A 226997-nucleotide genomic window follows, 5' to 3' on the forward strand; every position below is an offset into this window, starting at 1 on the left:
ACTGCTGACATGCACGATTCCAAGGACAGGGCCGCTCTGACTCAACGAGGCGACGGCGTGCGTGAGGCCGTCGAAGAATTCGTCACCAGAGCGTCAGCGGAGGTCACAACAGCAAAGCCCTTGCCGAAGTAGGAGGCCGCAGCCTGGCCCGGAAGGCGTGTGAACAGCCTTATAAGACCCTCGGGTGGGTGACAAACTGAGTGACAACGACTGAAGACGATCACGGTCGTGGGCGGACGTCCGTGGACGCTCCATGCTGGGCAACTGCTTCCTCAAGGCAATCGAATATGCATTCGATTTGGTTCGGGACGAAGAGTCGTGGGTTCTAATCCCGCCACCCCGACCCAGCACTAAGGCCAGTTTCCTTGATCGGAAACTGGCCTTTCGCGTTAGGCCGTTCCAGGTCGCGTGCGCCGACGACGCTGAGGCGTCCGCGCGCAGGAGCTCGCCCGGTACTCCGACGACGAGCCTGACGCTGACGATGATCAGGTGCTGCTGGTGCGCGAGTCCTCCTGATCGCGTTCGCTCCAGCACGTGGGGGGAGGTCAGCGGGGACGGCGGCGCTGGGCGGGGTCGGCTTCGGCGGTGATACGCGCGGAGGTCTCCTCGCCCCAGGCGGACGTAGCGTCCGAGGCCGGCCAGGTGCTGGTGGCGGCTCTTGGCCAGCAACTCCGGGGCGGTCCGTCCGGCCTGCGCGAGATGCTGCAACGCACTGTGTCGGAGCTGATGCAACGTCCACCCCTGGCGATGCGGGTCCAGCTCGGCGGAGGTGGTCTTGAACAGGTACTCGGCGCGCGGGTAGGACAGCCGCCCCCCCGTTGATCGGGCAGATGTCACCGCGCGCGGGCGCGCGAGATCCGGAAGTGGGGGCGCGCCGGTCGGCCAGGAACACCGGCCCTGCAGGGCGGCCGGCCAGCAGGCAGGGCAGCAGCCGGGCGGTGGCGGTGCACGTACTCGATGGCGCCGTCCTTGGAGACGACCCGGGCGCTGCGGAACTCCAGGTCGAGGTCCTCGACGTTGAGGCTGAGGATTTCCTCGGCCAGGGCCGCCGTGTCGTACAGGAGCCTCCACAGCAGGCGTTCCCGCAGGGCGTGCGCGGGGTCGGTGAACAGCTTGTCCAGCCGGGCGGCCGGGATGGCGCGGTCACCGCGCCGGGCGGGCTTGCAGCGCTCCAGGCGCCGGGCCGGGTTGGTGGCCAGCAGTTCCTGGCGCTGGGCCCAGGTGGTGAAGGAGACCAGCGCGGACAGGTGCCGGTTCCAGGTGGCGGCGGCCGCGGCCGTCCAGCGGTCCATCACCGCGGCGTACTGCTCGGGCGTCAGCGCGGCGACCGGATACTGAGGCCCGGCCACGACGGTCAGGCGGGCGAAGGTCTCGGCCTAGCCGGTGCGAGTGGTGGCCGCCTACACCGACTCCAGGAAGCGTTCGACCGTGGCCGTCATTGACGAGATATCGGCGGGCCGGGGAAGGACACGACGGACACGGGCGTCCTTCGGGTAGGCGATGTGACACATGATGTGGCCGAGTCGCCGTCGTGGCGGCGGACGCCGAGCTGGGCGGACGGGCCCGAAGGCCGCCTATATGACAGATAATGCACGTTCTGTGTTACAGATGTGCGCTAGGTGGTTGTTCGAGACCGGGCCTCGGCGGCCCAGTGGGGTGCGTTCCACCGGTCGGCGATGGTGGCAGCCTGGGTGAAGTGGGCGGCGGCCTCGGTGCGGCCTAGGAAGACGGCCAGTTCACCGAGGGTGTGGGCGACCGGGCGCAGCGCCACCGACAGGCTCGCGGCGCCCGCAGGGGGACCGTCGCGGTGCGGAAGCAGCGTCGCGTAGATCTCCTCGGCGGCGTCGCGGTCGTTCAAGGCGACGATGGCCATCGCGCGCAACGTGGTGAGGAAGGTGAAGAAGAAGTCGGGGCGGATCGGGCTGGGTGACGCGCGGACCTCGCGGGCTTCGGCGTCCAGGCCGTTGGCGTGGAGGGCGAGCGCGAGCAGGTCGGAGGTCATGGGGCCGAGCGCGGCGTGGAGGGCGCGAACGTCGTCCAGGTGCGCGCCGAGCGTGCCGTCGTTCAGCCAGATCGTGGCCAGGGCGAGTTGGAGAAAGCCCGTGTGCACCGATCCGGCGCGCCGCATGCCCTCGTCGGCCTTGATGTAGAGGAGTTCGGCGTCGCCGAATCGGCCTTCGATGAGCGCCAGGCCCGCCAGCGTGATCTCGGCGACGGCGATCGCCTCACGCATTCGGTAGGCGCGCGCGAGTTCCAGGGCCTCGGTGATCACCTGGTGCATGGTCACCGGGTCGTTGGCGGCGGCGGCGACGGCGGCATGGTTGAGCAGCCCGGTGACGCGGTAGACCGGCAGGTCGTGCTCGATGCCGATCTCCACGAGCTCCCGGCAGAGCTCGGCGTCGCCGTGGACTTCGGCCAGGATCTCGAGTGCCGCGGCCCGCAGCCGGGGTCCGGTGGCGAGGTCGAGTGCCTCCTGCGCTGCCTCCACAACGGTCGGGTCGTCCTCGCCGACCAGTTCGTGCGCGTACGCCGTCAGGAGCCGGGACCGCACCGAAGGGGTCAGTTCGCGCTTCAGCAGGCGGCTCAGGCGGTCGACGATGAGCCGGTCCACCGTGCCGTAGGTACGGGCCTGCCAGGCGGTCGGCTCTGTCCACGCGGTGAATGCGGCGATCATCAGGTCGTCGCGGCCCAGGGACTCTGCGTACTCCACGGCTTCACGGCGTGTCTCGCGGGCGGCTGCGACGGCTCCCGCCCGGATCTGCGCGCGCAGCAGCCTGCCGAGCAATTCGACGCGTTCGTCCGGTCCGGTCGAGTTGGTGACGGCGTCGGTGAGGAGGTCGGCCGCCACGTCGTGGGCGTAGCGGGCCTCGGCAAACTCGGCGGCCTGGACGCAGTAGCCGACGGCCTTCGGTGAGCCGGCGCGCGCGTAGTGATGGGCCAGCGCCGCGATGTCGTCGGTGCCTTCAAGAGCGGCGGCGATTCGGGCGTGCATCCGGGTAGCACGCAATCTGCTGACGTCGGCGATGAGCGTGTCCCTGACGAGGGCGTGGACGAAGCGGATGAGGCCTGGGCCGGGCTCGTCGAGGAGCCCGGCGATGACGCCCGCGTCCAGGGCGTCCATCACCCCGTCCTCGTCGGTGTCGGCGGCCTTGACGAGGACGTCCACTGAGCTTTCCCGGCCTGCGACCGCGGCGAGCCGGAGGACGGACACGCCTCCCTCGGGCAGGCGCGCGAGCCGGCGGCGCAGGACGTCCCGTACGCCTTCGGGGACCTCGGAGAGGGCGACCAGCGCGCCTTCGCCGTTCAGCAGCCGGGCGCTTTCGCGCACGTAGAACGGGTTGCCGCCGGTGCGCTCCGCGATCCCTGCGATGGTCTCCTCGTCGGCCTCGCATTCGGCCCGTACGAGCTCCGCGACGGCCTCGTCGTTCAGCCCCGGCAGCGCCAGGCGGAGGGGCGTGGCACGCGCGAGGGAGGCCAGCGTTTCGGTGAGGTGCCCGCTCTCGTCCGCGCGGTACGCGGCGACGACCAGGATCGGGGCCCGCATGCCGAGGACGCCGCCGAGCAGTTCCAGCGTGGTCGCGTCCGCCCAGTGCAGGTCGTCCAGCACGACGGCTACCGGGCGCTCCGCGGCGACCGCCGCGAGCCACTTCCACACGGCTTGGCGCAGGCGGAACCGTCCAGCGGTGGCGTCGGCGTTCACCGGCTCGGTGTCGGTGAGCAGCGGCGCGAGGTCGTCCGCGAACTCGCCCGGGGACGTGGACGCGGCGACGGCGCTCAGCGCCTCAGTCCAGGCCCACGCGGGCGGCGCGCTGTCGACCTCGGGGCAGCGGCCGACGGCGACCAGCCACCCGTCACGTTCGAGCCGCTTGCCGAGGTGTTCCAGCAGCGTCGACTTGCCGAGCCCGGCCTCGCCGGTGACAAGGGCGATACGGGCTCCGTCGGTGGCGGCCCCGGTGGCGGCCGTGACCAGTGCCGACAGCTGTGCCTCGCGTCCGACGAACGGCGCCTCGACGATCGGAGCCGTCCCCGGGAGAGGGGCCACCTGCGGCAGCGGGGCGGTCAGCGGGGGCGGGGGCACGGTCGCGCGTAGGACGTCTGTGCGCTGGGTGAGGATCGCCTCCTCCAACGCCGTCAGGTCCGGGCCAGGGTCGAGCCCGAGCTCCTCGGCGAGGATGCCGCGGGCGCGGCGGAGCGTCGCCAGCGCGTCGGCTTGGCGGCCGCTGCTCCACAGTGCCAAGGCGTGCAACCGCCAGCCTTCCTCGCGGAGGGGCTCGTCGCGGGTGAGCCGCTCGGCCTCGGGAACTACCGCGGCGGGGTCGCCGATGCGCAGACCCGCCGCGACGTGCAGCTCGGTGGCGACCAGGCGTAGCTCGTTCAGCCGGGCCGTCTCGGCGGCGGCCCACGGCTCGTCGGCGACCTCGGCGAACGCCGGTCCCTGCCACAGCCCCAGCGCCTCGGCGAGCCGAGCCTGCGCGGCGCGTAGGTCGGTGTCCGTACGCGCTTGGCCCAGCAGGCCCTCGAACCGCCACGCGTCCACCGCCTCCGGTGGCAGCCGCAGCGCATAACCCGGCGCCGCACTGACCAGCAGCCGGGCCGGCGTGCGCGGCGGACGTCCGGGCTCCAGCAACCGACGCAGGTTGGACACATACGCCTGCAGGGACATCAGCGCCCGCGCGGGCGGCTCCCCGCGCCACAGATCCTCGATCATCCGGTCGACCGGCACGACCTGCCCACGCGCCGCCACCAGCAACGCCAGCACGCCCCGCTGCCGGGGCCCGCCGAGGTGAACGGGGGCACCGTCTACCTCCGCTGCGAACGCGCCCAGCACCCGGATGAAGACCATGATCTGCACATCGTAAGTGGACGTTCCAAATCGGCTCCAAGCCCCCTCCAAATACCCGGGAGCAGCCTGAACACATCGCAACCGGCCGAGGGCAGGAACAGATGAGCGTCAACACCCAGGACATGGAGATCGTCCACCGCGTGCTCCGCCGTGAGTCACGGCTGCTGATGGAGCTCGTCGCGGCCGTCACCCCAGGTGACACCGCTCGCGCCAAGGTGATCGCCGACCACTTCCGCGTCTACCGGCTGGGCCTGCACAACCATCACGAGGGCGAGGACGAGCTGCTGTGGCCGCCGCTGCTTTCCCGGGTGGACCTAGAGGCCGACATCGTCCTGCGCATGGAGGCCCAGCACGAACGCGTCGCGGCCACCCTGACCAGGCTGGACGCCACGGTCCCCGCCTGGGAGGCCACCGCGGGCGCCGACGAACGCGACACCCTCGTGGCCGCCCTCTCCGAGCACCGCGCGGTCCTGCTGGAACACCTCGACGACGAGGAGGCCACCCTCCTCCCGCTCGCGGCCAAGCACATCACACAGCAGGAGTGGGCCTCCCTGGGCGATCACCTGGTGAACAACACTCCCAAGCTCACCCTGCTCACGCTCTTCGGCGCCGTCCTGGAAGACGCGAACCCGGCCGAGCGCGCCATCGTCCTCAGCGGCCTCGCCACCCCGGTCCGCGTCATCTGGCACGTCATCGGCCGCCCCCGCTACGCCCGCCACATCCGCCGTGTCCGCGGCTGAACCCTGCCCAGTCTGAACATCAAAGGAGAACAACCATGTCGCTGAAGAAGCTCAACACCGTCCTGGCCACCGCCGTCGTCCTGTTCACCCTCTACCTCGGGTTGTCCTTCGTCCTGCCCCTCGAGACGTCCTTCCCGGGTCTGCCGAACTGGCCCTCTGGCGACAGCGGCTTCCCCATCGTGAAGGGCAGCCGCGAAATCGCGATGGGTCTGACCATGGGCGTCCTGCTGGTGACGGCCCACCGCCGCGCCCTGGGCTGGGTCCTGCTGATGGTGGCCGTCGCCCCGTTCGGCGACATGGTCAACGTCATGGCCCACCACGGCTCCGCTGCCGCCGCGTTCGGCATCCACGGCCTGACCTCGGCGGTGATCGCGATCACGGGGTTGCTGATCCTCCGCGAGACCAGCAAGGCCCGCAAGGCCACTGCCCCAGCACCCACCGCGCAGCCCGCCTGACGTCTGCACGCCCCGAAGGGGTGCACGGTATTCCTTCGCATTTTCTGAGAACTCGAAAAGGAGACGACGATGACGATCAACGATCTGCGCGGTGTCCTGAAGGGGCGCGTGCTCCTGGCCGGTGACGACGGCTTCGAACAGGCGGCCACCGCGTGGAATCTGACCGTCAAGCAGCCGGTGGCGGCTGTGGTGGAGGCCGCGGATGCCGATGACGTGGCGGCCCTCGTGCGTTACGCGCGGCGGGCGGGTATGACGGTGACCGCGCAGCCGAGCGGGCATGGCGCCTCGGGTGATGTGGAAGGCCTGATCCTGTTGCGTACCGGCCTCCTGAACGAGGTGGAGGTACGCGCGCAGGAGCGCATTGTCCGGGTGGGCGCGGGCGCGAAGTGGGGGCAGGTGCTGGCGGCGGCCGGTCCGCTGGGTCTGACCGGCCTGGCCGGCAGCGCGCCGGGAGTCAGCGTGACCGGCTACACCCTGGGCGGTGGGGTCGGCTGGTTCAGCCGCAAGTACGGCTTCGCCTCCGACAGCGTGCGGGCTGTCGACATCGTGGACGCCCATGGCGAGCCGGGCCGGGTGACCGCCGAGTCCGATCCCGAGCTGTTCTGGGCGCTGCGCGGCGGTGGCGGGGACTTCGCGGTGGTGACCGCCCTCGAACTCGAACTGTATCCCGTGCCAGTCCTGTACGGCGGGCGCGTGATCTGGCCGGAGCACCGGACCAGGGAGGTGTACGACGCGTTCCTGGAGATCACCGCCGAGGCGCCGCGTGAACTCAGTGTCTGGATCAACCGGCTCCAGCCACCCGGCGCGTCGCCGATGGTGACGCTGGATCTGGCCTACCTCGGTGAGGCGGCTCAGGGGGAGGACCTGCTGGGGCGCATCGACAAGATCGAGGGCGCGATCTCCGACAGCCGCGGCGTCGTCCCGGTCGCCGACCTGGGTGACATCGCCGCCGAGCCCACCGATCCGGCCCCGTCCATCGCTCGTGCGGAGCTACTCACCGGCCTGGACGCGGACGCGGTGGAGCGCCTGCTGGCCAAGCCGGTCGAACCGCTCATCAACGTGCAGATCAGGCACCTGGGCGGAGCGCTCGCCGAGCTGGACGGCGGGGCCGGTGCGAGTGGCGCGGTGGCTGAGCCGTACCTGCTCGGCTTGGTGGGTCTCGGCCTGCCGCACGCGGCCGATGCGACGCGCGCCAAGCAGGCTGAGGTCGTGGCCGACCTGGAGGCCTACATCAGCGGCCGCAAGCCGTACACCGTGCTGTCCCCCGGTGACACGGCGGCGCAGTCCTTCTCCGGCGGCACGCTGGCGCGGCTGCGGGAGATCAAGCGGGCCCGTGACCCGCACAACGTGTTCCGCGCGAACTACCCGGTGCTCGGATAGATCGATTCCCAGCAGGTCTGCTCGGACGCCTATGGATCGCCGGGGATAGCGTTCATGGTCTCAGCACCTTTGGTGATCACCGGCTTCAGTTGAAGTCGATAGGTCTCCTTCGTGACGCTGGTGCCGGAGTGCCCACAAGATCGGCGACGGTCTCGATGGACACCACAACGCACCCGGCTGCCATATCCCGCTCGGCAGAGCCATCCCGAGCCCACCCCTCCGACATCCTCCCGATCACCGACTTTTCGCGGGTCAGTCGGCGCGACTTGCGCGTCTTGGTGTCGCCTCACACTCGATCAGCTCGCCACACGGAGATGGCGAACCGCTCGTGAGCGAACCCCGCCTCGGTTACCGGACGCCGGGATCTCCGAGACTTCACCCAGGCGACTACGTGATCCCAACGCAGCGCGCGGGCTTCCTCGGTACGGATGCCCGTCGTGAGACTGAGCACCACGTACGCGTGGAGGTCCGACGGCTCTGCGGCATTGAGCACCGCTTCGGCTTGTTGCTGCGCGAGCGATTTGGTCTTCGTTGGCCGAAACGATGAAGGAGGTCCTTGGATGATCGAGGGTGTTCAGTGTGCCCGGCTGGGCGGGGGCTCGGTGGGCAGCCGGCTGTGGCGGAAGATCCGCCACAGGGCGAGGTCGTAGCCGATCTTCGTGACCCCGGCGAACAGGAACGGCGCGGCCAGGCTGACCGATTGCAGCACGCCTGCCAGCGCCGGTCCCAGAGGCCTGGTGAGGTAGCGGGCGGTGTTGGTGATCGCGGCGGCGGCGGTGCGTTCCTCGGGCGGGACCATCGCCATCACGTACGCCTGCCGGGTGGGCACGTCCATCGACGACAGGCATGCACGCCCGAGCAGAAGGGCGATCGCCAGCGGGAGGGAGGGAGCAAACGGCACTGCGGCCAGCATGACGTTGGCGGGCAGGTGGGTGAAGACCATCGTGGGCAGCAGCCCGATCCGGTTGGCCACCCACGGCGCGGCCAGCAACGAGGCGGTCTGGAGGATCCCGGCCACGGCGAAGGTGATCCCGATCGTGTGGGTGGTGGCCTCGAAGCGGACGGCGAGCCAGTAGCCGACATAGGCCTGGATGACGAACCCGCCGGCGAGGCTGTCGGTGGCGAACAGGCCCGCCAGGCGGGCCACCGGGCCGCGGGAGCGGGCCAGTATGCGCGATTGCGGTAGTCCGTGTGCCGGAGTCGGTGCCGGAGCTTCGACGGTGGCCGGCAGCCGGAGGGTGAGGAGCATTCCGCCGGCGGCCGTGCCGGCCAGGATGCCGCCGAGCAGTCCCCGGTCGGCGGGCAGGCTCCCCAGGAGCGCGCCGAGCGTCCCGGCGACGGCGGCGACCGCGTTGTAGAGGCCGAATCCCCGCACGACCTGCTTCTGGGGGCGGCCGGTGCCGGCCAGCATGACCTGTTCCAGCGTGGTGAACGGCCCGGACTCGATGACCTCGACTGACATCGCTCCGCTGAAGGCGGCCACGGCCAGCATCCACCAGGGCAGGCCGGTGGCGATGACCAGGCCGCACAGGAGCAGGGCGGCGTACAGACCCGCGTAGGCACGGCGGCGGCCGAGGCGGTCGCCCCACCGAGCCAGGACCAGACTGGCGAGGAAGCTGCCGCCCAGAATCGCCGCCAGCACCAGACCGACCTCGGTGGCCGACAGCCCATCGCTGCCCATGAGAGCGCCGAGCTGGACGGCGGCCACGCCGTACCCGAGACCGCGAAACGCCTGCGACGTCAGCAGCACGCCCATGGTGCGGTCGTGGGCGGCGCTCATGCCGGTTCGCTAGCCGACATGCTGGAGGACGAGAGGATGTACGGGAAGGTCCATGATTCCGATCATGTACCGGAACCCGTGCCTGTGGCGGCTGTTCATGTCATTGATTCCGGACGAGGTTCTGGATCAGGCCTTCCTCGTCATGGCGCGAACAAGACCCGAGATTCGAGATCGAGACGGGTGGTTGGCTCGGCTGTCGGCGGGCTGAGGTTGAGGATCCGGTTGCCGAACCGGCGGATGACGTGAGTGATGTACAGGGAGATGGTCGCGGCCGGTAAGTGCAGGTGAGAAGGGGCTTCGGAGAGATCCGGGGCCTCTTTTTCGCTCTCCCGCGCCCAGCGGTCATCTGCGTCTCTGAACGGGTCGAGGATGGCGGCGCGCCGCGCGGGCACGCGCGCGTACCCACCGAGGGGCAGACGTCAGGTCCGGTCAACACCGTGGACATGGTGTTCGCCGTCCTGCGACCCGCACGGCTGAAAAGGATTCCGGCCGGCATGTAGAGAACAGGCGGACAGCTCCGACCTCCCTCTGAAGGCGGCGCCAGACGAGCGTCCGGAAACGCGGGAGGTAGCGAGATGAGCAAGGTCACCTGTGACATGGCGATGTCCCTCGACGGCTTCGTGGCAGGACCGCACCAGAGCCTGGAGAAGCCGCTCGGCGAGGGCGTGGGCGATCGCCTGCACCAGTGGATGTTCGACGAGCCCGAGCAGCACGCCGCGGTGATCGAGAGCATCACCGCGGCCGGAGCCTTCATCATGGGCCGCAACATGTTCGGCCCCGGCCGCGGCGTCTGGGACCTGGAGTGGAACGGCTGGTGGGGCGACGAGCCGCCGTACCACGCACCGGTCTTCGTTCTCACGCACCACCCGCGTGAGCAGGTGACGATGAAGGGTGGCACGACGTTCACCTTCGTCACCGACGGGATCGAGGCGGCGATGGCGCAGGCGCGCGAGGCCGCCGGCGATCGCGACGTCGCCATCGCCGGCGGCGCCGAGACGGTGAACCAGTACCTGGCGGCAGGGCTCGTCGACGAGCTGCGCCTGCACGTCGCGCCCGTGATCCTCGGCAGCGGCGAGCGGCTGCTCGACAACGTCGGGGACATCGCCCTCGAACCCCTCAGCGACCCCTGGGGCACCAGCCTCGTCACCCATCTGACGTACCGGGTGATCCGGTAGAAGGGTCGCGGTCCGGGTCACAACCCGTCGGTTCCGGCCGCGCGCAGCGTGTCCGAAGTGTTGGGACGGAGACCGCAGGGCCGGCGTCGCGGGGAGTCACATGCGGGAGCCACGGACCTTCGGCGTGCCGACGGCCGTTCGCCGCTCCCCGCGGGCCGGCCCGTCACGCGACCTTGGCGGACGAGGCCTTCCACGTGTTGCAGGCGCTCGGCCCGCCAGCCTTGTAGCCCCGGTCGAACCAGGCCAGCTCGTTGCCCTTCAGCAGCGACTTCCAGCTCTTGGCCGGGCGGCCGAGCGCCCTGGCGGCGGCTCCGGCGAAGCACGACTGCTGGTAGGCGTAGCGGCGCTCCTGCTCGTCGAGTTCCTTCTGGTCGCCGTGGAAGTCGAGTGTCTTGGCCGCCTTGGCGATTCCGGTCTGCACCTGGACGACCTCGCCGTAGACGGAGGCCAGTTCGTGGAAGACGCGCAGGTCGTTCTTGGCCTTGATCCAGTCGTCGGCGAGACCGACGTAGATCCCGTCGAGGGTGACGAAGGGCCAGGACTTGTACTTCTTCTTGCCGTCGCGCTGGTAGTGGATCTCGACCTTGATCCCGGGTCTGTCCCAGGCCTTGCCCAGGCAGACGATCAGCGACCGCACGTACTTCTCGGTGGCGGACCTGGTCATGCCCTTTTTCAGGGCGCACGACGTCTTGGTGAGCTTGCCCTCCTCGTAGAGGGGGTTGGCGGTCAGGTCGGGGGCGCCGTTGATGGGGTAGGCGGCAGCCGTACCGGAGAAAAGGAACAGGCCAGCCGCAGTGGCCGCCAATGCTCGAATCATCACAAAGCCGGATATTAGGGCGTGACACCGCCAACATCATCTTTGCCCGCTCTCACCTTGATAACGTCCGCTTGGTAGGGTCCGGCCATGCCGAGCTGCGCCATCCTCGACGACTACCAGAACGTCGCTCTCACCCTGGCCGACTGGACCGCCGTCGAGGCGAGGAGCATCCAGGAGCACATCGCCTCGATCGACGACCTCGTCGCGGCGATCGCCGACGACGAGATCGTGGTGATCATGAGGGAGCGCACGCCGTTCCCCGCCGAGGTGTTCGCCCGGCTGCCCAAGCTGCGGCTGCTGATCACCTCCGGCATGCGCAACGCCTCCATCGACCTCGAGGCCGCCAGAGCCCACGGCGTGACCGTCTGCGGGACCGGCAGCTTCTCCTCGCCGCCCGTCGAGCTGACGTGGGCGCTCATCCTGGGCCTGGCCAGGCACCTGGTCCCCGAGTCCGCCGCCATGCGCGCCGACGGGCCGTGGCTGACCACCGTGGGCACGGACCTGCACGGCGCCACACTCGGTCTGGTCGGCCTCGGCAAGATCGGCTCCCAGGTCGCGAAGGTCGCCCAGGCCTTCGGCATGGACGTCGTGGCCTGGAGCGAGAACCTCACCCGCGCGCGTGCCGACGAGGCCGGCGTACGGCTGGCGCCGTCACTGGAGGCGCTGCTGTCCGAATCCGCCTTCGTCTCCATCCACCTCGTCCTGAGCGAGCGCACCCGCGGCCTGATCGGCGCCAAGGACCTGGCGGCGATGCGTTCGGACGCCTACCTGGTGAACACCTCACGCGCGGCCATCGTCGACCAGCCGGCACTCGTCCAGGCGCTGGAGAGCCGCGCGATCGCAGGCGCAGGACTCGACGTCTTCGACATCGAGCCGCTGCCCGCCGGCCACCCCTTCAGAGTGCTTCCCAACGTGCTGGCCACCCCGCACCTCGGCTACGTCACCATGACCAACTACCGCACGTACTTCCGCGAGGCCGCCGAGAACGTCACCGCCTTCCTCTCCGGCACCCCGCTCCGCGTCCTGACCTGAGCGGGATCGTCGGCCGTCAGCGAGGGGGCTACTGCCGGGTCATGATCCGCTGATGCCGGCGGTCGTCGCTCTCCAGATCGCTGTGGTCGTCGTGGAAGCGGCTGGGAAGGTCAGCACTCCGGCTGTGGACGAACGTTGGCACTTCTTTGAACCGGGCCGTCCCTGCCCCCACCTGGGACGGTCCGGATCCAGGCGAGGGAAGTGCCGACCGGTCTACCGGCCGGGTGCGACCAGGGTGTGCCGCGCATTCTTGGTCACTGCCCATTCGAATCTTGACAACCCAATGGCCCGGATGTTCCGGACGGGGAGTGATGCTGGTCGAACGGAGCACGTCTGTGTTTGTCGGGCGATGTGGACCTGGGGGATGCATGCCGGAGCGACCGAACATCCTGGTCATCTTCGGAGATGACATCGGGATCACGAACCTCAGCTGCTACAGCGACGGGCTGATGGGCTACCGCACTCCCAACATCGACCGGATCGCCGAAGAGGGCGTGCGGTTCACCGACTACTACGGCGAGCAGAGCTGTACAGCGGGCAGAGCGGCGTTCATCACCGGCCAGAACCCCTACAGGACGGGCCTCACGAAGGTGGGCATGCCCGGCGCCGACGTCGGGCTGCGCGCCGAGGACCCGACGATCGCCACCGCGCTCAAGGCCCATGGGTACGCCACCGGCCAGTTCGGCAAGAACCATCTCGGCGACCGTGACGAGTTCCTGCCGACGGCGCACGGGTTCGACGAGTTCTTCGGCAATCTCTACCACCTCAACGCCGAGGAGGAGCCGGAGCAGGTCGACTACCCGACCGAGGAGGAGTTCCCCGGATTCAGGGAGCGGTTCGGGCCGCGAGGGGTGATCCGCTCATGGGCCGACAAGGACGGCACCCAGCGCATCGAGGACACAGGACCGCTCACCAAGAAGCGGATGGAGACCTGCGACGAGGAGTTCCGTGACGCGGCGGTCGACTTCATCCGCCGCCAGAGCCAGGCCGGCACGCCCTTCTTCGTGTGGTTCAACTCCACCCACATGCACTTCCGCACGCACTGCAAGCCGGAGAGCAGGGGCCGCGCGGGGCGCTGGCAGTCGGAGTACCACGACACGATGCTCGACCACGATGACCTCGTCGGGGACCTGCTCGCCGTCCTCGACGAGCTCGGCATCGCCGAGGACACGATCGTCATGTACTCCACCGACAACGGCCCGCACATGAACACCTGGCCCGACGCCGGCATGACGCCGTTCCGCAACGAGAAGAACTCGAACTGGGAGGGCGCGTACCGCGTTCCCGCCGTGGTGCGATGGCCGGGCAGGATCCCGGCCGGGGTCGTGCTCAACGGCATCGTCAGCCACAACGACTGGTTCGTCACCCTGCTGGCCGCGGCGGGCGTGCCGGACATCGCCGCCAGGCTCAAGGAGGGTACGGAGCTCGGCGGCACGTCGTACCGGGTGCATCTGGACGGCCACGACCAGCTTCCCTACCTCACCGGCGAGGTGGACGAGAGCCCGCGCAAGCACTTCTTCTACGTCTCCGACGACGGGGACCTCACCGCGCTGCGGTTCTACGACTGGAAGCTGGTGTTCCTGGAGCAGCGTGCCGCCGGAACGCTGCGCGTGTGGGCCGAGCCGTACTCGGAGCTGCGCGTCCCGAAGATCTTCAATCTGCGCACCGACCCCTACGAGCGCGCCGACATCACCTCCAACACCTACTACGACTGGCTGCTCGATCACGCGTGGGCGCTGGTCCCCGCGCAGTCGTACGTGGCCGGCATGCTCTCGACCTTCGCCGACTTCCCGCCGCGGCAGGCTCCGGCGAGCTTCAACATCGACCAGGTGTTGAACAGGCTGCGCGCCGGGATACCGAGCGCGTGAGCGGCACCGGACGGCTCGGCGGTCGCGAGGTGGGGGCGACTCACGGCTGCGACGGTTCGATCCGCCTCGGCGGCGGGGTCTTCACGATGGGCTCCGACGAGCACTACCGCGAGGAGGCGCCGGCCCACAAGGTGCGGGTGGACGGGTTCGCCATCGACCCGGTCGCCGTCACCAACCGTCGTTTCGCCGCGTTCGTGGCGGCGACCGGCTACGTCACCGTGGCCGAACGGCCGTTGGACCCGGCGGACTTCCCCGGCGCGCCACCGGAGAACCTGGTGCCGGGGTCGATGGTGTTCGTGCCGACGCCCGGCCCGGTCGACCTGCGGCATCTCAGCCTCTGGTGGAGGTGGACGCCGGGCGCGTGCTGGCGCTCCCCCGAGGGGAGCGGCTCGGACGTCGGCGACCGTCTCGACCATCCGGTGGTCCACGTCGCCTACGAGGACGCCGCCGCCTACGCGGCCTGGATCGGCGCCGCGCTGCCGACCGAGGCGCAGTGGGAGTACGCCGCTCGCGGCGGCCTCGAGGGCGCCGCGTTCACGTGGGGCGACGAGCCGCGGCCTGGGGGTCGCATCATGGCCAACACCTGGGACGGAGACGACTTCCCCTGGCGCTCGACGGGGGAGTCAGGTTGGTCGCGGACCGCGCCCGTCGGGTCCTTTCCGGCGAACCGCTACGGGTTGTTCGACATGGCGGGCAACGTCTGGGAATGGACCTCCGACTGGTGGACCGGGCGGCACCCTGACCAGGCCGCGTCGCCGTGCTGCGTCCCGCGCAATCCCCGCGGCGGTGACGTCGGCTCGAGCTACGACCCGGCGCAGCCGCAGTTCCGCATCCCGCGCAAGGTGATCAAGGGCGGGTCGCACCTGTGCGCCGACACCTACTGCCTGCGGTACCGGCCCGCCGCGCGCCGACCGCAGATGATCGACACCGGCATGAGCCACATCGGATTCCGCTGCGTCTGGGACTCCTCCGCCTCCGGGCACGTGACGGGTGGCGGGTCGTGACCGCCGGGACCCCGCTGCCGTCATGGCGGCCCGGCGCGACCAGGGACGCGCTCCTCGGGTTCCTCGACGCCGCCCGCTCGGTGCCGCGGGCCGATCGGGTGGCCTATTTCGACAACGACGGCACGTTGTGGTGTGAGCGGCCGGCGTACGTCCAGCTCGAGTTCTTTCTGAGCGCTCTGCGCCGGCGCGTGGCGGACGACCCGTCGATCGGCGAGCGGGACGAGTTCGCCGCGCTCCTCAGCGGCGACCAGGACCGGGTCGGCGAGCTCGGCCTGGCGCGCATCGCGCTCGCGCTCGCGGGCCTGTTCGAGGGCTTCACCCCCGAAGCGTTCACCGCCGAGGTCCGGACCTTCATGGCGACGGCGACCCACGCCACGCTCGGCCGGCCGATGAGCGCGACCGTGTACCAGCCCATGCTCGAGCTGATCGGCGAGCTCCGCCGGCAGGACTTCACCGTCGGCATCGTCACAGGGGGCGGCACCGAGTTCGTCCGCGCCGTCAGCGAGGACCTCTACGGCGTGCCGTCCGAACTCGTCGTCGGCACGCTCATCGCCTACGACTTCGGGCGGGACGGCTCCGGGCGCCCAGAACTCCGCCGTACCGGCAGGGTCCTCGGTGGTGCCAACGAAGGGCCCGTCAAGGTCGCCAACATCCAGACGCAGCTCGGACGGCGCCCGATCCTGGCCGCCGGCAACTCCGGCGGTGACCGCGAGATGCTCGAATGGGCCGTCGCCACGGACCGGCCGGCTCTGGCGCTGCTCGTCGACCATGACGACGCCGAGCGCGAGTTCGCGTACGCCGGCAAGGCGGCGACCCTGACCGAAGCGGAGCCCATCACGGAGACCGCCACGCGCGCCGGTTGGACCGTCGTCAGCATGGCCGGCGACTGGGAGACCGTCTTCCCGCGCTGATGATCGCGGCGAGTGCCCTCGACGTGGATCCAAGTTTTACGACGTCAACGGACGCACCTAGGGATCCCCGGCTGTCGCCGGACACATGATGATGAGATGGGCGCAGGTGTCAGGTCCGCGACGAGAGCGATCCCGCTTCTCGGCCAGCTGGGACAGTACTCGGCACGCTCGCTACGCGCGGACATCGTCGCCGCGCTCGTCATCTCGGTCACCCTGCTTCCCCAGGCGCTGGGTTACGGCGCCCTGGCCGGGCTGCCGCCGGCCGCCGGCCTGTACACAGCGCTGGGCGCCGCGACGGTCTTCGCCCTGCTCACCCGTACGCGGTTCGTGTCGGTGGGGCCCTCGTCGACGCTGGCGCTCCTGACCTTCAGCGTGGTGCACGAGCGAGCGGGCTCCGATGTCGCCAGGGCGACGGCGCTCGCGGCGGTTCTGTCGCTCCTGATGGGGATGTGGTGCCTGGTCGGGGCGGCACTGCGGTTGCAGGGCTTCTCCGACTTCCTGTCGGCGCCGGTGATGCTCGGGTACCAGGCCGGGGTGGCGGTGGAGGTCATCGCCGGGCAGCTGGGGCCGCTGCTGGGGGTCGCGACGCACGGGACCGATCCGCTCGGCAAAATGTGGCAGGTCTGCACTCACCTGGAGCAGGTCAAGCCGTTCACCGCGGCGATGGGTCTGGGCGCGGTGGTCGCGCTCGTCCTGCTCAAGCGCTGCGTGTCCGCCCTGCCCGGTGGGCTGGTGGTCTGCCTGACCGCGATCGCGCTGTCAGCCGCGTTCGGGCTGGCCCGTTACGGCGTCGCGGTGGTCGGGCCGGTGTCCGGCGGCCCGCCCTCCCTCGCGCGGCTCTACACGAGCCTTGAGGACGTGTGGGCGCTGCTGATCCCCGCGGCGGGCATGGCCCTCGTCGCCTCTGTCGAGACCGTGAGCGCCGTCCGCCGGACCACGGGCTCCGGCGAACACGTCTCTCTCGACCGGGAGTCCGCCGCCCTGGGCGCGTCGAGCATCGCCTCGGGCGCGCTGGGCGGCTTCCCGCCCATGGCGAGCACCTCGCGAAGCCTGTCAGCCCGCGGCGCCGGCGCGCACTCCCAGCTCTTCTCGCTCGTGGCCGCGGGCATCGTCGTCTTCGTCCTGTTCACCGGCGGGCCGATCATGGCGCTGCTGCCGATGGCGGTGCTGTCGGCCATCGTCATCGTGGGCGCGCCCAAACTCGTCGACGTCCCCGGCTTCGTGCGGCTATGGCGGAGCTACCGCGTGGAGAGCGTCATCGCGCTCATCAGCATGGCAGGGGTGCTGGCCTTCGGCGTACTGGTGGGCCTGCTCGTCGCGGTGGTGCTGTCGGTCGCCCAGTTGCTGCGCCGCGCCGCCCGTCCGCATGACGCCGTCCTCAGTGTCACCGGTGACGACGGTCAGGCCCATGAGCTCGCCGGGCGGCCGTCGCCGCATCCGGACATCCTCATCTACCGCGCCGACGCTCCGCTGTTCTTCGCCAACGCCGCATGGATCCGGCAGCGGCTCCTCACGTCGGTCGCGGCCGGGTCGCCGCCGCCACGGTGCGTCATCCTGGACTTCGAGGCGGTGTTCTACATGGATGCCACCGCCGCCGACGTTCTGGCCCAGCTCACGCTCGACCTGCGGGCGCTCGGCTGCCGGGTCGCGCTGGCGCGTGTGCACGAGCCCGTCCTGGGGCAACTACGAGCCAACCCGTACCACGACGGCGCCACCCAGCGGCTCCCCGTCTTCCCGAGCGTCCGCGAAGCCTTCACCGCCATGCGAGAGCCGTGAACCTGCCGGACCGCGAAGCCTTCACCGCCATGCGAGAGCCGTGAACCTGCCGGACCGCGAAGCCTTCACCGCCATGCGAGAACCGTGAATCTGCGGCCTCACCTCGCCGACTTCCCCAGTTCCGCGACAGCGTCCACGTTCGCGTTCGCGTTCGCGTCCGCCGGACGCGCGTCAGCGTTCGCGGGACGAGCGTTCGCGTCCGCCGGACGAGCATCGGCGCGGACCCGCGTCACTGACGCCGACCACCGCGGGCGCCTGCCCTGGTCGCCGATCACCGCCCGGCTCAGCGCGCTCGTGCGCGACAGGGCCACCCGCGCCGCGGCGAGCACGGTCCGGACGTCGAGGGTGTCGAGGCGCGTGTCCGGCCGGCTGGCAGGGGTCCACGCGACCGCCAGCATGCCGCCGAGCAGGCCGAAGGTCATGCCGACCAGGAAACCGCCCAGGTTGGAGTAGACGAAGGACGCCATCGACAGCAGCACGGCGACCAGGCCGAGGAACACCCGCTGGCCAGGCTGAAACCAGACGAGCACGCCCACGATCATCATGATCAGGGCGATCAGGTAGGTCGCTCCCACCGTGCCGAACCTGATGGCCACCGACAGCGCGTTGACGGTCAGCGGGATGGAGAGCAGCTCCATCCCCGCCACCAGGATGAACAGCCCGCCCCAGAACGGCCTTGAACGCCGCCACGACTTCATGATCTTCCACCCTCCGGCTCGCGTCATGACCGGTCTCCCACGGCGACGGGGCCGATCCCGCCTAGAAGCACTCGTGTACGCCGGGCATCACCTTGATGCCGAGATCGGGCAGGCTGAAGGTCGCGGCCGTGACCGCCCACGCGCTCAGCTTGACGTTGCGGAGCGTGAGCGCCCTGCCCTGCCCGCCGAAGGTGCCGGCCGGGCCCCTGACCCCGGGAACCTCGTCCAGAGTGCTGGCGTCCCTGCCCAGCTCGATGTCCCTGAGAGAGGCCGCGCTCTGGGCCGCCGCCACGTCGACCACCAGGTCATCGACCGTCACCTCGTTCCCGCCGAGGCCGCCGGTGATCCTGACGGTCACGGCGCCCAGAGGGGTCTTCATGAGCACGCTCTGGCACAGGTCGGTCGCCACGGCTCGCCGGACGCCGGTCACCACGACGGGTATGACCTGGCCCTTCTTGGTGCGCACCACGCCGCCGGCCAGCGCGAAGCCCTGACCGCGCAGCTCGCCGGTGAAGAGCTTGAACGTGTCGCCTGAGACCACGAACGTCGCGCCGATGACGCCCTGAGCCATGGCGCCGATCAGCAGTGATGTCATGGCCGCGACAGGAACGAAGATGAGACCGAAGCGCTTCCAGCGCACGCGTCCCTGCTCAGCCATGAGTCCGCTCCGTATCACTCTGCTCCACGTGGGGCCAGCGGTCCGTCACAGAGAGTCACAGTCTGGCCTGTTGTCGAGCATGGTGAGGTACACGACCTTTGTCGACAGACTCGCCGGGCTTTGCGGGACTTCTCACCCGCGGCTGGACAAACTTGCCGAAGACCTGAAAGACCGTTGATCAGTGGACCTCGCGGCCCGCCGCCCGCGTGGCGTCCGAGGACGCTTGGAGCGCAGGTCAGTCTGTGTTTAGGCTGCGGCTGACGTGCCGGCCGCGGCCGGCCGCCTCGTCAGCGACAGCAGTACGGCGCGCGGAACCGCCGCCCGTCGGCACGAGGGACCGAAGGGGGTTCCGCCATGGCCGCCATTGTGGAGACGCTGCTGCCCATGGGCGGCGTCCTCGTGGGCGCCGCCGCCACCCTCCTTGGCCAGCTGGTGGCCACGAGAGAGAGGAAGAGGGAGGTCGACGCCGCCGGCGAAGCCACCATGCGAGAAGAACGCAAACACGCGATCTTGGACTTCCTGGACATCAGCCAGCAGGTGGGGACCATCGCCATGCGGCGCCACCTCGGAGATGAGCTGCCCGAGGATGTTCACGCGAAGACCGACCTGATGTGGCTCCGCCAGAAATACATCGAGATCGCGGGAAGCCCCGCCCTGCAGCGCGTCACACGCGAGTTCGCCGACCGTCTGATGACCGCCACGTATCGGGAGGTTCCGGCGGGGATACCGCTGCGGCAGTACCTGGAGGAGGGCCGCACCCCCGTCATAGAGGCGGCCCGCGAGGAGCTGGGTTTCGCCTAGCCGGCCACCGAGCGCTGGAGCCCCACGACCGCGGCGTCGCTACATTGGGGTCAACGGGCGACCAAGGGTGGTGAAGGCGATCAGCAGGCGCAGAAGTCCGCAGGAGAAGAAGCTGCTGAGCTATACCAAGGACCGCCGGAACGACTACGGCGAGAACGACAAGAGCTCCCGCAAGGCCATCCGCCGGAACAAGAGCGCCCCTCATCGTGCCAACAGGCGGCACGTGAGCCAGACGCTCATCGCGATCACGGGCGTCGTCGACGAGACGGCCGAAGAGTCCGCTGTGCTGCGTCTCGAGGTCAAGCGCCCGAAGACGTGGAAGAAGTGGCGCGACGCGGTGCTCGGCGTGATCGTCCAGGACCGGCTTGAGCGAAGGGCGCGCCTGGGCATCGACGACCAGGCCAGGAACGCCGAACGCATCCAGCGGGTCCGCCGGCGGTTGCGACTGCCGACCGACCAGGACCAGCTCACCGTCTTCGACCCGGAGCGGGCACCGCGCCGCTGACGCTCTGATCTACCGCGGGCGGGTCACGATGCCCAGCGCCGAGGTCAGACTGCTCCCCGGATGGTCTCTGACACACTCCAGTGAACATTTCGTCTCCGCATGCCATCTAACCCCGACAAAGATCCACATAACGGGGAGGCACAACCATGCGGATCGCACTGGTGCTGGCGGGGGTCGCGGTGGCGGGGGCGCTCACGAGCCAGCCCGCCGTGGCAGAGAGCACGTCCATCCCGAAGAACTTCCTGCAGTACGAGAAGGAGGCGCGCAAGGACGTCAAGCACAAGCACTGGTACGTCAACGAGGGCGAGAACCGCGACCTGATCGAGGTCGAGAACCTCCAGTGCGACGACTCCAAGCTCCGGGGCTGGATCGACCGCAGGGACGTCTCGTACGACCCGGAGATCGGCGGCGGGGAGAGGACCGACTCCAAGTGGGGCGAGCAGGTCTTCCTGTTCGCCGACGCCGGCCGGGCGGGCAGGATGCTGCGGCAGATGCGCGAGCGCATGGAGGGCTGCGACGGCATCACGATCACGCAGCCGGTGATCGGCGACGGCGCGATCACCGGCTCGCGCACGGTCGGGCCCACGAAGAGCCAACCGATCGCGCAGACGCAGAAGTTCGTCGCCGTCAGGAAGGGCGCCGCGGTTGCCCTCTACTGGGACCTGCACAACCAGGCGAAGGCGCAGCGGACGATGGCCCAGCACCTGGCGGACGCCAAGCGGATGGCCGCCAAGCTCTGCGACCTCGGCGGCTGCTGAGCCCCCTCCCTCGGAACTCGCCGACATGCCGGCGCGGGCACGGCGAACCGAGGGAGCGGGGCCAGGAGGGCTTACCCGGGTCCAGGACCGTAGCGGGCGACGATGTTGGCCGTCCAGGCGGCCACCTCCTCGTCGACCTCCGCGCGGCTGCGGGGGCGGCCGGGCGCGTCGGGACGCGACTGCCAGGGTCGGGGGCCGGTGGCGGGGCGGTACTCGACGCCCACGGCGTCCAGGCGGCGTTCGTGGGCGCGCAGGCGGTCCTCGAAGTCGACGAAGTCCCGCCCCCTCGGACCCCAGACGATCTCGGCGAAGGCGGCCAGGCGGGGGAAGGCCATATAGTCCAGCAGCCGGGGCGAGTCGATGTGCTCGGTCCACAGGTTGGCCTGCGCGCCGATGATCCGCTCGGCCTCCTCGGGGGTGAGGCCGGGCGGGACGGGCTCGACCTCGTACACGTCCCGCAGGGTGGTGACGCTGCCGATGGGGACGGGCTCGGCGGGGTCGGCCGACTGGCGGAAGTCGAGGTACAGCTCGGTGAACGGGCACACCACCACGTCGTGCCCTAGCCTGGCCGCGGTCACGGCGCCGAACGACCCCCGCCAGGCCGCCACGGTCGTGCCGCGCGGCGGGCCGCCCTCGAGGATCTCATCCCATCCGTACGGCTTGCGCCCCCTGGCCAGCAGGTATTCGGTGAACTGCCCGATCAGCCAGCTCTGCAGTTCGTCCTCGTCGCGCAGCCCCAGCTCCCGCATGCGTTCCTTGGCCTCGACGCTGTCGCGCCACTGGCCCTTGGGCGCCTCGTCCCCGCCCACGCAGATGTACTCGCCGGGGAACAGCTCCATGACCTCGTCCAGCACCGCCTGGAAGAAGGCGATGGTGTCGTCCGCCACGTTGAGGGTGTTCTCGCCGACGCCCCACTCGGTCCTGACGGGCAGCGGCTCGGCGAGGTTGCCCAGCTCCGGATAGGCTGCGATGGCGGCCTGGGCGTGCCCCGGCAGGTCGATCTCAGGCACGATCGTGACGTACCGGTCGGCCGCGTAGGCGACGAGCTCCCTGATGTCGTCCTGGGTGTAGTAGCCGCCGTGCGGCCGCCCGTCGTAGGTCCCGTGGACGACCGACCCGACGGGCGACTCGGTCCGCCAGCCGCCGACGTCGACCAGCAACGGATAGCGCCTGATCTCCAGCCGCCACCCCTGGTCGTCGGTGAGGTGCAGGTGCAGCACGTTGAGCTTGTGCATGGCCAGCAGGTCGATGTAGCGCAGCAGCTCGTTCTTGGGCAGGAACCTGCGGGCGACGTCGATCAGCACGCCGCGCCACGCGAAGCGGGGCCGGTCCTCGATGGTCACTGCGGAGACGGTCCACGGGCCCGCCGTGGTCCTGCCCGCTCTGAAGGCGTCGGCGGGCAGGAGCTGGCGCAGCGTCTGCACGCCGTAGAAGGCCCCCGCGGGCCCGCCCGCCTCGATCACGACCCGGTCCGCCCGTACGGCGAGGCGGTACTCCTCCTCTCCCATGCGGCCGTCGTGGCGCAGCTCGATGCCGCCGGGTCCCGGCGGGAGCGCGAATCCGGTGGCCGCGCCGAGGACGCCGCGCAGCCAGCGGGCGGCCCGCTCGAAGCCGGGGTCGGCGTGCAGCGCGGTGCCCTCGTCCAGGACGAACCGGCCGTCGGCGGGGTGGGCGTGCAGCGGTCGGGGGATCACAGCGCCTGCACCGTCCCCGTCTCGCGGGCCCGCTCGGCCGCCCACGTCAGCAGGTGGCCGTCGAGCGCCTCGCCGGGGTCGCATCCCAGCACGCCCTGGTCGCCGGTGGCGACCGCGTCGAGGAACGCGGTGGTCAGGCCCGTGTCGCCGCCGCCGTGCCCGCCTGCCATCGAGGCGCCGCCCGCGTAGGCGTCGATCCGCCGCTCGCCGCCCGTGCGGAAGTCGACCACCGTGATCGTCCTGCCGTCACCTTCCAGGTGGCCGTGGCTGCCGAACAGCCGGGTGCGGCGGTGCTCCATCGGAGTGAAGGCGGTCATCGTGAACGAGGCGGTGACACCGCCCTCGAACTCGATGTTCACCACCTGGTGGTCCACCACGTCGTTGTCGCAGGTGTAGACGCATCTGCCGTACGGGCCCGTCGCCAGTGCCGCCGTGACACCCGCGGGCGTGGCGTCGGTGGTGACCGCCGACAGCGGCCAGAACTCGGCGGAGGGGTCGCCGAGACAGCCGAGGTAGAGGCGGGTCGCGGAGTAGGGGCAGGTGGGTTCGGCCGCGCAGTCGACGCAGCGCTCACCCGCGTTCTCTGGCCGGTTCTCGGGCCTGAAGTGCAGCAGGTTGCCGAAGGAGGAGACTCTGACCGGGCGCAGGCCGACGATGTGCAGCAGCCAGTCCATGTCGTGGCAGGACTTGGTGAGCAGCATCGGCCCCGACTCGTCCGCGCGCCGCCACGCGCCGCGGACGAAGGAGTGCGCCTGGTGCCACCAGCCCACGGGCTCCAGATGCTGCACGCTCGCCAACTGGCCGAGCACGCCCGAGTCCACGACGTCCCTGATCGCGCGGGTGTAGGGGGTGTAGCGCATGACGTGGCCGACCGCGAGGATCACCTTGTTCTCCCGCACGGCCGCCACGATCGCCCTCGCGTCCGCCTCCTCGGGGGCCATCGGCTTCTCCAGCAGGATGTGGTAGCCCAGCCGCGCGAAGGCGACGGCGGGTTCCGCGTGCATCCGGTCCTGGGTCGCGATCACCACCGCGTCGGCCTGCCTGTCCACCGCGGCCAGCTCGGCCCAGTCGGCGAAGATCCCGTCCTCCGGGACGCCGAACTCCGCGGCGAACGACCGCCGCCGCCCGGGATCCGGCTCGGCGACGGCGACGACCCTGCCCTTCCCGATCCGCACCGCCTCGCGGGCGTAGCGCAGGCCCCGCATGCCCGCGCCGACCACCGCAAGATTGACGACCACTGTTTCTCCCCCCGATGCGGTGACTAATAATGGACTTCATCATTAGTTCTCAGGAATCCGATCACGTCAAGAGGTGGACCGTGGAAGTCAGCGGAGGAGATCTCCAGAGGCTGCGCCAGCTCAACTCGCTGGCCTGCCTTCGGGTGCTGCGCGAGGCGGCGCCGCTGACGGTCGCCGAGCTGTCCAAGAGAACGGGCCTGTCCCGGGCCTCGGCTGTCGAGGTGGTCGCCGACCTGCGCGAACGCGGCTGGGTCGCCGAGGTGCCGCCGGCCCAGGGAGCCATGGGCAGGCCCGCGCGCCGCTACCGCTTCCGGTCCGACGCGGGCCATGTGCTCGGCCTCGACATCGGCGTGCACAAGGTCCTGGCCGCGATCACCGACCTGAACGGCGAGGTCGTCGCCAGCGGCAGGACCTCCGTGAGCCCGGACGTGCCGCGCAGGGAACGGCTGGCCGCCGTGGACCGCGCCACCGCCGCCTGCCTGTCGATGGCGGGGCTGAGCCCTCGCGACATCTGGGCGGTCGCCGTGGGCACGGTGGGCGTGGTGAACCGCAAGGGCCGGGTGACCACCGTCCATTCGATACCCGACTGGGCGGGCGTCGACCTGACCGCGCACTTCAAGGCGGCGTTCGACGTGCCGGTCCTGGTCGCCAACGACAGCAAGCTGGCCGCGCTCGCCGAGCAGCGGATGGGTGTGGCCCGCGACGTGCGCGACCTGGTCTACCTGCACGTCGGCAGGCGGCCTGGCGCCGCGCTCATCCTCGACGGCAGGCTGCACCACGGGTTCGGCGGCGGGGCGGGCGAGGTGGGCCTGCTGGAGGCGGTGCGCTGGCTGGGCATGGGCGAGCACCTCGAAGGGCTGCCCTCGTTCGCCGGCTCGCCGCCCGACCAGGTGGCGGGCCTGGTGTTCGGCGCGGCGAGGAACGGCGACCCCGAAGCGGTCGCGGCGGTGGAGCGCTACGCCGGCGACCTGGCGGTGGGCACGGCGGCCATGGTGCTCACCCTCGACCCCGAGCTGGTCGTGCTGGGCGGTGGTTTCTCCCGGTCGGGCGACGTACTGCTGGAGCCGCTGCGGCGCGCCCTGGAGCCGCTCTGCCTGCGGATGCCGGAGCTGCGCCTGTCGGCTCTGGGCGAGAACTGCGTGGTGCTGGGCGCCGCGTGCATGGCCATCGACGAGGTCAACGCGCTGCTGCTGTCGGCCGACGACCCGATGGAGCGAGCGCGACTTTATGACTAAGTCTTGACGATTAATGCTCCGTGTCCATACTTACGATGCAAAGCCTCGAAAGTATCCCCCCACGGAGGCCCACATGGCTCGACGCCTGTCGTGCCTGATCGCCGGCGCGTCGCTGGCAGCGCTCGCCGCTTGCGGCGGCAGCGACTCGTCCGACTCCGCAGGTCCCGTCGAGATCACCTACGGGATCTGGGACGTCGACCAGCAGCCGGCCCTCGAACAGGTGGCCGCGGCATTCACCAAGGCCCACCCCGGCATCTAGGTCAAGATCCAGACGACCGGCTGGGACGACTACTGGGCCAAGCTGAAGGCCGCCGCCACCGGCGGGGTCGCGCCCGACGTGTTCTGGATGAACGGCTCCAACATCAAGCTCTACGCCTCCAACGGCATGCTGCTCCCGCTCACCGGCAAGCGGGACCTGTCGGTCTACCCCAAGGCGCTGGTCGACCTCTACACCTACGAGGGCACCACGTACGGCCTGCCGAAGGACTTCGACACGATCGGCCTCTGGTACAACAAGAAGCTGTTCGACGCCGCCGGAGTGAAGTACCCAGACGCGTCGTGGACCTGGGCCGACGTGCAGTCCGCCGCCAAGAAGCTCACCAAGCAGGACGGCAGCGTGTACGGCATCGCCGCCGCCCTCAACAACCAGGCCGGGTTCTACAACACCATCGCCCAGGCCGGCGGCTACGTCCTGTCCCCCGACGGCACCAGGTCGGGCTACGACCAGCCTGCCGCCATCGAGGGCATCAGGTTCTGGACCGACCTCATCAAGAACGGCCTGTCCCCGACCCAGCAGCAGATGACCGACACCGAGCCGACCGTGATGTTCGAGTCGGGCAAGGTCGCGATGTACTACGGCGGCAGCTGGTACGCGGGCAGGTTCCACAAGAACCCCTCCACCAAGGACACCGTGGACGTCGCCCCGCTGCCCGCAGGCAGGACCAAGGCGGTCGTCACCCACGGCGTGGCCAACGTCGTGTCGGCCAGGTCCGCGCACAAAGAGGCCGCGACGGCGTTCGCCGACTTCCTCGGCGGCAAGGAGGCCGCCGAGATCGCCGGCAAGGCAGGCTCGTTCATCCCCGCCTACACCGGCACCCAGCAGGCCTGGATCGACGCCGCACCGCAGTTCAAGCTGAAGATCTTCATCGACCAGCTCGACGTCTCCTTCCCCTGGCCCGGCTCCAAGAACACGCCCGCCTGGATGGATGAGGAGGCGCCGGTGCTCACCAAGGCGTGGACCGGCGAGATCACCCCGGAGGCGGCCGCCACCACGCTCGCCGCCACCATGAACAGCGCCCTCGGCGCCGAACGATGACCGCCACCGCCCAGCCGCTCACCGAGCCCCGCCGGGCGACCGCTCCCCCCGGCGGGCGCCGCCCTCGCCGCAGGGCGACGGAGGCGAGGTGGGGCCTGTTCATGATCGCCCCGCTCGGGCTCGGGCTGGCGGTGTTCTACCTGTGGCCGATGCTGCAGACGTTCTACTTCGGCTTCACCGAGTGGGGTCCGTTCGGCGACAGCACCTGGACGGGGCTGGACAACTACCGGCGGCTGCTGACCGATGGGAAGGTCTGGGCAGCGCTGCGCAACAGCCTGGCCTACACCGGCCTTGTCCTCCTGGGCGTCCCCCTGGCACTGGTGTTCGCCGTCCTGCTCGACCAGCGGAAGCTGCGCGGCCGCGGCCTGTTCCGCACGCTGTACTTCCTGCCGGTGGTCACGATGCCGAGCGCGGTCGCGCTGCTGTGGCAGTACCTCTACAACGGCGACTTCGGTCTGGTGAACCAGGCGCTGGCGACGGTGGGCGTGGCCGGCCCGTCGTGGGCGTCCGATCCGGGCACGGCGATGTTCGCGCTGGCGGCGATCGGCGTCTGGATGGGCTTCGGCTACAACCTGGTGATCCTCATGGCCGGGCTGCAGACCGTGCCCAGGCAGCTCTACGAGGCCGCGGCCATCGACGGCGCGGGGACGGTCAGGCAGTTCGTGTCGGTCACGGTGCCGATGATCAGCCCGACCGTCTTCTTCGTCTCGGTCATCACGGTCATCAACGGGCTGCAGATGTTCGACCTGGTGTACCTGATGATGCCGCCAGGCAGCCCCGCGCTGCCGGCCACCCAGACCATCGTGCACCTGTTCTACCAGAAGTCCTTCGTCCAGAACGATCCCGGATACGGCGCGGCCATCGCCGTCCTGCTGTTCGTGGTCGTCGGGCTGCTGACCGTCCTGCAGTTCCGGCTCCAGCGCAGGTGGGTGCACCGTGGCTAGCCGTCGTGGCGCTCTCGTCGTCTCCTACGTGGTGCTGGCCATCGGCGCGGTCCTGGTGGTGGGACCGTTCGCCTGGCAGCTCCTCACCTCGTTCAAGACCTATCCCGACTCGGTGCGGGTCCCGCCCTCGCTGCTGCCCACCGTCTGGGACGCCTCCGGCTACGCCAGGGTCTTCGAGCTGGTTCCCCTGGATCGGCAGTTCGTCAACACCGCGCTGATGGCCGCGGGCCGTACCGTGGCGCAGCTCGTCATCTGCTCGCTGGCGGCCTTCGCCTTCGCGCGCCTGGAGTTCCCCGGGAGGCGGTTCTTCTTCGGGCTCTTCCTGGTGGTGCTGATGGTGCCTGCGCAGCTGTTCGTCATCCCGCAGTTCCTCATCGTGCAGCGGCTGGGCTGGCTCAACTCGATGGCGGCGCTCGTCGTGCCAGGGATGTTCAGCGCGTTCGGCACCTTCATGCTGCGCCAGTTCTTCGCCGGGCTGCCGCGCGAGCTGGACGAGGCGGCCGAGATCGACGGATGCGGGCCGCTGCGCCGCTACTGGCGGGTCCTGCTGCCGCTCTGCCGTCCCGGGCTGCTCGCACTGGCCGTCCTGACCCTCCTGTGGTCGTGGAACGACCTGCTGTGGCCGCTCATCGTCACCACCGATCCCGAGAGCACGACGCTCTCCGCGGGCCTGGCCACGCTCAGTGGCCAGCACAACGTCGAGTACCCGACGGTCATGGCGGGCGCGCTGCTGGCGACCGCTCCCGTGATCGTCATCTTCTCCATCCTGCAGAAACAGATCATCGAAGGCATCGCGACCACCGGCAGCAAGGGCTGAATCCTCCCCCGAAAGGTGCGCCATGCGCAGAATTCTGCTGTTCGTTGTACTCCTGCTCCCGTTATGTCTGACCTCCTCACCGGCGGCCGCGGCCGTACCCGCGCGACCGAAGGTCATGCACTTCAACCTCGCCGGCGGCGAGTGGTGGAAGGGCTCCAGAATCCCCGTCGACTCCATCGCGGCCACCGCCCGGCAGACGCAGCCGGACGTGATCTCGCTCAGCGAGCTCTGCTACGACCAGTTCACCGCCCTGCGCGACGCGCTCAAGCCGCTGGACGCCGGCGGCTGGCAGATCAAGGGGTGGGGCTTCGTCACCGAGGCCAACAGCACGAAGTACACCCGATGCCTCGGGCTGCGGGGCACCTCGGAACCCTGTTACGCGGCGGGGACCTGCCACCTGGCGATCGGCTCGGCGATCCTGACCCGGCGCGACGCCTGGGCGGGAACCACCTGGGACCTGCCCAGCTTCGTCCGCGGCGACGGCGCCCTCTACAAGCTGTACTGCCTGCACACGTGGCTGCCGGTGGAGAACTCCCCGTTACGGCTGCAGCACTCGCAGGCCTGCACCACACACTTGGACCCCACCGGCGGCGTCGTGGAGACCTCCAGGATGGACAACGGCTGGACCTCCTTCTGCCTGCCCAAGACCACCGGGTGGGCGGGTGAGGACATCAGGCACTGCCAGGCGAGCGTGATCCGCGCCAGGATCGAGGAGAACCTCATGGTCCCGGACGAGAACGGCCGATACGCTCCGCTGGTCCTCGCGGGAGACATGAACAACCGCCTCGACGAACCGGCCTTCACCTCGTATCCGGAGATCCAGCAGCGGGCGGCGCAGGTCCAGACCTGGCGCAACTACTTCGGCTTCTCCGACTACCAGCTGCCGGGGACCACGCCGCTGTCGTTCCACTTCCGCGAGGCGGGCGCCGCCGAGAACCTGCCCACCTTCTGCCACGTGCTCGGCGTCCCCACGAACGCCCTGCCGCCGACCACCGTCGCCTGCGACCCTGACCGCGCCCCCGTGAAGATCGACGCCGTGCTGTTCCAGACGGAGTACTGGAACTCCCCCGCGGAGACCGTGACCGTCCAGTACAAAACCCCTGGCTCCGCCTCTTCCGGCCTGCTGTCCGATCACCGCAGGGTGGACGCCACCCTGTCGTGGAATCCACTTCCCTGAGAAAGAATCCGCTTTCCCCTAGAAACACGACGAAGGCCGGTCCCGATCGTTCGGAACCGGCCTTTCGCGTCACTTCTTGAAGGCGTCCTTCACCTTCTCGCCGGCCTGCTTGAGGCTGCCCTTGGCCCTTTCCGCCTTGCCCTTCGCCTGCATCGACTCGTTGTCGGTGGCGTCACCGACGCCCTCCTTGATCCTGCCCTTCGTCTCCTGGATCTTGTTTTTCGCCTTTTCCGTCTTCCCCATGACCCATGCCTCCCCCGGCGTGGATATTTGCCCACATTTGTAATGTCTCGCCCGTTATGCCAGCCGTACGAGTGCCCCTGGATTCTGGGCATAAACCCACCTGTGACGACGATCGTGCACACCCCCCAGGGCAGGAAACTCGCCGTCGAGGAATGGGGGTCTCCCACCGGCCGCCCCGTGTTCCTGCTGCACGGCACCCCCGGCAGCAGGCTGGGCCCCAGGCCGCGAGCCCCGGTGCTGTACCGGCTCGGCGTCCGGCTGATCACCTTCGACCGTCCCGGCTACGGCGGGTCCGACCCCGCGCGCGGACGGCGGGTCAGCGACGCGGTCGGCGACGTCAGCGCGGTCGCCGACGCTCTCGGCCTGGACACGTTCGCCGTCGTGGGCAGATCGGGCGGCGGGCCGCACGCCCTCGCCTGCGCCGCACTGCTGCCCGAGCGCACCTCGAAGGCCGCCGTGCTCGTGGGCCTCGCCCCGCGTACCGCCGAGGGTCTCGACTGGTTCGACGGGATGGCCGAGTCGAACGTGGTCGAGTACAGCGCCGCCTCCGCCGGCTACGACGTGATCGCCGAACGCCTCGGCCAGGCCGCCGCGCGGATCAGGGCCAACCCCGCCCAGCTCGTCGCGGGCCTGTTCCACGAACTGCCGGAGGCCGACCGCAGGGTGGTGGCCGACGACGGCATCAGGAAGATGCTGTGGCGCAACTTCGCCGAGGGCCTGCGGCACTCGGCGGACGGCTGGGTGGACGACGCCATGGCCTTCACCCGCCCGTGGGGCTTCGACCCCGCGGTGATCGAGACGCCGACGCTGCTGTGGCACGGCGAGGACGACGTGTTCTCGCCCGTCGCGCACTGCCGATGGCTCGGCGAGCGGATCCCCGGCTCCGTCATGGCCGTGGAGCCGGGAGCGGCCCACTTCGGCGCGCTGTCGGTGCTGCCCGACGTGCTGCGCTGGCTCGTCACGTCGGCTGGGGTTCGAGATCCCTGTTGATGCGCCGCCATTCGCGCAGCGACTCGATGTTGGGGTGGCCGGCGCCCAGCACGTCCGTCATCAGCCCGATGACCTCGCGCTGCTGGCCCGCCGAGTGCAGGGTGATCGCGAGGTTGGCCCGGCAGGCGAGCGTGTCGGGGTGCAGCGGGCCGAGCACGTCCCTGAGCAGCGCCACGGTCTCGCGTTCGAGCACCTCGGCCGCCCCGAGATCGCCGAGGTCGCCGAGGCAGTTGGCGTGGTTGACGGCGCACGACAGGGCGAAGGGATGGTCGGCCGCCAGCCGCGCCCTGAAGGCCTCCAGGGTCTCCTCGCCCAGCTCGCACGCCTGCCCTACGTCGCCTGTGCCGCGCAGGTAGGTGATGAGGTTGTTGGCCACGACGAGCGTGTAGGGGTGGGTGGCGCCCAGGCCGGCGCGGAAGTCGTCGAGGATCCCCGTGGCGATCCGCCGCGCCTGCGGCTTGTCGTCCAGCGCCGACAGGCAGCAGGCGTACTCCAGCTCGGCCGCCCTGGTCTCCGGAGACGCCGGATAGTGCAGGACGTAACGGTCGTAGGTCTCCTTGGCCAGCTCGAGCGCCTCGGCCTGCTCCCCCGCCTTGCGCAACGAGACGGCCAGGCTCTTGGCGGTGCGCAGCGTGTCGAGGAAGTCGTCTCCCAGCACGTCCTTGTATTTCTCCCACGTGTCGCGCAGTTGCTCGACCGACAGCCTGAACTGGCCCGCCTCCCTGTGGTCGCGCGCCAGGTTCGCCTGGGAGAAGAGCGTGTAGGGATGCGTCGCGCCGAGCACCGCCCTGCGCCGCTCCAGCGTCTCCTGGTCGATCTGTCTGGCCGAGAAGCAGTCGCCGACCAGCCGGTAGGAGACGGCCAGGTTGTTGGCCGCCGCCAGCGTGCGCGGGTGCTCCTCGCCGAACAGCTCCTTGAACTGGGCGTAGGTGTTCTGGTCGAGCGTGAGCGCCTGCCTGAACTCGCCGAGGCCGCGCAGGTCGGCGGCCAGGCTGCCCGAGGTCATGAGCGTGTGCGGGTGCCGCTCGCCGAGCGTGGCCCGCTGCATCGCGACGACCTGCTCGTCCTCGTCCCTCGCCGCCTTGTACCGCCCCTGCGACCTGAGCACGTTGGCCAGGTGGAAGCGCAGGTAGAGCGTCTGCCAGTGGTCGGGCCCGTGCGCGTCCAGCCAGGCCTGCTCCAGCTGGCGGCCACGTTCCAGCGCGCGTTCGAAGTTGCCGCGCTTCCACGAGTAGCGGACCGAGTCGATGAGGAGCTGCCGGGTGTCCTCGTCGCCGCACTCGGCCGCCCGCGAAGGGGTCAGGTGCGGCCAGATCAGGCTGTAGCGGGGCCAGTTCTCCGGGTCGTCCACGTCGCCCTGGCGCGGGCGCGCGCCGACGAGCACGGTGTGCACGTCATGGCAGGCGCGGGTCTGGGCCTCCTCGTCCATCTGGCTGCGGATGACGGCCTGCACCAGGCGGTGCACCTGGATGGTGTTGTCGCTCTGGTCCACCCGCGCGAGCGCGAACCTGCTGATCTCCCTGATCACGCTGCCGAGCATGAGCTTCTCGCGCAGGCTGTCGTCGTGCTCGCGCAGCAGCCGCACCATCTCGTCGCTGTAGATCATGGTCATCGAGATCGGGTCGGCTGAGAAGAACGCGCACAGCTGCAGCAGCCGCACCGCCGCGGGCGAGCGGCGCATGAGCTGGTCGAGCGAGACGTTCCATGTCGCGGCCACCGGCTTGGGTCCCCTGAAGGTGGGCAGCGCCCTGGTCAGCTCGCTTTCGAGCAGCTCGACGTAGTCGCCGGCGGGCATGCCGGTCTCGCGCAGCCACGCGCCCGCCTGGTCGACCGCCAGCGGCAGGAAACCCAGCGCCGCGGCCACCTTCTCCGCGTCGTTCTCCGGCAGTCCCTGCACCTGGCCGCGCAGGTGTTCCACGCTCTCGTCCCTGCTGAAGACGTCCACCTCCAGCGGCGCCGCCACGCTCGACCACGCGGGGTTGCGCGAGGTGATCAGCACATGGCCCGCGGCCCCGACGGGCAGGTGGTCGGCGAGCTCGGCCAGCTCAGTGGCATTGTCGAAGATCAACAGCCACCTCTGGTACGGCTCGCCGCGCCGCAGGCTCTCCAGCACGGCCTTGACCGTCGCCTCCTCCGGCTTGATCCCGAGCCGGGGAGCGAGCTCGTCGAGGAAGTTGTCGGAGATGCCCGCGCTCTCCTCCGCCGACACCCACCACACGAGGTCGTAGTCGGCCATGAAGCGGTAGGCGTACTCCAGCGCGACCTGCGTCTTGCCGACGCCGCCGAGGCCGTACAGGGCCATGGGCAGCACCACCGCCTGCCCGGTGCCGACGAGCTGGTTGCGCAGCTCCTCCAGCACGGCCGCGCGCCCGGTGAAGGCGGCGTTGCGCGGCGGCAGGTTCCACACTCGCGGCGGGGTGCCGGGGTAGCGGGGACCGAGCGGGGCGGGCTCGGCCGGATGCTCGGGAGCCTGTCCTGCCCTGCCGAAGACCTGCAGCAGCATCTGCGCCGCCTCGCTCTCCACGAGCCGGTCGATGCGGACGCCCTCCTCGGTGGGCAGGTCACCGACCCTGATCGTCACGTGGGGCGGCGGCTCGTCGAGGAAGTGCCTGGTCCTGGGCGAGCGCTGGTAGGCGGGCGAGACCAGGGCGGCGACCCTGGCCGCGCCGGACAGCGTCTGCTCCCAGTCGGGCAGGTCGGCGCTGACGACGACGACCTTCATGCCGCTCCTGCGCAGCAGCGCCGCCACCCAGTCGGCCCACATCCTGTCCTCGGGGACGTAGCTGAGCGCCAGCGTCCCCTCCTCCTCGGGGTCGGGCGCCCTGCGCTCGAACAGCGACAGGACCTGGGCGCGCACCTCCTCGGAGACCTGCGGCAGCCCGCTGACGTCGCCGTCGGTGAGCGCGGAGGTCAGCCGCTCGTACGCGGAAAGGATCGACGAGGGCGAGGCGGCCACCTCGCCGAAGGTGGCCAGCGTCTCCTCGTAGGCGTAGAAGGGCACGTAGGGGATCTCGATGGTGGCCCAGTACTCCTCGGCGTCCACACCCTTGGGGAACCCGGCGAAGCGCCTGCGCGCCAGCGCCCGCCCCGCGTCGAGCTTCTTCTTCTCGCCCGACTCGATGCGCATCGGGACCGGCAGGATCCTGATGCCCCTGTCGCGGTAGCGCTGGTCGATGTGCCTGGCCACGGCCGCCGCGCCGTCGATGCTCTGGTCGCTGAGCGTGAAGCAGTCGACGAGCGTGTCGGGGAAGTGCACGGTGCAGATGTCGGCGATGTCGCTGAGCCCCGTGCGGCTGTCGATCAGCACGTAGTCGTAGTGGCGGCGCATGTCGGCCCGCAGCGCGTCGAGGAAGACGCCGCCACCGAGCCTTTCGTAGAAGTTGTCCCAGTCGAAGGTGGACAGCAGCGAGGAGTAGTCGCGGTTCTGGCGGCCCGCCGAGATGAAGTCGATGGTGCCGCTGCCGGGGAAGTGCTCGTACTCCAGGGACACCGCCCTCGGCAGCACCTGCGTGTACTCCAGGTGCCAGTCCGGTGCCCGCTCGACCGGCTGCAGGGCGGCGAAGGCGTAGTCGGTGATCAGCTCGATGACGCCGGGCGTCGCGCTGATCACCCCCGTGTCGAGGAAGGGGTGGAAGAACCTGTGCAGGCCGGGCGATTCGAGGTCCCAGTCGAGCGCCAGCACCTTTCTGCCGTTGGCGGCAAGGATCCAGGCGACGTTGGCCAGCGCCATCGTGCGCCCCGTGCCGCCCTTGTAGGAGTAGAACGTGATGATCCTGCCCTCGCTCATGACCACTCCTCGGGGCCGCTCAACCTCGGCTTCTCGCTCGAAGGACCAGGCGGTGGATAGCCGGGGGCCTCACGCAGCCGCCGCCACTCCGCCTGCCTGATCAGCTCGGCCAGCGCGTCCAGATCGGAGATCGGCCTGGCCTCCACCGTCTCGCGCAGCGCGCCCTCCAGCCGCCCGCGCTCCGACGCGCTCTGGAGGTCGCCGTCGTGCCACGGGACGAGCACGGGAGCCCTCAGCTCGGCCACCGCCTCTCTCACTCCCTTGTCGGCCAGCGCCCACGGGTCGAGCAGCACGACGCCCTGCTCGCCGTCGCGGTCGGCGTGCTCGTCGAGCGTGCCGACGACGGGTCGCAGGCCCTGCCTCCTGACGACCTCGGCCGCCGCCTCGGCGAGCGTGCCGGGTCCCGCGAAGGGGTTCCAGTCGAGCGGCGACCTGCCGTAGAAGCCGGGGTCCCTGTCACCTGGCAGCGCGCCCAGACGCGGCGCGACCACCGTCACGTGGTACGGCCTGCCGGTCTCGACGGTCGCGAACGCGTTCGGCTGCTCGCGGTAGTCGGGGATGGCCTGGTAGGGCACCTCCACGGTCCTGCCGACCTCGATGATCCTGCGCGCCAGCCACCAGACGCCCTCCTTGTACGCCTCGCGGAAGCGGCGCAGTTTCATGACGCCGTAGATGCCGCTTTTCGCGTACTCCTTACCGAAGGCGACGTGCTCGTAGTTGAGAATGCCCGCGCATTCGGGCACCACCGTGTCGTACAGCGGGGCCCACAGCACCGGCAGGATCGCCTCGGATCCCGGACCGCAGCGGCGGCTGAACGCGCCCCACTCCTTGCCGCAGTGCTCGCTGTCGAAGTAGGTCATCGAGTAGACGGGCACGAACACCCTGCAGGTGGACAGCGCCTGGGAGACGTGCGCGGGCCAGATGCCGCCGACGGGCACCTGTCTGTCCATGAAGCCGGGGTGCTCGACGTTGGCGACCGCGCGCACGTCGTCGGACACGTGTTTGAAGAATCGAGCGACCCAGAGGTCGCTCACGTCGTTGCGCCGGTAGCTCAGAAAGAAGTACGGGGATTCGGGCAACCCGCCTCCTTTCTATTTCACGGCAAGCCAATTCACTGCGAAATCCACCGCCGACGCAAGAGGCAGCAGACGACATTCTGCCCGTCCAATGCCGCCTTTCTGAGAGAAATCCGTTTTGTCTAGGTCGGCGCCGAGCGCCGCCAGGTGAGCGTCGCGCAGGTCGACGTCCCTGTACTCCCACCAGCCTTCCTCCACCACGCACCGGTAGGTCCTGGTCGGCGGGTCGGGGAGGCGGTACTCGGCCAGGTGCAGCGCCGTACAGGAGGTGTAGCCGACGCCCATGAGCAGGATCCACGCGTTCGCCTCGTAGAGCCTGGCCAGCGGGGAGCGTTCCCCCAGGTGACAGTCGCGGGCGTGGTCGTCCATGAGCTTGGCGGCCATGGGCCCGAGCGCGGCGAACGAGGTCTGCGGGTGCGCGCTGCGCACGGCGCCCTCGGTGGTCCTGATGTGCTCGGCGAGCCGTCCCATGCCGGTGGAAGGGGTGGTGAGGGGGTCGAAGGGCGGCATCGTGGCGCGGAAGGCGGCGATCTCCCCTGGCGACATGCCCGCGATCCGGTCCAGGTGCTCACGGGAGGTGTCGGAGTTGTGGGCGGTCTGCGTGGGCACCACGAGCGTGCCCTCCTCGCCGACGGCCTCCCGCAGCGCCGCCGCCGCCGTCGCGGGCGTGACGTCGCCGATCCTGCTCAGCGCGCTGTGGACGAGCAGGACCTGACCCGAGGCCACGCCCAACCGCCTCAGGTGGGCGGACAGCTCCTGCCTCGTCATCCGAACCTGGCGCGGTGCGCCGCCCGTTCCGCCTGCGCGCCGCGCTCGGCCTCCACGGGGACCGGCTCGTCCAGCCAGGGCAGGACGGCCGCCCTCATACCCGCCACGAACGCCGCTCCCAGCGACGTGAGCGAGCCCGCGCCGAGCAGGGTCTCGATGGCCATGGCGGTGTCCGCGCGCCAGCGGGCGAAGGCGAGCGGGTCGCGCCTCCGCCAGAAGTCGGTGACGGCCAGATGGGCGTAGGCGCCCTGCAGCAGGCCCTCCAGCGGGCGCGGGTCGTCGCGCCACGGCGCGTAGAAGAGCCTGGCGTCCCGCTCGTCGAACAGGTCGAACAGGTCGAGCACGCCGCCCAGCTTCACGTGCTGGAACTCGTGCATGAGCAGCAACGCGAGCGTCTCCGAGTCAGGGGGCAGCGTCGTGGCGATCGCGCCGAACGCGTGCCCCGCGGCCGAGCTGGTGGTACCCGCGGCCTGGTCGAGCGGGGTCAGCGTGGTCAGGCCCGCCCTGATGGCCGGCAGGTAGGCGGGATGGTCACGCGCGATCACCTGGACCGCCGCGGCGAACCGCTCCTGCCACGCCGCCGCCCGCTCCCCGTCCAGCCGCGAGGCGGGCGTCCACTGGTGGCAGTCCCTGTAGGGGTCGAGGTCCTCGAGCGCCACGTCGATGCCCATGGCCGTGAGCCGCCGCAGGGGCTCCCACGTCGCTCCCTCAGCCCAGGCCCCGCCGCGGTCGATTCGCACCATGGCGCCGCTCATGCCGGTGAGCGCGCCCAGACCGGGCAGGTAGGCGACGCCCGCGAGCACCTCGACCTCGACCTCGGCCGTGACGCCCGCCCTGACCGCGGCCGCCGCGGCGACGTTGCCGAGGTGGGCGGGGCCTGCGGTACCGGCGAGCCTCCTCACCGCCCATGCGCGCACGTACGGGTGGTCGAGCACGGCGGCCAGCGCGGCGGGGTGCTCGTCGTCGATCGCCGTCAGCAGCCGCCACGCGGGGCCTGGCCCTGCCGCCTTCGTCAGCGCCAGCCTGCGCAGGCTGACCTGGCCCGCGGCCAGCGCCGCCACGGCCTCCGCGCTGCCGTGGCCCGCGGCCAGCTCGCCGAGCTGCCCCGACGTCAGCTCGTGCGTACGGCGCAGCCGCCCCCGCACATGCGTGATCAGCTTGAGCAGGTCGGCGCAGTACACGCTCGGGTTGGCGAAGCCGCCCTCCTTGTAGCGGTGCGGGTAGAGCCCACCGCCACAGCTGTCGACGACGGGGCACCTCACGCACGCCTCGGCGAGCCCGTCGATCCCGCGCTGCCGCGCCGCGATCCCCGGGTGCCGCGCCACCTCGTCGAGGGTGTGGCCGAACACGTCGAGCCCCGTCTCCGGCGCGCCGTCGTAGGCCGCCTTCAGCGAGTCGACCTGTTCGTAGGCGCCGTCGGTCTCGATGACCACCAGATCGCTCGGCTCCAGGCCGAGCGCCTCGGTCATGCTGGGACCGCCCCGCGACGTCGACTCGATCGAGTCGAACATCCGCACGGCCATCGGCCTTCCGTCCGCGACCCACCTGTCGAACACCGCGATGAGCCAGTCGCCCGCTCCGCTCTCGGGTGGTTCGTCCCAGGTGGCGTGCTTGAGCAGGAAGTCGACCCGTGGCGGCGCCTGCTCGACCAGCGCCTCGTAGACGGCGATCGGGTCGTTGGCCACGTCGACCGTGCACAGCAGCCCCGCGTAGAGGTGCGGGCGCCCTCGCAGCAGGGCCAGCTTGCCGAGCACCCTGTCGTGGCTGCCCCTGCCGTCGGCGTAGCGCCTGTGCCGGTCGTGGGCGGCCCGGTCGCCGTCGAGCGAGACCCCCACCTTGACGCCCTTCTCCTCGAACAGGTCGAGGAAGTCGTCGTCGAGCAGCAGCCCGTTGGTGTGGACACGCAGGTCGAGACGGCACGTGCCGGTCAGCGCCGCCGCGATCGCCTCGGCGACGGCCTGCAGCCTGTCATGCCCGGCCAGCAGGGGCTCACCGCCGTGGAGCACGACCGTGACCTGGTCGAGAGCGTGGGTCTTGACGTGCTCGGCGATGCGCAGCGCGCTCCAGGCGATCGTCTCCCGCGCCATCACCTTGGGCCGTCGTCGCCAGCTCTGGTCGGCGTGCTCGTACACGTAGCAGTGGTCGCAGGCCAGGTCGCACCTGCTGTGGACCTTGAGGACGAACTGGCGGAACGGCACCATCGCCGCCCTCCCGTCAGATGGAGGAGTTGAACGCCGCCACGGAGATCCTGGGGGTATCGGGGACGACGCGGCGCAGCGTGCTCGCCAGCTCGGTGTCGCACAGGTCTTTCTCACACAGACTGCTCAGCGGGACGTCACGCACATCCACGACGCCCGAGATCACCGCTGTGGCCTCTTTGTCCATGTCTGATCCATTTCAAAAACCCTGCAGGGATTCAAGGGGAGTCTAATCCTGGCGGCGCCCGTGGCTTCTGACCGCCCGGAGCAAAACTCTCCTCGAGTGTTCTCTCACCTTCGGATACGCACCGAACCCGCCGACCGCCTCATCCCTTTCCGCAGATCAGGAGAACAGCAGCTCGGAGACGTCGGTGAACCCCGGCACCGCCGTCTCCGCCTGCACGGCGGCCCTGAAGAAGATCAGCGCGCTCGGGTCGCCCTGCACCGCCATGCCGGTAGCATGTCATGTCATGATCGCGCGTTCCTGGTGGCCCGTCTCCTAGGCGGTCCGTGCGCGATGTCCGATGACCGCCCTCGCGAGGGGGTCATCGATGGGTTGGCCTCCTCGTCCGCTCGACTGGAGGCTCACATGACGACCTGGCCCGCTCTTCTCGGCACGCTTCTCGACGGTGGATCGCTGCGCGCAGAGGACACCGCGTGGGCGATGGGACAGATCATGGCCGGCGCGGCGACCGACGCGCAGATCGCCGGACTCGCCGTCGCGCTGCGCGCCAAGGGCGAGACCGTCGAGGAGGTGTCGGGGCTGGCCTCGGCGCTGCTCGACGGCGCCACCCCGCTGGCCATCCCCTCCGACGCTGTCGATCTCGTCGGCACGGGCGGCGACCAGGCCCACACCGTGAACATCTCCACGATGGCGGCGATCGTGGCCGCGGCTGCGGGCGCGCGGGTCGTCAAGCACGGAGGAAGGGCGGCCACGTCGTCCTCGGGCGCCGCCGACGTGCTGGAGGCGCTCGGCGTCGTGATCGACCTGTCGCCTCGGGCGGCGGCCAGGGTGGCGGCCGAGGCGGGGATCACGTTCCTGTTCGCCCCGCACTACCATCCCGCGTTCCGGCTCACCACGGGTCCGAGGAAGGAGCTCGGGGTGCCGACGGTCTTCAACTTCCTCGGGCCGCTCGTCAACCCCGCCAGGCCCGCTGCCCAGGCGGTGGGGGTGTTCCATCCTCGGATGGCGCCGGTGATCGCGGGAGTGCTGGCGGCGCGGGGCTGCTCGTCGCTGGTGTTCAGGGGGGACGACGGGCTGGACGAGCTGACCACGACGGGGCCTTCCACCATCTGGGAGGTGAGGGACGGGGCGGTCACGTCGAGCCGGTTCGACCCGCTGTCACTGGGGATTCCCAGGGCGAGCGCCGACGATCTGCGGGGCGCGGACGCGGCGCACAACGCCAGGGTGGCGCGGGAGGTCCTGGAGGGGGCTCGAGGTCCGGTGCGCGACATCGTCTGCCTGAACGCCGCCGCGGCGCTGGCGGCGGCGAGCGGGGCGGGAGTGCCGGGGCTCGGGGCGGCGTACGAGCGGGCGTGCGCGGCGATCGACTCCGGAGCCGCCGCGATCGTGCTGGATCGCTGGGCGGCGGCCACCCGGCGCTGATTCCACGCATATTTCGAAGAAAAAGTCAAGGAACAGCAAGTGGATCATTACCTGTCGAGTTCTGGAACGAGCGAAAGAGACGATCTCGCAGGTCACCGGGAGCCCCAGAAATACGGATTTACAGCCGAAATGCGGTAGATCATCACCCGATTCAAGAGGATGTCAAGCGAGTTGCAGGCGAGATCGTGGACCTTGGGCACATGAACAGAGGCCCCTCCGCCGCGAGCGTCAGTGTCGTGGTTCCCGCACTGAACGAAGCTGACAACCTTCCACACGTCTTCGCGACTCTGCCCGCCTGGATCGACGAAGTGATCCTGGTCGACGGGAACTCCACCGACGACACGGTGGCGGTGGCCCAGAAGCTCCGCCCCGACCTGCGCGTGGTCACGCAGACCAGGCGCGGCAAGGGCAACGCCCTCACCGAGGGGTTCGCCGCCGCCAAGGGCGACATCATCGTCATGATCGACGCTGACGGCTCGACCGACGGTCATGAGATCGCCCTGTTCGTCAAGGCACTGATCGACGGCGCGGACTTCGCCAAGGGCTCGCGCTACGTCGAGGGCGGCGGATCGGACGACATCAGCCCGATCCGCTCCCTGGGCAACCGGGTGCTGACCTTCATCACCAACAGCCTGTACGGCACCAGCTACACCGACCTGTGCTACGGCTACAACGCCTTCTGGGCCCGGCACCTGGACGCGATGGCACTCGATTGCGACGGTTTCGAGATCGAGACGCTGATGAACGTCAGGGCCGCCAAGGCGGGCCTGGTCATCCGCGAGGTGCCCAGCCATGAGCGGTCCAGGATCCACGGGGAGAGCAACCTGCACGCCGTCCGCGACGGATGGCGCGTGCTCAAGACGATCTGGCGCGAGCGGGGAAAAGCCGTATCCGTCCTGAATGGTGACATGCTTGATCCATGCATTACGCAGTGATCGGAGCAGGGGCGGTCGGCGGAACCATCGGCGGTCGCCTTTTCCAGCACGGACACGACGTCACCTTGATCGCCAGAGGGCGACACTACGAGGCACTCCGCGAGCAGGGGCTGCGACTCGCCACCCCGGACTCCGACGAGCGGCTGAGCGTTCCCGTCGCCGACGGGCCGGTGGACGCGGACGTCCTGGTGGTGGCCACCAAGTCGCAGGACACCATCGCCGCGCTCGAGTCGTGGCCCACCGACCTGCCCGTGGTGTGCGCGCAGAACGGCGTGGCGAACGAGCGTATGGCGCTGCGGCGGTTCGAGCGGGTCTACGGCATGTGCGTCTACCTGCCCGCGCTGCACATGGAGCCGGGTGTGGTCGCCGCCTTCGGGTCACCGCTCTCCGGGCGGCTGCACATCGGACGTTATCCACAGGGTGTGGACGAACTGGCCGAGACGATGGCCGGCGACCTGTCCAAGAGCGCTTTCGACGCGCTGGCCGTACCCGATGTGATGCGCTGGAAGTACGGCAAGCTGCTCGGCAACCTCGGCAACGCGGTGGAGGCGCTCTGCGGCCGCGAGCCCGGCATCAACGAGCTGTTCGAGCAGGCCAGGGCGGAGGGCCTCGCCGTCCTCGCGGCCGCCGGCATCGAACACGCGCAGAGTGAGCCGATCCAGCTCAGAACCATCGAGGGAGTCGAGCGCGGAGGCGGCTCCTCCTGGCAGAGCCTCGCGAGGGGCAGCGGCTCGATCGAGGCCGACTACCTCAACGGCGAGATCGCCCTGCTCGGCCGCATGCACGGCGTGGCCACACCGGTCAACGAGGTGCTCCAGCGCGAGGCGGGAAGGGCCGCCCGCGAGCGACGCGGGCCCGGCTCGATGACGGTCGGCGAGCTCAGCTCGTTGATCGCCGAGCGTTCCGCAGCCTGATCCCGCTGAACTCCATCGTGCTGGCCGTGATCTGGTTCCAGAACGGCCAGAGGTTGTCCAGCACGCGCAACTGGATCCCCGCCTCCTCGTGCAGCTCGATCAGGTCGGTGACGGGCTCGGGTGGGCCGAGCGGCTCCACGGGCACCTCGGCGACCACCGCGTGCGGCGGCTCACCGATCGGGACGAAGGCGGCGGCGGGCAGGCGGTAGGCGTACAACCGCACCTCCATCATCGGTCTGAGCCAGCCGTACTCGATGGCGTGCACGCGCTCGCCGCACCCCGCGCCCACGATGCGCTCGACGTCCCACGCCCGGGTCCTGGATCCCTTCCAGGCCATGACACGAGGGCAGTGGCGCGGGAACCAGTAGTCGGGGCAGCGGTCCGCGCCCACCGCCCACACGTACGGCGTGCTCTGACGCGACGTCTTCGCGACATGGGGCACGAACCTCTTGATCGTCGGATCTTCGGAGAAGTGAAGCACCTGGCCCACGTCTGGTCGCATGACTCCATCATTCAGGGGCAGAGGGGTGCCCGTCCCTGAAGAGAGGTGAGCTCAGTGATCGTGTTGGGTCTGATCCTGGTCCTGATCGCAGCCGCGGCCATCTATCTGGTCGCGATGGAACCCGATACCACCTACACCGTTTTCGGCTACACCTTCGAACCGTCCCACCTGGAGATGTTCCTCGTGGGCGCGGCGACGGCCGGAGTCCTGCTCCTCGGCCTCTCGATGATCGGCTCGGGTTCGCGCCGGTCCGTCCTGCACCGCCGCAGGCTGCGGGAGGCGCGGGTCCAGACGAACGACCGGGTCGCCAAGCTCGAGGACGAGAAGCGGGCGCTGGAGCGGAAGCTGCACGACAACGACGACGTCGCCGCCACCGAGACGCGTACGGTCCCCCGCCAGGCGCCGCACCCCGATGATCACCTGGTGGCGGGTCCCCGCTCGGACGAGCGCTGAACCAGCTTGCCCTCGCGCCACAGCGCGAGACCGGTGACCAGGGCGCCGAGCCCCTCCCACAGCCCCACCCCGAAGAACTCGGCGGGTGCGGCGCCCGTCACCACCAGGGTGGTGAACACCGCGAACGTCACCATCCTGAACGGCACGGTCCACCGGAAGAACGGTGTCCAGTCGGAGGCCGCGGCCAGCATGTAGTAGACGCCCATGTTGACCGCGGCCATCGACGAGGCGGCCATGTAGACCTTCGTGTAGTCGCCTGGCCCGCGCGTCTCGAGCACCTGGAACCCCAACAGTCCGAGCAGATCGTCCGGCCTGATCAACCCGAAAAGCCCCAGGGCGAAGGCCAGGAGACCGAAGACGGCGATCGTCCATCCAGACATTGATCGGGGCAAGCGCACGGGAAACCTCCCAAAAGGGGTGTGATCTGCGAGACGATCTCACCATGAAAAGGCGCTTCACCCGCCCCGGTCGCCCCATCGCGCTCAAACTGCTCGTCCTGCTGTCGGTCCCGCTGATCTCCCTGGTCGGGCTGTGGGCGTTCGCGGCCGCGCTGACCGGCGGGGACGGAATGCGCCTCCTGGAGATCAACAACCTGGTGACCAACCTGGCCAACCCCTCGGAGCAGATCAACATCCAGCTCCAGCACGAGCGGCTGGCCTCGGCCGAGTTCCTCTCGTCCTCCGCGCCGTACAAGGAGCTCATCAACCAGCGCAGCAGGACCGACACCGCCGTGGCGACCTTCCGCCGGCGCGCGAGCCTGCAGGAGAACGTCTCGCCGGAGATGGCCCTCCAGCTCAAGGCGCTGAACAGCGAGCTGGACCGGATCCCCGAGCTCCGCAGAGGCGTCGACGCGCGCACGATCGACACGATCCAGGTGATCACCACCTACAGCGACATCGTGGACGCCTCCTTCCGCATGTACGACCAGATGATCCTGGTGCCCGACATGGCCCTCTACCGGCTGGCCAGGTCGGTCACCATGCTCGGCGAGGCCAAGGAGCTCCTGTCCAGGGAGCGGGCGATGATCGTGCACGTGCTCAAGGCCGGCAGGGTACGCCCCGCGGACCGGGCCCAGTTCACCGAGATGTCGGCCACGCGCCGCCTCCTCTACGCGCAGGCGCTCACCCACCTCGACCCCGACGTCTCCGGCGCCTACCACCAGCTCACCGACTCCGCCGTCTACCGCGACTTCGTCGCGATCGAGGACGCCATCCGCGGCCAGGCCACCGCCAACGGACTGCCCGCCACCGCCAGCACGTGGCTGTCGCGCGGCGACGCCCTGGCCGCGGCCGTCGAGCGCAACCAGTCCGAAGCAGTCCAGGGACTGGTCGACAGGGTCAACCCGACCGCCACGAACATCCTGATCAAGATCGGCATCGCCGGCGGCGTCGGCCTGCTCGCCGTCGTCACCTCCATCGTGCTCTCCCTGCGCTTCCGCGGCAGGCTGGTGCGCGAGCTCGCGGGCCTGCGCGACGCGGCGGCCCACTTCGCCGAGGTACGGCTGGCGGGCGTCGTCGAGCATCTGCGCAAGGGCGGGGCCAGGCCCGAGGTCGAACCCCTCGACACCGGCGCGCAGACCACCGAGGTGCGCGACATCCTCCACGCGTTCAACTCCGTCCAGTCCACGGCCGTCGAGGCGGCCGTCGACCAGGCCGAGCTGCGTGACGGCGTGCGCAAGGTCTTCGTCAGCCTGGCCAGGCGCAACCAGTCCCTGCTGCACCGCCAGCTGCTCCAGCTCGACAGCATGGAACGGCGGACGGAGAACCCGGCCACCCTCGACGACCTGTTCAAGCTCGACCACCTCACCACCCGCATGCGCAGGCACGCCGAGAGCCTCATCATCCTCTCGGACCAGACGCCAGGCCGCGGCTGGCGCAACCCCGTGCCCGTCATGGACGTGATCAGGGCGGCCGTCGCCGAGGTCGAGGAGTACGCCAGGGTGGAGGTGGCGCAGCCGCCCAGCGTGGCGGTGGCGGGCTCGGTCGTGACCGACGTCGTGCACCTGCTGGCCGAGCTGGTCGAGAACGCCACCCTGTTCTCACCGCCGCAGACCAGAGTGGACGTGCGCGCGCACAGCGTGTCCGACGGGCTGCAGATCGACATCGAGGACCGGGGGCTCGGGCTGCCCGAGGCTGAGCTGAGCCAGCTCAACGCCAGGCTGGCCGAGCCGCCCGAGTTCGACCTGGCCGAGAGCGAGAGGCTGGGGCTGTTCGTGGTGGCCAGGCTCGCGGCCAGGCGCGGGATCAAGGCACGGCTGCGGCCCTCGCCGTACGGAGGGATCACGGCGGCGGTGACGCTGCCCGCGGCCCTGCTGTCCGATCAGGCCGCGCTGACGGGAGGAAGGTAGCGGCTCCAGCCGCTGGCCCTGGCGGCGGCCGCGGCGGGCACCCGGTCGCCCGCCCAGGGTGGCAGCAGCTTCCTGGCCTCCTCCTCGGTGAAGAAGCCGTAGTCGTCGAGCTCCTCCGCCTGCAGGGAGACGGCGGTGTCGGCGGGAATAGTGCCGCAGTCGAAGAGGAAGTGGACCAGCGGGTGGGGCCGCTCGCCGAACGCTCCCACCCACTGCACGACGAGCAGGTCGCCGACGGGCAGCGTGATGCCGAGTTCCTCGACGACCTCGCGGGCGCAGGCCTGCGCGGGGTCCTCGCCCTCGTCGACGTGGCCGCCCGCGAAACCCCAGTGGTCGCGGTAGTTCGGCTTGACCAGCAGCGCCCTGCCCTGCGGGTCGGTGATGTAGGCGCCCGCGCCGGCGAGCACCTTGTTCAGCGACGCCCAGAACTCCGTGTCCACGCTCACGCTGATCAACCTACAACCCCTGCGGGGAGAGGGGCGCCGATCCAGGCCGGTGGCGCCTCCTGCGGCAAGGTGACACCCGGTGATGGGAAGATCCTACAAAAAAGATAGGATTTGTCCCCATGACAAGACGCGCGTTCATCTTCTGGTTGACGGGCGTCCTGGCCTACTTCGTCGCGGTCTTCCACCGCCAGTCCCTCGGCGTCGCCAGCCTCGAGGCCGCCGCCCGCCTCGACCTCGGCGCGTCGGGCCTGGCGACCCTCGCGATGCTCCAGCTCCTCGTCTACGCCGTCATGCAGATCCCCGTAGGCGTGCTGGTCGACAGGCTCGGCTCCAAGCGCATGCTGCTCATCGGGGCACTCGTCATGTCGTGCGGCCAGGTCGTCTTCGCCTTCGCCGACGACCTGCTGCTCGGACTGGTCGCGAGGACGCTCGTCGGCGCCGGCGACGCGATGACGTTCATCAGCGTGATCAGGCTGGTCAACCTCTCCTTCCCGGCCCGCCGCAACCCGGTCATGGTCCAGCTCACCGGCCTCATCGGCCAGTTCGGCGCGATCGCGTCCACCGTGCCGATCATCGGCTCCCTCCACACGTACGGCTGGACGCCGACCTTCCTCGGCGCCGCGGGGCTCGGCGTGCTGGCCACCGTCCTCGTCGCCGCCGTCCTGCGCGACGGGCGCCCCTCCGAGGGCCGGCCCGAGCCGGGACTGAAGGCCGCCTGGATGCAGCCAGGCACCAGGCTCGGCATGTGGACCCACGCCGCCACCCAGTGCTCGGCGGCGGCGTTCCTGCTGTTGTGGGGCTACCCGTACCTGGTGCAGGGCCAGGGCCTCGCCCCCGCCACCGCGGGCGTGCTGCTCTCGACGCTGACCGCCGTCGGCATGCTGTGCGGGCCCGTCCTCGGCTACCTGGCGGGTCGGTTCCCGCTGCGCAGGTCATGGATGGTCCTGGCCGTGACGGGCTCCACCGCGACCGCCTGGACGGCGGTGCTGCTGTGGCCGGGCGGCAGGGCGCCGCTCTGGCTGCTGGTGGTGCTGGTCGTCGTGCTCGCCACGAACGGACCCGGCTCGATGATCGGCTTCGACTACGCCAGGACGTTCAACCCCGCGGGCCGTATCGGCGCGGCCACCGGCATCGTGAACGGCGGCGGATTCCTCGCCTCGATGTCGGTGATCGCGCTGGTGGGAGTCACGATGGACCTGACCGGCGACTACCACTGGGCGATGGCCGTGCAGTACCCGGTCTGGCTGCTCGGCGTGGTGCAGGTGCTGAGGTACCGGGCCAAGGCCCGAAGGCTCCTAGCCCAGCTCGACGAAGGGCTCGGGGAAGTGAGAGGTGCCGAGCAGGCGGCCCTCCGCCCGCAGCCTGCCGACTAGGTCCAGCCGCGTCTTGGCGGCCAGGTCGGCGTCACCGTCGTAGACGTAGCGGATCGTCGGGTCGGCCAGCTGCACGGGGTGGTGCAGGACGTCGCCGATCATGGTGAAGTCGCCCACTTCGACGGACTGGTGTCCCGGCGTGTGGCCCGGTGTCAGCCGTACGACGACGCCGGGGGCGACCTCCGCGTCGCCGTCGACCACGTCCAGCAGCTCCCTGACGGGGTCGAGGACGGAAGTCGCCTCGATCTCGGCCCGCTGGACGACGTGGCGCGCGTTGGCGAACACCGGCTGGCCGTCGGCGATCGTGCCGCCGAAGTGGTCGCTGTGCAGGTGGGTGATGATCACGGTGTCGACGTCGCCGGGCGCGAGCCCCGTGGCGGCCAGCTCGCTCAGGAGCGCGCCGGGGGCGGGGGCCCAGGTGGAGGTGGGCCCGATGCCGGTGTCGACCAGGGTCACGTGACCCTGGCGGTCCCGCAGGAGGAAGCAGTGGAAGTGGAGGATCCACTCGCCCTCGTCGGCCTCCGCCCCGAGAAAGGTCTCGAGGAACGGCAGGCGGAGCGAGGGGCCCATCGGACCGATGGCATCACACAGTGGGGTGATCTCGACATCGGCCACGATTCTTGACTTATGCGGCATCCGACAAAACTAGCTGGGGAACGTACTCGTTCTCCAGGTCGGCGGCGAACACGGCGCGACGGCAGTGCGCGCAGCGGTACATGATGGGGCCCTCGTCGAGGGTCGTGTGGCACGTAGGGCACAGGGTCTTCTGCATGACATCCCCCTTGAAGTTCGTGACTCCATGAGAGCCTCCGACGATTGCAGAAGCCCTGCAGGCCGCTTGACAGATTGTGCTCCCGGAGATGGAGACCGCGTGGGGAAAGCGGAATAGAAATCTTGCGGTTCGCGTTTCACGTGGTATCTTGCGAATCAGCGTTGAGCGTCTACGGCTCCGCTGACTTCCATGAAGGGCCCGTGCTGAGGGCCCGCACCTCTTTTTCTTCACTCACCGCCTGTTCCCCAGGCGTGCCCTCGAGGAGGGTTCATCATGTCTGTCCAGACCATCCCCCACCCCCGCACGACCGCACCCGCCCGGCAGGTCACCGGCCTGCTGGAGGTGCGCGACAAGAGCGCGTTCCTGCGCCCCTCCGGCTACCGGCACAGCCCCGACGACGTACGGCTGCCGCTGGACCGGGTCAAGCAGCTCGGCCTGCGAAGCGGCGACCACGTCACCGCCACCGTCGCAGGCGCCAAGCTGGTCTCCGTCGAGCAGGTGAACGGCCGCGCCAACTGGCGCGACCGGCCCCACTTCGCCGACCTGACCCCCATCCACCCCCGCGAGCGCCTGTCCATCGAGACGGAGTCGCTGACCACCAGGGTCGTCGACCTGGTCGCGCCCATCGGCAAGGGACAGCGCGGCCTGATCGTCGCCCCGCCCAAGGCGGGCAAGACCATGGTCCTGCAGGCGCTGGCCGCCGCCATCTCACGCAACCACCCCGACGTGCACCTCATGGTCGTCCTGGTCGGCGAGCGTCCCGAAGAGGTCACCGAGATGCGCCAGACCATCGCGGGCGAGGTCGCCGCCTCCACCTTCGACCGGCCCGACAAGGAGCACGCCGCGGTCGCCGAGCTGGCGCTCGAACGCGCCAAACGCCTCGTCGAGCAGGGACACGACGTCGTCCTGCTGCTCGACTCGCTCACCAGGCTCGGCCGCGCCTACAACAACCTCGCGCCCGCCGGCGGGCGCATCCTGTCGGGCGGCATCGACGCCGGAGCCATCTACCCGCCCAAGCGCTTCTTCGGCGCCGCCCGCAACGTCCAGGACGGCGGTTCGCTCACCATCCTCGCCACCGCGCTCGTCGAGACGGGCTCCCGCATGGACGACTCGTTCTTCGAGGAGTTCAAGGGGACGGGGAACATGGAGCTGCGTCTCAGCCGCTCCCTGGCAGAGCGCCGGCTGTTCCCCGCCGTCGACCTCGACGCGTCCAGCACCCGTCGTGAGGAGATCCTCCTCCACCCCGACGAGCAGCAGGTCGCGTGGCGGCTGCGCCGCATGCTCGGCGGGCTCGACAAGCAGCAGGGCATGGAGCTGCTGGTCGGCAGGCTCCGCGAGACCCCGTCCAACGCCGCCTTCCTCACTCTCGCCGAGACGGCGTGACCGGTCCGGCACTCCGGTTCTCCACCCCCTTCCTCAGGTTCCCCACCTTCTTCCGCAAAGGCCGCCAGGCCTCCTCGAAGGTCTCCAAGCTTCCCCGAAGGCCTCCAGGTTTCCCCGAAGGTCTCCAGGCTTCCCCGAAGGTCTCCGGCGAGCGACGCGTGCCGTACCGGGTGCAGAGGAGCGCCATGATGGGGGGATGTTGGCTGACATCGTCGAACACCTCCGCTGCCCGGTCTGCCGCGACGGGCTGAGGCTCGAAGCGGGGGGCGTGCGCTGCGGGCAGGGGCACGTGTTCGACGTGGCCCGGCAGGGTTACGTGAGCCTGCTGACCGGGTCGCAGGCGCCGGGGACCGCTGACAGCCCCGCGATGGTGGCGGCCAGGGCGGACTTCCTGGCGGCGGGACACTACGCGCCGCTGGCCGGCGCGCTCGCCGAGACGGCCGGCGCCGTGATCCCCGCGAGCGCGGAGAGCCCCGTCGTGGCGGACGCGGGGGCGGGGACGGGGTACTACGTGAGCGCGGTGCTCGACGCGGTACCGGGCGCCACCGGCATGGCCTTCGACATCTCCAAGCACGCGGTGAAGCGCGCGGCGAAGGCGCACGACCGCGTGGGAGCGTTCGTGGCGGACGTGTGGAAACCGCTGCCGGTCAAGGACGGCGTCGCCGACGTGGTGATGAACGTGTTCGCGCCGCGCAACGGCGCCGAGTTCGCCAGAATCATGCGACCGGGCGGCAACCTCATCGTGGTCACTCCGGCAGGCGACCATCTGAGCCCGCTGGTGCGAGAGTTGGGCCTGCTGTCGGTGGACGAGGCGAAGGAGCACCGGGTCGCGGAGAGTCTGAGAGGCTTCACGGAGACGGACAGGCGGGAGGTGAGGTTCGAGATGGCGCTGTCGCGGGACGATGTGGCCTTGGTGGTGGGTATGGGGCCGAGCGCGTGGCACAAGGACCAGAGCCACCTCACCGACCAAATCCGGAAATTTCCGGAATGGACTCCAGCAATTGCCAGTTTTCGCCTGTCTATCTTCCGAGCGGCCCCCCAATCAAGGTCCATTCCTTGACGGGCATCCGGTACTGATGTTACTGATGGGGCATTTAGTCCGAAATTCCCTCACATTCCTCAGGTATTTCATCGACCCAGACGCAATACTGGACGGCAACTGAGGAGGGGGAGGCGGCGGATGAAGGCGGAGGAACGCTGGCAGGCCAGGTTCCGGGCGCCCAGCATGACGCTGCCCGTCTGGGCGCGCCAGGCCCCGAACCGCTCCCTGTACCGCTCGAACGCCTCGGGCGTATGGGAGATCTACGCGTGGGACCGCACGACCGGCCTCACCCGCCAGGTCACCAATCAGGCGCAGGGCACCGACCATGCCGCCCTCGACCCCACCGGACACTGGATCTACTGGTTCGCCACCACCGAGGGCGACGCCGTCGGCGTCTGGATGCGCCAGCGCTTCGCCGGCGGTACCGACGAGGAGGTCGCCCCCGACCTGCCGCCCAGCGAGCCGGGCGGCATCGCGCTGTCCGTCACCGGCCTCGCCGTCGTCAGCCTGGCCCGCGCCGGCACGTTCACCACCCATCTCGTACGGCCCGGCGAATCCAGCCGCCTGCTCTACGAGCATTCCGAGGCCGCATGGGTCACCGACATGTCGCTCGACGGCGAGTTCGTCGCCATCAACCACAGCGAGCACGGCGACTTCCGGCACCCCGCGCTCCGCGTGCTCAAGCAGTGCGGCGAGAGCGTCGGCGAACTGCACGACGGCCCAGGCAAGGGCGTGATCGGCCTGCGCTTCGGACCCATCCCTGGCGACCGCCGCCTGCTCACCCTGCACGAACGCCGCCAGCGCCACGAGCCACTGGTCTGGGACCCGCAGACCGGCGAGCAGCGCGAGATCTGGCTCAAGGACGCGGGCGAGCTGACCGCCGAATGGTACGACGACGGCAGAGCCCTGCTGATCATCAGGGAGAACCGCGCCCGCACCTTCCTCCATCGCTACGACCTCGGCGGCGGTGGCCTCACGCTGATCGACACGCCCCACGGCGTCATCGAGGAGGCCAGGCCCCGCCCTGGCGGCCACGTGGAGTACTCGTGGTCGAGCGCGTCGCGCCCGCCGGTCATCAGGTCGAGCAGCGGCCATGTCGTGATGAACGCGATCGGCCCCGCCGCCCCGACGAGCGTCCCCGTGGAGGACATCGACGTCCCCGGCCCGGGCGGGCGCATCCACGCCCTGGTCTCCAGGCCGGAGACGGGCTCGGCACCGTTCCCCGCCGTCTTCCTCCTGCACAGCGGCCCTCACCTGCACGACTCCGACGCCTTCTCCCCCGAGGTCGCCGCGTGGGTCGACGCCGGCTTCGCGGTCGTGCGCGTCAACTACCGCGGCTCGACGGGGTACGGCTCGGCCTGGCGCGACGCGCTGCACGGCGAGGTCGGCCATCTCGAGCTGGCCGACGTGGCGGCGGTCAGGGAATGGGTGGTGGCCCAGGGTGTCGTCGACCAGGACAGGACGGTGCTGGCGGGCACCTCGTGGGGCGGCTACCTCACGCTGCTCGGTCTCGGCGTCCAGCCCAAGCTGTGGGCGGCCGGCATCGCCGCGGCTCCCATCGCCTGCCACGTCACCGCCTACGAGGACCACGTGGAGGGCCTGCGCGCCCACCAGCGCTCCCTGCTCGGCGGCTCTCCGGACGAGCAGCCCGACCGTTATCGCGACAGCTCGCCGATCACCTACGTCGAGCAGGTCGAGCGGCCGCTGCTCATCCTCGCGGGGGTCAACGACTCCCGCTCACCGCTGCGGCAGCTCGAGTCGTACGTGAGCCGCCTGGCCGAGCTGGGCCACGAGCACGAGGTCCGCTACTACGACGCGGGCCGCGGCGCCCTGGTCGTCGCCGAACGCATCGATCAGATGTCGATCATGCTGAATTTCATGCGTAAGCATGGGATCACGACTGACATAGCGTAATAGGTTGGCCGAACTCCCGGCTTGAATGTCAGCCTCGGCCACTGTCACCATCGCGCCACTCCCCAGCCGAAGGGCGCGAATCTGTGAGCACCACTACCGAAACCGCCGGCGTCAGCCGCCTGAAGAAGGACGCCGTCGGGCTTGTCGGCGTCATCTTCATGGCCGTGGCGACCGCGGCACCCATCACCGCCATGACCGGCAACGTCCCCATCGTCGTCGGGTTCGGCAACGGCCTGGGCGTCCCCGCCGGCTACCTGTTCGCCACCGCCGTCCTCACGATCTTCTCGGTGGGCTACACGGCGATGTCGAAGCACATCACGGCGGCCGGAGCCTTCTACGGCTACATCTCGCACGGACTCGGCCAGATCGTCGGCATGGTCTCCGGGCTGCTCGCCACCATGGCCTACGTCGTCTTCGAGGCCTCCATCATCGGCTTCTTCGCCTACTCGGCCAACGACACGTTCAAGTCGCTGGCGGGGGTGGACATCCACTGGCTGTGGTTCGCCTTCCTCGGCCTGGCGCTGAACCTGATCCTCACCTACTTCGACATCAACCTGACGGCCAAGGTCCTTGGCGTCTTCCTCATCACCGAGATCTTCATGCTCGGCCTGGTCGCGGTCGCCACGCTCCTCAACGGCGGCGGGCCCAACGGCCTCATGGCCTCCACGCTCAACCCCGCCAACGCCTTCCAGACCACCGGCCTGCAGGCGGGCGCGGTCGGCCTGGGCCTGTTCATGTGCTTCTGGTCGTGGGTCGGCTTCGAGTCGACCGCGATGTACGGCGAGGAGTCCCGCGAGCCCAAGAAGATCATCCCGATCGCGACGCTCGTCTCGGTGGTCGGCATCGGCCTGTTCTACACGTTCGTCTCCTGGATGACGGTCGCGGCCAACGGCGTGAAGGCGCCGGAGATCGCCGCCAAGGAGTTCGCCGGGATCTTCTTCAACCCCACCGAGCAGCTGCTCGGCTCCTGGGCCGTCGGCCTGTTCAAGATCCTCATCCTGACCGGGTCGTTCGCCTGCTCGATGGCCTTCCACAACTGCGCCGCGCGCTACCTCTACGCGCTCGGCAGGGAGAACCTGATCCCCGGCACGGGCCGCACCCTCGGCGCGACCCACCCGACGCACGGATCGCCGCACATCGCGGGGTTCGTGCAGAGCGCCATCTCGGTGGTGCTGGTCCTGGCCTTCTTCTTCGCGGGAATGGACCCGTACATCCACATCTACACGCTGCTGGCCGTCCTGGGCACGCTGGCGATCCTCATCGTGCAGACGCTGTGCTCGTTCTCGGTGATCGGCTACTTCCACGTCAGGAAGAAGCACCCCGAGACGGCCGGCGTGTGGCGGACACTGATCGCCCCGCTGGTGGGCGGGCTCGCCATGGCGTACGTGGTGCTGTTGCTGTTCCAGAACCAGGAGGCGGCCGCGGGCGACGCGTCCAAGAGCGCGTTCTTCACCGCGATCCCGTGGATCGTGCTGGGCCTGGCCGTGCTCGGGGCCGCGACCGCCCTCTACCTGAAGGCGCGCAACCCCGAGAAGTACGAGGTCATCGGCAGGATCGTGCTGGAGGACACGGTCGAGCGCGACTAGCGGGCGCGCAGGACGAGGATCGCCAGGTCGTCCGCGCTCGGTTCGGGCGCGAAGTCGGCCGCTCCTCTGCGGATGCGCTCGGCGACGGCCCTGGCCGACAGGCCCGCGCACTCGGCCAGCAGCTTGGCCAGGCCGCCGTCGTCGTCGAGCAGCCGCCCGCCGCTGCGCCGCTCGGTGACGCCGTCGGTCACCGCCAGCAGCACGTCGCCGTGGTCGAGGTGGATGGTGTCCGCCTCGAACACCACCTCGGGGAAGACGCCGAGCAGCGACTGCGGGGTGGTGACGGGCTCGACGACGCCGCTCGGCTTGAGCCGCAGCGCCTCGGGGTGCCCGGCGGAGACCAGCCGCACTTCCAGTCCGCCGCTCTCGAGGGGGGTGATGTCGCCGTGGAGCAGCGTCAGGAACCTGGCGCGCTCGCCCTCCTCGAGGATGGCCTGGTTGAGCCGGCCGAGGACGGCGGCCACGCCGTACCCCTCCCTGGCGAGCAGGCGCAGGGTGTGGCGGGCCAGGCCCGTGACCGCGGCGGCCTCGGGGCCCGTGCCGCAGACGTCGCCGATCGCGAACCGCCACGACTCGTCGCCGGCCTTGAACAGGTCGTAGAAGTCGCCGCCGACCTCGTTGGCCTCACCCGCAGGCTCGTAGACGACGCCGTAGTCGAGCCCCGGCACCTCCGGCTCGTTCGGCGGCAGCAGGCTGCGCTGCAAGGCCCTGTTGGCGGCGGCCTGCTGGGCGTACAGGCGGGCGTTGTCCATGGCGAGCGCGGCGCGCCGCGCGATGTCCTCGGAGAACTGGATGCTCTCGTCGGTGAACCGGTCGGGGCGGCCCAGGCACATCGCGCCCAGCGAGCGCCCGCGCGCGATCAGCGGTACCGCCAGCACCTGGGAGTCGGCCAGTTGCAGGCTCGCCGCGGTGCTGTCGGGCACGTTGAGCTCCGTCAGCTGCTCGCGCAGCCCGTCGATGCGCGCCTCGTCGGCGTGCCACAGGTAGGCCAGTCTGCGCGGCCCCGACCCCGTGTCGGAGGTGTAGACGGCGCACCACGCCGACAGCCTCGGCACGACGATCTGCGCGATGATCGCCGGCACCATGTCGGGGTCGAGCGTGCCCGCCAGCAGGTCGCTGGCGTCGGCGAGGAAGCCGAGCCAGTGCGGGCCCCTGGAGGTCTCCTCCGCCCATTCGGCTGCCACCCGGTCCGCCGAGCCAGGTAGCGTGAGCCTTGCCCAATGGACACGGGAATCGCCCGCGAAGGTGATCCCCCATTCCTCGACATCCACGGAGGGGCCCTTCGGGTCCCCGTTGGGAGCGGTCCGCTGCCTGAACTCCACCTGTACGGCGTCGCCGTAGTGCTTCCAGACGATCTCGAACGGAGCCTCGGCGACCTGCGCGGCCAGCTCTTCCGCGAGCTGTTCCGCCGCAGGCAGCACCGTTGAGGCGGCCCACGCGGTCATCACCTCACGGGTGAACCTTCTCGCGGAGGGGACGGCGGTCTCGCCTGGCGCGAACGTGGCCGCCAGCACCGCGCGGGAAGAAGCTGTCATCGTTCCGTGCCTACCACACTTCCCATTGACTTGGGGTAAATCCAAGGACAGGACTACGAGCTACTCATCGTGACAGACTTGCATCACTCACGGCGGCACCCCGGGAGTGGAGGAGACCCTATGACGACGGCCAAGACCGCGCCTGCTGCGGAAGAGAGGACGTACTCAGAGTCCGACCTCGTCCCCGTTCTCGAGACACTTTTCGCATGGCGCGACGGCGACTTCCGGCGCCGGGTTCCCTACGCACCGCCGGGGATACTGAGCGAGATCAGGCTGTTGCTGAACGAAGTGGCCGACCGCAGGGAGCACCTCAGCAACGAGCTGTCGCGGGTGCGCAAGGAAGTGGTCAAGGAGGGGCGCTTCGGCGAGCGCCTGACGCCCGGCCCGGGTGTGGGGTCGTGGGCGGAGAGCGTCGAGTCCGTCAACGCCCTCATCGACGCGCTGGTCAGCCCCGTGACGGGTGCGGCCGACGTCATCGACGCCGTCGCCAAGGGTGATCTGACCCGCAGGATCGATCTCGACCGCTCGGCCAGGGGCGAGGTCAGGCGGCTCGGCAAGGCCATCAACGGCATGGTCGAGCAGCTCTCGCTGTTCAACAGTGAAGTGACGAGGGTCGCCCGTGAGGCGGGCACCGAGGGCAGGCTGGGCGGCGCCGCCAACGTCAAGGGCATGTCGGGCAGCTGGCGCGACCTGACCGAGGCCGTCAACACCATGTCCTCTCGCGTCTCCGCGCAGGTGCGTGACATCGCCGAGGTGACGACCGCCGTGGCGAAGGGCGACCTGAGCCGCAAGGTGACGGTCGACGCGGTCGGCGAGATGTTCGAGCTGAAGAACACCGTCAACACGATGGTGGACCAGCTGTCGGCCTTCGCCGAGGAGGTCACCCGCGTCGCCCGCGAAGTCGGCACCGAGGGACAGCTGGGCGGCCAGGCGCAGGTGAGCGGCGTGTCGGGAGTGTGGAAGGACCTCACCGACAACGTCAACTTCATGGCCAACAACCTGACCAACCAGGTGCGCCAGATCGCCGCCGTCTCCACCGCCGTCGCCCAGGGCAACCTCACCAAGAAGATCACCGTCGACGCCCAGGGCGAGATCCTCCAGCTCAAGGACACCCTCAACACGATGGTGGACCAGCTGTCCTCGTTCGCCGACGAGGTCACCCGCGTCGCCCGCGAGGTCGGCACGGAAGGCAAGCTGGGTGGCCGTGCCGAGGTGAAGGGCGTGTCGGGCGTCTGGAAGGACCTCACCGACAACGTCAACTCGATGGCCAACAACCTGACCTACCAGGTGCGCAACATCGCCCAGGTCACCACCGCCGTCGCCAACGGCGACCTCACCCGCAAGATCGACGTCGACGCCCAGGGCGAGATCCTCGAGCTCAAGTCGACGATGAACACGATGGTGGACCAGCTGTCGTCCTTCGCCTCCGAGGTCACCCGTGTCGCCCGCGAGGTCGGCACCGAAGGACAGCTCGGCGGCCAGGCCCAGGTGCGCGGCGTGTCGGGCGTCTGGAAGGACCTCACCGACAACGTCAACTTCATGGCCAACAACCTGACCAACCAGGTGCGCCAGATCGCCGCCGTCTCCACCGCCGTCGCCCAGGGCAACCTCACCAAGAAGATCACCGTCGACGCCCAGGGCGAGATCCTCCAGCTCAAGGACACCCTCAACACGATGGTGGACCAGCTGTCCTCGTTCGCCGACGAGGTCACCCGTGTCGCCCGCGAGGTCGGCACCGAAGGACAGCTCGGCGGCCAGGCCAGGGTGCAGGGCGTGTCGGGCGTCTGGAAGGACCTCACCGACAACGTCAACTTCATGGCCAACAACCTGACCTACCAGGTGCGCAACATCGCCGAGGTCACGACGTCCGTCGCCAACGGCGACCTGACCCGCAAGATCGACGTCGACGCCCAGGGCGAGATCCTGGCGCTGAAGACCACCATCAACAAGATGGTCGACCAGCTGTCCTCCTTCGCCGACGAGGTCACCCGCGTCGCCCGCGAGGTCGGCACCCAAGGACAGCTCGGCGGCCAGGCGCGGGTCGAAGGCCTCGAAGGCACGTGGAAGCGCCTGACCGAGAGCGTCAACGAGCTGGCCGGCAACCTCACCACACAGGTCCGCGCCATCGCCACCGTGACGAGCGCCGTCGCACAGGGCGACCTGACCCGGTCGATCGCCGTGGAGGCGCAGGGCGAGCTGGCAGAGCTCAAGGACAACGTCAACTTCATGGTGGCCAACCTGCGCGAGACCACGCAGGCCAACCAGGAGCAGGACTGGCTGAAGTCCAACCTGGCCCGCATCTCGCGCCTCATGCAGGGCCACCGCGACCTCATGGAGGTCGCCAAGCTGATCATGAGCGAGCTGACGCCGCTCGTCTCCGCCCGCTACGGCGCCTTCTACGGCGTCGACACCAGCGGCGAGGAGCACGACCTCATCCTCATCGGCGGCTACGGCGTACGGCCCGACCGCTCGCCGCGCCAGCGCTTCGCCTCGGGAGAGGGCATCGTCGGCCAGGCCGCGATCGAGGGCAGGCCGATCGTCCTCGACGACGTGCCCGCCGGGTTCATCACCATCGACAGCGGGCTCAGTCAGTCCACCCCCGCCCAGATCGTGGTGCTGCCGATCCTGTTCGAGAGCCGCGTGCTCGGCGTGCTGGAGCTGGCCTCCTTCACCAAGTTCGGCGAGGTGCACCTCGACTTCCTGACCCAGCTCGTCGAGACCATCGGTGTGACGATGAACACCATCATCGCCAACTCCCGCACCGAGGACCTGCTGAAGGAGTCGCAGCGCCTGACCCGCGAGCTGCAGGAACGCTCGGACGAGCTCCAGCGCCAGCAGGAGGAGCTGCGCCGGTCCAACTCCGAGCTGGAGGAGAAGGCGGGGCTGCTGGCCAAGCAGAACCGCGCCATCGAGATCCAGAACTTCCAGATCGAGCAGGCCCGCCGGACGCTGGAGGAGCGCGCCGAGCAGCTCGCCGTCTCCTCGCGCTACAAGTCCGAGTTCCTCGCGAACATGTCGCACGAGCTGCGCACCCCGCTCAACAGCCTGCTCGTGCTGGCCAAGCTGCTGACCGAGAACGCCGAGGGCAACCTCACCTCCCAGCAGGTCGAGTTCGCCCGCACGATCCACGGCGCGGGCTCGGCGCTGCTGCAGCTGATCAACGACATGCTCGACCTGTCCAAGGTCGAGGCGGGGCGCATGGACATCCATCCCGCCCAGCTGTCGCTGCCCAAGCTGGTCGACTACGTCGAGGCCGCCTTCGCCCCGCTCGCCCAGGACAAGGGCCTCGCGTTCATCATCGAGGTCGATCCCCGGGTGCCGCAGGAGCTGCGCACCGACGAGCAACGCCTGCAGCAGGTGCTGCGCAACCTGCTGTCCAACGCGGTCAAGTTCACCCCGAAGGGCGAGGTACGGCTGCGCGTCGTGCCCGCCCCGCACGAGGTCGACTACGACGACGACACGCTGCGCTCGGCCAACGACCTGATCGCCTTCCAGGTGGTCGACACCGGCATCGGCATCGCGCCCGACAAACTGGAGATCATCTTCGAGGCGTTCCGCCAGGCCGACGGCACCACCAGCCGCAAGTACGGCGGCACGGGCCTCGGCCTGTCGATCTGCCGCGAGATCGCCAGGCTCCTCGGCGGCGAGATCCACGTCGACAGCGAGCTGGGCTCGGGCAGCACGTTCACCCTCTACATGCCGACCGACTACGCGGGCCCGCTGGTCGCCCGTGACGGAGGGGCCGCCCGCAGGCAGGTGCTGACCATGCAGGTCGAGCAGCAGAGCCCGATGGTCGTGCCCGAGCCGCCCATGCCGCTCGACCTGCCGCTGCCCGAGGTGGTCCAGTCGTCCAACGGGAACCAGTGGCAGGGCGACGACCCGCTCAACGGCGCCAAGATCCTCATCGTCGACGACGACATCCGCAACGTGTTCGCGTTGACCAGCGTGCTGGAGCGGCACGGCTCCACGGTCGTCTACGCGGAGAACGGGCGCGAGGGCATCGAGCAACTCGAACGCAACGAGGACGTGGCCCTCGTCCTCATGGACATCATGATGCCGGAGATGGACGGTTGGGCAACGACGTCGGCCATCCGCCGCATGCCGCAGTTCGCCGATCTGCCGATCATCGCGCTGACCGCCAAGGTCATGCGGGGCGACCGGGAGAAGAGCATCGCCTCAGGCGCCTCGGACTACGTGCCCAAGCCGGTCGACGTCGACCAGCTGCTCGAACGGCTGCGTGGCTGGCTCAGCCGCGGGCGGGTGTCCGACTCGGCGGAAGAGGCGTAACACATGGCAGACCGAGCCAAGATCCTCCTGGTCGACGACCGTGAGGAGAACCTCATCGCCCTGGAGGCGATCCTCAGCTCGCTCGACCTGACGCCGGTGCGCGCCAAGTCGGGCGAGGAGGCGCTCAAGGCGCTGCTGGGCACCGAATTCGCGCTGATCCTGCTCGATGTGCGGATGCCCGGCATGGATGGGTTCGAGACCGCCGCCCACATCAAGCGGCGGGAGCGCACCCGCAACATCCCGATCATCTTCCTGACCGTCGTGGACAGCGCCCCCGACTACGCCTTCCGCGGTTATGCCGCGGGCGCCGTCGACTACCTCACCAAACCGTTCGACCCGTGGGTGCTCAGGGCGAAGGTGTCGGTGTTCGTCGAGCTCTACAACATGCACAAGCGGCTGACCGAGCAGGCCTCGCTCCTGCGGGAACGGCTGGCGGGCGAGCTGCCGCCGGGCAGCAGCACGGCCCAGGCGGCAGTCCTGCCGGAGCTGTCGCGGCGGCTGACGGCCGTGGAGGACGAGCTCGACCGGGTGCGCGAACTGGCCAAGAAGTCGGCCGACCCCTCGCTCGCCGCACCCCTGTCGGACCTGTCCGACCGCGTGTCCCACCTCCGGGCCGGCTTCGACGCGCTGGGCTGACCGCCGAGGACCCCTCGGCGCGTCCGGCTCCCCCGACCTCTTGGGGGAGCCCCCGGGCAGCGCGCCGACCTGCCGCGACCGCGTACCACCATGCTGCTTGCCTGATCGCTCAGGTCCATGGCCGGCGGTCACTGTCCGGACGCAGCGAAGGTGACAGCAGGACCTGCGCCCGATCTGGGCACCATCACTTCGACGGGCGTCGAAAGTCCGGCTGGCGCAGCCCTTCGAGCGGCTCGGCGGCGAACGTACCGGCTCCTCGGGGCTTGGCCTGTCGATTGTGGCGGCCGTGGCCGCCGCCCACGGCGGCCGGCTCGCCCTGCTTGCCCGGCCGGAGGGCGGCCTACGCGTGTCGATCGCCCTTCCGGCCGCGAAGGTGCCGGTGAGGGCGTGAGGATCTTGGTGGTCGAAGACGACGACGCCCTCGCCGAGGTCGTCGCCGAAGGGCTACGCGACCAGGGGATGGCCGTTGACCTGGCCTACGACGGGCTCACCGCCGTCGCCAAGCTGGACCTCACCGCGTATGACGTGGTGCTCCTGGACCGGGACCTCCCCAGCCTGCACGGCGACACCCTGTGCCAGATGATTACCGACCGGGCGGACCGGCCGATGGTGCTGATGCTGACTGCGGCCAGTGCGCCCGGCGACCGGGTCAGCGGGTTGACCCTGGGCGCGGACGACTATCTTGCCAAGCCCTTCCACTTCCCGGAGCTGATCCTGCGCATCCAGGCGCTGGCCCGCCGCAAACCGGACGCGCGACCCCGCATGCTGCACGTGGCCGGGATCGCGCTGGACCCGGTACGCCGCACCGCCGTTCGCGACGGGCGGCAACTTGACCTCTCAGTGAAGGAGTTCGCCGTGCTCGAGGCGCTGCTGCGGGCAAGCCCGGGCTTCCTGAGCACCGAAACCCTGCTCGAGCAGGTATGGGACGAAAACGCCGACAGTTTCACCAACACCGTGACGGTCACGGTGGGCAGGCTGCGGCGCAAGCTCGGCGACCCGCCGCTCATTGCGACGGCGCGAGGAGTCGGCTACCGGATCACTTGATCAACGACCTGCGGCGGTACCTGGGCGAACCGGACCGGCCGACGCACGGATCTCGGCAGAAGCGCGCACCGGCCAACCGAGGTCATCTCGGCCGCGGTTCATGGAGGGTGGCTCGATGCCCGCTGCAGCACCACACCTACCTCCGCTCTTGACGAATCAAATGAACGAATTTTTAATTCGTTTATGGGGCGTATCGCGGGCGTTACGGCCGCCGAAACGCGCGAGCGGTTGTTGCACGCGGCCGCCGACGTCTTCGCCCAGCGCGGGTACGACGGCACGCGGGTGGCCGACATCGCCGCGGCCGCGGGAGTGAGCAACGGCGCGCTGTACGCACACTTCGGTTCCAAGGCCGAGCTGCTCGTGGCCGCCCTGCGCGCGCACGGCCCGCGGCTGCTCGCCGACCTGCTCGCCGCCGATCCCGACCGGTCCATCACCGACCTGCTCCTCGTCATCGGCCGCCGGCTCCCCCGCCGCCGCGACGCCCACGGCTACCTCATCGTCGAAGCGCTGGTGGCGGCCCGTCGCGACGAGGACGTCGCCCTGCCGATGCGCGACTACGTCGGCGAACGCGCCGACTGGCTCTCGGGACTCGTCCACGTCGCCCAGACCGGTGGCGAACTCGACCCCGCGCTGTCACCGAACGCGCTCGCCCACTTCTGCCTCCTGCTCGCGATAGGCAGCGCCCTCGTCCCGCCCGACCTGCACGCGGTCGACGACGAGGAGTGGACCGCGTTGCTCACCCGCGTCGTGGCCGCCCTCGCCCCTGCCGACACCACAGCACAGAGGGGAGCACCGCAATGAAAGTGAAGATCGATCCCGGACGATGCCAGGGGCACGGCCGCTGCTACGACCTCGCGCCCAGTCTGTTCGGCGAGGACGAGGAGGGCTACGGCAAGGTCGTCGGCGACGGCGTCGTGCCCCCGGGCGAGGAGCAGCCGGCGCGGCTGGCCGTGTCCAACTGTCCTGAGAGAGCCATCGAGATCCTCTAGGAGCCGTGACATGACCGTCGACGACCGCTTCAACGAGCAGGGGTTCGAGGACGGGCTCCGCGACCGCTCCCTCGGCGCGCGCAGCGAGGTCATCACCGGCCCGGTCTCGGACTGGGCGACCGACTTCTCCCACGCCGAGCCCGAGTGGGCGGCCGACCCGTACCCCATCCAGGACGATCTGCGGCAGCGCTGTCCGATCGCCCACACCGAGCGGTTCGGCGGTGGATGGCTGCCGACCCGCTACGAGGACGTCGCGGCCATCGCCTACGACACCGAGCGCTTCTCCTCCCGTTCGATCATCGTGAGCAACGTCCGGCCGCCGCGCGAGCTGGCACCGGTGGGCGCGGTGCCGCCGATCTCCTCCGATCCGCCGTTCCACCACGACGCGCGCAAGCTGCTCCTTCCGGTCTTCACCAAGACGGCGGTCGCCACGCGGGAGCGGGCGACGCGGGCGTTCTGCCACTCGCTCATCGACGCGCTGGAGGGGCAGGACGTCGTCGACGCCGCCCGCGACTACGCCCAGCACATCCCGATGCGCGTCATCGCCGACATGCTCGGCTTCCCGCCCGAGGACGGGCCGCAGTTCCGCGAGTTCGTCGAGAACGCGCTCGAAGGCGTCGACCTGCCGCCGGAGGAGCGCGTCACGCGGGTGGAGAAGCTGTTCACCTACCTGCTCGCGCAGATCAGGGACCACGTCGACCACCCGCGCGACGACCTCACCACCTACCTGATCAACGCCGAGCTGTACGGCAGGAAGCTGGAGCCGTCGCACGTGGCGGGCACGATGTCCCTGCTGCTCATCGCCGGAATCGACACGACATGGAGCGCGATCGGCGCCTCGCTGTGGCACCTGGCCAGGACGCCGTCCGACCGCGAGCGCCTGGTGGCCGAGCCCGGCCTGCTGCCTACCGCGATGGAGGAGCTCCTGCGGGCCTACGCGCCGGTCACGATGGCGCGGCTGGTCAGGGACGACATGCACTGGCGCGGGGTCGACATGAAGGCCGACGACTGGATCCTGCTGTCGTTCCCCGCCGCCAATCGTGACCCCGCGCAGTTCGACCTGGCTGACGAGGTCGTCATCGACCGGGAGGTCAACCGGCACGCCGCGTTCGGCCTCGGCATCCACCGTTGCGTCGGTTCGCACCTCGCCCGCATGGAGCTCCGGGTCGCCCTGGAGGTCTGGCTGGAACGGGTCCCGGCGTTCAGCCTCGAGGATCCGGCGGCCGTGACCTGGTCCACAGGCCAGGTCCGGGGACCGCGCACGCTCCCGCTCCGCGTCGGCTGACCGTGCCGAGGGCCCGGCGAGCACCGCCTCGTCCTTCTGGCGGGTCTGGAGAACCGCTGGCCAGGCGCCGTTCCGCACTCGCCAGTGGATCCCGTCGATCAACTGCCGCTGCTGAACGACGACGACCGTCCCGGCCGCTTGTCGATCCAGACCGGCCCCGCCCCGGCAGTCCGGGCTCGCACGCAGCGGGCTTCGATACAGGTCCTCTAGCGGCGGGCGCGCTCCAGCGCGTCCCAGAAGCCGCGTCGCAGCGCGTGCCGTACCTCGTCGTGCAGCAGGAAGTCGATCGGTAGCGAGGATCCCTGCAGCAGGCGCGCCTCCAGGTCGGACGGCATGCGCGGTTTGCGAGCCAGCACCGCCTCCAGCCACAGCGCGGGCGCGTCGCGGGCGACCGACTCGCCGAAGTCGTGCCCTTCCTTGTGCGCCGCCTTCACCGCGTCGGCCAGCGTGGTCGCCGCGCCGGTGGCGGTCGCGGGGGCGGGGGCGACGGGCGCGGGCTGCGGGCCCGTGTAGGGGCCGAGCTGTGTGGGCTGGTAGGTGCCGCCGCCGGCGGGCGAGGGGAACTGGCTGGTGCTCTGCGTCGGCCCCGTCGGGCTGTGCGAGACGGTCGGCGCGGCCGGCGCGGGCTGCGGGGGCGGCGCGAGCGGCGGTGCCTGCGGCGCGGACTGCGGCTCCGGCTGGTAGCTGGGATAGGCGGACAGTGCGGGCTGCGGGGGCGTCTGCGCCCGGCTGGGAGCGGGCGTGGCGGCGGGGGTGACGGGCGGCAGCGGCTGGCTCTGCGTGGGAGCGTTCGCCAGGTGGGAGGCGTGACTGCCGGACTGCACAGGCGGCACGGATGGCACGGACGGCGCGGATGGCTGGAGCAGCGGCGACGGGGCCAGAGGTGAGGGGGCGGGGGTCGGCGGCAGCGCGTGGGAGGCCTGGCCGTTGCTGACGGGCTGGACGCCGTTGGACGCCTCGGTGAAGCCCGAGACGAGGTTGACGTAGGGACGCAGGTGGCCGCCGCCGATCTCGATGAGGTCGTCGCTCTCCTGGCGCAGCGACCGCGACACCGCCCAGCCGCCGTCGGCGGTGATGTGGACGACGGTGACGCGGATGCCGAGATCCTGGGCGTCACAGACCACCTGGGTGAGGTCCTCGTCGCCGCTGACCACGACCGCGTCGCAGATCGCGCTGTTGCGGGCGAGCGTCATCAGGTCGCGGTGCACCTGTGCGTCGACGCCCTCACGGCGGCCAGGCCTGATGCGCGACAGGCGGAGCTTCAGCCCCGGGATGTCGGCGAGCACGTCGTGCTCCGGCGTGCGCCTGCCCTCGACGGTCGCTTCGTACCAGTAGCAGCGCAGCAGCGGCAGTCCGGTGCGCTCGCGCGACAGGTTGGTCATCAGCTGCAGGAGGCCCGGGTAGTCCCACGAGACGGCTTCGCGATGGCGGGTCCCATGCACGGCCATCGCGCCGTCGGCCAGCAGATAGCCAGCGTCGACGAACAGCGCGCAGCGATCCACTGACACCGCCCCTTTCTCCAGGCCCGACCCCTACCGGCTCTGCACCGCCAGAGCCGGACTCGGCGGCCCTCTCTCAGGGTAATGAAGCATCTGATCGTTGGAGGGTGAATCCCGGCGAATCGGCGGGACGCCAGCGGATTCACGCAGACCGTACCAGTTTGTCCTGTTCTCGGTCACGACCGCGCCGGTACGCTCACGGCCGCCACGCCGAAGAGCACGACGTCGCGTTTCGTGGAGATCTTCAGCGTAGGACGGTCCGCCAGCGTGGCTCTGAACGAGTCGACATCGACGCCGAACGTCATCCCCGTCGCGCCGTTGGAGGAGCTGTCGAAGACGTTGCCCGCATCGTGGTCGCCGCTCTCGGAGACGCCCGCCGACACCCGGTCTCCCCGGAGGTCGGCGTCGCCCTCCCAGGTCACCAGCTCGATGTCGGCGGGGCTCGCCGCGGGGATCAGCCCGCTCAGTGGCAGTTCGAGGAGCGGTTCCTCGGCGCCGACGACCGTGGCCGCGTCCAGGACCACCGCCTGGCTGTACTGCCTGCCCGGATCGGTCGCGATCACCACCAGGCTCCATCCGGCGTGCTCGGAGACCCCCTCCCGCATCGGCGCGTCGGCGGCCCACCACGCCCCCGTGCGCGGGGTGTCGCTGACCAGGTCCGTCACGTCGGCGAAGGCCTGGTAGCCGGGCCCCGTGGGCAGTTCCCTCTCCGTGACCTCGTCAGGAAGGACCGTCCGGTAGCGCCTGGCCCCCGCCGCCCTGAACTTGATCGGGCCCGCCTGTTTCACGCTGCCCGACCAGTAGAGCCCCGCCCAGACGACCTGGCCTCCGTCGGGCATCTCCAGGCGGGCGCCGCTGGAGGACTTCGTCGACGCCACGCCGTCGGCGTCGAGGGCCACCATCGGCCACAGGTCGTTGTCGCGCCTGCCACGTTCCCTCCGCTGCCGCGTCTCTCCGCAGCCCTCGCGCTCGTCAGGGCAGGTCAGCAGCGTGTTGCCGACCGCCCTGACGACGACCTTGCCGTCGGTGGCGAACCGCGCGGGCGCCCCCTCGGCGCGCACCCCCGCGCTGGCGCTCGCGGAGACGCTGACCTCGCCGGACGAGATCCGTACGGCGGGGCCCCCTCCCTCAGGTGCGTGGGCGGCCACCTCGACGCGCAGGAAGACGGCCGTCGCCCTGCCCGCGGCCAGCGGGCCCCTGACGCACCTGGCCCCGCCGCCCTGCGGCTCGCACGACCAGCCGTCGACCGTGCCGACGGGGTCGACCGTGCCGGCCGCGTTGCCTCGGGCCCCGGCCGGGACCAGCGTGACACCCTCCGGCAGGTCGACCAGCGCGACGAGCTCCTCGCTCGCCGCCTTCCCGTTGTTGCGCAGCCGTACCGCGACGATGCCTGGCTCGGACTTGACCAGGGCGCCGAGCGGCTGGATCGAGGCGCGGAGCCTGGAGGCGCCCTGCCGATCGGAGGGGACGGCCGCCTCCACGGGCGGCGGCACCAGCCGGGGGCTGGGTCTCGCCCCCGTCCGCGAGGGCTCGGGGTCGGGCCGCACGAGCGGATGTTGCGGGACGACCGTCGGGAGCGCCCGGGGCGGTGGCAGGGGTTTGTCGTCGGAGGCCGGCATCAGCACGGCGGCCGTCGCGACCGCCACCGTGACGCCGCCCGCCAGCGCCACCTGCCGGCTCTTGGGCGCCCGCCTGATCCAGGCGAGCGCGTAGAGCAGGCCGCCACCTCCCGTCACGCCCGCCTTGGCAAGGCCCGCGACGTAGGCGGCGTAGAAGGGGCCGACGAACAGGGGACCGACGGTGACGCGCAGGCCCTGGTCGACGTCGGTCAGCTCGAGGAAGACCGCGCGGCATTCGCCGCACTCGCCGATGTGCTCGTCGACGGCCCTGCCGTCGCGCCTGGCCAGCCCGCCCCGCACGTGGGCGCCCATCTTGCCGAGCACCGGCCTGCACGCCTGGTGCGGCGCCCCCGCCAGGTGCATCTGCAGGTACGCCTGGCGCAGCCCTTCCCTGGCCCGGTAGGCCAGCGCGGCCACGCCGTTGGCCGACAGGCCGAGCAGCGGGGCCACGTCGGCGGGCCTGGCGTTCTCCACCTCGGTGTGCCACAGCACGAGCCGCCACCGCTCGGGCAGTGACAGGAACGCCCTGGCGATCAGCGACTTCTCCAGACCGGTGAGCGCGGGATCGATGAAGGGCACCCCGGGGTCGAACACCTCGATCCGTCCCGTGGCCACCTGGCGGCTCTCCACGCGGTCCCTGTCGTAGACCGTGCGGCGCACGACCGTCAGCAGGTACGGCCTGAAGGCCACCTCGGGCCCTCCACCGCGCCCCACCAATTCGATGATCTTGGTGAAGGACTCCGCGACCACGTCCTCGACGACGTCGTCTCCGTTGACCATCTGGCGGGCGAGAGAGCGGGCGGCGCCGACGTGACGCGTCCAGAGCTCTCCGAACGCGCTCGCGTTGCCCGCGCGAGCCGATTCAAGGAGATCCGCATCACTTTGCGGCGATTCGACACTCATAGTTACCTCACGATTACCCGGAGTTGCCACGCGAATCATTCCGCATTCCGCGTCATGACTAACTCCAAAGACCGTCTTTGGCTGTGAGGCGTCTTCGAGAGGAGGAGTGGCGCTTCCTGAAGACGCGCCGCGCATCAGATGGACGGAAGGAATCCAGGGGTCTTGGCGCCCGGTGGCGCCAAGAGAGCATGGCCGCGGGCTGGGCGGTGCCCGACGACTGGTGGACGCCGGCCGTCGAGCAGGCTGGGCGACCTGCGCTGCGAGGACCCGCTCACCGGCCTGGTCAGCCTCGCCTACCTGCGCACCAGGCCGGCCGAGATCTACCGCGAGGGCACCGCCCGGCTGCGGCCGGAGGGCGTCGTCGATGTCATCGCCCTCCCCGGTCGCTATCGGGACGCGCCGGCGACTTTAAGCTTGTGGACATGACTGACCGCGAGAACCTGCTGGCCGAGATCCTCAAGAAGGCCGTCGTGCACGGCAAGGTCGTGCTCTCCTCGGGTATGGAGGCCGACTTCTACCTCGACCTGCGGCGGATCACGCTCGACGGGGTGGCCGCACCGCTCGTCGGAAGAGTCATGCTCGACCTCACGGCCGACCTCGACTACGACGCGGTCGGCGGCCTCACCCTCGGCGCCGACCCGGTCGCGGGGGCCATGCTGCACGCGGCCGCGGCGCGGGGCCGTACCCTCGACGCCTTCGTGGTGCGCAAGGCGCAGAAGTCACACGGCATGCAGCGCAGGATCGAAGGCCCCGACATCGAGGGCCGCAGGGTCCTCGTCGTCGAGGACACCTCCACCACTGGCGGCTCGCCGCTGACCGCCGTCGCGGCGGCGCGGGAGGCGGGCGCGCACGTCGTCGCCGTCGCCACCATCGTCGAGCGGGGCGCGGCGGGCAAGATGGCCGAGGAGGGCATCGAGTACCTCAGCGCGTTCACCCTCCAGGACCTGGGGCTGAACGCGTGACGGAGAACGTCTCCCGCTGACCCGCCTTGCCCGCCGGGCGGGGCGTGCCGTTCACGGTGATCTCGACCGTGCCCGCGTCCTCGACCGCGACGTCGAGCTCGGCGTCGAAGAAGGAGATCCGCTCGCCGCCGCTCAGGTCACGGTCGTTGAGCACGTCGCCGCCCGGCACCCGTACCAGCACCGGAGGGCACGCCTCGGCCGTGCACACGATGGAGAGCGTCGGCACCTTCGCCGTCGCCGTGGCCGACTCCTCCGGCGTCGCGGACGGTCGCGGCATGGGGGCAGCGGCGGACAGCGTGCCCACGAGCGCGCGGGCTCCGGCGAGGACAAGGGCCACCAACAGGACGACCCCCAGGCCGATCAACGCCAGGCGAGCCATCCCCATCGGATCGGATCGATGCCGTCCCACAAGGGGGAGGGTAGCCAACGGGATGGCCGCCCTCCGAGTGGCATCACGGAATGCGGTGGTGTTTGCCCTGCGGCTCGGGAACCTTGCGGCCGCCTGCCCTGCGGCTCTTCACGACCTCGATGATGATCGGGATCACCGAGATGAGCACGATGAGGAAGACACCGGGCAGGATGTACTTGTCGATCTTGTCGGGGTCGACCTGGTTGCCCAGGAAGTGGCCGATGAACAGCATGCTCTCGACCCACAGGAACCCGCCGACGACGTTCCAGACGAAGAACCTGCGCGCGGGCATCTCGAGCACGCCCGCCACCGGGTTCATGAACGTGCGGACGATCGGCACGAACCGCGCGATCATCACGGCCTTGGCGGGGCCGAACTTCTCGAAGTAGTACTCGGCCTTCTCGACGTACTCGCGCTTGAACAGCCGCGAATCAGGCTTGTCGAACAGCCTGCGCCCGACCTTCGCGCCTATCAGGTGCCCCAGCTGCGCCCCCGCCACCGCGCACAACGGCGTGCCGATGACCAGCACGGGGAACGACAGCGGCTCGATGCCGATGCCCTTGGCCGCCGCCGCGGAACTGAAGATGCCCGCGGCCACCAGCAGCGAATCGCCCGGCAGGAAGAAGCCGATCAGCAGACCCGTCTCCGCGAAGATGATGGCGAGCACGCCGATCGTCGCGAAGGCGCCGAGCATGGTGAGCCACCACTGCGGGTCCACGAGGTCAAGGATCGATTCCACGGGCAGAGCCTACCTGGCAGGCGGCCACCGACGGGCGTGCGTTGTCACTACCCCAGCGGGTAGGGAGCCGGAATACTGGGCACCGCGAAGCCAAAAGACATTCCAGGGAGATGAACCATGCCTATCGCTACTCCAGAGGTCTACGCCGAGATGCTCGACCGGGCCAAAGCGGGCGGGTTCGCCTACCCGGCGATCAACGTGACCTCATCGCAGACCTTGAACGCGGCCCTCCGCGGATTCGCCGAGGCCGAGAGCGACGGAATCATCCAGGTGTCCACCGGTGGCGCCGAGTTCCTGTCCGGCACCACGGTGAAGGACATGGTCACCGGATCGGTGGCGCTCGCCGAATACGCGAGGGTGGTGGCCAAGAACTACCCGGTGACCGTGGCGCTGCACACCGACCACTGTCCCAAGGACAAGCTCGACGGGTTCATGCGGCCGCTGATCGAGCTGTCGCTCCAGCGCGGCGGCGACCCCATCTTCAACTCCCACATGTGGGACGGCTCCGCCGTACCGCTGGAGGAGAACCTGTCGATCGCGCGCGAACTCCTGGAGAAGTGCCACCGCGCGAACATCATCATGGAGATGGAGATCGGCGTCGTCGGCGGCGAGGAGGACGGCGTCGTCGGCGAGATCAACGAGAAGCTGTACACGACCGCCGAGGACGCCCTGGCCACCGCCGAGGCCGTCGGCATCGGCGACCGGGGCCGCTACATGCTCGCCGCGACCTTCGGCAACGTGCACGGCGTCTACAAGCCCGGTCACGTCAAGCTGCGCCCGTCGGTGCTCAAGGAGATCCAGGACGCGGTCGGCGCCAAGTACGGCAAGGAGAAGCCGTTCGACCTGGTCTTCCACGGCGGCTCCGGATCGCACCTCGAGGAGATCCATGAGGCGATCTCCTACGGCGTGGTGAAGATGAACATCGACACCGACACGCAGTACGCGTTCACCCGCCCGGTCGCGGACCACATGTTCCGCAACTACGACGGGGTGCTGAAGGTCGACGGGGACGTCGGCAACAAGAAGGCCTACGACCCCCGCTCGTACGGCAAGTCGGCCGAGGCGGGCATGGCGGCTCGCGTCGTCCAGGCCTGCCAGGACCTCATGTCGGCGGGAACGAAGCTCTGACCGCACGGGCCCTCGCGCGCTCCGCGGGTGAGGGCCCATGCTTCTTCGTGCGGGGAGCCGGCTCCCCGCACCACGGACGCCCGACCCGGCGCCCCGGACACGCCGGACACGCCGCCTGGTTCTCTGGACACGCCGGACGTCGCCTGGCGGCCCCTGGGCGCGCCTGCTGGCGGCCCGCCTCGGCCCGGGCGTCCGTCCGGCTCGGCCGGAGCGTTGGGCGGCGCCCTCGAGAGTGGGCGCGTCATCCGACAGGGGCGTGAAAACGCATGCTTGAACCGTGGAAGATCCTTCTGGACGGCGACCACACCGAGGCGGTCTGGGCGGAGATCACCAGACACGCCGAAGGGCTCCCGGCCGAGCGGCTCGAGGTCCTGAGAGACGATCTGCGCGGCTGGGCCGGGAAACGCCCGATGCCGGAACGCTGGTGGCGGGAGTCACGGCGCGGCGAGCACCACCCCTGGCACGCGCTCTGCGACCACTACGTCCTGTGGCACCCGAGGATCGGCCCGGACGATGACGACGACGTCGATCCGCCGGAGGGCGAGCCCGATCTCGAGCACGGCGTCGCGACGGGGGCGGTGAGTCCCGACCTGCGGTGGCTCGTCCTCGCGGCGGAGCCGGAGGGTGACCGCCGCGGCGGCGACATCGGGTTATGGGATACCGCCGCCGGATCGTGGCGACCGATGTCGGCCTCCGGCCATGACGACCGGCTCTCGGCCCACGACGTGCGGTTCAGCCCCGACGGCTCCCTGGTGGCGATCGGCATGCGCGCCGGGGGCGATCGCATACGCCTGGCGGTGTGGCGTACCGATGATTCGGAACTCCTGTGGTCGGCGGGCCCTGGCGAGGCGGACGACACCGACCCCTGGCGGTTCGATCCGCGTGACGGGTCGAAGGTCGTCGTGGCGTTCAGCGGAGACGGCCGACGGCTGGTCAGCGTGGACATCGTCGCCGCCGAGGCCGGGAAGGGACGCGTCGTGGTCGTCGAGTCCGAGACCGGCGAGGTCCGGTTCGGCGCCGCGGCCCGTGTCCACGGGTCGCCGGTTCTGGACCACACGGGAGAACGGCTGGCCTACCTCGGCCAGGACGGGAACCTGGTTGTCCAGGCGGTCGCGTCAGGAGAGATCCTGGTCGACCACCCCATCGGCGGTCCCACGGACGAGCCCGCCGACCGGCCCACCGGGGGTCTCACCGGGCGACTCACCTGCGGGCTCACTGGCGGACCCACGGACGAGCACAAGCGCGAGCCCACCGGCCGGCCCACCAGGAGTCTCACTCAGTGGCTCGCTGGGGGGCTCGCCTTCTCGCCGGATGGGGGCACGCTGGCGATCGGGGGCGAGGGAGCGGTCGGGCTGTTCCGCTTCGAGACAGGGGAGTTGGAACACTTCGAGAGCTCCGGCGAGCGAGCGGACGTGCTGTGGCCGCGGCAGGGCCTGCGCGTCGTCCATCACGAAGGCGATCGCGTCACCGTGACCTCCGGCGTCGAGGGCGAGGTGCTGTGGTCGAGCCGTCCTGAGGACCTCCACTCCTTCACACCCGCGGGAACCGAGCTGGTCACGACCCGGCTCGGCCCCGGCGGAGGCGAGACCACCGTCTGGTTCCCCCGCGATCCCGGCACACAGATATGACACCCACGGCCACCGCGCCGGCCGCCACCCCCACCCGACCTGGGCGGAGGCAGGACCACCATCTGGTCCCCCGGCGACCCCGGCACACAGATATGACACCCACGGCCACCAGGCCGGCCATCACCCGGGCCGGCCTGGGCGGAGGCGAGACGACCATCGGGTTCTCCCGCGACTCCGGCACGGAGGTATGACCCCCGCGTGGGCCGGGACCGGCGCGTCCTCTCGGTCGGCTGCGACAGGGGCTGAGTCGCCGGCGCGGTGAGCAGCCGCGTCCTCAGGCGGGCCGCGTCGTCCTCCGCGTCGGCGCCAGGCCGGCACGCGTGCCCACGTTCGGCGATCGCTGCGGGTGAATTCTTGGGGCGGGTCGGTGAACATCGTCGCCTCGCTCTCGTTCACCCACCGTCAACTTGTCTAGCTTAGTGCGCATGCCTATAGCGACATTTCGCACATTTCATGCTGGGCGGATCCTCTGCACCTTAGTCGCCTCACTGATCGTTGCATTGGGAATCACCGCTGGTCCAGCCTCTGCACACCTGAGCCGGCAGCACGCCGAGCTGGTCGTCCACTCCACCACAAGCGTGACAAGCGGCCGCTTGGTTGTGCACAAAGACGTGGTCACGCCGGACCAGGCGGGAGCCTGGGCGAAGGGGCTGCTCGAGGGTGGGTGCCCGGTCACTGCGCAGGGGATCTCCGGTGACACGGGCGGCATTCCCGGTGGTGTGGTCATCGAGCTCGCGTGGCCGTGCCAGGTGGACAAGCTGGATCTCGGCGGCGTGCTGAAGTCCGGCGGACTGTCGGAGATCATCACCGAGTTCGACGGCACCACCGTGAACGTGACGACCGAGCTGCCCGTCGTCGACGGCGTCGGCGCGCACGCCGCCGCCGCTTCGGTGTCGACCGGCCTGGTCGCCGCGGGTCTCGCCCTCACCGTGATCCTCGCGCTCCTGGGCGGCGTCCTGGCCGCGTCGCGGCGTCGCCGTACCGGCTCGCGTGCGACACGGACGCCCAGGCGTACCGCCGGCGCGGCCGTCGCGGCGGTGCTGACCGCGGTCGTGCTCGCCCCGGGTGCCGCACTCGCCGACCCGAGCGAGGCGGCCCCGTCCGCGGCCCCGTCCGCAACCACGGCCCCGATCACGGACGGGATCCCGGCAGCGGACCAGACCCCGGCCCCCGATCCCGCCACGGCCACGAGCACGAGCACGACACCGAGCGCGACGCCGAGTACAGGCGCGACGCCGAGCGCGGGCGCCGCCGGTGGCGGGACGCTCGCGATCACGACGGCGAACCCGAGGGCCGGACAGCCGGTCACGTTCAGCTACACCACCGACAAGCCGGGCGCGCTCAACTGGGTCGGGCTCTACGCGGCCGGCGACAAGCCGGGCCAGGTCGCCTCGCGTACCTGGGTGCGGGCACCTCTCGCGTCGGGAACGGTCACCCTGTCCACCGGCGCGCTCGGTGAAGGCGCGTGGAGCGCGCACTTCTTGGCCAACGACGGCTACGAGCCGCTCGCCGATCCCGTGACGTTCACGCTGACCGGGCCCGGGGCCGAGCCTGTGAGCGTCGAGGGCGCGGTCTTCGCCGACCAGGACGCCGACGGCGTCAGGGACGAGGGCGAGAAGGGTCTGGCGGGCGTGTCCGTCACCGACGGCGCGGTCTGGGCGACCACCGGCGCCGACGGCGGCTACACGCTGACCGTCGACAAGGCTCGCAGGGAGACCGACCTGGTCAACGTCGTCTCACCGGACGGCTACACGCCCGTGCTGCGCGACGACTACGTGCCCACCTACTTCCGCGAGGTGAAGGACGGGCAGCGCCTCGACTTCGCGCTGGTGCCGGACACCAACGCGGCCGACCCCAGAGAGAAGTGGCTGATGGTCTCGGACGTCGAGGTGGGCAACCGCACCGACGCCGAGGCGAAGAGCGCGCTCCCGCAGTGGCAGGGGCACGTCGAGGCGATGTCCGAGGTGCACCGCGCCACGCTGACGATCACCACGGGCGACCTCACCGTGACCGACTACGCCGAGGAGCCGCGCCGCCAGGGCGGCTACGACATGCTGAGAGAAGGCCTGCGCAAGGGCGCGCTCGGCATGCCGTTCTATCCGGTCATCGGCAACCACGACGTGGGCGGCACCGCGACCTCCACCGGTTACGGCGGCAGCCTGGAGTACTGGCGCAGGAACCTCGGCCCCGAGTGGTACAGCTTCGACCGCAACGGCCGGCACATCGTGGTGCTCGAGGACAACTACGACGCCCGTGGCCTCGTCCCGCAGCTGGCCTGGCTGCGCGAGGACCTGCGCAGGCACGCCACGGGCAAGCAGGTGCTGGTGTTCGCCCACCGCTCGCTGTTCACCCGCTGGGGTCCGGGCGCGGGGATGCAGCCGACCGTCGACGAGCTGGCGAAGTACGACGTGCGCATGTTCGCGGCGGGCCACAACCAGCAGGCCGAGTACAGGCGCGGCGCGTTCGCCAGGTCGGTCGAGGTCAACAACATGGGCACGTACGGCATCGACGCCGCCAGGCCCGACTACAAGGTGCTGGACTTCAGCGGCATCACGGGGAAGGACACCGGTTACGTCACGGGCACGCGCCGCCAGTTCGAGGTCGACGACGACGTCGCACTGGTCAGCCCCGCCCAGGACAGTGTCCACAGCGCGTGGTCGGGCGTGCCCGTGGAGCTGTACGCCGAGGACGACGGCCGCACCCCCGCGACGGCCTCGCTGACCCTGCGCCTGCGCGGCACGACCGTCTGGCGGGAGAAGGCGATGCCGTTCGGCCGCGCCACCTCGCCCAAGGGGATCGTCAACTGCTACACACCCCCCGGCGGTACGGCGGAGCCGTGCCCTCAGGCGCACGTGTCGTGGACCAGGGTGAGCGAGCGGATCAAGGGCCTGCTTCCCGGCACGTACACCGCGGAACTGGTTGTCAAGGACACGGCGGGCAAGACCTGGCCCACGGTCAGGACCACCTTCAAGGTGACCGGCGACCCGCGCTCCGGCAGGCCGTCCACCGGCCAGGACTGGACCAGGCAGGGCGGTGACGAGGAGGGCCGCTCGTCGGCCAATGACGACCCGGGCGCCACGCTCGACCTGCGCTGGGCGGCCAACACCGGTGAGCAGTTCCACCTCAACGGGGCCGCCGTCTGGGACGGCAATGTGATCGTGGCCTCGCAGGCCTTCGACTCGCCGTACAGCATGATGCTCGCCTACGACGCGCGGACCGGCGCGGAGAGGTGGCGCACGTACCTGGACGGCGACGCCGAGTCGTTCCCGACCGTGCACGACGGCAAGGTCTACCTCACCACGGGAGTCGGGCGGGTCTACGCCCTCGACGCGAAGACCGGCAAGGTGGTCTGGGAGACGATCGACGCCGAGCAGGTCACCGGGAAGACCGTGCGTCGCTACGGCCGCGCCGGCGGTCCCGTCAGCGTCTTCGACCTGCCCGACGGCCGCGCTGTCGCCGTCTACCAGGAGTGGGACGGCGTGCGCTGCCGCGACGCCAGGACCGGCACCCGCCTGCCCGGCGGGTTCAGCGCGCCGGGCGCGTGGGGCGAGTTCCACAGCGTCGCCGTACGGCGGGCCGGCTCGACCACCGCCTACCTGCACTCGGGCTCCAGCCAGTCGCTGATCGCGATGGACCTGGCCACCTGCAAGCAGCAGTCCTCGGTGGACACGGGCGGCGACCTCTTCAGCCAGTCCTCCCCCGTGTTCACGGACACCCAGATGGTGACCGCGACCACTTCCGGCGTACGCGGTCACGACCTGCAGGCGGGCGGCAAGGTGCTGTGGCAGGCCAAGCTCGGTACGGCCGCCGTGTGCGAGCCGGGGCCGCCGCCGGTGACCAGCCCGGCGACCAGGGGCGCGATGGCCTACGTGGCCAGCATGGACGGCGTGGTCAGGGCCTACGACACCGCCTCGGCGACGCCGGGGAAGCCGGTGTGGGAGACGCCGCTGGGCTACCTGCCCGGGGAGAGCCCGATGGATGACAAGTGGCGGGTCGCGGCCGGGTGCGCGGGCGCCGGGCCCGGATCACCGGCGATGCACGCGCTGGCGACGGAGACCGTGGTGTACGCCACGACCTGGGACGGGCGCGTGGTGGCGCTGGACCGGGCGAACGGGCGGAAGCTGGCCGAGCACGACCTGGGCGGAGGTGTGGCGTCGGCGCTGTCGGTGAGCGGGAACGTGCTCTACGCGCTGACTGACGACGGCTCCATCCACGCGCTGGTCACCAGGAAGTCGCGCGGCCGCGGCGGTTCCAGTCAGTGATCGTGCTTCTGACACGGGTCCTGGCTCGCGTGCTCGCGGTGGCGGGCGTCGCGGCTGTGGTCCTGCTGGCGGCGGCGGGCCAGGGGTGGGCGCACCCCTTCGGCCCGCCGCTGGTGGCGAAGGTCACGGCGGACCGCGACGTGGTCGAGGTGACCTGGTCGGCGGCCGAGGACGACCTTGCGGCCCTCGTCCGGACCGGCCCCGTCCCTGACTATCTCGGCGCGCACATCGGGGTGGCGCAGGGCGGAAGGACATGTGCGCTGGAGGCGGTGAGGGCCGAGGCTTTCGCCGCCTCCGGGGCGGTCCTGCGTTTCCGGTGCCCGGCGCGGGTCGCGGCGGTGACGCTGACGATCACCATGCTGACCGACGTGAACCCGAACTACCGGACGGTGTCCACCACACCGGCAGGCGGCGGCGCCCTGCACACGGCGACGGCTCCGGCCCACGTCCTCACCCTCGCGGGCGGTCCGGGAACCTCGGATCCGCCTGCCCCGGTGGGGGCCGCGTCGGTCTGGGCGGCGGAGCTGTCGTCGCTGGTGGAGTCGGACGCGGTACTCCCGCTCGCGCTGCTGGTGGCGCTGGTGGCGGGCGCGGCGCACGCATGCGCGCCCGGCCATGGCAAGACGCTGACGGCCGGGTACCTCGTCGGCGGCAACGGCCGTGCCAGGGACGCGGTGTGGCTGGGCGTGGTCGTGGCGGTCATGCACACGGTGTCGGTGGGCGTGCTGGCCGTCGGCTGGTGGATCGCGATGGACGCGGCGCCGGACCTGGGTGTGGTGACCCGGTGGCTGCAGCTGGCCTCGGCGCTCATCGTGCTGGCGGTGGGCGTCGGCCTCGTCCACCGCCACCTCCGCGGCCGCCGCACCCATGACCATCACGGCCATGGGCACGGCCACGGACACGGGTCCGGGTCCGGGCATGGGCATGGGTCCGGGCACGGTCACGAGGTCGGGCATGGGTCCGGGCATGGGTCCGGGCACGGTCACGAGGTCGGGCATGGGTCCGGGCATGGGTCCGGGCATGGGTCCGGGCATGGGTCCGGACACGGTCACGAGGTCGGGCACGGGGCTTCGTTGCTCACCTGGCGAGGGATCGTGACCATCGGCGCATCCGGAGGACTGCTTCCCTCGCCCTCGGCCTTCCTCCTCCTGCTCACCGGTCTGCTCACCGGCAGGGCGGCCTTCGCCCTCGCCATGGTGGCGGCGTTCGGCGCGGGGATGGCGATCACCCTGGCGGGCGTCGGCCTTGCCGTCCTGCGCGGGCGGGATGTTCTCGCCGGCGTGACCACGCGGCCCTGGCTGCGGAAGTGGAGCCTGCGCCTGCCGCTGGTCGCGGCATGCCTGGTGGTCGCCGGCGGGGTGGCGGCCTCCCTCCTGGCCGCCGTGTCGCTGATGAGCGCCTGACGCGCCGCCCCGGCCGCGATCGTCCCGCGGGCCGAGGGCGGCGCGTCGGGAGGGAGCGGCGCGTCGGGGCGGGGTCAGGCGGGCGGGGCGGGGTCAGGCGGGTCGGGTTGCCGGTGGCGGAGGCGTTCCCGGGGACGTGGCCGGTGGCGGGATGAGGTGGGTGGCGGGTCGGGTCGCCGGCGGCGTTCCCGGGGACGCGGCCGGTGGCGGGATGACGCGGGTCGCGGATCGGGTCGCCGGTGGCGGTGGCGTTCCCGGGGACGTGGCCGGTGGCGGGATGACGCGGGTCGCGTCGGGGGCCGCCCACTGGTGAGCGGTGCCCTGGTGGACGGCGGCGTAGACGTGGTCGCGCAGGGCGTTCGCCTCCTCGTCCGACAGGGTGCGCGCTGGATCACGCAACACGATGCGCAGCAGGACGTTCTTGTGGCCCGGCCGTGCCCCCAGACGTTCCACCGCGGCTGGAGGCAGGTCGCCGATCGAGGTCTCGGAGACGACGCGGATCTCCTCGATCGCGTCGGCGTGGGGGCCGAGGGCGTCGCGGACCGCTCCCCCGAGGGTCTCGGCGTCGGCGTCGGCGGGCACGGCCACCGACAGGTCGCGGGAGATCGGCGGGTGCTTGGACACCGGCCGGTAGGGGTCCAGGTCGAGCATCTGGCCGGCGATGCGCGCGTCGGCGGCCGTCAGCAGGCGGATGTCGGGGATGCGCTTGCGGAGCATCAGCAGCCGGTCCAGCCCGAGGCCCATGGCCAGGCCGCTGACGGTGGCGTCGAGCCCTGCCCCTTCCAGGACCCGGCGTGAGGCCAGGCCGCATTCGGCGATCTCGATCCACTCCTCGCCGACCCGGACGTCGATCTGGCGGCCGTCCGCGGTGTAGGGGTGGGATGCCGGGATGGTCCGGTACGGCAGGCCGGGAAGGATCGAGCCCACGACGGCGGCGATCATCTCCTCGAGGTCGCCGGCGTCCATCGGCCGGCCTGTGACGATGCGCCAGAGGTCGAGCTGGTGCGGGGTGCCGGTGTGGATCCGGTCGACGACGTCCCGCCGGTAGACCAGCCCTGGACAGGCCAGCAGGACGTCACGCCAGCCGTACCCGCCGCCGGCGGTGTTCTGGGCCGCCAGCCCGCGGAGGGCGGGCGGGATGGCGGCGCTGGTGTGGCTGCGCAGCATGCAGGTCTCGCTGGCGTAGCGGGTGTAGCGGGCGTCTCGCGTGACGGCGTCCGGCGGATAGCCGAGCCGTTCGTAGTTGTCCTCGACGGGGACCAGGGGATGGGCCCTGACCACCCGGACGTCGTTGCGCCATGAGGCCTCAAGAGCCCGTACAAGAGTGTCGACGACGAGTTGGATGGCGTGCGGTCCTTGGGACGGGTCGCTCAGGTCGCGGACCGTCAACGCGCGAGCGAGCTCGCCGGCGTCGAGCACGTGGGAGGGGACGGTGAGCACAGGAGAAGACATGGGAATCCGATCGGTTCGCAGCGGACGGGGGTCTCCCCCGGCCGGCCCGCCGCTGGGCGTCGATGCGGCCGCCGTCTTCCTGTGGTCAGGTCAGAGCACGCCGATGCGCCCCAGCGGCCGGCATCGCCGGCCGGGGGCGGATAAATCGCCTAGTGCCCGACATGGTCACGACCCTAACATCCGCCGCACGCCGATGATCGGCCCTACGGCGAGCGGAACCATGGCCGGGACCCGCTCCGCCGCGCATCGGGGCACGCCCCCGCCGCGGCCGGCCATCAGGGCACGCCGCCCGCGGGCCGGCCATCAGGGCACGCCGCCCGCGGGCCGGCCATCAGGGCACGCCGCCCGCCGGGGCCGTTACGGCACGCCGTCCGGCAGGCTCAGTCGAGGAGGGCGGCCGCCTTGAGGTCGTCGAAGATCAGCTGATCCACCGGGGCGATCCTGTCGCGGTCGGCGTACGTCAGCCACGCGACCTCTTCGATCTCGCTGCTGGGGGTGAGCGTGCCACGATAGTCGCCGCTGTAGCAGGTCATGCGAACCAGCACGCCGTCCGGATGACCGTGGGCCTGCGCCTCGTAGACGCCCAGGTGGGCGATGGTGTCGGGCTGGAGCTCGACGGCGAGCTCCTCCTCGATCTCCCGCAGCAGCGTCTCGGTGTCGCTCTCGCCCTCCTCCCGCTTGCCGCCGGGGATGTAGTAGGTCTCCTTGCCGCGGGAGCGCGTGCTCAGGATCTTGCCGTCCTCCAGCCGCACCCACGCCACCTTGTCGATGACCGCCGACATCGTGATACCTCCCGTGCTCTGGAGCCGTCCGGCCCCACCGCACCCTATCGACCATTGATCGTTTGGCGGGGCGAACGTCAAGAGGCCGAACGGCCCAGGGCCGCCATGTGCCGCTCGGCTGGCACGTGACCAGCCGGGGGATGCGCGCGGGGCCCGAGGAGGGCGGCGACCGCGTCGCAGGGTTGACCTGGAGTGTGCTCCACGTCCCAGACTCCCGTTCAGAGGCCGGGGAGACGATCCGGCCGCACTGGAGGGACGCCATGAAGTACCGCACCATCGGCACCGACCCGAAGACCCGCCGCGAGGTGAGCGCCCTCGCGTTCGGCGCGATGCTCCTCGGCTCGGTCACCGACGAGAAGACCTCCTTCGCCATCCTGGACCGGTACGTCGAGGCCGGCGGGACGTTCATCGACACCTCCGACAACTACGCCTTCTGGATCGACGGCGGTCAGGGCGGGCAGAGCGAGGAACTGCTCGGCCGGTGGCGGCGCAGCCGCGGTGTCGGCGACGAGATCGTCATCGCCACCAAGCTGGGCGCGCGGCCGCTGGCCCCGGGCACCGGTTACGTCGACAACGCGGAGGGGCTGTCGGCCAAGGTGATCAGGGAGTCCGCCGAGCGCAGCAGGGAGCGGCTCGGCGTGGACAGGATCGACCTCCTCTACGCGCACATCGAGGACCGCACGGTGCCGCTGCGCGAGACCGTCGAGGGCTTCGCCGAACTGGTGGCGGAGGGGACGGTCGGGCTGCTCGGGGTGAGCAACCACGCCATCTGGCGGGTGGAGCGGGCCCGCGCCATCGCCGCGGCGGCCGGGCTGCCCGGCTACGAGGTCCTGCAGTACCAGCACAGCCACCTCCGTCCACGCTTCGACGTGCCCGAGTCGATCTTCGAGGACGGCAGCCTCGGCCACGCGGGCGCCGAGCTGCTGAGCTACCTGCGTGCCGAGCCCGAGCTGACCCTGGTCGCCTACTCGCCGCTGCTCGGCGGCGCCTACGCCAGGGCGGACAAGCCGCTGCCACGCGACTACGACCACCCGGGGACGCCCGCCAGGCTGGCCGTGCTGCGCGAGGTCGCGAACGAGACGGGGGCCACCGTGAACCAGGTGGTGCTCGCCTGGCAGATCGGTGGGAGGTTCCCGGTGATCCCGCTGGTGGGTGCCTCCTCCGTGGCGCAGCTGGAGGAGAGCCTGGCCGCCGTCGACCTGGAGCTCACGGAGGAGCAGCGAGGACGGCTGGACGCGGCCAACTAGGCCGTCGCCGCAGGTCGGATCGACCTGGCCCGCTTCCCCATGGGGTCACGACAGGTCGGCCCGACCAGGCCCGCTTCACCCACGGGGTCACGACCCCCGGGCCGCGCTAGGGGGTCGCGGGCCGGACGCCCACGAGTTTGGTGAGGAATCGATCGACCTGCTCCTCCAGCGGCGGCCACGGGAGGTCGGGCTGGTTGACTCGCATCGACACGGCGCCGTGGACGGCCGCCCTCAGGTCCAGTGACACCACCGCCGCGTCGTCGGCGGGGGCGAGCCCGGCGTCCATGCATCGCCGGACCGCGGCGGTGGTGCGTTCGGCCAGCTCCTGCTTGAACGACATGGCCGTCCGCTGATTGAGGGTGCTCTCATGGAGCACCTTGTAGAGGCCGGGGTGCCGCTGGACCCACGTGCCGAGCAGAAGGACCCGGGCGCGCAGCCCGGCCACCGGGTCGTCGGCGCCCGCCTCGGCCTGGTCGACGGCCCGCACGAGGTCGTGGTGAAAGCGTTCCAGCGCCGCTAGCACGAGCGCGTCCCGGTCGGCGAAATGGATGTAGACCGAGGTCGCGGCGATGCCGACCTCGCGGGCCACGGCGCGCAGGGACAGCGCCTGATCGTCCGCGAGCTCGTCGAGCATCCGGAGTGCCGCGGCGACGATGTCCTCGCGCAGCCGTTCGCCCTGGCCGCGCGGGTTACGGCCGCGGCCGCCGCGTCGCGCGCCGTCCTGGGTCGGTGAGGTCACGTCCATGATCCGCCATTGTATGCGGACGCCCGTTGCACTACAGTCGTAGCGCTACAGTCGTTGTGTCAGAGAGGAAGATCATGAACTTTTCCACCACGGCACAGGTGAAGGCACTGGACCCGGTGTTCGCGGAGATGAGCGCGGCGACCGACCACGCGGTCTGGGAGGAGATCCCGGAGCTGACGATGCGGGAGAAGGTCCTGCTGTCCGTCGTCGCCGACGTCTGCCAGCAGACCCTCGGGCTGCCGTTGGAGCTGCACGTGACGATGGGCCTGGAGCACGGCGTCTCCGCCGACGATCTGCGGGAACTGCTTCGCTTCATCTCCTACGACAGCGGCTACCCCGCGGCCCTGGCGGCGTTGGCGCGCCTGACCGAGATCGAGAGGGAGCGGGGCCTGGCCGGCCCCACGGGAGAGGGCCACCCGATCGACGCCGGCGGCTCGGGAAGCCCGATCCCCGCTCCGACCAAGCAGGCTGTCCGCAACCTCCACGCCCGGTTCGCCGACTACATGGACTTGCAATCCCGCATGCGCGCCGGCATGCGGCGGCTGAGCGTGCGCGAGCGCGCGTTCGCGACGATGACCGTCGACGTGCTGTACCAGACGCTGGAGGAGAGCTTCCGCGTCCACGTCACGCGCGCCCTCAGCGCCGGCGCCACACCGGACGACGTGCGCGCCGTCGTGCGGTTCTCCGCCCGGTTCGGCATGACCAAGGCCTGGCGCGGGCTACGCGTGCTCGAGGCGCTCTTCACCGAGACCGGCACCGTCTTCGCCTGACCCTGCCGCACGGGCGGCCCCGGCCCGTCCAGGCCGGGGCCGCCCCAAGGTCACGGCCCCGGACCGGGGACCAGGCCGGGGCATCCCACGGTCACGGCCGGACCGGCGGTGACCAGGCCAGGGCCGTCCACGACCCCGCACCATCTCCGGGCGAGGGGCGCGCAGGGACGAAGCCCGCGGCGGAGTGGACGCTCGACGTACTGCGACAAAGATCTCCTAGCCACTTTCCGTGCCTGACGGGTATGACTTGTCCTATGGATAACCTTCTCGCCGGGCCGCCCCCGACTCACCTGCCGGACCTGCCCGAGGCCCGAGAGGCGCTGGAATCCGGCGCCAAGGCGTCCGACGTGGCAGCTCGCTTCCCCGCCTACCCGGCGGCATGGGCCGCGCTCGCGGAGGAGTACTTCGCCAATGGTCACGCCGTGACCTCCTACGCCTTCGCCCGCACCGGCTACCACCGGGGACTGGACCAGCTCCGCCGTAGCGGATGGAAGGGGCACGGGCCGATCCCGTGGGAGCACGAACCCAATCGCGGCTTCCTGCGCTGCCTCTACGCGCTGTCCAGGGCCGCTCAGGCGATCGGCGAGAAGGACGAGGCCGAGCGGTGCCTGCAGTTCCTGAAGGACAGCAGCGCCGAGGCCTATGACGCGCTCGCCAAGAGCTAGCTCTTGGGACGTTTGGGCATACTCGGGTAGTCTCTCCACGCAAGAGCCCCTGTCGCACTTGCGTCAGGGGTTTTCGTTTTGCTCGGGAGAGATAACCATGCCGGCTGTCGTTGTCTTGGGCGCCCAGTGGGGCGATGAGGGCAAGGGGAAGGCCACCGACCTGCTGGGCGGTGCCGTCGACTACGTGGTCCGCTACCAGGGCGGTAACAACGCGGGGCACACCATCGTCATCGGCGACCAGAAGTACGCCCTTCACCTCGTGCCCACCGGCATCCTGTCGCCTGACGTGGTACCCGTGATCGGCAACGGCGTGGTGATCGATCCCGGCGTGCTGCTGTCCGAGCTGGACGGCCTCGCCGAGCGCGGGATCTCCGCCGAGCGGCTGCTGATCTCGGCGAACGCCCACCTGATCATGCCGCACCACAAGGCGCTCGACAAGGTGACCGAGCGCTACCTCGGCAAGGCGAAGATCGGCACGACCGGGCGCGGCATCGGTCCCGCCTACGGCGACAAGATCTACCGCATGGGCATCCGCGTGCAGGACCTGCTCGACCCGGGCATCCTCGCGCAGAAGATCGAGGCGGTGCTCGGCGAGAAGAACCAGGTGCTGACCAAGGTCTACAACCGGCGCGGCATCGACGGGCAGAAGGTGCTGGAGGAGTACCTCGGCTACGCGGAGCGCCTCAAGCCGCACATCGCCGACACCTCGCTGGTGCTGAAGAAGGCGCTGGACGAGGACAAGTTCGTGCTGCTGGAGGGCGGCCAGGGCACGCTGCTCGACATCGACCACGGCACCTACCCGTTCGTCACGTCGTCCTCGCCGACCAGTGGCGGAGCGTGCGCGGGCGCGGGCATCCCGCCGAACCGGCTCACCCGGGTGATCGGCATCCTGAAGGCGTACACGACACGCGTCGGCTCGGGCCCGTTCCCGACGGAGCTGACCGACGAGATGGGCGACTGGCTGCGCACGACGGGCGGCGAGTACGGCGTGACGACCGGACGCAACCGCCGCTGCGGCTGGTTCGACGCGGTCATCGCGCGTTACGCCACGAGGATCAACGGAGTCACCGACTTCTTCCTCACCAAGCTGGACGTGCTGTCGGGGCTTGAGCGGATCCCCGTGTGCGTGGCGTACGACGTCGACGGGGTGCGGCACGACGAGATCCCGATGACGCAGACGGAGTTCCACCACGCGACACCGATCTACGAGGAGTTCCCCGGCTGGCAGGAGGACATCTCGAAGGCCCGCTCCTTCGAGGACCTGCCGCCGAACGCCCGGGCGTACGTGCGGACGCTGGAGGAGCTGAGCGAGTCGCGCATCTCGGCGATCGGCGTCGGCCCTGGCCGCGACCAGACGATCGAGCTCCACTCCCTGGTCTGACCCGCCCCGACCGGCCCCGCGCCTGCCTCCCGACACGCGAGAGGCGGGCGCCGGTGCCCGATGCGAGGCCAGGCCGCATGTGCCCCACGCAGGGCCGGGCGCCGGTTCCCGATGCGAGGTCCGGCGCCGGTTCGCGCCATCCGTGCGCCGGCGCCGGTGGCCTCGGGCGGCCGGCCGATCGTCCCGTACGGCAAGCCGGGTCAAGCCCACCATGGTCACCGGCTGACGTCCGTCCATCACGCCGCTCCTGCGACGCCGCCGGCCCGCCGCGACGTCCGGGTCACCCGGCCTTGCGGGGACGACGTGACGGCGGGGACCGGAGTCCTGCTGGAGCACGCGTGATGGACGGACGGTCGGCGGTGACCACGGTGGGCCTTCCCGTGCGATAGCCGTACAACGGCAGCCGTGGACGACCCGCCGGACGGAAGCGGAGAGACCGGGACAAACAGCTACCGGCGTGGCAGGCGCGCCAACGCGCCGGGCGGACGGTAAGGTCCCCCGTGTGCATGTCGAAATTCACGGTCACCGAGGTGCGAGAGGCCTCTGGCCCGAGAACACCCTGCCCGGGTTGAGCCATGCCATGGAGCTCGGCGTCCATGCGCTGGAGCTCGACGTCGCGCTCACCGCGGACCGGCGCATGGTGCTCACGCACGACCTCACCGTCTCCGCGGTGACGAGCGCGGACACGCGGCCGCTGACGGCGCAGGACCCGATGTTCCCCTACGTGGGCAAGCCGATCAACGCACTCACGCACGCCCAGCTGCGCATGCTGGACGTGGGGGTGCGGCTGCCGCGGCATCCCGACGACCCGTTCGCGCTCACGCAGAAGCCCATGCCGGAGACGCGCATGCCGACGCTCGGCGCGGTGCTCGGGCTGGTGAACGCCTACGACGCCGACGGGGTGCGGCTGCACGTCGAGCTGAAGTCCGATCCGACGAGGCCGGAGCTGACGTCGGACCCGCTGGAGTTCACCGAGGCGGTCGTGGCCGAGCTCGACAGGCACGGCAGGCTCGCCAACGCGGCCATCCTCAGCTTCGACTGGCGCATCATCGAGCACGCGGCCAGGCTGGCGCCGGACACCCGGCGGTTCGCGCTGATCGAGCTCGACACCCTGGACTGGAACGGCGACCTCGGCGACGACGTCCCCGCCGCGGCGCGCGCCGCGGGCGCCACGACGCTGTCGCCCGAGTACGACATGGTGGACGAGGCGCTGATGGCGCAGGCGGCGGCCGCCGGGCTGACCGTCGCGGTGTGGACGGTGAACGACGCGGCCACGGCGGGGCGGATGCTCGACCTCGGCGTGGCGGGCATCGTCACCGACTATCCGGACCGGATGCGCCAGGTGTGGGAGGAGCGCGGGCTCGCCCTGCCCCGCCCCGTCGGCCCTCTCAAGCCGGTCGGCGTCTGACCTTCACCCCGGCCGGTGACCTTCGCCACCCGGCCGGGAGCGCCGGTCCTGCGGCCTGGATGGCCGCCCCTACCCGCCAGGAGCACCGGTCCTGCGCCTTGGACGGCCCGCCCATCTCGGCCAGGAGCGCCGGTCCCGAGCCAGGGAGCGCCGCGCCGATCCTGCGCCATGGATGGCCGCGGCGTGGCCTCGTGTCCCCCGGGGTTAGAGCCAGCCGTTGCGGCGGAAGCCACGGTAGAGCAGCGTGCAAGCGGTGACCATGATGGCCAGGACAGCCGGGTAACCCCATGCCTGCTTGGTCTCCGGCATGAAGTCGAAGTTCATGCCGTAAACGCCCGCGATCATGGTGGGCACGGTCAGAATCGCCACCCACGACGAGATCTTGCGCATGTCCTCGTTGGCGAGGGTGTTGGAGCGGGCGAGCGCCGCCTGCAGGATCGAGTTCGCGAGCTCGTTCGACGACTCGACCTGCTCGCACACCCTGGCAAGGTGGTCGCTGACGTCGCGGAAGTACTCGCGCATCTCGCTCGGGATGATGCGACGCTGGGGCAGCGAGGCCATCGGGGGCTGGAGCGGGGTGACGGCGCGCTTCATCTCCAGCATCTCCCGCTTGAGCTGATAGATGCGGTTGATGTCGCGGGAGCTGACGTCGGCGAAGACGGTGGCCTCGACCTCTTCGAGTTCGAGCTGCATGAGGTCGGCGACCTGGAGGTAGCGGTCGACGACGTGGTCGGAGATCGCGTGCAGCACGCCGGTGGGGCCGCGGTTGATCAGCTTGGGCTTGTCCTCGAGCTTCTCGCGCACCTCGGTGAGCGGGCAGTGCCGCCCGTGCCGTACGGTCACCACGAAGTCGGCGCCGAGGAACACCATGATCTCACCGGTGGCGATGATCTCGCTGGTCGCGGTGAGCTCGTCGTGGTCGAGGTAGGCGATGGTCTTCAGCACCATGAACAACGAGTCGCCGTAGCGCTCGATCTTGGGGCGCTGGTGGGCCTTGACCGCGTCCTCGACCGAGAGCGGGTGCAGGCCGAACACCTCGGCGAGCCACTCGACCTCGGGAGCCTCGGGCTCGTGCAGGCCGACCCAGACGAATGCCTTGGCACCCTCGTTCTCGAGGTTGTGCTGGCGGACGAGCTTGAGCGACTCGACGATGCCGTCGGCGCAGATCTTCTTGCCGTTGATGTAGGCGCCGTACTCGACGATGGAGTCGACGGGCGGTACGCACTCACCCATGGGCCTGGCCAGCTGGCGAGCGGTGTGCACGGGCACGGGGTGACGGTTGATGCGACGGAAAATGGTGGACGAGCGCATGGCAGTCCCTTCCCGCCCGACCTGGCACGGTCCACGCAGGACGAAAGATCACCTCAATCTGGAGATGCGTGGAGGCACGATCAGGCTGCCGAATTGGAGTGGTCGGGGGTGCGCACGATGATCGTGCGCGGGCGAGTACTGCTGGGATCACCAGGATTCATCCCGGACCACCTCCAATCACACAAGACGCCGCAAAGCCGACCCAACCTACCACAGGCTGGGGAACCCCCCACACCTTACTCGGTGCCGAGTCCGTCGATCACGTAGAACCTCACAAAGATTCCTCCCGATTCCCGCACATCCGCTTCCCTCACGGGCGGTCTCGCCCGGCGCACGCACCTTGTACGGCGCGCACGTGGCATCTCTTGTATGGCGCACGTGGCATCCACGGATCCTGTACGGCACGCACGGGAGGGCGCCTCCGTCCGCACGGGGCTCGGCCCGTCCAGGGGACGCTCCTCGTGCGGCGAGGGCCGGCCTCTCGAACGGCGCCCGGTCACGCGCCTCCTTCGAGACACGACCGTGCGGGCGGTCCTGCGGCGGAGATCCTTCACGAGGGGGGCCACGGCCGTGCGGTCGGGCCATGCAGATGGGCGCGGGCCGTGCGGTGGCGGGTCGTGCGGACGGAGGCGCCCTCCCGCGCGGTGGCGGATCGTGCGGTGGCGGATCGTGCGGTGGCGGGCCGTACCGGTGGCGGGCCGTACCGGTGGCGGGCCGTGCGGGTGGCGGGCCGTGCGAGGTGGGCGCGGGTCCTGCGAGGTGGGCGCGGACCGTGCGGATGGCGCGGGCCGTTTGGATAGGCGATGGTCGCCGGAAGGGGGTGCGATCGCGCGGGTGGTCCGGTGGGGCGTTCCCGGGAGGGCGGAGGGGTCCGTGCGGGCGGGTCGAACGCGGGTGAGAACGGTGGCGTGCGAGCTGGGAGAATGGGTGGGTGCGCGTTCTTGTGATTGGATCCGGCGGGCGGGAACACGCCCTGTGCCGCTCGCTCAAACTCGACCCCCAGGTTTCCGAGCTCCACTGTGCGCCCGGCAACGCCGGCATCGCGGAGATCGCGACCCTGCACGACATCGTCCCCACCGACCCGCGGCAGGTCGCCGAGCTGGCCGAGAAGCTGGGCGCCGACCTGGTCGTCGTCGGACCCGAGGCGCCGCTGGTGGCGGGCGTGGCCGACGCGGTGCGGGCGAGCGGTATCCCGTGCTTCGGCCCCGGACGCCAGGCGGCGATGATCGAGGGCTCGAAGGCGTTCGCCAAGGACGTCATGAACGCGGCGGGCGTTCCCACCGCGCGGTCGCGCACCTGCGCGACGCGCGAGGAGGCCCGGCAGGCGCTGGAGGAGTTCGGCGCGCCGTACGTGGTCAAGGACGACGGGCTGGCCGCGGGCAAGGGCGTGGTCGTCACCGGCGACCTGGAGGCGGCGCTGGAGCACGCGGGCGCGTGCGAGCGGGTGGTGATCGAGGAGTTCCTCGACGGCCCCGAGGTGTCGCTGTTCGCGCTGTGCGACGGTTCGACGGCGGTGGCGCTGCAGCCGGCGCAGGACTTCAAGCGCGCCTACGACGGCGACGAGGGCCCGAACACCGGCGGCATGGGCGCCTACACGCCGCTGCCGTGGGCGCCCGAGGGCCTGTCGGAGCAGGTGATGCGCGAGGTCGTGCACCCGACGGTGGAGGAGCTGGCGCGGCGCGGCCTGCCGTACAACGGGGTGCTGTACGTGGGTCTCGCGCTGACCTCGAAGGGGCCGAAGGTCATCGAGTTCAACGCGCGGTTCGGCGACCCGGAGACGCAGGTGGTGCTCGACCGGCTGCGGACGCCGCTGGCGGGCGTGCTGATGGCGTGCGCGACGGGCACGCTGGCGGAGCAGCCGCCGCTGGCCTACCGGGAGGGTTCGGCGGTTGCGGTGGTGGTCGCGGCGGAGAACTATCCGGCGGACCCGGTGAAGGGCGACGTGATCACGGGCCTCGAACCGACCGAGCACGCCTACGTCCTGCACGCCGGCACGGCGGTGAAGGAGGGGCGGACGGTCTCCGCGGGAGGCAGGGTGCTGGCCGTGGTCGGCACGGGCCATGACCAGGAGAGCGCCAGGAACAACGCCTACGAGCTGGTCGGCAGGGTGCGACTGCGCGGCTCCCACCACAGGACGGACATCGCCCGATGAAGCACCTCCACTCCGGCAAGGTTCGCGACCTCTACGAGACCGACGAGGGCCTGCTGCTGATGGTCGCCTCCGACCGGCTGTCGGCCTTCGACTACGTGCTCGAGCCCGAGATCCCCGACAAGGGGGCGATTCTCACGCAGCTGTCGCTGTGGTGGTTCGAGCAGCTGAAGGACATCGTGCCCAACCATCTGGCGGGCACCGCGCCCGACGCGCGCAGCATGGTGTGCAGGCCGCTGCGGATGGTGCCCGTGGAGTGCGTGGCGCGCGGGTACCTGGCGGGCGGGGGCCTGGCCGAGTACCGCCGCGACGGCGCGGTCTCCGGTGTACGGCTGCCGCAGGGCCTCGAGGACGGCTCGCGGCTTCCCGAGCCCGTCTTCACGCCGTCCACCAAGGCCCCGCTCGGCGAGCACGACGAGCCGATCTCCTTCGACGAGGTGGTCGCGCGGGTGGGTGAGGAGACGGCGGAGGAGTTGCGCAGGATCACGCTCGCCGTCTACGCCAGGGGCGCGGAGATCGCCCGCGAGCGCGGCATCATCCTCGCCGACACCAAGATCGAGCTCGGTTGGGATTCCAACGGAGTTCTGACGCTCGGCGACGAGGTCCTCACTCCTGACTCTTCGCGCTTCTGGCCGCTCGACGAGTGGGAGCCAGGCCATGCTCAGCCCTCTTTCGATAAGCAATATGTCCGTAATTGGCTGACATCGCCGGAATCGGGATGGGACAAATCCTCCGGCGAAGCGCCACCTCCCCTTCCCGACGAAGTGGTCGAACGGACCCGCCGGCGCTATGTCGAGGCGTACGAACGCCTCACAGGACACTCCTTTACCGGGTAGTCACGGGGCGAATCGGCCGGGGCAGGCGTCCGCAACGGCTACTGTGGGCGCGTCCGAATCACTTTAGCGAGATCTTTTACCGAGGGAGAGCGGAAGCGAATGGTCCGTTACCGCGTGCGCGGTGGCAACGCACTGCGTGGAACCGCGTTCATCCAGGGCGCGAAGAACGCCGTGCTGCCCATGATCGGGGCCGCTCTGCTCGCGGCCAAGGGCCGTACGGTCCTCCGCAACGTCCCGATCATCGAGGACGTGCGGCGCGCGGTCGAACTGGCCCAGTCCGTCGGCGCGCACGTGGAGCTCCACGAGTCCGAGCGCACGCTGGTCATCGACGCCTCCCGGCTGACCAGCCCGATCCTTCCGGCCGAGATCGCCAGGCGGTTCCGCGGTTCGGTGCTGTTCACCCCCGCGCTGCTCCACCGCCTGGGCGAGGCCGTGGTCGAGGGTGTCGGCGGCTGCAACCTGGGCAGCCGCAACCTCGACTTCCACTACCTCGGCTACAAGCGCCTGGGCGCGATCGTCGACGAGAGCGAGACCGTCATCCACGTCAAGTCCTCAGGGCTGACGGGCGCGACACTCTACCTCGACACCCCCTCCCACACCGGCACCGAGAACCTCATCATGGCCGCCGCCCTGGCCAGCGGCACCACCGTGATCGAGAACGCCGCGCTCGAGCCTGAGGTGCTCGACGTCATCGACATGCTCACCAAGATGGGCGCGAAGATCAGCGGCGGCGGCACGGGGTTCATCACCGTCGAGGGCGTCACCGAGCTGCACGCGGTCGAGCACACCGTGATGCCCGACCGGCTCGACGCGGGCGTGTTCGCCATGGCCGCGGCCATCACCGGCGGCGAGCTGAACCTCGTCGGCACCGGCCTGGACCTGGGCGTGGTCCGCTACAAGCTGGAGCAGATGGGCGTGGAGTTCGCCACGCAGGGCGCGGTGCTCAGCGTCCGCTGCCACAACAGCCCGCTGAAGCCGATCAACGTCATCACCGACACCTATCCCGGCTTCGCCACCGACCTGCAGTCGCCGATGATGACCGTGGCGTGCTTCGCCGACGGCATCAGCTACATCCACGAGCGGATCTTCGACGGCCGGTTCGCGCTGGCCGGTGAGCTCAACAAGATGGGCGCCGACGTCAGGGTCAAGGACAACGCCGCCACCGTTCACGGCCACACCCCGCTCAAAGGCACCGAGGTCACGGCCCACGATCTGCGTTCGGGAATCGCGCTCGTTCTGGCGGGGCTCGCGGCCGAAGGGGAGACGGTCATCGAGTCGGGCTATCTGATCGATCGGGGCCATGCCCATCTGGCCGAGCGAATGCGGGCGTTGGGCGCGGATATTATCCGCGAAGTTCCTTAGGGCTGAGCTGGTGAAACGCTTTCCAGAGTGACTTTCTGGAAAATTTGGGCGTGACATTATGGCCCTCGCGAGCGATCGTTCCAAAAGAGAGCACTGCAATGGACGGCAGGATGGGACGAACATTGGTCGAGCGGACCGAAGAGCCTCCCCGAGTATCACGCCCGGGCGCCATGACACCGGACCTCACGATCGGTGTGGTCGGACCTCACGATCTGGTCGAGCGTGTCATGTTGATGGGTCATGCCGCGGCACCCCTTCCCTGCCGCCTCGTGGCCGCCGCCTACCGCGACGAGCAGGAGGCGGCGGACAAGGTCACCAGGCTCGGGCCGGGGGTGGACGCGTGTCTTTTCGCCAGCCCGGTCCCCTATGACCTGGCAAGGCGGTCAGGGGTGCTGACCATGCCGGCGACGTATGTCCAGCTCGGCGGTGCCGCGCTGGTCGCGGCGCTGGCGAAGGCGGCGATCGACCCACGGCTCGACCCGCAACGGGTGAGCATCGACGTGGTGTCGCGTGCCGACGTCGAGGAGGCCTACACCGATCTGGGCATCCCGGCGACGGACGTGCACAGCCGCGACGAGCCGGGCGCGACAGGCACGATCGCGGCCTACCACGAGAGGCTGGCAAGGCAGGGCGCGACGACGGGGGCGCTGACGTGCCTTCCCGCGGTCGCGGACAGGCTGCACACCGCGGGCGTGCCTGTGATACGGATCAGACCCACATCGGCGGCCGTGCGAACGGCGCTGCATACCGCGGCGCTGCTCGGCGCCCACCACAGATTGGAGGAGTCACAACTCACGGTTGTCCTGGTCGAGGTGCCGACGCTGCGGGAGCCCGTGCGCAGGGCCGCGCCCCGCTACTGGCGTGACGAGCTGCGCCTGTCGTTGCACCGGCTGCTGGTCCAGGAGGCCAACAGGATCAACGCCACCGTCTGGCCCATCGACGACCACAGCTACCTGGTCACCGCCACCCGCGGGTCGATCGCGTCCGCGACGGACGGTTTCAGGGTGCTGCCGTTCGCCGCCAGGGTCCGCGACGAGCTCGGCCTTGCGGTCGAGGTCGGCGTGGGCATGGGCCGTACGACACATGACGCCGAATCCCATGCGCGCGCGGCGCTGGCCCGCTCGCAGGCGGGCAAGCAGGCGCAGGGGTTCGCGGTCGACCGCGAGGGGCGGGCGCTGATCCCGGCGCCGAGGATGCCTCCTCAGGGGTCGACGCCGCTCAAGCCGAAGGGCATCGAGGTGCTCGCGCGGCTGGCGGCGAAGCTGGAGGGCGGCGACACGGTCGTGGACGCCGAGGGGGCGGGGAAGATGCTCGGGGTCACCCCGCGCACGGCTCGGCGGTTGCTGCGCACGCTGGTTGACGAGGGACTCGCGTGGCCGCTTCCGCCGAACCGCACGCCACAACCCGGGCGCCCGCGCCAGCTGTACCGGTTGATCGTGGAGAAGCTCGGCCCGCGCTGACCCGATCCACCAGTCCGGTCCGTCGCCCCCCTTCCCCTTCCCAGGGGCGGCGGACCCCCGCTCGCGTCGGATGATGTACGGCAGGCCCGGCCCCGCGCCACCTTTGGCGCGGGGCCGGCGCCTGTCCAGGGATACGCGTCACCGGGAGCGCGGGGCCGGGCCGGGCGACGGAAGGTCTGCCAGGTCCCCGATCGGGGGGGCGGCCTTACCACATCACATGGCGGGCGGTTATTGTAAGGAGCCATGGGACAAGACACCACTGACAATCGGCTGCTCGTCTGGGTGGCGCTCGGCATCGTCTACGTGGTGTGGGGGTCGACCTATCTCGGCATCGCGATCGCCGTCGAGACCATCCCTCCCATGTTGAGCGGGGCCATGCGCTTCGTCGCGGCGGGCATCCTGCTGGGCGGCTTCCTGGTGGCCAAGAACGGGACCGCGGCGTTCAGGATGACCCGCAGGGAGTTCGTCGGCGCGGCCGTCGCAGGACTGCTGCTGCTGACGCTGGGCAACGGGCTGCTGGCCGTGGCCGAGCTGCACATCTCCTCCGGCCTGGCGGCGCTGCTCGTCGCCTCCGTTCCGCTGTGGCTGGTGATGTTCAGGTTCGTGGTGAGGGACCGGCCCAAGTCGCTCACCCTGGCGGGCGTCCTGGTCGGGCTCGCGGGAGTGGCGGCGCTGTCGCTGACCGGCGGGCACGGGGTCAACTCGACGACGGGCATCATCGTGGTGCTGATCGGGTCGCTGTCGTGGGCGGTGGGGTCGTTCCTGTCGAGCAGGATCTCGATGCCGTCGAACCCGTTCGCCGCCAGCACGATCGAGATGCTCGTCGGCGGGGTGGGACTCGCCGTCCTCGGCACCGGGCTCGGCGAGCGGTTCGACCTGTCGGCGGTGTCCGGGCGGTCGTGGGCGGGGCTGGCGTACCTGATCCTGGTCGGGTCGCTGGTCGGGTTCACCTCGTTCGTCTGGCTGCTGGGCAACGCCCCCATCTCGCTCGTGTCGACCTACGCCTACGTCAACCCGGCGGTGGCGGTCGCGCTCGGCGCGCTCGTGCTGAGCGAGCCCGTGACCCTGCGGATCCTGGGCGGCGGGCTCGTCATTCTCATCGGGGTCGCGCTGGTGATCTCAACCGAGCGGAAGCGTCCGCAGGGCGTCACCGAAAGCGTCGACCGTGGCGGCGACGTCCGCCTCGGTGTGAGCGGTGGACAGGAACCATAGCCCTCGCGGCACCATGTTGACGCCGCGCTCCAGCAGCGCGGCGTGCAGCAGCGCCATCCGCGCCCGGTCGGTGCGGGCGAAGTCGCGGTAGTCGCGCACGGACTCCGCCTCGGTGAAGTACGTCTGGAAGACCGGCCCTGGGCCGTCCACGAGCATCGGCACTCCCGCCTTGGCCGCGGCCTCGCGCAGGCCCTCCATGAGCGCCCTGCCGCGGGCGTAGAGGGTGCCGTAGACCTCCTCCCTGCGCTCGTCGAGGACGCGGAGGGTGGCCTCGGCGGCGGCGATGCCGACGGGCTGGGAGTTGAACGTGCCCGCGTGCGCGACCCTGCCCGTGGAGATCGTGTCCATCACCTCGGCGCGGCCCGCGAGCGCGGAGACCTGCATGCCGCCCGCCATCGCCTTGCCGAAGATCGACAGGTCGGGGGTGACGCCGAGGTACTCCTGCGCGCCGCCGGGGGCCAGGCGAAAGCCCGTAATGATCTCGTCGAAGATCAGGAGGCTGCCGTGGGCGTCGCACAGCTCGCGGACGGCCCGCAGGTAGCCGGGGTCGGGCTCGATGGCGCCCGTGTTGCACAGGACGGGTTCGGCGACGACGCCCGCGATCTCCCCCCGGTGCCGCTCCATGAGGCGGGCCAGGGCGTCCAGGTCGTTCCACGGGGCGATGACGAGGTCGGCGGCGGGCGGCTGGCCTGCCGTACCGGGGACCGCGAAGGGGGCGTCGGCGGGGCCTGCGGCGTCCACGGGCGGGTGGACGCTGTAGAGGACGGGGTCGAGCCAGCCGTGGTAATGGCCCTCGAACTTGAGGATCTTCGGGCGGCCCGTGTGGCCGCGCGCCAGGCGCCAGGCGGCGTGCGCGGCCTCCGAGCCGACGGTGTTGAAGCGGACCCGCTCGGCCGACGGCACCATCGCGCACAGCCGTTCGGCCACGCGCGCCTCCGCGGCGTGCTGGGCGGAGTAGACGATGCCGCGCGCCACCTGCGCGGTGACGGCTTCGACCACCTCGGGAGGGCAGTGGCCGAGGAGGGCGGGCCCCTGGCCGAGGACGTAGTCGAGGTAGACGTTGCCGTCCACGTCCCAGAGGCGCGCGCCCTCCGCCCTGTCGACGTAGAGGGGCACGCCCGCCGTAGACGAAGGTGAGGGGCCTGCGACGATACGGCGGGCGTCGCTGGAGACGCCGCCCGCGATGAAGCGCTTGGCGTGGGCGTAGAGGTCGCGGCTGACGTCCAGAGAGCGGGTCATGGCGACCATCAAAAGGCGGCGCTTCGCCCGGCGACAAGCAGGAGGGCAAGAAGTGAGTCGTCAGCGCAAATTTCGGTGCTTGTGAGCCTCCGAGCGCGCTGATGGGCTTGCTGCCATGTTCCTTGGACGCATCAGGCGGAGCGCCTCCGCCCCCGTCGAGCTGGTGGCCCTGCGCGGCGGCGCGCTGGTCAGCCTGGCCGACCTCGGCACCGACGACCCCGTGGCCCTGCTGAACTCCTACGGCCTCGACCGCCTCACCGAGGAGGTGTCCAGGCGCAGGCCCGTGCTCGACGAGGCCGACGTGCTGTTCGAGCCGCCGGTGGCCACCTGCACGAAGATCTGCTGCCTGGCGCTGAACTACGTCGCGCACGCCGAGGAGAGCGGCATGCAGGTGCCGCCCGAGCCCGTGCTGTTCTTCAAGCCGCCGTCCGCGCTGACCGGGCACAACCAGCCGGTGGTCGCCCCCGCGCGGACCGGGCACCTGGAGCACGAGGTGGAGCTGGCGGTGGTGATCGGCAAGGTCACCAGGGACCTGCCCGCCGAGCGCTGGAGCGAGGCGGTGGCCGGGTACACGGTCCTCAACGACATGACCGCGCGCGACCTGCAGCTGGCCAACATCGCGCGGAACGTGCCGTGGGACCAGTCCAAGGGCTTCGACACGTTCGCGCCCGCCGGGCCGTACCTGGCCACGGTGGACGAGGTGCCCGACCCGCAGTCGCTCGACCTCACGCTGGAGGTGGACGGCGAGGTCAGGCAGCGGGCCAACACCAAGCAGATGGTGTTCGGCATCCCCCGGCTGATCGAAGACCTGTCGGACGGCATGACGCTGATGCCGGGCGACCTCATCGCGACCGGCACCGTCGCGGGGATCGCCCCGCTCAAGGACGGCGACACGATGCGGGCCACAGTGGCAGGCGTCGGCACGCTCGTGAATACGGTCAAATTTCGGTCCGCCTAAAGTGGAGGCATGAGCTATGCCGTCGCCGCCCTGGTCGACATCGATGACTACGTCGCCTCCTCGCAGGTGCAGGGGCAGGTGTGGGCGCGCCGCCAGCTCCGGCGCGCCGACCGGGCCGTGCACGCCGCCGCGTCAGGACGTCCGGGCGTGACCTGCCGGCCGCAACCGCCGGAGGAGTGGCTGGTGCTGCTGACCGGCGCCGATCCCGAAGCGCTGATGTCGGAGGCGGCGGCGCTGGCGGAGGAGGTGCGGGCGCGGATCGTCCGCGAGACGGCGTGGACGGCCACGGTCAGCCTCGGCCTTCCCAGCCTCGCCCATGGGGAGGCCGAGCGGGAGGCGCGCAGGTCCAACGACTACAAGCTCGTCCTCGGCGGCGACCGCGTGATCGCCCCGGCTGCCGCGCGTCCCGCCCTGACGGCGCGTCCCTCGCCGGGCGGCGCGGCCTGCCCGCCGGTGGGCCTCACCCCTCCCGTGCGCATCGAGGAGGAGCTGACCAGGCGGGTGAGGGCGGGCGACCGCAACGGCGCGGCCGGCCTGCTGGCCGGATGGGTGGACAGGTGCGCGGCCGAGCGCGACGCCGACCCGAGGACGCTGCGCAACTGGCTCATCGGCCAGCTGCTGTTCGTCGTCGACACCGTCAACAGATCCCGCCTGGCCGACGGGTCGACCGACTGGGTGGAGGCGTGCGCCCGGCTGCCGATCGAGGACATCGTCACGGTCGGAGACATCCATGAGCGCTCCTACCTGCACATCTGGCTCCGTGACACGCTCGCCAGGCTCATGCCGCCGCCACCGCGCACCGACATCCTGGCGATGGCCGAGGCGTACCTGGCCGAGCACTACGCCGATCCTGGGCTGCGCCTGGCGACCGTCGCCGAGGCGGTCTGCGCGAGCCCGTTCTACATCTCGCACCTGTTCGCCGAGGAGCGGAGCACGACGTTCCTGCGCCACCTGACGGGGCTGCGGCTGCGGCACGCCAGGCGGCTGCTCACCACCTCGGCGCTGCCCATCGACGTGATCGCGGCACGGTCCGGCTATCCGAGCGCGAAGGCGCTGCGCGGCGCCTTCCGCAGGCACGTCGGCTGTTCGCCCACCGAGTACCGGCGCGCCGGCATCCGCCACTGAGGAGGAGCCCATGGATCTGGCGATAGACGGCGGGCAGACGGGGCTGCGGCTCGGGCTGTCGTCGTCGGGGCGCGTGCTGGAGACGCGCGAGGTGACGGGCCTGTCGTACGCCGAGGGCTCGCCGGTCACGGCCATCCTCGACCGGATCGGGACCGGGTGGGGCGAGCTGGACACCATCTGTCTCGGCCTGACCATGCTCGTGGACGCGCCCACCGCGCTCACCGACCGGCTCCTCTCGATCGCCAGGCGGGTGCTTCTCACGACAGACGTGGTCACCTCGCACGCGGGCGCGTTCGCGGGCGGCGACGGCGTCGTCCTCGCGGCGGGAACCGGCGCGATCGCCCTCGGCGTGCGCGCCCCTCACCCCCACCACGGCGCCCTGGACGGCCCCGAGGCGGTCCAGGTGGACGGCTGGGGGTTCCTGTACGGCGACGCGGGCAGCGGCTTCTGGATCGGCTCCAGGGGCATGGACGCCGCCTTCAGAGGCCACGACGGCCGCGCCGAGCCGGGCCCGCTCACCGCGAGGGCCCGCGAGGTCTTCGGCGAGCTGAACGGCCTGCCCCGGCGGCTCTACCTGTCCTCCGACGCGGTGGCGCGGGTCGCCCGCTTCGCCGTCCACGTCTTCGAGCTCGCCGCCCACGACGCCACCGCCCGTGCCATCGTCACGTCCGCGGGGGCCGAGCTGGCGGGAACCGTCACCGCGGCCGCTCGGGACTTCCCCGGAGGCACGGCGGTGCCCGTCGCCTGGACCGGCCGCCTGCTCCGCGACCAGACGCTCAGGGACGCGTTCGAGGCCGAGCTGGCCCGGCTGCTCCCCCGCGCGCACCTCGCGCCCGCCGCCGGCGACAGCCTCGCCGGCGCCGCCTTCCTGGCCGCCGCCACCGACCTCGGTCCCTACCGCTCCCTCGTCATGGAGGCACATCGATGACACCCATCAGGCCCGTGTCCGCGACCGCGAGACCCGCCCGCCGCGCGGCCTGCGCGACGTGCGCCCGCTCCGGACGCCCCGGACGCCCGACGAAGCCGATGGAGCCGCAGCCGAACGGAGGAGCCAGGCGATGAGGAGCGGGACTTCGACGGGCCGGACTTCGACGGGCCGGACTTCGGTGGGCCGGACTTCGGTGGGTTACGGGGAGGCGGCGCTCGTCGTGCCGGAGGGGACGCCGATGGGCGGCTACGTGGACCGGGAGGGGCCCTCCACGGGGGTGCTCGACCCGCTTCAGGTCAGCGCCGTGTCCTGGTCCGCGGGCGGCCGCAGGTTCGCGCTGGTCACCGCGGACGTCATCTGCGTCAACGAGGACCTCGCACGGCGGGTCAGGCGGGAGGCGGGCGGTGAGGTGTGGCTGGCGGCCAGCCACACCCACGCCGGGCCCGAGACGGGCTGCGTGCCGGGCGGAGCACCCACGCCTGGACCGTGGCTGGACGCGATCGCCGCCGCGTGCCGCTCCGCCGTACGGGCGGCTGCGGAGGCGGAACGGCCGTGCGAGGGGACGGCGCATCGTGGCGAGCTGCACGGGGTCGGCGCGGACAGGAGCAGGCCCGACGCCGAGGCCGTCGTGCCGCTCGACGTGATCGCCGTCAGGGACGGCGGGCCGGTCGGGGTCCTGGTGGTGCTGCCGGTCCACCCGACCGTGCTGCCCGCCGCCAACCGGATGGTCAGCGCCGACCTCGTGGGAGCCGTGCGCAGGCGGCTGAGGGAGCGGCTCGGAGACGGCGTGTGGGTCATGGTGGCCACGGGCGCGGCGGGCGACATCAGCACCCGTCACACCCGGCGCGGGCAGGACCAGGCCGAGCTGGACAGGATGGGGGACGTGGTCGCCGCCCGCTGCGTCGAGCTGCTGTCGGAGCGGGGAACCCCTGCCTGGCCCTCCTCGGGGGGCGCGGGGCTCGCGTGGGCAGGGCGGCGGCTGACCCTCGAGAGGGCGGCGGTCGCGGCGGACGTCGACGCCCTGAAGGCGGACGCCGCGCGGGCGGCGGGCGATCCTGTCGCGGCGCGGCTGGCCAGGAGCAGGCTGGAGGGTCTGCGGGCGCGCACCGGTGGGACCGGCCCGATCGGCGTCGAGGTGAGCGTCGCCAGGCTGGGCGACCTCGCGCTCGTCGGGCTGCCGGGCGAGCCCTTCGTCGCCGTCGCCGACGACATCGCCGGCGCCTCCCGCGAGCGGGCGACCGTGGTGCTCGGGTACGTCAACGGATATCCCGGCTACCTGCCCACCGCCGACGCCTACCGGCGGGCGGAGTACGAGGTGCTGGCGAGCCAGGTCGCGCCAGGGAGCGCCGAGCTGCTCGCGGGGACCGCTCGCGAGCTGCTGGCGGAACTCAGGCCCTGACCAGCCGGTACGGCTGCCGCGGCCGTCCCGCCTGGGTGCCCTTCACGGGCGGCATCGGCCACGCGAGGCCCTCCTCCGCCAGGCTCTGCAGCACCCGCCTGGCGCTGCGCGGCGCGATGGCCAGCACATCGGCCACGATCTCCGCGTCGACGACGAGCGCCTCGGGCCCGTCGCCGAGCCCCTCGACCAGCCGTTCGAGCAGCTTGGCCGCCTTGGTGGTGACGACGGGCTCGCTCTCGGCCCTCCTGCGCTGGCGCAGCGGCAAGGACAGCACGACCCCGTCGCCGCCGACCAGGTAGGCGGCCGCGGCCCCCACGCCGCGCGCCTTCTCGACGGCGACCATCGCGTTGGCGTCGGCGTCCCGAGCCGTGGTGCCGAGACCGATGCCGACCTCGACGGCCACGCCCGCGTCCGCGCGGATCCTGTCCATGAAGGGCGCGACGCGGAAGCCGTCGGTGGCCTGGGCGAGCGCGCCGACGGTGGCGGTGACGACGTAGCTGTTCTCGTCGCGCGGCACCACGGTGGCGCCCATGAGCCTCGCGTCGGCCAGCAGCGACTGGTGCAGCGACAGTTTGAGCTCCTGCTGCCAGTAGTTGCCCGGTCCCGAGTAGCTGGGCCTGGCGGAGGCGGCCAGCTCGACCACCACGATGGCGATCTGCGACTCCTCCAGCCTGCTGCCCGTTCCGAGCAGCGCGGCGGTGTTGAGGGCCAGACGCAGCGTGTGGGAGGTCGGCATCATGCGTATCACCGGCACGCCGGCGGCCGTCAGCTTCGTGGCCACGCTCCTGATCGTGGTCAGCGCGGCGGTGGTGGCCCCCTGGCGGTAGAGCTGCTCGTGGAAGGCGGCGAAGCCGCGCGCCGACTCGGGCCTGTCGTACTCCGACAGGTGGACGCCCTCCGTGCCGACCCCGATCTCGCCGTACGCCTCGTCGACGTCGGCGGCGGGCAACGAGTCGATGCTGACCCTCGCCGGGTCGATGCCGTGGGCGATGACGCCGCGCAGCAGGCTGGCGTAGAGGCTGGCGCCGCTCATCGGCACGAACGTCGCGGGGACGGGCAGCGCGCCCGCCTGCCTGGCCAGGTCGTGCTGGAGCGGTCCCGTGAACAGCGCCACGTCGATGCTGTCGGCGATCCTGGAGAACTTCTCGTAGGTCTCGTGCTCGCCCGCGTGGGGGGCGCCGACGAGCCGCCAGTCGGCCGCGCCCGGCAGGTCGGCGCCGATCATCATGATCTGCTCGACCAGGTCGTTGGGGCCCACGACCCCGATCGCCACCCTGGACCGTGCCTCCGCACGCAACCGATCCATGATCGTGATCACCCCAGTCCGGATCGCCACTGAAGCAGGCGGGTCATCGTTCCGCCGAGCACCGCCGCCCGATCCTCCTCAGCGAGACCACTGAAGATTACCCGTCCCAGTGACATCCGCAGATCGATGAAGGGGAAGTCGGAGCCGTACACGACGCGGTCAGCGCCTACCTCTCTCACCATTGTGGCGATGTCGGCGCCAGTGTTGAAGGAACCGCACACCTCCAGCACCACCCCTGGCCGCCGCCGCGCCACCTCGATCGCCGCCTCGAACCCCAGCGGCGTGGCGCCCGCGTGCCCTGCCAGGATCACCACGTCCGGGTAGCGCGCGGCCACCTCGTCCACCATCGGCAGGTCGTTGTACGGCGAGCCCTCGTAGGTGTGCGTCAGCACGGGACAGCCGGTCCGCTGCGCGAACTCCCACACGGGCGCGTAGCGGCCGCCGGTGAGCGGGTAGTCGTGCAGGTCGGGGTGGAGCTTGACGCCGCCGAAGCGCGGGTCGTGGCCCCATTTCGACAGCTCGCCGACGGGGTCCTGCCACGGGTTGACGGTCAGGTAGCCGGTGAACCTGTCGGCCGCCCTCGCCACGATCGCCGCGGTCTGGGCGTTGCCCTCGGCGGCGTCGAGCTGGATGGCCAGATGGCTGGAGACGACCGCGTGGGACACCCCGCACCTGTCCATGACCCTCGCCATCCCCTCGGGCCCCGCGTCGGGGATGAAGAACAGGCTGTACGGGCCCGCGTGGGCGTGCGCGTCCACGATCCGGAGCGCGCTCTGCGGCTCGCGCTTCCAGAGCGCGGCGGTGAGGACGTTCAAGCGACCCTCGCTTCGTCGTGGAGCAGGCCGCGCACGTTGCCCGACCCGATGGCGGCGACGGCGGCGTCGTCGAGCTCCGACCACAGCAGCCTCGTCACGGCCTCGGCGGGGTCCCTGGCGGGCGCTCCGGTGCCGAAGACGACGCGGTGCGGGCCGTACCGGTCGACGAGCCATTCGAGGCCGCAGTGGGAGGAGAGGTTGGCCAGCCCCACGTGGACGTTGGCGGTGCGGGCGAGCACGCCCGCGGCCTGCCTGAGCACGCGGTAGCCAAGGCCGCCGACGACGACTGGCAGGCCCGGATGGGCGCCCGCGATCGACTCGATCGAGGACCAGCCGGCTTGCGCGGCGTCGAGCAGCAGCGGCAGCGCGGCCTCCTCCAGCGCGCGCAGCATCGGGGCGGCGTCGCGGCCCGCCAGGTCGTAGCCGTGGTCGGCGGGGTAGGCGCGGACGGCGACGACGCCCGCCGCCGCGGCGGCGGCCACGAACGCGTCGGGCGCGCCGGTCTCCCCGCAGGTGTCGGGGAGCAGCACCCAGCACGGCCGCAGCCTGGGCTCGCCTTCGACCAGGTCGAGCAGCCTGTGGTTGCCCGTGTCGGGGTCGTGCAGCCATGACAGCGTGTGGCTCACGACGGCCTCGGCGATGCCGAAGCGGTCCATCCTGGCCAGCGCCTCGGCGACAGTCCCCTCGCCGACGTCCCTGCGCGGGTGCCGGCCGAGCAGCGCGTCAGCGTCGATCAGCATGGACCGTCCATCCGTCGGGGATCGTGGGGGGCTCGTCGAGGAACGGGAAGATCCCGACGGTGAACCCGCCGCGGCCGCGCAGGCCGAGAGAGTGGATCTCGCCGTACTCGGCCGTCCTGGTGGCGGGGTCGGGGATGCGCGCGGGACCGTTCCCGAACAGGACCTCGTCGGGCTCCTCCAGCGGGACGACGAGCAGGCCAGGGGCCCGCTCGGTGCGGTACCCCGCCCCGTGGCGCACCCACGGGGAAAGGCCGTGCACCTGCCAGATCGCCTCCGCCTCGATCCGGTCGGTGACCACCCAGTAGCCCTCGTCGCGGACGAAGACGACCGTGCGGTCGTGGCGCGCGCTGTAGCCGTGGTGGTGCCCGGCGAAGACGTCCACCCCGTCGCCCATCTCGTGTCCTGACGAGAACAGGTCGCAGGCGGCCCTGCGGTCCTCGGTGTACTCCTCGCCCGGCACGAGCAGGGTGTTGTGCGCCCTGGTCGCCTGGTACCAGTCGTAATAGCCGGGGTCGTCGTAGGAGGGCGGTCCTCCTCCCTCCCATGCCAGCGGGACGCCCCATCCGGCGATCACGAAGTCGAGCGCGGCGTGGTGGCTGTGCGGCTCGAGCTCGTGGCCCACGTAGGGGCCGTAGTTGATCACCGTGTGGAAGGTCCCTGAGCGGAAGACGGCGTAGCCGCTGGCCTCCAGGTTGGTCGAGCCCTTCGCGGGCTCGATGCCGGAAGGCCAGACGATGCCGCTGTCCTGCAGGTGCGGCACCCACCCTCCCGAGGTCATGAGCGCGGCGAGCCAGTCGTGCATGGCCAGGTAGCGCGGGTGCGTGGCCAGTCCTGGCTCGACGGCGGCGGCCCGCCTGAGCGCGTCGAGGCACATGCCGTGGTAGCCGGGCGAGCGCTCGTGGTGGCCGCCGTCGGCGCGCACGTCGCGCTCCAGATGCTCCATGATGCGCGCCGTGGCGATCTCGGCCCACTGCGCGGCCTCGGGCAGGTCGGCGAACACCCTGGCGGCGTGCAGCAGCTCGCAGACCGTGGCGAACTGCCAGTTGCCGTGCCTGAACTCGTCGTGCTCCTCGGCCGCCCACCGGGCGCCGCCGAGGACGGTCTTCATCATCTCCTTCCAGCACTCCTCGCCGACCGCCTCTCCGAGGACGGCCAGCGCCTGCGTGACGTACATCGTGCGGGCGCAGACGCCGAGGGAGTACCAGACCACGTCGAGGCCGGGCCAGTCGCCCTCGACCAGGTCGCGGCCGGCGTACCACTGGCGGAACAGGCGCTCCCACTCCGCCGCGTGACGCGGGTCGCCGGTCTCGGCGTAGGCGGCGACCAGCGGGGTCATCCAGCGCAGGTAGTGGAAGCCGTACAGGCGGGAGCGGCCGTGCCCCTTGTCGAGGAAGTCGACCTCGGCCCCGTGCAGTGCGTCGGCCCCGTCGGACGGCAGTCCAGCGGGCACGGGCGCGCGCCACCGCCACGCCCTGCTGTCGCTCCCCAGCGCGGCGAAGAGGTCCTCGTCGGAAATGTGACGCATCCGCGTGGGATGCACGTGCGGTGCCTTCTCCACGGACATCAGAGCTTCACCGGCGCTCCCGTGCGGGCCGACTCGTGGGCGGCGGCGAGGACGGCGGTCACGTGCCGCGAGCTCTCCACGGTGATCAGCGGCTGCGCGCCGGTGCGGGCGCAGTCGACGAAGTGGTGGATGGCGTCGCGGTAGGCGCCCGCGGGCACGCCGTGGACGACGCGCTGCAGCATGTTGCGCGGGTAGGTGTAGGCCTTCTCCGTGGCGAGCTGGATGTTCTCCTTCTGCCTGTCGAGCTGGATGACGCCCGACTCGCCTGTCACGGTGACGTAGCTGTCGACCATGGTCGGGAAGGTGTTCGGGTAGATCCACGCCGACTCGAAGGTGGCCACCGCCCCCCTGCTGAAGCGGGCCTGGATCTGCATGGCGTCGGGCGTCTCGATGCCCATGCCGCGCAGCTTGCCGTACCTGGCCGTGGCGAAGACCTCGACCACCTGGTCGTCGTAGAGCCAGGTCACCAGGTCGACGTCGTGGCTGGACAGGAACCACGCGCAGGTGGTCCTGTCGGCCCAGCCGATCATCTCGGTGGGCACGTGGATGGTGTCGTCCTTGCGGGCGTAGCCGACGACGGGTTCGCCGACCAGCGGCATCTGCTCCTTGGCCTGGGCGTAGGCGGGTACCCACCGGTGGTTGAACAGGCACATCGCGGTCACGCCCGCCTGCCTGATGGCGGCGACCGCGCGGTCGGCGTCCTCGACGGTGGTCGTGAACGGCTTCTCCACGAGGATGTGCGCCCCGGCCCGCGCCGCGGCCACCATCACGTCGGCGTGCAGGTGGTCGGGCGTGGTGATCGAGACGGCGTCGACCAGGCCCGAGGCGAGCAGGTCCGCGTAGTCGGCGAACACCGCCGCGTCAGGGGCGTCGTCGAGCGGCCGGCGGGACACCGCGGTGATCTCGACGTCAGGGTGGGCGGCCAGGACCTCGGCGTGGCCGCGACCCATGATCCCCGCGCCGACGATCCCCATTCTGAGCTTAGGCAAGTGCGTCATTCCATCGCTTCTCTGCTGTGTCGAGCGCCTCCTTGGCGCTCTTGGTCCCCGTCAGGAACGCCCTGACCTCCTCGGAGAGGAGCTCGCCGAGCTCGGCGTCCTTGGCCGTGCCCATCGGGGTGTACTCCAGCTCGGGCAGGCCCTTCACGATCACGCTTCTGGCCACGGCCATCGGGTCGTCGCCCGCGCTTCCCGAGAAGAACGGGTCCTTGGTCGAGGAGACCGTCGACGGGTAGATGGGGACGATCTTGCAGAAGGCCAGCTGGTTGGCGCCGTTGGTGAAGAACTTGATGAACTCGGCGGCGGCCTTCTTGTGCGTGGAGGCCTTCGGGATGGAGAAGGCCTGCTGGGCGAGCAGCAGGAAGCCGCCCGTGCTCATCCTGACCGGCGTGGTGACGGTGAGGTCCCGGTAGACGTCCGGCGCGTTCTTCTGGATGTTGAGCAGCTCGGCGGCGTTGGCCGTGGCCTTGAAGGCGACCTGCCCGTTCTCCAGCGTCTGCGGCAGATTGCGGATGTCCTTGGAGACCGCGCCCGGCGCGATGCCGTGCGCGTCGTAACTCTTCTTGAACCTCTCCAGGATCGCGACGGCCTCGGGGGTGTTGAACGTCGCCGTCTTCTTGTCGTCGGACAGCAGCTTGATCCCGTAGTAGCGCAGCGCGTTGTGGTCGGGGATCGCGTTCATGCCGTTGATCTCGGTGGTGGCGTAGATCTTGTCGGCCAGGGCGAGGGCCTCGTCGAAGCTCTTCGGCGGCGCCTTCTCGTCGAAGCCGGCCTTGCCGACCACCGACGTGCGGTACATGGCGACGGGAGCGCCGCCGTTGTACCAGGGCACCGCGTAGAGCTTGCCGTCCACGCGCAGCGGTTCCACCAGGTTGGGCTGGAAGTCGGCCAGGTCGGCGGGCTTGAAGTGCTCGTCGAGCGGGGCGAGCGAAGGGGCGAACCTGCCGAGGTCGAGGGAGGAGATGTTGACCGCGTCGGGGACGTCGCCGCTGGCCACGGCGGCCAGCAGCTTGGTGGCGCTCTCCTGGCCCGGCACGTCGACCCACTTGACGGTGACCTTCGGGTGCTGCTTCTGGTACTCGCCGATCAGGCCGGTGATGAAGTCGCTGTAGTTCTTCTTCAGGTTGATGGTCCAGAACTCGACCTCGCCCTCGAAGGGCTGGTCGTCGGCGGCCGGAGCGCCCTGGGACGAGGCTCCGGCCACGCAGCCTGAGACGAGCAGGGACAGCGCGAGCGCGCCTGCCGTTAAGACCCCTCTGGTCATCACGGCGCACCTCCCAAGATTATGGCCGTCCTCAACGGCAACTTTCGGCAGAATCTCACCAGAGGGAGGGAGCGTCAATCCCTTTCCTTCGCGAAGGCCGGAGGAAGCCATTCCTGGCACTTCCGAGCTCGTGGACCAACGAGGGGATTGACGGCCTTCTCGAAACCCGCTTACGCTGCACCAAATTCTGGCCGCCGTTATACGGACTTTAGGACTCGCATGGCAGTCGACAGGATCCCGGGGCAGCAGTGGTACACGCCGTACCTGTTCGCGCTGCCCGCGCTGGCGCTGTTCGGGGTGTTCTTCGTCTGGCCGGCCTTCACCGCCGTCCAGCTCTCCTTCATGGAGTACGACGTGGTGTCACCGCCCGAGTTCGTGGGCGTGGACAACTTCGTCAGACTGGCGGGCGACCCGAAGTTCTGGACGGCGACGCTCAACTCGGTGCTGTTCCTGATCGGGCTGTTCCCCCTGCTGGTCGTGGCGCCGCTGCTGCTGGCCGTCCTGGTGAACCAGAAGCTGCCCGGGATCAGGACCTTCAGGATGCTGTACTACCTCCCGGTGGTGACCTCGATGGTCGCCGTCGCGGTGGCCTGGGAGTACGTCTTCCACCAGCAGGGCGTCCTCAACTGGATCCTCACCGGGGCCGGGCTGCTCGACCAGCCGATCCAGTACCTGCTCGACCCGTTCTGGGCGCTGCCCGCGCTCATCCTGGTCGAGGGCTGGAAGAGCATGGGCTTCTACATGATGATCTATCTGGCCGGCCTGCAGACGATCGACAGCTCGCTCTACGAGGCGGCCAGGGTCGACGGCGCCAGCGCGTGGGACAGGTTACGCCGCATCACGGTGCCGCTGATGGTGCCCTACATCGCGGTCGCGATCACCATGGAGATGCTCGACGCGATGCAGGCCTTCACCTCCGTCTACGTGATGACCAGGGGCGGGCCGCAGGACGCGACCCTGACCCTCGGCTACTACATCTGGTCGGCCGGCTTCGAGCACTACGACATGGGCTACGCCAGCGCGGTCGGGCTCGTGCTCTGGGTCGTGATGATCGCGATGGCCATGCTCAACTACCGCATCACCAGGGGGCGAGCATGATGAGACGCGCAGGCATGTACGTCCTGCTCACCGCGATCGCGCTCGCCTTCGTCGGCCCGTTCCTCGTCCTGCTGTCCGCCGGGCTCAAACCGTCGGGCCAGGCGGTCTTCTCCTTCCCTCCTGACATCATCCCCAGGCCGCCGGTCCTCGACTGGGTGAAGGAGGCGTGGACGGCGATCCCGTACCCGCGCTACCTGCTCAACTCGGTCATCTACGTCGGCGTCATGGTGCCGCTCCACATCCTGGTCTCCGCCCTGTGCGCCTACCCGCTGGCCCGGATGCGCTTCCGCGGCAGAACACTGATCTTCCTCGCCATCCTGTCCACGATGTTCCTGCCGGGCGAGGTCATGCTCATCCCCAGGTTCCTCGTGGTCTCCCAGCTCGGCATGGCCGACACGTTCGCGGGTGTGATCCTGCCGGGTCTGCTGTCGGCCTTCGGGATCTTCCTGGTCAGGCAGACCTTCGCAGGCGTGCCGCGCGAGATCGTCGATGCCGCCCGCACCGACGGCTGCCACGAGCTGCGCATCTTCTGGCACGTCATGCTCCCCGCCGCCAGGCCCACACTGGCGATCCTCGGCATCTTCGGCTTCATCTCGGTGTGGAACAGCTTCATCTGGCCACTGGTCGTGCTGAAGGACTCCGCGAAGTACCCCATCGCGCTCGGGATCGCCTACCTCGCCGGGATCACCGGCACCGACGTCCGCACGCTCGCCGCCGGCACCATCGTCTCGATCGTCCCGGTGGTGGTCGTCTTCATGCTCATGCAACGCCACGTCCTCGAAGGCATGCGCGGCGCGGTCAAGGGCTGACGCCGCAGAAGGTGAGCCATCCATGTTGACTCGCAGGCAGTTCGGTCTGGGCGCGCTGGCCATGAGCGCGCTCGGATTCACCGGCGCGGCCGGATACGACTACACCTCGCGGGAGACCTTCGACCTGTTCGACAAGGCCTTTCACGACAGCGGGGCCACCGGGCAGCCCACGCACACCAACGAGCAGGGCGCACTGGGCTGGGGCCAGTCCTACGTGCTGGCCGCCTTCGTCAGGATGTACGAGGCCTACCGGGACACCCACTACCTCGACCGGCTCATCACCAACATCGACCTGGTGCTGGCCGGTCGCGACTCGGTGCGCGGGGTGACCGACTACCGCGGCCTGTCGCTCCCCTCCTGGCGCAACACGAGCTACTCGGCCGGCGGCGTGACCCTGCTGGACGCGGAGGGCCGGCCGACGCTCGAGGTGCGCAGCGCCCTCACCAACGTCAGCGACGCCGTCGTGACCGTGACGGCGGGCAGCAGCGAGGGCCGCTTCACCCTCGTGGTGAACAACCCCAAGAAGAAGCGGGTCTCCACCTTCACCGACCTCACGATGGACCAGGCCGGCCCCGACCACGTGGTGCGACGCGTCCTGGCCGCCTACCCCTCGCCGAACATGGTGACGGCCAAGGTCCTGTCCGGCGGCTCGACGCCGGCCCTCGGCACCTTCGCCATGGCCGCGGCACCGGTGCTCTTCTCCGTGCACACCGGGATGATCACCTACCCGATGGCCTCCTTCGTACGGCTCGTCCACCACAGCCCCAGCCTGCGCAGGAATCCGCGCTACCGGGCCAAGGCCGCCGAATACCTCACCGCGGTCAGGGAGGCGGCGGCCGTTCACGAGCGGGAGTGGATGGACGACGGTTACTTCATCTGGCCCAAGCACATGCCGGTCCCCTACGACGGCACCGAGCAGCCCACCAACCAGACCCTCGGCCTGGGCCTGACCTACGCCGAGCTCGCGGCGGCGACGGGTGAGCGGGTCTACCGCGACCGCACCAGGCGCCTGGCCGCCACCTTCGCGGGCGACCTGACGGCCGACGCCGACGACGCCTACGTCTGGCCGTACTGGCCCGCGTTCGGGAAGATGTACCGGGGCTACACCCAGGCCGACGACGTCTCCGAGTGGACCCCGTCGTACGGCAGCCCGCCCGTCGGCGCGCAGCAGCGGGAGGACCTCAGCCACGCGGGGATCGACGTGGAGTTCGCCGCCGTCGCGCATCGCTGGGGCCTGGGCTTCCGAGGGCTCGACATGGCCCGCTTCGCCCGCTCCTACACCAGGAACATGGCCACCACCGACAACGGCGTCGCCACCACCTTCCTCTACGTCGACGGCGGCGGCGGCCTCGCGCCGGCCGGTCAGTACCTCCAGGCCCCGAGGTTCATGCCGGTGGCCCCGTGGGATCCGGGACTCTTCACCCACGCCCGCCAGGTCTACGACGACCACGCCGTCGAGTCGCAGATGGGCTCCACCCTGCTCTGCGTCGCCTACCTCAACTGGTTCGCCAAGCGCCCCTGACCCCCCGGAGGCACGTCCATGCAGCTGTCCCGCAGACGATTCACCCTCGGCGCCCTGGCCATGGGCGCCCTCGGCTCCTTCACAGGAACGGCCCGCGCCGCGGCGGGCCACGACTACACCTCGCGCGAGACCTTCGACCTGTTCGACAAGGTCTTCCACGAGAGCGGCAACGCCGGCCGGCCCACCGACACCAACGAGCACGGCGGCCTCGCGTGGGGCCAGTCGTACGTCCTGGCCGGGTTCATCAGGATGTACGAGGCCTACAAGGACACCCACTACCTGGACCGGTTCATCACCAACGTCGACCTGGTGCTGGCCAACCGCGACTCGGTGCGCGGGGTCAAGGATCACCGGGGGCTCTCGCTGCCCGCGTGGCGGGCCATGGCGCCCTACACCGCGGGCCTCGTCACGCTCAAGGACGCGGGCGGGACGCCGCTGCTGGAGGTGCGGACGGCGCTGACCTACGCCGACAACGCGGTGGCGACCGTACGGGCGGGCACCGCCGAGGGCCGCTTCACCCTGGAGGTGAGGAACAGCAGGACCAACCTGGTGGCCACCTTCCCCGACCTGTCGCTCGACCCGGCCGCTCCCGACTACGCGGTGCGCAGGATCTTCGACGCGTTCCCGACGCCGACGCTGGTGACGGCCAGGGAGCTCAGGCCGTCGCCCGCGGGCGACGCGGCGCCCGTGCTCGGCGCGACCCCGTTCGTCTCGCAGCCGGTGGTGTTCACCGTGCACACCGGGATGATCACCTATCCGATGGCGTCGTTCGCGAAGACCGTGTTCAGGAGCCCGCGGCTGCTGGCCGTACCGAAGTACCGGAGCAAGGCCGTGGAGTACCTGAGGGCCGCCAAGGACGCGGCGGCCGTCCACGACGACGAGTGGCGCCAGACCGAGGACGGCCACGGGTACTTCGTGTGGAACAAGGGCACGCCGCTCGGCAACGACGGCGCCGAGCAGCCCACCAACCAGAGCCTCGCACTCGGCCAGACCTATGCCGAGTTGGCCGCCGCCACCGGCGACCCGTTCTACCTGGACCGCACGAGGCGGATGGCCCGCACGTTCGCCCGCGAGCTCGAGGTCGACGCCGACGACGCCTACGTGTGGACGTACTGGCCGACGTTCGGCAAGGTCTACAGCGGGTTCGCCAAGACCGACGACATCTCCGAGTACACGCCGTCGAGCAACCCGGGGCAGGGCGTCGAGGACCTCAGCCACGGCGCGATCGACGTGGAGTTCGCGGCGGCGGCCTTCCGCAACCGCCTGTTCTACCAGGGTCAGGACATGGCCCGCTTCGCGCGCACCTACAGCAGGAACCTGGCGACCACCGGAACCGACGGCATCCCCACCGCCTTCCAGCGGGTGAACGGCACGGGCAGCACCACCAGCGCGGGCCAGTACCTGCAGGCGCCCCGCTGGATGGCGGTGGCCCAGTGGGACGACACGGTGTTCAGCCACTCCCGCTCGATCTACGACGCCCGGGCCGTGGAGCCGCAGCTCGGCTCCTACCTGGGCTGTGTCGCCTACCTCAACTGGCACGCCCGTAGGGGGTCATGATGTTGTCGAAGCTGATCGCCGCAGCGACCCTGCTGCTGACCGCCGTCCCCGGCCAGGCTCCCGCCTCCTCGCCGTCGGCTTCGGTCTCGTCGACCGCCTCGGCGGCCGAGAGTGTGTGGCTCACGAAGTACAAGGCGCTGGAGGCGGCGATCGGCGACGCCGTCTACACCGACCCGAGCAGCGCGAACCTGGCGTGGGGCGAGAGCTACATCCTGCGCAGCTATCTCGACGTCTACGCCGCGACGCAGGACACCGCCTGGCTCGACAAGATCGTCACGCATGCGGACACGATCATCGCGAACGCCGACGACATCGACAACGACGGCTTCAGTGGCTGGAGCACCAGCCAGTACTCACCGCCCGAGCTGGCCAACACGAGCTTCGAGTCGGCCGCGAGCGGCGACACCACGCTGCCCGCCAACTGGACGAGGTTCCAGGACACGGGCAGCCACATCTACCGGACCACCGACGTGCCGGGCAGCGGCACGGGCACCCAGTCCGTGCGCGTCGTCTCCGACCAGACGAAGTGGAAGAAGCTCCGGCAGAAGATCGGCGCCGACTACGCGGGCGGCACCAAGCACGTCCTGCGGGCCTGGGGCAAGCGGACCGGCTCGGTCGTGGGGCGGGTCGTGCTGCGCGACGGGTCCACGACGCTGTGCATGCTGGAGTACGCGTCGACCGCGTGGCAGCTCAAGCAGACCACCTGCGACATTCCCGCGGGGCGGGCGCCCGAGGTGTGGCTGGAGCACGCGTCCTACACGGTGAGCGGGTCGGCGTACTTCGACGACGTGCGGTTGAACGGGATCTTCCCCTACATCGTGCACGACGCCATGATCGGGATCCCGATCGCGGAGTTCGTCCGCCTGGTGGCCAAGACTCCTGCCCTGTCCGGATACAGCGCGAAGGCCGCGGCGTACCGGGCCTTCCTCGAGAACGAGATCGTGCCGCGCTGGGAGCAGAGCGGCTACCTCGGCAACACCTGGAACGGCACGTCCTACCAGCAGTCGCCGAACGTCGACACGTTCAGTCACGTCAGGAGCTCCAACGACCTGCCGTTCAACATGCCGCTGGGCTTCGCGAACCTGCTGACCGTGCTGCACGAGGTCAACGGCAACCCCACCTACCTCGACAGGGCCACGAAGGTCGCGCAGTGGGCGAAGGGGCATCTGACCGGCTCGGCCGGCGCCTACGTCTGGAACTACGCGACGTACACCACCAAGAAGGAGGACCTTTCGCACGCGAACGTGGACGTGTCCGCCTTCGTGGAGTTCTACCGGCGGGGGCAGGTGTTCACCGCGGCCGACATGACGGCGTTCACGAAGACGCTCAAGTCCAAGATGTGGAACGGGTCGACGAGCGCGCCGGGATTCAGCCTGTACGTGGACGGGACGGGGGCCGCCAACGGCGTCGACTACTTCCTGCACTCGTGGCTGGAGCTGTCGGAGTTCGACCGGCAGGTGTGGACCCTGGCGGCCACGAAGTACACCGGCTTCACGGCGACGAACGCCTCCCACCTGATCACGCTGTCCCGCCTGTTACGCCTGGAATGACCTCGTCCAAGGGCCGTCCTCCCTCGGGGGGACGGCCCTTTTTCGTTTCCACGGGTGCCGAACGGCGGATCCATCGACCGCGCCCAGCTCGTCGACCGGATCACCGGCGCACTGAAGATCCCCGAAACGGCCGCGCAGGCGGCGCTGACCGAGCTCACCGACGGCCTCCAGGTGGCCCTGCGGCGGTCTACTCCTTGGCGAGCAGGGCGCGGGCGGCCGGGACGACGTCGCGGGCCCAGGCGGTCAGCTGGGTGGCGTCGGCCTGCTCCGGCCAGTAGACGAACGAGTCGAAGCCCACGTCGGTGGCCAGGTGGGCGATGACCTCCGCCCACTGTTCCGCGGTGGCCCGGATCGGGGCCTCGCCGCGCAGGACGACCTCGCCGGGGGCGTCGGTGATGTGACCGACCAGCTGGGCGATCCTGGTCATGTCGGACGGCTGTCGCCCGGCCTCGGCGGCGGCCCCGTCGATGATGTCCTGGGACGCCCGCCACTTCTCGTAGGGCAGGTAGTGCGGGATGGGGGCCGCCCAGCCGTCGGCGACGCGGCCGGTCTGCGCGAGCGCTTTCGGACCGACGCTCCCGAACCAGATCCCGATCGGGTGGGCGGGGGCGGGGCCGGCGTGGACGCCGTCCATCGAGTAGTGCTCGCCGGACACCTTGACGCTCTCGCCTGCCCGCCACAGACCCCGGATGATCTCGACGGCCTCCTCCAGCGCGACCTGGTTCTGGCCGGCGGTCCGGTCGGGGCCGCCGAAGGCGGTGATCGCCTGGCGGAAGCCCCCGGCACCGAGACCGAGTTCGAACCGCCCGCCGCTGAGCAGGTCGAGCGTCGCGGCGGCTTTGGCGATCACACCGGGCCCTCGAAGCGGCAGACTCGCCACATCAGGAAATATCCGGATCTGCGTGGTGTCGGCAAGCATGGTGGCGATCAGGCTGAACGTGTCGACCAGACCACCCGCATAGGGGTGGTCCTGCACACCCAGGAGGTCGAGCCCCTCCCGGTCAGCGAGCCTGGCCAGCTCACGGAGCCCGGGCAGGTCGCCCGAGGAGGGGGAGAGCTGGACACCGAAGCGATAGGACATGACGCGCCTGCCGTCAGGACTTCAGGAAGGCGGCCGCGGCCTGGAGGAAGGCGTCGTTGGCCTCGGGGGTGCCGATCGACACGCGGGCCCCCTCACCGGGGAACGGCCGCACGGCCACACCCTCGACCGCGCAGGCCGCCGCGAAGTCCAGCGTCCGCTCGCCCACCCGCAGCCACACGAAGTTGGCCTCCGACGGCGGCACCGTCCAGCCCTGGGCGATGAGGGCCTCACGGACCCTGGTGCGCTCCTTGACCACCGAGTCCACCCGCTCCAGCAGCTCCTTCTCCGCCGGGTCCGCCAGCGAGGCGACGGCGGCGAGCTGGGCGAGGTGGTTGACCGCGAACGGAACGATCGTCTTGCGGACCGCCGCCGCCACGGGCTCGTGCGCGACGAGGTAGCCGACGCGCAGCCCCGCCAGGCCGTACGCCTTGGAGAACGTGCGCAGGACGCAGACGTTCGGCCGGTCCCTGTAGAGGGTGAGCCCGTCGGGCACGTCGGCGTCGCGGACGTACTCGCGGTAGGCCTCGTCCAGCACCACCAGCACGTCGGAGGGCACCTTGTCGAGGAACGCCTCGAGCTCCGCCCGCCTGATCGAGGTCCCCGTCGGGTTGTTCGGGTTGCAGACGAAGATCATCCGGGTGCGGTCGGTGACGGCCGCCGCCATCGCGTCGAGGTCGTGGTCCTCGCCGTCCAGCGGCACCCGCACGGAGGTGACCCCCGCCAGGTCCGCCAGCAGCGGGTACGCCTCGAAGGAGCGCCACGCGTAGATCACTTCGACGCCCGGCTCGCCGAACGTCTCGAACAGCTGCTGGGCCACGGTGACCGAGCCCGCGCCCAGCGCCACATGCTCGGGCGGCACGCCGTACCGGGCGGCGATCGTCTCGGTGAGCCTGGTCGCGGCCGGGTCGGGGTAGCGGTTGATCTGCCTCGCGCCCTCGGCGATCGCCTCGACGACCGACGGCAGAGGGTCGTAGGGGGACTCGTTGGAGGACAGCTTGAACGACCGGCCGTCGGCGCTCACTACGGCCTTGCCCGCCTTGTACGGGGGCATTGTGTCAAGAATCGCACGGAAACGAGGCATGGCCCCATGGTAGTCGTGGCCGGAACCGCAGGTCTCCCGCCGGTCCACCCGGCGGACCCTCTACCGGCCGACCGGTGCCGCCGGCCCTGATGCCCGCGATCCGGGCCGGTCCGTCACTCCTTCAGCGACCGCAGCATCGGCGGGTGGAGCAGTTCGGCGGGCCCGCGGCGGTACAGCTTCGCCGGACGCCCGCCGTCGCGGGTGGTCGTCGAGCCGGTCTCCACCAGGAAGCCCTCGGCCTTGGTGACCTTGCGGTGGAAGTTGCGCGGGTCGAGAGCCCGCCCCCAGACGATCTCGTAGACGCGCCGCAGGTCCGCCACCGTGAACTCGGGAGGGCAGAACGCCGCCCCCAGCGAGGTGTACTCCAGCTTGGCCCTGGCCCGCTCGATGCCGTCGAGCATGATGCGCCGGTGGTCGAAGGCCATGACGGTGAGCTCGCTGACCGGCACCCACGCCATGTGCGCCTTCTCCGAGGCGGGCAGGTCGGGGGCGAGCCCCAGGTAGGCGACCGACAGGACGCGCTGGCGGGGGTCGCGGTCGGGGTAGCCGTAGGTCTGGAGCTGCTCCAGGTGGACCGGCGCGCCCGGCAGTCCCGCGCGTTCGTCGAGGATGCGGCGGGCGGCGTCGGGCAGGTCCTCGTCGAGCTGGATGAACCCGCCGGACAGCGACCACCTGCGCAGGAACGGCGGGTTGTCCCGCCGCCACACCAGAGCGGAGAGCGCCTGGCAACGGACAGTGAGCACGACGAGGTCCACGCTCACCGGGACGCTGGGGACCATGCCAGGCACGTTACACGCTGACGCGCATGTGCAGCGGCTCCGTCGCCTCCAGTCCCGAGGGCGAGCGGACCCCGACCGACACCCAGACGCCCAGCGGGACCTGCGACCAGTCGAAGGGCACCCAGGCCACCACGATGCGGTCGGCCATGGCCTCGTTGGGGGCGTCGGTGGCGTTGATCAGGAGTTCGGCCGAACCGCCAGGCCAGGTGAGGGTGATGGTGCCGCCGCGCTCCAGGTTGTAGCCGCGGATCTCGACGCCGTCCTCCTCGTTCGGCGACGTCCTCACCGCGTCGACCGCGATGGGCCGCAGGTGGTCGGCCATGACCTGGTCCTTGAGCGGGGTGTCGCCGCAGGTGAAGAAGTCACTCCACATGTAGGAGACGACCTTCTGGACGTAGCGTCCCGTCATGGCGACGGCGGCGTCCAGGCGCTTCTTGTCGGTGGCGCCGCGGGTGCCCTGGGGCTGGCACGGCGTGACGGCCGAGGGCTCGAACGATTCGACGTTCGCCCACAGCTCCACCTCGAAGCCCTCCTCGACCAGGAGCTCGCGGGCAAGGGCCATCTCGCGGTAGTAGTCGCGGGTGGAGCCGTGGTAGGCGGTGTCGTAGGTCGTCTCGCCGACGACCGGCCGCAGGCGCGGGTCCACCTCGTTGTCGCGCTGGTCGGGCCAGAACAGGCCGACCTTGCCTGTGCCCCTGCTGTCCTGCGGGGCGATGATGCCGACACCCGACTTGGCCAGGGCCTTGAAGCCCTCGGCCACCTGCTTGGGCGTCTGGCCGAACGGCACCCGCTTGCGCGCGTCCATGTAGGGGCTGACCAGGATCGGCTTGCCGGGCAGCTCCTGCTCGATGATGGTGTGCTGCTCGGAGTAGACCTGCAGGGTCGGGTTGGTCGCCATGGTGGCGCCCAACTGCAGCTCGAAGGGCTGGTAGAAGCCGCCGAGTGAGGCTCTGTCCTTGAAGCGGTCGCCGTAGTCCTGCAGGATCCTGCGCGTCAGCGTCACGAGCACGGGGAGGTGCTTCGAGCTGGCTCTGGTGGCCACGGCCGAGTCGCGCGGCGCCATCGGCAGCGAGGGGAAGACCTGCACGCCGAAGATGTCGCCCAGGCGCAGCAGCTCGGTGAGGCTGTCCTCCGACGAGCCGGCGACCAGGATGAGGTCGTAGGCGCGCCCGGTGCTGGTGAAGTCGCAGGTGGCGTCGTCGGAGCCGTCCGGGGCGGCGAGGAGCCGGTAGTAGACGCGCTTGCCGTGCCTGATGGCGCGTTCCATCTGCGGGCAGCGGAGCAGGCCGGGGCCGAAGCTCTCGTCGGTCCTGTAGACGAAGGTGCGGCCGATCCTGTTGTCCGGGTTGGCCTGCCTGAGATCCTGTTCGGCCTCCTGCCAGCAGCCCTCGCAGTCGGTGTAGCGGGCGTCGACCTCGCCGTCCCTGGTCAGGATCCGGCCGTCCTCCACCGTGCGGTACTGCAGGCCGTACCCGATCCTGATGACGGTGTCGCCGCCGGCGGCGTGGATCTCCTCCATCTGGTGGCGCCACGTGCACGGGTTGCTCGACGGGGTGATCCAGTAGCCGGTGACCGCGTACGGCTTGACGTCCTGCAGGTCGAAGGTGCCGCAGGCGTCCTTGTACTCCTTGACGGTCGGCTGCGGCAGCGGCTTCTTCGACGTGGAGGGAACGGCGGAGGCCCGGGTGTCGCTCGAGATCGGCTCGTTGTCGGGAAGGACGACGACCACCGCCGCGATGGCGGCGAGGATCGCCGCACCCAGAAGCACAGTGAGCCAGCGCACGTTCAGGAACCTACCGCCCTCGTGATCTGCGGGGGATAAACCGCTACTTCTTGACGCCCGCCCAGGACTCCAGCTGGGAGACGAACCTGCGCGCCGAGTTCGGCCAGTGGTGGTTGGCGCGGGCGGCGGCGTAACCGCGCGCGCCCATCGCGTGCCGGCCGCGCCGATCGTCCCTCAGCGACAGGACGGCCTGGGCGACGGCCTTGGGGTCCTCCCACGGCACGACGATCCCGCTCTCGTACCGCTCGACCAGCTCCACCGCGCGCGGCGAAGGAGTCGTTATCACCGGGATGCCGTGCGCCATGTACTCCACGATCTTCGTGGGCATGGAGTGGCGGTAGTTGGGCTCGTCGTGCAGGAGCGACAGGCCGCCCAGCGCGCCGTCGAGCCGCTTGAGCGCCTCGTCGTTCGGCATGAAGTCGCGCCACTCCAGCACGCCCTCGGCCACCGCCTGGTTGAGCGCGGGGCGCGACTGCGGGTCGGCGTAGCCGATCAGCTCCACCGCCACCCTGTACGGCTGCAGCAGCCTGCCGACCTCGATCGCCTCCTGGACGCCGCGCGCCCTGGACAGCCAGCCGAGGTAGACCACCCTGTCGTCGCCCGGCGGGGTGACCGAGTCAGGCACCCACGTCTCGTTGGGGACGATCAGGTGCGCGTGCTTGAACCTTCCCGCGTAGGCGGTCTCCGCCAGCAGCAGGTGCAGCCTGCGCTCGGCCGTGCTCTCCAGCAGCCGGGCCAGGAAGCGGACCGGCGGGCGCAGGAACGACGGCAGCCACGGCTTCAGCGACAGCGTCGCCGGGGTGTCCTCGTGCACGTCCCAGACCACGGGCGGCCTGCGGCGGACGCCCCAGACCGAGAACAGCAGCTCGGGGTCGTGGATCAGGGCCAGGTCGACCTTGTCGCGCAGGCGTTTGAACACCCTGCGCGCGGCCCACACGGCGCGCATGCGCTTGCGCTGGGCCGCTCGGGGCAGGTCGATGCCGTTGACCCACGGCCTGGCGACCACGCCGTGGGCGGAGAAGGACGCCGCGTACGTGACCTCATGACCGGCATCCACGAGGGCGCGGATCTGCCGGTGCAGGATCCGGGCGTCCTCGGGGTTATGCACCACCGTCATGACGAGCACGTGCACTGCGCGCAGCCCCCTGTCGCTACAGCCGCTCGACGCGTTCACCCTCGGCGAGCACGCCTCGGGTGTCCAGCACGAGCCTGGCCTTGTCCTCGACCATGTCGAGGTCGAAGGCGGCGTGCTGCTGCAGCAGCAGCGTCACGTCCGCGTTCACTACGGCCTCGGCCAGGTCCTCCTCACGCGGCACCTCGGTGCCGTCCACCGACCACTTCTTGACGTGCGGGTCCACGAACGTGAGCTCCGCGCCCAGCTCCAGGAGCGCCCGCGCGACGGGCAGGGCGGGGGTCTCGCGCTCGTCGGCGATGTCCGGCTTGTAGGTGACGCCGAGCAGCACCACCTTGGAGCCGTTCACGGCCTTCTTGTGCCGGTTGAGCAGGCGCTGTACGCGGTTGACCACGTACGACGGCATCCGCTCGTTGATCTCCTGCGCCAGCTCGACGAACCTGAACGGATAGCCGAGCTTGCGAACCGTGTAGGACAGGTAGCCGGGGTCCACCGGGATGCAGTGCCCGCCGACGCCGGGACCTGGAAGGAACTTCTGGAAGCCGAACGGCTTGGTCGCCGCGGCCTCGATCGCCTCCCACAGGTCGACACCCAGCTCGTCGCAGAAGATCGCCATCTCGTTGACGAGGGCGATGTTGACGTGCCGGTAGGTGTTCTCGAGCAGCTTGGCCATCTCGGCCTCGCGGGTGCCGCTGACGGGCACGATCTGCTCGATGAACTGGCCGTAGAAGGCGGCGGCCCGGTCGCGGCAGGTGTCGGTGAAGCCGCCGACGACCTTGGGCGTGTTGCGCAGGCCGTACTTCGGGTTGCCCGGGTCGATGCGCTCGGGCGAGAAGGCGAGCTGGAAGTCGACGCCTGCGACGAGACCCGAGGTCTCCAGGAGCGGCCTGGCCACCCCGTCGGTGGTGCCCGGGTACGTCGTGGACTCAAGGACGACGAGCGTGCCCCGCGTGAGGTTGCGCGCGACCGACTTGGTCGCGCCCTCGACGGCCGACAGGTCGGGACGGTGGTCCTCGTCCAGCGGCGTGGGGACGCAGATGACGATCGTGTTGCTGTTGGCCAGTACCGCCTCGTCGAGCGTGGCGCTGAAACCGTTGGCCAGCATGTGCTCGAGGTCGGCGTCGGTCAGGTCGTCGATGTAGGACTGACCGGCGTTGAGCGCGTCGACCTTGCGGGGGTCGACGTCCACGCCGACGACCCGCAGGCCTGCCGCGACGGCCTCCTTGGCCAGCGGCATGCCGACGTAACCCAGGCCGATTACCGCCAGGTCGAAATCCGTCACGACATCGCCTTAGAACACTTCATGGTCGCAAAGGTTATCTCAAGTCCACCTAGCTCACGCCTAATGCGACCGAACCCGTCAGAACAGACAGCGAACTTGTAGGTCATTGGTCGGCAAGAGATCGGTAAAGGTCACGATAAGTCTCGGCAACGCGGCTCCACGTGCGCTTTGCCGCCACCTCCGCCTTTCCGGCCTCACCCATCACAGCTCGTCTGGCGGGATCCTGCCGCAGCTCGGACAGCGCCTTGGCGAGCGCCTCCGGGTCGCCTGGCGGGACGAGCAGGCCCGCGCCCTCGGAGCCGACGAGTTCGGACAGCGCGGGCAGATCGCTGAGCACGACGGGCTTGCCGAGCGCCATCGCCTCGACGGGTTTCAATGGCGTAACGAGTCTGCAGACGCGCAGGTCCTCACGCGGGCAGCAGAAGATGTCGATCGCCGCCTGCGCCTGGAGCGCCTCCTCGGGACCGACCCTGCCCGGCAGGATCGCGGACGTGAGCCCGAGCTCCTCGACCAGCTCCAGCAGGTTGTCCCGCTCGGTGCCGTCGCCGACGATGAGGACCCTGATGTCGTTCCTGAGCAACGCGCCCGCCCTCAGCAGGGTCGCGAAGCCCTCGTAGGCCACGATGCTGGAGACGGAGCCGACGACGATCTCGTCGTCTCCGATGCCCATCGACCTGCGGAAGGCCGCGCCGTCGTAGTCGGCGGTCAGCAGCGAGTCGTCCACCGCGTTGGGCGCCAGGCGGATCTTCTCGCGCGGCACACCGCGCTCGACGATCTCCTGCGCCATCGTCTCGGCGAGCGTGACCACCGCGTCGGCCTCGCGCATCAGGAACGCCTCGCGATCGCGCTGGAGCACGTGGCGCTGGCTGCCGATGCGGATCGGGTCGCGGGAGGCCCAGGTCTCCTCCAGGAAGCCGCGCACCTCGTAGACGAACGGCGTGCCGGTGCGCTCGCGGACGGCGTGCGCCATCGAGCCGTTGCGGTGGTCGGTGGCCGCGTGCAGCACCTGCGGCCGCAGCTTGGCGACCAGCTCGGTGACCCGCTCGGCGCCCAGGATGATCCGCCCGCGCGTCTCGAACGGCATCTCCTGCCTGCCATCGGGCAGCAGCCGGTGGTACGGGATGCCGTCCAACTCTTCGAAGGGCGTGGCGTCCGCGTGGCCCTGCAGCATCGGCCAGCCCCAGCTGGTCACGACGTGCGGGTCGAGGCCCTTCTCCTTCTGCGCGGTCACGATCCTGTGCGTGCGCACCGTGTAACCCGCCTGCGTGTACGGCAGGGCGTTGGTCACCATGTGCAGGACTCTGCCCGCGACACGCTCGCCGACCGCCACCTTGGGACGCGGCGGGATCGGGTCAGGGCTGATCGCGGCCAGCTCGCCCCGGTAGTAGGCGGCCCTGCGCTTCACGAAGGGGTACTTCGCGTGCGGCTCCAGCACCTCGGCCGCCTCGGTGACGCGCCCGGCGTCCCAGTACGCCTTCGCGTCGTTCCACGGCGCCTTGACCACGCGCATGCCGACCTTGCGGACGGCGCGCCGCACCTTGCGGGCGGCGGGCCAGGCGACCTTTCCCACGACGGGACGCAGCTTCGGGGGAAGCGCGTCCGCCGCCGCCTGCGCGACCCGGACGGGGTCGGATTTCACCTTCGCGAAGACGACGCGGGAAACGATGACGGGGTGCTGGATGAAGCCCTTGAGAAGTCCACCGACTCCGGCCCTGGCCGACTTGGCGGAAACCTTTGGTCTGGCGTCGGATACCACGCGGTGACCGTACCATAGGCAACGTTTTTCCCCTTCCGCTATGAAAGGCGAGGTAGATGAGGGAGAACCCCCTGGTCCTCCATGTCCTCGGCGCCCGTCCCAACTTCGTGAAGGCCGCCCCCGTGGTCCGCGGGCTCGACGAGCTGGGCGTGCGACAGGGCATCATCCACACCGGTCAGCACTACGACGCGCTGATGTCCGACGTGTTCTTCGCCGACCTCGGTCTCCCCTCTCCGGTGGCCAACCTCGGGGTCGGATCGGGGACCCACGCCAAGCAGACCGCGGCCCTCCTCGTCGGCCTCGAAGAGGTCTTCATGGCGCAGGAGCCCGACCTGGTCATCGTCTACGGCGACGTCAACTCCACGCTGGCCGCCATCCTCGTCTGCGCCAAGCTCGGCGTCCCGACCGCCCACGTCGAGGCGGGGCTGCGATCCTTCGACCGCGGCATGCCGGAGGAGGTCAACAGGATCGTCACCGACTCCCTGTCGGACCTGCTGTTCGCCACCTCGCCCGAGGCGCTGTCGTACCTGGCCGCGGAAGGCGTGCCCGCCGCCAAGACGCACCTGGTCGGCAACCCGATGATCGACAGCCTCTTCGCCGCGCTTCCCTCGCTCGACCCCGCCCCCGTCGTCGAGCGGCTCGGCATACCTTCTCGCTATGCCGTGGCCACGCTGCACCGGCCCGCGAACGTGGACAGTCCCGAGGCCGCTCTCGAACTCGTCTCCGCCGTCCTCGACGTCGCCGCGCAGATCCCGCTCGTGGTGCCGATGCACCCGCGCGGTCGCGCCCAGCTGGCCGCGGTCGGGCTGGTCGACGGGCCGAACGTCAAGGTCGTCGACCCGCTCGGCTACGTCGACTTCCTCTCGCTGGTGCGGGGCGCGGCGCTGGTCGTGACCGACTCCGGCGGCGTGCAGGAGGAGACGACGATGCTCGGCGTGCCCTGCCTCACCGTCAGGCCCAACACCGAGCGGCCGATCACCGTCACTCACGGCACGAACAAGCTCGTCACGCCCGCGGGGCTGCCGGCCGCCGCGTCCAAGGCGCTGTCCGACGGGGCCGCGACCCCTGCGGGCGAGCTGCCCGTGCTGTGGGACGGCGCCTCCGGACCGAGGATCGCCCGGGTCGTGGCGTCATGGCTGAAGGGGGAGAACCTCTCGCCTGCCTCACGAAACGGGCGGCTGTAGCCGTACCATGACAGACCTCCTTTGACGTTAGGGCGAGCGGATGTCTTCAGAAGAGCCGACCTTCCAGCGACTCGGGCCGATCAACTGGCTCCCTGAGGAGCGCAAGCTCGTCGAGAGATACGAGGCGGAGATCAGGGAGCTGCGGCGGCGGCTGGAGATCGCCGAGGCTCGCGCCGAGTACTCCACGTGGAAACTCCAGGCCACCCAGGCGAAGCGCTCGTTCAAGCTGGGCGAGGCGCTGACGTCGAAGAGCCCTGGCAAGGTCGTGGCGGCGGTGCGCTCGCACGAGAAGGCGCCCGCCGCGCCGCCACCCGTCTCGGAGGTCACCGAGGTGGCGGGCAAGCGCCCTCCGCTGGTCGAGGTGCCGGCGGTCAAGTGGCCGACGGGGCCCGTCAACAGGCCCGACCTGAAGGTCGCGGTCATCCTGGACGACTTCTCCAGGATGGCGTTCCGCTACGAGTGGGACCAGATCGAGTTCGGGCTGCGCGACTGGCCGGCGATCTTCGAGGAGAAGCGGCCCGACCTGCTGTTCTGCGAGTCGGCCTGGCATGGCAACCAGGGCCGCTGGCGCTACCAGATGACCGGGACCAACGCGCCCAAGCAGGAGCTGAAGGACCTGGTCGAATGGTGCCGCGCCGAGGGCATCCCGACGGTCTTCTGGAACAAGGAGGACCCGCCCAACTTCGACTTCTTCATCGACACGGCCAGGCTGTTCGACTACGTGTTCACGTGCGACGGCGACATGGTCCCGAAATATCGTGAAGTTCTGGGACATGACCGGGTCGACGTCCTGCAGTTCGCCGCCCAGCCGCGCGTGCACAACCCCATCCAGCAGAAGCAGGGCCGCCTGCACGACGTGGTCTTCGCGGGCATGTACTTCCGCGACAAGCACCCCGAGCGCCGCGAGCAGATGGAGACCGTGATCGACCCGATCAGGGAGCTCGGCCTGCACATCTTCGCGCGCAACGGCTCCGTCGACGACAAGTACGCGTGGCCGGAGAAGTACGAGCCGCACATCGTCGGCGAGCTGCCCTACGACCAGATGCTCGCGGCCTACCGCATGTACAAGGTCTTCCTCAACGTCAACTCGGTGCTCGACTCGCCCACCATGTGCGCGCGCCGCGTCTTCGAGCTGTCGGCCTGCGCCACCCCCGTCGTCTCCGGCTGGTCACGCGCGATCGAGGAGACCTTCGGCCCGCTCGTTCCCATCGCCCGCGAGCCCATCGAGTCCTTCAACCAGGTGCTCCACCTGATCAACAGCCCCGAGCTGCGCGCCCGCATGGGCCACCTCGCCATGCGCGAGGTCTTCGACAAGCACCTGTTCTCCCACCGCGTCGACCAGATCCTCGGCTTCATGGGGCGCCCGACGCAGTCTCGCTCGCGCTCCATCTCCGTCGTCCTGCCCACCAACCGCGCCGCGCAGATCGAGCACGCCATCAGCTCGGTCGCCAAGCAGCGCCACCGGCCGCTCCAGCTCGTCATGGTCCTGCACGGCCTCGACATCGACCCCGTCGTCGTCGCCGACAAGGCCCGCATGGCGGGCATCTCCGACGTCGTCGTCCTGCCCGCCTCGGCGGAGATGTCACTGGGCGCGTGCATGAACATGGGCATCGCGGCCGCCGACGGCGAGCTCGTCGCCAAGATGGACGACGACAACCTGTACGGCGAGCACTACCTGTCCGACCTGGTGCGGGCGTTCGACTACTCCGAGGCCGAACTGGTCGGCAAGGGCGCCCACTACACGTACTTCGAGGGCACCAACACGACCATGCTGCGGCTGCCCGGGCTCGAACACCGATACACGTGGCTGGTGCAGGGCGGCACGTTCCTCGGCACGGCGGACATGTTCCGCTCGTACGGCTTCGCGGACATCACCCGGGGCGAGGACACCCACCTGGTGCGACGCCTCAAGGAGGACAAGGTCAAGATCTATTCGAGCGACCGGTTCAACTTCGTGTACTGGAGGAGCGCGGATTCGTCCATGCACACGTGGCAGGCCGACGACATCAAGCTGAACAGGGTCGCCCAGTTCTCCTTCGTCGGACACCCCGAGTCCCACGTCATGCTCTGATCCTCTGAGGCCTCCGCCGGCGGGGATCCGAACCACCCTCACGGGCCCGCGGGCCGGTGTCCGCGGGCCGGTGTCCGCGGGCCGGTGTCCGCGGGCCGGTGTCCGCGAGCCGGTGTCCGCGAGCCGGATCGCTGCCGATGGCGGACATCGGGAGCAGCCGGGAGGTGCGAGGCGCTACCGGGCGAGGCGGCGGAGAGACCGGTCGAGGACAGGGCCCCTCCGCCATGGTCGCCCGCTCAGCGCTCGTCCGGCGGCCTGAAGATCACTCGGTCGTCTACATAGCAATCGCAGTTGCCGCAGCCTGGGACCACGTCGGTCCTCCCCTCACCTGTCTCTCTCGACCGTACGACAAGCGATCCGCTCCTTGGCTGACCGGGAAGGTCAGACTAGCGTTCTCGGCCACCCCCACCGGGGGCGAGGCCCTGGTCGCAGGTTCCGCCGGGGAAGACGAGGCCCCGTTCGTAGGCGAGGACGGCCGCCTGGGTGCGGTCGCGAGCGCCGAGCTTGTCCAGGACGTTGCGGACGTGCGTCTTGACCGTCTCCTTCGAGACGTACAGCGTCGCCGCGATCTCCGCGTTGTTCTGCCCGAGCGCGATGCGCCGGAGCACGTCCAGCTCGCGCGGGGTCAGCTCGGCGTGCGCGTGCCGCTTCGCCGTACCGTGGTGAGGGGAGGCGATGCGGCGCAGCGCGTCGGGGAAGAGCACCGCGTCGCGGGAGTGGACCAGCCGGACGGCGTCCACCAGCTCCCCTGCGGGCGCGCGTTTGAGCACGTAGCCGGCGGCGCCTGCGCGCAGGGCGCCCCAGACCAGCTGGTCGTTCTCGAACGTCGTGACCACGACGACCCGCGTCGAGGGCGAGCGGCGGGCGAGCTCCTGGGTGGCGGCCAGCCCGTCCATGCCCGGCATGCGGATGTCCATCAGCACCACGTCCGCGCCCGCGCCCGCCTCGACGGCCGCGCGGCCGTCGCCCGCCTCGCCGACGACCTCGATGTCGTCGTGGACGGAGAGCATCGTCGCCCATCCCGAGCGGATCAGCTTCTCGTCGTCGGCCAGGACGACGCGGATCACAGGGGCAGCGTCGCCCGGATGTGCCACGTGCCGTCCACCTCCTCGTGTGTGCAGGTCCCGCCGACCAGACGGGCGCGCATGCGCATGCCGGTCAGGCCGCGCCCCTGCCTTCCCGTCGTGCCCGCCGACGCGTTGTCGACGGTCAGGACCAGGTCGTCACCGACGGCGACGCCGAGTGTGACCGGGCCGCGTCCGTGGCGCAGGGCGTTGGTGAGCGCCTCCCTGGCGATCGCGAAGGCGGCGCGCGAGGTCGGGACGGGGACGCGGTCGAGCCGGCCGACGCTCGCGTGCACGTCGAGGCCGCGGGTGAGCGAGTCGAGCGAGTCGAGTGTCGGCGCCTCGGCGGCGTCGCCGTCGTCCAGCACGCGCAGCAGCACGTCGAGGTCCTGCTGCGCGTCGCGGGCCGTTGTCACCAGGTGGTCGAGCGACTGGTCGGCCACCTCGACGCCCGCCTGTACCCGCCGCAGCGCCGCCTGGGCGGCCATGGCCTGCACCAGGACGACGCTGAGGGCATGGCCGACCGAGTCGTGGAGCTCCAGGGCGAGGGTCTGACGGCGGCCGAGCTCCTCCAGCGCGCGGGACGGCTCGGCGCGCAGCAGCCGGCCCGCCGCCCACCGCTGGCCGAAACCGGAGGCGACCAGCGCGACCAGCACGGCGGCGGTGAGCAGGAGGACCTCCGCCCGGTCGCCTGGAGCCTCGCGCGCCTGGTCGCCGAGGCGGACCAGTCCTGGCGACAGCAGGAGCACGCCCGCGCTGAGCGTGGCGCCGCCGTACAGGTGCAGGCTCGTCAGCACCGCCAGGTAGAGCCGGTCGGCACGCTCGGGGACGTCGACGCCGAGCAGCTCCGCCAGCGCGGCCGTCTCGATGCGCCGGATCAGCGGCACCGTGGCGAGCAGTACCGACGCCGGCAGGCAGGCAGCCCACAGCATCAGCACGCGTCCCGGCGTCAGCTCGGACAGGATCACGAGGCCGAGCGCCACCGCGACCGGGGTCAGCAGCGCGGCGCCCAGCAGCTGGTAGGTGCCCGCCCCCACGGCGCGGGCGACGAGGCCTCTCACAAGGCCCGACGTTAGCCGACGGCCCGCCGCGCGGCCTCCCTCGGCAGGGGGAGGTGGACCGATCCGCTCGTTCCTAGCGTGGGGTGACATGACGAGAACTGATCGGATACTCGGCGCGATCCTGTCGCTCGCGGTGACCGCCGTCGGGATGCTGTGGTGGACGACCCCGTCCAGCTATCCCTTCGGCGCCCGTGACCGCGTGACCGTGTCGTTGTCGCACCTGATGGAGCACGGGGTGGCGGGCCCGATGACGGTCGCCGCCGGGCTCGTGGGGCTGGCGCTGGTCTTCGCGCCCCTGCCGGTGGTGCGGGTGGGAGCGGCCGCGCAGGTGCTGTTCTTCGGCGTGGTGATGTCCGACGCCGGCATCATGTCGGCACTGGCGTACGGCATGGCGCTGCTGGGGCCCGTCGTGCTCGTCGGCGTCGTGGTGCTGGCCTGCGTCCGCGGGAGGCCGTCGGGCTACGCCGGGCTCGCGGCGCTGGTCGCCCTGGTGTCCGCCGGCGCCTTCACCGGCGTGATCTCGCTCGACATCGTCAGGCTCACGGCGGGCAACATCGTCGCGAACTTCGCCTCCTACGCGGGGCGGCTGGGCTGGACGGCGGCCAACGCTGCGGCCTTCGCCGTGTGGCTGACGATCGCGGTGAAGGCGTTCGGGAGCGGCGAGCGGCCGCGCCTGCTCCGTCCCGAGTCCGTCGCCCGGTGGGGTCGCGTCGCCACCATCGGGGCGGCGCTGTGCCCGCTGCCCTACGCGCTGTACCGGCTCACCTGGCTGACGCCGTGGCCCACCGACTCCGCCCTGACCGGCCCGCACATGGACCCGGGAACCCGGCTGCAGGGTGTGGTCATCGCGATCGGCGCGCTGATCGGCGCGGCGCTGACGCTCGGGCTCGTCAGCAGGTGGGGCGAGGTGTTCCCACGCTGGGTGCCGGTCTACCGCGGCCGTCCCGTCCCCGTGCGGCTGCCCGTCGTCGCCGGCGGGCTGGTCGCGGGGGCGTGCTGCCTGGCCTCGACGGGGCTCGCGGTCAACGCCGTCGAGCGGGGGGAGCTGCTCCAGCTGCTGCTCTGGCCGTACCCGCTGTGGGGCGCGCTGCTGGCCGCCGCGGTCGCCGCCTACTGGCTGCGCCGCACAGCGGGTACGGCTCAGCCCGAAAGATCTTCCCGCGGCATGTCGTGAGTGACGGTTACCAGAAGCGGGGCTGGCCCGGGATGGTCTCCAGGTCCGCGAGCACCAGTTCGCGGTCCTCGTCCTGGGCGATGGCCCGGGCGGCGGCCAGCGCCTGCTCGGTCCAGACCCTGGCCTGCTCCCTGTCCCCCGCCACCGCGCTGGCGCGGGCGAGCGACTCGTACGCGAAGGCCAGGTCCCAGTCCCCGATGCCGTGGGCCCGGCAGATGTCCAGGCCACGATGGGCGTGGTGGAGGGCAGGCTCGGCGCGGCCCAGGACCGCGTACACCCGTGAGCACTGCCATTCGCCCCTGCTGCGATTGACCGGGGCGCCGATCTCGCCCCAGTGGTAGCGGGAGGCGTGCGCCATGTGCAGCATCCGGTCGTCGTCCTCGACCGTGCGGCCCTCCTTCTCCAGCATGCGCCACACCCCGTTGAAGAGGTCGACGGCCAGCCGCCGCTCGTCTCCCGCCTGGGCTCCCTGTCCGTCCTGTTCCGCCATGAGTTCCGTGGCTCCGTCCTCGAGGAGATGGTCGGTTCGCCGGAGGTCTCGCGGACCCACCGCGATCGGCTCGACTCCACCATCCCGCATGCGGGACGTCGCCGCGAACCCCGCGGCGGGGCCCCGATCACAGAGCCGACGCGCGGAGGCGGGCCCGGGCCTCTGTCATGACCGCCAGCCGGTCGTCGCGGTCGCGGACGCCGGGCCGTACGTTGTCGCGTTCGGCCCGCTGGTGCAGGATGACCAGTTCGGTGGCGGCCCGCTGGTAGTCGGCCATGGCGCGGCGGGCCGGCGGCGTCCGGACCTGGTGCAGGGCCTGCCAGCGGCCTCGTCCCGACGAGAGCATGTCGACGTCGTCGGACGTGACCGCTCCTGTGTCCTGGTAGCGGGGCAGGTGGCGGCCGATGGCGGCGACCAGCCGCCGGTGTTCGGTGACGATCACGGCGGTCAGCACGAGGACGACCGCCGCGCACACCACGTAGGCCTGCTTCCGCCCGTCCGCGCCGGTGGCGGAGAAGACCGCGTCTTTCCACAGGATGTGGAGGAGGACGGCGCCCGCGCAGGTCGCGAGGGCGATCGGGAGCCTCGTCCCGCCCCGGGCGACGACCGCGTAGGCGATCCCCAATCCCATCAGCGAGGCGCAGAGGGGATGGGCGATCCCCATGCCCAGCCCCCGCTGGACGATCATGGTGAGCAGGTCGTCCCGGCCTCCCTGCGCGAACGCGGCGAGGTAGTGGACGACGTTCTCGACGGTCGCGAACCCGAGGCCCGCCATGGCGGCGTGGACGATGCCGGCGGTCAGCGAGGTGATCGCGCTCCTGCGCCACCACATCAGCCACAGGAGCGCCGTCCCCTTGGCCATCTCCTCGAACAGGGGTGCCGCGCCGCCGGCGGTGGATCTCGTGAGGACGGTGGCGGCGAGGAAGGCGACCCCTCCGCCCCACGCGAACGCGAAGACGAGGTTCAGCCGCACTTTCGGCGTGAGCTGGTCGATCGCGAGCACGACGACGAGCAGGACGGGCAGGGGCGCGAGTGCGACGGCGAGCGGCAGAGCCAGGTCGGTGAGGGTTCCGCCGGTCCTTGTCATGAGCCAGGCCAGGTGGCCGGAGGCGCACAGCGCGGAGATCACGATGGCGACGATCAGGCCGCCGTCCCGTCCGGGCGGCCGCAGGCGCAGACCGGGCAGCGGCGCCCGCAGCCTTGGGGTGTGGCTCACCGTGGCCTCCTCTCCTCGACCAGAATCCATGAATCTTTCTACCGATTTGTGGTTGCACGTCCCTTTTAACTGGCTTGCTGGAGCCTGGAACCAGAAAGCAGCACCGCCCAACGGAGAGGGCGGTGCTGCTTTCTCTTTCGGCCGGGAAGGAACCGGGGCGACAAACGCTTCCCCGTGCCACGGCCGATCCCGACGATCCGGTGCGCGCATGGCCGGCCACCGGCGTCTTGCCGCACATCGAGCGGGACGCGAGCCCCTCAGGGGCGAGTGGCCGTCATGATCTTTTGCGCACGGGTCGCCAGCCTAGGTGATCAACTTCCACTCCACTACCAAAACACCCAAATCCACCGGTCAATCGCAACCAGCGGCAAGTCGGACGTGGATGAGCGAGGTCCGACCGGCCCGATCGTCGTCCGGCCAGGGGGCGTCGTGGCCGGGACTCCCGTCTGACAGCCCAGGGAGAAAACTTCGCGGACTCCGGGAGGAAGGGGTGGATTCCCCATCAATACGCTCCCCCGGACGGCCATGGAACCGTACGATCTTCTAGCGCCACTCCGCTGACTTCCAGCGCCACTCCACCAGCGACCTTTCTCAGGAGCACCAGCATGGCCGGCGAGCAGCCCCCTCACCCTCGGTCGGACCTGGCCGCCCGGATCAAGTCCGACATCCCCCATGCCGCGCGCATCTGGAACTACTGGATGGGGGGCAAGGACAACTTCGAGGCCGATCGCGCCGCGGGCGACGCCGTCGCCAAGGTCTACCCCGACATCGTGACCATGGCCACGGAGTCGAGGAAGTTCCTGCACCGCGCCGTGACCTACCTGGCCGCCGAGGCGGGCATCGACCAGTTCCTCGACATCGGCACCGGCCTGCCGACCATGCAGAACACCCACGAGATCGCCCAGGCGATCACGCCCGCCTCGCGCATCGTGTACGTGGACAACGACCCGCTGGTCCTGGTGCACGCTCGCGCCCTGCTCGTCAACACCACCCCCGAGGGCGTGACGACATACGTCGACGGCGACTACCACGAGCCCGAGCAGATCGTCTCCGACGCCAGGAACGTGCTGGACTTCACCAGGCCGATCGCGGTCATGTTCATGGGCGTCCTCGGCTACGTCGCCGACCTCGACGAGGTGCGATCCATCGTGTCGAGGGTGATGGCGGCGGTCCCTTCGGGCAGCCACCTGGTGCTGTGGGACGGCACCGACACCGGCGAGGCCGTCAACGAGGGCAGCGACAAGCTCGCCGAGTCCGGGGCCGTGCCGTACCACCTGCGCACGCTCGACCAGCTCGCCGGATGCTTCACGGGTTTGGAGCCGGTGGAGCCGGGGCTGGCCCCCATCTCGCACTGGAGGCTGCCGGAGAGCGCGGTCGCGGTCGCGCCGATCGACGCCTACGGCGCGGTGGCCCGCAAGCCGTGACCGCGCGACCCCTCCCCGGGGCGTCCCCCATCGGGAACGCCCCGGGCAGGAGCGGTCAGGAGGTACGGGAGTCGGTCCATTCCGCGCGCACGACGGTGGCGCTGTTCCACACGGTGCCGGGTTCCAGGCCGGCCTGGAACCCGCCCGGCTTCACCACGACGCTCTCGCGGCCGAGTGCCACGCCCGTCTGCTCGTCGATGATCAGCCGGTCCTGCAGGAGACCCTTGCGGCCGTCGGCGCCGCCGATGTGGGACTCGGTCTCCATCGCGATCGCCGTACCGGATCGCCCCTGCGCGTCGGTGACCTCGCCCACGGCGGTGACGGACGGCAGCGCGGCCAGCATCCGGAAGGCGGCCCCGCGCACCTTGGCGCTGACCGGCATGTCGGTGATGAGCCCTGCGGTCACCTGGAACAGCCACGCGTCCTCGGCCATGGGCGCGTCCGACTCGGTGCTCTTGCCCTCGTAGTACTTCAGCAGCCAGGCCTTCAGCCCCACCTCGTCGTCCGGCAGCGCGGCCAGGTCGGCGAGTGTGACGTTGCGGCCGAGCCAGAACACCTCCTTGCCTGCGTGGTGGCCGGTGTACGGCTTGTTGGCGGCCAGGGGGAGGGTTCTCCCCACGGGCTTGCCCGGCACGGCGATCTCGACCTCGGCGGGCGAGCCCGCGGCCGCCCACTTGGCCCTGTCCTCGTCGGTGGCGGGCTTGGCGCCGAGGTACTGGGAGCGGGACCACTGCCCCCTCTTGCCGACCCACATCTCGTTGCGCTGCTCCATCACCATCACGTAGCCGTCCGGGGCCGTGACGAGGTTCCTGCCCAGCGTCTCGGTGTGCCAGAACTCGCCCGACGTGGCCGGCTGCCGCTCGGCGCTGATGGCGGCGACCAGGAGCACCTGCTGGGCGGTGAGCTTGACCGGAGCGCTGGACGCGGGCGCGGCCGACGGCGCGCGCGGCGCCGTACCTCCTCCGGTGCCCGCGGCGAGGACGGCGACGGCCGTGGCCGCGGCGGCGGCTCCCGCCAGGCCCAGCCCCCACACCAGGCGCGGCTTCGTGCGGCGCCGGAAGGGCGTGCCGTGGGACATGGTGGGAGACATGGCGTGGGCGAGCTCGGACCGTCTGGTCCGCTCGTCGACAGGGACGTCACCCAGGTGCGCGGGGCGGGCGGCGCGCAGCTCGTCGATCGGGTTCATGACCACTCCTCCTTGAGGCCGAGCCTGGACATGGCGGGGGCGGTGGGCTGCTCCATCTCGCGCTGCAGGCGCTTGCGCGCGCGATGGAGGCGCACCTTGAAGGCGGGCGCCGAGCAGCCGACGACCTTGGCCGCGTCGCGGGTCGAGAGTCCCTGCCAGGCGACGAGGATGAGCAGCTCGCGCTCGTCCTGGGTGAGCCTGGCCATGGCCTTGAGGACTCCGAGGCGCTCGGCCACCTGGTCGGCGACGTCGCCCGAGACCCATTCGCGCAGCTCCCGGTTGAGCCCTTCGCGCTTGATCTCGTCCCTGATGTTGTCGCGCAGGACGTTCCTGGCGATCCCCAGCAGGTACGGCAGCGCGTGGGCGGGCAGCCGGTCGAGCTTGCGCCACGCGATGGCGAAGGTCTCGCTCACCACCTCGTCGGCGACCTGCCTGCCGGCGCGCGCGACCACGTACGCCCACACGCGCTGGCGGCATTCGTCATAGATGGTGATGAACCGTTCTCGCTCATCGGTCACCGCCCAACTCCCTCATGTCTCGGGTGTGCTGACACAGAGAAGTGGTTCGAGAGGGTCGATGGTTACAGGGCATGTTCGCATCCGCGGCTCCCCAGAGTGTGGCCAAGACCCTCATCTGCGGAAACGAGCCCGTCCTGATCCGCCTCTCATGAGGGCAGCGCGTACTCCTTGAGCTTGATGGAGTTGGCCGCCTTGGTGCTCAGCCTGTCGAGAAAGCCGATGAGGAAGCTCGAGGCCAGCACCTTGTAGATGCGGTTGCGGCGGCGGACGTTCTTGGGCGCGAAGAACCCGCCCGCGCCCTCGGCGACCCGCTGGCAGGCCTTGGCGTAGCCGCGGATCTGCTCCTCGTACCGGGCGAAGGCGACCGTGTGGTCGCCGCCGGCCGCCGCCAGCTCGCCGGCGAGCACGTAGGAGGCGACGAGGGACATGCCCGCGCCCATGCCCCCCATCGTGGCGCCGTACCCGGCGTCGCCGATGAGCGCGACGCGGCCCTTGGTGTAGTGGTCCATGCGGATCTGGCTGATCGAGTCGAAGTAGAAGGCGTCCGACTCCTCCAGGTGGGAGAGCAGCTCCGGCAGCTCCCAGCCCGCCCCCTCGTAGGCCTGCGCCAGCAGCCGCTTCTGGGTGGCGACGTCACGGTGGTGGTAGTCGAGGGAGTCCGAGGCGAAGACGCACACGACGGTGATCTTGTCCTGGCCGTCCTCGGCGGCGTAGACGAGCGAGCCGCGGCCCGGCTCGCTGTACATGAGCGACCTGCCGCTGACGCCGAGGTGGTTGGGCGCGTCGAACAGGGCGGCGTAGTACCCGGAGCTCTTCAGGAACCGCGACTCCTCGCCGAAGGTGAGCCTGCGGACGTTGGAGTGGAGCCCGTCGGCACCGATGACCAGGTCGAACCTGCCCTTCCTGCCGCTGTCGAGGACGACGTCGACGCCGTCGGCGGTCTCGGTCATGGCGGCGATGGAGTCGTTGAACAGGTACTCGGCCCTGTCCTTCGTCAGGTCGTAGAGCAGGTGCGACAGGTCGCCGCGGGTGATCTCGACGTTGCCGCCGGTGAAGGAGGCGGGCAGGCTCAGCTGCTGCCTCCCCTCGGCGTCGATGAAGACGAGCGGGCCGCCTTCGGTCCGGCGGCGGTGGACCTCCTCGAGGATGCCCATGCGCTCCAGCATGGTCATGTGCGCCTCGCCGCGGAAGTCGACCGCCTGGCCGCCCTCCCTCAGGGCGGGGGCCCGCTCGACGACGGTGACGGCATAGCCGTACCTGAGAAGCCAGTGGGCCATGGCGGGCCCCGCGAGGCTGGCACCGGAGATCAGGACGTGCTTCGTGGTGTTCGTCATGGGTGAAGAGTCGCCGGGGCCGCTGACGGGCCACGCACCGCCCGCGCACCGCCTCCCCGTGACCGGCCCCGCGGCCCGCCAGACGGGCCGCCGGACAGGACCGTCGGACAGGCCCGTCGGACAGGACCGTCAGGCGGCGGCCTCAGGCGGGGCCGTCAGGCGGGGCCGAACCAGGTGGTGAGCGCCTCGGTGAGCGAGCCGTCGCCTGCCGCCCACGCGACGTGCCCGTCGGGCCTGACCAGCAGGGCGTCGGCGGGCGCCGCCTCGCAGGCGCCCCTGACGGTCTCCACCCGGCCCGCCCACTCCTCGGGTACGGCCCTGCCGTCGAGCACGAGCAGCAGCCCCCTGCCCGACCGCATCAGCTCGGCCACCCTGAAGGACCCTTCGGCGGTCTTGACCGTCAGATCGGGGACGAAGCGCCCCACGAGGTCGTGGGCCGAGCCGAGGTCGTAGCGCAGGCCCGCCCCTGAGATCAGATCCGTCAGCCGCCTGTTGGCGTCGTCCGCCTCCAGCAGCATCGCGAAGAGCTCGCGCACCGCGTCGGCGTACGGCCCCGGCCGCATCATGGCGACCTGCGCCCTGGTGTTCTTCAGCACTCCTGCGGCGACCGGTCCGCGCTCGGCGGTGTAGGTGTCGAGCAGTTCCCGCCCCGCCTCCCCCTTGATCACCGCGGCCAGCTTCCATCCCAGGTTGAACGCGTCGCCGAGGCCGAGGTTGAGCCCCTGCCCCCCGAAGGGCGAGTGGACGTGGGCGGCGTCGCCCGCCAGCACGACCCTGCCGATCACGAACGACTCGGCCAGGCGGGCGTTGTCGGTGAAGCGGGTCAGCGACCGGGCTTCGAGGACGGTGACCTCGCTGCCGCTGACCCTTCGCAGGGTGGACTGGAACTCCTCGACGGTGATGGCGGCGTCGCGGTCGGCGGGCGGCCCCTCGAACTCGACCACCAGCACCCTGCCGGGAACCGGCCCGTTGACGACCAGGCCGCCCGGCAGCCTGTTCCAGCCCATGGGGGCGAAGTCGGGGTCGTCGAGTTCGGCCAGCGCCTGGTAGCCCGTGATGACGCCGTCGGTGCCGGGGAAGGGCACGCCGGAGAGCTTGCGGACCGTGCTGCGGCCGCCGTCCGCGCCGACGAGCCATCCCGCGCGCAGCTCGTAGGGCCCTTCGGGGCCTTCGACCTGGACGGTGACGCCCTCCTCGTCCTGGGTGTAGCCGGTGAGGGTGTGCCCGCGCCTGATGTCGGCGCCCTGGGCCGCGGCGTGGTCGTCGAGGAGTTCCTCGAGGACCTGCTGAGGAACGAGCGTCGCGGCCTTCGAGGAGTAGGCGCTCTCCCTGAGCACCCACATTCCCGCAAAGTGCCCGCGCGGCCCTGAGCCCCGCTGCCCGCCCGTCCGGACCCGCTGCCCGCCCGTCTGCGGGAGGGCGAAGGAGGGGATGCGCTCGGCCAGGCCGCGCAGGTCGAGCGCGTCGACCGCGCGGGGCGCCAGCGACCCGGCCTTGACTCGCGGGTCGATCGAGGGCAGCGGTTCGAGCACGATGACCTCGATTCCGCGCAGGCGCAGCTCGGCGGCGACGGTCAGCCCCACGGGACCGGCGCCCGCGACGACGGCGCTCCCCGGGACGGCGCTCCCCGGGACGGTGTTCCCCAGGTCGGTGCTGTTCGTGGCGGTGCTGCTCATGACGGCCTCCAGAGAGTGGATCGGGTGAGAGCCACCCTCGGGGGGCGAGCTGGCAACGGCCTGTCAGCTCTCTGTCATCTTCCGTCGCCATTCATGGCAAGCGTCAACTTTTCGTAAGCTTCGCGGCTTTGGTCGGCTAGACCGGCGTATTTCACTTTTCGTGCGACTACAAGCAGGCTCATCACGACTGTTCCCACCCTGATCACCACCGAGCCCACCTCCAGACTCTGTCCGCCTCCGGTGACGGCCGTGATATGGGCGCGCGACTGGTCACCGAGCGGCGGCAGGTCGATCGTCCTGGTGACGTAGCTGACCGACTCCCCCTCCACGACCGCCTGGTACGAGGCGCACGCCGCGGGCAGTTCCGCGGGGTAGGCCGACGGCAGGTCCACCAGCGCCTGGGTGACGGAGCCTTCATCGGAGCTGTAGGCGACGACGGCGGCGGGGGCGGTGCGCACGTCGGCGAGGTCCAGGTCCAGCCGTGGCGCGCACGAGGTGCCCTGCCGCATGGCTGCCGCTCCCTCCCTGGTGGCGCGGAGCGTGCCGTAAGCACCCGATTCGGGACCGTACGCGACGCGCATGCCAGGCGGAGCGGGAAGGAGGGCCGCGCCGAGATCGCGGACGGCGGTCCGGATGGGGGAGGCGCTCGGCGCGGGCCCCCGCGCGGTCGATTCCAGACCACATCCGGAAATGCATATCAGCACCGCGCATATCCCGGAAAATGCTTTCAACATGCTTTCTCCATTTCCCTGACTTCCCTCCTTTCTAGGGCATGGGAAAACACCTCCGAGGAGATCGGTGAATACGCGTAAAATGTTCGTGGGAACGCCGCGCGCCATGGGGCGGCATTTTCCCCCTCTCGTGATGATCGCGGCATGGAGATCAATCCTCGCCGGGCGCGCGAACTCGGCATGAGCCGGCCCATCTCGCGCCGCGACTTCTTCGACGGCGTGGCCATGGCCGTGGGAGCCGCCGCCCTGGGATCCTTGACGGGCTGCGGGATGGACGCCGCCGCCCCTGGCCGGATCGGCACCGACCGCCTGGAGGTCCCAGGCCAGGTCGCCTTCCCCCCGGGTCTGACAGGACTGCAGGGCAACACCCCTGCGGCGCTGAGCGTCCCGCACGCGCTCCGCGACGACAGGTTCTGGCAGTACGCGGGAGAGGCCAGGCCCACGGGCGAGAACTACGACCTGGTGGTGGTCGGCGGCGGCATCAGCGGTGTCAGTGCCGCCTTCGAGTGGCTGCGCAACGACCCGAACGCCCGCGTCCTCATCCTCGACAACCACGACGAGATCGGCGGGCACGCGCGCCGCAACGTGTTCGCCCCCAAGGGCCGCATGGGACCGCTCATCGGGTACGGCGGCTCACAGTCGATCGAGGCGCCCTCGGTGTGGACGGCCGAGGGCAAGAACCTGCTCTACCTGCTCGACGTCGACCTGGCGAAGTTCAGGACGTACTTCGACAGGAAGCTCTACAGCGACTTCGGGATGACCGACAGCGTCATGTGCGACAGGGAGAGCTTCGCCACCGAGAAGCTCGTCAGGCTCACCGGCGGGCTCACCCCCGAGCGACTGGCCGCGCAGCTGCCGATCGGGGACCGGGCCAGGAGGGACCTGGTCAGGCTCTACAAGAACCCGCCCGACTACCTGCGCGGGCTGTCACGCGATCAGAAGGAGAAGCGCCTGGCCGCGCTCACCTACTCCCGCTATCTCCTCGAGGTCGCCAGGGTCCACCCCGACGTGGAGCGGTTCTTCAGGACCACGTCGAGCGACGAATGGGCCTACGACACCACCGCGTTCGGCGCGATCGACGCGTGGGGCAGCGCCAAAGGCTGGGACTATCCCGGCTTCCAGGGCCTCAAGCTGCACCGCGACAAGCCGTCCAGGTTCAACTCGCCGAGCGTGATCAAGCAGTGGGACGCGGACGACCCGGACATCTATCACTTCCCTGAGGGCAACCAGGCGCTCGTGCGGATGATGGTCGGCAGGATGATCCCCGGCTTCACCGACGCGACCGACATGGACGGGATCACCACCGCCGCCTTCGACTACGGCAAGCTCGACCTGGCGGCCAACCGGGTGCGGTTCAGGCTCTCCAGCCCGGTGGTCTCCGTCGCCAACGACGGCGGCGCGGACAAGGCCACCAGCGCCACGGTCGGCTACTTCGACGGCAACGCGATCAGGACGGTCGGCGCGGGCGCGGTCATCATGGCCTGCTGGAACATGGTGATCCCCTATCTCGTCCCGGAGCTGCCCGGCGAGCAGCGCGAGGCGCTGCGCAAGGCGGTCAAGATGCCGCTGCTGTACGCCACGGTGCAGCTGCGCGACTGGACGGCCTGGCAGCGGGCGCGCGTCACCCGCACGCGCTGGACCGGCGCCTACTGGTGTGTCTCCGAGCTCGACCACCCGGTCAGCATGCCGGGCTACACGTGCTCGAGGGACCCCAGCGAGCCGATCAACGTCCACATGGTCGCGACTCCCGCGCAGTCGGGGATGGCGCCGTCCCAGGGCGCGGTCGCCGGCCGGCACGTCCTGATCAATACACCGTTCAGCTTCATGGAGTACACCATCCGCGACCAGCTCACCCGCCTGCTCGGCGCGGCAGGCTTCGAACCCGAGCGGGACATCGAGGCGATCACCGTCAACAGGTGGGGCCACGGCTACGCGCCGGAGTACTGCAGGCCGTGGAACGACTTCTACCCCGACGGGCCGTTGCCCGCGGACATCGCCCGCAGGCGGTGCGGCAGGATCGCCATCGCCAACTCCGACTCCGTCCCCGCCGCCTACGCGGACGCGGCGATCAGCGCGGCTTACAGAGCGGTGGCCGAGCTGCAGCGATGAGACCCTGGCTGCGGATCTTCCTGATCGGGTTCGTCCTGTGGGCGGCCACCCTCGTCGTCACCGAGTGGACGTCCAACTCCAACCTCGTTCCCACTCTCGTGCTGCTGGGCAGCTTCCTGGTGCCGGTGACGTTCGTGGTGTGGGCCTACGAGCGCGGCAGGAGCGCCGAGGTCACGGTCGAGCTGCTGTTCACGGCCTTCGTCGTGGGCGGCGTGCTCGGCGTGCTCGGCGCCTCCCTGCTGGAGAGCTGGCTGCTCAGGCCGTCCCTCGCGGTCTACCTCGGGGTCGGGCTCATCGAAGAGGGCGTGAAGCTGATCGCACTGATGGTCGTGACCAGGAAGATGGCCCGCCGCACCATGAGGGACGGCCTGGTGCTCGGTGCGACGGTCGGCTTCGGGTTCTCGGCCTTCGAGAGCGCGGGCTACGCCTTTAACGCGCTGTTCACCCCCACCGGCCTGTCGCTGGCGCAGCTCGTGGAGACCGAGGTGCTGCGGGGCGTCCTCGCGCCGGTCGGCCACGGCCTGTGGACGGCGATCGCCGGCGGCGTGCTGTTCGGCGCCGGCGGCCGCCTCACCGGCCGGGTGCTGCTCGCCTACCTGGGCGTCTCCCTGCTGCACGGGTTGTGGGACTCGATGAACGCCATCGCCATCGCGCTCACCCTGCTCCTCACCGGGAAATCGTGGCAGTTCGACCAGCTCCGCATCGGCAGGGTCCCCGAGGTGACCGAGACCCAGGTGCACCTCTACACCGTCCTAGACCTGGGAGGCCTGCTGGTCGTCTCGGTGGCCGGGCTGCTCTGGCTGCGGGCTATCGCACGGGCCGCCGCAAAGCGGTGAACGCCCAGGACATCCTGGGCTCGACCGCCCATCCGAAGGCCGCGCGGACCGGCGGCGTGCACAGCACGGTCGCCACGACCACGCCGAGCGCGATCGACAGCGGCACGCCCAGGCCGAGGCGCTCGGCGACCTTCACCACGAACCCGTGCAGCAGATAGGCGTACATCGTCGCCGCGCCGAGGCCGGAGAACCAGGTGCGCCGCCGCGGCGTCACCGCCATGAACGCGGCGACGAGCACCGCTCCCGCGGCCAGCATGCCGAGCCTGATCAGGCTGCCCGTCAGGTCGTCCACGCCGATCGCGCCGTTCGCGTGCCGCCACCTGATCCACTCCGTCGGCACGAGGTCGTGCAGGGCGAGCGCGGCCACCAGTCCCGCCGCGAGCGCCGCCCCTCCGACGACCTTCATGGACGGCCTGCGCAGCAGCTCGAAGTGCTCAGGTCTCAGCATGAGACCGAGCACGTAGAACGGCAGCAGGCCCAGGGTGCGGTTCATCGACAGCTCGTCGGGCAGCGCGCTCGTCCCCGACAGCAGTGACAGACCCACCGCGACGGCCAGCGGCCAGCGCAGCTGCTGCCAGACCGGTGTGGACAGCCGCCAGAGGAACAGCGACATCAGGAACCACGTGAGGTAGTAGGGGTCGAGCAGGCTCAGCTCCAGCTTGCCGTACAGCAGGAGCCTGGGCACGGAGTAGGCCAGCTCGAAGATCACGTACGGCACCGCGAGCGTGGCGATCAGCTTCCTCGCCTTGCCCGACGAGAAGGTGAAGTTGCGCGACAGGTAGCCGCTCAGGGTGATGAAGAGCGGCATGTGGAAGACGTAGACGTAGAAGTAGAGCGCGTGGGCGATCGGCTCCTCACGCAGGTCCTCGATCATGTGCCCGCAGACGACGAGCACGATGGCCAGGTACTTGGCGTTGTCGAAGTAAGGATCCCTGTCGCTCACAGCCCACGGACCCTAGTCAGGCCACGGCGAACGACGGGTGTCCTGCGGCCGAACCCTTGTCGGCGGCTCGGCGCCCCGAGGACCTGTCAGCGACCGGATCCGGAGCGTGACGCGAAAGCACAGGTCAGGACGCCCTCATCAGAGCCCGGTGTCACGACTCCCCCCGAAGGCCCCGATAATCCCGCTAATCATCACGTTCCTCCACTGCGCCACAGACATAATCGGTGCTAGTCTCCTGTGCGATCTTCCGAGGTGTATTTACACAAAGCGTGGAAATCGCCTCGGTACTCCGAGGTTGGGACATGAGCTCGAGAAACCGGTCGATTCGGTTCAAGATCTTTCTGTTGCTGCTCCTGCCGCTCCTGTCCCTGAGCGCGCTCTGGGGCTTCGTCCTCAACCTGACCGTGAGCGACGGCCAGGCCCTGCTCCGTGCCAACAGGCTGTACGAGACCATCGGTGTCACCTCCACCGACCTTGGGCTCCAGCTCCAGTCCGAGCGGGCCGCCTCCGCGACCTCGGGCGGCAAGCGCGGCCGCGAGCTCACCGCGCAGCGCGAGCGCACCGACACCTCGCTGGCCGCCTTCAGCGCGGCCGTCGCGGCCACCGACGACGACCGGCTGCGGAAGACGCTGCGCGACACCACCGAGGAGCTCGACAGGCTCGACTCCATCCGCGCCGCGCTCGACGCCGGCCTGGAGACCCGCCTCCACACCATCAACGCCTACAACCAGCTGCTCGACACGCTGTTCCGCCTCTACGAGCAGCTGACCTCGGTCCCCGACCTGCCGATCTTCCAGCAGGCCAGCGCGCTCCAGGCGATGAGCAACGCCCGCGAGATCATCTCCAGGGAGAGCGCGCTCGTCGGCGCCGTGCTCACCAACGGCAAGATGGCCGAGGCCGAGGCGTCCGCCTTCACCGAGTACGTCGCCACCCGCAAGTTCCTGCACACCCGCGCGCTGTCGACGCTCGACGCCGAGCTGCGCGTGCCGTACGAGAAGTTCTTCGCGACCTCCGCCTTCTCCAGGTTCACTCAGGCCGAGTCGCGGATCGCGATCTCAGGCGATCCGCCGCTCAACACCGAGGAGTGGACCGAGCCGGTGGCCGAGGTGTCGAAGCAGCTCGACCGGCTCGGCGCGAATTCCGCCCGGATCCTGTCCGAGCGGTCGGCGAGCGTGTCCACCACGGTCCTCGTGCGCATCGCGGTGGCGGGCGGTGTCGGCCTGCTGGCCGTCATCGCCTCGATCATCATCTCCGTCAGGTTCGGCCGCCGCCTGTCCTCCGAGCTGGCGGGGCTCAGGACGGCGGCCCTCGACCTGGCCGAGGTACGGCTCCCGCGGCTGGTCTCCAGGCTGCGCGCGGGCGAGGACGTCAACGTCAGGAAGGAAGCGCCTCCGCTCAAGGTCAGCGGCGCCGCCGAGATCATCGACGTGGCCAAGGCGTTCGCCTCCGTGCAGCGCACCGCGGTCGAGGCCGCGGTCGGCCAGGCGAACCTGCGGCGCGGCATCAGCCTGGTCTTCCTCAACCTCGCCAGGCGCAAGCAGGGGCTGCTCCACCGGCAGCTCGGCCTGCTCGACGGCATGCAGCGCCGTACGCACGACCCTGACGAGCTGGAGGAGCTCTTCCGCCTCGACCACCTGACCACGCGCATGCGGCGGCACGCCGAGGGTCTGATCATCCTGTCCGGCTCGGCGCCCGGACGGGCGATGCGCAGGCCGGTGCCCGCGATCGACGTCGTCAGGGCCGCCGTCGCCGAGGTCGAGGACTACACCAGGATCGCCGTCCAGCACATGCCGCAGGCCGCGCTCGACGGCTCCGCCGCGGCCGACCTCGTCCACCTGGCGGCCGAGCTGCTGGAGAACGCCACCCTCTACTCCCCGCCCGACACCATCGTGCAGGTGCGCGGCGACTCGGTCAGCAACGGATACGCGATCGAGATCGAGGACAGGGGGCTCGGTCTCTCCTCCGACGAGTACGCGCGGCTGAACGGCCTGCTCGTGGCCCCGCCCGAGTTCGATCTGGCCGACAGCGACAGGCTCGGTCTGTTCGTCGTGGCCAAGCTCGCTGCCAGGCACGGCGTGAGCGTGTTGCTCCGGGCCTCGCCGTTCGGCGGAACCACCGCTATCGTGCTGATCCCGCGCGGTCTGCTGGTGGAGCGGCCCGCACTGCCGACCGCCGAGCCGCCCAAGCGCGACAGGAAACCCCTTGCGCTGGTCGGCGGCACGACCACGACCCACAAGGGTCTGCCGAGGCGGGTAAGGCAGGCCAACATCGCGCAGCAACTGAAGGCCCCCGAGCCAGAGCCAGAGTCACGCCCAGAAAGATCGCCAGACGAGGTACGCGACCTGTTCTCCGCCTTCCAGCGGGGCACCGAGCGCGGCCGAGAAGAAGAAGCCCAGGAGGGGGACCTATGACGACACCCACTGCGAACACCGGCGAGCTGAACTGGCTCCTCGACGATCTCACGACCAGGGTGGGCGCCGTCAGACAGGCGGTGATCCTGTCCACTGACGGCCTTGCCGTCGGCTACTCCCGTGGTCTCGCCCGTGAGGACGCCGAGCACCTGTCGGCCGTCGCCGCCGGGTTCCAGAGCCTGGCCCGCGGCGCGGGGCGGCACTTCGGCGGCGGCGACGTGCGCCAGACCATCGTGGAGATGGAGGCGGCGTTCCTGTTCGTCACGGCCGCCGGGCAGGGCACCTGCCTTGCCGTACTGGCCAACTCCGACGCCGACGTCGGCCACATCGCCTACGAGATGGCGATGCTGGTCAAGCGGGTCGGACAGCACATCTCAACTAATCCCCGCGTGTCATGAACCAGTGGATGGACGAGGAAGCCGGACCGTTCGTCCGGCCGTATGCTCTGATCCGGGGTAGAACCCGCTCGTCAGGGGAGAACCTCGACCTGATCGCGACGGTGACCGCGACGGATCCCGCAGCAGAGGGGTCCGCCGCGGGGCTCGGGCCCGAGCAGGACGCGATCCTGCGCGTGGCCCGCACCCCCATCTCGGTGGCCGACGTGGCCGTCGAGCTCGACCTGCCGGTCGGGGTCGTCCGGGTGTTACTGGGCGACCTGCGCGACAACGGCCTCATCTCGGTGGCCTCCTCGGCAGGGCCACGTCCGAGTGAGCGCATTCTCAAGGAAGTGATCAATGGACTCCGGGCTCTCTGAGGATCCCGTAGCGCTGAAGATCCTCATCGCCGGCGGATTCGGCGTGGGGAAGACCACCCTGGTCGGCGCCATCAGCGAGATCAAGCCGCTGCGCACGGAAGAGGTGCTGTCCGACATCGGCGTCGGTGTCGACGACCTCGACGGCGTCGAAGGCAAGACCACCACCACGGTCGCCATGGACTTCGGCCGGATCACCATCCGCGAGGGCCTGGTCGTCTACCTGTTCGGCACCCCCGGACAGGAACGCTTCTGGTTCATGTGGGACGAGCTGTCCTACGGCGCGCTCGGCGCGGTCGTGATCGCCGACACCCGGCGCCTGACGGACTGTTTCCCCTCCATCGACTACTTCGAGCAGCGCGGCACACCGTTCGTGGTCGCCGTCAACTGCTTCGACGGCGCGGCCACCCACAGCGTCGAAGATGTGCGGATCGCCCTCGACCTGGACGACGACGTGCCCGTGCTGCTGTGCGACGTGCGCAGGCGCGCCTCCGCCAAGGAGGTCATGATCTCGCTCGTCGAGCACTCGCTCAGGACTCTCACAGGGCCCGGAGCCCGTTGATCACTTCACGCAGCAGACTCTCGGTGGGAGAGGCGGCCGCCGGCACCGGCGGCCGCACCAGGATCAGCCCGTGATCGAGCAGGTCGCCCAGCAGCACCCGCACCACGCCCACCGGCAACCCCGTCTCGGACGCGACCTCCACCACAGGTCCCGTACGGCCCAGCACCACGTACTCGAGCAGCCGCCGGTGCTGCGAGCCCAGGTGGGCTTCGGAGGGCACGGGCACCCCCGTCGAGGTGATCACGGAGAGCAGGTCGAACGATGACGACGACGGCCTCGTGCGCCCCCTGGTCATCGCGTAGGGCCTGACGACAGGCCCGGCTTCCTCGTCCACCCACTCCATCTCGGCCCCCGTGCCGCGATCGTCGGTTCCCTCGCTCCGCTCGCTCATGTCCCATCCTGTTCGCTGTCCTGACGGCCGCGCTGCCACCCGGACTGCAGGGACGACAGCAACGCCCTGGTCTCTTCGGGGGAGCGCTCGTCGGCGGGCTGTTCTTGGGGTGGGGGGCTGGGTTGTGCCAGGCGGGGAGGCAGGTTGGCCTGCCGCACCCTGCGGGGGAGCGACGTGGGTGCCTCCTCGGCGGGCTCGGCGAGCACTGGAGCGGCCAGCGGCCGCACCTTGACGGCCTCGAAGGGCCCACGGGGCCTGGCGTCCTCGAACGGCCCCCTGACCGCGGACTCGGGCTCCGGCACGTCGATCCGTTCGACCCTGACGTCGACCCTGCGGGAGGTCCGGGTCCTGCGTGGCAGGTCGGCCGCGCCCTCCTTCTTGATCGGGCGGACCCTGTCCTGGATCGAGGGCCCTTCGATGGACGCCAGCGCCTCGGTGAGCGCGTTGGGGATGAGCACGATCGCCGTCGTCCCGCCGTACGGCGACTGCTTCAGTGTCACGCTCACGCCGTGTCTGGCGGCCAGCATGCCGACGACCGCGAAGCCGAGCCGCTCGGTCTGGGAGGCGTCGAACTCCTGCGGACCCGCGAGGCGCGCGTTGATCGCCTGCCGTTCCTGGACGGACAGGCCCAGCCCCCGGTCCTCGATCTCGATCGCGTAGCCTCTGGCGACCATCTCGCCCCGGACGGACACCTCGTTCTCCGGCGAGGAGAAGACGGTGGCGTTCTCGATGAGCTCGGCGAACAGGTGCATGAGGTCGGCCACGGCGCCGCCCGAGACGCCGCACTCGGGCATCGGGTAGACGCGGACCCTGGTGTAGTCCTCGACCTGGGCGGCCGCGCCGTTCAGGACGTCCTCGACGGGGATGGTGCCGCGCCACTTGCGGCCCGCCGTACCGCCTGACAGCAGCACCAGGCCCTCGGCGTGGCGGCGCATGCGGGTGGTGAGGTGGTCGAGCCTGAACAGGCTCTCCAGGGCCTCCGGGTCCTCGGCCTCGCGCTGCATGCCGTCCAGCAGCTTGAGCTGGCGCTGGAGCAGCCCCTGGCTGCGGCGGGCGAGGTTGCGCAGAGCCAGGGCGATGCCCTCGCGCATCCTGGCCTGCTCGACCGCGGCCTCCACCGCCGTGCTCTGCACGCTGTCGAACGCCGTGACCAGGTCCTTGATCTCGCTGGTGGCCGACGGAGCGACGACGATCGGCGGCGCCTCGGCCGCCACGTCGACGGTCTCACCGCCGCGCAGCCGCGCGACCACGCGCGGCAGCCTGATCTCGGCCACGTCCAGCGCCGTACGGCGGAGCGTGGCCAGCTCGGTGGTGACGACGCGGCCGACCCTGATGGAGATGAAGATCGAGAAGCCGACCGCGATCAGGCCGAGCGCGCCCGCGACGATCGCGCGCACCAGGATGGCCATGCCCGCGGGCTCCATCCTGCCCAGCAGCACGTCTCCTGCGTCCCACGTGCCCTGCGTGTAGTTCTTCAGCACGGGGTCGGCCGACGCGCGCCAGTCGGAGACGTCGTGCCTGACGCCTGACAGCATCGAGGTGAGCGAGCCCTGCATGACGAGGTACTGGGGCGAGCCGGCCAGCGTGTCGAAGGGCCTGCGCAGCTCGCTGTCCAGCTCGATCCGCGCCTTGTCGAACTGCAGCGTGCGCGCGCCCTCCAGCTTGGCCATGAGCTCGCGGTCGGGCGCGGTGAGGTTGCCGCCCGTGGCGACGACCAGCGTGTGCTGGCGGTGCAGCAGCTCGCGTGCCTGCTCGGCCGCGATCAGGCCGTTGGCCTGCTGGTAGAGGCTGATGTCGGTGCTGAGCGCGAACGTGCCGTAGAGGCGGTAGATGGCGTCGGAGATCGCGGCGTAGTCCGTCACGAGCCGCGAGGGGGCCATCAGGCCCTCGTCGGCCAGCCTTCTGATGTCGTCCAGCCGGTCGATCTGCGCGAAGACCACCCTGAGCTGGGCTTTCATGTCAGGGGAGAGGACAGCCTGGGTGTCGTCGGCGTTCGCGCTCGCGGCGAGCTTCCTGCGCGCCTTGTCGGTCTCGGTGCGCGCCGTGGCGAGCGCGCTCGCGCCCGACCCGAAGCGCGCCAGCCGCTCCGCGGTGGCCAGCCGTTCCCGCTGGAGGTTGTATACCACGCCGTCCGCGCCGTTGATCACGCCGGTCCAGATGGTGTCGACCTTCAGCAGGTTGAACGCCTCACCGACGGTGGTGCTGGCCGCGAACCCCCACAGCGCGACGAGGGACACCAGGGGGACGACGAGCAGGGTAGCGATCTTGAATCGTATGGATCTGCTCGATGCCATGACACCCGCTCCCGTATAGAGATCGCGGGAGAGAATAGCACCGAGCTAGGCGAAAATCTTCGCTCATTCGTGAGAAAGTTGTGACATGTCAGGAAATCGGGGCTAGTGAGGTTGCCCTCATCCGGACCCACTGGAGACGGACCAACCGCGCCGCCAGCAGCGCGAGCAGCGCCACCTCGGCCGCCAGCAGACCCCGCTCGACCAGGCCGATCATGACCCTGTCACCCGGCAGCGCCACATAGGTGATCGCCAGCACACCCAGGCCGCCCGCCAGCGCCAGCCACTCCACCGGCCTGGCCACGGTCTTCCACCGTTCGTCCGCGGCCAGCCGCGGCACCAGCAGCGCCGCCGCGGCCGGCAGGCTGACGAACGCGGCCACCGACACGTAGCGGTGGATCTGCGCGGTCAGCGTCATGTCCATGCCGATCGGCGTGGTGGGGATGATCGCCGCGACGATCAGAGCCCCGCTCCACACCATCATGAGCCGTTCGGGCATGCCCCTGACGGGCGCCCCCGCGACCCGCAGTCCGGCAAGTAGCGCGAACGAACCCAGGCCCATCGCCGCCATCGCCATCTCCGTGACGCCCCCGCGGTCGGCCACGGCGTACTCGCTGATCGTCACGTTCATCGGGTCGAGGTAGGGGTCGGGGTCGAACTGACCGACCACGATCGCGACGACCGAGAACAGGATCAGGGAACAGGCGAGGAGCGGATACAACCTCTTCAGAGGGGCCATATGTCGACAATGGCGCGGCGCGGGCGACGCGCCATCCGGCGTCACCCCTGAGGAACCCCCGACCCGACCCCGAGCCCGCCCCCTGAGGACCCCAGGCCACGCGGCCGGCCCGGCGCCACGCCTCAGAGGGCCTCGCGGCAGGGGCCGCAGACCTGGGTGCCTGAGGTGACCGTGCCCGTGCAGACGTCGGGCTGCTCGGGGTGCCTGAAGCACAGGCACTGGCAGGCGGTCTCCTGCTCCTCGACGTCCCAGATCCCCTCGGTCTGCTCGCCGATGAAGCCGGCGTTGTCGAAGAAGTCGGCCAAGGGCCGCAGCACCGCCTCCCCCAGCGGCCGGAGAACCTGCATGAACGTGGCGGCGATGGGGCCGAAGGTGTCCGACATCTCCCGCAGGAGCTCGGGCGTGCTGTCCGTCTTCTCCTCCGGAGGAGCCCAGCGCATCGAGTCCGCGCTCAGGCTCTCCCAGTCCTCCACCACGCCGTCGATGGCATCGAGTACGTGATCAGGGTCGCTTCGCATGGTCGTGCTCCAAACAGACTGTTCGGATACCACCAGGTTACGCGAAGGACACGCCCACGCCCCCGCGCGTCCGAGCACCGTAGCGCTCGATCTCGGCGGCCAGGTCCAGCGGCTTGATGGCCGAGCGGCCGGCGAGCACCTCCTCGGTGATGAGCTCGGCGGGCAGCAGCCACGAGACCTCGAACTCCAGCCCGTCGGGGTCCTTGGCGTACAGGGCCTTGGTCGTGGAGTGGTCGGACGCGCCCGCCAGCGAGCCGAGCTCGCTCAGCTTGACCGCGATGCGCTGGAGCTCCTCCAGCGTGTCGACCTCCCACGCCAGGTGGTAGAGGCCGACGGTCGAGCGGCCCGCGGAGGAGGGGCCCGCCTGCGCGCCGATCTGGAACAGCCCGAGGTCGTGGTCGTTGCTGGAGCCACCCGCCTGCAGGAAGGCCGCCCCCGGCATGCTCATGACCACGTCGAAGCCGAGGGCCTCGCGGTAGAAGGCGACGCTGCGCTCCACGTCGCGCACGTAGAGAACGGCATGGTTCAGGCGTTGTACTGGCATGACACCCAATATAGATGAGAGTTCAAGTAAACTGTAGAGCATGACCCGATGGCTGGACGACGACGAGCAACGCACCTGGCGCAACTACATGGCGGTGACCCAGCTCGTCCAGGAGGCGCTCGACCGGCAGCTCCAGCGCGAGGCGGGCATGCCGCACACCTATTACATGATCCTCGTGGCCCTCTCCGAGGCGCCCGGCCGCTCGATGCGCATGCACGAGCTGGCCCGCAGGGCGCAGTCCTCCCAGAGCCGCCTGTCCCACGCGGTCGCCCGGCTGGAGGAGCGCGGCTGGGTACGCCGCGACCCGTGCGCGGCCGACCGGCGTGGCAACGTCGCCCAGCTCACCGACGCCGGGTTCGCCGCCCTCGCCGCCGCCGCGCCCGGCCACGTCGAGGAGGTACGGCGCAGCCTGTTCGACGCCCTCACGCCCGAGCAGGTCGCCCAGCTCGACGACATCTGCGCGGCGGTGCGGAAAACCCTGGAGTCGTAGCGCGAAACTGTCGGCGGCACGCCGTACCGTACCCCGGGGGAATTCTCGAGAAGGGCGAGCCATGCACGACGACAAGCAACTCTTCCAGGCGGTCCACCTGATCGCGGCCAGGTTCGCGGGGCAGCCCGTGCACGTGGTCATGGCCGCGTTGAGCAGCCACCTCCCTCAGGCGCCCGGCATCTCGGGCCCCGAGATCCGCAGGATCGCCGAGGAGATCAGCGTGGGCCGCGACCCGTCGGGGCTGTGACGCCTTGACCTCCCGGGACATTCGTCTCAGGATTAGGCGGTAGTCCAAACTAATTGGGAGCCGCCATGTACGAGCCCACCCCTGAAGACCGCTTCACCTTCGGCCTGTGGACGGTCGGCTGGCAGGCGCGCGACCCGTTCGGCGACGCCACCAGGGCACCGCTCGACCCGGTGGAGAGCGTGCACAGGCTGGCCGAGCTCGGCGCCTATGGCGTCACCTTCCACGACGACGACCTGCTGGCCACCGAACCCGACAGGGACAGGGCGGTGGCCGCGTTCAGGAAGGCACTGGCCGAGACAGGGCTGAAGGTGCCGATGGCGACCACCAACCTGTTCACCCACCCGGTGTTCAAGGACGGCGCCTTCACCAGCAACGACCGCGACGTGCGCCGCCACGCCATCCGCAAGGTCATCCGCAACCTCGACCTGGCCGCCGAGCTGGGCGCGACGACCTACGTGTGCTGGGGAGGCCGCGAGGGCGCCGAGTCCGACGCGGCCAAGGACATCAGGTCCGCGCTGGCCCGCTACAAGGAGGCCATGGACGTCCTGGCCTCCTACGTGATCGACAAGGGCTACGACATCCGGTTCGCGATCGAGCCCAAGCCCAACGAGCCGCGCGGCGACATCCTGCTGCCGACGATCGGCCACGCGCTGGCGTTCATCAACTCCCTCGAACACCCCGAGATGGTCGGGCTCAACCCCGAGGTCGGCCACGAGCAGATGGCGGGCCTCAACTTCGTCCACGGCATCGCGCAGGCGCTGTGGCACGGCAAGCTCTTCCACATCGACCTCAACGGCCAGCACGGGCCGCGCTACGACCAGGACCTGGTCTTCGGCCACGGCGACGTGAAGAGCGCGTTCTTCCTGGTCGACCTGCTGGAGCACGGCGGCTACGACGGCCCGCGCCACTTCGACTACAAGCCGCCGCGCACCGAGGACGCCGCTGACGTGTGGGTGTCCGCGGCCGCCAACATGCGCACCTACCTGATCCTGAAGGAGAAGGCCGCGGCGTTCAGAGCCGACCCCGAGGTGCGGGAGGCGATGGCCGCCAGCAGGGTGTCCGAGCTGGCCGTCCCCACGCTCGCGCCCGGCGAGACCTACGACGACCTGCTGAGCGAGGAGGCTCCCGACGCCTCGCGCGGCTACCATTTCAGCCGCCTCAACCAGCTCGCGATCGAGCACCTGCTGGGCGTGCGGGGGTGACGCTCGTCGCGGGAGTCGACTCCTCCACCCAGAGCTGCAAGATCGTCATCAGGGACACCGCCACCGGCGATCTCGTACGGCAGGGCCGCGCCTCCCACCCAGACGGCACCTCGGTGGACCCCGCGCACTGGTGGACGGCGCTCCAGACGGCCATCACGCGGGCGGGCGGCCTCGACGACGTGGCCGCCATCAGCGTGGCCGGCCAGCAGCACGGCATGGTCTGCCTCGACGAGTCGGGCCGGGTCGTGCGCGACGCGTTGCTGTGGAACGACACCCGCTCCGCCGCCTCCGCGGCCGACCTGGTGGCCTCGTTGGGCGCGGAGGCGTGGGCCGACGCCGTGGGCAGCGTGCCCGTGGCCTCGTTCACGATCGCCAAGCTGCGGTGGCTGGCCACCCACGAGCCCGACCACGCCGCCCGCACCGCGGCCGTGTGCCTGCCGCACGACTGGCTCACCTGGCGGCTCATGGGCTCCTGCGGGCTGGAGAGCCTGACCACGGACAGGGGCGACGCCTCGGGCACCGGCTACTGGTCGCCCATCACCGGCGCCTACCGCGAGGACCTGCTCAAGGCCGCCTTCGGCACCGTCCCCCTTCTCCCCCGCGTGCTCGGCCCCCTCGACTCCCCCGGGACGACCGGCCGCCTCGAGCCCTCCACACCGCCCACCCCGGGCGCCTCCACCGAGTCCGGCGGTATCACCGGGGCCTCCGCGGGGTCCGGCGGCGTCTCTTCGGAAGCGGCCCGCGTGGCGGACATCCCTGAGGGGATCCTGCTCGCCGCGGGCACGGGCGACAACATGGCCGCCGCCCTGGGCGTGGGCGCGCTGCCCGGCGACGTCGTCGTGTCCATCGGCACGTCCGGCACCGCGTTCGCGGTCGCCGACACGCCCAGCCGTGACGCCGGGGGCGCGGTGGCGGGTTTCGCCGACGCCACGGGCCGCTTCCTGCCGCTGGTGTGCACGCTCAACGCGGCCAGGGTCCTCGACGCGGCGGCCGCGATGCTCGGCGTCTCGCTGGACGAGCTGGGCTCGCTGGCCCTGCAGGCGCCTCCGGGAGCAGACGGGCTGACGCTGGTGCCGTACCTGGAGGGTGAGCGCACACCCAACCTCCCCAGGGCCACGGGCGCCGTCCACGGCCTGCGCCTGACCACGTCCACGCCCGCCCATCTGGCTCGCGCGGCGGTCGAGGGCATGCTCTGCGGCCTCGCCGACGCCCTCGACGCGCTCGGACTGTCCCCCCAGCGGGTCCTGCTGATCGGCGGCGGCGCGCGGTCCGAGGCGGTCAGGCGCATCGCCCCCACCGTCTTCGGCCGTCCCGTGATCGTCCCGCCTCCCGGCGAGTACGTCGCCGACGGAGCGGCGAGACAGGCGGCATGGCTGCTGTCGGGCGGCGCGGAACCCCCTGCCTGGTCGACGGGCTCGCCCGCGATCCACGACGCCGACCCCACCCCGGGGCTGCGCGAGCGCTACTCGGAGGCCAGGGCGATGACGTTCGGCAACGCCTGACGCTCGCGCCGCGTGAAACCGTACGGCGTCGCCCATGTCCGTCCCCAGACCTGACGCCATCGGTCGTCCATCCGCTCGCGCTCCTCCGGGCTGGGCGAACGGGCGTATCCACGCGGCGCGACACCACAGCGCGGACACACCTCCGTCGCCGGCCGGGGCGTCTCGCAGGCCAGGCAGGCCCGCCGATCGGTCGCCCCCACCGCGTATGCGGCGACGAGCCTCGCGATCACCGCGACCAGGCCGTCGCGTGGGTACACGTCCAGATCGGGGCAGTGGAGCAGACCCGACCATCCGGGTGGATACGCCTCGTCGGCCCCGCGGGGGATCCGGTGCCCGCGGGACTTCGACTCCCGCCTGCGCAGCGCGACCGTCTCCATGTGGAGCAGCCACAACCGGCGGGCGGCCTCCAGCTCGTCCAGCGCTCGTTCGAGGGACTCGGGATCGTGCTCCAGCCGTTTCGGGATCCGGGCGCTGACCGTCAGGTGATGCCACGTGGCGCGGAAGCCGTAGGGGGAGAAGCGGCGCGCGCACTCGTGCAGCGCGGACAGCCGATGACCGATCGGGAGGCTGCGGTCGCGGACCTTGCGGGCCGGCGAGGGGAATCCGGGCACGTAGCGCAGTCTCACAGCATGCTCGTTCTGCTGCCACGGCGGAGCGGGCGGGGGAAGCCCGTCAGGCCGACTCGGACAGGTCGCTGGACTCTTCGAAGGAGTCGGTGAACGCGCGGTACGTCGGGCACGGCCAGCGCCACATGCAGCTTCTGCACCGCAGGATCGGATGGGCGGCGTCGCTGGTGATGCCGCCCGCGTCGCGCGGCTGGTGCAGGTCGAGCAGCCGCAGCCCGAGCTGGGCGAACATCAGCAGGTCGTCGCGGGCGTCGGCGAGGAAGTCGAGGTCCTCGGATGACAGTCGGGTGCGGACAGGAACGAACCCATCCAGATTGACCAGGCTGCGCAGGCGTCTGGTCTCCTCACGCCACGAGGCGGACTTCTCGGCGCGCAACATCAGGACCTCGAGGCGCTCGCGTAGCCGACGGCGGTGCGGGTCCTCTAGGTGATCATCGTTCATCTACTTCCTCCCCCGACGGGCCGGGCGCGCACCGGTTTCGTAGTGTCAAGCTTCGCGTACTCTGCGTTTTCATGAGGCCCAAACGGGGGACAAAAACCCGACCGCCCCCTATCGGCGTGAGAACGTGACCCAGAGCCTCAGCGCCGCTAGCCTGCCCATGTGGAGCTCAAGGTCTCGACTCGATCACATGCCGGCCACGCCCTCGTGGCGATCGCCGGTGAAATCGACCTGTACACGGCGCCCCGCCTGCAGTCGGAGTTCACCCGGCTACTGCAGGAAGGGCCCACCCGTGTGGTCATTGACATGTCCCTGGTGGATTTCTGCGATTCCACAGGGATGAACGTGCTGCTCTCGGCGCTCAAGCGGATGAGGGAGCGAGGCGGGCAGTTCGAGGTCGCCGCGCCTCGGCCTGCCGTACGGAAGATTCTGCAGGTCACGGGCCTCGACTCGGTCTTCACCGTGCACGAGGAAGTGCCTGAGGAGCTGTTGATCTCCGAGGGATCGTGACGGACACAGCGGTCGTCATCCCCGCCAGGGACGAGGCCGAACGCATCGGCGCGACCGTGGCCGCGGCCATGGACCTGCCGGGCGTCGACCTCGTCGTGGTCGTCGACGACGGCTCGACCGACCAGACGGGCCGGGTCGCGCGCGCGGCGGGCGCCAGGGTCGTACGGCACAGCCGCAACCGCGGCAAGGCCGGCGCCATGGAGAGCGGTGCCGAGGCGGTGCGGCTGCTCGACGGGCCGAAGCCCAGGCACCTGCTGTTCCTGGACGCGGACCTCGGCGACACCGCCCGAGCCGCCTCCGCCCTGGTCGAGCCCGTACGCGCGGGGGCGGCGGACATGACCATCGCGGTCTTCGCCACCCGGGTCAAGCTGGGCGGCCACGGCATCGTGGTCCGCCTGGCGCGTGACGGGATCAAACGGGCCTCCGGTTTCACCGCCGCCCAGCCGCTCAACGGGCAGCGCTGCCTGACCAGGGACGCCTTCGAGGCGGCCCGCCCGCTGGCGCACGGGTTCGGCGTGGAGACGGCGCTGACCATCGACCTGGTGCGCAAGGGGTTCAGGGTGGCGGAGGTCGAGGTCGACATGGCCCATCGCGCGACCGGGACCGACTGGCGTGCGCAGGTGCACAGGGCCAGGCAACTTCGGGATGTGGCGCTGGCGCTCGCCGCCCGCGAGCCGGTGATCAGGGACAACCTGGCGAAGATCCGCCTCTGAGCCCTTCCCCGCCGGACCACGGCCCACAGGTCTGACCCCGCCGCGCCCGCCCAGAGGCGTCGTCGGGAACTCCTGGGGCGATGGAGGACGGCGGGACGAGGGTGGCCGGGGTCTCCCGAGGGCCGGGGTTGTCGACCCCAGGCGGGAAGGTCCCCGGCTCGGCGGCTGGAGGCGACCAGTTCCTCGAAGGTTCTGTACGTCGGGGCGTGAGTGCTGCTGATGATGTGCTGGAATTTCCGGGTGACATCGCAGGCGGGAACCGAGCCCAGGCCCACGCCGGCCGTGTTCGGCGCCTCCGCGCTCATCGCCGTGTCCGTCCTGCTGACGGCCACGATCGGGCTGCTCGGCCCCTCGGCGATGGTTCCCGGGCTGGCGGGTCCCGGATGGCAGCCGCCGTACTCGCTGGACCTTCACCCCGAGCCCCACCTCGTCGTCGCGTTCGGGGCGCTCGCCATCGTCGCCGGGGGGCTCGGGCTGCTCGCGGCGCTCGGCGGCCGCTGGATCCCGCCCGTGCGGTTCGTGCGCGGGCTGGTCATGGCGGGCTGTGCCGCCGCCGTGGTGCTCGCCTTCCTTCCACCGTCGGGCTCGGCCGACCATCTCAACTACGCCGCCTACGGGCGCATGGTCACGCTGGGCCTCGACCCCTACGTCCACGGCGCGGTCGACCTCCCTGGCGATCCGGTCGCGGCGGCCGTGGAGCGGCCCTGGCGGGAGGAGCCCAGCGTCTACGGCCCCGTCGCCACCGCGGTGCAGGCGCTGGCGAGCTGGGTCGGCGGAGACTCCGTCCGGCTGACGATCTTCGTGCTCGCGCTGGTCAACTCCGCCGCGTTCATCGCGACAGGGCTGCTGCTCGACCGTTTCACCCGTGACGACCCGGCCCTGCGCTGGCGGGCGGCTCTGCTGTGGACGGCCAACCCGCTGCTGCTGTACCAGCTCGTCGCCGGGCTGCACGTGGACACGCTGGCGATCGTGTTCATGGTGGCCGCGCTGGTGCTGAACGGCACGGCAGGAGCGGGGGTGATGCTGGGGCTCGGGGTCGCGGTGAAGCTCAACGCGGGCCTCGTCGCGCTGGGCCCCGCGTGGGAGTTGCGCCGCCGACCCAAGCGGCTCGCGCTGGTGGCGGGGTCGGCGCTGGCCGTGGCGGGCGCGGGCTATCTGTGGGCCGGCGGCCACGCCTTCGACCAGGTGAGCAGGGCGGGCAAGGCGATCTCGCTGGCCTCGTTCTGGAGGCTCGTCCAGGGCTTGCTGCAGGCCGTCGTCGGCACCGGCAGCGCCTACAGGGGCGAGATCCAAGTCGGCGCGTTCGTCGTGATGGCGCTGCTGGCGTGGGCGCTGTTCAGGCTCCAGCGGCCGCCCGCCGACGCGGTCAGGGTGGCGGCGGTGCTGGTCGTGGCCTACGTGTTCGCCACGCCGTACATCCTGCCCTGGTACGACGGGCTGGCGTTCGCGTTGGTGGCCATGCTGGCGGCCACGGGAGTGGAGCCGTTCCTTGTCGCCCATCTGACGCTGCTGTCGCTGGCCTACCTGCCGGCCAGGGTCGAGGGCCAGTCGCCCGATCTGGCCTGGCTGACGACCGTCGTCAGGTCGCAGGTGGCGCCGTGGACGCTGCTGGCGTTGACGGCGGGTCTTGGGTGGTGGGCGTGGCGAGCTGGAGCGCGCGCACGCAGGCGGCCAGAGTGAGCGGCACGGCGACCGTCAGCGCCATGGCGGGGATCGCGATGCCGGAGTCGTTGACGAGGAATCCGACGAAGGCGCAGGTCAGCGCACCGAACAGTCCGGCGCGCAGGGTCGGCGCGAACCCGTAGGCGCGGCCGAGGGCCGAGGCGCCCCACCGCGAGGGCCGGTCCAGCACGAGGAACAGGAACGCCAGCGCCACGAGCGACAGCAGGGTCAGCTGCCAGTTGCCCACGGTGATGCCGATCATCGAGCTGAACTTCCGCCACACCACGGTCATCGCCTGCCCGTCGATGATCTGCTGGACGAACGTGCCGAGGTGGGTGCGCTGGTCGGCGGGCCGCAGCCAGTCGGCGAAGGCGATGGCCCCGATGAGGGCGGCGCCCACGAGGCCGACCAGGAGCAGCTTCAGCAGCGACACCTTGCGGCCCGACAGCAGGATGAGGAAGACCGCGAGCCCGATCATGAACGCGGGAACCCCGCCGAAGTCGGCGCCCCATCCCGGCCAGCCGTCCGCGAACACGGCGAAGCCGCCGTAGGCGGCGCACAGCAGTACCACCAGGGTCCTGCCGAGACGGCCGAGCAGCCATTGGGCGACGCCCGCGAGCGCCAGGATCGTGCCGGTCGCGCACACAGCGAAGGCGATGTTGCTGAAGCCGTAGAAGCGGCCCCCGGTGACGGGCTCGTAGCCGGTGACGGCGTTGACCTGCAGCTTCGAGCCGGTCATCACGTCGATGACGAGTGTCAGCGAGGTGATGCCCGCGACGACGGTGAGCGGCCCGAGCACGTGCGAACGCCATGGACCCGCGAAGGCGAGCCCCGTGATGAGCCCGGCGAAGGCGAGGATGGTGACGATCAGCGCGATCATGGGTCCGGCCACGCTCCACCACGGCACGAGCTGGGCGAGGAAGGTGGACACGGCGACGGCCCCGCTGAGCACGGCGACCACCTGGACGGCGACGAGCACCCGCGAGGACGCGGCGTCGAGCTCGGTCCCGGACGACGACGACCTGCGGCGGCGCAGGACGATCGCGGCGAGGGCGTAGAAGAGCACCTGCACCGCCACGAAGACGGCGAAGAACGGCCCTCGCACCTCGCGGAGCACCTTGCTGGCGAGGTTCTGGTCGGCGAGCACGGCGACGGTCTCCTCGACGGAGGCCGGCGCGGCGCCGTCGTTCTCCCATGTCCGCCCGACCACTCCGTCGGGGCGCTCGATCCCGAGCAGGCGCAGCGCGGTGGCGGTCAGGTCGGTGATCGTGACCAGCGCGTCCTGGCGGGTGGAGGCGGCGGTCAGCAGCCCGTGGCGGAACGGGCCTCCCTTGGCGACGGCGACGTGGAGCTGGGCCGCTCCCGAGGTGTCGGACAGGCCGGCGACGAGGATCGTGGTATCGGCAGGGAGCCTGTCGACGAAGGCGCCGATCTGGTGGTCGGCTTCGAAGACGGCCGTGACACGATCCATCGTGTCGAGATCCGCGGGGATGCCGTCGGCGTCGCGCCGCTCGGCGCTCCAGCTCTCGGCGAGCGCGTCCGCCTCCATCACGAGCAGGTCGAAGGAGGCCGGATCGGCCAGCGCCTCGGGGGTGTCCGCGTAGTGCGGCACGCGTCCCGCCTTGTCGGCCGCGCCCAGCGCAGCGCCGGGGCCGACGGCCGCCACCGTGCCGCCCGCGTCGGCGACGGCCTGGCCGAGCGTGCCCAGAGCCGCGTTGTAGCCGGTCGTCCCCTGGAAGCCGGTCAGCGCGGCCCAGTCGGGAACGACCCCGCCGACGGGAGGGCGGGGCGGCTCGCAGCCGGGGGCGCCGGCCCGCTGGCCTGCCGAGACCGTCAGCCACCCGGCCATGGGGCACGAGGTGCCCCTGTTCGGCGGCGGCACCACCCGGGTGGACAGCGAGGCGGACGCGCCCTCGCCGACCAGCCGCCACAGCGCCGGGGTGATCTTGGGGTCCAGCGGGTCGTTCCATTGCAGCCCCGGCACCCCGATGATCGCCACCCGGCCCCGCTCGGGGGCGTCGGCCGCGAGCGAAGAGCTCGCCCCCATGACGGTGGCGAGCACGGCGAGCAGGCCCAGGCACAGGCGTGCCAGGGTACGGTGCGGCATGGCGGGACCCCCGGTGGTCGGCACAGTCGACGCTCTCGATCGGTTGGAGCCACGGTAACGTGCCACATCGTGACAGGTGGTGCGGTGCCCTCGTTCGGGCGACGGTGGTGGCTGTGGCCGCTGGCCGCGGTCCTCGTCGCGCTGGCGGTGTGGCCGCTGGTCGAGACGTGGCTGACCAACGCCGACGACCAGCGCCTGGTGGACCTCGACGTCTACCGCACGGGCGGGCGGATGGTGCTGGAGGGGCGGGCCGTCTACGACTTCATCACCCCCGCGCCGCAGCTGCTGCCGTTCACCTATCCGCCGGTCGCGGCGCTGCTGGCCGTACCGCTGGCGTGGATGTCGTGGGAGACCGCGCAGTGGGTGTGGACGGCCGGCGTCTTCGCCGCGCTGGCCGTGACGGTGGGCTTCGCGTTCCGGCAGGTCATCAGGAACCCGCTGGTGTTCGCGTTCCTGATGGTGGCGTGCGCCTACCTGATGCCGATCCGCGACCAGGTGCGCTTCGGGCAGGTCGACATCCTGCTCGTGGCACTGTGTCTGGCCGACTGCGCGGCGAAGCGGCCGTGGTGGCCTCGCGGGCTTCTGATCGGGCTTGCCACGGCGGTGAAGCTCACCCCCGGCGTCTTCCTGATCTACCTGCTCGTCACGAGGCAGTGGAAGACGTTCTGGATGGCGACGTTCAGCACGGCGCTGTTCACGCTCATGCCGTTCGCGGTCATCCCGCGCGACTCGGCCGACTTCTGGTTCAGGGCGCTGCTCGACCCCGAGCGCCTCGGCGCCAACGCCGCCACCACCAACCAGTCGATGCGCGGCATGCTGATCAGGCTCTACCTGGGCGAGGGCGTGACGACGGCGCTGTGGCTCGCGCTCGTGGCCGTCGTCGGGTGGTACGGCTTCCGCTTCGCCCGCGAGGCGCTCGACAGGGGCGACCTCATGACCTCCGTCGCGCTGGTCGGGCTGATGGCCGTGCTGCTGTCGCCCGTGGCGTGGATCCACCACCTGGCGTGGGTGGTCGTCGTCCTGGGCGCGCTGGTGGGCAACGGCCACGACGTCGTACGGCTGCGCGTGGCGACCGGCGTGTGGCTCTTCTACGTGGTGCCGATCCCCTGGTGGGGGGTGGCGATCAAGGCGGCGGACATCCCGGTCGTCAGCCCCGTCATCGGAAAGATCGTGCAGAACGGGTTCGGACTCGGCGCGATCGCCCTGGTCTGGCTGTTGGGCGTCTGGTTGCCCAAACGACGCCAGATCTTGTGACACTCTTGGTGATGTGCTGATTACTCTCTGGATCGTCGTGGGCGTCCTCGCCGGGGTCAGCGGCGTCGTCATCGGCTATCTCGCGCTCAGGCAGGCGCGCGCCGCCGTCGACGACTGCCAGCAGATGATCACCAGGCAGGCCAGCGAGAGCAAAGGGGATCTCAAGGCCATCCGCGACGTGGCGGTCTACCGTTACGACGCGCTCCAGGAGATGACGGGCCGCCTCTCGTTCTCCATCGCGATGATCAACGGGCTGGGCGACGGCATCGTGCTCACCTCCATCAACGGGCGCTCCGAGACCCGTACCTACGTGCGTCCCGTGGTCGGCGGCAAGGGCGCCCAGCCGCTGTCGCCCGAGGAGGAGGAAGCCGTGCGGGCGGCCAGGCTCGGTCTCGGCCCCGAGTTCGAACCACAGATGGCGAGGCGTTGACTACTCTGTAGTCATGTCTCCTCGACTCGCCTATCTCGGGCCCGAGGGCACCTTCACCGAAGAGGCCCTGCGGCTCATGGAGCCCGGCGCCGAGCGCCTGCCCTGCGCGACCGTCAGCGCGGCGCTCAACGCGTGCCGCGCGGGCGAGGCCGACGGAGCGGTCGTTCCCCTGGAGAATTCGCTCGAGGGCGCGATCACCACGACGCTCGACGAGTTCGCCTGGGGCGAACCGCTGCTCATCTCGGCCGAACTGCTCCTGCCCGTGCAGTTCTCGCTGCTGGCCAGGCCCGACACCGAGCTCAGGCACATCAAACGCGTCTACACCCACCCCGCCGCGATCACGCAGTGCAGGGGGTTCATCGCCCGCGAACTGCCCGACGCGGTCGTCGTCGCCGCGCCCTCCACGGCCGCCGCCGCGCAGGAGGTGTCGCTGCCGGGCTCGCCGTACGACGCGGCGATCGCGGCCCGCATCGCGGGCGAGCACTACGGCCTGGTCGAGATCGCCGCCAACATCGGCGACAGGTCCGACACGGTCACCCGCTTCGTGCGGGTGTCCCGCCCCGGGCCGCTGCCCGAGGCGACCGGATCCGACCGCACCACGCTCGTGGTCTTCCTCGCCGACGACCACCCCGGCGCGCTGCTGGAGATGCTGACCGAGTTCTCCGTGCGCGGCGTCAACCTGAGCCGCATCGAGTCGCGACCGACCGGCGAGGGCATCGGGCGCTACTTCTTCCACTTCGACTTCGAGGGGCACGTGTCCGACGCGCGCGTCGGCGAGGCGCTCTCGGGGCTGCACAGGATCTGCGGCGAGGTCCGTTTCCTCGGCAGCTATCCGCGGGCCGACGGCGTGGCTCCCCAGATCAAGCGGGGTACGGCGGACGCCGACTTCGCCGAGGCCGGCGCCTGGCTGACCAGGATCAGGTCCGGCCAGGTCTGAGCGCCTGCACCCGCGGGAGCGGCGGCCACGACCGGCGGTGATGCCGCCGGGGCGGAGCGTGCTCGCCGTACCCGATCAGAAAGCAGGCGCGGGCGGACACGGTGGGTCGGTAGCCTTGGTCTGTGATTGACCTGCGTACCCTTCGTGAGGACCCCGACCGGCTACGGGCTTCGCAGCGTGCCCGCGGTGAGGACGACGCCGTCGTCGACACGCTGCTCGACCTGGATGAGCGCCGCCGCGCCGCGCTGACCTCGTTCGAGTCTCTGCGCGCCGAGCAGAAGTCCATGGGCAAGTCGGTCTCCAAGGCCTCCGGCGAGGAGAAGCAGGCGCTGCTCCAGCGGGCCAAGGATCTCGCCGCGCAGGTCAAGTCGGCCGAGGCCGAGGCCGAGAAGCTCGGCGCTGAGCTGCAGGAGCTGCTCGGGACCATCCCCAACATCGTCTCCACCGAGGCACCCCACGGCGGCGAGGACGACTACGTCGTGCTGGAGACCGTCGGCGAGCCGCGGGAGTTCGACTTCGAGCCGCGCGACCACCTGGAGCTGGGCGAACTGCTCGGCGCCATCGACATGGAGCGCGGCGCGAAGGTCTCGGGCTCGCGCTTCTTCTTCCTGCGCGGCGTCGGCGCCCGGCTGCAGCTCGGGCTGCTCAACATGGCCATGCAGCAGGCGATCGAGGCGGGCTTTGTCCCGATGATCACGCCGGTGCTGGTCAAGCCCGAGACCATGGCGGGCACCGGTTTCCATGTCGCCCACGACAAGGAGATCTACCGCCTGCCCGAGGACGACCTCTACCTGGTCGGCACGTCCGAGGTGTCGCTGGCGGGCTACCACGGCGACGAGATCCTCGACGGCTCGGAGCTGCCGCTCCGCTACGCGGGCTGGTCGTCCTGCTTCCGCCGCGAGGCCGGCTCCTACGGCAAGGACACCCGTGGCATCATCCGCGTCCACCAGTTCGACAAGGTCGAGATGTTCTCCTACTGCAGGCCCGAGGAGGCCGACGCCGAGCACCAGCGGCTGCTCGCGTGGGAGAAGGAGATGATGGCCAAGATCGAGGTGCCCTACCGCATCATCGACACCGCGGCCGGCGACCTGGGCATGTCGGCGGCGCGCAAGTTCGACTGCGAGGCCTGGATCCCGACCCAGGGCCGGTACCGCGAGCTGACCTCGACGTCCAACTGCACCGAGTTCCAGGCGCGCAGGCTGGGGTCCAGGTTCCGCGACAAGGACGGCAAGCCGCAGTTCCTCGCCACCCTCAACGGCACGCTCGCCACGACCCGGTGGATCGTCGCCATCCTGGAGACCCACCAGCAGGCCGACGGCTCGGTCGTGGTGCCGAAGGCGCTGCGTCCTTACGTGGGTCTCGACGTGCTGGAGCCCGTCAAGTAGCCGTGGTCGTCCGCGGCCCCGCGCCCTTCACGCGCAGGGCCGCGACGCATCCGGCGGTCGCGGCCGCGAGCCCGAACAGCACGGCCAGCCCCACGGCGGTCCCGTACCGGTCGGGCCATCCCGCGCTCCACCCGTGAAACGGCAGGGCGACGCCGAGCGCCGTGAACACCCCCGTCCCGAACGCCACGGTGAGTCGCCGAACGGTCAGCCCCACCGCACCTGTGATCGCCAACAGGACGATCAGCGTGACGGCGAGCGCCATCATGCCGAGCAGCCCCATGAGCAACGCCCACGTTCCCACGCCCGCTCCGAGCGGGAGCAGCGTGGCGCATCCACACGCGGCGAGCACGCAGGCGACCGTGACGGCAACCGCTCGGCGGGGAGTGCCGACGCCCAGCGCCAGCGCGAAAGCACCGAGCCCGGCCAGCACCGCGACCGCCGTCTCCTCCCCCACGTGCGAGCCGAACCGGTCAAGCGGCGTGGCGTCAGCCTCAGAGAGACTCCCCGCCGCCGTGAATCCCAGCCTCCGCCAGGTGCCTGCGGGGTCCCTGACCGCCACACCGTCGAGGCCGTTGGCGACCACCACGACGTGTTGGCCACCCGGCAGGTCCTGAACCGCGAGCACGACGGATGCTATGGAGATGACGGGGTCGTAGGACGCGCGCCCGAGCAGATCGAAGGGCTCGGGGGCCAGGGCCCGCTCCAGGAGCGCCACCCTCCCGCCGGACACCTCCCACGACGGCTGCCATGACACGCCGCCGTCGTCGGACTGTTCGACCTTCATCAGGCCCTTGACGATCCGGTAGCACCGTTGTGCCCGACCGGGCACACAGGCGGTCGACTGGCCAAGTATCTCGCGCCGGGAGGCGGCCGACCGGCCGGGACCCTTCGATTCGTCGCGCCGGGCGCTCCAGGTGCGGCCGCCGTCGAAGGAGACGTTGTCGGCCGCGCTCCCGTGCACGATCGCGACGATCCCCTTCCCTTCGACACGGACGTCCTCGACGGCGGGAATGGGCGGCGCGATCGAAGTGGCGGTGACGGCGAGGGTGGCGAGCGGGATCGCGAAGACGATCCTCGACCGTGTGGGGACGGTGTCGGCGTGCCGGCGGACCCACCAGGCGAGAGCCAGGGCGGGGAGGGCCAGGAGGTCCGTAGGATCCGCCAGGACGCGCGAAGGGCCGGCCACGAGGGTCCAGGCCTGGGACGCCACCTCCGCGCCCGTTTCGGTGCATTTGACGACCGCGAAGACGCCCCCGGTGAGGAGGAGCGCCACGAGGTCGGCCCTGCGGCGCAGCACGAGGGCCAGCAGGGGCGGCGCCACCAACAGGCCCGCGACGTCGCTCAACTTGCCTGTGAGGAACCCGGGCCAGGCCTGCTTGAGCAGGTGGTCGTTGACCAGCAGCACGATCACCGCGACGACGGTCACGGGGTGGCACGACCAGGCGTACTTCATGACCGGTTAGAAGGCGATCGGCCCGTCGCGGTTCGCCGGATCGTCAATCGATCAGGTAACGCTGGATGGTCGGGCCGAGCCAGGCGACGATCTCGTCGTGGGTCATCGCGACCACGGGAGGCAGGCGCAGGATGTAGCGGGTCAGCGCCATGCCGAGGATCTGGGAGGCCGCCAGGCCCGCACGGACGGGCGCGGTGGACGGGTCGGGGCACAGGCGGGCGGCCACGGGGCCGAGCTGGCCGGCGAAGATCCCCCGCATGCGCTCGGCGGCCGCCTCGTTGGTGACGCCGGTGCGCAGCAGCACCTGAAGCGCCTCGTCGCTCTCCCACAGCGCCAGGAAGTGCCTGACCATCGTGGACCCCACCTCCTCGCGCGCCATCGTGGGCAGGTCGGGGAAGTGCAGGTCGAAGTGGGCGGCGGCGGCGAAGAGCTTCTCCTTGTTGCCGAAGTACCGCATCACCATGGCCGGGTCGATGCCGACGTCCGCGGCGATGGCCCTGATCGTCGCCTTCTCGTAGCCGTCGGCCGCGAAGCGTTCGCGGGCGGCGGCCAGGATCGCCGCCTTGGTGTCCTCGGACGTTCTCCTCATGTCAACAACTGTAGGCCAACAAGTGTTGACATCGCTACCCGAGCGGGGTCATAGTGATGCCAACAAGCGTTGACCTGAAGGAGTGCGAGATGAGCAGCACCACGGACGTCCTGGTCGTCGGCGCGGGTCCCACCGGGCTCGCCGTCGCCGTGTCCCTCGCCCAGCAGGGGTTCGACGTCACCGTCGCGGACGACCAGGCCGAAGGCGACAACACCTCCCGGGCGGCCGTCGTCCACGCCCGCACCCTCGAGGTGCTGGAGCCGCTGGGCGTCACGGAGGCCATGACCGCGCGGGGCATCCACTCGCCCCGCTTCACGATCAGGGACAGGGACAGGGTGCTCGTGCCCGTCGACTTCAGGTCGCTGCCGACCGCCTACCCCTACACGCTGATGATCTCCCAGGCCGACACCGAGAAGATCCTGCTGGCCAGGTTCGAGGAGCTCGGGGGGCGGGTCGTCAGGCCGTACCGGCTGGTGGGCGTGACGCAGGACGGCGAGGGCGCGACGGCCACCTTCGACGACGGCGGCAGCGTGCGCGCCAGGTTCCTGGTCGGCGCGGACGGCATGCACAGCACGGTGCGCGAGCAGGTGGGCATCGGGTTCAGCGGCGGGACGTACGCCGAGTCGTTCTCCCTGGCCGACGTACGGCTCAGCGGCGGCGTCCCCGACGACGAGGTCGAGCTGTTCTTCTCCCCCGAGGGCCTGGTGGTGGTCGCCCCGCTGCCGGGAGGCGCGTTCAGGATCGTGGCGACCGTGGACCAGGCGCCGGAGAAGCCCGACGTGGCCTTCGTGCAGCGGCTGCTCGACACGCGCGGGCCCGTCAAGGAGAGGGCCGTGGTCCAGGAGATCGTCTGGGGCTCGCGCTTCAGGGTGCACCACAGGGTGGCCGACGCGTACCGCTCGGGGCGGGTGGTGCTCGCGGGCGACGCCGCCCACGTGCACAGCCCGGCCGGCGGGCAGGGCATGAACGCGGGCCTGCAGGACGCGACGGCGCTCGGGGAGGCCCTGGGCGAGGCGCTGCGGACCGGCTCGGCGGACCCGCTGGACGGCTACGCGGCCAAGCGGCGGCCCGTGGCCGAGCAGGTGGTGAAGTTCGCGGGACAGCTCACCGGGCTGGCGACCGTCAACAGGCGGTGGCGCCCGCTGCGGAACGTTCTGCTGAGGACGCTGGCCGTGCTGCCGGTCTTCAGGAAGAGGCTGGCGTGGCGGCTGTCGGGGCTGGTGTACCGCTGAACGCGCCGCGTCCCCTGCCCTGGCCGGCGCAGCTGGAGGAGCGTCTCCCTGGACAGGCGGTCAGCGGTGACCGGGGTGGGCGCTGCCGTGCGTGCCGTAACGCCCGACATGCCCCAGGAGACGAGAAAGAGCGGGGACCGGATGGTCCCCGCTCTCACCTCGTAGCTATCAGGTCAGATGGCACGGACCTGGGAGGCCTGCGGCCCCTTCTGGCCCTGCGTGATCTCGAACTCGACCCGCGCCCCGTCTTCAAGGCTGCGGTAGCCGTTGCCGACGATCTCGGAGAAGTGCACGAACACGTCCGGCGCACCGCCGTCCGGGGCGATGAAGCCGAAGCCCTTCTCGGCGTTGAACCACTTGACGGTTCCCTGAGCCATAAAAGCTCTCCCTCAGGATGTGAATCTATGGGACCCGCACCTCGCGAATCCCGGTTGGTCGTACAGCAAGCACCCGGGGTGGCTCAGACAATCTCATGCCGGTTTTCACTACGGGATCAGCTAATACAACGCCATCACATCTAACACCATTCGGCCGCGTTGGTGTTCCCCTCCCTAGGAAGATTTCTGGGGAGCGGCATCACAGTGCAAACTGGAACCTGTTATGCCGACCCACTCTTCGACCCCTCGACTCGTCGCCACCGACCTCGACGGGACCGCACTTCGCGCCGACGGAACCGTGTCCTCACGTACCGCCGCCGCCTTCTCCGAAGTCGAGCGGGCAGGCTCGATGCTGGTCTTCGTCACCGGCCGTCCGCCCAGGTGGATGCGCGTGGTCGCCGACGCCGTACGGCATCGCGGACTGGCCATCTGCGCCAATGGAGCCCTGCTCTACGACCTCCACACCGAACGGATAGTCGAGTCGCACCTCATAGCGGCCGACGTCCTCGAAGAGGTCGTCGCTCAGCTTCGAGCGAACGTGCCCGATCTGACATTTTCGGTCGAGTACGAAGGCGGATTTGCGCATGAGTCGGATTTCGGACTCGGTGGCATCGGCAGCAAGGCGGTGAGGGACCTCAGGGCCGGCGCCTCGACGCTCACCTCGCGTCCCTGCGCCAAGCTCCTCGCCCTCCATCCGGGAATGGACCCCGACAGCCTCCACGAGGCCGTTCACGAGCTCGTCGGCCATCTGGTGACCACCACCCATTCCAGCGGCAGGGCGCTCGTCGAGATGAGCGCGCAGGGCGTCACCAAGGCCTCCGCCCTCGCGACGCTTTCGTCCGCCCACGGGATCAGGCCCGCCGAGGTGATCGCGTTCGGGGACATGCCGAACGACCTGCCCATGCTGGCCTGGGCAGGTCGTTCGTACGCCGTCGCCAACGCCCACCCCGCCGTGCTCGCCGCGGTCGACCATGTGACCGCGGCGAACGACGACGACGGTGTGGCACGCGTGCTGGAAGAGATCTACAGGTAGGGACCCGAGCCACTGGCCCGCTGCGGGTCCTGCGACATCCCTCCAGGCAGCGCCTTGCGCATCTGCTCCAACTGGGCACGGGCCGCCATCTGCTGCGCGAACAGCGTGGTCTGGATCCCGTGGAACAACCCCTCAAGCCAGCCGACGAGCTGGGCGTGCGCGATGCGCAGCTCCGCGTCGCTCGGCGGCGTGCCGTTGTCGTCGGTGAACGGCAGCGAAAGCCGCTCGAGCTCCTCGACCAGCTCGGGCGCGAGACCGTCCTCAAGCTCCTTGATCGAGCTCTCGTGAATCTCCTTCAACCGCTTGCGGCTGGCCTCGTCGAGAGGTGCCGCCCTGACCTCCTCGAGCAACGTACGGATCATGCTGCCGATGCGCATCACCTTCGCGGGCTGCTCGACCAGGTTGGTGACCGACCGCTCTTCCTGCTCACCACTATCGCCCTGGGCGCTGAAGCCCTCGGGTCCCACCACCACGATGTGGGGGGTGTTCTCCTCAGCGTTCATAGCTCTCAACCTACTAGCAGGATCTTTCCGAAGTGTTCCCCGGAATCGAGGATCTCGTGGGCACGGGCGGCCTCGGCCATGGGGACCCTGGCGTACACGATCGGCCTGATCGCGCCCGCCGACACCAGCGGCCACACGTTGTCGGCGACCCCGCGCACGATCGCGCCCTTCTCGTCCGTCGGCCTGGACCGGAGCGTGGTGCCGTGGACGGCGGCGCGCTTCCTGGTCAGCGCGTGCAGGTCGAGCTCGCCCTTCGTGCCGCCCTGCAGTCCGATCACCACCAGACGTCCGCCCGTTTTAAGGGCTTTGACGTTCCCTGGAAGATATTTGGCGCCGATGATGTCGAGGATCACATCCGCCTGGACCTTCTCCGCGAAGTCCTCCGTCCGGTAGTTGATCGCCTCGTCCGCGCCCAGCTCCAGGCACCGCTCCGCCTTCTCCTGCGACCCGACCGTCACCACGACGGGCGAGCCGAACGCCTTGGCGAGCTGGATCGCGGTCGTGCCGATGCCGCTGGCGCCGCCGTGCGCCAGCAGGGTCTCACCGCGCCTGAGCCTGGCGGTCATGAAGACGTTCGACCAGACCGTGCAGACCGCCTCCGGCAGCGCCGCGGCCTCGTCCAGCGGCAGCCCCTCCGGCGCGGCCATCACCTGCTGCCATGGCACGGCCACCCGCTCGGCATAGCCGCCGCCGCTCAGCAGAGCGCAGACGCGGTCCCCGACCGCGAACCCGACGGCGTCAGGGCCGACCTCGGAGATCACCCCCGAGCACTCGAGCCCCGGATAGGGCGAGGCGCCGGGCGGAGGGTCATAGAAACCCAGCCGTTGGATCACATCGGCCCTGTTGACCGCTGAGGCGGTGATATCGATCACGACTTCGCCCCGCTCGGGACGCGGATCCGGCACCTCCCGCCACTCCAGAACCTCTGGTCCGCCGGGCCTGGTGATGACAATCGCTCGCATGCGACCCACGGTAGCCGGGCGGTGAAGTTGCGGGTTGGCTGCATTCAATGGAACACAGGGCGTTAATCTGCAATGTGTTTGCTGCACCTTTACACCCGTCCCGAGGGGGAACACGGTGGCAAGGCACGATCGTGAAGAATCTCTCGAGGAACAGCTCGCCTGGCTCGACGCCATCAAGGAGAACGACGAGGAACCAGTCAAGGTCAGCGCCAAGACCGGCTCCGTCTCCGTGACCACGGACGACACCGTCGTTTCGCCGTATCCCAAGGATCCATGGCTGTCGGTGCCCACGGAGCAGGACACCCCGACCCCGCCGCTGTTCCGCGCCGCGGTCGACTCGGTGTACGGCCCCGAGGCCGCGGAGGAGCTGCCGGCCGAGGAGGCCGAGGCCGCCGAGTGGTTCGAAGCGTCGGTGGAGGCGGAGAGGCCGCCGACGTTCGGCAGGGACGACGACGACGCCTTCATGGCCCCGTTGAAGCCGCTTCCCCGCCCCGACGACACCGACTCCTACCGGATGACGGCCTTCGACAAGCCCCTGGCGGCCGAGTCCGAGGGCAGCATGTTCGACCCGCTGCCGCCGGAGGAGCGCACGGACCCCTCGTGGCCGCAGCCGCCGTGGCCGCAGCCGTCCGCTGAGAGCTTCGAGGGCATCGCGGACGTGGAAACGGTCCAGGGCGAGGTGGTCGACACCCAGCCGTCGTTCGAGCCGCCGCGCCAGGACGAGCCCGCCTTCGGGCGGTTCACCTTCGGCTCGCGCCCCGAGTCCGAGCCCCTCGAAGCCTCGCGCCCCGAGTCCGAGCGTTCCGAAGCCTCGCGGCACGAGGTCGAGCGTTCCGAGGAGGTCGAGCGTTCCGAGGTCGGGGACCACGACTCCGAGCGCCGCGACATGGAGGCCCGGGACTCCGAGCGTGACGACGCCCGTGGTCACGAAGTCGAGCGACATGAAGTCGAGAGGCACGAGGTCGAGCGGCAGCCCTTCGAGCACCGCTTCCAGCGCCGCGACGAGCGGCCATGGGCCGAGGAGCCGTCGGTGGAGGTGGTCGTGCAGGAGGAGTCCTTCCCCGTACGGCGCCGCGCCCAGCCTCCCGTGCCGGTGTTCACCGCGCCGTCCCGCCCGCCGCTGGGCGACCGGCCGACCGCCGAGAGCCTGGACCCCGACTCGCTGCTGCGCGGCAGGAGGAACGCTCCCGCCAAGGGCTGGCGCCGCCTGGTCTACAAGGCGTCGGCGGGCTGGATCAAGCCGGGCGAGCCTGCCGACGTGCGCCGCCGCAGGGCCCTGGTGGCCAGGGCGCGCACGCCTGTCTCGACCGGGCACCACCGCGTCGCCGTCCTCAGTCTGAAGGGCGGCGTCGGCAAGACCACCACCACGGTCGGGCTGGGCGCCACGCTGGCGCAGGTCCGCGGCGACCGGGTGATCGCGGTCGACGCCAACCCCGACCGCGGGACGCTGTCGGACAAGCTGGAGCTGGAGACCTCGGCGACCGTGCGCGACCTGCTCAACGAGCGCGCCCAGGTCAAGCGGTACGTGGACATCAGGGCCTTCACCTCGCAGGCCACCTCGCGGCTCGAGGTGCTCGCCTCCGACCGCGACCCCTCGGTGTCGGAGGCGTTCAGCGCCGCCGACTACCAGCAGGTCGCCCAGGTGCTGGAGAACTTCTACTCCATCTGCATCACCGACTGCGGCACCGGCCTGCTGCACTCGGCCATGTCGGGCGTGCTCGGTCTGGCCGACCAGATCGTGCTGGTCAGCTCGCCTTCGGTGGACGGCGCGCGGGCGGCCTCGGCGACGCTCGACTGGCTGGAGGCGCACCACTACGGCGACCTGGTCAGGGACGCGACGGTGGTGCTGTGCAGCGTACGGCCGAGGTCGAAGTCGGCTGTGGACATCGCCAAGCTGGAGGCGCACTTCGCGGCGCGCTGCCGTACGGTGATCCGCGTGCCGTACGACCCGCATCTGGAGGAGGGCGCGGAGATCGACCTCGACCGGCTGCAGGAGCCGACGAGGGACGCCTACCTCCAGCTCGCCGCGGCCGTCGGAGACGGCCTGGCGGGAGCGTGAGCGGAGGGTAAGGGATTCGAACCCTTGAGGCCATCGCTGACCTGGCCGCTTTCAAGGCGGCTGCACTCGTCCACTATGCGAACCCTCCAGTGCGCACACCACCTTAGCGGCTAACGCTCGTCGCGGCAGGGGTGTACCTTCGGGAGAAGGCTCCTACGCGGGAGGCAACCCCGTTGGCAGAACTGAATGTCGAGGTGGAACGCTCCCCGGGGGCTGCGGTGGTACGGCTGGAGGGCGACCTCGACAAGCTCACCGCATCGGTCCTTGACGAGCGCCTCTCGCACCTGCTCGCAGAGGGCGTCCACACGTTCGTGGTGGACGCCTCAGGGCTGGAGTTCTGCGATTCCAGCGGGCTGTGGGTGCTGATCGAGCACCTGCGCCACGTGCGGGAGCGCGGCGGCAGCCTGCGCCTCACGGGGGTGCACGGCGTGCTGCGGCGGGTGCTCGACGTCACGGGGCTCAACTCCGCCTTCCCCTGAGCGTTCCCGCTCGTCCCGAGGAGACATCGACATGCATCGTGAGTCCAGGCTGCTGCGGAGCCTGCTCGGCACCCATTCCGAGGCGATGTGGCTGGGCCTGGGCGGCGGCATCGGTTTCATGTGCTTCGTCTTCCGGTACAGCGGGCAGCCCCCGATGCTGACGATCGTCACGCAGGCGCACCCCGAGCCCATGATCGGCAAGGCGCTCGCCCGCACGGGCGTGCCGCACCAGGTGAGGCGGACCGGCTCGCCGAAGGTGGCCGAGCGGAACCTGAGGGCGGCGCTGGACGCCGGCCACGGGGTGATCTGCCGCATCAGGCGCCCAGGCCAGGACTTCCCCGACCCCTGCGACGTGGCGGTGCTCGGGATCGACGGCGACGTGGTCAGGCTGCTCGACGGCGAGATGCCGCTGACGGCCTTCATGACCGAGTGGTCGGCCGTCAGGAAGGAGAAGCACCAGCTCACGGAGATCACCGGGCCGCCCACGGCCGAGCCCGACGTCAGAGCGGCGATCAAGGAGACGGGCGACAGGCTGAAGGGCCCGGTCCTCGGCAACAGGTTCGACGTGAACTTCGGACTGTCGGGGATGCGGCGGCTGGCCGAGCACCTGGCCGACCCCGAGGTGCTCGAGAGCTCACGGCAGCGCGTCCACGACTGCCTGGAGGTGGAGCACACCGCGCCGGGCGCCACCAGGCCGCTGTACGCCGACTTCCTCGACGAGGCGGGGAACCACCCCGCCGCGCCCCTCTACCGGACCGCGGGCGAGCTCTGGTCGCAGGTGGCCCGCGACCCCTCCCCTGAGCTGGTACGGCGGGCGGCGCAGGTCGAGGAGGAGGCCGCCGAGCTACTCGTAGGGTTCTGAGGGCGCCTCCACCGGCTCCACGTCGGAGGCGGCGAGCTCGGCGTAGATGACGCCGGTGGCGTTCTCGTCGATCTCGGTCGGCACCCACGTCCCCGTGACCTGGACCCAGGTGTCCGGCTTGGGCGGCGGCGCGTCACGCACGATCACCTTCAGCGCGTAGGCGTCGGCGGCGCAGCAGGCCAGCTGCATCCTCGTGACGTACCACTGGCCCTTCTTCCTGGCGGGCGTGACGAACCCGGTCAGCTTGACCCGTTTGTCCTTGAGGGTCTGGTTGGAGTCGCTGAAGACCCTGCCGATGAACTCGCTCATCGGCATCTCGGCGGGGCGGTCGCCCTCCAGCGGCGCGTAGGCGTCGAGCACCTGGGGCGCGGGCGGCGGCGGGGCGTCCGACCTGGCCGCGGCGAAGGAGCCGAGCGCGGGCGGCGCGACCAGGAAGACGGCGAACACCGGCAGGCACAGCAGCCATGCCACCTTGGGCCCGTGATGGTGATGTTCGCCAGAGGCGGCCCTGCGGATCAGGCCCAGCACCCCGATCGCGAAGATCACCACGCCTGCCGCGATGAGGAAGGGCCTGAAGCCCGGCTTGACGTAGTTGACGTACGTCGTGGAGAACGCCGAGATCCGCAGCAGCGCGCCGCCGAGCAGCATCAGGACCAGGTTCTGCGACATCCGGCTCACAACAGGATCCATCCGACGAGGACGCTGGCGGCGATCGCGAGCGCCAGCGTGACCGGCACGAACCTGACCGCGAACGCCTTGCCGAACGTGCCGGCCTGCAGCGCGATCAGTTTGAGGTCGACCATCGGCCCGACCACCATGAAAGCCAGCTTGGCGGTGGGCGAGAAGGCCGACAGCGAGGCGGCGACGAACGCGTCGGCCTCCGAGCAGATCGACAGCAGCACCGCGAGCCCCGCCAGCACCAGCACCGACAGCCACGGCACGTCGGCCAGCGCGGTCAGCCACTCGCGCGGCACGGCGACGTTCAGCGTGGCCGCGGCCAGTCCGCCGACGATGAGGAACCCGCCCGCGTGCAGGAGGTCGTGGCGCATCGCCTCCAGGAACGAGCCGTGGTGGTGGCTCCTGTTGCGCAGCCACTCGGCCTTGCCGAACCGCAGCCACAGCCACCCCACGCACACCGCGGCCAGCAGCGACGCGGCGAAACGGGCCAGCACCATCAGCGGCTGGCCGGGGAAGGCGACGGCGGTGGCGACCAGCACCACCGGGTTGATCGCGGGCGAGGACAGCAGGAACGCCAGCGCGGCGGCGGGCGTGACACCCCTCTTGATCAGCCCGGACGCCACGGGCACCGAGGCGCACTCGCATCCGGGCAGCACCGCCCCCGCCAGGCCCGCCACCGGCACCGCGATCGCGGGCCGCCGGGGCAGCGCCCTTGTCCAGAAGCCCTCGGGCACGAAGGCGGCGATCGCCGCCGACAGCGCCACCCCGAACACCAGGAACGGCAGCGCCTGCACGCAGATCGCCACGAAGATCGTGGCCCAGGTTTGCAGCGCGGGATCGGTCAGGTGGGGAGCGAGCAGGAACCTGCCCGCGAGCAGGGCGGCGATGACACCGAGGAAGAGCCACGGCACCTGCCTGCCGGAGCGCGGCCTGCCCCATTCGTCGGGCGGGATCTCAAGCGTCCTGGGGACGGACATGGACACATGCTCTCAGCTCAGAGCACGTCCAGAACCCATCTCGGCCCCGTCACCCGGGCGCCGAGCTCGGTGACCCGCCTCCTCAGCTCCTTGTCCGCCGTGACGACGAGCACGCGCTGCCAGGGTTTGGCCTGCCGTACGACCTCGACGATCGCGTCGTCGCCGCTGCCGTCGGCCTCGACGATCGTGATGCCGTCGACGGGCGGCACGCCGCGAGCCGCGCCCTCCACGACCGCGACCCCGTCGGGGAACCACTGGGCGAGCACAGGGTGCGGCAGTTTCGCGCCCGACGCCGCGGCCAGCAGCCTGGCCGCCGCCCCCTTGCGGTCCTTCCACCATCCGTGCTCGGCCCGCGCGCCCACGATGTTGGCGATGTCGAGGACCACCATCTCCGGCCGCAGGAGAGTCTGGATCTCCGGCCACGACTCGGCGAACCCGGGGTGCAGCTTCTTGCCGGCGATCTCGGGGACGGTGAGCCAGCGCAGCTGCCTGCTCTCCGCGTTCCCCGGTACGGCCGGCAGCAGCGTCGCGGCCTCGACGATCACCGTGTCGAACGTCCAGCCACCGTGGTCGTCACGGTAGACGCCGCGCACGGGCAGCCCCTCCCCCGACAGCGCCGCCTCCTCCTTCGCCTCGCGCAGGGCGGCGTGGATCGAGCTCTCGTGACTGTCGCGCGCGCCACCCGGCAGGCCCCAGGTGCCGCCGTGATGGCTCCACAGGGACCGCTCCTGCATCAGCACGCGCGCCACGCCCAGGTCGTCCCAGTGGACGGCGAGCAGGCCCGCCGCGCCGTACAGACCCCAGTGCCTGTGTCCCCCCGCGCACTGCACCCACCCGTCGCCGTCCTTGACCGCCACCCGTGCCTCCGTTCGCAGGCCTCCAGTCTTACCGGCTCTCTGATGATCAGGCATACTGGCCCGCACCCCGGCACCGGTTGAAGGAAGGTCATGACCCCGAGCGCGCCGACCGTGCCTTTACGCCGGCTGCGGCCGGTGCGGCCTCATGCGACGGCGGCCGTCGTCCTCATCGGCGTGACCACGGTCGCCGGGGCGGCGGCGCCCTTCGCCGAGGACGCGCACCGGCCCGAGGCCCTGTTGTGGCTCTCCGTGGTCCACGGCGTGGCCGGGATCGGCTTCCTGACCTGGCTGTTCCGCGCTCGCGCCAACGCCTACGCCATCTCCCCGGGGGTCCTGCACACCTACGCCGCCGTGTTCATGGTGGCCGGATGGATCCTGCCCGTCGTCAACCTGTTCGTGCCCAAGGGGATCATCGACGACATCTGGGCCACCTCCCAGCCCGGGGGGCTGCCGCGCGGGAGCGACCTGCTCAGGGTCCGCCGCTCGGGCCTGATCTGGGCGTGGTGGCTGACCTTGCTGGTCGCGGGCGGCCTGGGCCTGTCCGGACTGTACGCCGACCTCGGCGACCGGAGAACGGCCTTCCTGGTGGCGGCCCTCGCCCTGTGGGTGGCGTCGGGTGTCCTGGCCGTCATCGTCGTCCTGAAGATCACGAAAGCTCAGGAGAGCGCCAGGGCGAGCGGGGCGCCCCGGCCGTGGCAGCACCTCGGCCAGGTCGCCCTCGGCGTCGGCGACCTGGACGAGGCCGTCGCGTTCTACGTCGGCACGCTGGGCTTCGACCTGCTGGAGGACGTCGCCGAGGGCGAGGAGCGGCGGGTGACCGTACGCCCGCCGGGCACCAGGGAGACCGCCATCCTGCTGCTCTGCGGCGAGGCTCCCAGCGGGAACATGCTCCTGCGCACCGACGACCTCGCGCGCTACCGCGACAGGCTGGCGGCGGCGGGCGTGACGTTCGAAGGGACCGTCTTCCGTGATCCCTTCGGCAACCGCTGGGACCTTCGCCAGGGAGCATGACGCCGTACGCGCGACCGAGCCCGTCAGGGCTGGAGGGGGACGCGGGTCGCACGGCCGGCTCGTCAGGACTCAAGGGGGTCGCGTCGCGCGGCGTGACGAGCCCTGGCGACCCCCGCGAGCCGTACGGACACGGCTAGACGTCGGTGACCTCGCCCAGCACGTCAGGCTTGTTGGTGATGATGCCGTCCACCCCGTAGGTGATCATCCGGCGCATGGCGTCGGGGTCGTCCACGGTCCAGGTGAAGACCTCCATGCCCTCGCCGTGGACCCGCCGGACGTAGCCGGCGGTGAGGCCGCCGTAGGGCGGGTTGATCTGGTCGGCGAACGTCGCCAGCTCGGCCAGCCGCCCCGTCCGCGGGGTGCCGAGCAGGCCCACCTGGACCTGCGGCATCACGCGGTGGAACGTCCGCATCGAACCCCAGTCGAACGACTGCACGACCAGCCGGCCCGACCACGACCCGTTACGGCGCAGCTCGTCGGCGACGCGCGACTCGATGCCCGGGTAGAGGTGCGGCGCCTTGACCTCCAGCAGCAGGCCGAGGCCGCTCCCGTTCATCTCGCGCAGCGCCTGTCCCAGCGTCGGCACCCGTTCACCGCTGAACCTGCCGGCGAACCACGACCCTGCGTCCAGCCTGCGGATCTCCGCGAGCGTGAAGTCACCGACCCGCCAGGGCGCGCGGCCGGGGAAGACCCTTTCGACGTCGGTCGTGCGGGCGAGAGTGGTGTCGTGCATCAGGACCAGCTCGTGGTCGCTCGTCTCCTGGACGTCGAGCTCGAACATGTCGGCGCCCTGGTCGTCGGCCAGCTCGAAGGCCGCGATGGTGTTCTCGGGGGCGTGGGCGGAGGCGCCGCGGTGGGCGACGACGGCCACCGTCGAGGCGGAGGCGGCGTCGGCGGTTGGGGCGGGGGCGGTGAGGGTGGAGAGGACGGTCGCGATGATGAGGCCGAGTCGTCGAAACATGGGTCTCCTCGGGGCCGGGGAGGGGGCCTATGGTCCGAACTTGACTGACGTTCATGACGTGACGTTGATGGCAGGGTAACCCGGCGATGGCAGCCGGATGAGCAAGCGACACGGCCTTACCCGCGCCCGATATCGCCATGAGACGATCTCGCCCGTGCCCCTGCCGCCCTCCCTGGATACGCGCCGCCGCCTCGCCGTCACGTCGATGCTGCTCTGGGCCCTCACGGGCTGCGTGAACATCGACGACCACGGCATGTACGGCGGCGGGCAGCTGTGCCTCGACCGCGCGAAGCGGGAGAACGCCCTCTACCTCGAGTCGATCGGAACCGCCCTTTCCCCGTCCCAGTACTCGGACGTCACCGAGTGGAACGGATGCGATTCGGCGAACAACGGCGCCGAGGTACACGTCGCGGCGCGCGTCGGCCTGGAGGCGAAGACCGTCCGCGCCGCCTTCGAAAAGGCCGGCTGGTCGGACAGCCTCGCGGCCGAAGCCGGAAAGCGCTGCGCTCCGCACTGCGAGGAGCTCCACCTCGCCAGGAAGATGGGCGAGCGCATCATCGGCGTCGCCATCGAGACGGACGGAACCGTGGTGTGGGTCACCGCCAGGGATGCGGACTTCTGCTGGGACGACGACGGATACCGGTGCCCTTCTTGATCGATGCACGGCGTCCTGATGGGCTCCTCTTCACCTTCAACGGTGACTGAATCGACTCTCATGGGTAACGAATCCAAACAAGCCCTTTCAAGATCGCATTAGTCCTACTATGTTCCGTTTGATCGCGATTACGGGGGATGTCCACCTCTACTGGTGATACAGGAGTTTCGCATGCGCAAACGCGCGTATCGGAGCACGCTGGCCGCCGCCACCGCGGTCTCGGCCATGGCCTTCCCCCTCGTCCTGGCCGCCCCGGCCAGCGCGGACCCCGACCCCACGGCGTTCAGGAACAGCATCACCGCGCCCCTGGTGAAGCGGCACCTGGAGAAACTGCAGGAGATCGCCAACGCCAACGGAGGCACCCGCGCCTCGGGCACCCCGGGCTTCGACAAGTCGGTGGACTACGTCGCCGGCAAGCTTCGCACGGCCGGCTATCAGGTCACGCTCCAGGAGTTCGAGTTCCCGTTCTTCCGCGAGCTGGAGAAGCCGGCCCTGGCCAGGACCGCCCCCACTCCCAAGACCTACGTGCCCGCGACGGACTTCGCGACCATGACGTACTCCGGCTCGGGCGACGTCACCGGCACCGTACAGGCTGTGGACCTGGTCCTCCCCCCGACTCCCGCGCCGAGCTCCACCTCCGGGTGCGAGGCGAGCGACTTCGCCGGATTCACCGCGGGCAACATCGCCCTTCTCCAGCGCGGCACCTGCACCTTCCAGGTCAAGGCGGAGAACGCGCAGGCGGCGGGCGCGAGCGCGGTGATCATCTTCAACGAGGGGCAGCCCGGCCGCGACGGGCTGCTGACCGGTACCGCCGGCGCCCCCTTCACCATCCCTGTCGTGGGAACGACCTTCGCCGCGGGCAACGAGCTCGCGGCCGCTGGGACCGCCGTCCGGGTCACGACCAGGACCGAGAGCGACCTGCACCGCAAGACCCGCAACATCATCGCCGACCACCGCTCCGGTGACCCCAACAAGGTCGTCGCCCTCGGCGCGCATCTCGACAGCGTGGTCGCCGGCCCCGGCATCAACGACAACGGCTCCGGCAGCGCGGCGATCCTGGAGACGGCGCTGAGGCTGGCCGCCCTGCCCACCAAGAACAAGCTCCGCTTCCACTTCTGGGGCGCCGAGGAACTCGGCCTTCTCGGTTCCAAGCACTACGTGGCCGGCCTCTCCGCCGAGGAGAGGGCCAAGATCAAGCTGTACCTCAACTTCGACATGATCGCCTCGCCGAACTACACCTTCGGCGTCTACGACGGCGACGACTCCGACGGTGTCGGCGCCCCCGCAGGCCCGGCCGGTTCCGACAAGATCGAGAAGCTCTTCGAGAAGTACTACACGACGGTCGGCAAGCCGTTCACCGGTACCGACTTCACCGGCCGCTCCGACTACGGCCCCTTCATCGAGGTCGGCATCCCGGCCGGCGGCCTGTTCACCGGCGCCGAGGGCATCAAGACCGAGGCCGAGGCCGCGAAGTTCGGCGGCCAGGCGGGAGTGGCCTACGACCAGTGCTACCACCAGGAGTGCGACACCATCACCAACATCAACGACGAGGCTCTGGCGGTCAACTCCGGCGCCATCGCCACCGCGGCGGTCGTCTACGCCTACAGCAAGGAGTTGCCCGGAGGCGGCACCCCCGGCTCCACCGCTCCCGGCACCGGCGGCGGCGGTGACGACCACGATCACGACCACGTGGTGAGCGAGTAACACTCCCTCCCAGCGGATACGGCCCGGCGCCCGCGAACCACAGGCGGTGGTGACCGTTCCCGATGACGGCGAGGCCCGTGCGGAACACCGATCGACCACGATCACGCTCCGCGCGGGCTCAGCTGTCGACGGCGCCGAAGGGGCGGCCCGCGTGACAGAACGCGCGGCGTCGTCCGGGGGACGCCAGCCGGATGCAAGATCTCTCCAAGTCGCGACGCCTACTGTCCCCGCCATGCGAAAGACACATGTCATCGGCGGAGTCCTGGCCTTGGTGATCGGCGCGGGCGTCCCCGCCCCCGCGCACGCGGACACGGCCTCCCGCATCCATTGGGGCCCTGTCAGGTCGTCGGCGGGACACGCAGGCCACGCCGAGGCCGATGTCTGGATCACCGACTTCGGCGCTGAGACGTTCGCCGTGTACGGCAGGCTTCATGACCGCGACACACATCGTGGCCACTGCGCCTATGCCCGTGCCCGCTTCCACTACGTCGGCGGCGGCACCGGGTGGAGCCGGCCCCGCTCGACCTGCTCGGCCGAGAGCTCCTTCCGGCTCACCTCGGACGGGCAGATCAACCGGGTGGACGTCAAGGTCTGCCTCTACGACACCCGCCTACGCAAGGCGTTCACGTGCCACGTCGACGCCATCAAGCCCGAAATCATCGCCAACTGGCCCCAGTGACGTGACCGGGCCCTGCGGAGGCCCGACCCGCGAGCGCAGCGCTCCACGCCGCCCGCCCAGAGGGCACGCGCGTTCCGAGAACGGCCGGCCGACGACGATGCGGTCATCGGCCGGTGATCTCCAGCGAAATCGGCTACCCGTTTGGCGCGGCGGCGGCGCGGTCAACGAGGTTGAAGACCGTGTGCGGCTCGCATCCGCCGAACAGCAACGAGATCATGATCGCGGCCATCGCCTCGAGGTGGTGGGCGTGCCGGAGATCGCCGACCCGCAGCGGTTCGCAACCGATATCAGCGATCAGTCGGCGCGTGGTGCCCAACGCGGCGGGATCGTCACCGCAGTAGGGCACGACAAGGCGGCGGCCGTCGAACACCGGCGATTCCATCTGCCAGACCCTCGCGTGGCAGAGGTTGAACGCCTTGACGACATGCCCGCCGGTCACCTGCTCGATCTCCTGGGCCATCGACCTGCCGGGTGTGGTGACCAAGGTGAAATGCTCGACCTCGACCGGGTTGTTGCAGTCGACGATCACCTTGCCGCGCACTGCGTCGCCGATCTGGGCCAGCGTGGACGTCATCCCTTGGTACAGCACCGCGATCAGGGCGACCTCCGCGAACTCCGCCACTTCCTCGAAGCCGCCGGTGTGGGCGCCCCACTTGTCGGCCAGGGCTCGTGCCTTGCCCGCCGTGCGGCCGGTGATCATCAACTCGTGACCCGCGGCGGCCCACCGTGTGCCGAGCGCGTCAGCCATCGCCCCGGCACCGAAGATTCCGATTCTCACTACTCCCAGAACTCATTAGGTACACCCCTTCCCGGCAGATCCACAGGTTTCGATCATTGCTCGACCATCGTCCCCGGGATTGCTAACCCGCCTGCGGTCTGTGACCGTCTGGATCACTCGACGCCTCCTCCGGCCAGGTTTTGAATAGAGGTAGCGAACTGCTACAACGCCCTGAGGAGACGATCTCGATTGGCCGGACGTCCTAAGTGGTGGACACGACTGTTCAGACAGGCCGGCCCCATGCAGCGGCCGCGGCAGATCCTTGACCTCGGATTCCCTGAGGAGCTCGGCAAAGGGTTGCTGCACGACGGATTCCGTGTCGCGGCCATCGAGGCGGCCCCTGATGATCAGGAACGCTGTCGGCTGTCCTACGAATACCTCCGCAAAGTCCTCAAGCATGGCGGCCGGATGGCCGAGGAGACCGGTGACCACGAGCTGGCCGACCTGCTGAGGAAGCGCTACGAGTGGGTGACCAACCAGATTCTGCTGGCGGTCAGTGACCTCGAAGCAGACCTTCGGGAGCGCCGGTACGAGCTGGACTGACGCGTCAGCGATTAAACGCAGAGATCTTGCTAACAGTGTTGCTAACAACAACTCTGGACGCCGGTGTACGAACGTGTAAGCCGATCAAGCGAGGAGGGCTGCTGAGCAGGCGTTCATGACAGTGGTGGACACCCGTGGACGATCTCGAACTGGCTACGGATCAGAAGGTTAGGGGGCAGAGTCCTCTCGGCCGCGCCACAGCTCAAGGGACACTCCCCAGCGGGGTGTTTCGTGCACCACGGAGGTCACCCCCGAGGCGCCGGATCCACTCACCCCTCTTCTCTCGATCACCTTCTGGACGCTCGGCCACCATGACATTCAGCTCGCTGTTCACGGAGCTTGCTGCCGGTGAGCGCTGAGAGAATCGGGGGTGTGGCGGGAGATGTGTTCGGTTTTCATGTGCCTCGTGTGTGCAGGATCCGCAGCGCGCGCGATACGGCGGATTGGATTCCGCAGGCCTCCGAGGCATTTCGCACCAACGGTGAGGATGTGGTCACCGCGGTTGAGCGGCTGCGTGAGGGAGCACTGGCACTTCCCTCCGTGGTCGCGGCGGCCGGGGCGATGGTCGTGCTGGGCGAGCCGGGCGCCGGCAAGACCTCGGTGTTGACACACCTAACCAACATGCTGCCCCGCGTCATGGACGCCTGGGACGGGGACACCGACGCGTGCCTGTGGGTTGCGGGCGGGGACCTGACCGAGAACTCTTACCAGGAGGAGCTGGGTTGCCATCTCAGCTCCCTACCTTCGGAGGAAGACGCCGCCGGGGATACCGGAGTGTTGACGGTGGTCCTGGACCAAGTAGACGAGAGCCCGGTCTTCCTGCCGTACTTGCCGAGGTGGTTGAAGAGGTCGCTGCGCGGCAGGGACACCAGTCGGGTTCGTTTTCTCCTGGCCTGCCGCACGGCCGACTATCCGGCGACGATGACCTCTGTGCTTACTGAGGCGTTCGGGACGTGTCGATGCGTTGACATCGCCCCGTTGAGCCGCGAGGAGGCCGTGGCGTTGGCCGACAGCGCCGACGTGCCGGGCGAGGAACTCGTGGCGGCGGCCGAGGCCGCCGGAGCCGCCGTGATGGCGAGCATTCCGATGACCTTGGAACTGTTGGTCCTGACCTATCGGGTCGATGGTCGGCTGCATGGCAAGCCGGAGGAGCTGTTCGCGAGCGGCGTGGCACGGCTTGCTGAGGATCCCGATCCTCGTCGACTCAGCAGGAGTGTGATCACTACCGCCCAACAGCGTCTGACGGTAGCGGGACGCATCGCTGCCTGGATGCTGCTGTCCGGCCATCGGACCGTGTGGCGAGGCCCCGCTTTCGAGGCGGGCGCCTTCGACTTGCCAGGTGACGCACTGGCGGGCGGTTCTGAGCGGACCGCCGCAGGTCCGTACGAGGTCACGTTTCAGGCGTTGCAGGAAACCCTCGCGACGGCGCTGTTCACGAGGCCTGATGACAGCAGGGTGGCGTTTCGACATTCGTCCGTGGCCGCCTACCTGGCGGCGCGGTATCTCACTGATCGGGAAACCACGCAGCGGCAGTTGGAGAATCTCTTTCTCGTCGGCGCACCCGATGGCGGCACCGCGAGCATCCCGGTGCCGCTGCGCGAGACCGCCGCCTGGCTGGTGGCCATGAACCCCACTGCCACTGACTGGCTGGCCGCCGCTGACCCCGAGAGCCTTGCCGTGCACAGCGCACTGGTGCGCTCCGACGAGGTCCGCTGGCTGACCGTAAACAGGCTCCTGGAACGCGCCTTGCAGGTCGAGCTCAGTGACGCACGCTGGCAGCTCTCCCACTGGGACCTGCGCCATCCGCTGCTGGCGGACCAGCTTGCCGAGGTGCTGGAGACAGCCCCGAGTGAAGGTCCGGCGGACTGGGAGACCACAGCGCAGATCCGTTTGGCCATTCGACTAGCCCAGGAGGCCGGGACAGCTCACCCTAGACTGGCAGACGGCCTCCTGCGGCTGGTCGAGAACGAGGCTTGGCACCAGACGGAGCGCCGCTTGGCGGCGAGCGCGGCGTTCACCTGTGACGCCGACCGTTCCGTGCCCGTCCTCAAGAGAATTCTCGCGTTACTGGACGGGCCTTCCTACGCCGCGCAGACAGACCCCGAACATGATCTGCGGGGCACCGTGCTGAGCCTGCTGTGGCCTGGCCATTTGGACGTGGCGACGATGTTGGCCGCGCTCCGCCCACCCACCCCGCATACGTACAACATGTACGCCCACTTCCTGAGGAACATGCCCAGTCAGTGTGCGGACGAGCATCTGCCGGATCTCCTCACGTGGGTTCAGGAGACCGTCCTAGGAATGGGGTCTCTCGAAAGCGGCTTCTACTTCTCGCCCGAGCGCGTTGAGACCGCTTTGATCGATCCCGTGATCGACCGTGTGCTCGGCAGCCAGGATGCGGCGCAGTTCCTGGAAACCCTGGCGAAGATCATCCTTGGCCTCTATCGCGAGAATCACAAAGTCGACCTTCCCGACTGCCTGCAACCCGACGAACAGGGGCAGGAATCGCCGAAGGTTCAGTCGCTGCGCAGGCTCCTGGCCCAGGCGCTTATCGGCGAGGCCGTTCACGCCCAAATCCACCCTCGCGAGGCCGCATGGCGGATCGTGCACGACTGGCAACCCAGCTCGTCGTTGCGGTTGGCCGCGTCCTCGGCGCCCGAGCAGTCCATCCGCTACCAGCTGGTGGACGGGGCTGACTTTGCGTGGGCTTTGGAGCGGACGACCCGGGCAGCCGCGTCCGGGGACGACGCGCTTGTCGCGGCGTATGGTGAGCTGGCCGCCTATCTGTTCCCGCGCGATGACCGCGAGGCGTTCGAGCTGGCTTATGACGAGGCGCATCCCTCCTGGCCGTATCTGTGTTCTTTCTACGAAGCGATAGCTCTCGACAGCCCGTTGGCACAGGCGCTGCGCCGAAGCCATCGCGCTGAGAACAATCTGTGGCCGCAGGCGGCGGAGTTCATCGCCGAACAGGCTCGGCTTCTCGCCCAGGCCAGAGAGGGGGACAACGACAGTCTGTGGCGGTTTTTGTGGCGCCTGCGCGTGGACCCCCGAACGGGCCGGCAGGAGGACTTGTCCGGCGCCATCCTCACGTGGCCAGGAGCCGGCGCCCTCGACGATGAACTTTCGGACCTGTCCGAACTCGCACTGCGCTACCTCGTCGTCGAACACGACCACGCCGATTCCTGGCTCCAGAGCTCCCTACACGACAAGCGCTCCTGGGCCGGATACGCCCTCTTGACTGAGCTGCACGGGGCCAACCGCCTCACTGAGCTGCCCCCGGCGGTCTGGTGCTCGTGGACCGCAGCGATCCTCACCGAGATCCTTGGCATGTCAACCAGCTACATGGAAGCCGCTCGGAGAGACCTGCTGCGTCAGGCCGCCGTGCACGCACCTGAATGCCTGGCCCGACGCATCACCCAACTTGTCCTGGCCGCACTCGCGCAAGCCCGGCAGCCCACAGTGCTCAACATCGTCGACCCGCGCTGGGCGCCGGAACTGGGCACGGCTATGGAACGCCTCGCCACCGAACTCTCCGCCTGCCTCGGAATTGTGCCAAGGCAGGTGGACGGCCCCGGGCTCCGCATTCCGGCAGGTGAAGATAGTCCATTAAACCTACCCGACAGCGACGAGGCACATGAGGCCGCCCTGCACACCTGGTACAGCCTTCTCCGCTCGCTCTTGGCCGCTGGCAGCACGACTACGAACGACATCATCGACGCCGCCCTCGATGGGCACCTAAACACGCCGGTCACTGTCCAGACCGCCGTTTTGGCCGCCCAAGCCCTGCTGATCACGGACGCCGGAGTGAATTGGCCCCGCATCAAAGCGTTCACCGCAACCGACGCGGAACTGGCACGCCGGCTAGCCGAGGCATGCGCCCACACCGAGACCACCAAGCTCATCCAGGATGCCCTCAGTGAGGCTGAGCTGGTGGATGTGTACCTGTGGCTCAGCGACTTGTACGTCCCGGAAGAAGACAGAACCCTTCTCGGAGCGCACGTGGTGAGCGCAGACGAGCAGGTGCGCAAGTGGCGTGACGACCTGCTTCTGGAGCTGAGTCAACGAGCCACCGCTGAGGCCGTCCACCAGCTGCGGCAGCTCACGAGCCGATATCCCAACCGGCTCGCCGTGGCTGCAGCACTCATCTCAGCAACGAAGCAACATGCCGCTGCGAGCTGGAGCCAAGTGCGCGCGGATGACGTGATAAGGGTCTTGCAGGACCCCGCGCGGCGCGTCATCCGCACGAGCACCGATCTCCTAGAGGTTGTTCAGGAGGTGCTGGAAGAGATCGGTGAGGCGCTCCCCTCGCACTGTGAGCTGCTGTGGGACCGGACGCCAGGCAAGCGCTCTCGGAGGAGAACTGCAGCGGCCACGGTCGACGAGGCCATCCCCGACGTCTGGCGTCCCAAACCCGAAGCGGCACTGTGCGCTTACCTCACGCACGAGCTGAGCCTAAGGCTCGCAGGTCACCGTGTCGCGGTGAACCGAGAAGTGCTGATTCACCCCACAGATCCATACGGCACTGGTGACCGTACCGACATTCTCATCGACGCGCTGTTCCCGCCCAGCGACCACCTCGGCACCGCCTCGGGTGGGCCCATAAAACTCGTCATCGAAGTCAAGGGCGCTTGGAATCCCGAGGTTATGACGGCGCAGGACGAGCAGTTGGTGGCTAGATACCTGCCCGAGGCGAGAACTGACGCGGGCATCTACCTCGTCGGGTGGTATCCGATCGAACTTTGGGACGCCCCGGAGAACGGCCGTAGGAGGCGGGCGAAGAAGCTAGTGCCCAATACGCTGCTGGCCGATCTGCAAAGACAAGCGGCGCACCTGTCCCAAGCGGGCTCAGTCCACGTTCGACCCATAGTGATCATCGTTCCGCGACCGCATAGGCAAGAGGTGGCTGCGACACCGTCCTGACCAGGCGTTCGCCGGCTGCGAGGCGTGCGGAGTCCCGTATCAGTCCCCCGCCGAGTGAGCAGCCGCAAGACCTGCGCGACAGAACTACAAGCTCACCCGAGGATGAAAAGGGCTAATGATCAAAAAGCATGTGCCGTGGCAATAAGCAGCGACAAAGCTTGAACTATGTCAGGCGCAACATGGTCTGGGGGCGTTTACGGGGAAGAGTTGGGCGTCGCGATTGATCCACACTGTCTTGAGTCCGGCTGCTCGCCCGCCGGTCACATCCTTGACCAGGTTGTCCCCGACCATCCAGCCGCCACCACTCAGCCGCATGCCGCACCACTTCGCAGCGATCTCGAATAGGCCTACATCCGGCTTGCGAATGCCTTCGGCGTCCGAGAGTGCCCAGCAGTCCACGACGTCGGCCAGCCCCGTGCATTGGATCTTGCCGAGTTGGTTGTCCGCCGTGCCGCTGGTGACGATCCCCACCCGCCACCCCGCGGACCGAAGCCGTGAGAGCCCGTCCAGGACTTCTTGGCGGCATTGGACAAGGTAAGGCATCCGTCGCCGGTAGTCGGCCCACAGGTCCTCGGCCGACGCAGCCAGCCTGAAGTGGTCCTGTACCGCGGCGAAGAACGCCCTCTGAGGCGGTGAGGTTCGGCCGGCAAATCGTCAGACGGCGCCTACCGCTCCGGTGGTGCTGTACAGCAGCCGAATACAGCAACGCCGCCTCACCCGATCAGACGCCAGCAGTCTCCTACTGCCACTTGAGCAGGGAGAGGAGCCCTCTACGTTGTGACCGGCTCCCGTTTGCAAGGAGGCAGTCATGCCGGGTTTCGGTCCTGAGTCTGTGAGTGCGGGATATATACGGGATGACCTCGCATCCGATATGAGATATGCGGGGCGTTCACGCAGTTCACACTACGTGAGCCAGCCGTACGACCGCCGCTCTCGTTGAGATCCTGTCGGAAACTCCTGCGGACGATCAGCACCAGCAGCCACCCTTTACCGGGGCCTCCCAATCTCGACCACGACCCGGAACTAGGCGACGTCTGAGTCGACATGTGGTCCACCGAGCTCCGCAGCTACCTCGTGCACAGCGAGCCACTGCCGCCCAAATTCAGCGAGACCGAGCGGCAGATGCGCCGCCATCATCACGAGCATCCTGACACCGAGAGGAACAGCTCCTGATCATGCTGCCAGTTGTCAACTGGGACGCCGTCGCTACGGCAGCCGTGGCCGCCATCATCTTCAACCTGGCGCTGGACTACGTCGCCAAGCCCCGCCTGGAAGCCCGCAAGGAGGAGATCCTCGACGCGCACCGATCGCGCCGCGAACTGCTGGCCTCCGCCGTTCGCATCGCCCACGCGGCGGCGTTCGTCTCCGCAGCGGTACCCAGCAGCGCGGAGCCCGCGGTACGCGGCAACGTGTACGTCGAGCAGGACAGACAGTACGACCGGCTCCAGGCCGAGGTGCAGCAGCTAGCTGACGACGCGGGTCGGCACGCTGGCACCTTCCTGGGCCCCCTCCTCAACCTCGTCGTCGGCTACGTGAGCGCCTTGCAGGGGCTGCTAATGTCCGCGCGGCCACGCACCGAGCAGGCGGCGGATATCCAGAAACTCGCCGGAGCTATGGCCGTCGCGTTGTCGTCGCCCCGCCGCTGGCAGATCTGGAAGATCGTTGTGAAAGGACAGGCCATGGCGGAGGTGCGGCGCCTTGTCGCTGAGCACACCGGCGCAGCCTCCTGATCTATGAGCAAGGTGATTGGCTCCGTCTGAAGAGCGGCTTGCCATACTGCTGCCGTGCGGGAGGTTCGACGCGGCAACTACGCCCGTTTCAATTCAACACCGCATTTTGGACGTGACCTCTGGCGAAATTGGTTGCCTGAGCGCCGCTCAGGCAACCAATGAGCTGTCAGGCTAAGCCAGAAGTGCAACCAACTCCAGGGCTCCTGTAGCCAACATGTTGCCGAGGGCCCGCCAACCACCTGCGAATTCAGGATGTCGCTAGTTCAGCAACTCCGCCTCGCACAGCCTGCTCGTTCCCTACCGCGTCACATGGTTGTGCAGCTGCGCCGGCCCTCGACCGTGGTTTTCACAAGGTCTGTGATGATCACTGACTTCGGGCTTTGTCATACGCGTGAAATGATCGCTGCCAATGCTCGATAGCTGATTGAGAGAGCTTGCTGGTGTGGAAATCGAGTGCAGGCGCCAGCGTGCTTCGACAGGTAAGCCTCACTCCATCACCCCCTGGGATTCGTTCGACGCCCTCCGGTCGGCACCTCGGAACAGAGGCGCAAATCCCGATTCTAGTGCATTTGGAGCTCGAAGGACTTGAGCAAAGACCTTGAAAAGAGCCACCCTGTCACGGGATGGACTGCGCCTGAGCGTTATCGCTAATCCGATAAGCGCTACGACGTAGCGTCCAATGATCGCTGCACTTCCAGCCAACAGTACCGTGATAAGGTCGCTAAAAGTCATGGCAGGAACTCCCGCGGTCCGCCAGGGTGCCCCAGGTCTATACGCCGAACGATGATTCTTGGACGTTTATCCGCCCATCCAATCTCATGGCTGAGTGGTCGAAACGTTACGCTCCCTAAATCGTCTGGTGCTGTACCGTTGATTCCTTTAGAGGAATCGCACCTCGCCAAGAGACGGGACTTTTGAAGTTTGGTGGCGAGCTGAGACAGGGATGAGCCACAGCACCACTCGACGACGATGTCAGAATGGGCGTGATCGTAGAGGTTAGCCCCACCGTGAGTAACGCCAACCGCGTTGAGCAGCATCGCCCGCCGCATTAAGCTGCTGAGCATGCGGTCTCGTTCTTTGCGCTGATGATCCAGGCCGGAGCCCCAGAAGCGCAGTGTGTCCTCCTCGACATCGGTCAGCCGGCCCGGACTCGTTTTCCACAGTATGCGGGACTTTGGTTCCAGCCTGTAAACCGACGCGGGATCCTCGTGGCCTGATACCACCACGTGAACCGAGGCGCCCGTGACGATATCGGCTAGCCGCCAGAGTTGCCGCCCCACCCGACGAAGGCGTACGCCTGGACATCCCCATACACCGCCATAATCCGCATCATAGATTGGAAGAATGGAGGCGACCAGACGAGCGGTGAGGGCATGGGCAGGAACGAGCACAAGATTGTCTTCGTCTGGCCTTATCGCGCTAAGCCCGAGCACCTTGCCTTTCAGTCCATCGTCGTCACGGAAGGCATCGCAGAGCGCGTACAGTACCTGTGTCTCTAGCCATTGCTGAGCACGAGCTCGCGCCTCTGGGATCGGACGCTCACGCGTGATGACGCCTCTTCGGGCGAGTGGAAGGCACACAGCCTGATACGGAAGACCGGTCGCCAAGTGGAAGATCTTGGCTGTGCGCTTGAGCTGAGGACTATGAGACACGCAGGCTCCTCATGCTGCCCGGCTCAGCACTACAGGTCTGCGAGTGAATCAGCTGCAAGGCTGGAATACCGCGGGTGACTTCGATGAGCCCCTCATCCCATTTTGGGTCCGCCGGGCACCCAAAGAGATCGACGTCCGCGTACGTCTGATTGCCAAATACTAGGCTATCGATGTCCGGCGTGCCAGACTTTTCTGTCTTTGATGGTGTGGTTTCGGCGGACAACATACGGGCGATCTTTACGGCCGTGATCATGAGTCTCTGTTCTTGAGCAGGTGAAGAACTGTTCCACGGCAGAATGCACACCGCTCTCCTCGGGCAGATGCCAGATCGCTGCCGCGCGGCTTCTGCCCCTTGGGGCCTGGCGGTTTCGCGCTGCGGGTCCACCTGCCACTGGGCATGAGAGCCACGACCGTACTCGTTTGCTGTTGTACAGCAGCCCCGTACAGCAACACTGCCTCTAGCGCGATCACACTCCATCGACCTGTATCCACCGCTTCACCAGGCCTGAAGGCAGCTGACGAGGCATCTGCCCTTCCCTACGGATCAGATGCGCGGTCGCGATGGCGTCCGCGCCGAGGCCGGTCCAGCGACAGAAACCGATGAGACCCAAGGGCCCAAGGGCGTCAGATAGGGTGCCATGCCGTGGCGCAACGGCTTGCCCTGTTCGACCTCGACAACACGCTCGTGGACCTGGGCGAGGCTTTTCGGCTGTGGGCCGGCGAGTTTGCCGGCCAGCACAGCCTTACTGGCGAAGCGGTTGATTGGCTGATCGCTCTCGATCGTGCAGGGCACCCGCACCGCGAAGTCTTCTTCTCCAAGGTCCGCGAGCACTTCAGCCTCTCCAACTCTGTCGACGAGCTCTGGAGCCGCTATCGCCAGCGCATGCCGTACCTCGTCCGCTGTCGACCTGAGACGCTGGACGGGCTGGCGCGGCTCCGCGCGGGGGGGGTGGAAGGTAGCGATCATCACCAACGGGACGGCCGGCAATCAACGCGGCAAGATCCAGCAAACTGGATTGGCCACGGCTGTCGATGCTTACGTGCTGTCGGGCGTCGAGGGGATTCGCAAGCCCGATGTCGGCCTGTTCGAGATCGCTGCGAGGAGGTGCGGGACGACGCTTGCTGACGGAGGTTGGATGGTCGGCGACCACCTTGTTGCCGATGTCGGCGGAGGGCGATCAGCCGGCCTCCGTACCATTTGGATCGATCGGGGTACGTGGCCGGAGCACGACCAGACTGCGGATCATGTAGTCACGGACGTTCTCCAGGCGATGGAGATCCTGCTACAGCACCAATAGCCGAGGGGCCGAATCAGCTCGCTCAAGTGATACATCGGCTTGACGGTATCGCGCCATCGACCGTGCCACCCTTCACGATGACCGGCATGGGGAAGCCTCACAAGCGTCAGCCAGCCAAGCCGGACTTGGAGACGGCCACGAGTGCCGAGGAGCTCGCCATGCGCCGAGCCCAAAGCGAACACGATGCACGGCGGGCTGCCGCCGAGAAGCAAGGGCAAGAGTGGAAGATCCCGCCGAGGGAGAAGGAACGGCGAGCCACGCAAGCCGCCCTCTCACGCGGCCGAGCCCGCACACCCGGAACCCCGGAGTTCAAGAACCGCGAACGCCAGCGAGAAGCCGCCCGGGAGGACGAAGCGATCTGGAACAGCGCCCATGATCCAGAAACGTTCGGCTCCGAAGACTGGTGAGCGGATGCCCGTACCCCCAGAAAAGCAGGGCACAACGAGGGCACATCAGAGTGCGAAACCGCCAGAGAAGCCGAGACACAGCGAGGTGCCGAACCGCAGGTCAGCGGTCATCCAGCGACATCGGCCAAGGTCTCAGCCGCCGCCCTTGCTGAAGTGCTGGTAGTCCTTGGTGCCGGACCAGTAGCCGCCCCATTCCCAGCCCACGGAGGCGAACGCGCGCACCACCCGATCGCCGGGGTTGATCACGCCGCGCCCCTTCATGGGCCGCTCGGTGTACTTGCGGGCGTTCTTGTGAGCGGTCGAGCCCGACGCGGTGACGTAGGGGTTCTGGAGGGGGTTCAGGTCGACGGCCTCGCCGTAGGCGTGGTTGGACCAGTTGCTCGAGCCCGTGGCGGGGCGGCAGTTGAACGCCGAGGTGTTGTTCGCGTCGATCGAGTCGTAGTCGCTGCCCTTGAAGACGTCGATCCGTTCCATGCGCTGGATCGGGTACCGCATGCCGTACAGCTTCTTGAAGACGGTGACGATGTCGTCGGTGACCGTGTCGCGGACCACGAGTTCGCCGGTGTGGGCTCGGTCGTCGAAGCCCCAGAAGGTCATGGTGACCAGCCGCAGGTCCGTGTAGTGGACGGGGCAGCCGGGCTTCCACGAGGAGCGGAGCTGGTCGCGGTCCAGCTTGCTGACCTTGGCGTGGAAGGCGGGCGGTCCCGTGGGTGACGGCGACGGGGTGGGTGCGGCCGAGGGGGCCGTCGAAGGGGCCGTCGAGGGGTCGGAGACGGGCGCCCGGCCGGGTGTGCCGGCCGCCGTCGCGACGGGAGCGGGGTTACCGGCGCATGCGGTGACCAGCAACGATACGGCTACGAGGACGCGTTTCACCTTTTCCAAGGTAGCGCGCTCTACGGCACGACCAGAACGGTGCGCCGGGCGTGGCGGACGAGACCTCGGGACACGGAGGTGTGCCAGCGCGAGCGGGAGCGGCCGACGACGATGGCGTCGGCCATGTGGGTGGCGGCGAGCGACTCCAGCTCCCTGGCGGCGTCGCCGCGCACGCTCACGAACCGCCATGGCACGCCGTGGTGGCGCATCTCCTGGCGCAGGTCGTCGATGAGGTCCTCGGCGGGGTCGGGGATGATCGGCGACCCGGCGAAGAACCACAGTGTGGCGCTGTTGAGGCACTCGACGAAGGCGACCAGCAGGCCGGCCTTGTCGCGTCTGGCGAGCCCGGCGGCGTACGCCAGGGCGTTGCGGCTCGGGTCGGTGCCGTCGTAGCCGACGACCAGCAGGCCCGCGCCGTCCTTGCCTATCTCGAACCGGCCCTCGGGGAGCCGGTTCGACAACGGTTCCACGGCACGCTCTTAGTGGGTGGTGTCCACGGCGTGCCGCCCGCGGCGGGCCAGCTCGCGCAGCGCGTCGGCCGCGTAGGCGACCAGGGCGACGAAGGCGCCTCCGGCCAGCAGCCCGCCGACCCACACGTCGTTGACGGTGGCGTCGGTCCATTCGTCGCCCCGCGGCTGGTAGCCGACCGCGAAGGGGGCGGCGACCAGCCAGAGGCCGCCGATGAACAGCAGTGCGAGGGCGGAAACGCCAAGGGTGGATCTCATCGCCGGTGTCCGTTCGTGGTGGTGAGGTCTTCGCGCAACGCCTCGACCAGCGGGGCGAGCATGGTGGCCAGTTCGGCCGACGAGGTGCCCGCGGGCGCGGGCTGGGCGATCGGCTCAGGTTCGGGAGCGCGCTGCCGTACGGTCACCAGACCGCGGGCGACGAGGTCCTCGTGGATGGCGGCGGCGAACGCCGCCACGCCCACGAGGCCGATCACGGCGACGCCGAGCCCGGTGAAGAACTCCGTGCCTGTGGCGTCGATCCAGTCGTCGGCCTCGGGTTGGGTGCCGAGGGCGAAGGGCGCGATCATCAGCCACAGCCCGGCGAGCAACGCCAGGGCCGCCGCGACGGCGCCCACGAACCTGCGAATCATGGTGCGACTCCTTCGGTGACTCTGTTGACGTGCGGCGTGGCCTGGGCCAGCAGCGCGCGGGAGGTGGGGCGGAGCACGTCGTTGGCGACGGCGCGGGCCCTTTCGCGTTCGGGCAGGTCGTCGGGCGGCGCCATCCTGGCGACCGCGGCGACCAGGGCGGAGGTCGTTCCGTTGGCGTGCTCGACGCGCTGGGCGATGAGTTCGAGCAGCAGGCCGGCGAGGACCAGGTCGTCCTTGCTGGGCGGCGCGGGCGGGGCCTCGGCGGGGCCGTTCCCTCGGAGCGGCAGTTCCTTCAGGAACAGCACCGCGAAGAAGCCCAGGACCGCGATGGGCACGCCGACCATGAAGACCGTCTCCAGGCCTCTGGTGAAGGCTTCGAGCACGATGCCCTTGACGGGTTCCGGCAGCTGCTGGATGGCGGCGGGGCTGCCGAGGGTGAGCGAGCCGCCGGTCGGCCTGACGTGGGCGGCCCGCATGAGTTCGGCCATCTCGTCCTTGAGCCTGTTGGACAGGATCGCGCCGAACGCGGCGACGCCCACCGCGCCGCCCAGCGAGCGGAAGAACGCCACGCCCGAGGTGGTGGCGGCCATGTCGCGCGGCTCGGAGCCGTTCTGCGCGGCGAGGATGAGCATCTGCATCGACAGGCCGAGCCCGATGCCGAGCACGGCCACGTCCACGCCGATCAGCCACTGCTCCGAGTCGACGTGCAGCCGCGAGAGCATGAACAGGCCGACCGCGACCAGCAACAGGCCGATGACGGGGAAGATCTTCCACCTGCCGGTGTTCGTGACGATCTTGCCGGAGATCACGCCGGACAGGAACAGCGCGAACACCATCGGCAGCGTCATCAGGCCGGAGGCCGTCGGGCTCATGCCCTTGACGATCTGCAGGTACTGCGGCAGGTAGATCATCGCACCGAACATCGCCATGCCGACGAAGAGCGAGGCGGTGCTGGTCAGCACGAACGTACTGTTGCGGAACAGCCTGGGCGGCAGGATCGGGTTGCGCGCGCCCCGCTCGGCGAAGACCGACAGCAGCAGCATGACCACCGCGACGGCGCCGAGGAAGTAGGTCCAGAAGGAGTTCCACTCGAACTCGTGGCCGCCGAGCGTCAGCATGAGCATCAGCGCGCTCGCGCTGGCGGTGATCGTTGTGGCGCCCCAGATGTCGATCGAGGTGTTCCGCTTGACCTTGGGCAGCCGGAGCACCTTCTGGATCACCGCGAACGCGACGATCGCGAACGGGATGCAGACGTAGAAGCACCAGCGCCAGCCCAGCCAGTCGGCGTCCACGATGAACCCGCCGAGCAGCGGACCCGCGACCGTGGAGATGCCGAAGACCGCGCCCATGTAGCCGGAGTAGCGCCCTCTCTCGCGCGGGGGCACGATGTCGCCGAGGATCACCTGGGACAGCGCGGACAGTCCGCCGACGCCCAGTCCCTGTACGGCTCGGGCCGCGATGAGCTGGCCCATGTCCTGTGAGAGCCCCGCGGCCAGCGAGGCGGCGACGAAGAGGCCGAGGGAGATCTGGAAGAGCAGCTTCCTGCCGTAGACGTCGGACAGTTTGCCCCACAGCGGCGTCGACACGGTCATCGTGAGCATCGTGGCCGAGGCGACCCAGGAGTACTGCTCCTGTCCGCCCAGCTCTCCCACGATCGTCGGCAGCGCCGTACCCACCACGGAGGTCGAGATCATCGAGGTGAGCATCGCCAGCATCAGCCCCGACATGATCTCGAGGATCTCTCTGTGGGAGTACTGCCTGCTTTGTGCCATGAATCGGAGTATACGTTTGTTTACTAGCCGCTCGGCAAGTGGGGTTAGGCTTCAGCCATGGAAGTGCGGGTGCGAGATCGCGAGGCGACCAGGGAACGCCTGCTCACGGCGGCCCGCGCGCTGTTCGCCGAGCACGGCTACGAGCAGGTCACCGTACGCATGATCGCCGCGGCGGCCGACGCGAACATCGCGCTGGTCGGGCGGTACTTCGGCTCGAAGGCCGGACTGTTCGGCGAGGTGCTGGCGGGCGAACGGTCGGTCGCGCGGGTCCTGGACGGTGATGTGGCCGGACTTCCCCGGCGCCTGGCCGAGTACGCGGGCGAGCGCATGCACGCCGACCCTGAGAGCCCGATCCTCCGCGCGCTGGAGCGCTCCGCGGGCGATCCGGAGGTGCAGGCGCTCATGACCGAGCGGCTCAGGACCGCGGTCGTGCAGCCGCTGGCCGCCAGGCTGGGCGGCGACGACGCGCTGGCGCGCGCCCGCATGGCGACGGCCGTCTTCCTGGGGATCGGGTCGCTACGGCGGCTGCTCGGGCCGTCCGACCCCTCGTCGGACGACGTCGACCGCCTGACCGCGGTGTTCGAGGCCTGCCTGCGGTGAGACTCAACGGGCCAGGTCGCCGAGCCTGGCCAGCGCCAGCGCCCACGGGAAGGCCGCCGCGTGGTCGCCGTCCGCGTCGGCGGGAGGCGGCTCGAACTCGCCGGGCCCCAGCAGCACGGCGACCCCTTCGGCCCGCAGGCTCGCCACGTTCCTGACGAACGGCGCCCGCGAGGCCAGCGCGCTGTTGACGAACGGCAGCACGACGACCGGGATCCCGAGCCCGGGGGCCTCGGCGAGGACGCCGAGGGCGTAGGTGTCCGTGACCCCCATGGCGAACTTGTTGAGCGTGTCGAACGTCGCGGGCGCGACCACGATCGCGTCCGCCCTCGGCGGTTTCGGCTCGTCGGGCCTGCGGTACCTGCTGCGTACCGGACGGCCGGTCTGCTCCTCCAGCGCGGCGACGTCGACGAAGCCGAGCGCGGAAGGGGTGGCGACGACCTGGACGATCCACCCCTCGTCCTGCGCCATGGTGACCAGCCGTCCGACCTCGCCCGCCGGGTCGGCCGCGCACACGATCACGTACAGGACCTTGCTCATCCGGCTCTCCCGCCCAGGTCGACGTCGTGCGACCAGAAGGCTAGCCTGCCGTCCCCGCCACTCGATTCAGCCCTCCCCGATGAAGCGCTCGCCCGCCGCCTCGATGCGCTCGATCTCCATCCTGAAGAAGCGGGCGAGCTCGGCGCAGGCCGCGGGATCGACCGGGCCTCCCTCGCGTTTGGGCAGGTCGGGATACGGGCTGCCGATGACGAAGATGTTCTCGTCGTTGTAGTTGTTGGCCGGTTCGGTGTAGTTGAACGATCCCGCGATGACCGTGGCCTCGTCGATGACCATGAGCTTGTGGTGGAGCTTGCCGAACGCGGGGCTGCGCTTCGGGAAGTAGAGCTCGATGTGCGCGCGGTCCAGGTCGTGGGTGGCCGCCCAGGTCTGCGCGCCCTGCCCGGGGTCCATGGCGCCGGTGACGGTCTTCCTGGCCGACGCCAGGGCGATCATGGCGTCGTCGATGCCGGAGGAGCCGGAGAAGGTGAAGATGGCGAAGTCGACGCGGTTGACGGCCTTGAGCATCTGCTTCATGATCTCCAGCTCGGGCGCGTGGTCGGGGGCGAACAGCACCTTCACTGGGATCCCGTTGAGGTTGTAGGCGGCGGGGACCTTGCCGTGGGCGCCGCGGCCGAACTGGCCCGCCCGCATCTGGTTGAACTCGGTCGTGTACGTCAGGCAGATCCGCGCGTCATGGAAGATCACGACGTGGTTGAGGTTGCGGTGGCAGTCGGTGTGGGTGAAGTTCGCCGACCCCGACAGGATCGCCGACGTGGGCAGGGCCCGCTCGCGGAAGTCGCGGATGATGAACTTCTGGTGGAAGATCGCGGGGTTGTAGTCGGCCTTCACGTCGACGTTGCAGCGCAGCAGCGCGGCCAGGATCCTCCTGTTCGGCTCCAGGCTGCGGCTGCCGGTCTCCTCGCCCCACTGGACACGCCGGCGGGCGGCGAGCTCGTCCTCCCCCGCCCTCGGCGTGATCTTCGGCAGCTTTCCGGTGACCAGGTAGTCCTGCTCCAGCACCATGCGGACGTTCACGCCGCGGAAGCGGGCGTTGAGTACGGCCTGCGCGATGGGCTCGGAGTCGAGCTCCTGCACGGCGATGTCCAGGAATCGCTGGGCGCCGTCGATGAAATCGATGATCACTTGCTCGAGGTTGTCGGCCGCGCCCAGCTCGGCCGGCCCGACGAAGGCCTCGATCTTGCCGTCGGCGAACATCGTCATACGGTAAGCGTTCCACTACACGAGGTGTCAGACAAGCATCAGAGATCCGCGCCTGCGCGGCGCCGTACGGTCACCGGCTCCCCGTGAACCTACGGCGAAGCAGGCGTTCCAGGCTGTCGACCGCCTCGTCGGTGTCGGTGCCTGCGCGGCGGGAGATGGCGACGTCGACCATCGGCACCGGCGGCAGCCCCTGCTGCTCGGACGGCCTGACGGCGCCGGGCGGGACGTTGTCCACCAGGAGCGCCCCCACGCCGATCCCGGCCGAGACCGCCGCCTGGACGGCGTGCACGCTGGTGCTCTGGAAGGCGACCCGCCACCGCCGCCCGTGACGGCCCAGCGCGTCGAGCACCGGCTGCCGCCACTGGCAGGGCTGCGAGAACAGCACCAGAGGCAGCGGGTCGTCGTCAGCGGCCCGCTGATCGACACCAGGACCAAGGTCGAGCTGCGGCACCGCACCCTGCGCAACCCGGGACTGCTGGCCGCCGCCGGCGTACGGGTGGCGATCACCACCGACCACTCCGTCGTCCCGATCCACTTCCTCGTCCACCAGGCGACGTTCGCTGTCAAAGAGGGGCTCGACCGCGACACCGCGCTCCGCGCCATCGCCACCACCCCGGCCACGATCATGGGCCTGGACGACAGGGTGGGCGCGTTGCGGCCAGGCCTGGACGGTGACGTGGTGCTGTGGTCGGGCGACCCGCTCGACGTGATGAGCCGCGCGCTGCGGGTGCTGATCAGCGGGCGCGAGGTCTACCGCTACGACCCGGATACGGCGAGCGGGACCAGGACCGCCTGAGCCCTCCGTCAGAGCAGACCGGCGTCGCGCACCTTCATCGCGACATGGACCCGGTTGTCCGTGCCCAGCTTGGCGAAGATCCTGGTGACGTTCGCCTTCACGGTCGCGACGCTCAGGTGGAGACGTTCCGCGATCTCCGCGTTCGAGCTGCCCCTGGCCACCTCGATCGCGACCTCTCGCTCCCGTTCGGTGAGCCTGGCCAGTTCCCGCTGCGCATCGGGCCGTTGCGGCTCGCGCCCGCCGGTGGCCGCGGCGATCACCTGCCGGGCGACGCTCGGCGACAGCACCGGCTCCCCTCGCGCCACCGCCCGGACCGCCTCGATCATCCTCGGCGGCGGCGTGTCCTTCAGCAGGAAGCCGTCCGCGCCCAGCTCGAGCGCCCGCAACACCATGTCGTCGGCGTCGAAGGTGGTGAGGACAAGAATCCTCGGCGGGTCGGGCCAGGCCAGCAGCAGCTCGGTGGTGGTCAGCCCGTCCTGCTCCGGCATCCGGATGTCCATCAGCACGATGTCCGGCCTGAGGTCGCGGATCACGCGCATGGCCCGCCGGCCGTCCTGCGCCTCGCCGACGATCTCCAGGTCGGGCTCGCCGCCGAGGATGAGGCGCAGCCCGGTGCGCACCATCGCGTCGTCGTCCACGATCACCAGTCGGGTCACGGTGCGGGAGCCTCCCATGGCAGGCGGGCGTCGAGAACGAAGCGTCCGTCCTGGATCGTGTGGCTGAGGGTGCCGCCGGCCATCCGGGTCCGTTCGGCCAGGCCGACCAGGCCCATCCTCCCACCGGGCCCCGCGGCCGACCCGGAGGGTGCCGGGTTGCTCACCCTGATGCGCAGGCCCTCACCTGGTCGCCCGCCGAGCTCGGCCGTCACCCTGCTGCCCGGCGCGTGCTTGCGCGCGTTGGTCAGCGCCTCCTGCACGATCCGGTACGCGTGCCGGCCTGTCTGCGTCGGCAGCAGTTCCCTGCCGTCGATGGTGTCGTCCACGTCCACCTTCTGACCCGCGGCGCGCACCTCGTCGAACAGGGCCGCCACGTCGGACAGGCTCGGCTGCGGCGCCTCCAGCGCGCCGTCGCGCCGGAGCGAGCCGAGCACGGTGCGCAGCTCGTTGAGCGACTCGTGCGCGCTCTCCTGGATCGCCAGCGCGATCTCGCGGGTCTCCTCGGCGGTGAGGTCCTTCCGGTACGCCAGGCCGCCGGCGAGCATCGACAGCAGGGAGATCCGGTGAGCCAGGACGTCGTGCATCTCCAGGGCGATCTTGGCCCGTTCCGCCAGCTTGGCCTGCTCGATCCGTTGCAGGTGCTCGCGCTCCGCGGCCAGTGCCGCCTCCCGCTCCGAGGCTGCCAGGTCACGGCGCTCGCGCAGGTACAGGCCGAAGACCGTCAGCCCGCCGAGGACGATGCTTTCCGTCACCGCGGAGACGATGGTCGCCTGGGTGATGCCGTCCCAGCTGCCGCTGACCGCGGGCCCCAGCAGCGACACGAGCGCGACAGGGACGATCCGGCGCCACCGGCGATGCGTGCACAGGGACACGTAGGCGACCATGGCGGGGCCGGTCGCCGTCGTGGAGAAGACGGTCAGCAGGGCGGTCGCCAGCGCGACCGGCCACGGCCGGCTGCTCCGCCACCGCATCAGCGCCAGCCCTGTCACGCCGAGCGCCACGTCGGCCAGCGCCCACCCGAGCCGGTCCGGATCCCGTAGGACGATCACGACCAGGATGGCGCCGAAGAACAGCATCGGCAGCACGGCGCACAGCGCGACGCCCCACTGGTTCAGGTTCCCCATACGGCCTCGCACAGCCCACAGCCTATGGACGACCGGGCCGAGGTCTTAGCGACCTGGGTCTCCATCCCGATGGCCGCAGGTCCACCACAGGGGCGCCGGCTCTGGCCCTGGGTCCGATGACCGGCGGCCTCCGCTCCGGTGAACTGGACCAATGATCGAGTTCAGTCATGTCAGCAAGGTCTACAAGGGTGTGAAGGCACTCGACGAGGTGTCCTTCACCGTCGGGCCTGGCAGCATCACCGGTTTCCTCGGCCCCAACGGCGCGGGCAAGTCGACGGCCATGCGCGTCCTGGTCGGGCTCTGCCGCGCCACCTCGGGCTCGGCGACCGTGCTCGGCCGGCCGTACGCCGAACTGGACCGGCCTGGTTTCCAGGTCGGCACGCTGCTCGACGCGGCCGCGCAGCACCCGGGCCGCACGGGGCGGGAGATCCTGACCCTGGGCGCGATGACGCTCGGCCTGCCGAGGTCGCGGGTCGACGAGGTGCTCGACCTGGTCGGGCTGAGCGGCAAGGAGAGCAGGCGGACCGTCGGCGGCTACTCGCTCGGCATGCGGCAGCGTCTCGGCATCGGACACGCCCTCCTCGGCCGGCCCGCGGTGCTCGTCCTGGACGAACCCGCCAACGGGCTCGATCCCCAGGGCGTCCAGTGGATGCGCGGGCTCCTGCGCGGGCTGTCCGACGCGGGCTGCTCGGTACTGCTCAGCTCGCACCTGCTGCACGAGGTGGAGCGGGTCGCCGACCGGATCGTGATGATCGGCCGCGGCCGCGTCCTCGCCCAGGGCACCGTCGAGGAGCTCAGCAGGGGCCGCGGCCTCGAGCGGACCTTCCTCGACCTGACCGCCCACGCCGACCGGAGCGCGGCATGACGCGGCTGCTGGCGGTCGAGACCCGCAAGCTCTTCGACACGCGCAGCGGCAAGATCATGACGGCGATCCTGATCGCGCTGACCGTCGCGGCCATCACCGCGCGCGGCGTCGTCTCAGGTCCGCGGCTGCACACGCTGGTCGGCACCGCCGGCGTCGGATTCGGGACGCTGCTGCCCGTCCTCGGCATCCTCTCGGTGACCGGCGAATGGAGCCACCGGACCGCCCTGACCACGTTCGCGCTGGAACCGCGGCGATCGCGGGTGCTGGTGGCCAAGTGCCTGCCGCCGCTGGTCGCGGCGGTGGCCGCCGCACTGTTCGCGATGCTGGTCGCGGTGCCCGTGACGGCGGTCGTGGCCGCCGTTCAGGACGTCCCCGCCACCTGGGAGGTCGCGCCGCTCGCCCTGCTGGGCTGGACGGCGACGAACGTCCTCGTGGTCGGGATGGGGCTCGCCCTGGGCATGCTGCTCCTGAACGCGCCGGCCGCGATCGTGATCTGCCTGTCGGCCCCGTTCCTGGGAAGCGTCGTGGGAGGGCTCGGCCCCACCGGCGCCTTCGTGGCCGGATGGCTCGACCTGGGTCACGCCACCGCACCGCTGACGGCCGGTGACGTGAACGGCGGCGACGCCGCGCGGCTGGCCGTGTCGGCGCTCCTGTGGATCGTCGCCCCGATGACGGCCGGTGTGGTGCGCGTGATCCGCAAGGATGTGACGTGACCGCATGGCACCGGCGCCTCGGCCAGGTCAGCGGCGGCGGCCCGAGGCGCAGGTGACGCAGGCCGTGGCGGCGGGGAGGATCATCAGGCGCTCGACGGCGATGCGCCGTCCGCATGTCGCGCAGGTCCCGTAGGTGCCGTCGCGGAGCCTCTCGAAGGCGAGTTCCAGGTCGGCGAGGTGTGTCACGGCCTGGTCGAGCAGGGCCTGGACGTGGGCCCGCTCGAAGGCGGTGGACGTTCCCTCAGGGTCGTGCTCGTCGTCCGAGCCCGTCAGCGCCGACGATTCGACGATCTCGGCCCGGTCGCGGCCCAGCATGGCGATGCGGGCCGCGGTCTGCCGAAAGTCGGCGTCGAGCAGTTCTCGGATGGTCGCCTGCTCCGAAGGGGAAAGCGCGGCGTCCCGATGGCGTTCGGTCATCATGGCTCCCTCATCTTCCCCACCAGGCTATTCGCAACTCCTTCACCAGGTCCCGGGAGATGCGATGACATCACGGCCGGCCCATCGGCTCCGGAGTCCTGCATTCATACGCACTCCGCAGAAATGCGAGAGAAATTCGCCTATGGCCCCGCGTTCAGGAGAATCGATCGCTTGACAATCACGTTCCCGCCGGAAATGGTGAAATCGAGCATCCACGGACGACCATCTTTCTGGGGGTAGCGCATTGAACGAGCAATGGGCGATCACCGACAGCCTCCGCGCCATAGACCAGAGAATCGCGAGGGAACAGAAAGGGGTTTTCTCCGAGGCCCTCATCCTGTTCGACCACGTGCTGGTGCACCGCACCCAGCCGTACAGCGGCTACGACGGCTACGAGGTGGCGGGCAAGAACCTGCACTACGCGCTCACCGACTCGAAGCCCGGCGTCCGTCACCCTCGCAGGCCCTACTACGTCTCCGACAAGGAGGCCAACGTCTCGCTGGCCGACTCCGAGGTGGTCAGCCTGGAACAGGCCTGGCGCTGGCTGAACGGCTGGAAGCGGGACCGGGCCCTGATGAGGGAACAGATCGTCCAGCAGCATCAGGCCTGGCGGAACAGCCGGGAGAGCGGAGCGTCGGACCTGCGGGCCCGCGAGTACGAGCGGCTGCGCTCCGGGCTGGATCCGCTGCCCCCGCAGATCTGGAGCCCGGCCCACGAGCGCGCCTGGCAGGCCGACACCGACCGCTGGGAGGTGGCGGCGTACCAGGCGCTCCAGGCATGGGACAGCCATCCCTATTCGGTGACCGTCATTCTGGTCGGCAATATCGGCCCCTGCGACGGATGCAAGGCCCGGTTAAAGGTTTTCCTTTACGAACTCAGCGGGGAATTGTTCCCCAAGGCATTCGTCATGACGAAGGCCGTCTACACCGGCGACCGGTGCAAACGCGGAGCGCGCGGCACCACCGACCGTCTGGACACGGAATACGGATATCCGGACCACGCGGAACAGCAGGAGTTTCGGTTGGACGGCCAAACCTTCTGGCACCCGTGGGTCCGCGTGGTGACCCCGTGGCCGGTGCAGCAGTAAGGCAGCTTCCCCCTGGACGATCTCCGCCGGCGGCCCGTTTACCGGGCTCGTTCAGGCGGCGGCCTCCTTCCACGCGGTCTGGAGGTGGGTCCGCCGGTCGTACTGGTGGCGTTGCGCCCAGCGCACGGCGAAGGGTGCCGCCAGGCCGGTCAGGGCGAACAGTGCTCCCACGACGTACCAGCCAGGACGGCCCCAGGTGATGCACAGCGCGATGAGCAGGCCCGGCCCGAAAGCCTCGGCCAGCCCGGCGCCCAAGCCGAACACGCCCAGGTACTGGCCGGTGGCGTGCTCCGGAGCGAGGGCGAAGGACACCTCGAAGCCCCCGGCGGAGTGCCACAGCTCACCGACCGCATGAACCACCACGGCGGTCATGAGCAGCGTCGCCGCGGCCCACGTCGGCATCCCCGCGGACAGCGATATCAGCGAGCAGGCGATGAGGAAGGCCACGCCCGCTCGTCGGTAGGCGATGCCACCGGCCGCGGGGGAATCGACGGAGCGGCTGGCCCGTACCTGGAACACGATGACGATGACGGTGTTGACGAGCATGGTGCCCGAGACGAGCCAGTGCGGGGCGGTGGTGGCCACGACCAGCCAGAGCGGGATGGCCACCGTGAGCACCTTGAACTGGATGGCCATGATGCCGTCGAGGGCGGTGAGCAGAAGGTAGGGCCGGTCCCGTAGGGCGAGCCGGCGAGGGCCGTGGGCGACGGGCGCCGGCGGCGTCGACGGCAGGAGGACGAGGATCGCCGCCGACGCCGCGAAGGCGACCGCGTTGCCGATGACGAGGAGCTGGTAGGCGGTGAGGGTGCCGACCTGGACGGCCCAGCCCGCCAGCAACGCGCCGAGGGAGATGCCCACGTTGGTCATGGCGCGGAGGTAGGCGCGGAACTCCTGCGGCCTGTCCCCTCCGTAGTGCCTGATGAGCGGACTGCGCGCGGCGAGTCCTGCCGCCTTCGCCCCGGTCGCCACGCACACCGCGACGACGAACGGCCAGAAGCTGTCCGCCAGCACGAAGCCGGCCGTCGCCAGCGCCTGGACGAGCAGGGTGGTCGCGTAGATGCCGCGTGCTCCGCGCCTGTCCGCGAGATGGCCGACGGCGATGCCCATGACCAGCGAGACGAACCCGGCGATGGCGAGTCCGAGCCCTACCTGGTGCGCGGGAAGGTGGACGGCCTGGGTGAAGTACAGCACCCCGGCGGTCAGGTAGAGGCCGCTGCCGACGGTGTAGACGAAGTTCGAGGCGGCGATGACGCGCTGCGGTCCGGCAGCAGGCATCAGGTGGGGCATGAGATGGCTCCGCGTCCTGGGCAGGCGGTACGTGCCGGACCAGCTTGTTGCAAATTAATCGCAATAGCAAGTCTCTTGCGACTAATCGGCCCCTTCGCCCCGGTGGCGCCCGACTAGACCTCCCTCGCGAGCAACTCCTTGAGCGCGTCGTCGATGAACTTCGTGTCCACCGGGTTGAGTCCCCCTCCGGCGAAGTGCCCCCACGAGCCGGGAATGATCCGCAGCTCCGCGTGGGGCATGTGGGTGACCTCCCACTCGTTGTCCTCAGGCGGGAAGTAGAGATCCTGCTGTCCCGGCATCACGATCGCCGGCGCGCGGATCGCGGCGAGTGCCTCCTCGACGCCGACGAATCCCGGTGTCTTGCCGATGTCGGCGTTCTGCCAGGTCCACAGCATGGTGAGGAGGTTGTTCGCGTCGCGCCTGATGAACAGCCCCTCCCAGAAGCCGACGAGGAAGTCCTCCAGGGAGCCGTAGCGGAGCGGCTCGCGCTCGTAGAGCTTCTCCCGGTAGAACTGCTGGCAGAAGCCCCAGCCGGCGTAGACACGGGCCATCGCCCGCAGTCCCGTCCCCGGCTGCTCGCGGTACCAGCCGTTGTTCCACCCCGCGTCGGCGGTGAGCGCGGCCTTGACGCCCTCGAGGAAGACGATGTTGTGAACGCTGGTCTTCGCCGAGCCGCAGAAGGGGAGTATCCGCCGGACCATCTCGGGGTGGCTGAGCGCCCACTGGTAGGTCTGTCCGGCCCCCATCGACCAGCCTGTGACGAGTTCCAGCCGCTCGATGCCGAACCGCTCGGTGATGAGACGGTGCTGGGCCCGGACGTTGTCGTACATCGTCACGTTCGGGAACCGTGGCCCGTCGTGCGGCGGCGGGGTGTTGCTCGGCGACGACGACAGGCCGTTGCCGAACATGTTGGGGATGACGATGAAGTATCTCGACGGATCGAGCGCCATGCCCTCGCCGATGAGCCATTCGTTGTCATGGTGCTGGCCCGAGTACCACGTCGGATAGACGATCGCGTTGCTCTTGTCAGCGTTGAGCTCGCCGTACGTCTTGTAAGCCAGCTTGGCGTCGCGCAGCGTGGCTCCGCTTTGCAGCTGGATGTCGCCCTGTTCGAAGAGGTCGTAGTCCATCGAGGTCTCCTTGCCGATCGCCGATCCCGGCACCCCGCTCCTCCGGCCGCAGTTTCACAGTAATCCGACGTCAGAGCGTCAAGGAGAGCAGGGTGACGATGACCGTGGCCGGCGCGCCGCCCCCGCGTCGTGGATCGCGGGCCCGTCCGTCACGGTGCGCGTCCACGCTCACGTGATCCGCGCAAGGTCACGTGCTTTTGAGGAAGGCGCGCACCTCGTCGCTCTCGGGGACGCCGAGCTCCTCGTAGAGCCGCAGGGCCAGGCGTCCGTGCTCGCGCGCCCGGTCGTCCTGTCCGAGGCGCAGGTGGGCCCTGGCCAGGCCGTCGTGCGCGCGGGCCTGCTCGGGCCTGTTGCGGGCCGTACCGGCGAGGGAGAGCGCCGTGGCGTGCTCGTCGATCGCCCGCGCCGAGTCGCCCAGCGACAGGGCCGCCTCGCCCAGCCCGTTGAAGGCCGAGGCTTCGTCGCTGCTGTTGCCCATGGCCCGATACAGCTCCCCCGCCGCGCGATGGCGGGTCATCGCCTCCTCGGCCTTGCCCTGGTGCAGGAGGGCCGAGCCGAGGTGGTTGAGCACGCGGGCCTCGCCCAGCGGGTTGCCTTCCTTCCGGTGCAGGGCCAGCGCCAGGTCGAGATGGCGCCGCGCCTCGTCGTGGCGGCCCAGCTGGTCGAGGATCATGCCGAGGTCGGCGAGGACGAACCCCTCCGTCGACCAGTCGCCGGCGATCCTGGTGAGGTCGAGCGCCTGCTTGAGGTACCGCTCGGCCTTCTCGCTCTCGCGGCGGCGCCAGGCCACGTTGCCGAGCGCGTTGAGCGCGAGCACCCTCTCATCCGTCTCCTCGCAGACCGTGAGCGCCTGGTGGGCGAAGGTCTCGGACTGCTCGTAGTCGCCGCGACGCCAGTAGGTCCAGGCGAGGTCGGCGAGCGCGCGGCCCTCCGGCATGGCGCGCTCCTTGAGCGCGCGGCTTCTCTGCAACGCGGTGGTGTGCAGGGTCACGGCGTCATCGTGGTGGGCCTGACGGTCGAGATAGGGGCGCAGCGCGACGGCGAGGTGGCTGATGCACACGTTGGGCCCGTGGACCACGGTCGAGATGATGTTGGAGCGCTCGGCGTCGAGCCAGCCGATGGCCTCCGCCGTACCGCTGATGGGTTCCACGGGCGTGATCGGGGCCGGCATGTGCGGCCGGTCAGGGACGCTGTGGGGGAACAGCTGCTTGACCGCCGAGCGGGACCGGTGCAGGTAGTGCACCAGCAGGCGCATGAGGGCGAGGTCATCTTCGGCGAGGGAGCGGGCGTGTTCGCGCAGCAGGTCGTGGAGGGTGTAGCGGCCGGGCTCGCGCTGCAGGAGCATGTGCGCGTCCAGGAGGCTCTCCAGCAGGTCCTCGGCCTCGAACACGGAGACGTCGGCGAGGGCCGCCGCGGCGTGCGGCTCGATGTCCCGGCCGGGGGCCAGCCCGAGCAGCCGGAACATCCGCTGCTCCGCCGTACCGAGCTGCTCGTAGGAGACCGTGAACGCCGCCGCGACGCTCCGCTCGGACGTCGCGAGCTCGGCGAGCCGCCGACGCTCGTCGTGCAGGCGCCCGGCCAGGTAGGACACCGTCCACCGGGGCCGGTGCTGCAGCCGCGCCGCGGAGATCCGGATGGCGAGCGGGAGGTACCCGCACAGCTCCAGCACCTCGCGTACGGCCTCCGGCTCGTCGGCGGCCCGCTCGCCCACGATGCTCCCGAACAGCGCTGCGGCGTCGTCGGACGACAGCACCTCCACAGACAGCGCGTGGGCACCGTCCAGGCCGATCAGCCGCCGCCTGCTGGTGATCAGCAAGAGGCTGTCGGAGACACCGGGGAGCAGTCGACGCACGTGCTCGCCGTCGGCCGCGTTGTCGAGGACGGCGATGATGCGGCGCTGCGCCAGCTCGGCACGCCACAGCGCGCTCCGCTCGGACTCTGTCGTCGGGATGTCGGTCAGGCCGAGCTGCCGCAGCAGGACCTCGAGCGCGGCGGCCGCCGGGAGCGGATCCTGACCCCCGGTGTGCGCCCGCAGATCGATGAAGAGCTGGCCGTCCGGGAAGCGGTCGGCCAGGCGGTGGGCGGCGTGGACGGCGAGCGTGGTCTTGCCGATGCCGGCCATGCCGTCGATCGTCACGATCGTGTTCCGGTGCTCCGCGACCAGCCGCTCCAGTTCGGTGGTACGGCCGGCGAAATCGGGAATGTCGTAGGGCAGGAAGTTCGACCGGACCTTGTCCTTGGCCTTGAGCGTGGGAGCGTCGGCGAGGACCGCCCGCTCCAGCTCGACGAAGGCGTGGCCGGGATCGAGGCCCTGCTCCTCGGCGAGAGCCGTACGGTAGGACCGGGCCGCGGCGAGGGCGTCGGCCTGCCGCCCTGAGCGGTGCAGGGCCAGGACCAGCTGGCCCACGAGCCGTTCCCGCAGCGGCCGGGCCGCCACGTGGCCGGCCAGCTCGTCGAGCACCTGGCCGTGGTGGCCCGCCTCGAGTTCGGCCTCCATGAGGCGCTCGACCGCGGTCAGCCGCCGGTCGTCCAGCAGCGCACGGGCGCCCTGCGCATAGCCGGCGTGCACGTCGGCCAGGGCGTCGCCGTTCCACAGCCCCAGCGCGTCCCGGAACCGGCCCGCCGTGACCTGTTCGGCGAAGTCCTGCACGTCAAGCTGGCCGGGCTCGGGGAGCGCGACGTAGCCGCCCGGCCGCGTTTCGAGAATGTGGTCGGCGCCGACGCCGCGGAGCGTCCTGCGCAGGGCGGTGATCGCGGCGTGGATCTGCGACCGGGCGGTGTCGGGCTGGTCGTACCCCCACATGGCGTCGATCAGCTTCTCCATGCTGATCACCCGACCGGCGTTGAGCAGCAGGTAGGCGAGCACCGCGCGATGACGCGGGGCGATGCCTGGCACCACGTCGCCGTCGGCGATCACCTGCACAGGACCCAGGATCGTGAAGCGCGTCCCCACCTGTCGCCTTCCCATCGTCGACGCATCGCGGATCTATCAACCAGGGCATCCATCCTCGTCCTTGTCAGCAAGAAGCGCGTCCGAGGAGCGAGAACGATGCAAGCACGGATGAAGAACCCCGCCACCATCATCCCGGCCGCCATGCAGCCTATCCAGGGCCTCATCCAGGCCGTCCAGTCGCAGGGCGTTCCCGAGGAGCTCCTGGACCTGGTGCACCTGCGGGTCAGCCAGATCAACGGCTGCAGCTTCTGCGTGGACAGCGGCCTGAAGAAGCTCAGGAAGCTGGGCGAGAGCGACGAGCGGATCGGCCTGGTGTCCGCCTGGCGCGAGGCGCCGTACTACACCGACGCGGAGCGCGCCGCCCTGGAACTGGCCGAGGCCGCCACCCGGCTGGCCGACCGTGCCGACGCGGTGCCCGACGAGGTCTGGGACGCGGCCGCCGACCACTTCGACGAGCAGCAGCTCGCCTCGATCCTCCTGATGATCGCTACGACCAACCTGTTCAACCGCCTCAACGCCCCCATCCGGCAGATCGCCGGCACCTGGTGAAGGAGTCCCCCATGTCTGTCGTTCGATCCCACACCTACTCGGTCGATCCCGCCGACCTCGAGGAGTTCCTGGCCCGCCGGGCCTCGCTGATCGGCACCGTCCGCGATACGCATCCGGGGCTGACGATGACCCTGCTGGTCAAGCTGGACGACGGCACGTACAGCGACACCTGGCACTGGGAGAGCGGTGCGCAGATGGGCGCCGCGCTCGCCGCCATCCCCACCTTCGCGGAGGCCCCGCCGACCATGGCGCTCACCAAGGACGCGACGGCGCAGAACGGTCAGGTCGTCGACGAACGCTGACTCCCCGGGCCGGCACGTACTGCTCGACCGCCTTCGAGCAGTACGTGGATGCCGCGGTCATCGGCCAGGATGGTCAGCCGTGTCCATGGAACTCGCCGGTGCTGTCCGCTCGGGCCGGGAGGAGCAGGGCGGTGATGACCACCACCACCGACAGCACCGCGCCGATGATGAAGGCCAGCTGCATGCCGCCCAGGTTGGCGAGCGCCTCCGTGGCCCCCTCGGATCTCAGGGCATCGGCTCGCGCGCTCATCACGGTGATCACGAGCGCGGTGCCGATCGCCGCGGCGACCTGCTGCAGCGTGCTCAGGATCGAGCTGCCATGGGAGTAGAGCGGGGGCGGAACCGCTCCGAGCCCGAGGGTGAACACCGGGGTGAAGGTCGCGGCCAGACTCACCATCAGCAGCGCGTGCAGACCGAGGAGCTGCCAGAACGGCATGGTCATCGTGACCTGGGTGAAGCCGGCGAGCGCGAGCATGATGCCGATGGCGCCGGGGATGACCAGAACCCGGCCGCCGAACCGGTCGAACAGGCGGCCGACGGTCGGGCCGAGCAGCCCCATCGCGAGGCCACCAGGCATCACGAGGAGTCCGGTCTGCAAGGGGCTGAGCGCGCGGACGTTCTGCAGGTACAGCGGCAGCAGGATCATCGAGCCGAGCATCGCCATGAAGGACACCGACATCATGATCAGCGCGACCGTGTAGGTGCGGTGACGCAGGGTACGCAGGTCCATCAGCGGCACGCCGCGCTTCTGCAACCGCAGCTGGCGGATGACGAAGACGGCGATGGTGACCAGGCCGGCCGCCACGAACCCGGCGGCCACGCGGACGTCACCGCCCTCGAACCGGCTGAGCCCGTAGACCAGGCCGCCGAAACCGGCGGCTGCGGTCACCACGCTCAACCAGTCGATGGTGCTGAACCGGGGCTCTCCGACGTTCTTGAGCTGCTTCAGACCGCGCCACGTGATCAGGCCGGCGATGGGGAGGACCACGGCGAACAGCAGGCGCCAGGACCCGAGCTGGAGGATCAGCCCCGAGACCGTCGGGCCCATCGCGGGCGCGACCGAGATGGCCAGGGTGACGTTGCCCATCACCTTGCCCCGGTCCGACTCGGGCACCACCTGCATCAGCGTGGTCATCAGCAGCGGCATCATCACGGCCGTCCCTGACGCCTGGATGATGCGAGCGCCCAGCAGCACCTCGAACGACGGCGCGGCACCGGCCAACGCCGTGCCGATCAGGAACAAGCCCATCGCGGTGGTGTAGGCGCGGCGGGTGGACACCCGCTGCAGGAACCATCCGGTGATCGGGATGACAGCGGCCATGGTCAGCATGAAGGCGGTCGAGAGCCACTGCGCGGTCTGCTCGGTGATCTGCAGCGCCCCCATGAGGCTCGGGATCGCGTTGATCATGATCGTCTCGTTGAGGATGACCACGAACGTGGCGAGCACCAGCAGCCGGATCACGGCCGGGGTGCGACCCGAAACGGCGGTCGCGTTTTTGGCGGGTGAGTCGAGCTGTGGGGTGGACACGGCACCTCAATCGGGGTCGTCGGACATGACAGGTCATGGCTGGCGTCTCAAGTCTGACCGGCACCACCGACAAAACTCATCGCCCGGGCACCACCCTGCGGCAAGTGGAGCGAAATGTCACCCGGTTTTCACCGGCGGCGGACGACGATCTCCAGCTCGCGAAAGCGCCGACGTCGCGCCCGACCTGGGCGAACACCCCGTGCCCCGAGGGCTGGGCCACCACGGCGGCGAGCACCACGAACCGGGAAGGGCCGACGACACCCTGACCTCGCCGAGCCACGCTACAACAAGGCCGTCCCGAAGAATCCGCTGCCGCACGCCCGCCTTGCTTCGGCGGGCGCGCCCTTTCACGTCGTCGCGGCCCGCCTCGGCTGATCGCTTCCCCTCGGCTGCGAACCGACATCCACCTGGCCCTGTCGTCGACGTCGCGGCTGATCGTCCATGCGATCCAGCTCGGCGCGCAGAAGCCGTACGACCCGGAGACCCACCCCCGTGACAAGCGCCACGCGCCCATGTGGCTGACCGGCCTGGCCGCGATCCTCGTGCTCGGCCCTCTGGAGTACGGCACGCTGGACCTGATCGCGACGTGACGGGAGACACCCTGTCAACAGGATCCCGAGATTGTCTCCCTGACAGCGGGGCTTCGAGAGCACCGAATATCGGCACCGCCTCCGGCCCCGGTGACACGAACGCGGTCTGCGCGGACGGACCGGGGCCCTACAGCAGTGTCCCCGCCTACGCGGGCTGGATCCGGCTAGCGCCTGCCGTACAGGGCCATTCTGCTGATCATCGCGTCGGCGGCGAGGTGGTAGCAGGTCGTCAGGCAGCCCAGCACCTCCGTGGGCGTGGCGAAGGTGGCGGCGAGCGTCTTGTCGGCGATCCTCCGCACGCCCGGGACCAGCGCGCCCAGTTCGGCCGCGGGCGTGCTCGGCATGTCGATCTCGAGCTCCAGCACCTCGGGCAGCTCCAGCGGCGCCAGCTCACCGGCCCCGCGCACCGCCTCCGCCGCCGCCTCCCTGATCAGCCTCCTGGCCTCGGCCGGCGAGAGGCTGTCCGCGGCGGTGTGCCCGTGCGCGACCTTGACGGCGACCGTCCGCACGCCGGGGAAGACCTTCTCCGCGACGCCGCAGATGACGTCGTCACCGGTGAGCAACCCCACAGGGACGCCGACCGCGGCCGCCTGCAGTGCGTTGACCTCCGCCTCCGACACCGGTACGCCGTTGAGCCGCACCCCGAGGAAGTGCGAGGAGAAGGTGTGGGCCAGAACGCCCGGCGAGCCGGCCGCGGCGTGGTAACCGAGGAACATGGCCACGTCGTGCTCGGCCGAGACGCCCTCGGCCATGCAGTCCAGCTTGGGCGAGCCGAAGATCAGCCTGGCCCGCGGGTCGAGTTCCTCGTGCAGCAGGTTGTCCATGGTGCCGTGGCTGTCGTTGACCAGGACACTGTCGGCCCCGGCCGCGAACGCGCCGTCGATGGCGGCGTTGGCCTCGGCGGTCATCAGCCGCTGCGATCGCGGATAGCCGTGGCCGCCGCGGACGACCTGGTCCATGGTGGCGATGCCCGCCACGCCCTCCATGTCGATGGAGATGTAAACCTTTGCCATCGTCACAGGCTTTCACTCGGGTGTACGGCGGGCTTTGTCGCCAGGGCCGAAGCTTCGCCCCGGTCTTGGGCGTCCCGTACAGCGGCGGGAATCACGAAAGCGGCGCCGACGGCGAGCAGGCCGAGCGCCGCGGACAGCAGGTAGGTGTCGACGAAGCCGCGCTCGGTGGGCACTCCACCCACCGCGCCGGCCGCCAGCACCATGGCGCCGAGCTGTGCCCCGAACGTGCCGCCGACGCTCTTGGCGACGAAGACCACGCCGCTGACCCCGGCCGCGCGGTCGGCGGGCACGTCGGTGGCGACGACGTTGAGCCCGGCGGTCAGGCCGATGGAGCCGCCCAGCCCCATGACGGTCACCCCGGCCACGATCTGCCACGGGGAGGAGTGCCACAGGGCGAGCATGGCGGTGCCGGCGCAGACGAGCACGCTGCCGAGCACCAGCACGGTACGCCGCCCGAGCAGCCTGGTCATCGGCCCGACCAGCGGCGCGACCACGGTGCCCGCAACGCCCATCGGGAACATGTAGATCCCGATCCACAGGGTGTCGGCGCCCAGGCCGTACCCGGTCTCGACGGGCATGGCCAGCATCATCGGCAGGGCGACCACGAGCCCGAAGGAGGCGAAGCCGAACAGGACCCCCATCGCCGTCACCCCTGCCGGGGTGCGCCCGGCCAGCAGCCGCAGGTCCACCAGCGGGTCGGGGATGCGCAGCTCGATGACGGCCCACAGGCCCAGCGTCAGTACGGCGGCCGCGAACAGGGCGAGGGTGGTGAGAGCCGTCCAGCCCCAGCTGGAGGCGGCGGTCAGGCCCAGCATGAGCAGGGCGAGCCCGCCGCCCAGCAGCAGCCCGCCCGCCCAGTCGACGCGCCCCGCGGCCGCGCGGGGCGTGGCCGGCACCGCGTACCAGGCCCAGAGCCCGGCCACCGCCGCACCGGCCACGGCCAGCAGGAACAGCCAGCGGTAGCCGAGCGCCGCGCTGATCGGCCCGGCCAGGATGAGGCCGAGCGCGCTGGCCAGAGCGGCGACGCCGATGACCAGGCCGTTGCCTGTGGCGGCCCGTTCGGGTTCGAGGGTGTCGCGGAACAACCCCACGGTCAGGGGCAGCATGCCCAGCCAGACGCCCTCCACCGCCATGCCCACGATCAGCACGGTGACGTTGGGCGCCAGGGCGGCGAGGAGGACTCCGGCGGTGCTGATCGCCATGAGCGCGAGCAGCAACCGCCGCTTGTCGTACATGTCAGCCAGGCGGCCGACGATCGGAGTACTGATCGCCGAACTGATCAGCGAGCCGGTGAAGATCCAGGCGAGCGCGCCCGGCGAGGCCGCCAGGTCCCGCTGGATGAGCGGGAGCGCCGGCGAGAGTGTCATCTCCATCGACTGGAGGACGCCGATGAACAACACCGGCGCGCCGATGATGCCGAATCCGGATCTGGACATGGTTGTGCCTTTCGGGGTGGGGTGACGTGTGGCCGCGCGGTCCCCCCGAACCCTCGGCCGTGATCTAGGCCGGGCCGAGCACCCTCGGCGTGATCAGAGCCTGGGCGGTCTCGACGAAGAACTCCTCGCCGGCGTCGTGGGCGCCGAGCACGACGCCCTGGCCGAGCCCGGACAGCAGGGCCTTCAGCGCGCGGGCCAGGCGGAGCGCCTGATCGTCCGTGACGGTGGCCCCGCCGTGCTCGCGTCCTGAGAACAGCGCGGCGAGCTCGACCTCGGTCGACCTGATCGAGGCCTTGAGCTTGCCGAGCAGCTCCGGATCGTTGAGCACGAGGTCGAGGACGCGCGTCTCGAACAGAAGCTTCCCTGCGGCCTGCGGGTCGGCCGACATGCGCAGGAACCGGCGGGCGACCTCCGCCACGACCTCCTCCAAGCGCACGCCGAACTCGGCGGCCTCCGCCGAGCGCAGGTTCAGCGGCCCGGTGTAGTCGTCGACCACGGCGACCATCAGGTCGTTCTTGCCGCCGAACAGCGAGTAGATCGCGCCGGTGGTCAGGCCGGCCAGCTCGGCGATGTCCTCCAGCTTCGCCTTGGAGCCGTCCCGGCCGACGATCTCGCGCGCCGCCTCGATCAGCGCGCGCTTGTTGGCCGCCTTGCTTTCCGCTCTGGTCAGCCGCATGACATCTCCTGCATGCCGTAAAGATAATCTGATTTACTAGAATAATCCAGATTATCAGGAGGCCAGAAGATGGACGTCGCCCACCACATGAGCCGCGTGCCCGACTACACCGCCTTCCCCACCGTCGACCAGATGCACGCCGAGCTCGACGACCTCGCCGCCGCCCACCCCGAGCTGGTACGGCTGCGCCGCATCGGCACCTCGCGCCTGGGCGAGCCGCTGCGCGTGGCGACCATCGGCTCCGGCCCCCACGACGCTGTGATCATCGGAGGCCCCCACCCCAACGAGCCCATCGGCGCGCTCACCGTCAGCACGCTGCTGCGCCGGCTCGTCGAAGACACCGCGCTGCGCGAGGACTTCGGCTACCGCTGGCACCTCATCCCCTGCGTCGACCCCGACGGCGCCCGCCTCAACGAGGGCTGGTACACCCGGCCGAGCGACCGCCGCGCCTACGCCGAGCACTTCTACCGCCCCGCCGAGGCCGACCAGGTTGAATGGACCTTCCCGCTGACCGGCGAGGACTACTTCTTCGACCGCACCCTGCCCGAGACCGAGGCGCTGATGCGGCTGATGGACGAGGTCGAACCCGCCTTCGTCTACTCCCTGCACAACGGCGAACTCCAGGGCGCGTTCTACTACCTCAGCAAGGACGACCCCGCGCTCGCCGCCCGCCTGGTCGCCGTCGCGACCGCCGAGGGCCTGCCCCTGCACATGGGCCCGCCCGAGGTGCCGAGCGCCGTCCCGATCGGCCCCGCCGCCTACATGACCCCCAGGGGTGCCAAGCTCGCCGCCACCTACGGCATCGGCGGCGGCAGCGTCGACTACGCCGACCGCTTCGACGCCCTGCACCTGGTCACCGAACTGCCCTACTGGGCCGACCCCCGCGTCGCCGACCAGACCCCCACCGACCAGCCGTACGGCGACGCGATCCAGGCCAACCTCGCCGCGCAACGCGCCCTGATCGCCGAACTGGCGCGATCCCTCGCCTCCGTCAGAGCCGATCTGACCGTCCACTCCCCCTTCCGCCGCGCTCTGGAGGACTTCGTCGACTCCCACGACGAGTTCATCGGCGAGTGGGACGACTTCCCCGGCACCGACCGGCCGGCCACCGTGGCCGAGGTGGTCGGCAACCGGCAGCTCGTGCACAGCATCCGGCTGAGGTACTGCGGCACCTACCTGCGCATGCTGGACGCCGAGCTCGGCGCGGGCAACCAGACGCCCGCCATCCGGGCCGAACGGGCCCGGCTCGGGGCACGCTTCGACGAGTGGTTCGCCGAGGCCGAAGCCGAGGCGGAGGGCACGCCGATCCCGCTCCGCTCCCTGGTCGCCGTGCAGCTGGGCGCGGCCCTGCTCGCGGCCGAGTCCGCCAAGCGGGCAGCTCTCTCCTGACCCCTGACGTCCGACACCGGGGTCCGTTCGCTGCGGTTGCGCAGGGCGTCCCGCCATGGACCATGGGTGAGGCGTCTCCCTGACCTGCGAGAGCCACGGTTTTCGCAGGTCAGGTTGTACCCGCGGACGGTAGGGCGGTGGTGCCTTCCGGTAGCGCCTGAAGTCGCGCGGCCGATGCGCGCCGGACGTGATCCGCCTGGGGCCGGCCACTCCGCGATAGATCCCGTCTTGTCGGGGTAGCGGGACGACTGTCGCAGCAGCAGACGGGAGTCGCACATGAGCACCATGGTGGGCAACTGGAAAATGGCGATCACCGACGGGTGCATGCCCGGCGACCAGCTCAGCCTGTTCAACATCAGCTCCGCCACCGCCCACGTCGAGCTGACCTTCTGCGCCGAGGGCGGGCAGCCGCTGGGGCCGTTCCGCCTGATCGTTCCCGCGCAACGTACACAGTCTCCGACCCTGGAGGACCTGGTCGATTCCGACACTCCGCCTCCGAGCCTGCCGTACTCCGTCGTGGTGGTGTCGGACACCCCCGTGCTCGTGCAGGCCCACCCTGCGGCCCAGGACGCGCCGAAGTGGCGGCGACCGGCGGCCTGAGTCGCCCGCGCCTCGAAGGCAGCTCGTCAGGCGGTCGTCGCCAGCGTGGCGACGCCCGGCCCGTCAAGCTCGTCCAGCGCCGCCCGTCGCCCGGAGACGGCCAGGAGCAGGGAAAGCGCGGTTCCGCTCACATCCGGACCGTCTCCGATCGACAGGTCGGCGTCCGCCGCCGACAGCCGGATACGGGCCATCAGCTCCTTGGCTCCGCCGAAGGCGGCTGGGGTACGAGCCTGCAGGTGGAGTGATCGGACGACGGCCTCCTGCACGTAGGCGTGAGTGAGACCCAAAGGCCGACGGATGTCCTCACCGTGGAGGACCTCCTCGACGAGCCGGCTGTCGAGGGGCGCCGGAGGGGTCGACCTCCGCGGCGCCACCCGACGAAGCCGCTCCAACGTCTCCTGCGGTGAGGCACCGCGCTCCCGCTCCACACCGCGTGCGTTCTGCCGGTCGAAGTCGAACCCCGCCCGGACGAGGCCGACCACGAAACCGAGGCGCGTCGTCCGAGCCGTGTCGACCAGATGGGCGACCACGTCGTGCACGGTCCACCCTTCACAAAGCGACGGTTTCCCCCACTGCTCGTCATCGAGGTGCGTGAGGTCGTCGATCAGCGCCGCTCGCTCCGCGTGCACCATCGACCAGACGTCATCCTTCACGGCTTCTCCTTCGCTCGCCCACGGTGTCTGCCAGGTGAGACTCGCGGCAGGACGGGAACTCATCGCTCCGTGAGCGGAATCACCGATACGAGCCGGTCGCCTGAATGACGGCTCAATCGAACATGCCGAAATTGGATCTCCCGACGGAGCCGTTTCATCCCCTAGGGTCATGCCGCTCAGCACGATCAACCGCCAGGAGCCGATAACGATGTCCTATCCGCCGCCGCGATACTTGAAGGATCACGGGATCGTCAGCGCAACCTACCGGTCGGCCGACGCACCACCGGACCTCACGATCGGAGTCAAATCCCAGGTCGGCTATCTGGCGACCGGGGCGAGCACCGACGGTCAATTCGGTCTCTACCGCTGGGACATGGCCGCGATTCCGAACGGCCCCGGCGCACACTTTCACAAGACCATTTCCGAGTCGTTCTTCGTCCTGGAGGGAACCGTCTCTCTGTATAACGGCGAGCGATGGCTGGACGCGACACCGGGCGATTTCCTGTACGTGCCGCCGGGCGGGATCCACGCCTTCAGCAACAATTCCGGTGCGCCTGCTTCCATGCTGGTGCTGTTCACGCCGGGGGCGCCCAGGGAGGCGTACTTCCAGGAACTCGCGGAAATCGTCGCTTCCGGCCGCCGGCTCACCGACGAGGAGTGGACCGAGCTGTACGCCGAGCACGACCAGTACGCCGCACCGTGAACCAGGCGTGGCAGCCGCGTCTCAAGGCCTGGACGGCCCCGGCGATGTCGGCGCGACCGCCCACGTTGCCTGCGTCACCGGCTTCTCATCGCGATCAGCAGGGAGCGGCTTTGGCGAGGACGTGCCGTCCCACTCCACGGCCGTCCGGGCCACGGCGTCGTAGAAGGTCTCGGTGCAGTTGCTGAAGCCGGAGACCAAGCACAGGCCGTCGTAGAGCTTCGAGACGGGCACCCACCCCTCGTCGATCCAGAACTCCGGCCAGGCCAGGACGGTGTCAGGGGGAACCACGGCACGCAGGCACGGAAAACGCGGAAACCAGAAGGCACCGTCGATCATGCACCCTCTGACTCGACCGGTAACGTGCCGACGAACCCACCCATAGGGGGTGTTTTTCAACATAAGTACTATCCGGGACATGAGGTCAGGGAACGGCACGGCCGCGTGAGAACAGCCAAGGCGGTCGTCGCCCTGACCGTGCTGGCGTTCTCCGTCAGCTACCTGCTCCCGGCGCTGACAGCATGGCCGCGAGGGCTGCTCGCGGCCATGGCCATGGCGCTGATGCTGGTCGTGCGGCGCTCGACGATCCTCGGTGAGGCCGGGCTCGCCCTCCTTCTGGTGTTCGGGTTCGGCGCCGCTCCCGGGCTGCTGGGGCTGGTCGCCGGGTCGCTGCTGCTGCGGGCGCGAGCCTGGGTGGCCGTGCCGGGGGCGCTCGCGGTGGTGGCGGGAGCGAGCCTGGCGACACCGGGCGCAGGCGCCTCGTCCACGCTGGGCACGGCGATCAGCACGGCGCTCACCTCGCTGGTCGTCTACGGCCTGACGCGCATGGCCGACCAGGTGGGGCGCGTCAGCTCGGCACGCACCGCGCTGGCCGTCGCGGCCGTCTCCAGGGAGCGGCTGCGCATCGCCGACGACCTGGAGTCCTCCGTCGGCCGGGGCCTGGAGGCGATCGCCACCGGCGTCCGGCAGCGGGCTGAGCCGGCGCTGCTGCTGGAACGTGCGCGAGAGGTGCTCACGGAGACCCGGTCGGTATCGGTGGACTACCGCTCGCTGTCGCTGGACGCCGAACTGACCGCCGCGCGCGCCGTACTGGAGGCGGCCGGGGTGGAGGTGCGGGTGACGGCGGGACACGCCGAGCCGCTCGGGCCGCCCGGCGCTCTGCTCGCCTTGGTGCTCAGGGAGGCGGTCACGAACCTTCTCCAGTACGGCAGAGCCAAGCAGTGCACGATCGAGACGGGACAGGTCTGGGTCAGGGTCACCCACGACGGCCTCCGCACTCCGGAGACCGCGCTCTCCCTGGCCGAGCGGGTGCGCACGGCAGGCGGTCGGTTCGCGGCGGACCTCACCCCCGAGGGCCTGCTGCGGGTGGAGGCGGAGCTGCCCGCCGGCATCCCGCGCGATCCAGGGCACGGCCCTGCCCACCTGTTGGCGGTGTCGGTGCTGGTCGCCGTCCTGGCCGGGCTGTGCGCGCGCCCCCTGCTGTACTTCGGCGGTGATGTGGCGGTGGCGGCGCTGCTCGGAGTGAGCGCGCTGCTGCAGGTGCACCACTCCCGCCTGGTGCGCCCGCCCGCCTGGGGCCTGACACTGGCATTACAGGCCGTCGTCACGTACGCGCCGTTCCTCTGGTACGGCAGAGCCTGGCTGGCGCTGCCCGGCCTGCTGGGCGCCTCGGCGCTGTTGCTCCTGCCCGCGCCGCTGTCCTGGGCGGCGCTGGCGCTGGTCACCGGCTCGGTGACGGTCATCGGCTCCCTGGCCGGCCTCGCGCCTGGCGAGCTGGTCAACTGGACGCTCACCACGCCGATCACCGCCCTGGTCGTCTACGGTCTGGGCCGGTTGGCGCAGCTCGTGGCGGAGCTGGAGCGGGCCCGTGAGGAGCTGGCACGGGACGCGGTGCTCAGGGAACGGCTGCGGGCCTCGCGCGACCTGCACGACCTGCTGGGCCACAACCTGGCGGGCATCCTGCTCAAGCTGGAGCTTGCCGGACGACTGCCTGAGCAGGCCGGCGCCCACCTGACAGACGTCGAGGTCATGCTCGAACGCGCCAGGGCCGACCTGCTGGCCGCCTCGGGCCACCGGCACGAGCTGTCGCTCGAGCAAGAGGCGGCGAACGCCCGCGAGCTGTTGCGGGCGGCGGGCATCGAGGTGGAGCTCACCTTCGAAGAGGTGCCAGGACCGGCACAGTCGCTGGTCGCCGTGGTCCTGCGCGAGGCGGTCACGAACATCCTGCGCCACAGCCGGGCACGCCACGCCACGATCGTGATCACCGCGGAGCCGAGCCTGAGCGTGGTCAACGACGGCGTGCCGCATGCCGTACCGGGAAGGGTGGGAGCGGGGCTGGGGAACCTGCGGACCCGGGTGGAGGAGGCCGGCGGAACCTTCAGCGCCGGCAGCGAGGACGGCCGGTTCCGCTTGACCGCCGCGCTAGATCCAGCCCGACTCCTGGGCGATGCGCACGGCGTCGACCCGGTTGCGGGCGTCGAGCTTGGTGGCGATGGCGCTCAGGTAGTTGCGGACCGTCCGCGCCGATAGGTGGAGGTGGGCGCCGATCTCGTCGGCCCCCGCACCCTCGGCCGCCATGCGCAGCACCTCCGCCTCCCGCGCGGTGAGCGGGTTGCCCGGCAGTTCCCACGCGGCCACGGCCAGCTTGGGATCCAGAACGCGCTCGCCCGCGTGCACGGCCCGGATGGCTGCCGCCAGTTCGGCGGGCGTGGCCGTCTTCAGCAGGTAGCCGGACACCTGGGCCTCCAGCGCCCTGCGGAGCCCGCCCGGCTTGCCGTACCCCGTGAGCATGAGGACCGCGCAGTCCGGCAGCCGCTCTTTCAACAGGGCCGCGGCGGTGAGCCCGTCGATGCCGGGCAGCTCCACGTCGAGGACGGCCACGTCGGGGCGGTGCTCCACGGCCGCGGGCACGATGGTGTCGCCGGAGCCCACCTGGGCCACGACGGTCATGTCCGGCTCCAGCCCCAGGAGGGTCGCCAGGGCGCCTCTGACGACGTCCATGTCCTCGGCGAGCAGGATGCGAATCATGGCGAAATGTCTACCTTGTGATGAAGTCACGGTCCAATCGGTGACGACGACTCTGGGGGGGCGGCCCAGGCCTCGGCAGGCTTACCCACGTGACGGACGTGATGCGGCTGACAGCCGTGAGCAAGGTGTACGGCAGCGGCGAGCGCGGGGTGGCGGCGCTGCGCGAGGTGAGCGCCCAGATCCCCCAGGGGAGCTTCACCGCGGTGATGGGGCCCTCGGGCTCCGGCAAGAGCACTCTTCTGCACTGCGCCGCGGGACTCGACCGGCCGACCTCCGGCTCCGTCCTGCTGGGCGGGACGGAGCTGACCTCGTTGAGCGAGACACGGCTGACCCTGCTGCGGCGGCAGCGGATCGGATTCGTCTTCCAGTCCTTCAACCTGGTGCCGTCGCTGACCGTGGCGGAGAACGTGACGCTGCCACTGAAGTACGCGGGCGTGCGGGTGGATCAGGGCTGGCTCGAACACGTCCTGCACCGGGTGGGATTGAGCGAGCGGGCAGGGCACCGGCCTGGTGAGCTGTCCGGCGGGCAGCAGCAGCGGGCGGCGATCGCGCGGGCCCTGGTGGCACGCCCCGAGCTGGTCTTCGGCGACGAGCCGACCGGGGCGCTCGACACCGTGTCCGCGCGGGAGGTGCTGCGGCTGCTGCGCGAGAGCGTGGACCAGATGGGCAGGACGGTCGTCATGATCACCCATGACCCGGTGGCGGCGGCCCACGCCGACGCCGTGCTGTTCCTGGCCGACGGCCGGATCGTGGACCTCGACCACAGCCCCACCGCCGACGGCGTCGCCCGGCGCATGGCACACCTGGGAGCCTGGGCATGAAGATCGGAACCTTCGTCGCTCTTGCTCTCGGCACCCTGCTCTTCGCCACCACGGGGCTCGTCCTCGCCGCGGCGATCACCGGAGGGTCAGGAACACCGGGACGCTACGCCCACGCGCCCGCCGTCGTCGTGACGGCCGGCGACCTGGCCGAACCTGGCCACGTGAACTTCCCAGGCGGCGTGCCGGACCGCACCTTCTACGCCCAGCTCAAGGGCGGTCCCACCGAGCAGATCGGCCGTCCGTGGAGCGCGGCGACGTTCTCGGGTCACCGCCTGACCGCCGGGCGCGCGCCCGCGAACGACAACGAGATCGTCGTGCCCGACGGCTCGGCCGGCCGGCGCGTGACGGTGCTGACGGCGGCCGGCTCCCGCCTGTACACCGTGTCCGGCGTGACCGTGCCGGTCGGCTTCGAGTCAGCGGTGTTCTTCTCCGACGCCGAAGCCGCCCGGCTGTCGCCGCGTGTCGATGCTGTGATCCTCACCGAGCCACCGCACTCGGTCCCTGCCGGGCTCAAAGTGCTGACCGGTGACGACCGCGCGCTCGCCGACCCGCACGCCCGGCGCGACGCCGCGGCCCTGGTGGGCCTGACCACGATCATGGGGATGGCCACGGCGGTGGCCGCGTTCGTGTCGGTGTTCGTCGTGGCCTCCACGTTCGCCTTCTCGGTCACGCAGCGCCGCAGGGAGCTCGCACTGCTGCGCTTGGCCGGCGCCACTCCTTCACAGGTCACCAGCACGGTCCTACGCGAGGCCGCGAGGATGGGGGTCGTCTCCTCCGCCGCCGGTTGCGCACTGGCACTGCTCGCGGCCCCCGCGCTGGCGCGGCTGCTGGCCGCCGCGGGCGCGGCGCCCACGTGGTTCACCGTGCCGCCCTCGCTCGCCTCCCTTCTGGTCCTGCTCGTCGCGTTCGGCGCGGGCGTCGCGCTGGCGGCCGTGGGCTCCGGCGCCGCCGCCGTACGCGCCGGGCGCGTCCGCCCGATCGAGGCGCTGCGCGACGCCGAGGTGGACCAGCGGGCGATGACGCCGTTCCGCTGGCTGGGCGGCATGGCAGCGCTGGCCGCCGCAGCCGGTGCGCTGGTCCTGACATTCGCGCTGCCCGGCCCCTACGGTGCCGAGCTGGCCAGGTACACCGGCCCCGCCCTCATCGTGGCGCTCGCGCTGCTGTCCCCGCTCACCATCCGCCCTCTCACACGCGTCCTTGTCCCCGGGGGCCTGCTCGTCCGCGCCAACACCCTCGCCTCCGTACGGCGGGCCGCAGCCGTCACCGCCCCGGTCCTGCTGACCGTGGGCCTGATGAGCTCCCTCTGGGGCACCGCCGAGGCCGCCAACGCCGCCGGTTCCCGAGCCGCCCGCCACGAATACGGCTCCGCCACCTCCGTGGTGCTCCCAGCCGGGACCCCCGGCCTCAACCGCGAGGTCACCGACAAGCTCGCCGGCCTCGACGCGCTCACCGTCGCCTCCACCACCATCTACGCGGTGCCCGAGGCAGGCATCCTCTACGGCCCGTCACCCGAACCGATCCCCTTCGACGCCCGCGCCGTCAACCGCGCCGACCTGCTCGACCTGCCCGTGCTCTCCGGCCGGCCCGCAGACCTGGACGACTCTTCCATCGTCGTGGACGAGACCCTGGGCCGCGACGTCGGCGACAAGGTGCGCGTGCTGCTGGCCGACGGCCGTCCCGTGACACTGCGCGTTGTGGCCGTCACCGAGCTCGGCGTCGCCGGCGGCGGCGCCCTCGTCACCACCAGGCACGCGGGATCCTCCCTCCCCACCGCCGCGTACGTACGCGGCGACCTGCCCGCCGACCTGCTCCACGACCTTCCCGTGACCGTCCTGCCCCTCTCGCAGTGGTCCGCGGCGAGCGACGCCTACCGTGCCGGGCAGGTACGGCTGGCGCTGCTCGTCGTCGGCGGCGTCGCCGTGCTCTACACCGGAGTGGCCATCGCCAACACGCTGGTCATGTCCACCCGGCGACGCTCCAGGGAACTGGCGCTCCTCCGCGCCGCCGGCGCCACCCCCGGCCAGGTCCTGCGGATGGTCGCCGCCGAGGCGGCCCTCGTGGTGACCGTCGGCGCCCTGCTGGCCGGCATCGTCACCCTCGTGACGTCGGGAGGGCTGTGGATGGCACTGAACCGGGTCGCGGAAGGCACCCCATGGTCGTTCCCGGTAGCTCCCTTCCTGGCCGCAACCGCCGCCTGCCTGCTGGTCGCCCTTCTCTCCGCAGTGCTCCCGGCCGCCGCGGGGGCCCGATCGCTGCCAAGGCCGGGCGAGTGAGCGACAGCCAGTCGTACCGGGCGCAAGCCGAAGGGCAGTGCGGCCCGCTGTCGGGCGCCGGACCATTGCGGCAGTGATCGCCCTGGAACACGCTCGTATGCGGCCGGGTGAGGTGGCTGCGGCGTTACCGGCCCGGACGCAGGTGGTCAACCCCGGCACTCTCGACCGGATCGCGCCGACCTGCATGGGCCCTGAGTGGTGTGGAGACAAGCCTCGTCGGCGACTGGCCCCACGGCGCATGCCCGGATCGCGCCGCTGGACCCTGTCGGCGCGCTCCAGCGTCAGCTCGTCGAGAACCGAGGGGTGAAGATGTCGAACGTTCACACCACAACCCTTGATCTGCCTGAATGCCTCGGTCAGCCCTGGCACCCCGCTTGATCATTTCGCGTATATAGTTCGCGCCCGTCGAGTCGTCGCGTCGTTTTCGAGGGCGGATGGGACGGGTGTCACCCGTTCCATGCCTGGCACGTGTTGTGCGCACGATGGCAGAGGACGGGGAGTCTGCTCATTTCGTCCAGCACCACGCGATCGCCCAGCGGCTCGTTGAGCCTGATGACGTCCTGGCCGGACTTGCCAACGCCTGCGCAGGGGCCGTAGCCCCGATAGGGGATCTCGAGTCCCAGGACCACCACATCTGACTTCTCGCTGGCTCGTATGGTGACGTCGAACGGTTCTTCACCGACGCAAAAGCCGTAGCCGTAGTCCACCTGTAACGTGCGTTCGTCGAGCACTTCGAAATCTGTGATCCCGTCGCCTGAAAGAGGTTGGCCCACAGCGCCTTCGATGGTGCCGATCGCCTTCTGATCGACCGCGACGTGGTCGATCGGGCCAGGGAGGTTCGAGAAGTGCAGCCGCCAGGCGGGTACTGTCGCCATGCCGCGTGAGGTCTTCAGCCGCATGGTCGTGAAGGTGGCGCCGGTCAGCTTGTATTCCTTGTCGTCAGGAAAGGTGTTCTCCTCAGGCCAGGGTGACAGAGCCAGCAGCGCGTTTCGCGGCCCGATCAGGGGGACCCGCGTCGTGGACCCGTTGTCCCAGCGGATCTCCGCCCCGGCCGGCGGCGCGGGCAGCGGTCCGGCCACAACCCAGCCGTGCTCTTCATAATCGATCTGCTCGCTCACCTCCCGGGACATCCTGCTCAGGTCCTCGAGCGGGACGAAACCCTCACGCCAGATCTTCGCAGCACCGCTTGTCCGCCAGGTCGAGACGGCTTGTGCGACGTTTCCTTCAAACGTCGGCCCCAACAGAGCTGAGCTGTCACCGAGGAGCAGCACCACCGCCAGAAGCGTCGCACCTAATCGCACCATGTGTCGATCTTGACATAATGCCGGTTCCGACACCGACTTCAGACGCCTGACCTACCAGCCTGGCAGGCCGCTGGTGCTGGAGCTGGCTCCTCTGCACGGTGATCAGCCACGACTCTCGGTGGGCCAGGGGTGAGGAACGAAGCCCTGGCCCACCGATCGCCCCCACCACGTACGGCGGCCAGCCAGGCAGTGGCGATCGTGAGAGCGGCATCTGTGCGGCGCGCACGATAACTCCGCTAGGACGTTGGTCTGTATCGCGGCTGACTCTAACGCCTCGAGACCTTGCGGCGTTTCAATTGTCCAGCGTTGATTCACGGCCTGTGGGCGGATCCCCGCCACGGGCACGACGCTCCGTTGGGGCACCCAACTCGACATCCGCCCGATCACCATGACCGGCGACCTCTCCGAACAAGCCGTCGCCGCCTACATCGCCAAGTACGCCACCAAGGCCGCCGAATGCGTCGGCACCCTCGATCGCCACATCAACCCGCTCGACGACCTGGCCGCCCTGCCCATCCGGGACCACGCCCGCCGCCTGATCGCCGAGTGCCTCGCCTTGGGCGGCCGCGACGACCTGGCAGGGCGTGTCGTGGACCTGGGCGGCGGTTCCACCGACGTCCACAGGTATCAGAAAGCCCTGCTCAAAGCCATCACGTACTTGATCGTCTTCTGTGGATGTCCACTCGCGTCCAGGGACGGTGTTAGCACTTCCGTTAGCAAGGTCACCCGCAGTGCAAAGGCTCTGTCGGACCCGATCGCTACTCTCCCGCACATGGCAGTTCCCGAGATCATTCCCATCAGCTACGAACCCGACTACCGCACCGACACCATCGGCCATTGGGAGGGCGGGCAGTTCCTCGGCTCCGTCGTCGCCGCCTTCCCAGAGGGCTACACGCACGCCGACGACTGGCAGGCGCACAAACGCTGGCACGCCGTCCTGCACACCTTCGACGCCGCCGGCCACCACCTCGACTCCCGCATCGAGCGCACCCGGGACCGATGACAACTACCGGGCCGCCGTCGACGCAGCGCAGCAGCGGCTGAAGCAGTGG

At 70.1% G+C, this 226997-nt stretch carries 205 protein-coding genes, 1 tRNA gene and 1 pseudogene; 110 read left to right on the plus strand and 97 right to left on the minus strand.

Annotated elements, in window-relative coordinates:
* Nucleotides 1-9 precede the first annotated feature (9 nt).
* Nucleotides 10-132, plus strand: a complete 123-nt coding sequence (locus AC3EO4_RS19830) for a hypothetical protein (RefSeq protein WP_488186350.1) — start codon at nt 10-12, stop codon at nt 130-132.
* Between the two features lie 701 nt (nt 133-833).
* Here the strand turns inward: AC3EO4_RS19830 and AC3EO4_RS19835 are convergent.
* Together AC3EO4_RS19835 and AC3EO4_RS19840 are read right to left on the minus strand one after the other, a co-directional pair.
* Nucleotides 834-1349: a hypothetical protein gene (locus AC3EO4_RS19835; RefSeq protein ID WP_431896987.1), complete on the minus strand. Its 516-nt coding sequence runs from the start codon at nt 1347-1349 to the stop codon at nt 834-836.
* A 266-nt stretch (nt 1350-1615) separates the two neighbouring features.
* Nucleotides 1616-4843 carry an ATP-binding protein gene (locus tag AC3EO4_RS19840; RefSeq protein ID WP_431896988.1) on the minus strand — a complete coding sequence of 1076 codons (3228 nt, stop codon included), beginning with the start codon at nt 4841-4843 and terminating at the stop codon, nt 1616-1618.
* A gap of 101 nt (nt 4844-4944) precedes the next feature.
* On the opposite strand from AC3EO4_RS19840, the gene AC3EO4_RS19845 reads away from it, so the two are divergent.
* The 3 genes from AC3EO4_RS19845 to AC3EO4_RS19855 all read left to right on the plus strand — a co-directional run bounded on the left by AC3EO4_RS19845 (nt 4945) and on the right by AC3EO4_RS19855 (nt 7418).
* Complete coding sequence (locus tag AC3EO4_RS19845) at nt 4945-5583, plus strand: hemerythrin domain-containing protein (protein ID WP_431896989.1); 639 nt, start codon at nt 4945-4947, stop codon at nt 5581-5583.
* Between the two features lie 35 nt (nt 5584-5618).
* Nucleotides 5619-6038 carry a DUF4267 domain-containing protein gene (locus tag AC3EO4_RS19850; RefSeq protein WP_379578150.1) on the plus strand — a complete coding sequence of 140 codons (420 nt, stop codon included), beginning with the start codon at nt 5619-5621 and terminating at the stop codon, nt 6036-6038.
* A gap of 69 nt (nt 6039-6107) precedes the next feature.
* Nucleotides 6108-7418 (plus strand): FAD-binding oxidoreductase, encoded by a 1311-nt coding sequence (locus AC3EO4_RS19855; RefSeq protein ID WP_431896991.1) that lies wholly within the window; start codon nt 6108-6110, stop codon nt 7416-7418.
* A gap of 574 nt (nt 7419-7992) precedes the next feature.
* Here AC3EO4_RS19855 and AC3EO4_RS19860 read toward each other — a convergent pair.
* Nucleotides 7993-9198: an MFS transporter gene (locus AC3EO4_RS19860; RefSeq protein WP_379578154.1), complete on the minus strand. Its 1206-nt coding sequence runs from the start codon at nt 9196-9198 to the stop codon at nt 7993-7995.
* 140 nt (nt 9199-9338) lie between these two features.
* Nucleotides 9339-9590, minus strand: a complete 252-nt coding sequence (locus tag AC3EO4_RS19865; protein ID WP_431896993.1) for a hypothetical protein — start codon at nt 9588-9590, stop codon at nt 9339-9341.
* Nucleotides 9591-9773: 183 nt separating this feature from the next.
* On the opposite strand from AC3EO4_RS19865, the gene AC3EO4_RS19870 reads away from it, so the two are divergent.
* Nucleotides 9774-10373, plus strand: a complete 600-nt coding sequence (locus tag AC3EO4_RS19870; protein WP_431896995.1) for a dihydrofolate reductase family protein — start codon at nt 9774-9776, stop codon at nt 10371-10373.
* Between the two features lie 163 nt (nt 10374-10536).
* Here AC3EO4_RS19870 and AC3EO4_RS19875 read toward each other — a convergent pair whose 3' ends face one another.
* Nucleotides 10537-11190, minus strand: coding sequence for a hypothetical protein (locus tag AC3EO4_RS19875; RefSeq protein ID WP_488186346.1), 654 nt, complete (start codon nt 11188-11190; stop codon nt 10537-10539).
* Between the two features lie 87 nt (nt 11191-11277).
* On the opposite strand from AC3EO4_RS19875, the gene AC3EO4_RS19880 reads away from it, so the two are divergent.
* The 5 genes from AC3EO4_RS19880 to AC3EO4_RS19900 all read left to right on the plus strand — a co-directional run bounded on the left by AC3EO4_RS19880 (nt 11278) and on the right by AC3EO4_RS19900 (nt 17781).
* Nucleotides 11278-12222 (plus strand): D-2-hydroxyacid dehydrogenase family protein, encoded by a 945-nt coding sequence (locus tag AC3EO4_RS19880; protein ID WP_431896998.1) that lies wholly within the window; start codon nt 11278-11280, stop codon nt 12220-12222.
* 368 nt (nt 12223-12590) lie between these two features.
* Nucleotides 12591-14090 (plus strand): arylsulfatase, encoded by a 1500-nt coding sequence (locus tag AC3EO4_RS19885; protein ID WP_431897000.1) that lies wholly within the window; start codon nt 12591-12593, stop codon nt 14088-14090.
* A complete protein-coding gene (locus AC3EO4_RS19890) occupies nt 14087-15094 on the plus strand; it encodes a formylglycine-generating enzyme family protein (RefSeq protein ID WP_431897002.1) in 1008 nt (335 codons plus the stop codon). The genes AC3EO4_RS19885 and AC3EO4_RS19890 overlap by 4 nt, the downstream gene beginning before the upstream one ends.
* Entirely contained in the window at nt 15091-16005 is a 915-nt protein-coding gene (locus tag AC3EO4_RS19895; RefSeq protein WP_431897003.1) for an HAD family hydrolase, read from the plus strand. Before AC3EO4_RS19890 ends, AC3EO4_RS19895 begins: the two co-directional genes overlap by 4 nt.
* A 96-nt stretch (nt 16006-16101) precedes the next feature.
* Nucleotides 16102-17781 carry a SulP family inorganic anion transporter gene (locus AC3EO4_RS19900; RefSeq protein ID WP_431897005.1) on the plus strand — a complete coding sequence of 560 codons (1680 nt, stop codon included), beginning with the start codon at nt 16102-16104 and terminating at the stop codon, nt 17779-17781.
* 98 nt (nt 17782-17879) lie between these two features.
* On the opposite strand, the gene AC3EO4_RS19905 is transcribed toward AC3EO4_RS19900, so the two are convergent.
* Both AC3EO4_RS19905 and AC3EO4_RS19910 read right to left on the minus strand, forming a co-directional pair.
* On the minus strand, nt 17880-18506 hold the full coding sequence (locus AC3EO4_RS19905) for a DUF6114 domain-containing protein (RefSeq protein WP_431897007.1): 627 nt from the start codon (nt 18504-18506) through the stop codon (nt 17880-17882).
* 34 nt (nt 18507-18540) lie between these two features.
* Nucleotides 18541-19137 (minus strand): DUF6230 family protein, encoded by a 597-nt coding sequence (locus AC3EO4_RS19910; RefSeq protein ID WP_379578170.1) that lies wholly within the window; start codon nt 19135-19137, stop codon nt 18541-18543.
* Between the two features lie 354 nt (nt 19138-19491).
* Between AC3EO4_RS19910 and AC3EO4_RS19915 the strand changes: the two genes are divergently transcribed.
* The 3 genes from AC3EO4_RS19915 (at nt 19492) to AC3EO4_RS19925 (ending at nt 21201) form a co-directional block, all read left to right on the plus strand.
* On the plus strand, nt 19492-19938 hold the full coding sequence (locus AC3EO4_RS19915; RefSeq protein WP_379578172.1) for a hypothetical protein: 447 nt from the start codon (nt 19492-19494) through the stop codon (nt 19936-19938).
* A gap of 70 nt (nt 19939-20008) precedes the next feature.
* A complete protein-coding gene (locus AC3EO4_RS19920; RefSeq protein ID WP_431897010.1) occupies nt 20009-20443 on the plus strand; it encodes a hypothetical protein in 435 nt (144 codons plus the stop codon).
* A gap of 146 nt (nt 20444-20589) precedes the next feature.
* Entirely contained in the window at nt 20590-21201 is a 612-nt protein-coding gene (locus AC3EO4_RS19925) for a hypothetical protein (protein ID WP_431897011.1), read from the plus strand.
* A gap of 71 nt (nt 21202-21272) precedes the next feature.
* Here AC3EO4_RS19925 and AC3EO4_RS19930 read toward each other — a convergent pair whose 3' ends face one another.
* Complete coding sequence (locus AC3EO4_RS19930; RefSeq protein ID WP_431897012.1) at nt 21273-22979, minus strand: beta-N-acetylhexosaminidase; 1707 nt, start codon at nt 22977-22979, stop codon at nt 21273-21275.
* Complete coding sequence (locus AC3EO4_RS19935) at nt 22892-24133, minus strand: Gfo/Idh/MocA family protein (RefSeq protein ID WP_431897014.1); 1242 nt, start codon at nt 24131-24133, stop codon at nt 22892-22894. Before AC3EO4_RS19935 ends, AC3EO4_RS19930 begins: the two co-directional genes overlap by 88 nt.
* A gap of 80 nt (nt 24134-24213) precedes the next feature.
* Between AC3EO4_RS19935 and AC3EO4_RS19940 the strand changes: the two genes are divergently transcribed.
* From AC3EO4_RS19940 to AC3EO4_RS19965, 6 genes are all read left to right on the plus strand, one after another.
* Nucleotides 24214-25368, plus strand: coding sequence for an ROK family protein (locus tag AC3EO4_RS19940; protein ID WP_431897016.1), 1155 nt, complete (start codon nt 24214-24216; stop codon nt 25366-25368).
* Between the two features lie 73 nt (nt 25369-25441).
* Nucleotides 25442-25627 carry a hypothetical protein gene (locus tag AC3EO4_RS19945; protein WP_431897018.1) on the plus strand — a complete coding sequence of 62 codons (186 nt, stop codon included), beginning with the start codon at nt 25442-25444 and terminating at the stop codon, nt 25625-25627.
* A gap of 6 nt (nt 25628-25633) precedes the next feature.
* Entirely contained in the window at nt 25634-26683 is a 1050-nt protein-coding gene (locus tag AC3EO4_RS19950) for an ABC transporter substrate-binding protein (RefSeq protein WP_431897340.1), read from the plus strand.
* Nucleotides 26680-27627, plus strand: a complete 948-nt coding sequence (locus AC3EO4_RS19955; protein WP_431897020.1) for a carbohydrate ABC transporter permease — start codon at nt 26680-26682, stop codon at nt 27625-27627. The genes AC3EO4_RS19950 and AC3EO4_RS19955 overlap by 4 nt, the downstream gene beginning before the upstream one ends.
* Nucleotides 27620-28444 (plus strand): carbohydrate ABC transporter permease, encoded by an 825-nt coding sequence (locus AC3EO4_RS19960; protein ID WP_431897022.1) that lies wholly within the window; start codon nt 27620-27622, stop codon nt 28442-28444. The genes AC3EO4_RS19955 and AC3EO4_RS19960 overlap by 8 nt, the downstream gene beginning before the upstream one ends.
* Before the next feature lie 115 nt (nt 28445-28559).
* On the plus strand, nt 28560-29621 hold the full coding sequence (locus AC3EO4_RS19965; RefSeq protein ID WP_431897024.1) for an endonuclease/exonuclease/phosphatase family protein: 1062 nt from the start codon (nt 28560-28562) through the stop codon (nt 29619-29621).
* Between the two features lie 69 nt (nt 29622-29690).
* Here the strand turns inward: AC3EO4_RS19965 and AC3EO4_RS19970 are convergent, their stop codons facing one another.
* Nucleotides 29691-29864 (minus strand): CsbD family protein, encoded by a 174-nt coding sequence (locus tag AC3EO4_RS19970; protein WP_379580335.1) that lies wholly within the window; start codon nt 29862-29864, stop codon nt 29691-29693.
* A gap of 102 nt (nt 29865-29966) precedes the next feature.
* On the opposite strand from AC3EO4_RS19970, the gene AC3EO4_RS19975 reads away from it, so the two are divergent.
* On the plus strand, nt 29967-30854 hold the full coding sequence (locus tag AC3EO4_RS19975) for an alpha/beta fold hydrolase (protein ID WP_431897026.1): 888 nt from the start codon (nt 29967-29969) through the stop codon (nt 30852-30854).
* Here the strand turns inward: AC3EO4_RS19975 and fxsT are convergent.
* Genes fxsT through fxsA form a run of 5 tightly spaced genes read right to left on the minus strand, consistent with a single transcriptional unit; the run spans nt 30823 to nt 38870 of the window.
* A complete protein-coding gene (gene fxsT / locus AC3EO4_RS19980; RefSeq protein ID WP_431897028.1) occupies nt 30823-34641 on the minus strand; it encodes an FxSxx-COOH system tetratricopeptide repeat protein in 3819 nt (1272 codons plus the stop codon). The two genes, AC3EO4_RS19975 and fxsT, sit on opposite strands and share 32 nt — an antisense overlap.
* Nucleotides 34638-35720, minus strand: coding sequence for a TIR-like protein FxsC (locus AC3EO4_RS19985; protein ID WP_379580338.1), 1083 nt, complete (start codon nt 35718-35720; stop codon nt 34638-34640). The genes fxsT and AC3EO4_RS19985 overlap by 4 nt, the downstream gene beginning before the upstream one ends.
* A gap of 12 nt (nt 35721-35732) precedes the next feature.
* Nucleotides 35733-36485 carry an AAC(3) family N-acetyltransferase gene (locus AC3EO4_RS19990; RefSeq protein ID WP_431897030.1) on the minus strand — a complete coding sequence of 251 codons (753 nt, stop codon included), beginning with the start codon at nt 36483-36485 and terminating at the stop codon, nt 35733-35735.
* Nucleotides 36482-38686 (minus strand): FxsB family cyclophane-forming radical SAM/SPASM peptide maturase, encoded by a 2205-nt coding sequence (locus AC3EO4_RS19995; RefSeq protein ID WP_431897032.1) that lies wholly within the window; start codon nt 38684-38686, stop codon nt 36482-36484. The genes AC3EO4_RS19990 and AC3EO4_RS19995 overlap by 4 nt, the downstream gene beginning before the upstream one ends.
* A gap of 13 nt (nt 38687-38699) precedes the next feature.
* Nucleotides 38700-38870: an FxSxx-COOH cyclophane-containing RiPP peptide gene (gene fxsA, locus AC3EO4_RS20000; protein ID WP_379580341.1), complete on the minus strand. Its 171-nt coding sequence runs from the start codon at nt 38868-38870 to the stop codon at nt 38700-38702.
* Between the two features lie 402 nt (nt 38871-39272).
* Here fxsA and trpD point away from each other — a divergent pair, with 402 nt between their 5' ends.
* The 3 genes from trpD to AC3EO4_RS20015 all read left to right on the plus strand — a co-directional run bounded on the left by trpD (nt 39273) and on the right by AC3EO4_RS20015 (nt 42138).
* On the plus strand, nt 39273-40289 hold the full coding sequence (gene trpD, locus AC3EO4_RS20005) for an anthranilate phosphoribosyltransferase (protein WP_431897034.1): 1017 nt from the start codon (nt 39273-39275) through the stop codon (nt 40287-40289).
* A 200-nt stretch (nt 40290-40489) separates the two neighbouring features.
* Nucleotides 40490-41224, plus strand: coding sequence for a glycosyltransferase family 2 protein (locus AC3EO4_RS20010; protein ID WP_431897036.1), 735 nt, complete (start codon nt 40490-40492; stop codon nt 41222-41224).
* Nucleotides 41209-42138, plus strand: coding sequence for a ketopantoate reductase family protein (locus tag AC3EO4_RS20015; RefSeq protein ID WP_379580344.1), 930 nt, complete (start codon nt 41209-41211; stop codon nt 42136-42138). The genes AC3EO4_RS20010 and AC3EO4_RS20015 overlap by 16 nt, the downstream gene beginning before the upstream one ends.
* Here the strand turns inward: AC3EO4_RS20015 and AC3EO4_RS20020 are convergent.
* A complete protein-coding gene (locus AC3EO4_RS20020) occupies nt 42104-42640 on the minus strand; it encodes a DUF6886 family protein (protein ID WP_379580345.1) in 537 nt (178 codons plus the stop codon). The genes AC3EO4_RS20015 and AC3EO4_RS20020 overlap by 35 nt on opposite strands.
* A 54-nt stretch (nt 42641-42694) precedes the next feature.
* Between AC3EO4_RS20020 and AC3EO4_RS20025 the strand changes: the two genes are divergently transcribed.
* Nucleotides 42695-43093, plus strand: coding sequence for a hypothetical protein (locus tag AC3EO4_RS20025; RefSeq protein WP_379580346.1), 399 nt, complete (start codon nt 42695-42697; stop codon nt 43091-43093).
* Here AC3EO4_RS20025 and AC3EO4_RS20030 read toward each other — a convergent pair.
* A complete protein-coding gene (locus AC3EO4_RS20030; protein WP_379580347.1) occupies nt 43057-43473 on the minus strand; it encodes a hypothetical protein in 417 nt (138 codons plus the stop codon). The genes AC3EO4_RS20025 and AC3EO4_RS20030 overlap by 37 nt on opposite strands.
* A 62-nt stretch (nt 43474-43535) precedes the next feature.
* Between AC3EO4_RS20030 and AC3EO4_RS20035 the strand changes: the two genes are divergently transcribed.
* On the plus strand, nt 43536-45440 hold the full coding sequence (locus AC3EO4_RS20035; RefSeq protein WP_431897038.1) for a sensor histidine kinase: 1905 nt from the start codon (nt 43536-43538) through the stop codon (nt 45438-45440).
* Here the strand turns inward: AC3EO4_RS20035 and AC3EO4_RS20040 are convergent.
* The gene (locus AC3EO4_RS20040; protein ID WP_379580349.1) at nt 45413-45886 is read right to left on the minus strand and encodes an NUDIX domain-containing protein; all 474 of its coding nucleotides are present in this window, start codon (nt 45884-45886) and stop codon (nt 45413-45415) included. The two genes, AC3EO4_RS20035 and AC3EO4_RS20040, sit on opposite strands and share 28 nt — an antisense overlap.
* A 119-nt stretch (nt 45887-46005) precedes the next feature.
* Between AC3EO4_RS20040 and AC3EO4_RS20045 the strand changes: the two genes are divergently transcribed.
* Nucleotides 46006-47259, plus strand: coding sequence for an MFS transporter (locus AC3EO4_RS20045; protein WP_431897041.1), 1254 nt, complete (start codon nt 46006-46008; stop codon nt 47257-47259).
* On the opposite strand, the gene AC3EO4_RS20050 is transcribed toward AC3EO4_RS20045, so the two are convergent.
* Nucleotides 47182-47829 (minus strand): MBL fold metallo-hydrolase, encoded by a 648-nt coding sequence (locus tag AC3EO4_RS20050; RefSeq protein ID WP_379580351.1) that lies wholly within the window; start codon nt 47827-47829, stop codon nt 47182-47184. The two genes, AC3EO4_RS20045 and AC3EO4_RS20050, sit on opposite strands and share 78 nt — an antisense overlap.
* A gap of 55 nt (nt 47830-47884) precedes the next feature.
* Nucleotides 47885-48031, minus strand: coding sequence for a hypothetical protein (locus AC3EO4_RS20055; RefSeq protein WP_379580352.1), 147 nt, complete (start codon nt 48029-48031; stop codon nt 47885-47887).
* Between the two features lie 273 nt (nt 48032-48304).
* Between AC3EO4_RS20055 and rho the strand changes: the two genes are divergently transcribed.
* The 4 genes from rho to AC3EO4_RS20075 all read left to right on the plus strand — a co-directional run bounded on the left by rho (nt 48305) and on the right by AC3EO4_RS20075 (nt 53956).
* Nucleotides 48305-49414 carry a transcription termination factor Rho gene (gene rho, locus AC3EO4_RS20060; RefSeq protein ID WP_431897044.1) on the plus strand — a complete coding sequence of 370 codons (1110 nt, stop codon included), beginning with the start codon at nt 48305-48307 and terminating at the stop codon, nt 49412-49414.
* A gap of 196 nt (nt 49415-49610) precedes the next feature.
* Complete coding sequence (locus AC3EO4_RS20065; protein ID WP_431897046.1) at nt 49611-50474, plus strand: putative RNA methyltransferase; 864 nt, start codon at nt 49611-49613, stop codon at nt 50472-50474.
* 120 nt (nt 50475-50594) lie between these two features.
* A complete protein-coding gene (locus AC3EO4_RS20070; protein WP_431897047.1) occupies nt 50595-52370 on the plus strand; it encodes an alpha/beta hydrolase family protein in 1776 nt (591 codons plus the stop codon).
* 83 nt (nt 52371-52453) lie between these two features.
* Complete coding sequence (locus AC3EO4_RS20075) at nt 52454-53956, plus strand: APC family permease (protein WP_379580356.1); 1503 nt, start codon at nt 52454-52456, stop codon at nt 53954-53956.
* On the opposite strand, the gene AC3EO4_RS20080 is transcribed toward AC3EO4_RS20075, so the two are convergent.
* Nucleotides 53953-55491, minus strand: coding sequence for a PP2C family protein-serine/threonine phosphatase (locus AC3EO4_RS20080; RefSeq protein ID WP_379580357.1), 1539 nt, complete (start codon nt 55489-55491; stop codon nt 53953-53955). The genes AC3EO4_RS20075 and AC3EO4_RS20080 overlap by 4 nt on opposite strands.
* A gap of 120 nt (nt 55492-55611) precedes the next feature.
* Between AC3EO4_RS20080 and AC3EO4_RS20085 the strand changes: the two genes are divergently transcribed.
* The 7 genes from AC3EO4_RS20085 to AC3EO4_RS20115 all read left to right on the plus strand — a co-directional run bounded on the left by AC3EO4_RS20085 (nt 55612) and on the right by AC3EO4_RS20115 (nt 63732).
* Nucleotides 55612-59778, plus strand: a complete 4167-nt coding sequence (locus AC3EO4_RS20085; RefSeq protein WP_431897049.1) for a HAMP domain-containing protein — start codon at nt 55612-55614, stop codon at nt 59776-59778.
* 3 nt (nt 59779-59781) lie between these two features.
* Nucleotides 59782-60414: a response regulator gene (locus tag AC3EO4_RS20090; protein WP_379574820.1), complete on the plus strand. Its 633-nt coding sequence runs from the start codon at nt 59782-59784 to the stop codon at nt 60412-60414.
* 211 nt (nt 60415-60625) lie between these two features.
* Nucleotides 60626-60805, plus strand: coding sequence for an ATP-binding protein (locus AC3EO4_RS20095; RefSeq protein WP_379575001.1), 180 nt, complete (start codon nt 60626-60628; stop codon nt 60803-60805).
* Nucleotides 60802-61458: a response regulator transcription factor gene (locus AC3EO4_RS20100; protein WP_431897051.1), complete on the plus strand. Its 657-nt coding sequence runs from the start codon at nt 60802-60804 to the stop codon at nt 61456-61458. The genes AC3EO4_RS20095 and AC3EO4_RS20100 overlap by 4 nt, the downstream gene beginning before the upstream one ends.
* Before the next feature lie 183 nt (nt 61459-61641).
* Entirely contained in the window at nt 61642-62259 is a 618-nt protein-coding gene (locus AC3EO4_RS20105; protein ID WP_379574821.1) for a TetR family transcriptional regulator, read from the plus strand.
* The gene (locus AC3EO4_RS20110) at nt 62256-62447 is read left to right on the plus strand and encodes a ferredoxin (protein ID WP_379574822.1); all 192 of its coding nucleotides are present in this window, start codon (nt 62256-62258) and stop codon (nt 62445-62447) included. Before AC3EO4_RS20105 ends, AC3EO4_RS20110 begins: the two co-directional genes overlap by 4 nt.
* A 10-nt stretch (nt 62448-62457) precedes the next feature.
* Nucleotides 62458-63732 carry a cytochrome P450 gene (locus AC3EO4_RS20115; RefSeq protein WP_431897054.1) on the plus strand — a complete coding sequence of 425 codons (1275 nt, stop codon included), beginning with the start codon at nt 62458-62460 and terminating at the stop codon, nt 63730-63732.
* A 206-nt stretch (nt 63733-63938) separates the two neighbouring features.
* On the opposite strand, the gene AC3EO4_RS20120 is transcribed toward AC3EO4_RS20115, so the two are convergent.
* Complete coding sequence (locus tag AC3EO4_RS20120) at nt 63939-65234, minus strand: NYN domain-containing protein (protein WP_431897341.1); 1296 nt, start codon at nt 65232-65234, stop codon at nt 63939-63941.
* Between the two features lie 173 nt (nt 65235-65407).
* A complete protein-coding gene (locus AC3EO4_RS20125; RefSeq protein ID WP_431897055.1) occupies nt 65408-67888 on the minus strand; it encodes a sigma factor in 2481 nt (826 codons plus the stop codon).
* A gap of 287 nt (nt 67889-68175) precedes the next feature.
* Between AC3EO4_RS20125 and AC3EO4_RS20130 the strand changes: the two genes are divergently transcribed.
* A complete protein-coding gene (locus AC3EO4_RS20130; RefSeq protein ID WP_379574825.1) occupies nt 68176-68715 on the plus strand; it encodes an orotate phosphoribosyltransferase in 540 nt (179 codons plus the stop codon).
* On the opposite strand, the gene AC3EO4_RS20135 is transcribed toward AC3EO4_RS20130, so the two are convergent.
* Both AC3EO4_RS20135 and AC3EO4_RS20140 read right to left on the minus strand, forming a co-directional pair.
* Complete coding sequence (locus tag AC3EO4_RS20135) at nt 68684-69124, minus strand: hypothetical protein (protein WP_431897056.1); 441 nt, start codon at nt 69122-69124, stop codon at nt 68684-68686. The two genes, AC3EO4_RS20130 and AC3EO4_RS20135, sit on opposite strands and share 32 nt — an antisense overlap.
* Nucleotides 69125-69167: 43 nt before the next feature.
* Nucleotides 69168-69863 (minus strand): DedA family protein, encoded by a 696-nt coding sequence (locus AC3EO4_RS20140; RefSeq protein ID WP_379574827.1) that lies wholly within the window; start codon nt 69861-69863, stop codon nt 69168-69170.
* Nucleotides 69864-69980: 117 nt separating this feature from the next.
* Between AC3EO4_RS20140 and fbaA the strand changes: the two genes are divergently transcribed.
* The 4 genes from fbaA (at nt 69981) to AC3EO4_RS20160 (ending at nt 78284) form a co-directional block, all read left to right on the plus strand.
* Entirely contained in the window at nt 69981-70991 is a 1011-nt protein-coding gene (fbaA, locus tag AC3EO4_RS20145; protein ID WP_379574828.1) for a class II fructose-bisphosphate aldolase, read from the plus strand.
* Nucleotides 70992-71257: 266 nt separating this feature from the next.
* Nucleotides 71258-72619, plus strand: coding sequence for a WD40 repeat domain-containing protein (locus AC3EO4_RS20150; RefSeq protein ID WP_431897058.1), 1362 nt, complete (start codon nt 71258-71260; stop codon nt 72617-72619).
* A gap of 599 nt (nt 72620-73218) precedes the next feature.
* Nucleotides 73219-76881 (plus strand): outer membrane protein assembly factor BamB family protein, encoded by a 3663-nt coding sequence (locus AC3EO4_RS20155; RefSeq protein WP_431897343.1) that lies wholly within the window; start codon nt 73219-73221, stop codon nt 76879-76881.
* A 2-nt stretch (nt 76882-76883) separates the two neighbouring features.
* On the plus strand, nt 76884-78284 hold the full coding sequence (locus AC3EO4_RS20160) for a hypothetical protein (RefSeq protein WP_431897059.1): 1401 nt from the start codon (nt 76884-76886) through the stop codon (nt 78282-78284).
* A 93-nt stretch (nt 78285-78377) separates the two neighbouring features.
* Here the strand turns inward: AC3EO4_RS20160 and srmL are convergent, their stop codons facing one another.
* On the minus strand, nt 78378-79736 hold the full coding sequence (gene srmL / locus AC3EO4_RS20165) for a PheS-related mystery ligase SrmL (protein WP_431897060.1): 1359 nt from the start codon (nt 79734-79736) through the stop codon (nt 78378-78380).
* Nucleotides 79737-80116: 380 nt separating this feature from the next.
* Nucleotides 80117-80518 carry an NUDIX hydrolase gene (locus AC3EO4_RS20170; protein ID WP_379574832.1) on the minus strand — a complete coding sequence of 134 codons (402 nt, stop codon included), beginning with the start codon at nt 80516-80518 and terminating at the stop codon, nt 80117-80119.
* 260 nt (nt 80519-80778) lie between these two features.
* On the opposite strand from AC3EO4_RS20170, the gene AC3EO4_RS20175 reads away from it, so the two are divergent.
* Nucleotides 80779-81765 (plus strand): aldo/keto reductase, encoded by a 987-nt coding sequence (locus AC3EO4_RS20175; protein WP_431897062.1) that lies wholly within the window; start codon nt 80779-80781, stop codon nt 81763-81765.
* 106 nt (nt 81766-81871) lie between these two features.
* Here AC3EO4_RS20175 and AC3EO4_RS20180 read toward each other — a convergent pair whose 3' ends face one another.
* Nucleotides 81872-82510 carry a TetR/AcrR family transcriptional regulator gene (locus AC3EO4_RS20180; protein ID WP_431897063.1) on the minus strand — a complete coding sequence of 213 codons (639 nt, stop codon included), beginning with the start codon at nt 82508-82510 and terminating at the stop codon, nt 81872-81874.
* A 74-nt stretch (nt 82511-82584) separates the two neighbouring features.
* On the opposite strand from AC3EO4_RS20180, the gene AC3EO4_RS20185 reads away from it, so the two are divergent.
* The 4 genes from AC3EO4_RS20185 to AC3EO4_RS20200 all read left to right on the plus strand — a co-directional run bounded on the left by AC3EO4_RS20185 (nt 82585) and on the right by AC3EO4_RS20200 (nt 86734).
* Nucleotides 82585-83280 (plus strand): carboxymuconolactone decarboxylase family protein, encoded by a 696-nt coding sequence (locus tag AC3EO4_RS20185; protein WP_431897065.1) that lies wholly within the window; start codon nt 82585-82587, stop codon nt 83278-83280.
* A gap of 254 nt (nt 83281-83534) precedes the next feature.
* Nucleotides 83535-83945 carry a DUF3151 domain-containing protein gene (locus AC3EO4_RS20190; RefSeq protein ID WP_379574836.1) on the plus strand — a complete coding sequence of 137 codons (411 nt, stop codon included), beginning with the start codon at nt 83535-83537 and terminating at the stop codon, nt 83943-83945.
* 97 nt (nt 83946-84042) lie between these two features.
* On the plus strand, nt 84043-85326 hold the full coding sequence (locus AC3EO4_RS20195) for an adenylosuccinate synthase (RefSeq protein ID WP_379574837.1): 1284 nt from the start codon (nt 84043-84045) through the stop codon (nt 85324-85326).
* 502 nt (nt 85327-85828) lie between these two features.
* On the plus strand, nt 85829-86734 hold the full coding sequence (locus AC3EO4_RS20200; RefSeq protein WP_431897067.1) for a glycerophosphodiester phosphodiesterase family protein: 906 nt from the start codon (nt 85829-85831) through the stop codon (nt 86732-86734).
* Nucleotides 86735-86938: 204 nt separating this feature from the next.
* Here the strand turns inward: AC3EO4_RS20200 and corA are convergent, their stop codons facing one another.
* Entirely contained in the window at nt 86939-88003 is a 1065-nt protein-coding gene (gene corA, locus AC3EO4_RS20205; protein ID WP_379574839.1) for a magnesium/cobalt transporter CorA, read from the minus strand.
* 973 nt (nt 88004-88976) lie between these two features.
* On the opposite strand from corA, the gene purD reads away from it, so the two are divergent.
* From purD to AC3EO4_RS20230, 5 genes are all read left to right on the plus strand, one after another.
* A complete protein-coding gene (gene purD, locus AC3EO4_RS20210; protein WP_431897069.1) occupies nt 88977-90197 on the plus strand; it encodes a phosphoribosylamine--glycine ligase in 1221 nt (406 codons plus the stop codon).
* Nucleotides 90194-91030 (plus strand): phosphoribosylaminoimidazolesuccinocarboxamide synthase, encoded by an 837-nt coding sequence (locus tag AC3EO4_RS20215; RefSeq protein ID WP_379574841.1) that lies wholly within the window; start codon nt 90194-90196, stop codon nt 91028-91030. The genes purD and AC3EO4_RS20215 overlap by 4 nt, the downstream gene beginning before the upstream one ends.
* 99 nt (nt 91031-91129) lie before the next feature.
* Complete coding sequence (gene murA / locus AC3EO4_RS20220) at nt 91130-92392, plus strand: UDP-N-acetylglucosamine 1-carboxyvinyltransferase (protein ID WP_379574842.1); 1263 nt, start codon at nt 91130-91132, stop codon at nt 92390-92392.
* Nucleotides 92393-92562: 170 nt separating this feature from the next.
* Nucleotides 92563-93852, plus strand: coding sequence for a transcriptional regulator (locus AC3EO4_RS20225; protein ID WP_358129195.1), 1290 nt, complete (start codon nt 92563-92565; stop codon nt 93850-93852).
* Between the two features lie 243 nt (nt 93853-94095).
* The gene (locus AC3EO4_RS20230; protein WP_431897071.1) at nt 94096-95064 is read left to right on the plus strand and encodes an EamA family transporter; all 969 of its coding nucleotides are present in this window, start codon (nt 94096-94098) and stop codon (nt 95062-95064) included.
* Here the strand turns inward: AC3EO4_RS20230 and AC3EO4_RS20235 are convergent.
* A complete protein-coding gene (locus tag AC3EO4_RS20235) occupies nt 94972-96303 on the minus strand; it encodes an aspartate aminotransferase family protein (protein WP_379574844.1) in 1332 nt (443 codons plus the stop codon). The genes AC3EO4_RS20230 and AC3EO4_RS20235 overlap by 93 nt on opposite strands.
* Nucleotides 96304-96418: 115 nt before the next feature.
* Between AC3EO4_RS20235 and AC3EO4_RS20240 the strand changes: the two genes are divergently transcribed.
* From AC3EO4_RS20240 to AC3EO4_RS20255, 4 genes are all read left to right on the plus strand, one after another.
* A complete protein-coding gene (locus AC3EO4_RS20240; RefSeq protein ID WP_379574845.1) occupies nt 96419-97261 on the plus strand; it encodes a fumarylacetoacetate hydrolase family protein in 843 nt (280 codons plus the stop codon).
* A 9-nt stretch (nt 97262-97270) separates the two neighbouring features.
* Nucleotides 97271-98386 carry an AraC family transcriptional regulator gene (locus AC3EO4_RS20245; RefSeq protein ID WP_379574846.1) on the plus strand — a complete coding sequence of 372 codons (1116 nt, stop codon included), beginning with the start codon at nt 97271-97273 and terminating at the stop codon, nt 98384-98386.
* 10 nt (nt 98387-98396) lie between these two features.
* Nucleotides 98397-99314 (plus strand): BadF/BadG/BcrA/BcrD ATPase family protein, encoded by a 918-nt coding sequence (locus AC3EO4_RS20250; protein WP_431897074.1) that lies wholly within the window; start codon nt 98397-98399, stop codon nt 99312-99314.
* A 193-nt stretch (nt 99315-99507) separates the two neighbouring features.
* Nucleotides 99508-100713, plus strand: coding sequence for a hypothetical protein (locus tag AC3EO4_RS20255; protein WP_431897075.1), 1206 nt, complete (start codon nt 99508-99510; stop codon nt 100711-100713).
* Here the strand turns inward: AC3EO4_RS20255 and AC3EO4_RS20260 are convergent.
* The 6 genes from AC3EO4_RS20260 to AC3EO4_RS20285 are packed head-to-tail and all read right to left on the minus strand — an operon-like array spanning nt 100703 to nt 107400.
* Nucleotides 100703-102019, minus strand: coding sequence for a GTP cyclohydrolase IIa (locus AC3EO4_RS20260; protein WP_379574849.1), 1317 nt, complete (start codon nt 102017-102019; stop codon nt 100703-100705). The genes AC3EO4_RS20255 and AC3EO4_RS20260 overlap by 11 nt on opposite strands.
* Before the next feature lie 8 nt (nt 102020-102027).
* Entirely contained in the window at nt 102028-102834 is an 807-nt protein-coding gene (locus tag AC3EO4_RS20265; protein ID WP_431897077.1) for an amidohydrolase family protein, read from the minus strand.
* On the minus strand, nt 102831-103574 hold the full coding sequence (locus AC3EO4_RS20270) for an amidohydrolase family protein (protein ID WP_379574851.1): 744 nt from the start codon (nt 103572-103574) through the stop codon (nt 102831-102833). The genes AC3EO4_RS20265 and AC3EO4_RS20270 overlap by 4 nt, the downstream gene beginning before the upstream one ends.
* Nucleotides 103558-105099 carry a heparinase II/III domain-containing protein gene (locus AC3EO4_RS20275; protein WP_431897079.1) on the minus strand — a complete coding sequence of 514 codons (1542 nt, stop codon included), beginning with the start codon at nt 105097-105099 and terminating at the stop codon, nt 103558-103560. The genes AC3EO4_RS20270 and AC3EO4_RS20275 overlap by 17 nt, the downstream gene beginning before the upstream one ends.
* Before the next feature lie 38 nt (nt 105100-105137).
* On the minus strand, nt 105138-106136 hold the full coding sequence (locus tag AC3EO4_RS20280; RefSeq protein WP_379574854.1) for a Gfo/Idh/MocA family protein: 999 nt from the start codon (nt 106134-106136) through the stop codon (nt 105138-105140).
* Nucleotides 106120-107400 (minus strand): ABC transporter substrate-binding protein, encoded by a 1281-nt coding sequence (locus AC3EO4_RS20285; RefSeq protein ID WP_379574855.1) that lies wholly within the window; start codon nt 107398-107400, stop codon nt 106120-106122. The genes AC3EO4_RS20280 and AC3EO4_RS20285 overlap by 17 nt, the downstream gene beginning before the upstream one ends.
* Nucleotides 107401-107619: 219 nt before the next feature.
* Here AC3EO4_RS20285 and AC3EO4_RS20290 point away from each other — a divergent pair, with 219 nt between their 5' ends.
* Genes AC3EO4_RS20290 through AC3EO4_RS20310 form a run of 5 tightly spaced genes read left to right on the plus strand, consistent with a single transcriptional unit; the run spans nt 107620 to nt 113936 of the window.
* Nucleotides 107620-108498: a carbohydrate ABC transporter permease gene (locus tag AC3EO4_RS20290; RefSeq protein WP_431897082.1), complete on the plus strand. Its 879-nt coding sequence runs from the start codon at nt 107620-107622 to the stop codon at nt 108496-108498.
* Nucleotides 108495-109307 carry a carbohydrate ABC transporter permease gene (locus AC3EO4_RS20295; protein WP_379574857.1) on the plus strand — a complete coding sequence of 271 codons (813 nt, stop codon included), beginning with the start codon at nt 108495-108497 and terminating at the stop codon, nt 109305-109307. Before AC3EO4_RS20290 ends, AC3EO4_RS20295 begins: the two co-directional genes overlap by 4 nt.
* Nucleotides 109308-109329: 22 nt before the next feature.
* The gene (locus tag AC3EO4_RS20300; RefSeq protein ID WP_431897084.1) at nt 109330-110829 is read left to right on the plus strand and encodes a hypothetical protein; all 1500 of its coding nucleotides are present in this window, start codon (nt 109330-109332) and stop codon (nt 110827-110829) included.
* 18 nt (nt 110830-110847) lie between these two features.
* Nucleotides 110848-112386: a hypothetical protein gene (locus tag AC3EO4_RS20305; protein WP_431897086.1), complete on the plus strand. Its 1539-nt coding sequence runs from the start codon at nt 110848-110850 to the stop codon at nt 112384-112386.
* Nucleotides 112383-113936, plus strand: a complete 1554-nt coding sequence (locus AC3EO4_RS20310) for a hypothetical protein (protein ID WP_431897087.1) — start codon at nt 112383-112385, stop codon at nt 113934-113936. The genes AC3EO4_RS20305 and AC3EO4_RS20310 overlap by 4 nt, the downstream gene beginning before the upstream one ends.
* Before the next feature lie 187 nt (nt 113937-114123).
* On the opposite strand, the gene AC3EO4_RS20315 is transcribed toward AC3EO4_RS20310, so the two are convergent.
* The 7 genes from AC3EO4_RS20315 to AC3EO4_RS20345 all read right to left on the minus strand — a co-directional run bounded on the left by AC3EO4_RS20315 (nt 114124) and on the right by AC3EO4_RS20345 (nt 122830).
* Nucleotides 114124-115017: an LLM class flavin-dependent oxidoreductase gene (locus AC3EO4_RS20315; protein WP_431897088.1), complete on the minus strand. Its 894-nt coding sequence runs from the start codon at nt 115015-115017 to the stop codon at nt 114124-114126.
* A 13-nt stretch (nt 115018-115030) separates the two neighbouring features.
* Complete coding sequence (gene hisC / locus AC3EO4_RS20320; RefSeq protein WP_379574863.1) at nt 115031-116098, minus strand: histidinol-phosphate transaminase; 1068 nt, start codon at nt 116096-116098, stop codon at nt 115031-115033.
* Between the two features lie 113 nt (nt 116099-116211).
* Nucleotides 116212-116877, minus strand: coding sequence for an NUDIX hydrolase (locus AC3EO4_RS20325; protein ID WP_379574864.1), 666 nt, complete (start codon nt 116875-116877; stop codon nt 116212-116214).
* A gap of 10 nt (nt 116878-116887) precedes the next feature.
* Nucleotides 116888-118660: a DUF4434 domain-containing protein gene (locus AC3EO4_RS20330; protein ID WP_431897091.1), complete on the minus strand. Its 1773-nt coding sequence runs from the start codon at nt 118658-118660 to the stop codon at nt 116888-116890.
* A 43-nt stretch (nt 118661-118703) separates the two neighbouring features.
* Nucleotides 118704-119792, minus strand: a complete 1089-nt coding sequence (locus tag AC3EO4_RS20335) for a glycosyltransferase (RefSeq protein WP_431897093.1) — start codon at nt 119790-119792, stop codon at nt 118704-118706.
* Between the two features lie 19 nt (nt 119793-119811).
* Nucleotides 119812-121074, minus strand: coding sequence for a nucleotide sugar dehydrogenase (locus tag AC3EO4_RS20340; RefSeq protein WP_379574867.1), 1263 nt, complete (start codon nt 121072-121074; stop codon nt 119812-119814).
* 103 nt (nt 121075-121177) lie between these two features.
* The gene (locus tag AC3EO4_RS20345) at nt 121178-122830 is read right to left on the minus strand and encodes a glycosyltransferase family 4 protein (RefSeq protein WP_431897095.1); all 1653 of its coding nucleotides are present in this window, start codon (nt 122828-122830) and stop codon (nt 121178-121180) included.
* Nucleotides 122831-122886: 56 nt separating this feature from the next.
* Between AC3EO4_RS20345 and wecB the strand changes: the two genes are divergently transcribed.
* Nucleotides 122887-124014 carry a non-hydrolyzing UDP-N-acetylglucosamine 2-epimerase gene (wecB, locus tag AC3EO4_RS20350; protein ID WP_431897097.1) on the plus strand — a complete coding sequence of 376 codons (1128 nt, stop codon included), beginning with the start codon at nt 122887-122889 and terminating at the stop codon, nt 124012-124014.
* Nucleotides 124015-124054: 40 nt separating this feature from the next.
* On the plus strand, nt 124055-126085 hold the full coding sequence (locus AC3EO4_RS20355) for a glycosyltransferase family protein (RefSeq protein WP_431897098.1): 2031 nt from the start codon (nt 124055-124057) through the stop codon (nt 126083-126085).
* A gap of 386 nt (nt 126086-126471) precedes the next feature.
* On the opposite strand, the gene AC3EO4_RS20360 is transcribed toward AC3EO4_RS20355, so the two are convergent.
* The gene (locus tag AC3EO4_RS20360) at nt 126472-127152 is read right to left on the minus strand and encodes a response regulator transcription factor (protein ID WP_431897100.1); all 681 of its coding nucleotides are present in this window, start codon (nt 127150-127152) and stop codon (nt 126472-126474) included.
* Nucleotides 127149-128210, minus strand: coding sequence for a sensor histidine kinase (locus AC3EO4_RS20365; protein WP_431897102.1), 1062 nt, complete (start codon nt 128208-128210; stop codon nt 127149-127151). The genes AC3EO4_RS20360 and AC3EO4_RS20365 overlap by 4 nt, the downstream gene beginning before the upstream one ends.
* A gap of 88 nt (nt 128211-128298) precedes the next feature.
* On the opposite strand from AC3EO4_RS20365, the gene AC3EO4_RS20370 reads away from it, so the two are divergent.
* On the plus strand, nt 128299-129384 hold the full coding sequence (locus tag AC3EO4_RS20370; RefSeq protein ID WP_431897104.1) for a hypothetical protein: 1086 nt from the start codon (nt 128299-128301) through the stop codon (nt 129382-129384).
* A 7-nt stretch (nt 129385-129391) separates the two neighbouring features.
* Here AC3EO4_RS20370 and AC3EO4_RS20375 read toward each other — a convergent pair whose 3' ends face one another.
* Entirely contained in the window at nt 129392-129874 is a 483-nt protein-coding gene (locus tag AC3EO4_RS20375; protein WP_379574874.1) for a hypothetical protein, read from the minus strand.
* Nucleotides 129875-130001: 127 nt separating this feature from the next.
* Nucleotides 130002-131090: a PrsW family intramembrane metalloprotease gene (locus tag AC3EO4_RS20380; protein WP_379574875.1), complete on the minus strand. Its 1089-nt coding sequence runs from the start codon at nt 131088-131090 to the stop codon at nt 130002-130004.
* A gap of 605 nt (nt 131091-131695) precedes the next feature.
* Here AC3EO4_RS20380 and AC3EO4_RS20385 point away from each other — a divergent pair.
* The gene (locus AC3EO4_RS20385) at nt 131696-132514 is read left to right on the plus strand and encodes an SAM-dependent methyltransferase (protein WP_379574876.1); all 819 of its coding nucleotides are present in this window, start codon (nt 131696-131698) and stop codon (nt 132512-132514) included.
* 55 nt (nt 132515-132569) lie between these two features.
* On the opposite strand, the gene AC3EO4_RS20390 is transcribed toward AC3EO4_RS20385, so the two are convergent.
* From AC3EO4_RS20390 to AC3EO4_RS20410, 5 genes are all read right to left on the minus strand, one after another.
* The gene (locus AC3EO4_RS20390) at nt 132570-133700 is read right to left on the minus strand and encodes a CU044_5270 family protein (protein ID WP_431897106.1); all 1131 of its coding nucleotides are present in this window, start codon (nt 133698-133700) and stop codon (nt 132570-132572) included.
* Nucleotides 133697-134218: an RNA polymerase sigma factor gene (locus AC3EO4_RS20395; protein WP_379574878.1), complete on the minus strand. Its 522-nt coding sequence runs from the start codon at nt 134216-134218 to the stop codon at nt 133697-133699. Before AC3EO4_RS20395 ends, AC3EO4_RS20390 begins: the two co-directional genes overlap by 4 nt.
* 146 nt (nt 134219-134364) lie before the next feature.
* The gene (locus AC3EO4_RS20400; RefSeq protein WP_431897108.1) at nt 134365-135552 is read right to left on the minus strand and encodes an FAD-dependent monooxygenase; all 1188 of its coding nucleotides are present in this window, start codon (nt 135550-135552) and stop codon (nt 134365-134367) included.
* 155 nt (nt 135553-135707) lie between these two features.
* Entirely contained in the window at nt 135708-137228 is a 1521-nt protein-coding gene (locus tag AC3EO4_RS20405) for an FAD-dependent monooxygenase (RefSeq protein WP_431897110.1), read from the minus strand.
* A 74-nt stretch (nt 137229-137302) separates the two neighbouring features.
* Nucleotides 137303-137737, minus strand: coding sequence for a hypothetical protein (locus AC3EO4_RS20410; RefSeq protein WP_379574881.1), 435 nt, complete (start codon nt 137735-137737; stop codon nt 137303-137305).
* A gap of 366 nt (nt 137738-138103) precedes the next feature.
* Between AC3EO4_RS20410 and AC3EO4_RS20415 the strand changes: the two genes are divergently transcribed.
* A complete protein-coding gene (locus tag AC3EO4_RS20415; protein WP_431897112.1) occupies nt 138104-140068 on the plus strand; it encodes an NAD(P)-binding protein in 1965 nt (654 codons plus the stop codon).
* Nucleotides 140065-140904, plus strand: a complete 840-nt coding sequence (locus AC3EO4_RS20420) for a PrsW family intramembrane metalloprotease (protein WP_379574883.1) — start codon at nt 140065-140067, stop codon at nt 140902-140904. Before AC3EO4_RS20415 ends, AC3EO4_RS20420 begins: the two co-directional genes overlap by 4 nt.
* Here the strand turns inward: AC3EO4_RS20420 and AC3EO4_RS20425 are convergent.
* The gene (locus tag AC3EO4_RS20425) at nt 140876-141847 is read right to left on the minus strand and encodes an acyltransferase family protein (RefSeq protein ID WP_431897114.1); all 972 of its coding nucleotides are present in this window, start codon (nt 141845-141847) and stop codon (nt 140876-140878) included. The two genes, AC3EO4_RS20420 and AC3EO4_RS20425, sit on opposite strands and share 29 nt — an antisense overlap.
* Before the next feature lie 302 nt (nt 141848-142149).
* Here AC3EO4_RS20425 and AC3EO4_RS20430 point away from each other — a divergent pair, with 302 nt between their 5' ends.
* The 4 genes from AC3EO4_RS20430 to AC3EO4_RS20445 are packed head-to-tail and all read left to right on the plus strand — an operon-like array spanning nt 142150 to nt 145571.
* On the plus strand, nt 142150-144258 hold the full coding sequence (locus tag AC3EO4_RS20430) for a sensor histidine kinase (RefSeq protein ID WP_431897116.1): 2109 nt from the start codon (nt 142150-142152) through the stop codon (nt 144256-144258).
* Complete coding sequence (locus AC3EO4_RS20435) at nt 144255-144656, plus strand: roadblock/LC7 domain-containing protein (protein ID WP_358129306.1); 402 nt, start codon at nt 144255-144257, stop codon at nt 144654-144656. The genes AC3EO4_RS20430 and AC3EO4_RS20435 overlap by 4 nt, the downstream gene beginning before the upstream one ends.
* 8 nt (nt 144657-144664) lie before the next feature.
* A complete protein-coding gene (locus AC3EO4_RS20440) occupies nt 144665-145012 on the plus strand; it encodes a DUF742 domain-containing protein (RefSeq protein WP_379574886.1) in 348 nt (115 codons plus the stop codon).
* The gene (locus tag AC3EO4_RS20445; protein WP_379574887.1) at nt 144993-145571 is read left to right on the plus strand and encodes a GTP-binding protein; all 579 of its coding nucleotides are present in this window, start codon (nt 144993-144995) and stop codon (nt 145569-145571) included. The genes AC3EO4_RS20440 and AC3EO4_RS20445 overlap by 20 nt, the downstream gene beginning before the upstream one ends.
* Here the strand turns inward: AC3EO4_RS20445 and AC3EO4_RS20450 are convergent.
* From AC3EO4_RS20450 to AC3EO4_RS20470, 5 genes are all read right to left on the minus strand, one after another.
* Nucleotides 145549-145962: a DUF742 domain-containing protein gene (locus AC3EO4_RS20450; RefSeq protein ID WP_379574889.1), complete on the minus strand. Its 414-nt coding sequence runs from the start codon at nt 145960-145962 to the stop codon at nt 145549-145551. The two genes, AC3EO4_RS20445 and AC3EO4_RS20450, sit on opposite strands and share 23 nt — an antisense overlap.
* A complete protein-coding gene (locus AC3EO4_RS20455) occupies nt 145959-148256 on the minus strand; it encodes a sensor histidine kinase (protein WP_431897120.1) in 2298 nt (765 codons plus the stop codon). Before AC3EO4_RS20455 ends, AC3EO4_RS20450 begins: the two co-directional genes overlap by 4 nt.
* 88 nt (nt 148257-148344) lie before the next feature.
* The gene (locus tag AC3EO4_RS20460) at nt 148345-148992 is read right to left on the minus strand and encodes a DUF998 domain-containing protein (RefSeq protein ID WP_431897122.1); all 648 of its coding nucleotides are present in this window, start codon (nt 148990-148992) and stop codon (nt 148345-148347) included.
* Between the two features lie 122 nt (nt 148993-149114).
* A complete protein-coding gene (locus tag AC3EO4_RS20465; RefSeq protein ID WP_431897124.1) occupies nt 149115-149510 on the minus strand; it encodes a hypothetical protein in 396 nt (131 codons plus the stop codon).
* 37 nt (nt 149511-149547) lie between these two features.
* Nucleotides 149548-150054, minus strand: coding sequence for a VOC family protein (locus tag AC3EO4_RS20470; RefSeq protein ID WP_379574893.1), 507 nt, complete (start codon nt 150052-150054; stop codon nt 149548-149550).
* Nucleotides 150055-150094: 40 nt separating this feature from the next.
* Here AC3EO4_RS20470 and AC3EO4_RS20475 point away from each other — a divergent pair, with 40 nt between their 5' ends.
* From AC3EO4_RS20475 to AC3EO4_RS20490, 4 genes are all read left to right on the plus strand, one after another.
* Nucleotides 150095-150544 carry a MarR family winged helix-turn-helix transcriptional regulator gene (locus AC3EO4_RS20475; RefSeq protein WP_431897125.1) on the plus strand — a complete coding sequence of 150 codons (450 nt, stop codon included), beginning with the start codon at nt 150095-150097 and terminating at the stop codon, nt 150542-150544.
* 61 nt (nt 150545-150605) lie between these two features.
* The gene (locus AC3EO4_RS20480) at nt 150606-150791 is read left to right on the plus strand and encodes a hypothetical protein (protein ID WP_379574895.1); all 186 of its coding nucleotides are present in this window, start codon (nt 150606-150608) and stop codon (nt 150789-150791) included.
* Between the two features lie 65 nt (nt 150792-150856).
* Nucleotides 150857-151993, plus strand: a complete 1137-nt coding sequence (gene xylA, locus AC3EO4_RS20485) for a xylose isomerase (RefSeq protein WP_379574896.1) — start codon at nt 150857-150859, stop codon at nt 151991-151993.
* Nucleotides 151990-153495 carry a xylulokinase gene (locus AC3EO4_RS20490; RefSeq protein ID WP_431897127.1) on the plus strand — a complete coding sequence of 502 codons (1506 nt, stop codon included), beginning with the start codon at nt 151990-151992 and terminating at the stop codon, nt 153493-153495. The genes xylA and AC3EO4_RS20490 overlap by 4 nt, the downstream gene beginning before the upstream one ends.
* On the opposite strand, the gene AC3EO4_RS20495 is transcribed toward AC3EO4_RS20490, so the two are convergent.
* Both AC3EO4_RS20495 and AC3EO4_RS20500 read right to left on the minus strand, forming a co-directional pair.
* Nucleotides 153456-154121, minus strand: a complete 666-nt coding sequence (locus AC3EO4_RS20495) for a hypothetical protein (RefSeq protein WP_379574898.1) — start codon at nt 154119-154121, stop codon at nt 153456-153458. The genes AC3EO4_RS20490 and AC3EO4_RS20495 overlap by 40 nt on opposite strands.
* A gap of 46 nt (nt 154122-154167) precedes the next feature.
* A complete protein-coding gene (locus AC3EO4_RS20500; RefSeq protein ID WP_379574899.1) occupies nt 154168-154563 on the minus strand; it encodes a hypothetical protein in 396 nt (131 codons plus the stop codon).
* 159 nt (nt 154564-154722) lie between these two features.
* Here AC3EO4_RS20500 and AC3EO4_RS20505 point away from each other — a divergent pair, with 159 nt between their 5' ends.
* From AC3EO4_RS20505 to mptB, 3 genes are all read left to right on the plus strand, one after another.
* Nucleotides 154723-155070 carry an STAS domain-containing protein gene (locus tag AC3EO4_RS20505; protein ID WP_379574900.1) on the plus strand — a complete coding sequence of 116 codons (348 nt, stop codon included), beginning with the start codon at nt 154723-154725 and terminating at the stop codon, nt 155068-155070.
* Nucleotides 155064-155783 (plus strand): glycosyltransferase family 2 protein, encoded by a 720-nt coding sequence (locus AC3EO4_RS20510; protein WP_431897345.1) that lies wholly within the window; start codon nt 155064-155066, stop codon nt 155781-155783. The genes AC3EO4_RS20505 and AC3EO4_RS20510 overlap by 7 nt, the downstream gene beginning before the upstream one ends.
* 240 nt (nt 155784-156023) lie before the next feature.
* Nucleotides 156024-157463 (plus strand): polyprenol phosphomannose-dependent alpha 1,6 mannosyltransferase MptB, encoded by a 1440-nt coding sequence (gene mptB / locus AC3EO4_RS20515; protein WP_431897129.1) that lies wholly within the window; start codon nt 156024-156026, stop codon nt 157461-157463.
* On the opposite strand, the gene AC3EO4_RS20520 is transcribed toward mptB, so the two are convergent.
* Nucleotides 157363-159552 (minus strand): alkaline phosphatase family protein, encoded by a 2190-nt coding sequence (locus AC3EO4_RS20520; protein WP_431897131.1) that lies wholly within the window; start codon nt 159550-159552, stop codon nt 157363-157365. The genes mptB and AC3EO4_RS20520 overlap by 101 nt on opposite strands.
* A gap of 69 nt (nt 159553-159621) precedes the next feature.
* Between AC3EO4_RS20520 and AC3EO4_RS20525 the strand changes: the two genes are divergently transcribed.
* The 4 genes from AC3EO4_RS20525 (at nt 159622) to serS (ending at nt 163558) form a co-directional block, all read left to right on the plus strand.
* Nucleotides 159622-160806: a glycosyltransferase 87 family protein gene (locus AC3EO4_RS20525; RefSeq protein ID WP_431897133.1), complete on the plus strand. Its 1185-nt coding sequence runs from the start codon at nt 159622-159624 to the stop codon at nt 160804-160806.
* Nucleotides 160807-160819: 13 nt separating this feature from the next.
* The gene (locus AC3EO4_RS20530; RefSeq protein WP_379574904.1) at nt 160820-161236 is read left to right on the plus strand and encodes a DUF4446 family protein; all 417 of its coding nucleotides are present in this window, start codon (nt 160820-160822) and stop codon (nt 161234-161236) included.
* Nucleotides 161237-161249: 13 nt separating this feature from the next.
* Complete coding sequence (gene pheA / locus AC3EO4_RS20535) at nt 161250-162173, plus strand: prephenate dehydratase (protein ID WP_431897134.1); 924 nt, start codon at nt 161250-161252, stop codon at nt 162171-162173.
* Between the two features lie 122 nt (nt 162174-162295).
* Nucleotides 162296-163558, plus strand: a complete 1263-nt coding sequence (serS, locus tag AC3EO4_RS20540) for a serine--tRNA ligase (protein ID WP_379574906.1) — start codon at nt 162296-162298, stop codon at nt 163556-163558.
* Here the strand turns inward: serS and AC3EO4_RS20545 are convergent.
* Together AC3EO4_RS20545 and AC3EO4_RS20550 are read right to left on the minus strand one after the other, a co-directional pair.
* Nucleotides 163551-165011: a hypothetical protein gene (locus tag AC3EO4_RS20545; RefSeq protein ID WP_431897136.1), complete on the minus strand. Its 1461-nt coding sequence runs from the start codon at nt 165009-165011 to the stop codon at nt 163551-163553. The two genes, serS and AC3EO4_RS20545, sit on opposite strands and share 8 nt — an antisense overlap.
* Before the next feature lie 43 nt (nt 165012-165054).
* Nucleotides 165055-165600, minus strand: coding sequence for a TetR/AcrR family transcriptional regulator (locus tag AC3EO4_RS20550; RefSeq protein ID WP_379574908.1), 546 nt, complete (start codon nt 165598-165600; stop codon nt 165055-165057).
* Between the two features lie 89 nt (nt 165601-165689).
* Here AC3EO4_RS20550 and AC3EO4_RS20555 point away from each other — a divergent pair, with 89 nt between their 5' ends.
* The gene (locus AC3EO4_RS20555; protein ID WP_431897138.1) at nt 165690-166832 is read left to right on the plus strand and encodes an FAD-dependent oxidoreductase; all 1143 of its coding nucleotides are present in this window, start codon (nt 165690-165692) and stop codon (nt 166830-166832) included.
* 173 nt (nt 166833-167005) lie between these two features.
* On the opposite strand, the gene AC3EO4_RS20560 is transcribed toward AC3EO4_RS20555, so the two are convergent.
* Entirely contained in the window at nt 167006-167209 is a 204-nt protein-coding gene (locus tag AC3EO4_RS20560; protein WP_183652851.1) for a cold-shock protein, read from the minus strand.
* Between the two features lie 223 nt (nt 167210-167432).
* Between AC3EO4_RS20560 and AC3EO4_RS20565 the strand changes: the two genes are divergently transcribed.
* Nucleotides 167433-168242: an HAD family hydrolase gene (locus AC3EO4_RS20565; RefSeq protein WP_431897140.1), complete on the plus strand. Its 810-nt coding sequence runs from the start codon at nt 167433-167435 to the stop codon at nt 168240-168242.
* On the opposite strand, the gene AC3EO4_RS20570 is transcribed toward AC3EO4_RS20565, so the two are convergent.
* Together AC3EO4_RS20570 and AC3EO4_RS20575 are read right to left on the minus strand one after the other, a co-directional pair.
* Nucleotides 168233-168745, minus strand: coding sequence for a bacterial proteasome activator family protein (locus AC3EO4_RS20570; RefSeq protein ID WP_379574912.1), 513 nt, complete (start codon nt 168743-168745; stop codon nt 168233-168235). The two genes, AC3EO4_RS20565 and AC3EO4_RS20570, sit on opposite strands and share 10 nt — an antisense overlap.
* 5 nt (nt 168746-168750) lie before the next feature.
* Nucleotides 168751-169707 carry an NAD(P)H-quinone oxidoreductase gene (locus AC3EO4_RS20575; protein WP_379574913.1) on the minus strand — a complete coding sequence of 319 codons (957 nt, stop codon included), beginning with the start codon at nt 169705-169707 and terminating at the stop codon, nt 168751-168753.
* A gap of 115 nt (nt 169708-169822) precedes the next feature.
* On the opposite strand from AC3EO4_RS20575, the gene AC3EO4_RS20580 reads away from it, so the two are divergent.
* Complete coding sequence (locus tag AC3EO4_RS20580; protein ID WP_431897142.1) at nt 169823-171766, plus strand: MinD/ParA family ATP-binding protein; 1944 nt, start codon at nt 169823-169825, stop codon at nt 171764-171766.
* 1 nt (nt 171767) lies between these two features.
* Here AC3EO4_RS20580 and AC3EO4_RS20585 read toward each other — a convergent pair.
* A tRNA-Ser gene (locus AC3EO4_RS20585) sits at nt 171768-171854 on the minus strand.
* Between the two features lie 85 nt (nt 171855-171939).
* On the opposite strand from AC3EO4_RS20585, the gene AC3EO4_RS20590 reads away from it, so the two are divergent.
* On the plus strand, nt 171940-172245 hold the full coding sequence (locus AC3EO4_RS20590; protein WP_431897144.1) for an STAS domain-containing protein: 306 nt from the start codon (nt 171940-171942) through the stop codon (nt 172243-172245).
* A 31-nt stretch (nt 172246-172276) separates the two neighbouring features.
* On the plus strand, nt 172277-173107 hold the full coding sequence (locus AC3EO4_RS20595; protein ID WP_431897146.1) for a BtrH N-terminal domain-containing protein: 831 nt from the start codon (nt 172277-172279) through the stop codon (nt 173105-173107).
* On the opposite strand, the gene AC3EO4_RS20600 is transcribed toward AC3EO4_RS20595, so the two are convergent.
* From AC3EO4_RS20600 to AC3EO4_RS20610, 3 genes are read right to left on the minus strand one after another with little or no spacing between them, the layout of a single operon-like run.
* The gene (locus tag AC3EO4_RS20600; RefSeq protein ID WP_431897147.1) at nt 173090-173776 is read right to left on the minus strand and encodes a TIGR03943 family putative permease subunit; all 687 of its coding nucleotides are present in this window, start codon (nt 173774-173776) and stop codon (nt 173090-173092) included. The genes AC3EO4_RS20595 and AC3EO4_RS20600 overlap by 18 nt on opposite strands.
* A gap of 5 nt (nt 173777-173781) precedes the next feature.
* Nucleotides 173782-174762: a permease gene (locus AC3EO4_RS20605; protein ID WP_431897149.1), complete on the minus strand. Its 981-nt coding sequence runs from the start codon at nt 174760-174762 to the stop codon at nt 173782-173784.
* A 17-nt stretch (nt 174763-174779) separates the two neighbouring features.
* A complete protein-coding gene (locus tag AC3EO4_RS20610; RefSeq protein ID WP_431897151.1) occupies nt 174780-175619 on the minus strand; it encodes an NUDIX hydrolase in 840 nt (279 codons plus the stop codon).
* Between the two features lie 135 nt (nt 175620-175754).
* Here AC3EO4_RS20610 and AC3EO4_RS20615 point away from each other — a divergent pair, with 135 nt between their 5' ends.
* Entirely contained in the window at nt 175755-176630 is an 876-nt protein-coding gene (locus AC3EO4_RS20615) for a DUF4328 domain-containing protein (protein WP_488186347.1), read from the plus strand.
* Nucleotides 176631-176763: 133 nt separating this feature from the next.
* Here the strand turns inward: AC3EO4_RS20615 and AC3EO4_RS20620 are convergent, their stop codons facing one another.
* Entirely contained in the window at nt 176764-177591 is an 828-nt protein-coding gene (locus AC3EO4_RS20620; RefSeq protein WP_379574923.1) for a glycerophosphodiester phosphodiesterase, read from the minus strand.
* A gap of 97 nt (nt 177592-177688) precedes the next feature.
* Here AC3EO4_RS20620 and AC3EO4_RS20625 point away from each other — a divergent pair, with 97 nt between their 5' ends.
* The 3 genes from AC3EO4_RS20625 to AC3EO4_RS20635 all read left to right on the plus strand — a co-directional run bounded on the left by AC3EO4_RS20625 (nt 177689) and on the right by AC3EO4_RS20635 (nt 180629).
* Complete coding sequence (locus AC3EO4_RS20625) at nt 177689-178246, plus strand: hypothetical protein (protein WP_379574925.1); 558 nt, start codon at nt 177689-177691, stop codon at nt 178244-178246.
* 171 nt (nt 178247-178417) lie between these two features.
* Nucleotides 178418-179950: a M28 family metallopeptidase gene (locus AC3EO4_RS20630; RefSeq protein ID WP_379574927.1), complete on the plus strand. Its 1533-nt coding sequence runs from the start codon at nt 178418-178420 to the stop codon at nt 179948-179950.
* Between the two features lie 232 nt (nt 179951-180182).
* Nucleotides 180183-180629 (plus strand): hypothetical protein, encoded by a 447-nt coding sequence (locus AC3EO4_RS20635; protein ID WP_431897156.1) that lies wholly within the window; start codon nt 180183-180185, stop codon nt 180627-180629.
* A gap of 133 nt (nt 180630-180762) precedes the next feature.
* Here the strand turns inward: AC3EO4_RS20635 and AC3EO4_RS20640 are convergent, their stop codons facing one another.
* Nucleotides 180763-181407, minus strand: coding sequence for an NADPH-dependent F420 reductase (locus AC3EO4_RS20640; protein ID WP_431897158.1), 645 nt, complete (start codon nt 181405-181407; stop codon nt 180763-180765).
* Nucleotides 181408-181647: 240 nt separating this feature from the next.
* On the opposite strand from AC3EO4_RS20640, the gene AC3EO4_RS20645 reads away from it, so the two are divergent.
* Together AC3EO4_RS20645 and AC3EO4_RS20650 are read left to right on the plus strand one after the other, a co-directional pair.
* Nucleotides 181648-181950, plus strand: coding sequence for a hypothetical protein (locus AC3EO4_RS20645; protein ID WP_192778947.1), 303 nt, complete (start codon nt 181648-181650; stop codon nt 181948-181950).
* 372 nt (nt 181951-182322) lie between these two features.
* Nucleotides 182323-186870, plus strand: coding sequence for a hypothetical protein (locus AC3EO4_RS20650; RefSeq protein ID WP_431897160.1), 4548 nt, complete (start codon nt 182323-182325; stop codon nt 186868-186870).
* 168 nt (nt 186871-187038) lie between these two features.
* Here AC3EO4_RS20650 and AC3EO4_RS20655 read toward each other — a convergent pair whose 3' ends face one another.
* Nucleotides 187039-187458 (minus strand): HAD family hydrolase, encoded by a 420-nt coding sequence (locus AC3EO4_RS20655; protein WP_431897346.1) that lies wholly within the window; start codon nt 187456-187458, stop codon nt 187039-187041.
* Between the two features lie 587 nt (nt 187459-188045).
* Between AC3EO4_RS20655 and AC3EO4_RS20660 the strand changes: the two genes are divergently transcribed.
* Nucleotides 188046-188600, plus strand: a complete 555-nt coding sequence (locus AC3EO4_RS20660) for a hypothetical protein (RefSeq protein ID WP_192778949.1) — start codon at nt 188046-188048, stop codon at nt 188598-188600.
* Between the two features lie 728 nt (nt 188601-189328).
* Here the strand turns inward: AC3EO4_RS20660 and AC3EO4_RS20665 are convergent.
* Both AC3EO4_RS20665 and AC3EO4_RS20670 read right to left on the minus strand, forming a co-directional pair.
* Complete coding sequence (locus AC3EO4_RS20665) at nt 189329-190252, minus strand: hypothetical protein (protein ID WP_192778950.1); 924 nt, start codon at nt 190250-190252, stop codon at nt 189329-189331.
* A gap of 544 nt (nt 190253-190796) precedes the next feature.
* Nucleotides 190797-191084: a hypothetical protein gene (locus tag AC3EO4_RS20670; RefSeq protein WP_431897356.1), complete on the minus strand. Its 288-nt coding sequence runs from the start codon at nt 191082-191084 to the stop codon at nt 190797-190799.
* Here AC3EO4_RS20670 and AC3EO4_RS20675 point away from each other — a divergent pair.
* Nucleotides 191035-191550, plus strand: a complete 516-nt coding sequence (locus AC3EO4_RS20675) for an HAD family hydrolase (RefSeq protein ID WP_431897162.1) — start codon at nt 191035-191037, stop codon at nt 191548-191550. The two genes, AC3EO4_RS20670 and AC3EO4_RS20675, sit on opposite strands and share 50 nt — an antisense overlap.
* 86 nt (nt 191551-191636) lie before the next feature.
* Entirely contained in the window at nt 191637-191957 is a 321-nt protein-coding gene (locus tag AC3EO4_RS20680) for a hypothetical protein (protein WP_431897164.1), read from the plus strand.
* Nucleotides 191958-192089: 132 nt separating this feature from the next.
* On the opposite strand, the gene AC3EO4_RS20685 is transcribed toward AC3EO4_RS20680, so the two are convergent.
* From AC3EO4_RS20685 to AC3EO4_RS20705, 5 genes are read right to left on the minus strand one after another with little or no spacing between them, the layout of a single operon-like run.
* Entirely contained in the window at nt 192090-192830 is a 741-nt protein-coding gene (locus tag AC3EO4_RS20685; protein ID WP_379574934.1) for a M15 family metallopeptidase, read from the minus strand.
* Between the two features lie 20 nt (nt 192831-192850).
* Entirely contained in the window at nt 192851-193300 is a 450-nt protein-coding gene (locus tag AC3EO4_RS20690; protein ID WP_431897165.1) for a universal stress protein, read from the minus strand.
* A 9-nt stretch (nt 193301-193309) separates the two neighbouring features.
* Complete coding sequence (locus AC3EO4_RS20695; RefSeq protein ID WP_379574937.1) at nt 193310-193555, minus strand: hypothetical protein; 246 nt, start codon at nt 193553-193555, stop codon at nt 193310-193312.
* Entirely contained in the window at nt 193552-193926 is a 375-nt protein-coding gene (locus AC3EO4_RS20700) for a hypothetical protein (RefSeq protein ID WP_379574939.1), read from the minus strand. Before AC3EO4_RS20700 ends, AC3EO4_RS20695 begins: the two co-directional genes overlap by 4 nt.
* Nucleotides 193923-195698 carry an MDR family MFS transporter gene (locus tag AC3EO4_RS20705; RefSeq protein ID WP_431897167.1) on the minus strand — a complete coding sequence of 592 codons (1776 nt, stop codon included), beginning with the start codon at nt 195696-195698 and terminating at the stop codon, nt 193923-193925. The genes AC3EO4_RS20700 and AC3EO4_RS20705 overlap by 4 nt, the downstream gene beginning before the upstream one ends.
* A 57-nt stretch (nt 195699-195755) precedes the next feature.
* Here AC3EO4_RS20705 and AC3EO4_RS20710 point away from each other — a divergent pair, with 57 nt between their 5' ends.
* Nucleotides 195756-196298: a TetR/AcrR family transcriptional regulator gene (locus AC3EO4_RS20710; RefSeq protein WP_431897169.1), complete on the plus strand. Its 543-nt coding sequence runs from the start codon at nt 195756-195758 to the stop codon at nt 196296-196298.
* A 3-nt stretch (nt 196299-196301) separates the two neighbouring features.
* Here AC3EO4_RS20710 and AC3EO4_RS20715 read toward each other — a convergent pair whose 3' ends face one another.
* The 3 genes from AC3EO4_RS20715 to AC3EO4_RS20725 form a co-directional block, all read right to left on the minus strand.
* Nucleotides 196302-196835, minus strand: a complete 534-nt coding sequence (locus AC3EO4_RS20715; protein WP_431897171.1) for a flavoprotein — start codon at nt 196833-196835, stop codon at nt 196302-196304.
* Between the two features lie 66 nt (nt 196836-196901).
* Complete coding sequence (locus tag AC3EO4_RS20720; protein WP_379574944.1) at nt 196902-198056, minus strand: phospholipase D-like domain-containing protein; 1155 nt, start codon at nt 198054-198056, stop codon at nt 196902-196904.
* A 70-nt stretch (nt 198057-198126) separates the two neighbouring features.
* The gene (locus AC3EO4_RS20725; RefSeq protein WP_379574945.1) at nt 198127-198573 is read right to left on the minus strand and encodes a LysR substrate-binding domain-containing protein; all 447 of its coding nucleotides are present in this window, start codon (nt 198571-198573) and stop codon (nt 198127-198129) included.
* Here AC3EO4_RS20725 and AC3EO4_RS20730 point away from each other — a divergent pair.
* Nucleotides 198457-198852, plus strand: a pseudogene (locus AC3EO4_RS20730) (amidohydrolase family protein); the annotation flags it as partial. The gene AC3EO4_RS20725 and the pseudogene AC3EO4_RS20730 overlap by 117 nt on opposite strands.
* 8 nt (nt 198853-198860) lie before the next feature.
* Here the strand turns inward: AC3EO4_RS20730 and AC3EO4_RS20735 are convergent.
* Both AC3EO4_RS20735 and AC3EO4_RS20740 read right to left on the minus strand, forming a co-directional pair.
* Nucleotides 198861-199508, minus strand: coding sequence for a response regulator (locus AC3EO4_RS20735; RefSeq protein WP_379574947.1), 648 nt, complete (start codon nt 199506-199508; stop codon nt 198861-198863).
* Nucleotides 199505-200632 (minus strand): sensor histidine kinase, encoded by a 1128-nt coding sequence (locus tag AC3EO4_RS20740; RefSeq protein ID WP_379574949.1) that lies wholly within the window; start codon nt 200630-200632, stop codon nt 199505-199507. Before AC3EO4_RS20740 ends, AC3EO4_RS20735 begins: the two co-directional genes overlap by 4 nt.
* Before the next feature lie 151 nt (nt 200633-200783).
* On the opposite strand from AC3EO4_RS20740, the gene AC3EO4_RS20745 reads away from it, so the two are divergent.
* Entirely contained in the window at nt 200784-201497 is a 714-nt protein-coding gene (locus AC3EO4_RS20745) for an ABC transporter ATP-binding protein (protein WP_379574950.1), read from the plus strand.
* The gene (locus AC3EO4_RS20750) at nt 201494-202210 is read left to right on the plus strand and encodes an ABC transporter permease (RefSeq protein ID WP_379574952.1); all 717 of its coding nucleotides are present in this window, start codon (nt 201494-201496) and stop codon (nt 202208-202210) included. Before AC3EO4_RS20745 ends, AC3EO4_RS20750 begins: the two co-directional genes overlap by 4 nt.
* A 27-nt stretch (nt 202211-202237) precedes the next feature.
* Here the strand turns inward: AC3EO4_RS20750 and AC3EO4_RS20755 are convergent, their stop codons facing one another.
* The gene (locus tag AC3EO4_RS20755; protein WP_379574953.1) at nt 202238-202627 is read right to left on the minus strand and encodes a TraR/DksA family transcriptional regulator; all 390 of its coding nucleotides are present in this window, start codon (nt 202625-202627) and stop codon (nt 202238-202240) included.
* Nucleotides 202628-202871: 244 nt separating this feature from the next.
* On the opposite strand from AC3EO4_RS20755, the gene AC3EO4_RS20760 reads away from it, so the two are divergent.
* The gene (locus AC3EO4_RS20760; protein WP_379574954.1) at nt 202872-203714 is read left to right on the plus strand and encodes a hypothetical protein; all 843 of its coding nucleotides are present in this window, start codon (nt 202872-202874) and stop codon (nt 203712-203714) included.
* A 51-nt stretch (nt 203715-203765) separates the two neighbouring features.
* On the opposite strand, the gene AC3EO4_RS20765 is transcribed toward AC3EO4_RS20760, so the two are convergent.
* The 3 genes from AC3EO4_RS20765 to AC3EO4_RS20775 form a co-directional block, all read right to left on the minus strand.
* Entirely contained in the window at nt 203766-205001 is a 1236-nt protein-coding gene (locus AC3EO4_RS20765; RefSeq protein ID WP_431897176.1) for an MFS transporter, read from the minus strand.
* Nucleotides 205002-205114: 113 nt separating this feature from the next.
* The gene (locus tag AC3EO4_RS20770; RefSeq protein WP_431897178.1) at nt 205115-206131 is read right to left on the minus strand and encodes an alpha/beta fold hydrolase; all 1017 of its coding nucleotides are present in this window, start codon (nt 206129-206131) and stop codon (nt 205115-205117) included.
* A gap of 187 nt (nt 206132-206318) precedes the next feature.
* Nucleotides 206319-209084, minus strand: a complete 2766-nt coding sequence (locus AC3EO4_RS20775) for an AfsR/SARP family transcriptional regulator (protein ID WP_431897180.1) — start codon at nt 209082-209084, stop codon at nt 206319-206321.
* A 96-nt stretch (nt 209085-209180) separates the two neighbouring features.
* Here AC3EO4_RS20775 and AC3EO4_RS20780 point away from each other — a divergent pair, with 96 nt between their 5' ends.
* Both AC3EO4_RS20780 and AC3EO4_RS20785 read left to right on the plus strand, forming a co-directional pair.
* Nucleotides 209181-209633 carry a carboxymuconolactone decarboxylase family protein gene (locus tag AC3EO4_RS20780; protein WP_379574960.1) on the plus strand — a complete coding sequence of 151 codons (453 nt, stop codon included), beginning with the start codon at nt 209181-209183 and terminating at the stop codon, nt 209631-209633.
* Nucleotides 209634-209644: 11 nt separating this feature from the next.
* Nucleotides 209645-209935: a hypothetical protein gene (locus AC3EO4_RS20785; protein WP_379574962.1), complete on the plus strand. Its 291-nt coding sequence runs from the start codon at nt 209645-209647 to the stop codon at nt 209933-209935.
* 73 nt (nt 209936-210008) lie between these two features.
* On the opposite strand, the gene AC3EO4_RS20790 is transcribed toward AC3EO4_RS20785, so the two are convergent.
* From AC3EO4_RS20790 to AC3EO4_RS20805, 4 genes are all read right to left on the minus strand, one after another.
* A complete protein-coding gene (locus tag AC3EO4_RS20790) occupies nt 210009-211463 on the minus strand; it encodes an MDR family MFS transporter (protein WP_379574963.1) in 1455 nt (484 codons plus the stop codon).
* Nucleotides 211464-212217: 754 nt separating this feature from the next.
* A complete protein-coding gene (locus tag AC3EO4_RS20795) occupies nt 212218-213066 on the minus strand; it encodes a M55 family metallopeptidase (RefSeq protein ID WP_431897182.1) in 849 nt (282 codons plus the stop codon).
* Between the two features lie 2 nt (nt 213067-213068).
* A complete protein-coding gene (locus AC3EO4_RS20800) occupies nt 213069-214502 on the minus strand; it encodes an MFS transporter (RefSeq protein WP_379574965.1) in 1434 nt (477 codons plus the stop codon).
* Nucleotides 214503-214566: 64 nt separating this feature from the next.
* Nucleotides 214567-215178, minus strand: coding sequence for a TetR/AcrR family transcriptional regulator (locus AC3EO4_RS20805; protein WP_379574967.1), 612 nt, complete (start codon nt 215176-215178; stop codon nt 214567-214569).
* Between the two features lie 69 nt (nt 215179-215247).
* Between AC3EO4_RS20805 and AC3EO4_RS20810 the strand changes: the two genes are divergently transcribed.
* Together AC3EO4_RS20810 and AC3EO4_RS20815 are read left to right on the plus strand one after the other, a co-directional pair.
* Nucleotides 215248-216567 carry a M14 family zinc carboxypeptidase gene (locus tag AC3EO4_RS20810; RefSeq protein ID WP_431897184.1) on the plus strand — a complete coding sequence of 440 codons (1320 nt, stop codon included), beginning with the start codon at nt 215248-215250 and terminating at the stop codon, nt 216565-216567.
* A 276-nt stretch (nt 216568-216843) separates the two neighbouring features.
* A complete protein-coding gene (locus AC3EO4_RS20815; protein ID WP_431897186.1) occupies nt 216844-217167 on the plus strand; it encodes a sensory rhodopsin transducer in 324 nt (107 codons plus the stop codon).
* A gap of 26 nt (nt 217168-217193) precedes the next feature.
* On the opposite strand, the gene AC3EO4_RS20820 is transcribed toward AC3EO4_RS20815, so the two are convergent.
* The gene (locus tag AC3EO4_RS20820; RefSeq protein WP_379574970.1) at nt 217194-217820 is read right to left on the minus strand and encodes a maleylpyruvate isomerase family mycothiol-dependent enzyme; all 627 of its coding nucleotides are present in this window, start codon (nt 217818-217820) and stop codon (nt 217194-217196) included.
* Nucleotides 217821-217989: 169 nt separating this feature from the next.
* Here AC3EO4_RS20820 and AC3EO4_RS20825 point away from each other — a divergent pair, with 169 nt between their 5' ends.
* Nucleotides 217990-218523 carry a cupin domain-containing protein gene (locus AC3EO4_RS20825; RefSeq protein ID WP_431897188.1) on the plus strand — a complete coding sequence of 178 codons (534 nt, stop codon included), beginning with the start codon at nt 217990-217992 and terminating at the stop codon, nt 218521-218523.
* A gap of 21 nt (nt 218524-218544) precedes the next feature.
* Here AC3EO4_RS20825 and AC3EO4_RS20830 read toward each other — a convergent pair whose 3' ends face one another.
* Nucleotides 218545-218859, minus strand: a complete 315-nt coding sequence (locus AC3EO4_RS20830; protein ID WP_431897190.1) for a hypothetical protein — start codon at nt 218857-218859, stop codon at nt 218545-218547.
* A 105-nt stretch (nt 218860-218964) separates the two neighbouring features.
* Between AC3EO4_RS20830 and AC3EO4_RS20835 the strand changes: the two genes are divergently transcribed.
* Nucleotides 218965-221049 (plus strand): sensor histidine kinase, encoded by a 2085-nt coding sequence (locus tag AC3EO4_RS20835; protein WP_431897192.1) that lies wholly within the window; start codon nt 218965-218967, stop codon nt 221047-221049.
* Here the strand turns inward: AC3EO4_RS20835 and AC3EO4_RS20840 are convergent.
* Complete coding sequence (locus AC3EO4_RS20840; protein WP_431897193.1) at nt 220942-221547, minus strand: response regulator transcription factor; 606 nt, start codon at nt 221545-221547, stop codon at nt 220942-220944. The genes AC3EO4_RS20835 and AC3EO4_RS20840 overlap by 108 nt on opposite strands.
* Nucleotides 221548-221648: 101 nt before the next feature.
* Here AC3EO4_RS20840 and AC3EO4_RS20845 point away from each other — a divergent pair, with 101 nt between their 5' ends.
* Both AC3EO4_RS20845 and AC3EO4_RS20850 read left to right on the plus strand, forming a co-directional pair.
* Nucleotides 221649-222368, plus strand: coding sequence for an ABC transporter ATP-binding protein (locus tag AC3EO4_RS20845; RefSeq protein WP_431897348.1), 720 nt, complete (start codon nt 221649-221651; stop codon nt 222366-222368).
* A complete protein-coding gene (locus AC3EO4_RS20850) occupies nt 222365-224641 on the plus strand; it encodes an ABC transporter permease (RefSeq protein WP_431897195.1) in 2277 nt (758 codons plus the stop codon). The genes AC3EO4_RS20845 and AC3EO4_RS20850 overlap by 4 nt, the downstream gene beginning before the upstream one ends.
* A gap of 446 nt (nt 224642-225087) precedes the next feature.
* On the opposite strand, the gene AC3EO4_RS20855 is transcribed toward AC3EO4_RS20850, so the two are convergent.
* Nucleotides 225088-225945, minus strand: a complete 858-nt coding sequence (locus AC3EO4_RS20855; RefSeq protein ID WP_431897197.1) for a hypothetical protein — start codon at nt 225943-225945, stop codon at nt 225088-225090.
* Between the two features lie 328 nt (nt 225946-226273).
* Between AC3EO4_RS20855 and AC3EO4_RS20860 the strand changes: the two genes are divergently transcribed.
* Nucleotides 226274-226948 carry a replication initiator gene (locus AC3EO4_RS20860; RefSeq protein ID WP_431897350.1) on the plus strand — a complete coding sequence of 225 codons (675 nt, stop codon included), beginning with the start codon at nt 226274-226276 and terminating at the stop codon, nt 226946-226948.
* Nucleotides 226949-226997: the final 49 nt, after the last annotated feature.

Source organism: Nonomuraea sp. bgisy101, from assembly GCF_057708945.1.

What these genes read in the sequence shown, in the direction of transcription:
- AC3EO4_RS20830 (WP_431897190.1), bottom strand. Translation starts at nt 218,859, where the DNA reads ATGATCGACGGTGCCTTCTGGTTTCCGCGTTTTCCGTGCCTGCGTGCC.
- AC3EO4_RS20035 (WP_431897038.1), top strand. Translation starts at nt 43,536, where the DNA reads ATGAAAAGGCGCTTCACCCGCCCCGGTCGCCCCATCGCGCTCAAACTG.
- AC3EO4_RS20070 (WP_431897047.1), top strand. Translation starts at nt 50,595, where the DNA reads ATGAAGGCGGAGGAACGCTGGCAGGCCAGGTTCCGGGCGCCCAGCATG.
- AC3EO4_RS20400 (WP_431897108.1), bottom strand. Translation starts at nt 135,552, where the DNA reads ATGACGAACACCACGAAGCACGTCCTGATCTCCGGTGCCAGCCTCGCG.
- AC3EO4_RS20560 (WP_183652851.1), bottom strand. Translation starts at nt 167,209, where the DNA reads ATGGCTCAGGGAACCGTCAAGTGGTTCAACGCCGAGAAGGGCTTCGGC.
- AC3EO4_RS20275 (WP_431897079.1), bottom strand. Translation starts at nt 105,099, where the DNA reads ATGCGTCACATTTCCGACGAGGACCTCTTCGCCGCGCTGGGGAGCGAC.
- AC3EO4_RS20280 (WP_379574854.1), bottom strand. Translation starts at nt 106,136, where the DNA reads ATGACGCACTTGCCTAAGCTCAGAATGGGGATCGTCGGCGCGGGGATC.
- AC3EO4_RS19945 (WP_431897018.1), top strand. Translation starts at nt 25,442, where the DNA reads ATGGCTCGACGCCTGTCGTGCCTGATCGCCGGCGCGTCGCTGGCAGCG.
- AC3EO4_RS20630 (WP_379574927.1), top strand. Translation starts at nt 178,418, where the DNA reads ATGCGCAAACGCGCGTATCGGAGCACGCTGGCCGCCGCCACCGCGGTC.
- murA (WP_379574842.1), top strand. Translation starts at nt 91,130, where the DNA reads ATGGTCCGTTACCGCGTGCGCGGTGGCAACGCACTGCGTGGAACCGCG.
- AC3EO4_RS20705 (WP_431897167.1), bottom strand. Translation starts at nt 195,698, where the DNA reads ATGGCACAAAGCAGGCAGTACTCCCACAGAGAGATCCTCGAGATCATG.
- AC3EO4_RS20125 (WP_431897055.1), bottom strand. Translation starts at nt 67,888, where the DNA reads ATGCGCGGCGCGTCTTCAGGAAGCGCCACTCCTCCTCTCGAAGACGCC.
- AC3EO4_RS20385 (WP_379574876.1), top strand. Translation starts at nt 131,696, where the DNA reads ATGGCCGGCGAGCAGCCCCCTCACCCTCGGTCGGACCTGGCCGCCCGG.
- AC3EO4_RS20260 (WP_379574849.1), bottom strand. Translation starts at nt 102,019, where the DNA reads ATGGATCGGTTGCGTGCGGAGGCACGGTCCAGGGTGGCGATCGGGGTC.
- AC3EO4_RS20645 (WP_192778947.1), top strand. Translation starts at nt 181,648, where the DNA reads ATGCAGCGGCCGCGGCAGATCCTTGACCTCGGATTCCCTGAGGAGCTC.
- AC3EO4_RS20450 (WP_379574889.1), bottom strand. Translation starts at nt 145,962, where the DNA reads ATGAGCGAGCGGAGCGAGGGAACCGACGATCGCGGCACGGGGGCCGAG.
- AC3EO4_RS20440 (WP_379574886.1), top strand. Translation starts at nt 144,665, where the DNA reads ATGGACGAGGAAGCCGGACCGTTCGTCCGGCCGTATGCTCTGATCCGG.
- AC3EO4_RS19880 (WP_431896998.1), top strand. Translation starts at nt 11,278, where the DNA reads ATGCCGAGCTGCGCCATCCTCGACGACTACCAGAACGTCGCTCTCACC.
- AC3EO4_RS19910 (WP_379578170.1), bottom strand. Translation starts at nt 19,137, where the DNA reads ATGGCTGAGCAGGGACGCGTGCGCTGGAAGCGCTTCGGTCTCATCTTC.
- AC3EO4_RS20175 (WP_431897062.1), top strand. Translation starts at nt 80,779, where the DNA reads ATGAAGTACCGCACCATCGGCACCGACCCGAAGACCCGCCGCGAGGTG.
- xylA (WP_379574896.1), top strand. Translation starts at nt 150,857, where the DNA reads ATGTACGAGCCCACCCCTGAAGACCGCTTCACCTTCGGCCTGTGGACG.
- AC3EO4_RS20065 (WP_431897046.1), top strand. Translation starts at nt 49,611, where the DNA reads ATGTTGGCTGACATCGTCGAACACCTCCGCTGCCCGGTCTGCCGCGAC.
- AC3EO4_RS20235 (WP_379574844.1), bottom strand. Translation starts at nt 96,303, where the DNA reads ATGACCCGCTCTCTGGACGTCAGCCGCGACCTCTACGCCCACGCCAAG.
- AC3EO4_RS20805 (WP_379574967.1), bottom strand. Translation starts at nt 215,178, where the DNA reads ATGCGGCTGACCAGAGCGGAAAGCAAGGCGGCCAACAAGCGCGCGCTG.
- AC3EO4_RS19885 (WP_431897000.1), top strand. Translation starts at nt 12,591, where the DNA reads ATGCCGGAGCGACCGAACATCCTGGTCATCTTCGGAGATGACATCGGG.
- AC3EO4_RS20130 (WP_379574825.1), top strand. Translation starts at nt 68,176, where the DNA reads ATGACTGACCGCGAGAACCTGCTGGCCGAGATCCTCAAGAAGGCCGTC.
- AC3EO4_RS20430 (WP_431897116.1), top strand. Translation starts at nt 142,150, where the DNA reads ATGAGCTCGAGAAACCGGTCGATTCGGTTCAAGATCTTTCTGTTGCTG.
- AC3EO4_RS20435 (WP_358129306.1), top strand. Translation starts at nt 144,255, where the DNA reads ATGACGACACCCACTGCGAACACCGGCGAGCTGAACTGGCTCCTCGAC.
- AC3EO4_RS20375 (WP_379574874.1), bottom strand. Translation starts at nt 129,874, where the DNA reads ATGGCGGAACAGGACGGACAGGGAGCCCAGGCGGGAGACGAGCGGCGG.
- AC3EO4_RS20240 (WP_379574845.1), top strand. Translation starts at nt 96,419, where the DNA reads ATGTTCCTTGGACGCATCAGGCGGAGCGCCTCCGCCCCCGTCGAGCTG.
- fxsA (WP_379580341.1), bottom strand. Translation starts at nt 38,870, where the DNA reads ATGGACAAAGAGGCCACAGCGGTGATCTCGGGCGTCGTGGATGTGCGT.
- AC3EO4_RS20635 (WP_431897156.1), top strand. Translation starts at nt 180,183, where the DNA reads ATGCGAAAGACACATGTCATCGGCGGAGTCCTGGCCTTGGTGATCGGC.
- AC3EO4_RS20215 (WP_379574841.1), top strand. Translation starts at nt 90,194, where the DNA reads ATGAAGCACCTCCACTCCGGCAAGGTTCGCGACCTCTACGAGACCGAC.
- AC3EO4_RS20625 (WP_379574925.1), top strand. Translation starts at nt 177,689, where the DNA reads ATGAGCAAGCGACACGGCCTTACCCGCGCCCGATATCGCCATGAGACG.
- AC3EO4_RS19970 (WP_379580335.1), bottom strand. Translation starts at nt 29,864, where the DNA reads ATGGGGAAGACGGAAAAGGCGAAAAACAAGATCCAGGAGACGAAGGGC.
- AC3EO4_RS20570 (WP_379574912.1), bottom strand. Translation starts at nt 168,745, where the DNA reads ATGAACGCTGAGGAGAACACCCCCCACATCGTGGTGGTGGGACCCGAG.
- AC3EO4_RS20460 (WP_431897122.1), bottom strand. Translation starts at nt 148,992, where the DNA reads ATGGCCCCTCTGAAGAGGTTGTATCCGCTCCTCGCCTGTTCCCTGATC.
- AC3EO4_RS20410 (WP_379574881.1), bottom strand. Translation starts at nt 137,737, where the DNA reads ATGCGGCAGGGCACCTCGTGCGCGCCACGGCTGGACCTGGACCTCGCC.
- AC3EO4_RS20015 (WP_379580344.1), top strand. Translation starts at nt 41,209, where the DNA reads ATGCATTACGCAGTGATCGGAGCAGGGGCGGTCGGCGGAACCATCGGC.
- AC3EO4_RS19965 (WP_431897024.1), top strand. Translation starts at nt 28,560, where the DNA reads ATGCACTTCAACCTCGCCGGCGGCGAGTGGTGGAAGGGCTCCAGAATC.
- AC3EO4_RS20740 (WP_379574949.1), bottom strand. Translation starts at nt 200,632, where the DNA reads ATGGGGAACCTGAACCAGTGGGGCGTCGCGCTGTGCGCCGTGCTGCCG.
- AC3EO4_RS20195 (WP_379574837.1), top strand. Translation starts at nt 84,043, where the DNA reads ATGCCGGCTGTCGTTGTCTTGGGCGCCCAGTGGGGCGATGAGGGCAAG.
- AC3EO4_RS20575 (WP_379574913.1), bottom strand. Translation starts at nt 169,707, where the DNA reads ATGCGAGCGATTGTCATCACCAGGCCCGGCGGACCAGAGGTTCTGGAG.
- AC3EO4_RS20390 (WP_431897106.1), bottom strand. Translation starts at nt 133,700, where the DNA reads ATGAACCCGATCGACGAGCTGCGCGCCGCCCGCCCCGCGCACCTGGGT.
- AC3EO4_RS20695 (WP_379574937.1), bottom strand. Translation starts at nt 193,555, where the DNA reads ATGAGATCCACCCTTGGCGTTTCCGCCCTCGCACTGCTGTTCATCGGC.
- AC3EO4_RS20150 (WP_431897058.1), top strand. Translation starts at nt 71,258, where the DNA reads ATGCTTGAACCGTGGAAGATCCTTCTGGACGGCGACCACACCGAGGCG.
- AC3EO4_RS20190 (WP_379574836.1), top strand. Translation starts at nt 83,535, where the DNA reads ATGGATAACCTTCTCGCCGGGCCGCCCCCGACTCACCTGCCGGACCTG.
- AC3EO4_RS20225 (WP_358129195.1), top strand. Translation starts at nt 92,563, where the DNA reads ATGACACCGGACCTCACGATCGGTGTGGTCGGACCTCACGATCTGGTC.
- AC3EO4_RS20600 (WP_431897147.1), bottom strand. Translation starts at nt 173,776, where the DNA reads ATGTCGCAGAACCTGGTCCTGATGCTGCTCGGCGGCGCGCTGCTGCGG.
- AC3EO4_RS20115 (WP_431897054.1), top strand. Translation starts at nt 62,458, where the DNA reads ATGACCGTCGACGACCGCTTCAACGAGCAGGGGTTCGAGGACGGGCTC.
- AC3EO4_RS20800 (WP_379574965.1), bottom strand. Translation starts at nt 214,502, where the DNA reads ATGTCCAGATCCGGATTCGGCATCATCGGCGCGCCGGTGTTGTTCATC.
- srmL (WP_431897060.1), bottom strand. Translation starts at nt 79,736, where the DNA reads ATGTCTTCTCCTGTGCTCACCGTCCCCTCCCACGTGCTCGACGCCGGC.
- AC3EO4_RS20715 (WP_431897171.1), bottom strand. Translation starts at nt 196,835, where the DNA reads ATGAGCAAGGTCCTGTACGTGATCGTGTGCGCGGCCGACCCGGCGGGC.
- AC3EO4_RS20170 (WP_379574832.1), bottom strand. Translation starts at nt 80,518, where the DNA reads ATGTCGGCGGTCATCGACAAGGTGGCGTGGGTGCGGCTGGAGGACGGC.
- AC3EO4_RS19870 (WP_431896995.1), top strand. Translation starts at nt 9,774, where the DNA reads ATGAGCAAGGTCACCTGTGACATGGCGATGTCCCTCGACGGCTTCGTG.
- AC3EO4_RS20010 (WP_431897036.1), top strand. Translation starts at nt 40,490, where the DNA reads ATGAACAGAGGCCCCTCCGCCGCGAGCGTCAGTGTCGTGGTTCCCGCA.
- AC3EO4_RS20815 (WP_431897186.1), top strand. Translation starts at nt 216,844, where the DNA reads ATGAGCACCATGGTGGGCAACTGGAAAATGGCGATCACCGACGGGTGC.
- AC3EO4_RS20465 (WP_431897124.1), bottom strand. Translation starts at nt 149,510, where the DNA reads ATGCGAAGCGACCCTGATCACGTACTCGATGCCATCGACGGCGTGGTG.
- AC3EO4_RS20850 (WP_431897195.1), top strand. Translation starts at nt 222,365, where the DNA reads ATGAAGATCGGAACCTTCGTCGCTCTTGCTCTCGGCACCCTGCTCTTC.
- AC3EO4_RS20810 (WP_431897184.1), top strand. Translation starts at nt 215,248, where the DNA reads ATGGACGTCGCCCACCACATGAGCCGCGTGCCCGACTACACCGCCTTC.
- AC3EO4_RS20620 (WP_379574923.1), bottom strand. Translation starts at nt 177,591, where the DNA reads ATGTTTCGACGACTCGGCCTCATCATCGCGACCGTCCTCTCCACCCTC.
- AC3EO4_RS20105 (WP_379574821.1), top strand. Translation starts at nt 61,642, where the DNA reads ATGGGGCGTATCGCGGGCGTTACGGCCGCCGAAACGCGCGAGCGGTTG.
- AC3EO4_RS20250 (WP_431897074.1), top strand. Translation starts at nt 98,397, where the DNA reads ATGGATCTGGCGATAGACGGCGGGCAGACGGGGCTGCGGCTCGGGCTG.
- fxsT (WP_431897028.1), bottom strand. Translation starts at nt 34,641, where the DNA reads ATGAGCGAGGGCAGGATCATCACGTTCTACTCCTACAAGGGCGGCACG.
- AC3EO4_RS19925 (WP_431897011.1), top strand. Translation starts at nt 20,590, where the DNA reads ATGCGGATCGCACTGGTGCTGGCGGGGGTCGCGGTGGCGGGGGCGCTC.
- AC3EO4_RS20045 (WP_431897041.1), top strand. Translation starts at nt 46,006, where the DNA reads ATGACAAGACGCGCGTTCATCTTCTGGTTGACGGGCGTCCTGGCCTAC.
- AC3EO4_RS20770 (WP_431897178.1), bottom strand. Translation starts at nt 206,131, where the DNA reads ATGGACTACGACCTCTTCGAACAGGGCGACATCCAGCTGCAAAGCGGA.
- AC3EO4_RS20475 (WP_431897125.1), top strand. Translation starts at nt 150,095, where the DNA reads ATGACCCGATGGCTGGACGACGACGAGCAACGCACCTGGCGCAACTAC.
- AC3EO4_RS19840 (WP_431896988.1), bottom strand. Translation starts at nt 4,843, where the DNA reads ATGGTCTTCATCCGGGTGCTGGGCGCGTTCGCAGCGGAGGTAGACGGT.
- AC3EO4_RS19860 (WP_379578154.1), bottom strand. Translation starts at nt 9,198, where the DNA reads ATGAGCGCCGCCCACGACCGCACCATGGGCGTGCTGCTGACGTCGCAG.
- AC3EO4_RS20605 (WP_431897149.1), bottom strand. Translation starts at nt 174,762, where the DNA reads ATGTCCGTCCCCAGGACGCTTGAGATCCCGCCCGACGAATGGGGCAGG.
- AC3EO4_RS19955 (WP_431897020.1), top strand. Translation starts at nt 26,680, where the DNA reads ATGACCGCCACCGCCCAGCCGCTCACCGAGCCCCGCCGGGCGACCGCT.
- AC3EO4_RS20845 (WP_431897348.1), top strand. Translation starts at nt 221,649, where the DNA reads ATGCGGCTGACAGCCGTGAGCAAGGTGTACGGCAGCGGCGAGCGCGGG.
- AC3EO4_RS19855 (WP_431896991.1), top strand. Translation starts at nt 6,108, where the DNA reads ATGACGATCAACGATCTGCGCGGTGTCCTGAAGGGGCGCGTGCTCCTG.
- AC3EO4_RS19995 (WP_431897032.1), bottom strand. Translation starts at nt 38,686, where the DNA reads ATGGTGCCGTTCCGCCAGTTCGTCCTCAAGGTCCACAGCAGGTGCGAC.
- AC3EO4_RS20855 (WP_431897197.1), bottom strand. Translation starts at nt 225,945, where the DNA reads ATGGTGCGATTAGGTGCGACGCTTCTGGCGGTGGTGCTGCTCCTCGGT.
- AC3EO4_RS20710 (WP_431897169.1), top strand. Translation starts at nt 195,756, where the DNA reads ATGGAAGTGCGGGTGCGAGATCGCGAGGCGACCAGGGAACGCCTGCTC.
- AC3EO4_RS20245 (WP_379574846.1), top strand. Translation starts at nt 97,271, where the DNA reads ATGAGCTATGCCGTCGCCGCCCTGGTCGACATCGATGACTACGTCGCC.
- AC3EO4_RS20445 (WP_379574887.1), top strand. Translation starts at nt 144,993, where the DNA reads ATGGACTCCGGGCTCTCTGAGGATCCCGTAGCGCTGAAGATCCTCATC.
- AC3EO4_RS20720 (WP_379574944.1), bottom strand. Translation starts at nt 198,056, where the DNA reads ATGACGATGTTCGCCGACGGCAAGATCGAGGCCTTCGTCGGGCCGGCC.
- AC3EO4_RS20290 (WP_431897082.1), top strand. Translation starts at nt 107,620, where the DNA reads ATGGCAGTCGACAGGATCCCGGGGCAGCAGTGGTACACGCCGTACCTG.
- AC3EO4_RS20700 (WP_379574939.1), bottom strand. Translation starts at nt 193,926, where the DNA reads ATGATTCGCAGGTTCGTGGGCGCCGTCGCGGCGGCCCTGGCGTTGCTC.
- AC3EO4_RS19830 (WP_488186350.1), top strand. Translation starts at nt 10, where the DNA reads ATGCACGATTCCAAGGACAGGGCCGCTCTGACTCAACGAGGCGACGGC.
- AC3EO4_RS20480 (WP_379574895.1), top strand. Translation starts at nt 150,606, where the DNA reads ATGCACGACGACAAGCAACTCTTCCAGGCGGTCCACCTGATCGCGGCC.
- AC3EO4_RS20325 (WP_379574864.1), bottom strand. Translation starts at nt 116,877, where the DNA reads ATGGTCCCCAGCGTCCCGGTGAGCGTGGACCTCGTCGTGCTCACTGTC.
- AC3EO4_RS19900 (WP_431897005.1), top strand. Translation starts at nt 16,102, where the DNA reads ATGGGCGCAGGTGTCAGGTCCGCGACGAGAGCGATCCCGCTTCTCGGC.
- AC3EO4_RS20230 (WP_431897071.1), top strand. Translation starts at nt 94,096, where the DNA reads ATGGGACAAGACACCACTGACAATCGGCTGCTCGTCTGGGTGGCGCTC.
- AC3EO4_RS20660 (WP_192778949.1), top strand. Translation starts at nt 188,046, where the DNA reads ATGCTGCCAGTTGTCAACTGGGACGCCGTCGCTACGGCAGCCGTGGCC.
- AC3EO4_RS20185 (WP_431897065.1), top strand. Translation starts at nt 82,585, where the DNA reads ATGAACTTTTCCACCACGGCACAGGTGAAGGCACTGGACCCGGTGTTC.
- AC3EO4_RS20310 (WP_431897087.1), top strand. Translation starts at nt 112,383, where the DNA reads ATGATGTTGTCGAAGCTGATCGCCGCAGCGACCCTGCTGCTGACCGCC.
- fbaA (WP_379574828.1), top strand. Translation starts at nt 69,981, where the DNA reads ATGCCTATCGCTACTCCAGAGGTCTACGCCGAGATGCTCGACCGGGCC.
- AC3EO4_RS20295 (WP_379574857.1), top strand. Translation starts at nt 108,495, where the DNA reads ATGATGAGACGCGCAGGCATGTACGTCCTGCTCACCGCGATCGCGCTC.
- wecB (WP_431897097.1), top strand. Translation starts at nt 122,887, where the DNA reads ATGAGGGAGAACCCCCTGGTCCTCCATGTCCTCGGCGCCCGTCCCAAC.
- rho (WP_431897044.1), top strand. Translation starts at nt 48,305, where the DNA reads ATGTCTGTCCAGACCATCCCCCACCCCCGCACGACCGCACCCGCCCGG.
- AC3EO4_RS20755 (WP_379574953.1), bottom strand. Translation starts at nt 202,627, where the DNA reads ATGACCGAACGCCATCGGGACGCCGCGCTTTCCCCTTCGGAGCAGGCG.
- AC3EO4_RS20030 (WP_379580347.1), bottom strand. Translation starts at nt 43,473, where the DNA reads ATGTCTGGATGGACGATCGCCGTCTTCGGTCTCCTGGCCTTCGCCCTG.
- AC3EO4_RS20680 (WP_431897164.1), top strand. Translation starts at nt 191,637, where the DNA reads ATGGGGAAGCCTCACAAGCGTCAGCCAGCCAAGCCGGACTTGGAGACG.
- trpD (WP_431897034.1), top strand. Translation starts at nt 39,273, where the DNA reads ATGACGACCTGGCCCGCTCTTCTCGGCACGCTTCTCGACGGTGGATCG.
- AC3EO4_RS20785 (WP_379574962.1), top strand. Translation starts at nt 209,645, where the DNA reads ATGTCTGTCGTTCGATCCCACACCTACTCGGTCGATCCCGCCGACCTC.
- AC3EO4_RS20305 (WP_431897086.1), top strand. Translation starts at nt 110,848, where the DNA reads ATGCAGCTGTCCCGCAGACGATTCACCCTCGGCGCCCTGGCCATGGGC.
- AC3EO4_RS20825 (WP_431897188.1), top strand. Translation starts at nt 217,990, where the DNA reads ATGCCGCTCAGCACGATCAACCGCCAGGAGCCGATAACGATGTCCTAT.
- AC3EO4_RS19915 (WP_379578172.1), top strand. Translation starts at nt 19,492, where the DNA reads ATGGCCGCCATTGTGGAGACGCTGCTGCCCATGGGCGGCGTCCTCGTG.
- AC3EO4_RS20370 (WP_431897104.1), top strand. Translation starts at nt 128,299, where the DNA reads ATGACGAGAACTGATCGGATACTCGGCGCGATCCTGTCGCTCGCGGTG.
- AC3EO4_RS20565 (WP_431897140.1), top strand. Translation starts at nt 167,433, where the DNA reads ATGCCGACCCACTCTTCGACCCCTCGACTCGTCGCCACCGACCTCGAC.
- AC3EO4_RS20180 (WP_431897063.1), bottom strand. Translation starts at nt 82,510, where the DNA reads ATGGACGTGACCTCACCGACCCAGGACGGCGCGCGACGCGGCGGCCGC.
- AC3EO4_RS20405 (WP_431897110.1), bottom strand. Translation starts at nt 137,228, where the DNA reads ATGAGCAGCACCGCCACGAACAGCACCGACCTGGGGAACACCGTCCCG.
- AC3EO4_RS20415 (WP_431897112.1), top strand. Translation starts at nt 138,104, where the DNA reads ATGGAGATCAATCCTCGCCGGGCGCGCGAACTCGGCATGAGCCGGCCC.
- AC3EO4_RS20595 (WP_431897146.1), top strand. Translation starts at nt 172,277, where the DNA reads ATGCATCGTGAGTCCAGGCTGCTGCGGAGCCTGCTCGGCACCCATTCC.
- AC3EO4_RS20555 (WP_431897138.1), top strand. Translation starts at nt 165,690, where the DNA reads ATGAGCAGCACCACGGACGTCCTGGTCGTCGGCGCGGGTCCCACCGGG.
- AC3EO4_RS20300 (WP_431897084.1), top strand. Translation starts at nt 109,330, where the DNA reads ATGTTGACTCGCAGGCAGTTCGGTCTGGGCGCGCTGGCCATGAGCGCG.
- AC3EO4_RS20080 (WP_379580357.1), bottom strand. Translation starts at nt 55,491, where the DNA reads ATGACAGCTTCTTCCCGCGCGGTGCTGGCGGCCACGTTCGCGCCAGGC.
- AC3EO4_RS20020 (WP_379580345.1), bottom strand. Translation starts at nt 42,640, where the DNA reads ATGCGACCAGACGTGGGCCAGGTGCTTCACTTCTCCGAAGATCCGACG.
- pheA (WP_431897134.1), top strand. Translation starts at nt 161,250, where the DNA reads ATGTCTCCTCGACTCGCCTATCTCGGGCCCGAGGGCACCTTCACCGAA.
- AC3EO4_RS19930 (WP_431897012.1), bottom strand. Translation starts at nt 22,979, where the DNA reads ATGCGACCCCGGCGAGGCGCTCGACGGCCACCTGCTGACGTGGGCGGC.
- AC3EO4_RS20055 (WP_379580352.1), bottom strand. Translation starts at nt 48,031, where the DNA reads ATGCAGAAGACCCTGTGCCCTACGTGCCACACGACCCTCGACGAGGGC.
- AC3EO4_RS20085 (WP_431897049.1), top strand. Translation starts at nt 55,612, where the DNA reads ATGACGACGGCCAAGACCGCGCCTGCTGCGGAAGAGAGGACGTACTCA.
- AC3EO4_RS20745 (WP_379574950.1), top strand. Translation starts at nt 200,784, where the DNA reads ATGATCGAGTTCAGTCATGTCAGCAAGGTCTACAAGGGTGTGAAGGCA.
- AC3EO4_RS19850 (WP_379578150.1), top strand. Translation starts at nt 5,619, where the DNA reads ATGTCGCTGAAGAAGCTCAACACCGTCCTGGCCACCGCCGTCGTCCTG.
- AC3EO4_RS20500 (WP_379574899.1), bottom strand. Translation starts at nt 154,563, where the DNA reads ATGAACGATGATCACCTAGAGGACCCGCACCGCCGTCGGCTACGCGAG.
- AC3EO4_RS20315 (WP_431897088.1), bottom strand. Translation starts at nt 115,017, where the DNA reads ATGTCCTATCGCTTCGGTGTCCAGCTCTCCCCCTCCTCGGGCGACCTG.
- AC3EO4_RS20470 (WP_379574893.1), bottom strand. Translation starts at nt 150,054, where the DNA reads ATGCCAGTACAACGCCTGAACCATGCCGTTCTCTACGTGCGCGACGTG.
- AC3EO4_RS20795 (WP_431897182.1), bottom strand. Translation starts at nt 213,066, where the DNA reads ATGGCAAAGGTTTACATCTCCATCGACATGGAGGGCGTGGCGGGCATC.
- AC3EO4_RS20090 (WP_379574820.1), top strand. Translation starts at nt 59,782, where the DNA reads ATGGCAGACCGAGCCAAGATCCTCCTGGTCGACGACCGTGAGGAGAAC.
- AC3EO4_RS20050 (WP_379580351.1), bottom strand. Translation starts at nt 47,829, where the DNA reads ATGGGCCCCTCGCTCCGCCTGCCGTTCCTCGAGACCTTTCTCGGGGCG.
- AC3EO4_RS20780 (WP_379574960.1), top strand. Translation starts at nt 209,181, where the DNA reads ATGCAAGCACGGATGAAGAACCCCGCCACCATCATCCCGGCCGCCATG.
- AC3EO4_RS20455 (WP_431897120.1), bottom strand. Translation starts at nt 148,256, where the DNA reads ATGGCATCGAGCAGATCCATACGATTCAAGATCGCTACCCTGCTCGTC.
- AC3EO4_RS20545 (WP_431897136.1), bottom strand. Translation starts at nt 165,011, where the DNA reads ATGAAGTACGCCTGGTCGTGCCACCCCGTGACCGTCGTCGCGGTGATC.
- AC3EO4_RS20270 (WP_379574851.1), bottom strand. Translation starts at nt 103,574, where the DNA reads ATGCTGATCGACGCTGACGCGCTGCTCGGCCGGCACCCGCGCAGGGAC.
- AC3EO4_RS20110 (WP_379574822.1), top strand. Translation starts at nt 62,256, where the DNA reads ATGAAAGTGAAGATCGATCCCGGACGATGCCAGGGGCACGGCCGCTGC.
- AC3EO4_RS19990 (WP_431897030.1), bottom strand. Translation starts at nt 36,485, where the DNA reads ATGACGAGGCAGGAGCTGTCCGCCCACCTGAGGCGGTTGGGCGTGGCC.
- AC3EO4_RS20420 (WP_379574883.1), top strand. Translation starts at nt 140,065, where the DNA reads ATGAGACCCTGGCTGCGGATCTTCCTGATCGGGTTCGTCCTGTGGGCG.
- AC3EO4_RS19845 (WP_431896989.1), top strand. Translation starts at nt 4,945, where the DNA reads ATGAGCGTCAACACCCAGGACATGGAGATCGTCCACCGCGTGCTCCGC.
- AC3EO4_RS19905 (WP_431897007.1), bottom strand. Translation starts at nt 18,506, where the DNA reads ATGACGCGAGCCGGAGGGTGGAAGATCATGAAGTCGTGGCGGCGTTCA.
- hisC (WP_379574863.1), bottom strand. Translation starts at nt 116,098, where the DNA reads ATGCCTCGTTTCCGTGCGATTCTTGACACAATGCCCCCGTACAAGGCG.
- AC3EO4_RS20840 (WP_431897193.1), bottom strand. Translation starts at nt 221,547, where the DNA reads ATGATTCGCATCCTGCTCGCCGAGGACATGGACGTCGTCAGAGGCGCC.
- AC3EO4_RS20750 (WP_379574952.1), top strand. Translation starts at nt 201,494, where the DNA reads ATGACGCGGCTGCTGGCGGTCGAGACCCGCAAGCTCTTCGACACGCGC.
- AC3EO4_RS20355 (WP_431897098.1), top strand. Translation starts at nt 124,055, where the DNA reads ATGTCTTCAGAAGAGCCGACCTTCCAGCGACTCGGGCCGATCAACTGG.
- AC3EO4_RS20520 (WP_431897131.1), bottom strand. Translation starts at nt 159,552, where the DNA reads ATGCCGCACCGTACCCTGGCACGCCTGTGCCTGGGCCTGCTCGCCGTG.
- AC3EO4_RS20765 (WP_431897176.1), bottom strand. Translation starts at nt 205,001, where the DNA reads ATGCCCCACCTGATGCCTGCTGCCGGACCGCAGCGCGTCATCGCCGCC.
- AC3EO4_RS20285 (WP_379574855.1), bottom strand. Translation starts at nt 107,400, where the DNA reads ATGACCAGAGGGGTCTTAACGGCAGGCGCGCTCGCGCTGTCCCTGCTC.
- AC3EO4_RS20550 (WP_379574908.1), bottom strand. Translation starts at nt 165,600, where the DNA reads ATGAGGAGAACGTCCGAGGACACCAAGGCGGCGATCCTGGCCGCCGCC.
- AC3EO4_RS19875 (WP_488186346.1), bottom strand. Translation starts at nt 11,190, where the DNA reads ATGATTCGAGCATTGGCGGCCACTGCGGCTGGCCTGTTCCTTTTCTCC.